Source organism: Rhizobium sp. NPDC092011 (assembly GCF_044756305.1).
Classification (GTDB): domain Bacteria; phylum Pseudomonadota; class Alphaproteobacteria; order Rhizobiales; family Rhizobiaceae; genus Rhizobium.
The window spans coordinates 555,482-782,708 of the sequence record NZ_JBIVSO010000002.1; the positions used below are offsets into that span (position 1 = coordinate 555,482).

A 227,227-nucleotide genomic window follows, 5' to 3' on the forward strand; every position below is an offset into this window, starting at 1 on the left:
GGCCTCGGGTGGTGACGACTTCGGTATAATGGTCCCGCACGGCGAGCCTTGTGAGCTGTCCGCGATTTTCCGGCTTCAACCGTGACAGGATCGGGGCTTGGGAAGGTGGTGCCCTTGTCTCGGATATCGCCCGCGGCACAGGTGCCGGCTTCTCGTGCGGCTGCGCTTCAGCCGCCGTCGCGATTTGGCGGTGCATCGTCATATAGGTCAGAAAGCAGAAAAGTAGACAAAGTGGTATTGCCGTCAGCGATTGGCGCAGACTGTCCAGAACAGTGGGGAGGCCTCCGAAGAATGCGAGGTCGACGAGCGAGATACCAAAGCCGATCGGCAGTGCGGCGATAACGGCCCCTGTTATCATCCGCGCGAACATGCTGGCTATCCATTGGCGCAGGAGGATTTCTGCAATAATGGAGAAGACGATAGCGATGGACCAGGCCATGGCGTGAAGAACGAGCCAGTAGCCCAGCCGCGCGCCCGGCATCAGGCGCGAAAAGGTGCCATAGGGACCTGTTACGGCAAAGATCAAGACGACCGTTATGAAGGTTGCCCAAAGCCGCGGCGAGCGCCAGACGGCCTGCAATTCGCGAAGCGTGGATTGCAGAAAGGTGTGATCCACGAAGTTTTCCCGTTTTTCCATGCAATTTCAATTGAGAGAGGGACAATATCGCGGAAAGGCTCGACAAACTCAACCGGATCCCCACCATGACTTTAGAGCCGCTTCTTCATGCTTCCATCGCAATTCAGATTCACGTTGCGGCGGTCGTCCCGGCCGCCGTGCTCGGCGCCTATCTTCTTCTGCAACCAAAAGGAACACCGAGACATCGGCTGCTTGGCAAAATCTGGCTTTGCCTCATGGTGATCACGGCTCTATCGAGCTTCTTCATTCACCAGATCAATATGTTTTACGGCTTCAGCCCCATTCATCTGCTATCCGCCTATGTTCTCTTCGGTTGCTGGGGAGCCATCGTCAATGCCCGCAAAGGCAATATCGAGGCTCATAAAGGCATCGTCAGAGGCATCTATTTTGTCGGGATTGTTGGTGCCGGCTTATTCACATTCATCCCTGGCCGCATCATGAACAAAGTCGCCTTCAGCGGCGATGAAATCGCACCGCTCATTGTAGTCGCAGGTATTGCGATCGTGCTTCTCTGGCAGTTGTCGAAAGAAATATGGCATCGCCGCCGTTTAAGCTGATCTTCTGTCGATAGCCAACTGGCTTTGTTCGTCCTCCTGGATATATAAATGCCTCAAGGGACTTTGATTTTAGGCATCGCCAGGAGGTGCACTATGGATTGGAAGGGACGTCGGCAATCCGACAATATCGAGGACGAGCGCGGCTCATCGCCGATGAGCGGCGGGGGTGGTGGCGGCTTTCGCTTCCCCGGCGGCGGCATCGGCGGCGGCGGATTGAGCTTTCGTACCATCATTGTCCTTGTCGTAATCTTCCTGGTCTTGAAGGCCATGGGCGTCGACGTCATGGGCCTGCTCCAGCAGACCGGCGTGCTGCAGGGTGGCGGTTCCGGATATCAGCAAAGCACCTCAACTGGCAGCGGCGGCGGCCAAGCCGCCAACGACGAGATGAAGCAGTTTGTCGCCACCGTTCTTGCCGATACGGAAGACACCTGGACCGGCATCTTCAAGTCGATGGGGCAGACCTACACGGATCCGAAGCTGGTGCTGTTTTCCGGAAGCTTCCCTTCGGCCTGCGGACAAGCTTCGGCTGCGACCGGACCCTTCTACTGCCCGAGCGACCAGAAGATCTATCTTGATATGGCCTTCTTCAAGCAGATGAAGGATCAATTCGGTGCGTCGGGCGATTTCGCCCAGGCCTATGTCATCGCGCATGAAGTCGGTCACCACGTTCAGGATCAGCTCGGTATCCTGCCGAAGTTCAATCAGGCTCGCCGCAACATGAGCGAGGTGGATGCCAACAAGATGTCGGTGCGCATCGAGCTGCAGGCCGATTGCTTTGCAGGCATCTGGGGCAAGTTCACGCAGCAGAAGGGCATCTTGCAGGCGGGTGATCTCGAAGAGGCCCTTAATGCGGCCCAACAGATCGGCGACGATACGCTGCAGAAGCGCACGCAAGGCTATGTCGTGCCCGACAGTTTCAACCACGGCACCTCGGCGCAGCGCGTGAAGTGGTTCAAGAAGGGCTTCGATTCCGGCAAGCTCAGCGATTGTGATACGCTCAACAACCCGGTTTGATCCTGTTGCCCGCTCCCGAACGACCGGCGAGCGGGCAGCCTCATTCGCTTGCTACCTTTCGCTGTCGAGATGCGTCAGCTGCGCCTCCGGATAGCGTCCGCCGGCGGCGGCATTTTTGGGGATTGCCCGCTCGATCGCGGCTAGGTCGGCCCCCGACAATTCGACCTTGACGGCCCCCAGCGCCTCCGTGAGGCGGTCGCGACGGCGGGCGCCGATGACCGGGATGATTTCCTTGCCTTGAGCAACGACCCAGGCGATCGCGATCTGTGCGACGCTGGCGCCTTTGGCTTCGACGATCTCTCGCAGGGCTTCGACCAGTTGCAGATTCTTTTCCACGTTTCCGGCCTGGAAACGCGGGCTCATACTGCGGAAATCGCCTTTCTGGGCACTTTCCTTCTGCCAATGCCCACTGATAAGGCCGCGCGACAGGACGCCGTAGGCGGTGATGCCGATGCCGAGTTCGCGGCACGCGGGCAGGATCTTGTCCTCGATACCGCGCGAGATCAGCGAATATTCGATCTGGAGGTCGACGATCGGATGGACGGCGGCGGCGCGGCGAATAGTGTCCGCGCCGACTTCCGACAGACCGATATGCCTGATGTAACCGGCTTTGATGAGATCCGATATCGCGCCGATCTGGTCTTCGATCGGGACGTTGGGATCAAGGCGAGCAGGGCGGTAGATGTCGATATGGTCGACACCCAGCCGTTGGAGAGAATAGGCCACGAAGTTCCTGATCGCCGCCGGTCGGGCATCATAGCCGAGCCATGCGCCGCTGGGGTCGCGAAGCGCGCCGAACTTGACGCTGAGCAGGAAATCTTCCCGATTCAGCCCCTTGATGGCCTCGCCGATCAGCATCTCATTGTGGCCCATGACATAGAAATCGCCTGTATCCAGCAGGTTGATGCCGGCATCGAGCGCGGCATGGATGGTGGCTATGCTTTCGGCGCGGTCGGATGGGCCATACATGCCGGACATCCCCATGCAACCGAGGCCGAGAGCGGAGACGTGCGGTCCGGTCTTGCCCAATTGATGCTTTTCCATCCTCGTTCTCCTTGGCGGAAGCGCTTCTGTTTTCTCTCTGGTTTTACTCCTTTGCTCTCTGTGCGATAATCCCATGAAATCGAAACGGGTTGTTTGGAATATCGCACAATGGATGACTTGCCGCTGGCCGATCTCGTTGCCTTCACTGCAGTTGCTCGCGAGCGAAGCTTTCGCGAAGCGGCGCGTAAACGCGGGGTTTCCGCTTCATCGCTGAGCGAAGCGGTTCGCCGGTTGGAAGAGCGGCTGGCGGTGCGTCTGCTCAATCGCACGACCCGGAGCGTGACGCCGACGGAGGCCGGGGAACGGCTGATGGAACGCCTGACCCCGGCCATGAGCGAGATCGCCGTGGCGCTCGACGACATCAACAGCTTTCGCGACAGCGTCGGGGGAACTTTGCGGCTGAATGTGCCGATAGTTGCCGCCACGGTCGTCATGCCCGACATCATCAGCCGTTTTCTAACAGAGTATCCGGCGATCTCAGTCGAGATCGTTGCCGAGGACAGTTTCATCGACGTCGTGGCGGCCGGCTACGACGCCGGTATCCGCTATGACGAAAGGCTGGAAAAAGACATGATAGCCATGCCGATCGGGCCGCGGCAACAGCATTACATTACCGCTGCCGCGCCGGTCTATCTTGCCGCAAACGGCATACCGCAACATCCGCGAGATATACTCGAGCATCGCTGCATCCGTCATCGGTTCCTGAGCGGCTCGGTCCTGCCCTGGGAGTTCGAAAGAGGCGAGGAGACGATTGTCATTGCGCCATCGATGGTTGTTGCCACGAACTCCATCGATATCGAGCGCAGCGCCGCCGTTGCCGGCCTCGGCATCATCAGGACCTTTCGCGAATTTCTGGCGCCGCAGATCGAAAGGGGTGAACTGGTGCCGATTCTCGAGGAATGGAACACAGCCTTCTCCGGCCCGTTCCTCTATTACGCCAGCCGACGGCACATGCCGACACCGCTACGGGCCTTCGTCGATTTCCTGAATCGCGAGCAGCGCCGCAGCAGGGATAGATAGACGTTCTGGTTGAAGGATCAAAAAAAGCCGACGATAAATCAATAAGATTGAAGCGTTCACGGATTGTTTCTGCCAAAATCTTTATGTATTGGAACATCCACGGTTTTCGTTCACGTTCTGTCTCTTTCATGGAGGCGGAGCCCCAGAAGGCAACTCCATGATCGATCAGAAATTTGCGCGGCGCGGGCTGTTCCTCGTCTTCCTAATCCTCTTTCTCGACGTTATCGGCATCGCGATCATCATGCCGGTTATGCCGAAATATCTGGAAGAGTTGACCGGCGCTTCGGTCAGTGCCGCGGCCACGGAAGGCGGCTGGCTGCTGCTGGCCTATGCGGGGATGCAATTCCTATTTTCGCCGCTGATCGGCAATCTGAGCGATCGCTTCGGACGCCGTCCGCTGCTGCTCGCTTCGGTGTTCACGTTTGCGATCGATAATTTCATCTGTGCCATCGCCGGCTCGTACTGGATGTTGTTCGTCGGCCGTATTCTGGCCGGGATCAGCGGTGCGAGCTTCTCGACCTGTTCGGCCTATATCGCCGATATCAGCAACGATGAAAACCGCGCAAAGAATTTCGGTCTGATCGGCATGGCCTTCGGCGTCGGCTTCGTGCTTGGGCCCGTTATCGGCGGGTTCCTCGGTGAATTCGGCCCACGCGTACCTTTCTACGGCGCGGCCGCTCTGGCGTTTCTGAACTTCGTCGGAGCCTACTTCCTCCTGCCGGAAACGCTGGATGCAAAGCATCGCCGGCCGTTCGATATCCGTCGGGCGAACCCGCTTGGTGCGCTCAAGCAGATCCGACGTTATCAGGGCATTGGCTGGGTCTGCGTCGTCATGTTCCTGAACTGGCTGGCGCATGGCGTCTATCCGGCCGTGTGGGCCTTCGTCACGTCCTATCGCTATGATTGGAGCGAAGGACAGATCGGTTTCTCCCTTGGCGTTTATGGCATCGGCGCGGCCATCGTCATGGGGCTGGTATTGCCTCGCATGGTTCCGGTCCTCGGCGAATGGAAGACCGCGCTCCTCGGGCTGGTTTTCTCATGCTTCGGTCTTTTGGGCTATGCGTTCGCCTGGCAAGGCTGGATGGTCTATGTGGTCGTCGTCCTGACCGTCATCGAAAATGTTGCCGATGCGCCGCTTCGTTCCATTGCCGCCAGCAAGGTTCCGCCTTCGGCGCAGGGCGAGCTGCAGGGTGCGCTTGGCAGCCTGACGAGTATCACGGCAATCGTCGGGCCCGTGCTCTTCCCATACCTGTTCAGCTACTACACCGAACCGACTGCACCGGTGGTCTTTGCTGGCGCGCCCTTCATCATGAGCGCAATTCTCATTGCCATATCGCTCGTCGTGTTGCTGACGAAGGTTCGCAAGACTATGCCGGTTGCCGCTTCACAGTCGCAGGCCGGAGAGGCAGCCTAGAATTTCATCAGTTATTTTGATGATATGATGAATTCTTTAGCATTCTGGGCTTGTTGGCTGGCTTTTCGCCCTAAGTTGCGGTAAGGCCGCTACCTTGCGCACCCTTGGGTAGGGCGGTCGGCGCGATTCTAGAGATCGAGTTTTCGTGATGGATATGCCGTTAGCTGCGCGCCCGTACGCGCATGACAACAATAATTCGTGGTCTGCGCACATTCGTGCAACCCTGGCGCTTGGCATACCGTTGATCGGCGCGCAATTGGCGCAGCTCGGCATCAATACGACTGACGTGATGATCGTTGGCCGGCTGGGTGCGGAGCAACTGGCCGCCATGGTGCTCGCCGCGCAGTTTCTGTTCACGATTCTTATTTTTGGTTCAGGCTTCTCCATCGCCGTTGTGCCGCTGGTGGCGCAAGCCTATGGCAAGGGCGATGTGGCCTCTGTCCGCCGTGCCCTGCGCATGGGCCTGTGGGTCGTGACGGCCTATTGGCTGGTGGCGCAGCCGGCCTTTTTCTATTCGGAGCAGATCCTTCTGGCCGCCGGGCAGAAGCCGGAGGTGGCGCGACTGGCAAGTGGCTATATCGATATCGGCCATTTCGCGCTGTTGCCGGGACTGCTCTATAACGTCATTCGTGCCTTGGTGAGCGCAATCGGCCGGGCTGGAATCATCCTGAAGGTCACCATCGCCATGCTGGTGATGAATGCCGTGCTGGCCTACATCCTGGTGCTTGGCCATTTCGGCTTGCCGGCCATGGGGTTGCACGGTGCGGCTATCGTGTCCGTTGCGGTGCAGACGGCAGGCTTTTTCTTCATCGTCGGTTATGTCCAGGCCCATGAAGACACGCGCCGCTATGAGATTTTCGTCCGCTTCTGGCGGCCCGATTGGCATGCCTTGTGGGACGTGGTTCGACTCGGCTTCCCGATCAGCGTTACGGTTCTGGCCGAAGTGAGCCTGTTTACGGCGGCGTCGCTGCTGATGGGGCAGATCGGTACGATTGAGCTTGCCGCGCATGGTATCGCCCTGCAATGGGCATCGGTCGCCTTCATGATCCCGCTCGGCCTCAGTCAGGCAGCGACGGTGCGAGTCGGCGTCGCGCACGGGCAGGGAGATCTCCTCGGACTGAAGCGTGCCGCGATCGTCGTGCTTGTCGTTTCGAGCTGCATTTCGCTCTTTGGCAGCATCCTGTTCGCATCGATCCCGACCTGGCTCGGAGGCTGGTTCCTGGATGTGAGCTCGCCAGATGCGGCCAAAGTGCTTGCCTATGCGGCGCCGCTCATCGTCGTTGCGGGCCTGTTCCAGCTCGTCGACGGGCTCCAGTCGATCGCCAGTGGTTTGCTGCGCGGCCTGAAGGATGCGCGCGTGCCGATGATCATGGCATTGATCGCCTATTGGCCGATCGGTTTCTTCCTGGCGTGGCTTCTGGCGTTCCCGCTCGGCTTCGGCGGCATCGGCATCTGGTTCGGCTTCCTGCTGGGGCTCGGTTCGGCAGCGGTCATGCTTTGCACGCGCTTCTACCTGTTGGTCCGCTCTGAAAAGGCTGCTGCCTGATACGGTAAAGTCCTCTTCAGCCTGCAAGACTACTGACAAAAATTGACAGCATGATCGTCTATACCTGTCTCATACCAACGACGGGAGACGACCATGACATTCAAAGCAAGCGATCGCACGGATACCGCGCTTTTCTCGCGGGAAGACACTGTTCGACAGAGTGCGACGGTACGCCTCTTCCCGCGCGCGAATACTTCGTCCCGGCAGCCTGAGCCGGCGCAGAAATCCTATTGGCTGGCGGTCGCCAGCGCAGAACATGTGCGCCTTGGCCGCCAACAGGGCTTCATGCAGGTGAACCATGGCAAGCGGGCACCGCTGAAGCGGATCAAGCCCGGTGACGGCATCGTCTATTATTCTCCGTCTGTGAAGATGGGCGAAAGAGATGGCTTCCAGAGCTTCACGGCTATCGGCTTCGTTCGCGAGGGGGAGCCTTACCTTGGCCAGATGGCGTGCGGAAATGCCTATCGCAAGGATGTGGATTGGCTGAACGCGCCGGAGCAGCCGCTTCGCCCGCTTCTGGGCTGGCTTGATTTCACCCAGGACAAGAACTGGGGCTACAAGCTGAGATTCGGCCTTGTCGCCCTCGGTCAATCGGACTTCGAGTTCCTCGAGGAAATCATGATGAGTGAGCTTGAGGTGGTAAAGCAGCGCCGCCTGCAGGCTTGAGTTTCGGCAAGGCCGAGCTGATGTGACGAAAAGACCTCCCAACTTGACGCACAAAAGGAAAGACCCCGGATTGCCAAGCAATCCGGGGTCTTTCGAATTCAATCAATGGAATGGTGCGCTCAGGCGCGTTCCGCCAGGGCAGGTTCGCCCTTCTTTTCGCGTACCAGGTTAACGAACCGGCGGAAAAGGTAGTGGCTGTCCTGCGGACCGGGTGATGCTTCCGGATGATGCTGAACCGAAAAGACCGGCTTGCCGGCGACGCGCAGGCCGCAATTGCTGCCGTCGAAGAGGGAAACGTGAGTCTCCTCAACGCCTTCCGGCAGCGAGTTCGAGTCGACTGCGAAGCCGTGGTTCATGGAAACGATTTCCACCTTGCCGGTCGTATGGTCTTTGACCGGATGGTTGGCGCCGTGGTGGCCCTGGTGCATCTTCGCCGTCTTGGCGCCGAGCGCGAGGCCAAGCATCTGGTGGCCGAGGCAGATGCCGAACAACGGAATTTCGGTCTTCAGCAGGTCCTTGATCACGGGCACGGCATATTCGCCGGTAGCGGCCGGATCACCAGGGCCGTTGGAGAGGAAGATACCGTCCGGCTTCAGGCCGAGCACTTCATCGGTCGAAGCGGTCGCGGGAAGAACGGTGACCTTGCAGTCGAGGCCTGCGAAGAGGCGCAGAATGTTGCGCTTGACGCCGTAGTCAAGGCAGACGACGTGATACTTGGCGTCGGCTGCGCCGAGTTCGCCATAGCCTTCATTCCAAACCCAAGGGGTCTGCGACCATTGCGAGGACTGGCCGGAGGAAGCGACCTTTGCAAGGTCTAGGCCTTCAAGACCGCTCCAGGCTTTGGCATCTGCCTTCAGCTGCTCGATGTCGAAGACGCCGTTCGGATCGTGAGCGATCACGCCGTTCGGCATGCCGTTCTCACGGATCCAGGCGGTGAGGGCGCGGGTGTCGATGCCGCTGAGGCCGATGATGCCGCGGGCCTTCAGCCACTGGTCGAGATGCTTGGCGGCACGGTAGTTCGATGGATCGGTAATGTCGGCCTTGAAGATGACGCCGACCGCGCCGTGGCGTGCAGCCGGCGTCAGGTCCTCGACGTCTTCCTCGTTCGTGCCGACATTGCCGATATGAGGGAAGGTGAAGGTAACGATCTGGCCGAGATAGGAAGGATCCGTCAGGATTTCCTCATATCCCGTCAGCGCGGTGTTGAAGCAGACTTCGGCCTGGACCTTGCCGGTCGCGCCGATACCCTTGCCTTCGATGACTGTGCCATCGGCGAGAACGAGAAGAGCAGTCGGCTTTTCAGTGGTCCATGGGGCTGTCGCGGTCATAGTCATCCCGTTTCCGGCGTCGTGCACGACCTTGAAGGGCCGTAGGCTTCCGCCATGTTTGTAGCAAGGTACAGCCGGCGACCGAGGTCGCGGCTTGAGATCTTCATATCGATCTAATGTGCAGGTGATGGACATAACCAAACAAGGCGAGCCGGTCAATGCACGCTTTTGCTTTCCTGTCTGGGAATTCGCCCCGTTTCGACCGGCTTGGCGGAATTGTATTGATCGGTACTGATGGTCTACGGCATCGGCCCGAAAATCTGATAGGATTTTCGGAAAGCCTGATGCGTAGATTCAAAGAAGTAGAGTGACCTTTGTGCTTCCTAAGGGAAGCACGGCGCTCTATGAGACTGGCAAGATGAAATAAGGGGATGGGCGATCGTCGCCCCCCTGCTTCAAGGAGTTACACACATGATCCGCGAAACCCTTTCCAACGCCCAGAAGGACGCCATGAAGGCCAGGGATACGGCGAGGCTTTCGACCGTGCGCCTCATCCTTGCGGCCATCAAGGACAAGGATATCGCCAATCGCGGTCTCGGCAAGGAACAGGCAAGCGACGACGAAATCCTGCAGCTGCTCGCCAAGATGATCAAGCAGCGCGAAGAGTCTGAGAAGATCTACGTCGACGGCGCCCGCCCGGAGCTGGCCGCGAAGGAGCGGGAAGAGATCACAGTCATTCAAGGTTTCATGCCCGAGCAGCTGTCCGACGACAAGGTGCGCGAGATCTGCGTTGCGATCGTCGCGGAACTGGGAGCGCAGGGCCTGAAGGATATGGGTAAGTGCGTCGCCGCCCTGCGTGAGCGTTATGCCGGTCAGATGGATTTCGCCAAGGCTTCGGGCATTCTCAAGGAGCTGCTGAAGTAAAAACCTGCTTCGCCTTCGGCGCGCGGATTTGTGGCGAGCCGAAGGCGTTTCTCCAGGCGGCGTCGATAATGGCGAATTTCTCGGCCTGATAGTTGCGATATTCCTGGATGAAATCGCAGGAAAGCCACAGCTGGCTTCGCCCTGAGGAGCCTGTCCATCCGATGCTCTGCATCTTTGCGGCTTTGATCATCAGTCGCTTTGCATGAGTTCTGGAAATGAGAAAGCGCCGGCAAATGTCGGTGAAGGCAATTCGCCCGACGATCACTCTTTGAGTCGTTGTATCCACTAGCCCGACGCGCGAGATCAGGTAATCCATGATCACGCCGCCGGAATTCACCCATGTGAACAGATCGAACGTATCTCCCGGGTGGCGCAGATCGTCGCTGTTGATGATGTCGACCGAGATGGCGGGCTGCAGTGCGGCGATAAGCTCGGGGCGTTTGGCGAGCAGAGTGCTTCGCCTGCCGCCATCGAGCCGGTCAAGTACCGACAAGTGAATGAGAAGCCACTTTCCCAGCTGCTTGACGGCTTCTTCCGTGGGTTCCATCGGTCGCGAGCGGCGATCGGGAGCAACGGGCAGATAGCGCAAGAATCCTTCCGTCAGCATCTGCTGTATGAAGCTGAGCGCGGTGTTGTGGCTGGCGATATCGTTTTCGACGACATAGGTCGCGAAGCGATTCGCATGGATGCCGGCGGGCTCTCCGTCGATGCCGCCGTAATACAATCCAAAACCGGCGAGTGCCATCAGCCAACGCTGTTGCGAGGCAAAAACAGAGCATATCTGTTGGTTCTGATTGTAAGTGGATAGGATTTCTCGCGTATAATTTACAATTTCAGCGAAAAAATTAGGGTCTTGAGCAAGTTCCTTTGCGGATAAAGACATGCAGCCGTCTCCGATGAACCGAGCAAAATTCAAGATTGTATGAAGAGAGCAAGCGCATAGATTGCATATACTAATGTACTAAAAAATATACATTCCATCAACAGCGTTACGATACTGCTCAAAGCGCGTCGCGATCTTTTTCTTTCGCTTCATACGCTTTGGCGGTTTGATTGTTCTCGTTGCTATAAATTAGAGAAGGCAGGAGCTGGGGGAGCTCCTGCCTTCTTGCGCTTTGCAGGCGTTTGATGACGCAGGGTGGGGCCCAAAAATCAAACGTCTATTGCAAAGGCACTCAGGTGGGGCGGCGCCGGGGGTAGGGATGGTGCCCCACCTGAGTATCTGATGAACTTATCTGAGAATCCTGATTTCCCGGGGCAGGGCCAATGCCTGCGAGGAAAATCCGGACATCTGAACCTTTACGCCTGCTGCAAGAGCTGGGATCTTCACGTTTGCCGGCAGCTCATATCTAGCGCCAGCATAAAGTACGTTCTTGTCGTCGCTGCCGTTAGTCGTCGTGGCCGAACTATAAGTTGCTGTCGCAAAGATGGCCGCTGCGGCTAGGGGTACGATAAGAACGCGCATTTCCTCTCCTAAACTGAAAACCCTGTACCTTGTGGTTTCCGGTTCGTCAGGGCGTCTCGGCATGTCGCGTCGCGAAGCAGTTTCTTCGCCGGCTTGTCTCGTCCTGTGAGAAGAACGCTATTGCGCTGCACATCAACAATCAAATTACAAAAAAATAATGTTTGGCTTACAAACCATGATGCCGGCGCTCGAATGGGCGGAGCAGATACCTCCCGCTTGGCTTGCAGCCAGCGATTGTTGTTGAGCCGCCGCATCGCGTTTTCTACCCACCTCAAGATGTGCAAGCCTTTGCTTTTTCTAAAAAAGCAGCTGTTTTTCTACTTGAGCTGAAGTCTCGTTTACTTGACTAGGGCCATGGCGATTGCCTGTTTTGGCGGCTCAAAAGGCGACCTATAGCGCCGATATGCATAGCTTGATCTCGGTGGCCGCTTCACGAAGTTGTGATCGAAGGGAGGGCGTTGTAATCACCTGGAAAGGACTGTGAATACCGTATGTGCCTGTCGGGTCAGCGTGGCAATGCCGATCATTCCTGTTTATATGAGATGAGCCAGAGGTAGCCATGCGATTTTCCAATACGTTTCTCGACGAGATTCGCGACCGCGTTTTGATTTCAGACGTGATCGGTCGTCGTGTGACCTGGGACCGGCGCAAGACCAATGTGCCGCGCGGGGATTATTGGGCTTGTTGCCCGTTTCATGGCGAGAAATCTCCGAGTTTCCACTGCGAGGATCGCAAGGGCCGCTATCACTGCTTTGGCTGTGGGGTGACGGGCGACCATTTTCGTTTTCTTACCGAGCTGGAAGGCTTGAGCTTCCCTGAGGCTGTGCAGCAGATTGCCGACATGGCTGGCGTGCCCATGCCGGTCGCTGACCCCATGGAGGCGAAAAGGGAGAAGGAAAGGACCTCGCTGCTCGATGTCATGGAGATGGCGACTCAGTTCTTTCAGGACCAGCTGCAGACGGCCAACGGTGCGCGCGCCCGTGCTTATCTACGCGACCGTGGATTGACCGGGCGCACGATAGAAACCTTTCGGCTCGGATATTCCCCCGATAGCCGCAATGCGCTGAAGGAGCATCTCGCAAGCAAGGGCGTGCTGAAAGAGCAGATCGAAGCTTGCGGCCTCGTCGTGCATGAGAACGTGCCCGTCTCCTACGATCGTTTTCGCGATCGCATCATGTTTCCCATTCTCTCATCGCGCGAGAAGGTCATCGCCTTCGGTGGCCGGGCCATGGCATCGGACGCGCCGGCGAAGTATCTCAATTCCAACGAGACCGAGCTCTTCCATAAGGGCAACGTGCTTTATAATTTCACCCGGGCGCGCCGCGCCGCTCAGGGCGCCGATGGTGCGGGAACCATCATTGCCGTCGAAGGCTATATGGACGTCATCGCCCTGCATCAGGCCGGGGTGGAGAATGCGGTCGCGCCGCTCGGCACGGCGCTCACGGAAAATCAGCTCGATCTTCTCTGGAAGATGACGCCGGAGCCCATGCTTTGTTTCGATGGTGACGGCGCGGGCATTCGCGCCGCCAATCGCGCCGCCGATCTGGCGTTGCCGCATATCAAGCCGGGACGAACCGTCCGCTTCGCGCTACTGCCCGACGGCAAGGATCCGGACGATCTCGTGCGCCACGACGGTCGAGCGCCGTTCGACAAGGTGTTGGCGCAGGCAAAGCCGCTCGCCGATCTGATCTGGGCGAGGGAGGCTGCCAGCGGCACCTTCGAAACCCCAGAGGCGCGGGCCGAACTCGAAGCGCGGCTCCGGCGCATCGTGTCCGTCATCGTCGACGAGGATGTTCGGCGCCACTATCAGCAGAGCATGCGCGAGCGGCTGAACGGGCTTTTCCAGCCGCAATTCCAGCGCGGAGGCAATCAGCAGGCGCGCGGCTTTTCCCGTGATGGCAACGGTCGCGCCTTTGGTGGCCGCGGCGGGCAGGGACGCGACCGGGCGGCGGTCAGCACGACGGCGTCCGATCGCCTGACACGCTCGGCGATGATCAAGGGACATCAGGATATTCCGAGCCTGCGCGAAAGCGTTTTGGCGCTGACCATCGTCAATCATCCGTTGTTGCTGCAGGACGAGTATGACGAGATCGCCGCGATCGATTACGAAAGCCGCGAGTTGCAGCGCCTCTGGTCGGCTATGCTTGGGATCGCTGCTGCGATGGTGGGACCGCAGCTCACCCGTGAGCGGCTGGTCGAACAGCTGGAAGAGCAGGATTTCGGCGCGCTGCTGAAGAACCTCGAGCAGCAGGTTCGCAATGCCCGGCTTTGGACGGCAACCGAGCAAGCCGCGATGGAGGATGCTCGCGAAGGCTATCGTCAGGCGCTTGCGCTTCACAAGCGCTCCAAGGCCCTTCGGTGGCACAAGATCGAGTTGCAGGGTGCGATTGCCGAGGCGACGGAAGATGGCGACGGCGAGCTTATCGAGCAATTGATGCGTGCCTTGCAGGAAGTACAGCTGGAAGCGGTGCGGCTCGAAAACCAGGAGGCGATCATCGATGGCTTTGGCGTTCTTTCCGGGCGCGTCAAAAACGTTGCAGGAAAGTAGGAAGTGAATGTCACAGCCGGATAGACTGGATCCGCGATTTTCCGCTGATGAGGCACTGTTCGGGCAAACCGTCGGCGGGGTTGCCCCGCTCGATGTGCTGAAGCGCGTCTATGGCTATTCGGCATTTCGCGGCAAGCAGCAGCAGGTGGTCGAGCACGTTGTTTCGGGTGGCGATGCCGTGGTGCTGTTTCCGACCGGGGCGGGCAAATCGCTGTGTTTCCAGATCCCGGCGCTTTGCCGTGAGGGCATTGGTATCGTCGTTTCGCCATTGATTGCGCTGATGCGGGATCAGGTGGAGGCGATGAAGCAGCTGGGCATACGTGCTGCGGCATTGAACTCATCGCTGTCGCGCGAGGAGGCCAGTGAGATCTATCGCGCCGTTTCCAACGGCACGCTCGATATGCTCTATGTCACGCCCGAGCGCATCCTGACCGACGGCTTCCAGCAGATGATCGCCAGGGCGAAGATTGCGCTCTTTGCAATCGACGAAGCGCACTGCGTCTCGCAATGGGGGCATGATTTCAGACCGGAATATCGGGATCTCGGCAAGCTTGCCGAGTTTTTTCCCGGCGTGCCGCGCATTGCCCTGACGGCGACCGCCGACCCTCACACCCGCGACGATATCATCGAGCGGCTGGCTCTCGACGATGCCAAGGTCTTCACCACCAGCTTCGACCGGCCGAATATCGCCTACGAGATTGTGGAGCGCGATCAGCCGCGCCAGCAGTTGCTGCGTTTTCTCGACGGTCACCGCGGCGATAGCGGCATCGTCTATTGTCTCTCCCGCGCCAAGGTCGAAGACACGGCCGAGTGGCTGAACGGGCAGGGCGTCCGCGCGCTCGCCTATCACGCCGGCATGGATCGGGCGCTGCGCGACGCCAATCAGGATGCTTTCCTGAAAGAGGAGGACTTGTGCCTGGTGGCGACCGTCGCCTTCGGCATGGGTATCGACAAGCCGAATGTACGCTATGTTGCCCATCTCGATCTGCCGGGCTCGGTGGAAGCCTACTATCAGGAAACGGGCCGCGCGGGGCGTGACGGCTTACCGTCCGAAGTCTGGATGGCTTACGGCATGGCCGATGTCATCCAACGGCGGCGGATGATCGATGAGGGCGGTGCATCAGACGAAATCAAGCGTGTTGAGCGGGCCAAGCTCAATGCGCTGCTTGCCATCTGCGAAACGGCGGGATGCCGGCGACAGGCCATTCTCGCGCATTTCGGCGAGGGGCATAGCGGCGGCTGCGGCAATTGCGATACCTGCCTGAAACCTGTCGAGACCTGGGATGGCACGGAGGCGGCGATCAAGGCGCTGGCCGCGGTTTACCGCACCGGCGAGCGTTTCGGCACCGGCCATGTCATCGATGTCCTGGTCGGTACGATCAATGAGAAGACGCAGCGGTTCGGTCATACCGACATGCCCGTCTTCGGTGCCGGTAAGGACATTTCTGCCCGCAGCTGGCAGTCGATCTTCCGGCAGCTGCTCGCGAGCGGGTTGCTCAGCGTCGATCACACTGCCTTCGGTGCCATGAAGCTAGAGGAAGAGGCGAGGGCTGTTTTCAAGCGCGAACGACAGGTCTTCTTTCGCAAGGACCGGCCGGAAACAGGACGTCGCGGCAAGAAGGCCGGCCGGCCGGAACGGCAGGCTCATGGTCTTTCCGGCGAGGCGCAGGCCCTGTTCGACGCGTTGCGCGCCGAGCGCACGAGGATCGCCAAGGAACTGGGCGTGCCGCCCTATGTCGTTTTCCCTGACACGACACTGATTGCCTTCGCGACGGAGCGGCCGAAAAATCACAAGGCTCTTCTCGGAATTTCAGGCGTCGGCCAGTCGAAGCTCGAGCGCTATGGCGATGCGTTTCTTGCGGTGATTTCGAATTTCACCGGCCGGTGACATTGGGCGTAAGGATCTGAAAAAACTTCGAATTTTTGGTTACATGCGCACGGTCATCCCGCCGTCGACGGTCAGGACATGGCCGTTGACGAAGGATGCAGCGTCGCTGGCAAGGAAGAGTGCGGCACCGGCAATCTCGTCCGGTCGCCCCCACCGTTGAACCGGAATGCGTTGACGCACGAAAGGCGTCAGTTCTTCATTCGCAGCCATCGCGGCGTTGGTTTCCGTCGCAAACCAGCCCGGGGCGATCGCATTGCTTGTGATGCCAAAGGGGCCGAACTCCACCGCCATGCCTCGTACGAGGCCGGTCAGCCCCTGCTTGGCGGCGGGGTAGACGCAATCTCCGGGCATGACGACCTGGCCGCTGATCGATGTCACCGAAATCAGTCGTCCGTAGTTGTGCTGCTTCATCAAGCGCGCGGCATCGCGCGAAAGCATGATCGAGGCCGCGAGGTCAGTATTGAGCAGAGCGAGGATCGCTTCGTCGTCGAAGTCCGCGAGCGGGCGTCTGTCGCGGGCTCCGACATTGTTCACCAATATATCCAGCCGGCCGTGGTTTTTCTCGATATCCGCCATGGTCGCTCGTTGCGCCTCCCGGTCGGCTATATCGAAGGCAGCGGCTTCTGCAGAGCAGCCCCGCCCTTGAATTGTCTGGACCGCCGCCTGCAACGTTGCCGCCGTCCGCCCGTTGATAATGACGTGAGCGTCCGCATCGGCCAATGCCTGGGCCATCTCGAATCCCAACCCGCGTCCGCCGCCTGTAACCAGGGCAACACGCCCTTTCAGGGAGAATCTCTCGAATATGCTCATGATATTCCCATCATAGGTAAAAGTGACCGTCTTGTTTTCACGATAATGGACTCAGTCAAGTAATTTTTGCAATAGCGGTGGGCGTAAATGGCACAAATGTGCCGTTGAGACGTCCCGTTGGCGGTGGTAATCGAACTGTGTGGGGGCATGTCGCGGCAGCGTCATGGCTCGATGCATTTTTGCCGCTCATGAATGCGGCGGCTGTGCTAATCCTGTGATATCTCTCGGCCTGTTTCCGCCATGATCAGTAACGGAATGCGACAATGACCTCAGAATTTCTATCGCACCTGCGCAACGAGCTTGCCGGCTTGAAAGAAGCCGGTCTCTACAAGTCCGAGCGTGTCATCACCTCCAAGCAGGCCGGCGAAATCGCTGTGGTCGGTGGAGCGCGTGTGCTCAATTTCTGCGCCAACAACTATCTCGGCCTGGCCGACAATGAGGAACTCGCTGACGCCGCGAAAAAGGCGCTCGACCGTTATGGCTATGGCATGGCCTCCGTCCGGTTCATCTGCGGCACACAGGAAGAGCACAAGCAGCTCGAGGCGCGGATCTCGTCCTTCCTCGGCATGGAAGATACCATCCTCTATTCCTCCTGCTTCGATGCCAATGGCGGTCTGTTCGAGACGTTGCTCTCCGAGGAGGACGCGATCATTTCGGATGCGCTCAACCATGCTTCGATCATCGACGGCGTGCGGCTCTCGAAGGCCAAGCGTTTCCGCTATGCCAACAATGACATGGCGGCTTTGGAAGAGGAATTGAAGAAGGCCGAAGGCAGCCGTTTCAAGCTGATCGCGACCGATGGCGTCTTTTCCATGGACGGCATCATCGCCAATCTCGGCGGCGTTTGCGATCTGGCCGAAAAATACGGCGCCATGGTCATGGTGGATGACAGCCATGCCGTCGGTTTCGTCGGAAAGAATGGCCGCGGCTCGGCGGAGCATTGTGGCGTCGAAGGCAGGATCGACATCATCACCGGCACGCTCGGCAAGGCGCTCGGCGGCGCTTCCGGCGGCTATACCTCGGCCAAGAGCGAGGTTGTCGATTGGCTGCGGCAACGCTCGCGGCCCTATCTCTTCTCCAATACGCTGGCACCGGTCATCGCGGCTGCGTCGCTGAAGGTGTTCGACTTGATCGAGAACGGCGCGGAGCTGCGGGCACGACTCAAGGGCAATGCCGAGCTTTTCCGCAGCGAGATGACCAAGCTCGGCTTCACGCTCGCCGGCGCCGATCACCCGATCATTCCGGTGATGCTGGGTGACGCAAAGCTCGCGCAGGATATGGCTGCATTGATGCTGAAGAAGGGCGTCTACGTTATCGGCTTCTCTTTCCCGGTCGTGCCCAAGGGGCAGGCCCGCATCCGCACACAGATGTCGGCCGCCCATTCGAAGGCCGATGTCGAAAAGGCGATCGCGGCCTTCGCGGAAGCCGGAAAAGAACTTGGAATCATTTGAATTGGTTGGAGAGAACCGATCATGTCGAACATGATGAAAGCGTTGGTCAAAGCCAAGCCTGAGGTTGGGCTGTGGATGGAGCATGTCCCGGTTCCCGAGGTCGGGCCGAACGATGTCCTGATCCGGGTCAAAAAGTCAGCGATCTGCGGCACGGATGTCCACATTTGGAACTGGGATCAATGGGCGCAGAAGACCATTCCGGTGCCGATGGTGGTTGGCCATGAATTTTGTGGCGAGATTGCCGAAATCGGTTCGGCCGTGACGAAGTACCACGTCGGCGAGCGCGTTTCCGGCGAAGGGCACATCGTCTGCGGCAAATGTCGCAACTGCCGGGCGGGCAGGGGGCACCTCTGCCGCAACACGCTCGGCGTCGGCGTTAATCGTCCCGGCTCCTTCGGTGAGTTCGTCTGCATCCCCGAATCGAATGTCGTGCCGATCCCGGACGACATTCCGGATGAGATTGCCGCGATCTTCGACCCGTTCGGCAACGCCGTGCACACGGCTCTTTCCTTCGACCTGGTTGGCGAAGATGTGCTCGTGACCGGTGCCGGGCCGATCGGCATCATGGGAGCCATGGTCGCCAAGCGCTCGGGCGCGCGCAAGGTGGTGATAACAGACATCAATCCGACCCGGCTGGCTCTTGCCCACAAGGTCGGCATTGACCATGTGGTCGACGCCTCGAAGGAGAACCTCGCCGATGTCATGAAGTCCATCGGCATGACAGAGGGCTTCGATGTCGGCTTGGAAATGTCGGGCGCGGCGCCGGCCTTCCGCGACATGATCGACAAGATGAACAATGGCGGCAAGATCGCCATTCTCGGCATCGCGCCGGCCGGCTTCGAGATTGACTGGAACAAGGTCATCTTCAAGATGCTGAACCTGAAGGGCATTTATGGCCGCGAGATGTTCGAGACCTGGTACAAGATGATTGCCTTCGTCCAAGGCGGTCTCGATGTCTCTCCGCTGATCACGCATCGCATCGGCATCGACGATTTCCGTGATGGCTTCGAGGCCATGCGTTCAGGCAATTCCGGCAAGGTCGTCATGGATTGGAACTGATCCGGACTGTCGCTTTAGGGCATCGGTGATGCATGCCGATGCCCTAAACGCACAGGTTTCTTTAGGATGCTCTTGTCATCGCGTGGGGACTTCCTAAATACGGAAAATAATTGAATATGACGCGCCGAGCCTGTGGATAAGGCTTTTTCGCGCATTTAATGGGCTTTTTTACTGGAAAAGCTTGACGAGAACCAAAATTCTGGGAATCACCGTTTGACTTCGGAAAGAACGGTAAGACTGGATCGAGCGGATCACCTGATACCATGGCCGGAAACCTAGACGCAATCCAGCTTTGTACTCCGGAGCAGGTGATCGTGGTTAATCGGACATTAAAGATCATTCCGTAGGTGTTGGTCGGTGAGTCGAGGCTGGCGCAGGGCGTGCCGGCGCGATTGAAATGTTCTACCGCATGCAAGTTTGCAGCGTCAGGGAAAGCGACGATATAGAGATGGCAACAAAGGTCAAAGAGAACGAAGAAGCTGAAGTCGAGCGCGACGGCACCTCCGACGGCCCACTTCTCGATCTTTCCGATGACGCGGTCAAAAAGATGATCAAGGCCGCGAAGAAGCGCGGCTATGTGACGATGGACGAGCTTAATGCCGTTCTTCCGTCCGAAGAAGTGACATCCGAACAGATCGAAGACACGATGGCCATGCTTTCGGACATGGGCATCAACGTCATCGAGGATGAGGATGTCGAAGAGGCCGGTGCTGCCTCGAACGACGATGACGATGCCGGCGGCGACGATGAGAGCGAAGGCGGCGAACTCGCTCCTTCGACGGGTTCCGCTCTGGCGACCGCCAAGAAGAAAGAGCCGACCGACCGTACGGACGACCCGGTGCGCATGTATCTGCGCGAAATGGGCTCCGTCGAGCTTCTGTCGCGCGAAGGCGAAATCGCGATTGCCAAGCGCATCGAGGCTGGTCGCGAGACCATGATCGGTGGCCTCTGTGAGAGCCCGTTGACGTTCCAGGCGCTGATTATCTGGCGCGACGAACTCAACGAAGGCACCACACTGCTGCGCGAGATCATCGACCTCGAAACCACCTATTCCGGCCCTGAAGCCAAGGCTGCCCCACAGTTCCAAAGCCCCGAGAAGATCGAGGCCGACCGCAAGGCTGCCGAGGAAAAGGAAAAAGCTCGTCGCGGCCGCGGTTCTTCCGACGACGACATCACCAATGTCGGCGGTGAAGGCCTGCCGATCGAGGAAGAGGAAGAGGACGAAGACGAGTCCAGCCTCTCGCTCGCTGCGATGGAAGCCGAGCTTCGCCCGCAGGTGATGACGACGCTCGACACGATCGCCGAAACCTATAAGAAGCTGCGCAAGCTGCAGGACCAGCAGGTCGAGCAGCGCCTGTCGGCTTCCGGCACGCTGTCTTCGGCACAGGAGCGCCGTTACAAGGAACTCAAGGATGAGCTGGTCAAGTCGGTCAAGTCTCTGTCGCTGAACCAGAACCGCATCGACGCTCTCGTCGAGCAGCTCTATGACATCAACAAGCGCCTCGTGCAGAACGAAGGCCGCCTGCTGCGTCTTGCCAATCCTATGGCGTCAAGCGCGACAGCTTCCTGGAACAGTATCAGGGCGCCGAGCTCGATCCGAACTGGATGAAGTCGATCGGCAATCTGGCCGCTCGCGGCTGGAAGGAATTCGCCAAGAGCGAAAACACCACGATCCGTGACATCCGCCAGGAAATCCAGAACCTTGCGACCGAAACCGGCATTTCGATTTCGGAATTCCGCCGCATCGTTCACATGGTTCAGAAGGGCGAGCGCGAAGCGCGTATCGCCAAGAAGGAAATGGTCGAAGCCAACCTGCGCCTCGTCATCTCCATCGCCAAGAAGTACACGAACCGTGGCCTGCAGTTCCTTGACCTCATTCAGGAAGGCAATATCGGCCTGATGAAGGCGGTCGATAAGTTCGAATATCGCCGTGGCTACAAGTTCTCGACCTACGCCACCTGGTGGATCAGGCAGGCCATCACCCGTTCGATCGCCGACCAGGCCCGCACGATCCGTATTCCGGTGCATATGATCGAAACGATCAACAAGATCGTTCGTACCTCGCGCCAGATGCTGCACGAAATCGGCCGCGAGCCGACGCCGGAAGAGCTGGCCGAAAAGCTCGCCATGCCGCTCGAAAAGGTGCGCAAGGTTCTGAAGATCGCCAAGGAGCCGATCTCGCTCGAAACCCCGGTGGGTGACGAAGAGGATTCGCATCTCGGTGACTTCATCGAGGACAAGAACGCGCTTCTGCCGATCGACGCCGCCATTCAGGCGAACCTGCGCGAAACGACGACCCGCGTTCTGGCGTCGCTGACGCCGCGTGAAGAGCGCGTGCTTCGCATGCGCTTCGGCATCGGCATGAACACCGACCATACGCTCGAAGAAGTGGGCCAGCAGTTCTCGGTTACGCGCGAACGTATCCGTCAGATCGAGGCCAAGGCGCTGCGCAAGCTCAAGCATCCGAGCCGCAGCCGCAAGCTCCGGAGCTTCCTCGACAGTTGACATCCGCCGCAAGCCGGCAATGTCACGAAATCGAACCCGGTTTGCGAAAGCGAGCCGGGTTTTCTGTTGGAATCAGATCTGAAGTGAGGTTTTGGCCATGGCAGGCAAACCACAGGCTTTCGAACTATCTTTGCCGTCTCGGCTGCGAGATTTGCTGGCTGGATACGAATGGCGGCAGGATGCGCTCGGCTGCTCGTCGGCGCAGGTCTTCCGGCTGGAGGCGGGCGGCCGTGCGCCCATGTACCTGAAGACCGAGCTTATCGATCCTCTGGGCGAACTGCCGGGAGAGGTTGCAAGGCTGCGCTGGCTTGCCGAGCAGAAGCTTGCCTGCCCACAGGTCATCGTCCATGAGAGGGACGAAGAGCGCGAATGGCTTCTGATGAGTGCGCTCCCAGGCTCTGACCTCGCCAGCGACGAGCTGACGTCCCCGATCGAGCGTGTGCATCTTCTGGCGTATGCGTTGCGGCGCTTGCACGCACTCAACATCGCGAACTGCCCCTTCGATAACCGCTTGGACCACAAGCTTGGCGAGGCAAAGGCACATCTGCTTGCCGGTCATGTTGATGAGAACGACTTCGACGATGAGAGGCGGGGGCAATCCGCGCAGGATCTTTTTCGCGAGCTTGAAGAGCGCCGGCCGGGAGCCGAGGATTTCGTCGTTACCCATGGCGACGCCTGCCTGCCGAATTTCATGGCCGATGGGGGCAAGTTCAGCGGCTACATCGATTGCGGGCGCCTCGGCATCGCTGACCGCCACCAGGATATCGCGCTGGCTTGCCGCAGTATCCAAGAAGACTTCGCGAAAGATCTGCTGACAGAGTTTCTGAAGGTCTACGGCGATTTTGAGCCGCAGGCGGAAAAGATGGCCTACTATCAGTTGCTGGACGAATTCTTCTAACCGTGGATGCGCTCGTTTTCGTATCGTAAGATCACGCAGGTTTGTTTTTGCGGCATTGCGGATCGTGCCGAGGCCTGACAAGTTCGATTTCGACGATGGCCCTTTCGCGGCGTGTTGTCGGATACCATATGTCAGCGATCTGAAAGTCTGCTGATCTGTCTGCCATTAGGGATCGAATGAATCGATGCGCCATGTTCTCTTGATTGCTTTTACCGCGCGAGCCATCTGCTGAACGATGGAGAAGGTTGCGGAAAAACGGGATAAGGAGATGCGGCCGGGCTTTGTCCTGTCGATCGTCCTGCACGTCCTGTTTGTCGCGATTTTCCTGTTGCCGCTGCTGCCGGCGCCACCACAGGCAAAGTCCGAAGATAGCGTCAATGTAGAGCTCGTTCCCCAGCAAGAGGAAAAGCAGGAAGTCGCGACGAAGGCGAACGAGAAGCCGGATCAGCCCCCCAAGCCTACGCAAAAACCTGACGAGAACCCGGCCCAGCAGACGGCAGAAAACAAGGACGAACCGCAGCAGCCTGAGGGAAAGAAATCGGACGAGCAGCCGCCAAAACAAGCCGATCCGAAGGGCAAGGAGGCGGCAGAAAAGCCTGCGGCCAAATCGGCTGAGGCCAAGGCCGATAAGCCTGACGAACAGGCGGAGAAGCCCGCTCCCAAGGCCGATGACGCCAGTGCCGATAAACCTGTCGAGAAGGCCGGGCAGCAGCCTTCTGCGACGGAAACGCCTCTTCCGGATATGAAGGGCGATCAGAAGGACGCGACGACCACGCAGCAGGCCGAGGCTCAACCGACCGACACGCCGCCAACACCACCGAACGATGCGGCGGCCGAACAACAGGCTGAAGCGCAGGCAGCCGCTGCCGCGCAAGCCCAGGCCGAAGCGCAGGCGGCACAACAGCAGGCCGATGCCAAAGATCAGCAAGCGAATGTGGCTAAGCCGCCGCCAAGCGACGCCACGGCCAAAGCTTCCTCCTCGGCACCGGATGTCCTGACGACCAATGAACCCTCGGAATCGCAGGTGCAGCAACCACAGGCACCGTCGACCGATCAGAACGATCCGCAGGCGCAACAGACGGCACAGGCGCCGACAGCCGATCCGCAGCAATCTGCCGCCGAGCAGCCCAAGGATCAGGCAATTGCGCCGCAGATCGCTTTACCGGCAGTAAGGCCTTCGCCAGCCCCGCAAAGCTCTCAAAGTCAATCTGCTTCGAGCAGTCAAGGCGGTTCGGCGGGTGGCGCCGCCTTGGTCACCGAGCCGCAACCGCCTAAATCACTCGCGCCGAAAAGGGCCATTCAGGCCAAGAAGCTCTATTCAGGTGCCGAGATGGCCCGTCTGTCGAAGAGTGACTACGACGCTTGGAAGAAGATGCCGCGGCGGCAGCGAGTACTTTATCTCTGCCGGTCGGAGGAAAAGCTACAATTCGGTTATGACCTAAGGGCTACAAGCTTCATAAACTCTGCGCTATCACCGGCTATGATTTCCGATACTAGCCTAGTTGGCGATGGTGTTGTCGTAGATACTCCGAAAGGCTTTCAGAGAGTGGCACTGACTTGTCAAGTAGACAGCGATGCCCTGAAGGTTACGGCCTTTTCCTATACGGTCAGAGGACATGTTTCCCCTAGCCAGGTGGACAAATTGGGCTTCGTTGGAAACTGACGCCGAATGTTCGCCCGCTGAAACAATAGTTTATTGCCAGCCCCAATCGAAATTCGGATCATTTCATCATACAATTGCCTGCATCTCACTGATTCAGTGTCCTCCCATCGCACATTCTCAAGATTCTGATGTCCTCGATTACAGCCGATTCCAGTTCCGCGGCCGCTGGCCGCTCCGCTTTGCGTGGTGTTCTCGTGGCATTCTCGGCCTATGCCGTGTTTGCCTTTAGCGACGCCTCGATCAAGATTCTGCATGGCGTGGTTCCCTCCTACCAGGTTGCCTTCATCGGAGCGTTGTTCGGCTTTGCGGCGGTGCCCTTCCTGAAGAGGCGGGAGGATACCTGGCTCGACATTGTGAAAACGTCGAACCGGCCCATGTGGCTGCTGCGCTTCATTTGCGGCGCGATCGGAGCGATCTGCTCGGTTATCGCCTTCACCAAGCTGCCGATGGCGGAAGCCTTTTCGCTGCTGTTCCTGCTGCCGTCTTTCGTGACGATCCTCTCGGTGATCTTTCTCAAGGAGGATGTGCGTTGGCAGCGCTGGACAGCGGTCATTCTCGGTTTCGTTGGCGTGCTGATCGTTTTGCGTCCCGGCTTTCGCGAACTCTCTGTCGGCCATTTCTGCGCGGCGGTGGGCGGCCTTGCCGCTGCAATTTCGATAGTCATCAACCGCGCGCTTGGTTCGAAGGAAAAACGCATTTCGCTCTATGGCGCTGGCCTCTTCGGCACGCTTATTGTCAGTGGCTTTCTGATGATTTCGGAGGTCACGCCGCCGACTGCGACGCAATGGATCTTTTTGGCGAGCTACGGCCTGCTGGGCGCGCTTGGAAACGTGCTGTTGATGAGCGCGGCCCATATGGCTCCGGCAAATCTGGTGGCCCCGCCGCAATATAGCCAGATGCTTTGGGCGATTATCTTCGGCTATCTGCTGTTCAATGACAGTATCGATATGCCCATGGCTTTCGGCATCGTCCTCATCATTTTCTCCGGGTTGCTGACGCTGGCGCGGGAGCGCAAACGCGGCACGCCGTTGCCGGCGGCGGTTGCCGGCAATACCCAGGCGGCATTGGTGACGGCACAGGACGATGAGCCGGGAATATCGGAGCGATAATACGGCCCATGCTGCGCAGGATCGAGATTGCCAGCAATAAGGTCACCACGCTAAGCTTTGCGTGCATCCTCTAGTAGGGATGTTGTCTCGTTGAGGAAGCGATGCGGATGAGATCCGTCCAATTCAGGATATTCCGCACTTCACTTGTCGGCGTCGAGGCCGTCAAGGCGGAAACGGGTCATAGCTTTCCCAAGCATACGCATGATCAGTTTGGCATAGGCCTCATCGAGGCCGGTGCCCAGGCGTCGCTTAGCGGGCGAGGCATGGTGTGGGCAGAGGCCGGCGATATCATCAGCGTCAATCCAAACGAGGTGCATGACGGCATGCCTGTTGGCGACAGCCGGGCTTGGTCGATGCTCTACTTCGAGCCGCGCGTCATTGCCGATCTCCTGCGCGATATAGGCGAGGGAAGGATGGGCGAGCTCGAGTTTCCCTCTCCCGTCATTCGCAACACCGAATTGGTTATGAAGTTCAGGGCGTTGTTTCCGCTCCTGATCGGCAAATCGGCACCGCAGGATAGCTTGTTGCGGGATGGGCTGCTGCTGTCGCTCATTGCTGAGGTGATGAGCGAAGGGAAGCCGGGTTCGCGCGACGTCGCCATTCCCGCAGCCATCAGTCGCGCCCGCCAATTGATTGACGACGATCCTGCCGCGCCGTTCACGCTTGCCGAGCTCGCCGATGTCTGCGGGCTCAGCCATTTCCAGTTCCTGCGCGCCTTCAGTAAGGCGACCGGCCTCACGCCGCACGCCTATCTGCTGCAACGTCGTATCCACGAGGCGCGACGGTTGATCGCGGTTGGTACGCCGCTGGCGGAAGCGGCCTTTGCCTGTGGCTTTGCCGATCAAAGCCACATGACGCGGCTTTTCGTGCGCAACTTCGGCCTTTCACCAGGCGCTTATGCGGCAGCCTGCTGACGCATCTGCAATTTCATTCAAGACCGCGCGATGATCACGGGGTTTTCTGCGGCGCCAATCGAGACTGCAGAAGGAGAGGTCATGTATTTCCGTCATTCGAACGAGATGTGGAGCACGTTTCCGGAGCTGGTTCCCGGCGTGCTGCTCGCTGAAGGCATCACGGCCGATGCGAGCGTTGAGGATCGCATCGCTTCTTATCATGCCACAGCCGCTGAGCGGCTCTCGCGATGCTCTGAGAGTGAGATGCCGGAAATTCAGGCCTGGCGGCGTGCTTTTTCGAAAATGGGGATGAAGCCCACGCAATATCGCTGCGCTTCCGAGGCTTTGCTGCGTCGTTTTCGTCAGGAAGGATCGTTGCCGCAGTTGCATCCGCTCGTCGATCTCTGCAACGCCATCTCCATTGCATTCGCCATTCCGGTGGCTGTTTTCGACCTTGAAAAGGTCTCTGGCGATCTCGAGGTTCGCCACGCGCAGGGTAGCGAGTCTTATCGTACCTTCTCCGGTGAGACGGAGCACCCGGAACCCCGCGAGGTCATCTTCGCCGATGCAGCCGGACAAGCGCACGCCCGTCGCTGGACCAACCGGCAAAGTGGCCTTTCCGCAGTCTATCAGAAGACGCGATCCGTGTTGATCGTGGCCGAAGCCTTGCATGCTTCCGCAAGCCGCGATGTGCCACGCCTGATTGATTCGCTTGCGGATGAGCTTGCTTCCGTCTGGTCGCTGCAGACCAGGCGAGGGGTTCTCAGTCCATCATCGCCGCGATTTGATTTCCCGGCTGATGGAAATGTTGAAGCAAAACAACATCGAGGCTGACGAGTAACTGGGGCGGTCTCTGCTACCTCAGTCGATCTGCCTTGTCATTGCTGATACCGACATCCCGGAGCAAGTGAAGGCTGGCAGCTTGAAGTGTGTCGCGCGGTTCATTCACTCGTCTCGAAGCTTTCCGCATATAATCGCGCGGGGAGATTAATCGAGCCAGGTTGCCGAAGAGCCACCGTATCCAGCAATTTGCATGATCCATTCTCATCTATCTCAGGCCTCGCGATCTCTCGAAATAGACAGATGCCTCTGAAATTCAGGCATGTATAATGAAGCTTCCGGCAATCAAACATGCGGGATTTTCATGGGAAAGCGGCCACTTCCACCTCTGTCGGAGCTGCAGGCATTTTGCGCCATCGTCGAAACCGGCGGCTTTGGCCGTGCCGCTGAGCGGGTTGGTCAGACGCAGACCGCCGTCAGCCATCAGCTCGCGCAGTTGGAAGGGTGGATTGGAGGTCGGCTATTCGATCGAGGCCGACATGGAGCCAGATTGACCCCATTAGGGGCACGCCTGCATCCAGCAATTGTCGAGACGCTTTCCGAACTGGAGACAGCGTTGCATGAGGCGCGCGCAAGCGTTTCGGTCAGAAGCGTCTCGATCTCCGTTTCCCCTGAGTTTTCTGGCCAATGGCTGGCATCCCGATTGCCGGATTTCTGCAAGCGGCATCCCGATATCGAGTTGAAGATAGCCGTTGGCTATCAGCGTCCGGAATTTCATTCTGCTGGTCTCGACATGGCGATCTGGCTCGGCCGGGCCGAGGTCGGACTGATCCATGAGGAACTGCTGACGGATGAGGAGTTCGTGGTCAGCTCACCCGCGCTGTCGAGGCAGCTGCCCCAACGCTACGCCATAAGGGCAGCGCCCCTGCTGCGCTATGCCGGCATGCAACATACGATACTGGATTGGCAACGCTGGTATGAGCAGATCATTGGCGAAAGAAGCGAGATGGATCCGCCCTTCGATATCGTGCAGGCAGTGGAGAGCGGCCAGCTATTTGCAACTTTCGCCGACATGCTTGAGGCGTGCCGCAATGGCCAAGGCTTTGCGCTGGTTCGCAGCTCGCTGGTCGCAAGTGATATCGCCGAGAGCCGGCTGGTGCGCTGTTTTGTCGAGGCCCAACCGGCCGCCGTGAGCTACAATCTGCTTTATCCGCCAAATGCACTGCAAAATCCGTCCGCCAGCCTATTTCGCAACTGGCTGCTCTCGCAGGCCCGCGCATCGAATTGACGCGCTTGTCAATTGCGCAGTCTTATCAGACCGGCTTCGGTGGGTGTGAAGCCGATGCGACGGTAGAAAGGGGTAAGGCGAGGTTCGAAGTCGACGTGAAGCCACTCCGCGCCGCGGTCGCGCGCCAGGATCTTCGCCCTTTCGACCAGGCCGGTTGCGATGCCCTGTCTTCGAAACCCTGGATCGACGCAGGTATCGAGAATGAAGGCGTGAATGCCGCCATCCCAGGCGATGTTGACGAAACCGACGAGTGTCGATCCGGAAAATGCGCCGACATGCGCGAGGCTTCGCGACAGGATCGTGGAGAAGTCGCGTGGGGAGGATGCATTCCAGGCGCGCGCCCAGAGTGCGTTTAAGGCTTGGTTCCCTGGATTCGGATCATCCCTGTATTCAATTTGCATAAGCGCTCCCGCAGGCAGCCACGGCGCTGCTCCATTATGTCTGTGCCGATCCGCCTGACGCAGAAAAATTTCGTGTCATATGTCGGATATCGCTTTGTCCGAGCGTCCTTGGAAAGCCATTATGTGGAACCGAGGAGGTGGAAAATGGCTTATGTAGATGGTTTTATCGTCGCCGTCCCGAAAGGCAACATCGAGGCCTATAAAACCCTGGCGCGCAAGGCCGGAATGGTCTGGAGGGAATATGGCGCGCTCAGCTATGTCGAGGCCATAGGCGATGACGTGCCCTATGGCGAACTGACGTCTTTCCCGCGCGCAGTGCAAGCGACGGATGACGAAGTCGTGGTTTTCTCCTGGATCACCTACGAATCGCGGCAGAGCCGGGACGAGATCCTGGCAAAGGTGATGGCCGATCCGCGCCTCAAGGACGAGATGCAGAACATGCCCTTCGATAGCCGACGCATGATCTATGGCGGCTTCGACATCATCGTCGAAACATAGAGCGTCTTTGAATCTACGCATCAGGCTTTCCGAAAATCGATTCCGATTTTCGGGCCGATGCCGCAGGCGACCAGTCGGGCGGTCTTGACAATCCGGCTGCTGCGCCCGAGGTCATGCGGGTCGTCATCCGCATGCTGGGGAAAGCCATGCCGCAATCCGTCGTCACTCTGGCCACCCGCGGCCAGGGGCTTTACGAATTCACCGATCAGGCTGCGCACTTCGTTCGGACTGCGGCGGCGGGCGGCGAGGGACTTTTGACGGTTTTTGTACGCCACACCTCCTGTTCGCTGCTCATTCAGGAAAATGCCGATCCCGATGTGAAGACGGATCTCAATGCCTTCTTTCGTCGGCTGGTGCCGCCTTCTTCCGATCCGTCCATGCGCTGGATCGTGCACACGACGGAAGGCCCGGACGACATGCCCGCCCATATCAAGGCGGCGCTGACACAGGTGTCGATCGGGATTCCCGTCATGAACGGTCGCCTCGTGCTCGGAACTTGGCAGGGCATTTATCTTTTCGAGCACCGCGACCGACCACATCGGCGCGAGATCGTCCTGCATCTCTCGGTCTGACCGTTGCAACTCCAGTCGCTAACCAATTGTTAACCCCCATGAATACAATCTGAATGGCCAATTCGCGTTCGGTTCAGCTTTGCTGACCTAACGTGTTCTCAATCCCAAGGCCTTGAGCCGAACAACGGGATTGCAACAATCCGCACTAGGATTCGAAGGAGAAACACCCATGACCAATCTTTTCGCCAAGGCAGGTATTGCAGCCCTCGTCACGCTCGGCGCCATTTCTGCGACCGCTGTTACAGCCTCGGCCAATGATTTTCATCCGGGCATCCAGCAGGCACGTTATGATCATTATCGTGGCCGTTCGTGCTCGCCGGTTCTGGCGGTTCAGAAGGCGCGTGACATGGGCCTGCGCCGTGCTCGCATCGACAACATCACGCCGCGTCGTGTGGTCGTCGAAGGTTTCGGTCGCCGCGGGCCTGACCGGGTGGTTTTCGCCAATGATCGGGGCTGCCCGCTGATCCGCCGCTAATCGTAGCGACTGGATTGCCCAGGTTTTCCACATCTATTCGCTAGATCCGAAGCCGTCTCGGCAAGCGAGGCGGCTTCATTTTATCCTGGTGTGCTATTATCGGCTGTCTGGTGTGATCTTGGCGTTCATTGTAGGTGAATATTGGATGAATGGCCGATTCTGAATATGTTCAGTATCTCGCCTTTACCTCTCGGGTACTCGCTCAACGCATCTTGCCGTTATGAGAGAAGCCTTTTGCACTATGGAGAACAGAATGAAACAATTGCTGGCAAAGTTGGGGGTCGCCGCCGCCATCGCAGTCACTGCGCTGTCCGGCACGGCGGATTTTGCTTCCGCCCAGAATTTGGACATCTATGTCGGCCCCGGCCGTCACCGTCCGCCACCGCCGGACTATGACCGTCCGCCGCCGCCGCGCTATGACCGCCGTGGTTACGACCGTCGCGGCTGCGATCCGCGCGATGCGCTGGATGTTGCGCGCAGCTACGGTCTGCGCCGTGCCCGCGTTGTGGACGTGACGCCGCGCCGCGTTATCGTTGATGGCTTCGGTCGCCGTGGTCCGGATACGATGATGTTTGCAAATGTTCGCGGCTGCCCGCTGCTAGGCCGCTAATAAGAATTGCGAGGGCTCAAGGCCCTGCTCTTCGATGTCTGACTTTTCGCCTTATTGGCGGGGGCCGCGGAACCGCCCTTTGCTCGACCTCACGAGGATCTGAGCGAAGGGCGGTTTTGTTTTTTGGAGCAACTTGCTCTTCAAGAGATCCAAGCGCCACTTCAGCCCATGGCCTTCACTCGATCTCGAACGGAAAGCAGCAGCGCAACTTTCCTCGAATCGTTTGGAGCGCATCGTCAGCGCTCAGGCTAGCAATGCGCTCCAGCATCTCGATGCTATGTTTACTGCTGGATCGAGTAGGTGATGCTTACCGATGCGTTGTATTCGTTCTCACCCGTGGCGACCGGGACGGCCTTGTCCATTGGTGCCGACGCGGCCATAGCGCGCATGTAGGGCTGCGGCGGTGCCGCAATACCGCCCTCATGGATCGCAACGACCCGGCCGAGCTTGACGCCGGCAGCATCCGTCAAGGTCTTCGCCTTGGCAGCGGCATCGGCGACTGCCTTCTTGCGAGCTTCTGCAAGGACCGCATCCGGTTTGTCGTTGGTGAACTGGATATCACCGCCCTGGTTGATACCGAGCTTGATCGCCTGATCGAGCAATCCGCCGAGCTTGGTGAGGTCACGTACGCGAATGGTCAGGCCGTTCGTCGCCTGATATCCGTTCAGGACCGGCGGCTGCGTATGGCCGTCCTTGTCATTGGGATAGGTATATTGCGGCTGGATGGAGAAGCCCGAGGTCTGCAGATCGCGCTCGGCGATACCGCTTTCCTTCAGTGTCGCCAGAACAGCGCTCATGGCCTTGTTATTCTGCTCGAGCGCATCCTGCGCCGTCTTTGCTTGCTGAACGACTGCGAGCGTTACCACGGCCATATCGGGCGCAACCGCCGCATGTCCTTCACCGGTGACCGTGATGACGGCTTCGCGCGGCTTGGCATCTTCGGCGAAGGCGGCGGCCGCAGGCATGAAGAATGTCGTGCTGACAAGGGCGGCAAGAGCAAAATCTCTGGTTTTCGTCAGTAGCATGGTTCGTTCCTTGGTTGATAATCCCTCGGGTTCGCTTTTGCGGATTGATTGTGAAGGTATTACGGCAGTCCCTTGTCGGAAAAGAGAAATTGGGTTAGAGCCAAGTCGGCTTCCGGGGAACCATTGCTTCGGAGTCGCGAGTGCGGGGACTTTTCTCTCGTGCCGGGCCTGTAGCTCAATGGTTAGAGCCGGCGGCTCATAACCGCTTGGTTGGGGGTTCGAGTCCCTCCGGGCCCACCATTTCGTTGTCTTTGGCGAATATCGTCAGAAACCTGCCTTCTTCAAACCTTCGCGATAGAGTTCTTTGTGCCACTGTTCCTTGACGGGAACGAAGGACAGCCATCGGTCGACATCAAAGTCGGGATTGGCCTCACGGACCCTGCGTACGATGGTGCCGGCCTTTTCCTTATCGCCCAGCATCGCCCAGTTCGCCGCGGACAGCCGGTCTGCCAGAATCGGATCGGCCATCTGGTCGATGTAGTCGAGCGAGGCCTGGAACTCGCCGAGTGCGTAGTGAGCTCCGGCGGCCGTCCATATATAGGAATCCGGGTTGATTGGATTGAGCTCCATGGCGTGCCCGATCTTCTGCAATGCCAGATCTGGTCGTGAGAAATGCACAAGCGTGTCGGCATGGTCGGCGATGACGTCGGCATAATGAGGGCTGAGCGCTTCCGCCAGTTCCAGTGCCTCGACGCTTTCGTCGATCGATCCCTGCAACAGCTTGGCGACGCCAAGTTCGCGATAGCCGTCCGCCAGATCATTGCGGACTGCAATGGCTTGGGTTGCGTAAGTCTCTGCCGATTTCAGCAGCTCAATATCTCCACGGGCGGTCAGCAGCCATTCCTTGGAATAGGTGCGGGCGATGGAACTGAGGGCAGGGGCGAAATCGTTGCTTTCGCGGAGAGCAGCTTTCATCTGTTTGCGGGCGCGACGCATGTTTGGCAGCGTCAGGCGGTGAAGATATTGCTGGCCGACAAGATATTGATGGTAGGCGGCCGGATTTTTCTCGAAATAGGCACGCGTCATCTCATGACGCTCTACCTGCCCGGCAACCTCGAGAACGATGTGCCGCGAGATATCCCGCTTATTGCGAGCCAGATCCAGCTTGCCGAAGGTGAAGCGCTCGGCCCAGACAACCTCGCTGTTCGGTAAGTGGATGAGCTGCGAAAATAGGGAGAGATCGTCACCAAGCCCGCTCAGCCTCGTGTCGAGAACATAATTGATATCATAGCGTTGGAGGAGCGCGATCTGATTTTCGCTCTGGCGGCTCATTTGCATAGCGGAGTAGGGGGCGATCACCCGCAGGCTGTGCAGGGCGCAAAAGCCGAGCGTGATATCCTCAATCAGCGAAGATGCCACAATTGCTGCTGCCGCATCGGCACTATCGTTGGCGGGGGGCAGCAAGGCTACGCGCGGTATGCGCAAGATGGCTTGCGAGGCAAGGTCAGGTTCCTCGGCCGCTTCATTCATGAGATTGTCCGGAGAGACCGAAGCTACCGAGTGCGGTGATGCCGGTAGTTTTCCGATCCAGGAGGATGCCAGGCCTTTGCGCTGTTCGAACAGATTCTTGAGCTGCTCAAGGCCGCCATCGGCTTCGAATGATTTTAGCAGGAGGTGATGGATGCTTTCATCGCGAGGATCGGCTTCGAACAGAACGAGCGCTGCCTCTTTGGCGAGAGCGACATCCCTTTTTGTTGCGGGAAGCCTCGCAGCCGCGTCCAGCATTTCCTTCAGCAGCGCCAGATGCCGTTTTCTTTCGTTCTCGCGCCAATCGATGAAAATCCGGCTTTGGCAGTTTGCTTTTTCAAGGAACGTCGAGCGCAGATCCTGTGTAAGAGTCGCAAGGTTTTCTAATAGAGGCGTGGTTGCCGCTGCAGCTGCGGACACGATGTCACTCGTCAAGGAGCGATTGACAAGGTGAATATCCATGTCGTCAAAGGCAAGGAACTCGACGCCGAGATCCGTCTGCCTGCTCTTGATGCGGGAGATGAGCTTGCGCAGGTTCGTCAGGGAGTTGGCAATGTCATCCTCGCCCCACAGAAGTCGCGCTATTGCCGCCCGGCTGCTGTATTGCACGTCGATGGCGAGTAGATAGGCAAGTATCAGGAGAGCTTTTTCCGGAAATGCCACGTCCTGTCCCTCTTCGTCGAGAAGAACGAGCTCTCCAAATGTTCTGAGTGAAAATTGCATCGCGCCTTCTATATTTCGTTTCGTGCCTAATTATCCGCCTTCTGGGGAAATTCGTTGGTTTCGGGCAGGCTGAGTCCGATAGGACAGGTAGAATTTATCCCATATTTCTTCCTTAGTGCATGCCTAAATTCAACCTCTGGCTTCGCATGCTTCATTTTAAAAAAGCTGTTGCATGCGGCTTCAGCTTGGACGGCGAAGTTCGCAAGAATACTGAAAAAGATCCCGATTTTAGTGGCAGACTTGGTTCTGCTTCAACGCCGAGCGTGCGAACGGCGGTATTTTCCACGCTCTGGGCGGCGAGGGGGGCGACACCGGAAGCTTGGTAAGCTCTTCTCAAATCATGATTTTTGTCGCGACTGACTGAATGCGCCCGCCGGAGAATTCTAGGACCTATACCTTGGTATAGTTGCACTGCACCATCGCTTGATTGACCCATCCCAGGGGGTGTGACAAGAGGACCCTGCCTGCGCGACACCAAGCAATGGCGGATGAAACAGCAAATTAAGAAGCAAATGGACAGCTACCCTAACCGCTGTCCGGTCGCGGCCCATGCCCGAATCCGGACGGTCATTGCAATAACCTGGAACGCTGCCGGCAATCGTCGGGCAAGCGACGGTAGGGCTTAGTTCGTCCTTTCCGGCTTGCTCGAGGATCTGCCGAGACGCAGACCAAGGAGTGAGCCATGAACAACATCGTTCTTTTCCGCGAACGCAGATTCGCTACCAAATTTTCCTCGGCGAATGCATCGAACATTGTTGCGTTTTCGCCGGCGCCCATTCGGGCTGCCTCGCTTCCGCGCCCGCGCCTGATTGCCGTCTGGCACACCAACTCTCGCACCGGGAAGCTGGAATGCTTCTGGACGACCGAAGGAGCCGCCGGCTCCGATGAGGATCACAGTCGCCGGGCGGCCTAGTCTTTTTCTTCAAACAAGCGCCCGGCTGCGTTGCGAATGCAGCATCAGGCGGGGCGCACATTGGTAACATCCTGGTTTCAAGGGGTTATACATGGTTTTCCTTGCCAATGATCGACGCGAGCGTAGCGCCGTAGCCGCGTTGGCCGGTGCACGTATTCTGCCAAACGGCTACGACCTCGCGGCCTTCGCCTTCATAGCTGCTGCAGCCTACCTGACGCTTCACGGGGTCGGCGAGATGCGTGCGCCGCTCGCCGGCCTCTCCACTGCGTCGATTTCGCTGAATCCGGCCTATCTGCCTGAATATGCGCTGCGCACGACATTGCGCATGATGGCGGCGATCGTCGCTTCGCTCATCTTCACCTTCGTGGTCGCAACGCTTGCCGCGAAGAGCCGCCGTGCCGAAAAGATCATCATTCCGGCTCTCGATATCCTGCAGTCTGTGCCGGTGCTCGGCTTCCTCACCTTCACCGTCACCTTCTTCATGGGCCTTTTCCCCGGAAGCCAGATGGGGGCGGAGTGCGCATCGATCTTTGCCATCTTCACCAGCCAGGCCTGGAACATGGCTTTTTCCTTCTATCAGTCGCTGCGCACGGTTCCGCGCGACCTTGATGAAGTAAGCCGCGGCTTCGGCCTTTCCGCCTGGCAGCGGTTCTGGCGGCTGGAAGCACCCTTTGCCGCGCCCGGTCTCGTCTGGAACACGATGATGTCGATGTCCGGCGGCTGGTTTTTCGTGGTCGCTTCGGAGGCAATCACGGTCGGCGATACCACGGTGCAGCTTCCGGGCCTCGGCTCCTGGCTCGCCGTTGCCATCGACAAGCAGGACTTCGTTGCCGTCGGGTGGGCCGTGCTTGCCATGGGCATCGTCATCCTGCTCTACGATCAGCTGCTTTTCCGGCCGATCGTCGCCTGGGCCGACAAGTTCCGTTTCGAGCAGACCGCAGGCCAGCAGAAGCCGCGTTCCTGGGTCTATTCGCTCATTCGACGCACACGTCTTCTGAAGTATGTGACCGCGCCTTTCGCCAACGTCTGGAATGCGCTGTTTCTGCTGCGGCTGCGCTCCGCGTCGAAGATTGTCACCGCCAAGCAGGGAGAGCGGCAGGTTGTCAGCCGGGTCATCGACTACGTCTGGTTTGCTCTGATTGCTGCCATTGGCGCCTGGAGCATCTGGGACATCATATCCTACCTCAGCCAGACGCTATCGTGGAGCGATGTATGGATCGCTTTTGCCGGCGGGTTCGTCACGCTCATCCGCGTCGCCGTTCTGATTGCGGTCGCAAGTGTGATCTGGGTTCCGCTCGGCGTCTGGATCGGCCTCCGGCCCGCCGTTGCGGAGCGGGTGCAACCCATCGCGCAGTTCCTGGCTGCGTTTCCGGCGAACGTGCTCTTCCCGGTGGCGGTGATCGCAATCGTCGCGACGGGGGCCAGCCCCAATATCTGGCTGTCGCCGCTGATGGTGCTGGGCACGCAATGGTATATCCTCTTCAACGTGATCGCCGGGGCGAGCGCCTTCCCCACCGATCTGCGCGAGGCATCCGCTGTCTACAGGCTGCGTTCCTGGACTTGGTGGCGGCGTGCGATCCTGCCGGGGATCTTCCCCTACTACGTCACGGGAGCGCTGACCGCTTCCGGCGGCTCTTGGAACGCAAGCATCGTCGCGGAGCTGGTGAGCTGGGGCGATACGAAGCTCGAAGCGTTTGGGCTGGGGTCCTACATCGCGAAGGCGACGGCGGCCGGAGATTTTCCGCGAGTCATCCTCGGGATCGTCGTCATGTCGATCTTCGTCACGCTCTTCAACAGAACGCTCTGGCGGCCGCTCTACGTCTTCGCTGAACGTCGCCTGCGCCTCGACTAGAGGCGGATGATTTTAGGTCTGGTCGACCTAAAATCTGAATCCGCTCTAAAATCAAAGAAATAGAGCATGATGTCGTCCGAAAACCGCACACATTTTTCGGCATCATGCTCTAACCAAAGATCGGAGAAATGAACATGGAAAACGCTGTCGTCTCCAAGAAGGCCGAAATCGTAAAAGCTGGGCCGCTGGTGCTGGCCAAGCAGGTTTGCCAAACCTACGACAAGGGAAGCTCGGGCTCGCTCGTCGTCCTCGATAATGTCGACCTTCAGCTCTATCCCAACGAAATCGTCGGTCTGCTCGGCCGTTCCGGCTCGGGCAAATCCACGCTGCTGCGGGCCATTGCCGGCCTGATCCGTCCGAGCAAGGGTGAGATCACCTTTGCCGGCCGACCCGTGGTTGGCCCCAATTCCGATGTTGCGGTTGTCTTCCAGAGCTTTGCCCTGTTTCCGTGGCTGACGGTGCTGCAGAATGTCGAACTTGGCCTCGAGGCTCAGGGTGTCGCTTCGTCGGAGCGCCGCAAGCGCGCGCTTGCCGCTATCGACCTGATCGGCCTCGACGGCTTCGAAAGCGCCTATCCGAAGGAGTTGTCGGGCGGCATGCGCCAGCGTGTCGGCCTTGCCCGTGCGCTCGTCGTTCGCCCGAAGGTTCTGCTGATGGACGAGCCTTTTTCCGCACTCGACGTCCTGACCGCCGAAACATTGCGCACCGACCTTCTCGACCTGTGGTGCGAAGGCCGTATGCCGATCGAGTCGGTTCTTATGGTGACGCATAACATCGAGGAAGCTGTCCTCATGTGCGACCGCATTCTGATCTTCGGATCGAATCCCGGTCGTGTCATCGCCGAAATCAAAGTGGATCTGCCGCAGCCACGCAACCGCCTCGACCCGGCCTTCCGGATGCTGGTCGAAGACATCTATGCGCGCATGACGGTGAGGACGGGTGCTCCATCGCGGGAAGGCCTGTTCCCTGGCACGGGTATTGCCATGGAGTTGCCGCGGGTCTCGACCAACCTGATGTCCGGTCTGATCGAGACGTTGGCCGCAGAGCCCTATCGTGGCCAGGCTGACCTGCCGCCGCTGGCGACACAACTGCACCTTGGTATCGACGATCTCTTCCCGGTCGCTGAAACGCTGCAGCTTCTGCGCTTCGCCGATCTGGAAGGAGGCGACATCAAGTTGACCGCACCCGGCCTGCGCTTCTCCGACAGCGATGTCGACGAGCGCAAGAAGCTATTCGAGCAGCATTTGGCGACCTATGTGCCGCTTGCCGCGCATATTCGTCGCGTGCTCGACGAGCGGCCGACCCACCGCGCGCCGGCGCGGCGGTTCCGCGACGAGCTGGAAGACTACATGTCCGAAGACTACGCCGACACAACCATCAAGGCCGTGACGAACTGGGCTCGCTACGCCGAATACTTCGCCTATGACGAGAATGCGGACCTGTTCACCCTGGAGAACCCGAGTTGAAGCACGCGGTCAGATCGGATGCAGAGGGGTCGCTACCGACTGAGGTGGCGACCGACACAATTGAACCCCGGAACTTAATAGGCAGCCAAGGCAGGACCTAGCGCATGGGCTTCCAGCAGATCGCCAGCATGGGCGGTCTGCGCTCGCGCGGCCTGTCCGGCTGCGGGATGGATCATCATGCCCAGAGACAACGAAGAACTTGGCCGTTTCCTGGAGGCCCGTAGCAGAAGCAACCGAAATGGAGCCGATGCGCGAAGGTCCAGCCAGCCCCGCGGAAAACGTGGTGCTCGGACGCGAATGGAACGCTTCAGGGACCGTGTCGGTTTGACGGTCATGCTGGCGTTGCTTTGGGGCGCCCATGCACTCATGCGATCGGCTACACGTTTGTTTTTTTGCGGGTTTTTGTCTGCGAAGCAAACGCGCACGCTGCTTCGTTGGGCAGCATGGCTTAACAGAAAGAGCCTCGCAATTCTCCGGCGTCGCCAAGGCCGGCGTCTCCACAATCGCTATGCCGGAAATGACAACCATGACCGTGGGGTTTGATCAAATCCTATCCCATCCGGGGCGGCTCTTGGGTCAGGAACCTCATCGGTTTCGCACGGCAAAGGCGATAACACCTTGCCGGCTTGCGGATGAATGGGCCGTCCCTCCGGCGCGGCCTATGAAGGCTGCGGTTGTTTTCGGATTTGGGCTGAGGCAGTTTGCCATTCGTGCACGCGAGTGCCAAAACCCTGAGACAAGGACGACAGGCATGAGGCGCGAGTTTCTGAAATATCTTTCCGAGATGCCCGTGCTTTGGTTCGGTATCTCGGTTCTCGCCGGCCTGATTTTTATCGGCGACACCATTACGGATTTGGAAATCGCCTTTGCCGTTCTTTATGTTTCGGTCATCCTGCTGGCCGTTCGCTCGGGGCGGACAGGCGCGATCGCGGTTGTAGGCGCTGTCTGTGCCGCCTTAACCATTCTGAGTTATTTTCTAACGCGTCACGGTGCCTCCCAGGCGGGCTTGGTCAACAGTGCCCTTAGTATTGTCGCCATCGGCGCGACGACTTATCTGGCAATCAGGATCGAGACGATCGACGCACGGGCGAGGGAGGCGCAATCCGAACTTGCGAGGATGTCCCGTTTCATGATTGTCGGCGAACTCGGTACCTCCATAGCTCATGAGGTCAGCCAGCCGATCACCGCGATCACGGCAAATGGCAATGCCGCGCTTCGCTGGTTGGCGGCCACACCCGCCGATTACGACGAGGCTCGCAGAGCCATCGAGCGGATAGTGGCGGATGCCGGTCGGGCAGGCGATGTTATCGGTCGCGTTCGCAGGCTTGTTGCGCGATCGTCTCCTTCGCGTGACATGGTCGATCTGGCGGAGGCGATTGACGACGTGCTGGAGCTTGTCCGCAATGAAATCCGGAAAAACCAGATACTGCTTCGAACCGAGCTCGCCAGTGATCTGCCTCTCGTCGCCGGCGATCGTGTGCAGCTTCAGCAGGTGATCCTCAACTTCATTGTGAACGCGATCGAAGCTTTGGCGGATGTCAGCGCCGACGTGCGCGAGTTGCTTGTCAGTGCTGCTGCCGCTGAGAGCAAGATTACGGTCAGTGTACGCGACACGGGTATCGGCATAGCGCCGGCCAGGCTCGATAAGATATTCGAGGCTTTCTACACGACCAAAGCAAACGGTATGGGAATGGGACTTGCCATCAGTCGTTCGATCGTCGAAGCGCATGGCGGCTCCGTGTACGCGGCGCCGAATTTTCCACATGGGACAGTATTCGGCTTCACCCTACCACTGGACGGAAAGGCGAGGGGATAGAGCATGCAGGATCAGCGACCGGCCGTTTATGTGATCGATGACGATCCCTCCGTGCGCGACGGGCTCGACAGCCTTCTGCGCTCCGTTGGCTATGATACGCGCGGCTTTGCCTCGCCAAGGGACTTCCTGCAGCATCCCCGTTCAAGCGGCCCTGCCTGCATCGTCCTCGACGTTCGAATGCCGGATGCAAGCGGTCTCGACTTTCAAGATGAACTGACAAGGGCCGGCTATCTGACGCCGATCATCTTTCTGACCGGCCACGGCGATGTCCCCATGTCTGTGCGAGCCATGAAGGCGGGCGCAGTGGAATTTCTTCTCAAGCCCTTTCGTGAACAGGACCTGCTCGACGCAATTCGGCAGGCTCTGGAGCTGGATCGGGCTCGCCTGCTAAAGCAAGCTGCCACAGTCGACCTTCACGAGCATTTCGCCTCGCTGACGCCGCGCGAGCGCGAGGTGATGGCTCTGGTCGCGCGTGGCCTTTTGAATAAGCAGATTGCCGCGGAGATCGGTCTGAGCGAGATTACCGTGAAGGTTCATCGCGGCCAAGTTATGCGTAAAATGCACGCAGATTCCGTCGCCGATCTCATCAGAATGGCCGACAGCCTCGGACTGGCCGCAGACACGAAGGGCAACGGCAACGTTCCGTGGTCGCGCTAAGCCCGCGCCATTCTAAGTGCCTCGATTGCCGCTGGCAGGGTATTGCGGCCCGGATTTCCCTCGGCGATCAAGCGGTCGGTGTGGTGAGTGTTCCCTGATGAAATATCATCTGCCAGCGGCCGTCGATCCGCTGCCAGATCGAACTGCGCAAAGCGTGCCGCGGCGGCGTTGTCTCATCCATTGTTCGAATGGTCCGATAGGTCACCAGGATGGCATCGGGCGAGATGGATCGAAAAGCGTAATCGCACGCGATCACAGGGAGAGAGACTTGCGCGGTCTTTTCTGCGGTCAGGAGCGCGATGAGCTCTTCGCGGTCGTCATATATCGTGCCGGAGCTGCCGAATTCGACAAAGCCTTCAGCAAGCAGTTCTGCGACTGCATTCGGAGACTGGCGAATTTCCGAGCGATGCAATTTCTCCTCGAGCAAACGAATTTCCTCGAATTCTTCCTGGGCGATGTCCTTGGCGACTGCCGCCTCCGTGTCTTTCTATTTCGTTATAGTGAGGGGCTCAGGCTTCAGGCCGAGGCTTCGAGGCGCTGCTCCCGCTTCATCTTACCGGAGCGATTGGAATCGGTTTCCCTGAATTGCTCCAATTCGTCGGCAAAAAAAGCGGCGGCGTGTCGTCCCGGGTGGGTTCTATCGTCTTCAATGACTGCAGCGATCCTTCGAAACAATTCGGCTTCGAAATTGTTGGCGATGGCCTGAGTGTTTGGCCTCGTTAGGCGTGCGCCGCTCTCCAGGCGGATTGCCGAGACATAGAACTCATCTTCATAGTCGGCGCCGGCCGATGTCAACTCCGCGTACCCATAGAGCAGCAATCCGCTTTCCCAGCGATCACCGAGACGAATGCTGAGTTCATCGAATGAATAGTCGCAAGAAAAAGACACGGTTTGCATCGTCATTGCTCCGTCTCTCTATTCGATGCTCCTAGGAGTTCGGCCGTAACGGTGTCGATCTCTGCATGCATTGATGGCCTTCTCCTTCGCTATCCACAGCTCCTTCGGGTTTCGCGGGCTTCGCGCAAGCTGTTGAGGGCTTACTCGGGCTCATTCCCTTAGGGACGATTGGCTCTGCAGAGGAGATTGTCATCAAACATAATTCATGTCAACATTATTTATGTTTATTCTCGTTGGGAGAAACACCGAAGGTGTTCCTTCAAGGCCCACTAGGCCTCTATCGAAGAAGCGCAGCTTGGGTGCCCAGCCTGCAGCCGACCGAGCGGCGCATTCCTACTTGCGGGCAATATGCCCACAGATACGGCCTATGATCGTCAGGCGTGCCAGCTCTACCGTGAAAGTCTCTAATGCCGGATTGTCCGAGATGATCTTGACCTCGCCGGGCTGGCTGAAAGGCACACGCTGCAGGCGCTTGATCTGTGGCTCGGAATAGCCGTCGCTAATGGCGTAGACGGTATCGGTCGTCATCTGGTTCTGCGAGAGGTCGACGATGACTCGGTCGCCGGGCATATAGGTTGGCTGCATCGAGTCGCCGATCACTTCCATGATGATGGTGTGGTTCGGTGAGGCCTTTGCCTCATTCCGTAGATAGCCGGTGGGGATAAGCCATTCCGCCACGATCTTGTGCCCGGCAACGTTCCCCGAGCCGACAGGCAGATTGATGACCTCTCCAACTACGCCGCTGCCAGCGCCGAGCTTGACATCCACTTCCGGCGTTGCACCGGCGATCTGCGGCTGCCAATGTTCCCTGCTATAGCTGTGTTCTCCGCCGTCCTCGGCAAAACCTTCGTTGTCGAGTTCGTCTGGATCGAACGATGTGACGATGCGTGCTGCCGTACGGACAGTCTTGTTCGATCCTTCCCCGGTCAGCAGATAACCGGCGGTCGTCCCGAATTTCTTGGCGTAGCGATTGGCGATTTCGGCGCTGAATTCGTTCTGACCGTTTTCATGGGCGCGATAGGTGGAAAGGCTCACCCCCAGCGCTTCTGCCGCCTTCGTTGCCGATGGATAATTTGCGGCTTCTCGCGCCGCTCTCAGTCGTTCGCCCATTGATCTTTGCATTTTCCGACCTTTGCAAATTTAACGCCATAAATCATGTTGACATGAACATCTTTATCAACATAATTGGTGTTTATCAAGCCGCGAGCGATGAATTTCGCTGAGCGGCCGAGCATTGAGATTTCCTCGACGCTCGGAGGATATGTGAGTTTGAAGGGGTGGCGGCATGAGCGTGAGCAGGAGTGGCAGAAGACCAAATTTCCCGGGACGTGGCTTTGATCATTTCTGGGGTTGCCCGATCTGCGATCGGGCCTTGTCGATTGCCGAGGTCATCGAGCTGCATTGTGAAGGCTGCAATGCGACCGTGAAACCGAGGGAAGCCTTCGGCTCCATGCTTGCGCAAAAGCAGTCCGGAGAGGAGAGCTTGGTATGATTGTGATGCTTGAAAGCTTCCTAGCATGTCTCGGAGTCGCTCTCTTTTTCGGCCTGATGCTGGCCGAGCTGAGGTCGATCATTTCGAAATTGACATCCATACCGGATGACGAGGACATCGGCGCCCCGGAGGGTGATCAGTGTCATTTTCGCGCGGCTGGAGATCGTGCCAGCCATTCGAAGATGCCGGTACACCAGGCAAAATAGCGTCGGCGATAATCGACGTCATTTCATCAAAAAAACGAAATCCAACAAGCGGGCCTGGCATTGCCGGCCGGAGGAGTTTGCCATGAATGAATTTCAAATTGGAACCGATGCCGTTGCCGACGGCTATCTCGGCTGGATTCGCAAGGTCCACCGGGCGACGAACGAGATTCTCAGAGATCGGCGGGGCGAGCCGATCGTCTTTGCGACGCAGGATGCTGCAAAGGCGGCCGCAGGGGAAGCGATGGTCGCCTATCTGAATACGCCGATGCTGCGCGACGGCTCGAAAGTCGAGGCGCTCTCCAAAGCAGAAGCTTTTTTCAAGCCAAGATCGACCAGCTCTGCTGCTGCAGCCTCAGGGAACGTGGCGTGACCGGTTCCCGGCAGCAAAGCTAGCAAAGACGTCTGTGAAAGGAGGCGGTTGGGTCAATGAGCAAAGGCAAACTTGATCTTCTTCTCGATGGTCTCGGCATAAAGCTTGTTCCGGTTCATCGTCGGCGCGCGCCGGCCGAGAGCCATGCGCGTGGGACGATGCAGGAAATTCGCGGGCGCTATGGCGATGGTCATCTGGTCTTTGTGCTGCGCTGTATCCGCCAGACCGCCAACAATCGTGATGAACTTTGGTCCGATACGATTGGTGCCGTTTCCGATGTTCTCGCTCAACGCCAGGATTGGGCGCTTCAGCGCCCGGGCGACTTACTTGGCGCCTTCGACGAGATCGCACTTGCGTCACTGCGCGTTGACGCAGTGGCGCGGCGGCCGTGGCCGGTTCGCGCGACGCTGCGGACCTTGCTTTATTGGGAATTGGAGAGACGACTTGATGCACCGACACGCCTTGCGGTTTGATGATCTTTCCGGCAACGCGGCGGAAATCGCCGATTTGAGCCTCATCATCCGTGCTCGCTTTATCGAGGCCGCGGATACGATGGTCCACCTTGATGTTCGCGGTGTCCGGCCGGACAGAATGCGTACGCTCTGGCCGGAGGTCTTGCCCGAGCAGATGGACCATGCGGATGTCCGCATGCGCTATCGTCCGAGCGCTGCCGCGATCAGCCGAGCGGAAAAGGTACTGCAGGAATGGCTGCGGATCTATGTTCGCGATGAGGAGCGGCGCGTTCTGCTCTCGCGCTGGTCCGTTTGCCTCGCCGCGCCCTTTGTCGCCGGATCGTTTCGGGATTTTTGCGCGCGAACCGGTCGGGTACGGCGTACGGCAGAACGGCGTATCCAAAGCGAATTTCAGAACATAGCCCGCACGCTTCTCGCTGTTTCGCCGATATTGCAGGAGCCTGACTGGTCGCGCATTGCGCCGATGATGCCGAATTCGGCTGGCGGCTCGGAGCGAGTGAAGCCGCCCACGATCAAGCATGAAATGCATTGGCTGCCGGACGACGCCCGGCCCGTATTCGATGCGGCAAGCCCCGAGCTCGCTGAACTTGCCAAGCGGCTGGAGCGCGCCAACCGCCGCCGAGCCAAGTTGAAAGCCTAGATTGCGGCGACATTGTCGGTCCGAACCCGCACCTGCCGCTATGTTTCGATCTGAAGCCTTCTCTATGATTGCTCATTGTTTTCAAACGCGAAGACGCCGCTTTGCCGAGGGCTTCCAGCGCCAAGGCCGAAATCTGGCACGGCATATTCCGCCAGAAGACGAAGTCGCGATGCGGGTAGATGGGCGCGCCATGGGTCGCCGATCAAAACCGTAATACCCGATACCAGGCAGCGATCCAGAAATTCCATAACACCTCTTGCAAGAGCTGCTTCGTAGAATAGATCGCCGACGCAGATAATGTCCGCCGACGGTGGCCGGCCTGTCGTGAGATCGGCAAGGGCGGTTCGAATGACGACGTTGTTCAAGTTTGCATTGAGAGCGATCGCCTCGACCGCATAAGGATCGATGTCGGTTGCGCACACGTCCATGGCGCCTGCCTTTGCCGCTGCGATGCCGACAATTCCCGAACCGGCGCCCAAATCGACCACATGGCGGCCCGCCACGGTTTCCGGCCTATCGAGAAGATAGCGCGCCAACACCAAGCCTCCTCCCCAATAATGCGCCCAATAAGGTGATCCGAACTGTGGATCCCTTTCTGCAAGGCGATGCAAACCGCTGCGCGGGCCTGCTTTATGGAGCCGAATCTCCGCAACGCCAGGAACTGGCAGAATGGGAAGGTTGTCGGTAATGAACTGCCGTACGCGGCCGAAGTCGACCACCCCTCCTTGATTATCTTCCAATGTGTTCTCTCACTCGTTTTTCACCAGAAGCGTCATTGGCTGTCATGCGTATTGATCGCTGTCGGTCAAGGCCAAAGTGTTCACCGGTGCTGGACATTCCCGCTTATCCTTACGCCGTGGCTTGGGCGGCTTGGGGGATCCGACGACAATCCTGCTTAATTCGTCGGACGCCAGATTGCAGCATTTCCTAATTATTTCAGAGGATTAATCGCTTGCCTCGCCAAGATCTTCATTCGTTGCAGAGCTATCGTCCGTCAGGGGTGTCGCCAAACCTGCCGAATTGGGGTATTCATTTTGGCATGATGAGAACAGTTGCAGCGACGCACTGTTGACCGCAAGCGATGTCTTAAACCGCTTTTTCTTTCAAGGTTCATCGGAAATTTCAAGCATGTCCAATGCCGACAAGCCAGTCGTGCCGCGCAAGCCGCGTGCGCGGCGGCGCAAGTCAGTTTCTGCCGCAGATACGCCGCTCGATTACATGCTGAAGGTGATGCGTGACGACGAGGCGGATCAAAAACGGCGCGACGAAATGGCGAAGATCGCAGCTTCCTACGTTCATCAGAAGCCGAGCGAGCGCACCGGTGCGGTAGCCGGAGCCAAAGCGGGTCGGGGCCTCACCATCGACTTAACCAACGCCACGGATGAGCAGCTTGCGATACTTGAAACCCTCTTCGCTCCGCTTGCCGGATTCGGCGAGGACGATGGTGGCGGTCCAGGAGGAGACGGCGAGACGGACGGCTGAGTGTGGGGCCGAAACAGGTGAAACGGTAATCCAAATTGGGATTTCGGTACTAGGCGAACCTAGCAAGGGTTACGTGCTGTGACGACGGGCGAACTAGTTACCACAGTAGTTCGCCGATCAGGACATTCTGATCTGGTTTCATGAATCAATTGACGTGCGTTCATTTGAACTCAACAGCTTGGGAGTATGATAATGACGATTTCCGATCAAGCCCCTAATCTCGGCGCTCCGGTTGCGGCACAAAACATTGCCGCGCAGACGGCAATAAACGTACGCGACTACGGAGCTACGGGTGACGGAACCACTGACGATACCGCAGCATTGAACAATGCGTTGGAAGCAGCATTCCAGCTTGGCAAGACGCTCTATATACCCAAGGGGGTCTATCGATTGTCGGAGGTCCCCAATGCCGGTCGATGCTTGCTGAACAAGGGCGTTTCCATGTTTGGAGATGCCGCACTTGAGAGTGTCTTTGCTCCCGTCGCCACTTTAGCCAACACAGTCGACATGATGCATTTCTATCCTGTCGCGGGTGCAGATTTCTGTTTCATTGAACGGACAGCTTGGTGGCCCGGATATCCGAACTTCGACACAAATGTGCGTGGAAAGCGTCCGATTCACTTCGTCTGGGATGGGTCGCCAACTGTCAGTTCGTCCAAACTCATCTTGCAGCAAAACTATTTCATGCCCTCAAATGACCTATCTTTCGAAATGGAGTGCAATCCGACAATCATTGTCCAAGGGAGCCCATCAAATAGTCTGATCTGCGACAATCATTTTTGGGGCGGTATCAAGCTTTCGAACTGTGGCGACAGCAACGTCATAGCACGCAATGTCATTCGAGCGCCTGTCTCACAAAAAGCTGGAATAGCCATTTTTACCATCGCAGCCAGTGATGGTACCGCCGGCCACAACGTTATCCGCGACAATAATATCGATTCAACTTATGGGCCTGCTATCTATCTGTTCAATGGTCGAGAATATATTATCGACGGAAACAACATTGAGCATCGTGTCGGCGGCGGCTCTGCTTCTGCGGCAGTTATCGATGTCGACGGGACTTCAGGTACTATTCCTGGATGTAGAATTACAAATAACAGGGTCGCTATTTTTGGCGCTTCGACGGCTCAAACGGCGCTTCGCCTGAACGGATGTTCTTACAATTACATCGCCGAAAATACGCTGGACACGAATGTCACCCGAGCGCAGGCGATTTTGCTCACACCAAATTCTTCGCACGCTCGTTTGGGGCGAACGACTTTCAACGGTCCTTGGACTCAGCAGATCAATAATGTTGGTTTCGACAATCTGAAGATCAATTATGTAAGCCTTTGAATCGCCGAGAAACTAGTGCCGGCCACGATATTTCTAACGGGCACAAGTATGTCATCGGCCAATCGATTAAACTCAAGTGTGACTGATGCCATCGGATCTCCTTCATGCCGCTCTGTCTGATCCGGCGAGGATGATGGCGGCGATCCGGGAGGAGAGGGTGAGACGGGCGGTTGAGCGTGCAGACGCTGCGCTCGCCCGACAGATCGCCGAGGATGCGGAGCGTATTCGCGCCAATTGCCGGTCCTTGGCGGGCTTCGTCCGGGAGGCTTGGCATGTTGTCGAGCCCTCCATCGATTATGTCCATGGCTGGCATATCGATGCGATTTGTCTTCATCTCGAAGCCGTCACCTCGGGTCAAATCACGCGGCTATTGATCAACGTGCCGCCAGGTACGATGAAGTCGCTTCTCTGCGGCGTCTTTTGGCCCGCCTGGGAATGGGGGCCAAAGGGTAAGCCGCAGATGCGCTATCTCGGTGCCTCTTATTCCGAACACTATGCCAAGCGCGACAACAGGCGCATGCGTGATCTCGTCGCCTCGGAGTGGTATCAGGCGCTTTGGGGCGATCAGGTCAAGCTGACGAGAACCGGAGAGATGGCATTCGCCAATGTTCGAACGGGCTCGCGGCAAGGTGTGCCGTTCTCGAGATTGACCGGTGGCCGAGGCGACCGAGTGATTATCGACGACCCTCATTCGGTCGACGGAGCCGAATCCGAGGCGGAGCGACTGTCGACGGTGCGGACGTTTCGAGAATCCGTGCCGACGCGGCTCAATGATCCTCAACGTTCGGCGATCGTCGTCGTGATGCAGCGGTTGCATGAGGCCGATGTCTCCGGCGCGATCCTGGCGCTCGGGCTTGGCTATGAGCACCTGATGCTGCCGATGGAGTATGAACCGGAGCGCCGTTGTCGGACGTCGATCGGCTTCATCGATCCGCGGACGGAGGAAGGAGAGCTGCTGTTTCCGCAGCGTTTTCCCCGCGCCGTGGTCGAACGGGACAAGATACCGCTCGGATCCTATGCGGTTGCCGGACAATTTCAGCAACGACCCTCACCACGGTCGGGCGGCCTTTTCCAGCGCGGCGATTTCGAGATTGTCGAGGCGGTGCCTGCTGGCGCAAAGCGCTGCCGGGCCTGGGATTTCGCGGCGTCGAAGGCGCGCGCGGGGCGGCAGCCGGACTGGACAGTCGGCCTGCGCATGGCATGGGTCGGCGGCGTTTTCTACATCGAGACCATCGCTCGGGGCCGCTGGTCGCCAGCCGAGGTCGTGCGCAATCTGAAGAACATGGCGTCACAGGATGGGCCAACGGTGACGATCCGCATGCCACAGGATCCGGGTGCTGCTGGTAAGGCCGATGCGGAAACGAAGGTCAAGCTGTTGGCGGGCTTCCCGACCAAAACGGTGTCTCCGACCGGCGACAAGGCGACGCGCGCCAAGCCGGCATCGGCACAGGCGGAGGCGGGAAACGTGAAGCTTTTGCGCGGGGATTGGAATGAGGCATTCCTCGACGAGATTTGCGCCTTTCCGAACGGGCAGTTCGACGATCAGGTCGACGCCTTTGCCGACGCGTTGAACGAACTCGCGCTGGGTTCCTCCTTCAGTTTCAACAATTTCTAGGCTCGCTTGAAGCGGACCTCTCATCACATCGATATCAAAGGACAATCCATGGGGCAGATATTCTCGATGGTTCGCGACGGACTGGTGAGCCTCGCGTCCCGCATGGGCACCGAGCGCGACAAGGCGACCTCGGTTTTTTATACGCAGCCGATCCTGACGGACGAGCAGATTATCGCCGCCTATCGCGGCTCCTGGCTGCCGCGCAAGATCGTCGATATTCCTGCGCTGGACAGCTGCAGAAAATGGCGAAACTGGCAGGCTGCGGGCGATCAGATCGGACCGATCGAGGCGGAGGAGCGCAGGCTCAATCTGCGTGGCAAGGTGCTTGAAGCCTCCACCAAAGCGCGCCTCTTTGGAGGTGCGGCTCTGTTCATCGGCGTCGACGATGCCGATCCTGCGCTACCGCTCGATATGGAAGCAATTGAAAAGGGCGGCCTCAAGCATTTGACGGTGCTGACACGACGCCAACTTGCGGCCGGCGACATGGATGGCAATCCGGCCTCGGAATGGCATGGGAAGCCGAAATTCTATACGCTGACAGGTGCCAACGGAACGCAGGTTGTGATCCATCCATCGAGATTGGTGATCTTCAAGGGCGCCATGACACCTGATCAGGGATTTGGCGGAATGGACAATCACGCCTGGGGCGAGAGCGTGCTTACCGCGGCGCTCGATGCGATCAAAAACGCGGACAGTACGGCCGCAAACATTGCCAGCCTCGTCTTTGAAGCAAAGATCGATATTATCAAAGTACCGCAGTTTTCAGCCAATATCGGCAATCAGGCCTATGAGGACGCCGTACTGCGTCGCTACACGCTTGCCAATGCCATTAAAGGCGTCAACGGCACGCTGATCCTCGACTCTGAGGAGGAATACGAGAGCAAGAGTGCGCCGCTCTCCGGCCTTACGGATATTCTGATGGCGTTCCTGCAGATCGTCGCCGGCGCAGCCGATATTCCCGTCACCCGATTGCTGGGGCAGTCTCCCGCCGGGATGAACGCCACAGGCACGGCCGACATGAAAAAATTGGTTCGATCTCTTGCCGGGACCAGCGGAAGTCAATCGTGTCCTCGACAACTTGAGGGGAAGGGTTGGTCTCAATGGCGATTTTGGAAATTGGCAACATGCCGGCAAATATGAAGACCTCGCCAAGATCATGGGACGGGCCGAGCTATGTCATGCCAAGGGGCACTATTCAGCTGCCGGTCTTGATGTGGAGGACTACGTTCGCTGCGTTTTGCTTTCTGACGCGGCGGGTTATCGTGGTCCATTCACGCTGATTTATGACTCGCCGTACTATGATGACGAGTGGGCCGGGATCCTTGAGGAACGTGCTTGCATCGCGGCGGAGTTGTGCAAAGCGGCGGCGCAATGAGGGCGAGAGCCTGAAGAAAGCCGGCCCCGGTTGCCTGGAGCGAACCAGAGAATAGCGTGTTCTTCCCTATCTGGCGAGAATGCCCCATCGGGTGGCTATGCGTTAGCGAAACTCATGATCGTGCAGGGCGCCAAGAAGCTGATCCTGTGTCTGGTAGCCAGCATTGTACAGATTGATAGCTATATTTGCCGCAGATAGGCCTTCTTGGCTCTGCAGTCTGATGCTGCGCTCTGCGCACCAGGCAAAGAGGGCGCTGGCGAGCACATCGATGTCGTCGGAGAAAAAAGGCGTGTGGATCATCACAGACATTCGCTAGACCATTCATGGTTAGGGCTTGAACCGGGGCGGGCGTAGGGAACACTGCGGTGAATTTCCAAATTTGCAATCGCGTTCGCCTGTCGGCGTTAATTTGCGCCTGAGATGATACAGCCATGCTGTCCCGTAATGCGACGCAGTTTCTTTATGATACAGCACTGGGGGTTTTACTGGCCTGAAGGCAGAAGTGGGTGCCGAAATTTGTCACCGGGCCTGTGTGGCACAGAGAGAGAAGGACGCCGAGTTCAAACCTCAGCGCCACCATGCGAGACAAAGCAAGCCTCGAGTCGCAGTTGTTATTGATGAATTGGATGCGACGAATGCACCGCCGCTTCGATTAATTCTTCCGCGTATGAAAGTGCTGATGCCGTGTCTTCGCCATCCAGCTTTAGTTCCTTGCATTTACGATGCAGTGCCCTGCGCATTTGAGATAGAAATGCAGCATCGATATCCACTTCGCCTTCATCGAAGACGTGTATCAAAGCGGACTGGGCGACAATTTCCAGGACCGCAACGCGCCCTTCTATCTCTCCCAGAGATGGAATTGCGTTTCTTTTGACGTGATGTTTGCAATCGCGATGGGTGGTAAGCATTTCGGTGGCCTCCTTCACGAAAAAGGATAACCAACGAGAAGCAAAAAAGTTCAGTTCAGTTACCAAAAAACTTAGAGTTCGCAGTGCTTTTCGAATTTTATTCACCGCCAGCAGCTTTGGGTTGCTGATTATTTCATTGGGCAGAGATTGGGATCTGCCAGTACGTCTGCACAATGCGGCGAACGGCGAAAATCATCGTAGTAAAGGGTCCAGACAGTGGTGTCGGCGGCACGGTAAGGGCCGAATTTAAAATACTGATTCTTGCCAAGTCCGTTGTCGGCATGTCCAATGCGCCCAGTAACTGTAACAATCCATTTATTGTTGGCGAATATCTCGATGTGTCCAGATCCATCTGGTCCTGGTTTGCTATATATCGCGAAATCTATCCAGCCTGACGCCGGCGTTGGCAGCTGGTTTCCGCGATTTGTTACTTTAATGGCGCTGGTGCAGCCTGTGAATTCTTCACCGTCGCTTGCAGTCCAATTGCTGTCAGTGGCGACCAGTGCGCGCATCTGATTGGTGTCGGGACGGAACCAGACCGGCGTTTCGCTTTGATTGCAAGCTCTGCCATCGTTCCCCTGCATATCCTTCCCCGCCGCTGGAGCGACATAGTTGGTTTCCACTGTGGCAAAGAGCTTGCCGTTGTTGAGGCGTAGGGCCAGAAAGGGACTGAAGTCTCCCTCTGCATTGGGTCCAATTTCTCGCTTCCATTGCGCGATGAGGTAGCGGTGGTCGCCTGAAGGGATGGGTTCGGCGAATTTCACGGCAAAGCCGTACCAAACTCCCTGATCGTAAGGGACGCGGTATTTCGTGCGCTCCCAGATTTCTGCTCTTTCGCTGCAGTTTGCTTTACCCGGAGGGCAGAACGGCTTGACGCTAAGTTTGAGAGCCCCAGTTCCCGAGCGCTTCACATCGGATTGAAATTCGATCGTTCCCGCCTTCTGCTCGAAGTTCTCGCGATAGTAGAGATGACCGGATGGGGCGAAATCCTTGCCGTCGAAGCTGTCGCGCAGCACCATTTGTGCAGGATCTTCAGCCAGGGCCGGGGTTGCCATGCTGGTGCAAGTGCAGGCCAGGATGGCGGGCAGCGCGTATTTTGCATTCATGCCGGGATATTCCTATGGCGGGACATTCGCGAAGCGTTATCAATGACCTGTTCACCGTTCGCAAGCAAGCAAGAGCTACATTGCTTCGCGTGTCATCAATGGCTGCTACGGCCGATTGTACGTGATCTTCCCATATTTGTTCTATCTATTGTATCGTCGGAGGCTCAACTTTAACCGGCTGTTAGACGCTTTGCGGTTCATATCCTGCAAATTGGACCTTGGCTGCGGCTATCAAGGTTCCGGACATGATGGTTCGTTGCTGCAGCCTTATCGATGTTTTGATGTCGGGGATGAGAAAACCGGCTGATGGGCGCTGTTGGGGGCAGCCTTTGGCACAAAATGAAGCTGAGCCGGCCGTAAATCAGGTCGAGCCGCGACGAAAAATCGTGATTTTAACGGCGCACGCTTTCTTGAGCGGCTATCGCAAGGCGTCGATCCACTTCATTGCATCCCGTTGGGCTCACCAGGGGCACGACGTTCATGTTCTCACGATAGGTCATAGCTGGCTAACCCTGCTTAAGGATCGGCCACGTTTCCGAGCCTTGTCGCAGGAGCAGGCAAACCGCTTTCAAACGATTGGCAACAATTTGAGTGCAGGCGCCTATCTTCCGCCACTACACGCCTTCAGCTCGAAGAATCGCTTCTTGAACGCAGCCAACACGCTGCTTTTCCGTCTCTATGGCAGCCATCTGCCGCGCTTTGCTCGTCGCATCGTTGCCAATGCGGACCTAGTCTTGGCCGAAAGTGGTTCGGCGCTTGCTTTCTTTAGCAAAGTAAAGAGAGTCAATCCAAAGGCCCGCACGCTCTATTTTTGTCGTGACTTGCTGAGAAGCATTGGTGCGGCCCCCGCGTTGCAAAATATCCAGGCCACCCAGATCGGTCGGTTCGATGCTGTTTGCGTTCCGTCTGAGCGACTAGGAGCTTTGCTTCCGCCGGGCGGAAGGGTGAAGGTCATTCCTCAGGGTGTAGATGCCGAACTGTTCGATCGGGTCCAGCTTTCCCCGTATCAACCCGGTAGCCGCAATGCCGTTTCTATCGGCAATATGCTTTTTGATCAGGTTTCCGTTGCCGCAATGGCGACGGCTGCACCGCATGTGAATTTCCATGTTTTTGGCGCAGCCTGGAACGGATGGGCGCCGCCCAATGTCGTGATCTACGGCGAACGAGACTTTGAGAGCATCGTACCGTATTTGCAGCATGCCGATTTTGGTATCGCGCCTTATCGGTTGACGGCGGACGAGGTTTATCTTGCGGAATCTAGCCTCAAGCTCGCACAGTACAGCTATTGTGGCTTGCCCGTTCTGTTGCCCGATCTCATTCCCTTTACCCGGGCCAACGGCATCGCATACAGCCTCGAAGGCGAGGCGGCCTGGCGTGAGAAGGTCGATGCGGCGCTCACGATGCGGCGCTCGCCGACCTTTCGTGACGGGATCATGACCTGGGACGAAGTTGCCCAAAGAACCTTGGCTGCAGCTTTTGAAACGGTATGACGACCTTACCGTGGTGCCAGAAAAGTCAAGAGCTTGTCAGCGACGGGACGAGATGTGCCGGGCAACTTGCTGCCGATCGTATCGATCAGGATCTTTACGTCTTCCTGTGTGATCAAGCGTAGGAAGCGGATCGCAAGCATGTAGACGACAGCTCCTGCTGGAATCGCAGTCGCAAGCGCGGCCGCTCCGTCGAAACTGTATATGCCGATCCCGGCTGCCGCCGCGCAAAAGAGTGCGGCCATCACCGTTCTTGCCAGCGCTGTCACCGGAACGGAGACCCCGACATATTTCCAGGCGGTCCAGCCGAGCAGAGCAAAAGTCAATGTCACGATTGTCGCTCGAGCAATGGCAGCGCCCTGCAGCCCGATCAGCGGCACCAGGGCCGTCAGCAACACTATCATCATTATGCCGCTTGTGATCTGCACACGTAGCAAAAGAATACTGTGCCCAGATGCGCCTATGACACCCCAAGGAATGACCGATAATCCGGCCAGCCAGACGAATGCGAGCAAAGTCGCGGAAGCCGGGATCGCGGGGTCAAAAGCTTCGCCGAAAATGAGTGGCATCAGATCGGGCATAATTGCGGCGCCGCCGAAGCTGATCGGCAACATTACGAGAGCGACGATGCGAATAACGCGGCTATATGCAGCGTCCAGCATCCGTCGATCGTTTTTCGCATGAGCCTCGGTAAAGCTGACGATCAAGGCGGGCGATATCTGCAGCATGACCTGTTCGATCAAGCCGGCGAGACCGAGGGCGGCCGCGAAGTAGCCAATGCTGTTCGATGAGAGAAAGAGACCGAGAAATAGAAACTCTATGCGCGACAGCACCAGGATTTCGATGAGATCGCTCAACCAAATGTGGCGGCCGTAGCGCCGCATTTCTGGAGTCAGAACTTCGTGTGAAAGCTCTACGCCCCGGTCGATGTACTCCCGCAATTGCAACGCCTGCGGTAGGTAACGGGCAACATATCCAATCAAGGCGCCCGTCGGGCCAAGTAGCCATGCGCCGGCAAAAACCAAGGGAATTTGCAGGATACCGCCAAGAGCTGTGGTTCTTGCTGTTTGACCGAATCTATTTCGCCCACGGGCGACAGCGGTTGAAAATACATGGAATGCGTAGCTTAGAAACAGCAGTCCGGTGATGATCCAGAGCCAGGCGTGGTGCGCGCCGCGTTGAACATAGACGATTGCGGCAAAGGCCAGTATGGCAACGCCTACCATCCCGACTGAAATCAGGAAGCTGCGGAACGCCGTCCGCACCAACGTTTTCCACGTTTCGCCATCGCCCGAGAGGCTCGCTGTATTGCGCAGCAACATCTGGGGTAATCCCATATCCGCCAAGGCTGCAGCAGAGGTTGCGATCCACAACGCATAAGCGACTTTGCCTGATCCAGCCGGCCCGAGTAGGCGAGCGGCGATGACGCTGCTGGCAAAGCCGGCGACCAGCGAAATCAAAGTTGCCGCCAGGCTGATCAGCGAACTCTTAAGGAGATTGGACACGGGAGCACTCATGCTGTCTATCTTGAAGGCTGTCGCATAACCTTGTGTTAAAGGCCGGCTGGTAATTTTCACTTGCGTTCTAGTTGAAATTCAAGATGGCCGCCATGACAGATAGAACCGTCGATCGAGACGGGTTCCTCATTCCCGGGTATTTACAGAAGGGGTTGCGCGAGCGTGCGCACAATCTTCTATGGCGCCTCATGTCGCCACTGCCGGACAAGGCTTATTGTGCGTTGAAGTATCGCGTGATCCGCGGCAGATTTCCTAATCTGACCTCGCCTGAAACTCTCACGGAGAAGATTCAGGCCCGCAAGCTTTATGATCGAAATCCGCTTCTGCCACGTTTTGTGGATAAGGCGGATGCAAAGGAGCTAATCGCGGAAAGAGTAGGTCCCCAATACGTTGTTCCGACACTCTGGGTCGGCACCGATCTTGCCGATGTGGATTGGTCTGAGATTTCGTTGCCTGCCGTCGTTAAACCCACCCACGCCAGCGGGGTAGGGCTATTTCTCTACGGACAGGGCGACGTGGATCGGCTGCTTGCGAATAATCCTTCCGTCGAGTGGCTGGCGATCGACCATGCGTCCTACAACAGGGAATGGGCTTATAGGCATATCAAACCTCGGATTTTGATCGAAAGCATGTTGCTCGTCGAAGGGCGTGTTCCGTGGGATTATCGGCTCTTCACCTTCAATGGCAAGGTTTCGCATATTGAGATCGATATTCGCGAGAACGGTCGAGGCTATTCCTGCAATTATACGCCGGACTGGCAAAAACTACCGTTCTTTGATCGAGACTACCTCGGTCTCTATCCAGGCGATGTTGCGCGTCCTGCGCGCCTTGACGAAATGATTTCAGTCGCGGAAGCCGTTGCGCACGATATCGATTTTGTGCGTGTCGATTTCTACGCGTCTTCGGAATGGATTCGGATAGGAGAATTGACGTTCTACCCGGGCGGTGGCTTTGAAGTGCTTGAACCGGAAGAGCATGACCTCCTGCTTGGGCAGAAATGGCAACTCGATTTTGAAATACCAAAGAGATAGGTGGACAAATCATTCCCTCAGCGTTTGATAGGCCGATCTGCTTTTAGGGAAGGTTTTCTATGACGATCGATCAGGACCTCAGTCGTATTGCCTTGCAAGAGGAAATGCTGCGTTTCGACGCCTTTGACCTCTCGACAGCCTGGGTGCTTGGCAAGCTGTTGCGTGACCTTGCCAGCGAGCGCAATCTTGGTGTTGCCATCGACATCACGCTGCATTCCATGCCCGTCTTCTACATCGCGCTGCCGGGATCGACGCCCGACAATTCCAACTGGATACGTCGCAAGCGCAACATGGTGCTGCGTTACTTCCGTAGCAGCTATGCCAGTACGCTGCGGCTGCAGCAGCAGGGCAAGACGATCGAGGAAAACGGGCTTTCGAGCGCCGACTACGCGGCGTCCGGCGGCAGCTTCCCCATTTTCGTCAATGGTACGGGATGCATCGGAGCGGTCACGGTTTCAGGCCTGCCGCAGCGCGAAGACCACAATCTCGTTGTCGAGGCACTGGCTTTGACGCTTGGCCACGAACTTCACAATCTTAGTCTCACATAGCGAGGCGAGGCGGCGCCGCATCGAGCCGACGCCGCCATCAGTATCAGATCTTGCCGCCGGCTTCTGAAATGACCTTGGTCAAGCTGCCCGTTGCCGGGAAAAGGGGGATCAGGCAGGCTTGCAGGGCGTGATAAATATCACCCTTACCCGGGAATAGGGTATGGGCGGGTACGAGGTCTTCCGTCAGCTCTTCGTGCCAGCCGCCATTAGCGCGGTCTACGAAGGCCTGTCCGATCACGCTCCAAATTTTGCGATAGCTTTCCTCATGGAAATCGCTGGGAACATGTTCGTTCAGATAGTGAGCGGCGCCTGCGCCCTCGCAAGCGGGCCACCAAAGCTTGTTACGCTTTGCAGGCACGTCTTCCCAATCGAGCGTGTAAAAGAACCCGTTCTTCTCGCCGTCCCAACCCAGCGACATTGACTGGGAGAAAAGTCCCTTGGCCGCCTCGGGCATCCAGTCGTGCCGCTTCTCACCCAACGACCAAAGCTGGAGGATAAGGCGTGCCCATTCCAGCCAATGCCCCGGCGTCGTGCCCGACGGGCGGAACATCTCGTTGCCTCGGTAATTCTTATCCAGCACCCAATCGGTATCGAAATGTTCGGCCACACGCCAGCCGACCGATCCCGCCGACCGCCTGATGACGAGATCGGCGATGCTTTCAGCCTTATCGAGATACGATCTGTCGCCTGTTGCTTCGAAAGCCGCCATCAGGGCTTCCGTCAAATGCATGTTGGAGTTCTGGCCGCGATAGGTGCCTCCGTCGATCAGCGACCAATCCCGATTGAACTCCTCGGCAATCGCTCCGTGTTTTTCTTCCCAGAATTTTGTATTCAGAATTTCCGTGACATCGGCGAGCATGCCGTCCGCCAGCGGATGACCGATTGTCTTCGCGGAAGAGGCGGCGAGCAGCACGAACGCATGGCCATAGCCCTGCTTGCTGGAATCGACGGGGCCATCATTATTCAAAGACCAGAAGTAACCGCCGTGTTTCGGGTCACGATGATGCTTCCATAGATAGTTCATGCCGTGATCGACGATCTCATTTGCGCCGGGACGGCCGAGCAGCGAGCCGATCGAGAAGCAGTGAACCATGCGAGCGGTCGAATGGATGCCACGCACCGGATTAACCGCATCCAGCGGTTTGCCGGCATCGTCCATATCATAGAAGCCGCCTTTGGGGTTGACGGCACGATACTGGAAGAAATCGAAGAGCGCGTTTGCCTGGTCGAGCAGCCAGCGCCGGTGATAGTCGCGTGTCGTCCAGTTTCCGAGCGCTGCCGGTTCAACCTGTATGTTCATGCCGTCCTCCTTGGATTCTCTTCCGCAAGCCCTATAGCGCTGCCCGAAAGTGCTGTCATGAGATAATAGATGAACTGTGTCGCTGTCTCCCCATTGTCTATAGGAGAGCGGTAAATCGCTTTATTCGTATTTTTCGCAAATGAGGTAGTCTATAGAAGCAGCGAGCTTGCGCTGAGCGTAGCAAGAGCATAGATATATTGACATAAAGATATCTTTATGTGATCTGATTGCGGAGTCGTAATCAGGCCCGAGGAATTGACCCAATGTTAGACGATCTTTTTGGTTCCGAGACGACGAAGCGCGATGGCAGCGAAATATTCGAGGCCCTGCGAAAGGCTGCGAGTGAACGCATCCTTGTGCTGGACGGCGCCATGGGGACGCAAATCCAGGGGCTTGGCTTCGACGAGGATCAGTTTCGCGGCCACCGTTTCATCGGCTGTGCTTGCCACCAGAAGGGAAATAACGACCTCCTTATTCTGACGCAGCCCGACGCGATCGAAGAGATTCATTATCGCTACGCAAAGGCCGGTGCCGACATCCTGGAAACCAACACCTTCTCGTCCACCAGCATCGCGCAGGCGGACTACAAGATGGAGGGTGCGGTCTACGATCTCAACAAAGAGGGAGCAGAGATCGTCCGCCGTGCCGCGATCCGCGCAGAGCGCGAGGACGGCAAGCGCCGCTTCGTGGCCGGCGCCATCGGCCCGACAAATCGTACCGCGTCTATTTCTCCCGATGTCAACAATCCCGGCTATCGTGCAGTCAGCTTTGACGATTTGCGACTGGCCTATGGCGAGCAGATCGACGGCCTGATCGATGGTGGCGCCGACATCATCCTGATCGAGACGATTTTCGATACTTTGAACGCCAAGGCGGCGATCTTCGCTTGCGAGGAACGATTCGAGGCCAAGGGCATTCATCTGCCGGTCATGATTTCAGGCACGATCACGGATCTTTCCGGCCGCACGCTGTCGGGCCAGACGCCGTCGGCGTTCTGGAATTCCGTACGCCACGCCAGCCCCTTCACTGTCGGCCTCAATTGCGCTCTTGGTGCAAACGCCATGCTGCCGCATCTGCAGGAGCTTTCGGCGGCTTCAGATACGTTCATCTGCGCTTATCCCAATGCCGGTCTGCCGAACGAGTTCGGTCAGTATGACGAGACGCCGGAAATGATGGCGGCTCAGGTGGAGGAATTTGCGCGCGAAGGCCTCGTGAATATCGTGGGCGGCTGCTGTGGCTCTACGCCGGAGCATATTGCTGCAATCGCCAAGGCGGTTTCGAAATATCCGCCACGCAAGCCGGCCGAGCACCGTCCGTTCATGTCGCTTTCCGGTCTCGAACCGTTCGAGCTCACCAAGGACATTCCGTTCGTCAACGTCGGCGAGCGCACGAACGTCACGGGTTCCGCGAAATTCCGCAAGCTGATCACCAACGCCGATTATACGGCCGCGCTTGCCGTTGCCCGCGATCAGGTGGAGAACGGCGCACAGATCATCGACATCAACATGGACGAAGGCCTGATCGATTCCGAGAAGGCAATGGTCGAGTTCTTGAACTTGATCGCCGCTGAGCCGGACATCGCCCGTGTCCCCGTCATGATCGACAGCTCGAAATTCTCGATCATCGAGGCCGGCCTGAAATGTGTGCAGGGTAAGCCGATCGTCAATTCGATCTCGCTGAAGGAAGGCGAGGAGAATTTCCTCAAACAGGCCCGGCTGATGCGCATGTATGGCGCTGCGGTCGTCGTCATGGCGTTCGATGAGACGGGTCAGGCTGACAGCTATGAGCGTAAGGTCGAGATTTGCTCGCGCGCCTATAAGCTGCTGACGGAAACGGCAGGCTTGCGGCCGGAAGATATCATCTTCGATCCGAACATCTTCGCGGTGGCCACAGGTATCGAAGAGCACAATAACTACGGTGTCGACTTCATCGAAGCGACGCGAACGATTCGTAAAACCATGCCTCTGGTTCACATTTCCGGCGGCGTGTCGAACTTGTCGTTCTCTTTCCGTGGGAATGAACCAGTCCGCGAGGCGATGCATGCGGTATTCCTCTACCATGCCATTCAGGCTGGTATGGATATGGGCATCGTCAATGCCGGCCAGCTCGCGGTCTATGACAATATCGACCCGGAATTGCGGGAAGCGTGCGAGGATGTCGTCCTCAACCGCCGCCCTGACGGCACCGAAAGGCTGCTTGAAATTGCCGAGCGATTCCGCGGAACTGGCAGCAAGGAGATCAAAACACAGGATCTCTCGTGGCGCGAATGGCCCGTTGCAAAGCGTCTGGAACATGCGCTGGTCAACGGCATCACGGATTACATCGAAGCCGACACCGAAGAGGCGCGTCAGACGGTTGAACGTCCCTTGCATGTCATCGAAGGCCCGCTGATGGCCGGCATGAACGTGGTCGGCGATCTTTTCGGCGCGGGCAAGATGTTCCTGCCGCAGGTGGTGAAGTCCGCCCGCGTGATGAAGCAGGCCGTTGCCGTGCTGCTACCGTACATGGAGGCGGAGAAGCTTGCCAATGGCGGCAGCGGCGAACGCCAGGCTGCCGGCAAGGTGTTGATGGCCACCGTCAAGGGCGACGTGCATGACATCGGCAAGAATATCGTCGGCGTCGTGCTTGCCTGCAACAATTACGAGATCATCGATCTTGGCGTGATGGTGCCGACAACGAAGATTCTCGAGACTGCAATCGCTGAGAAGGTCGATATTATCGGTCTCTCGGGGCTGATCACGCCTTCTCTGGATGAGATGGTGCATGTTGCGTCGGAGATGGAGCGGCAGGGCTTTGACATTCCGTTGCTGATCGGTGGTGCGACCACCAGCCGTGTGCATACGGCGGTGAAGATCCATCCGCGTTATGAAAAAGGGCAGGCGGTTTACGTTACCGACGCCAGCCGTGCCGTTGGCGTCGTTTCCGCGCTGCTTTCGCCTGACGCCAAGCATGGTTATGTCGACACCATCAGGACGGAATATGCCAAGGTTGCGGCCGCCCATGCACGGAGCGAGGCGGAAAAAGTACGCCTGCCGATTGCTCGGGCTCGCGAGAATGCCGAGAAGGTCGACTGGACGAACTACAAGCCCGTCAAGCCGCAGTTCTTCGGGACGAAAGTGTTCGAGAATTACGATTTGGCGGAGCTTGCCAAGTATATCGATTGGACGCCGTTCTTCCAGACATGGGAATTGAAGGGCCGTTTCCCGGCAATTCTCGAAGACGAGAAGCAGGGCGAGGCGGCACGACAGCTCTATAGCGATGCTCAGGCGATGCTGGAAAAGATCATCGCTGAGAACTGGTTCCGTCCGCGCGCCGTTATCGGCTTCTGGCCGGCGGGTGCTGTTGGCGATGATATCAGGCTGTTCACGGATGAGAGCCGTTCCCGCGAGCTCGCAACTTTTTACACGCTTCGCCAACAGCTATCGAAGCGCGATGGTCGGCCGAATGTCGCTCTTTCGGACTTCGTCGCACCGGTTTCGAGCGGCGTTGAAGACTATGTCGGCGGCTTCGTCGTGACGGCTGGCATTGAGGAAGTCGCTATTGCCGAGCGTTTTGAGCGGGCCAATGACGACTACTCGTCGATCCTGGTGAAGGCACTTGCCGATCGCTTTGCTGAAGCTTTCGCCGAACGGATGCACGAGCGGGTCCGGCGAGAATTCTGGGGCTATGCCAAGGATGAGAATTTCTCCAGTGAGGAACTTGTTCTGGAGTCGTATGCCGGCATCCGTCCGGCGCCAGGCTATCCTGCGCAGCCTGATCATACCGAGAAGGATACACTCTTCCGTCTGCTGGATGCCGAAGCGGCAGCCGGCGTGACGCTGACGGAAAGCTATGCGATGTGGCCAGGCTCGTCTGTGTCGGGCATCTATATCGCGCATCCCGACTCCTATTATTTCGGAGTCGCCAAGGTGGAGCGCGATCAGGTTGAGGACTACGCGACCCGCAAGGGCATGCCCATCGTGGAAGTCGAGCGTTGGCTGGGACCGGTTCTGAATTACGTGCCGGCGAGTGACGATTTGAAAGTCGACGACGCGGCTTGATCGCGGGCAGATTCAAAGGCTTGCGATCGCTCGTTTAGAAACTGATTCCACATGTAAACGCCGCCCCGACTGTTCCAGTCGGGGCGGCGTTTTTTTGATTCCAGCGTTTTCGAGCTTTGATTCAGTTTGCGCCTATCGTCAGCTCCGCGACGAAATCATAGGCGTCGCCGCGATAGAGCGAACGGGTGAACTCGACCGCGCGTCCCGAGCCGAGATAGGAAATGCGTTCGATCGAAAGACCGGCAGCGCCTACCGGAACGCCGAGGAGGCCCGCGTCCGCTTCCTTCATGTTGGTCGCCGATATGCGCTGCACTGCGCGCACCGGACGGACATGCTGCTTCTCCAGCTCGGCATAGAGCGACGTCGTTACGACAGATGGATCCGGCAGGAATTCGCCGGAGACGCTGGCATGCTCGATCGCCAGCGGCTGATCGTCGGCGATGCGCAGACGGCTCAACCGCGACACTTTGGTGTCGGCAGCTAAACCGAGAATCATCATCTCGTCGGGGGATGGCGTATGGATGCCTTTATGCAGCCATTCCGAACGAGCTGTCATTCCGCGCCGCGCCATGTCCTCCGTGAACGAGGTGAGCTGAGACAGGCGTTGCTCCACCTTGGAAACCGGCTTGGCGACGAAAGTGCCTGATCCGTGCCGGCGCACCAAAATCCCCTCGGCGACGAGATCGTCAATCGCCTTGCGGACGGTGACACGACTGACGGCGGCGAATTCGGCGATGTCGCGCTCGGGAGGGAGCGCGTCGCCATGCTTCAGCCTTCCTACCTTCACTGCATCCTCAAGGGTGCGCCGCAGCTTGACATAGAGCGGGCCGGTACCGCCGCCCAACAAGCGCTCCGGCGAGAAGATGGCACTCAAATCCTCCGTCATCCCCGGTTTCCTTCTCCATCCCGCAGCAGTTTTACAGCCAGTTCCACCGCCCCACGCAGCACGTCACCCTTAGGCTCCGCGAGAAGCGCCTTATGGCGCTCATCAAGCCAGGGGCGATAGGCTTGTGCAAGGCCACCAAGAAGGCAGATCGAAGGGCACTCAGGCCAAAGCAACGCATCCAGGCTTTCCGTTATGGCCGCTGCTGCCGTCTTGACGATGCCCATGGCGACGACATCGTTCATCGCGGCATATTCGAAGATGATCGGAGAATAGCGAGCGAAGTCCTTTGGTTTGGATGCATGGGCAAACTCGACGACCCGCTCCGGATCGTTTCCGAATTCGGCCATGACAACCTTCGTCAGAGGTGAGGTCGCTGTGACCCCGTCATAGGCGAGAACGGACCGTTCTAGCAGATCGCGGCCAAGGCGGGCGCCGCTTGCCTGATCGCCAATGACGAAACCCCAGCCGCCAATGCCCCATATCTTGCCGTCACGGCGCGCATTGTAGACGGAACCGGTGCCGAAGGCGCCGATGATGCCATCGGCGTCACCAAGCGCGCCTTGAAGCGCGATCGTTGCATCGGTGACCACACGAGAATTGCCGAAAGGAAGCGCGCTTTCCAAACGCTTTCCATAGTTGCCGACATTGGCGCCGGCGGTACCGATAACGGCCGGCAGCTCGCCGGCAAGTTTCGGATCGAGGCCTGCGTTTGCTAGGGCCTGGTGGGCCGACTCGACGATGTTGATCAGAGCGTTTTCCAGATCGGAGAGGATGTTTGCGGCGCCGGACTTGCCGGTACCGAGAATTTTACCCGTCGAATCTATCACGGCCGCCCGGCAGTTCGTTCCGCCGCCGTCGATGCCAATTGCAAACTGTCCCATCATGCCTCCGGATGCCGCCTTGTTCCCCGCTTTTTTATACAATACCAAAAAAATACCATTTACCAATAGGCAAAACAGCCATTTCTGCTATTCTTTATCTATTTGAAATAATTATAAAAAATTTTTTTATCGGCTATTTTAGTGGCTGAGCGTTAAAATCGGCTGGACAATTGGTATTTTTTTGGCCTTAATTCACCCCAAGGGAACAGTGCGAATTGACATCGGTAAAGTCGGCATGACAACAACGGCCGGTAGGTGAGGCGGAAAGCGCGCACCTCGTCGTTGTCCAAGGTCGCACGGATCAGGAGGATCCGCATCTCGTCGTTCGTCGCGCAACTCCCGTATGGTTCTTGCAGGTCTCCGCTTTCGGCGGCGGGCAGCAATTGATCGGGTTGATTGGGCTGTAGCCTTTGAAGCCTTTTTGCATGAGGGGTCGGCAACGTTGGCGGTCCCTATGGGGCGCTGACCGCCTCTTTGGGCTGGCCAGCGGATTTTCGGATCGAGAACAGCGCCTTATTACAGGCGCGGAAAACAGGAGAGGGAAATGAAAACCAATGTTCTGAAAGGCTTGCTTCTTGCATCGAGCCTGCTGTCGTCAGTCAGTCTTGTGCATGCGGCCGACGTGACGCTGACGGTTGAAAGCTGGCGTAACGATGACCTGCAGATCTGGCAGGAAAAGATCATTCCGGCTTTCGAAGCGAAGAACCCCGGCATCAAGATCGTGTTTTCGCCGACGGCTCCGACCGAATACAATGCATCGCTGAACGCCAAGCTCGATGCCGGTTCCGCAGGTGACATCATCACCTGCCGCCCGTTCGACGCCTCGCTTGATCTCTTCAACAAGAAGCGCCTTGCTGACCTCACGAGCCTGCCGGGCATCGAGAACTTCTCGGCCGTTGCCAAGGCCGCTTGGTCCACCGACGACGGCAAGTCGACCTTCTGCGTGCCGATGGCCTCGGTCATTCATGGTTTCATCTACAACAAGGACGCCTTCGACAAGCTCGGCCTCAAGGTTCCGGCAACGCGTGACGAGTTCTTTGCCCTTCTCGATAAGATCAAGGCTGACGGCACCTACATCCCGATGGCTATGGGCACGAAGGATCTCTGGGAAGCCGCAACCATGGGCTACCAGAACATCGGCCCGAACTACTGGAAGGGCGAAGAGGGCCGCGCAGCTCTGATTTCGGGCAAGGAAAAGCTGACGGACGCTGCGTGGGTCGATCCCTACAAGGAACTCGCCAAGTGGAAGCCCTATCTCGGTGATGGTTTCGAAGCTCAGAGCTACTCCGACAGCCAGAACCTCTTCACGCTCGGCAAGGCTGCAATCTATCCGGCTGGCTCCTGGGAAATCGGCTTGTTCAACACGCAGGCTCAGTTCAAGATGGGTGCCTTCCCGCCACCGGTCGCAAAGGCTGGGGACACCGGTTACATCTCCGACCATCCGGATATTGGCGTTGGTCTGAATGCGAAGGGCGCGCATCCGGAAGAAGCCAAGAAGTTCCTGAGCTGGGTCGCTTCTGATGAATTCGCCAACATCTACGCCAACGCGCTGCCGGGCTTCTTCAGCCTGAACTCGCATCCGGTAAAGATGAGCGATCCGCTCGCTCAGGAATTCGTTTCCTGGCGTAACGATCACAAGCCGACCGTTCGTTCCACGTACCAGATCCTGTCGCGCGGCACGCCGAACCTGGAAAACGAAACCTGGACCGAATCCGCAAACGTGATCAACGGCACGGATACGCCGGAGCAGGCTGGCGCGAAGCTCCAGAAGGGTCTCGACAGCTGGTACAAGCCGGCCAAGTGATCATCGCGTAATATGGGCGAGGGGCCTTATGGCTCCTCGCCTTTTTTACCTTATGATGGATCATCGGATCGATGTTCCGTCCCATTGCATTGCGACACGCCCGACGTCGTTTCTATCCGGCCGCAGAACCGGGGCAACGGGTGGATTTGAACCTTAGTGCTGTCGTCTCAATCGCGCAGCCAACAAGAACAGGCAGAAAGCCATGAGCGACGCTGCGACATTCGATACCGTTGAGGTTAAGCCGATCCGGCGCCCCAAGCGTTGGCACATCCTCGTTTTCCTTTTTCCGGCCTTCGTCGTCTATACGGCGGTCATGATTCTGCCGCTGATCGAGACCTTGCGGCTGTCGCTTTACAACGTCGTCGACAATCAACCCGTCTTCGTCGGCCTGAACAACTTCAAGGTGCTGTTCGGCGATGAACGTTGGTCGCATGATTTCTGGAATGCGCTACGCAACAACCTGATCTTCTTCGTCATTCATATGTGCGTCCAGAATCCGATCGGTGTCGCACTGGCAGCGCTTCTGTCTCTGCCGAAGCTGCGCTTCGTCGCATTCTATCGAACCGCGATTTTTCTGCCGACTTTGCTTTCCTTCGTTGTCGTCGGCTTCATCTGGAAACTGATCCTGTCGCCCCTGTGGGGCGTGGCACCGGAGTTGCTGAGCGTAATCGGCCTGAAGTCGCTCTTCGCGCCCTGGCTCGGGAAGCCGAGCACGGCGTTGATCGCCGTCGCGCTGATTTCCGTCTGGCAATATGTCGGCATCCCGATGATGCTGATCTATGCAGCCCTGCTCAACATTCCCGAAGAGGTCATCGAAGCCGCCGAATGTGACGGAATCACCGGCTGGAGCCAGTTCTGGAAGATCAAGCTGCCGTTGATATTGCCGGCCATCGGCATCATCTCGATCCTGACTTTCGTCGGCAATTTCAACGCGTTCGACCTTGTCTACACCGTACAGGGCGCGTTGGCTGGGCCGGATGGCTCCACCGATATTCTCGGTACGCTTCTCTATCGCGTCTTCTTCGGCTTCCAGCTGCAGTTGGGCGACCGCTCGATGGGCGCGACGATTGCGACGGTGATGTTCCTGATCATCCTCGCTGGCGTTTCATTCTATCTTTTCATCGTGCAGCGACGCATCCGTCGCTACCAGTTCTGAGGAGAGGCGACCATGTCCAAGGCCCGCACTTCCCCTATCCGCACCGGTTTCGTGCATCTGGCGCTCATCGCCTATACGCTGGTTGCCATCTTTCCGGTGTTCCTGACGGTTATCAACTCCTTCAAGGATCGCGCATCGATCTTCCGTGCGCCCTTGAGCATTCCAACGCCATCGTCCTTCAGTATGATCGGTTATGACACCGTTCTAAAGCAGGGGGATTTTCTCACCTACTTCCAGAACAGCTTCATCGTGACGATCGTCTCGATCATCTTCACCCTGCTGTTCGGCGCCATGGCTGCCTTCGCACTGTCGGAATATCGGTTCCGCGGCAATACGGTGACAGGTCTCTATATGGCGATCGGCATCATGATCCCGATCCGGCTGGGTACGGTGGCCATCCTGCAAGGCATGGTCGCGGCCGGCCTCGTCAACACGCTTACGGCGCTGATCCTCGTCTATACTGCGCAGGGTCTGCCGCTGGCGATCTTCATTCTCTCCGAATTCATGCGGACCGTGTCCGGTGACCTGAAGAATGCCGGCCGTATCGATGGTCTTAGCGAATATGCCATTTTCTTCCGTCTGGTCCTGCCGCTGGTTCGTCCGGCAATGGCCACCGTTGCCGTCTTCACCATGATCCCGATCTGGAACGACCTCTGGTTCCCGCTGATCCTGGCGCCGAGCGAAGCAACGAAGACCGTGACGCTCGGTTCGCAGATCTTCATCGGCCAGTTTGTCACCAACTGGAACGCGGTGCTGGCGGCGCTGACGCTCGCCATCCTACCGATCCTCGTCCTCTACGTTATCTTTTCGCGTCAACTCATTCGCGGCATTACTTCCGGAGCAGTCAAGTGAGCATATCAGACAAGCCTATCCGCGTTCTCGTTGCCGGCCTTGGCAACATGGGCCGCAGCCATGCGCTCGCTTATCACAACAATCCGGGTTTTGAGATCGTGGGCCTCGTCAATCGATCCAAGCGGGAGCTTCCCGAGGAGTTGCAGGGATATACGCTCTACTCGGATTTCGAGGCAGCTTTGAACGAGCTGAAACCGGACGCCTGCTCGATCAATACCTATTCCGACAGCCATGCCGATTTTGCGGTGAAGGCGTTCGAAGCGGGTTGTCATGTCTTCGTCGAAAAGCCGCTGGCAACGACGGTCGAAGATGCGGAGCGCGTCGTCGCCGCTGCAAAGAAGGCGGGCAAGAAGCTGGTTATCGGCTATATCCTGCGCCACCATCCCTCCTGGATGCGGCTGATTGCCGAAGCGCGCAAACTCGGCGGTCCCTATGTCTTTCGCATGAACCTCAATCAGCAGTCGAGCGGCCCGACCTGGGAGACGCACAAGGCGATATTGCGCACAATGTCGCCGATCGTCGATTGCGGCGTGCATTATGTCGACGTCATGTGCCAGATCACCGACGCCAAGCCGGTCGAGGTGCGCGGCATGGGTCTTCGGCTGTCGAATGACGTGAAGACGGACATGTATAATTATGGCCATCTGCAGGTGATCTTCGAGGACGGCTCTGTCGGTTGGTACGAAGCCGGCTGGGGTCCGATGATTTCGGAGACGGCTTTCTTCGTGAAGGACGTGATGTCGCCGAACGGTTCGGTCTCGATCGCCATGGATCAGAACGCCAAATCCGACGACATCGACATGCACACGAAAACCTCGGTCATCAGGCTGCATAGCGCGGAGACGGGGCCGAACGGACAGTTCATCCGGCCCGATCAGGACCTGCACATGGATGGCGAACCAGGCCACCAGGAGCTTTGCAATTTCGAGCAGGCCTTCTTGCTGAACGCCATTCGGGAAAACATCGATCTTAATCGTCATATGGACGATGCCGTTCAATCGCTGCGCATCTGCCTCGCCGCCGACGAGAGCGTGCGCACCGGCAAGCCCGTTTATTTGTAAGGATAAGAGTCTGTGGGATCGCTTCTACTGAAATCCATTCGCAAGGCCTACGGTTCGCACGACGTGCTGAAGGGCATCGATCTCGAAGTGAAGGATGGCGAATTCGTTATCTTCGTCGGCCCGTCGGGCTGCGGCAAGTCGACGCTGCTGCGCAGTATCGCCGGTCTGGAGGACGTAACCTCCGGTGCCGTGCTGATCAACGGCGAGGACGTGACCGTGACGCCACCCGCCAAGCGCGGCATTTCGATGGTGTTCCAGTCCTATGCGCTCTATCCGCACCTGACGGTCAAGGACAATATGGGCCTCGGCCTCAAGCAGGCCGGCACTGCAAAGGCCGAGATCGAAAGCCGTGTTGCCAAGGCGTCCGGCATGCTGTCGCTCGAACCCTATCTGGCTCGTCGGCCGGCTGAACTTTCCGGCGGTCAGCGCCAGCGTGTCGCCATCGGCCGCGCCATCGTGCGCGAACCGGAACTCTTCCTTTTCGATGAGCCGCTGTCGAACCTCGATGCGGCCCTGCGCGTGCAGACCCGCCTGGAAATTGCCCGCCTGCATCGCAGCCTGAAGGCGACGATGATCTACGTGACACACGATCAGGTCGAGGCGATGACGCTGGCCGACAAGATCGTCGTGCTCAATGCAGGCGCTATCGAGCAGATCGGCTCGCCGATGGAACTCTACAATCGCCCGGCAAACACCTTCGTTGCCGGCTTCATCGGCTCGCCGCAGATGAACCTCATTCCGGCCGAGCGGCTCGGCCAAAGCGGTGCCAAGACGGTCGGCATCCGTCCGGAGCATATTACGCTGTCTCGCGATCAAGGCACATGGGCGGCCAAAGTCATCCATGTCGAGCATCTCGGCGCCGATACGATCATCTATCTCGAATCGGAGACAACCGGTCTACTGACCGTGCGTCTTTTCGGCGAACACCAGTATGCGCCTGACGACGCGGTCTTTGTGACGCCTGACCCGAACCACATGCATCGCTTCGATGCGAATGACAAAGCGATTCGCGCTTAGATCATTGCGGTGACAAAGGCGAGGCGAGAGCTTGCCTTTGTCCTTCACGCGCGAGATTCGAGCTAACTACTCATCGCGAGTATTTGACAGGCCGCCTGATATCAGCGCGGCCTGCTCGATGATCTCGGCGATGCGCGCCGAGAGAACGGGATCGGAAACGGCACGGGCAAGCGTCACGCCACCGCTCAACAAGGACAGCAGAACGATCGCTCTGTCTTCCGGCGCCATTCCGTTCACGCCGGATCCGGTGCTTTCCGGCAGACCTGCCCCGACGTCCACGATAAGTTTTTTGAGCTCCTGCGTGTAGGCGTTCCGCGTTTCATCGTCTGCGCGCATGACGTCCGGAGAGAGGCTGGGCAGGGTGCAGCTCTCGCCGAGTTCGCAGGTGCGCTTGTAGCCAAGATAAAAGCTGGCGAAGCTTTTCAACCAGTCCTTCGGCTGCCTCTGGATGAACCCAGCAACTCCCTGACGAAGCTCTTCAAGGCCTTCCACCACTGCGGTGCGGAATGCCTCGCCCTTCGATTTGAAGTGCCCGTAAAAGGCGCCGTTGGTAACGCCGGCAGCCTTCGTCAGGGCATCGATCCCCGCACCGCCATATCCCTCTTGTCTGAAGACCTGTCCGGCCGCGGCGATGACCCGTGTCCGGGTCTCTTGCTTATGTTCGGCGCTATAGCGCATTGCGAACTCCATTGAGAGTGATCCCTCTCTATCGCTTGCATAGAGAGTGATCGGTGTGTATGCATAAAGAGCAAACGGTATATATCAACTGTTGCCACAGGTTCAACAAGGAGATGTCCCATGCCCATTACGCTTACCATACCCGAAGGATTGCTCTCGTCCGAGGCGCAGGCGCGTGCTTTCGCCGGCTTGACCGATGCAGTGCTCGATGTTGCCGGTCTGACCGGGAACGCTTTTATGACTGAAAATGTCATCGGCTCGATCAACGTGCTGCCGGCGAACCATGTGCTGGCCGCCGGAAAGCCCATCGCAGCTGCCTTTGTCGAACTCAAGCTGCCCGAAATTGCACTTGCGACCGAGGAAGCCAAGCGGGCCTTCATCGAGAAGGCAACCGATGTTGTCGAGCAGGCTGCGGAAGGCCAGATCAAGCGCGAGCATATCTGGTCGAATATCGTCTATGCGCCGGAGGGTGCATGGGGCATTGCAGGGCAGAGCTATAGCAATGCAGATCTGGTGGGTGCCATTCAGAATTCCGCATTGGCCTGATGGATACTCGCTGCCACGAGCGTGAAGCTCACTGGGTGAGCGTGAGCCACCCTTGGTAGCGTTAAAATGGGAGGCAAGACGTGCAACTCGCAAACTATCTGTTTTTCACAATCCATTGCGAGGAGGCGCTTGCCTTCTATACCGCTTGTGAACTCGGACGGGTCACCCTGCTGGTCCGTCACGGTACGGATGGAATACCCGTTGCCGATGAAGCGATGCGGGGCAGGGTGATGCATGCACGCTTCGAGGGGCCAGGCGTGTTATTCTTTGCGTCTGACAATCACGATGCCGAACCGATGCGCGGTTCCGCGCATATGCTTGTCATGGATGATCGCGCGAGCACCGACAGGATTTTCGCCCGATTGGCCGAGGGGGGAAGCGTGACGACGCTACTCGCCGTTCAGCCCTGGGGTAGCTACTACGGTAAACTGACGGATCGGTTTGGTGTGCAATGGATGCTGGACTGCGCGTGCTAGGAGAGCGGGATAGAGGACGCCCCGTTTAGCGAAGAGCGGTAATTGTAATAGTCCAGTCGTCCGGACGAATTCATAAGGTTGTCATGGAGCCGCGCTATCAAATCCCGGTTCACTCCAACAGCGAGCGCGTATCATGACAAATGCAGTATCCACTTACGCAACATGGCATGTCGAACCGCAGGGCGATATCGCGATGGCGGAATCGCATAGCCCCTATTGGCGGCATTTCATCGAGACCGTGCCGGAGCGGGATTTTTCGTCGAAGACAATCCTGGATTTCGGCTGCAATCGCGGCGGTTTCTTGCGGCTCCTCCATGCGATGCGGCCGTTCCGCCGGGGCGTCGGTATCGATATCGCTTCGGAGTCCGTCACCGCTGCCGTTGCGGCTGTCGGCAATATGCCGCTTCAGTTTCATGTCACGACGGACTTGACGCCGTTTGCCGACAGCTTCGATGTGGCATTCAGCTACGAGGTCGTCTATCTGCTGCCGGAGTTGAGACGGCATGCCGAAGAGATGTTCAGCGTGATGCGCAACGGCGGCGTCTACTACGCCGTCACCGGTTGCCACAACGAAATGCCTCTCTGGCCGAAATGGTTGGAACTCATCGGCAACAACAGCAACGCTCCGGTGCAGGACCGCTCTCCGCAGGACTATATCGAGGCGTTTACGGCGGCTGGTTTCGAGGTCTCCGTCAAGCGGTTTGGCTATGACGGTTTCGTGCGCGCGACGAAGGATCGGAAATATTATCCGAGCATTCTCGACGCGCTGAGCTATCCGGCAGAATATAAGCTTCTGTTTCGCCTCGAAAAGCGGGTTTGAGATGGAAGTTATCGATCGCAAGAGCGGCAGCGCCCTCTGGCATCAGATTGGTGAGATCCTGGCGGCTGATATTGCTGCCGGGGTTCTCTCCGCCGGCGAGAAATTGCCGACGGAGCCCGAGTTGATGCAGCGCTTCGGCGTCAGCCGTTTCACAGTGCGCCAGGCGCTGGGCCATCTGGAGCAGCGCGGGTTGGTTCGGGCCGAGCAAGGGCGGGGCACCTTCGTCCACAGGGGCGTGCTTGACTACACGTTGTCCAAACACACCCGCTTTCACAAGAACCTGATCGAGAAGGGCTTCGAGCCGGGTGGTGAATTGCTGATCCATGAAATCGTGCCGGCGACGGAGCGCGTAGCGGCTCAGCTGAGGCTCGAGTTGGGCCTACCGGTCATCCATCGCCGAGGCATCATGACGGCGGACGGCGTTCCGGTCGAGCTCGGGGATACTTATTATCCCTCGGAGCGCTTTCCCGATTTCGACAAGGCTCGATTGCTGCATCCGACGATATCAGCCGCGCTGGCGAGCTACGGCATCACCGATTACGAGCGGCTGTCCACCGAGATCGAAGCGCGTATGCCCTCCGCGGAGGAGGCGCGGTTGCTGAGGCAGCCGAAGTCTGTTCCGCTGCTTATCACACGCAAAGTCGATGTTGACACAGGCGGCGTACCGATTGCCTTTGCTGAATCGATGTGGTCAGCGGATCGTGTCATATTCAACGCTGAACTCAGATAACGGGTTCAGCGGTGTGAGAGGATGTTGACGATCTTCCCAAACGGGTCTCGGACATAGAAACGCCGAACGCCCCAAGGCTCGTCCGTCAGGTCATACAATATGCCGAAGCCCATCGATGTGGCGCGCTGATAGAGCGTATCGACATCATCGACTTCGATCGAGAGATCAGGGACGATCGTTCCCGAACCACCTTCGCTGGCGACGCTGATCTGCGGAACCGTTGCCGCTGCCGACGCGAAGGTGAGGATCCAGCCATGATCCATCACGACGTCAAGCCCGAGCAGCTCGTTGTAGAAAAGGCGAGCGCTGGCGGGATCGGCTGCCGGCAGGTTGGGGATGATGCGTAGAACTGTCACTATTTCCTCCCTTTGGAACGACCTTTATTTTACTGAAGCGCCGACGGTCCTTCTACCTGCTTCTCGCGATTTTGGGCTGAAGTTGCTGCGCATTTTTGCGCGACTCTCTTCAAGAGATGGAGGCGGGCTTGCGCCGCGCCTCCACCATGATGGCTTAGACCGTTACCGACGGCAGAAGCTTGGCGCGCTCTGCGAGGATATGGCGGCAGGCACTGGCAGCTTCGCGGCCCTTGATGATGAAATGTTCCTTGAAGAACTGGATATGCGCTTCCGACTCCTGGAAGTGATGCGGCGTCAGCACCGCGGAGAGTATCGGCACGCCCGTATCGAGCTGAACGCGCATCATTGCATCGAGAACCGTATTGGCAACGAATTCATGACGATAGATGCCACCGTCGACAACGAAAGCGGTGGCAACGATCGCCGAATAGCGGCCGTTACGGGCAAGCGTCTGCGCATGCAGGGGGATTTCCAGTGCGCCGGGCACATCGAAGATATCGATGGGAGACGCACCTTCCGCCGTCTGCCATTCGGCAACGAAGGAATCGACGCAACGGTCGACGACATCGGCGTGCCAGCGAGCCCGGATCAATGCGATACGGCTCGGTTGGCTGGAGATAGAGATAGTCATTAGTCTTGCCTTTCAAGGGTTGTTGTCAATTATCCCTTGGGCGAACACGCAAAATCACGACACCCCTCGCGCGGAGGAGGGTGTGACACTGCTTGCTCTCTTCCATCCGGACTATACCGTCGGCTCCGGCCTCTCACCGGATCTGCTGACCCTTCCGAAAACTTGGAAGGCGCTCGCGGGCTCGGGGAAAATCCCCATACCGCCGGTGGGGAATTGCACCCCGCCCTGAGAACGAGCGGACTATAAAAGCATTTCGGCAGGGAAATCAAAGAAAAACGCCGACCTTTTGAGCCGGCGTTCGCAATTATTTTTCCAAAGTTGCCCCGTCAGAGGGGCTGCCTCTCAATCCTGGATGACCAGCAGATCGGAGGAGGCGAAGCGCAACGTGACCCTCTCGCCGACGCTCGGAGGCAACATGCCCGGGCTGTTGAACATGTCGAAGGAAATCGTGTTGCCAGCGACGTTCATGCGGGTACGGATGACCGAACCCAGGAAGTGCGCCGATGAAACCTCGCCGGTGAGAGCCGTGTCGCCCTTGGCCGATTCCGCCAGCGAGCCAGCTTCCGGACGCAGGGCGAGCGATACGGTATCGCCCGGTTTGTAGGCCGTCACCGATTGCTTCAGCGTCACGCCCTGATCGCCGATCATGATGCGGTTGCTGTCGGGATCGATGACCTTGCCTTCGATGAGGTTCAGCGTGCCGACGAAGGAGGCCACGAAGCGGGTAGCAGGCGTGTTGTAGATTTCGAACGGCGTGCCGATCTGGTCTGCGCGGCCGCCGTTCATCACGACGATGCGGTCCGAGATCGACAGCGCCTCTTCCTGATCGTGAGTGACGAAGACAGTGGTGATGCCGAGCTGCTGCTGGATGGCGCGGATTTCCTCGCGCAGCGAGATGCGGATTTTGGCATCGAGCGCCGAGAGCGGCTCATCGAGCAGGAGGACCTGCGGCTTGACGGCGATGGCGCGGGCGAGCGCCACGCGCTGCTGCTGACCACCGGACATCTGATAGGGGTAGCGTGCGGCGAGATGATCTAGCTTGATGAGAGCAAGCATCTCCTTGACACGCTTGTCGATGTCAGGCTTCGACATGCCGGCGACCTTCAAGCCGAAGGCGACGTTGTCATGCACCGTCATGTTCGGGAAGAGGGCATATGCTTGGAACACCATGCCGATGTTGCGCTGGTTTGGCTTCAACGGTCGCTGATCCTTGCCGTTGATCATCAGCGTGCCGGCCGTCGGGGTTTCGAAGCCGGCGATCATCCGCAGCACGGTCGTTTTGCCGCAACCAGATGGCCCAAGGAAGGAAACGAATTCCCCCTTTTCGATCTTCATGTTGAAATCGTGGACGACCTGGATGTCGCCAAAGGACTTCTTGATGTGGGTGAGTTCGAGAAAAGCCATGGTGAGAAGCCTTACGCCTTAATCGGAGCGGATTTTGAGAAACGGGAAACGAGCTGCAACAGGCCCATGCTGAGCCAGGTAACGGCAAGTGCGATGATGGCCAGGGCGGAGGGCTCGTAGGCTCTGTTGGCGCCCATGAGCTGCATATAGGGCCCGAATGCCGGACGATTGAGCAGCGACGCCATGGTGAATTCGCCCATGACGATCGCGAGTGTGATGAACGCTCCGGAAAGCACACCGCTCATGACATTTGGAAAGATGCATTTGAACATGATGGTTGTCCATTTTGCACCAAGGCTTTCGGCAGCCTCCGTCAGCGTGCCGACATCGATGGTACGCATCGCCGTATCGACGGAACGATACATATAGGGCAGCGATAATACAATGTAGGAGCAGACGAGCAGGATGTTCGTCGTCGCATTATAGCCTGTTAGCGGCAGGATCGACGAAGAATTGTAAAGGCGCAGATAGCCGAAGACGATGACGATGGCAGGAATGACCAGCGGCATCAGGGTGATAAATTCCACGACAGGGCGAAGCTGCGGCAGTCGCAGCCGTACCCAATAAGCCGTAGGCACAACGAGCAGCATGCCGAAGATGATGGTCAGAAGCGCCATCAACATCGAGAAGCCAAAAGCCGTTATGAAGCCGAAATCCGAAAAGACGGAGGCGTAGGCGTCAAAGCTGTAGGCGTTGCGCCGCATGCGCAGCGAGAACTCCAGCGTACCGATGAGCGGCACCAGGAAGTAGATGAGGCCGATGGCAACGGCGACCCAGGCGAAGAATTTTTGCAGCTTCATTTCTGCCACCGTTCAGCGCGCATGCGCATCAAGATATAAATGACGTTCGAGATACCGGTGATGACGATCATGCCGAGCGCCAGCGCGTAGCCCAGATTGGCATTGTGCAGCACGTCGCCGCGGATCTGCGCATAGAGCACGATCGGGACGATATTCAGCGAGCTACCGGTAAGTGCAATTGCCGTCGCGATGGCGCCGAACGAATTGGCAAACAGGAGCAGCGTCGTGCCAAGCAGGCTCGGCCACAGGATCGGCAGGGCGACCATGCGCCAATATTGCCCATTGGTCGCGCCCAGAATTGAGGCCGCTTCGCGCCATTCCTTCTTCATGCCATCGAGAGCCGGCGTAATGATCAGCACCATCAGCGGGATCTGGAAATACATGTAGGTGATGGTCAGACCAAAAAAGCTCAGCAGGTTGAAGCCGGTGCCGTAGAGATTGAAGCCGAAATGAGCGAGCAATATCGTCACCAGACCCTGGCGGCCCAGCGTGGCGATGAACGAGAAGGCCAGTGGCACGCCGGCGAAATTGGATGCAACGCCTGAGAAGGTCAGGAACGCATGACGGACCCAGGTCGGGAGGCCGCCCAGAACGAGTGCCCAAGCGAGATAGAAGCCGATGATCGCACCGCCGAGCGCCGAAGCGACCGAGATCTTGATACTGATCAAATAGGCGCTCATGATCGTCGGCGTGAACAGATCGGCGATGTTCTTGAGCGTAAAGCTTCCGTCAGGCGTCAGAAAAGCGCCGGCGACCAGGTAGACCGTCGGGAAAATCAAAAACAGCAGCGCGAAGATCAGGAAGGGCGCAATGCCCATCCAGTCGACAACCACGCGCTTGTTGATCATCGGAGTGGAACTGACCGTTGATGTTGTGACGATGCTCATGATGGTCCAATCCGCGGCGCCGAGAAAATGGAAAACCTCCCCGCCGAAGCGGGGAGGCGATGTCCGGTACGATTACTGTACGTTCGAACCGACGACAGAATCCCACTTGGTGGTGATGGCGGCCTTGCCGGCATCCTGCTCGTCGAGCGTCGGGAATACAGCCTTTTCATAGGCGGCTGCCGGCGGCAGCTTGTCGAGAAGTTCCTGCGGGACCTTCTTGTTCTTTGCCAGGTCGTTGAAGCGGATCGGGTGGCAATAGCCCTTCAGCCAGCCAATCTGGCCTTCGTCGGAGTAGAGGAACTCCATCCACAGCTTGGCAGCGTTCGGGTGCGGAGCGTAGGCCGAGATCGCCTGGACGTAAACGCCGGCGATGACGCCCGAAGCCGGAACGGTGACGTCAACCGGCGGGTTGCCCTTCAGGCTGTCGCGCCAGGAGAGACCGTTGTAGTCCCATGCGACGACGATCGGGGTTGCACCCTGAGCCAGCGAAGCAGACTTGCCGATGACCGGAACGAAGTTGCCGGCCTTGTTGAGCTTGGCGAAGTAATCGAGGCCGGCAGCGCCGATCTTGGCGGCGTCCTTTTCGCCGGCTGCGAGGCCAGCGGCGTAGACGGCCTGAACGGCCTGGTTCGACGTGCGCGGATCACCTGCGAGCGAAACGGTGTTCGCGTATTCCGGCTTCAGGAGGTCGGCCCAGTCCTTCGGCTCGTTCTTCACAACGTCCTTGTTGATGACGAAGGAGAGAACGCCGTAATAGTCGCCGTACCAGTAGCCTTCGGCATCCTTGGCGCTGTCCGGAATGGAATCCCAGGTGGAAACCTTGTACGGCTGCAGCAGGCCTTCCTTCTTGGCGGTCGGGCCGAAGGAGAGGCCGACGTCGATAACGTCAGGAGCCTGCGGGCCGGTGTTGCCCTTGTTGGCGCGGATAGCTTCGACTTCATCGCCCGAACCGGCATCCGGGTTCAGTTCGTTGACTTCGATACCATACTTCGCCTTGAACGCAGCGATCAGGTCACCATAACCGCACCAGTTGTGGGGCAGGGCGATGGTGGTTAGCGTGCCTTCCTTCTTGGCGGCAGCGATGAGGTCGGCGCTCGGTTCTGCGGCGGCGATTGCGCTCGAAGCGACGAGCATCGCGGTCGAGATGGTCAGAAGACGGTGAATTTTCGAGATCACTGCATTTCCTCCTTTTGGGTTTTCAGTGTCTGGCGTTGCTGTTAATGACGTTACATGAAGGTTGTGTGACGGCTTCAAAGCGTTGTGTTTGCTGTGAACGCAATTGATTTTTGCTTCTAATCGTCAAGTGTGACAGCTGCTGCATTCCACACCTCCTACTTCACATCATCTTGTCGTTTCGCTCCCCTCTAGCTTGGTTTGCGGAACAATTTCGTTTGTTCGAAAAGACCTTCGAGCGTTTTCATGCGCTCGCTCGTCTCGTCCCAGGTCGAGCTCTGCACGGCTTCAATCAGGGCTTCGACGATGAAAAGTGTGACAACCGATGAATCCCAGGCCGACGGCGCTTCGATCTGCACGCGGAAGATGTGTTTGGCGTATTTGACGGCGGGCGACGCCCATTGGTCGGTAAAGACGATGATCTCGGCGCCGCGACGACGGGCGACGGCGGCCAGATTGACCATTTCCTGTTCATAGCGCCTGATATCGAAGATCACGAGCAGGTCGCCAGGGTTCATATTCAAAACATATTGCGGCCAGGTGCCGGAATTGGACGAAAGCAGCGTCGTGTTGGGGCGGATCACCTGCATGTGGGTGAAGAAGTATTCGGCGAGCGCGCCGGTGATACGGCCGCCGACGAAATAAAGCCCGCGTTTTCGCTCGGACAAGAGTGCTGCGACGCTATCGAATGTCGCCGCATCGATATCGGAGAGCGTCTGCCGGAGATTGCCCATGATGGCATCGGCGAAACGATTGAGAATATGGGTGCCGGGCGCATTCGATGCCCAGCGGTCATGCTTCGTCAGCGGGTTGGAGATCGTTGCTTCGACCTCCTGGTGGAGGTGGGACTGAAAGTCGGGATAGCCCTTGTAGCCGAGTTTCTGCACCATGCGCGCCACGGTCGGCGTGGAGACGCGCGCATTTTCCGCGACCGTTGTGATGCTGCCCAAACCCGAAACGGGGTAGTTGTCGAGCAGGCTCTTAGCCAGCTGCTTTTCGGCGCGCGTTAGCGTGTCGAAGCGGGCATTGATCACGTCAGAAACTGTCTTTGACGCATTGTTCAATCGATTTTAGCTCCCCGGGGTCGGTCTTATGCCGATCTCCTGCAACGATATAACAACGCTGTCACATTTCGAGTCAATGTCACAAATGAAGAAATAATTTCAGTTTCCGGTTGACAGCGACCAAAAGCTGAAGAATTCTTTTCTTATAAAGATTTTATTAATCGGCAATGGGGCGCCCCGGATGCTTGCACAGCAAGGCATTTTGACGAAGGCGGACGGCGATAGCGTCGCTGTCGAACGGCCAGATGGCAGCAGCGCGGTTTTTATCGTCTGCGAGCATGCTTCCCGTGCTTTGCCCGAGCGTTTCGGGGACCTGGGGCTTTCTGCCGAGGCACTTTCCAGCCACATCGCCTGGGATCCGGGCGCACTCGCGGTTGCAAGGAAGATTTCGGCAAGCCTCGATGCGACTTTGGTTTACCAGCGCTTCTCCCGCCTGATTTATGACTGCAACAGGCCTCCGGAAAGTGCCGGCGCGATGCCGGAAACGAGCGAAATCTATTCGATCCCCGGCAATCAGCGCCTGGGTGAGGCGGATCGGCGGGCGCGCACCGAAGGTCTTTATATACCGTTTCACGATCGTATCCGGGCACTCCTGAAAGAAAGGGCAGCACGCGGACAAAAAACCGTGATCGTGACGATGCACAGCTTCACGCCGATCTACAATGGCAAGCCGCGCGCGGTGGAGCTTGGGATTCTGCATGACGACGACCATTGGCTGGCCGATCGCATGCTGGATGCAGCGGCGGAAGCGCCGCTCTATCAGACAGACCGCAACAAGCCCTACGGGCCTGAAGACGGCGTGACCCATACGCTGAAACTGCATGGGATCGCCAACGGCCTGCATAACGTAATGATTGAGATCCGCAACGATCTCATCGGAGATGACGTCGGCCAAGGGGTCGTGGCTGACTATCTGACAGGGCTCCTCCAGAACAGCCTGGAAGCCTGAACTTAAAAAGAAAAAGACCCCGGGGAGCAGTTCAACTGCGATAGAGCCGCACGGCAAAAGGCTGGCGGCTCATGTGACACATGGTTCTCCGCAATCCCGCGGACGACCGGGCTTAAGGGGGAATGACATGTCTGATTATACAGAGTTAGACAAAAAGCAGGATGTGCATATCCTGCACTCCATGGGCTACGCTCAGGAGTTGGAACGGCGGATGAGTTCGTTCTCGAATTTCGCCATCTCCTTCTCCATCATTTGCATTCTATCTGGCGGCATCAACTCCCTTGCGCAGGCCACGTCCGGCGCCGGCGGTGCTGCGATCGGTATCGGCTGGCCGATCGGCTGCGTGATTTCGGGCGTCTTCGCTCTCTCGATGGCGCAGATTTCCTCGGCCTATCCGACGGCCGGCGGCCTTTATCACTGGGGTTCGATCCTCGGCAACCGGTTCACCGGCTGGCTGACGGCGTGGCTCAACCTGCTCGGCCTGATCACCGTTCTTGGTGCGATCAACGTCGGGACCTGGGGCTTCTTCAGTGGCTCCATCGCTGGCTGGTTCGGCATTGCCGTCGATACGAATACGTCGGCGGGCTTTGCCAACCAGATCATCTTCGTTGCCGTCATCACCGGTTTGCAGGCTTTGATCAATCACTTCGGGATCAAGCTTACGGCAAAGTTGACCGACATGTCCGGCTACCTGATCTTTGCCGCGGCTATCGCGCTGACCGTCGTCTGCCTCATCGGCGTCAAGAGCTGGGATTTCAGCCGCATCTGGACCTTCACCAACTATTCCGGCACGCCGGAAGGTGATTCATCGGTCTGGCCGAAGATGGACAATATCTGGTACGTCTTCGCCCTTGGCTTGCTGCTGCCGATCTACACGATTACCGGTTACGACGCCTCGGCACATACGTCCGAAGAGACCGTCAAGGCCTCCAGCTCCGTGCCGCGTGGCATGGTTTCGTCGGTCTGGTGGTCATCGCTGTTCGGCTACATCATGCTCCTCGCCTTCCTCCTGGCGATCCCGGACATGAACGAAGCGTCCAAGCAGGGCTGGAACGTCTTCTTCTGGACCATCAACAGCATCACCCATCCTGTCGTCGCCAATATTCTCTATGTGGCGATCTTCATCTCGCAGCTGCTGTGCGGCCTTGCGACCGTCACATCCGCATCGCGCATGATCTATGCTTTCTCGCGCGACGGCGGCCTGCCATTCTCGAAATCGCTCGCCAGCGTCAGCCCGAAGTTCCGCACACCCTCCATCGCCATCTGGACGGCTGCCATTCTTGCCGTGCTGTTCGTCTGGGGCGCTTCGCTCGTCACGATCGCCGGTTCTTCGGCCTATACGATCGTCGTGTCGTGCACCGTCATCTTCCTGTTCCTCTCGTTCACCGTGCCGATCGTCCTCGGCATCAAGGCGATCGGGACTGCGAAATGGCCCAAGATGGGGCCGTGGAACATGGGCATCGGAACCTATAAGCTGGTGTCTGTTCTGGTGGTTATCGCCATGGCGATCATCTTCATTATCGGCGTGCAGCCGCCGAACGAGTGGGCGCTATACATCACCATCGGCTTCCTGGTGCTGACGGCCATCGTCTGGTTCGCCTTCGAGAAGCGTCGCTTCCAGGGGCCGCCGATCGGTGACGTGATTGCCAAGCGTCAGGCCGACATCGCTGCCGCCGAACGCGCTGTCGGCGAAGCGTAATCCTCATCCATATTCAATCCGGCGGGGGCCGTAATCCGGCCCCTTCCAACTTGACGCGCGGCCAGGATTCTAGGTCCTGAGCTGCCAGCCGATCACTCTTCTATCTTTCAGGCGGATTAATTATGAGCACCAGCTATACGTTCGACGACCTCAAGAAAGATGTGGCCGAAGGGCGCATCGACACGGTTCTGGCATGCCAGGTGGATATGCAGGGTCGCCTGATGGGCAAACGTTTCCAGGCGGAATTCTTCGTCGAGAGCGCCTGGAAGGAAACGCATAGCTGCAACTATCTGCAGGCGACCGACATCGAGATGGAAACCGTCTCCGGCTACAAATCGACGAGCTGGGAGAAGGGCTATGGCGATTATACCATGAAGCCGGATCTCGCCACGCTGCGCCGCATCCCCTGGCTGGAGGGCACGGCGCTGGTTCTCTGCGACGTGCTCGACCATCACACGCATGAGGAAGTGGCTCATTCGCCGCGTGCTATCCTCAAGAAGCAGGTCAAACGACTCGAAGCGATGGGCATGAAGGCCTATATGGCTTCGGAACTCGAATTCTTCCTGTTCGACCAGAGCTACGATAGCGCCCGCGAATCCGGCTATCGTAATCTCAATCTCGTCAGTGGCTACAACGAGGACTACCACATCTTCCAGACCACCAAGGAAGAGGATGTGATGCGGGCGATCCGCAAGGGTTTGCAGGGTGCCGATATTCCGGTCGAAAACTCCAAGGGTGAGGCTTCTGCCGGCCAGGAGGAAATCAACGTCCGCTACGCCGACGCGCTGACGATGGCCGACCGCCATGCGATCATCAAAAACGGCTGCAAGGAGATTGCCTGGTCCAAGGGCAAGGCCATTACGTTCCTTGCGAAGTGGAACTATAGCGCCGCCGGCAGCTCGTCGCATATCCACCAGTCGCTGTGGAGCGCCGATGGCAAGACGCCGCTGTTCTTCGACAAGGAAAAAGACCACGGCATGACGCCGATGATGAGGCACTACGTTGCCGGCCTTCTGACGCATGCCAGCGAAATCACCTATTTCCTGGCGCCCTATATCAACTCTTACAAGCGCTTCGTCGCCGGCACCTTCGCGCCTACCAAGGCGATCTGGAGCACGGACAACCGCACGGCCGGCTATCGTCTGTGCGGTGCTGACACGAAGAGCATCCGTATCGAATGCCGCGTCGGCGGTTCCGACCTTAATCCCTATCTTGCTTTTGCGGCCCTGATCGCAGCTGGCATTGATGGGATCGAGAACAAGCTCGAATTGGAAGCGCCTTTCGTCGGCGACGCCTATGGCGCGCGCGAGGTTCGCGAGATACCGCGCACGCTGCGCGGTGCGACCGAGGCCCTGGCCAATTCGAAAATGCTGCGTGCGGCGTTCGGCGATGACGTGATCGATCACTATACCCGGGCCGCCGAATGGGAGCAGGAGGAGTACGATCGTCGCATCACCGATTGGGAAGTGGCGCGCGGATTCGAAAGAGCGTAAGGCTTTTGCAAGCTGTCCCTGTCCGATTTCCATTTCATGATCGGGCAGGGGCGTCAGGATGGCCCGCTCGCCTGATATTTCCGCTTTGAATGCGGCCACAGGTTGTGCAACATCCGACAATCAATTTGATGACCAAGAAAACAGGAATTCGATCATGACGATGATCAAATGCATCTCACCGGTAAACGGAGAGGTTTATGCCGAGCGTCCGGCGTTGTCGCTGGACGCCGCCAAGGAAGTCGTGGCCCGCGCCCGCAAGGCGCAGAAGGATTGGGCGCGCCGCCCGCTGGAAGATCGTGTCCAGCTCGTGCTGAAAGGCGTCGCCCGGCTGAACGAGATGGCCGATGCGGTCGTGCCGGAGCTTGCCTGGCAGATGGGTCGCCCGATCAAGTATGGCGGCGAATATCGCGGCTTCAACGAGCGCTCGAATTATGTTGCCTCGATCGCTGCCGATGCAATGGCGCCGCTGGTCGTGGAAGACAGCGCCAACTTTGCCCGCCGCATCGAGCGTGAGCCGCATGGCGTCGTCTTCGTCATCGCACCCTGGAACTACCCCTACATGACGGCGATCAACACCATCGCCCCGGCTTTGATGGCTGGCAATACCGTCATTCTCAAGCACGCAAGCCAGACGCTCCTCGTCGGCGAGCGGCTCGTTCAGGCTTTCGTCGAGGCCGGTGTCCCCGCAGACGTTTTCCAGAATGTCTTTCTCGACCATGATACGACGTCGGCGCTGATTGCTGCCGGCAGCTTCAACTTCGTCAATTTCACCGGCTCCGTCGAAGGCGGCCGGTCGATAGAGCGTGCCGCTGCCGGCACCTTCACCAGCCTGGGGCTGGAACTTGGTGGCAAGGATCCAGGCTATGTGATGGAGGATGCCGACCTCGACGCCGCCGTCGACACGCTAATGGATGGCGCCACCTTCAATTCCGGTCAGTGCTGCTGCGGTATCGAGCGCATCTATGTGCATGAATCGCTTTACGACAGCTTTGTCGAAAAGTCGGTCGCCTGGGTTTCGAACTACAAGCTCGGCAATCCCCTTGATCCCGAGACATCACTCGGTCCGATGGCGCACAAGCGTTTCGCCAAGGTCGTGCGCGATCAGATCACCGATGCGGTCGCCAAGGGTGCGAAGGCGCTGGTCGACCCGAAGCTGTTCCCGGCCGACGACGGCGGCGCCTATCTCGCGCCGCAGATTCTCGTGAATGTCGATCATTCGATGGCCTTCATGCGCGAAGAAACCTTCGGGCCGGCCGTCGGCATCATGAAGGTGAAGTCGGACGCTGAAGCGCTTGAGCTGATGAACGACAGCCCCTACGGCCTGACGGCTTCGCTCTGGACGAAGGATGTGGAACGTGCCTCACGCATCGGTCGCGAGATCGAAACCGGCACCGTCTTCATGAACCGCGCCGACTATCTCGATCCGGCACTTTGCTGGACCGGCGTCAAGGAAACCGGCCGCGGCGGCTCGCTGTCGATCATCGGTTTCCATAACCTGACGCGCCCGAAATCCTATCACCTGAAGAAAGTAACAGCATGAGCAACATCTCTGCCAATTGGAGCTATCCGAACGCTTTCAAGCTCGGCCGCGGCCGCATCAAGGAACTGGCGGACGCCTGCAAAAGCCTGGGCATGAAAAAGCCGCTCCTGGTCACTGACCGGGGACTTGCCTCGATGGCAATCACCAAGACGGCTCTGGACATTCTGGAAGAGGCCGGCCTCGGCCGCGCTATTTTCGCCGATGTCGATCCGAACCCGAATGAGAAAAACCTCGAAGCCGGCGTCAAGGCCTTCAAGGATGGCGGCCATGATGGCGTTGTCGCTTTCGGCGGCGGCTCCGGCCTCGATCTCGGCAAGTGCGTTGCCTTCATGGCTGGCCAGACACGGCCAGTCTGGGACTTCGAAGATATCGGCGACTGGTGGACCCGCGCCAGCGTCGAAGGCATTGCGCCGATCGTTGCCGTGCCGACGACGGCCGGCACCGGCTCTGAAGTCGGTCGTGCCAGCGTCATCACCAATTCCGCGACGCACGTGAAGAAGATCATCTTCCATCCGAAGTTCCTTCCGGGCGTCGTCATTGCCGATCCGGAGCTGACCGTGGGCATGCCGAAGGTCATCACGGCCGGTACCGGCATGGATGCCTTCGCGCATTGCCTGGAGGCTTATTCTTCGCCCTTCTATCATCCGATGTCGGCTGGTATCGCGCTGGAAGGCATGCGGCTGGTTAAGGAGTTTCTGCCGCGCGCCTATAAGGAAGGAACGGATCTCGAAGCCCGCGCCAACATGATGAGCGCGGCCGCCATGGGTGCCGTCGCCTTCCAGAAGGGGCTTGGCGCCATTCATGCGCTGTCGCATCCGATCGGCGCCGTCTACAATACGCATCACGGCATGACCAATGCCGTCGTCATGCCGGCGGTCCTGCGCTTCAACCGTAAAGCCATCGAGGACAAGATTGCCCGCGCGGCAGCTTACCTCGGTATCGCTGGCGGTTTTGACGGCTTCTACGATTATGTGCTGCAGCTCCGTGCGGAGCTTGGCGTGCCGGAAAGCCTTTCTGCCATGGGCATTACGCCCGACCGCATCGACGAGCTTTCTGCCATGGCGATCGAAGATCCAAGCGCTGGCGGCAATCCGGTGCCGATGACGCTTGAGAACACCAAGGCTCTTTTCCGCGACTGCTTCTGAGGCACTACTGCATAATTCCCTAAATCGGAATCGATTTAGGGATAAAATTATGCAGCAGATTTAAAGTGTTACAGCGACCTTTGCGCGCCACTTGCGGCGCGCGGCGCTGTAAGGAACATCTTGACGCGCCGGGCGAAAGTTTCGGTGCGTCGAACACTTCAGGACAAAAAAGCCGCCGGGTGAGCCCGGCGGCTTTTTCGTTCAGTGATGCCTGCCGATCAGTCGACGAACTCGACAACCACGCCGGGTTTGACCATCTTTGCCAGTTCCGTCGCATCCCAGTTCGTAAGACGCACGCAGCCATGGCTCTGCGTTTTGCCAATTCTCGAGGGATCCGGCGTGCCGTGGATGCCGTAAGTTGGCTTCGACAGGGCCATCCAAACCGTACCGACCGGACCGTTCGGGCCAGGCGGGATGTTAAGAACCTTATCGTTTCCGGCTTGTTGGAAGTTGATCTTTGGATTGTATGTGTAACCCGGATTGAAGGCGACGCGCTCGACGGTCACCGTGCCGGATGGCGAAGGCGTATCGGCCGAGCCGATGCTGGCCGGGTAGGCGGCGATCAGCGTACCGTTGGCGTCATAGGCGAAAACCTGCTTGCGGCCCTTGTCCGCGAGGATCTTGGCGACAGTGCCGGTCTTGCCCGGGCCCGTATTGACGACCTTGATGGTATTGCCAGGTACGGTGAAATCGACGCCGGGGTTCAGGGCCTTCAGATAGCCCTCATCCATGTGAAAGCGCTCTGCCAGCATTTCTGTCGTAGAGGTATAGCCGAGCGACGGCATCTGCGCTTTCGCCGAATAATCCTCGGGGATCGATGCAACATAGGGGCCTGCGGCATCGGCTGCCGTGATCGTATAATTGACGATCGGCATGCCGCCGGACATGCGCAGCTGCTCGAGGATCGCATCGGTATTGTTGGGATCGAGCGTCTGACCCGTCATCTGCTGATAGGCGTAGATCGCCTTGGTGACGTTCGCCCCCATGCGGCCGTCAATGGCGCCTGGCGAAATGCCCTGCCGCGCGAGGAATACCTCAAGCGCGGTGATTTCCATCTTCGATTTGCCCTTGAGCGTGATGACGGGATCTGACGGCGGCTTGCGAATGATATCCGGCGTTCCTTGCTGGGGATCGATCGAAGCGTAGTCGTTGCCGCTCTGGTTGTTCTGGCTCTGGCTCGGGTCCGGCATCGGCTGGTTGTCGAGCGGCTGCCGTTGAATATCGCCATCTCGCGGGATGCCGCCAGTCACGACATCCTGATCCTGCTGGTCGTAGCGGCCATAGCCATCATTGCGATACTGGCGATAGTCGCGGTAGCCGCCATTGTCGGAAAGCTGGGTATCGCCGTATCGATTGCCGTTGCCGTTGTCGTTATAGGAATCGCGAGCTGGTGCACGCGGATAATAGGTGCTCGCCCTCATTTCCGTTGCCACGACATTGCCGTATGCGTCGACCAGAACCTTTCGACCGCGTCCGTCTCGCGCCATCGAATACCCGCCGCCATAGGGGTATTGTTCAAGAATTCGTCCGTCTGGAGTGACCAGAACCGTGTCGCGGTTGCCGCTGCGGTAATACTGCGCCTGCGCGTCGGTGAGCGCGACCGCAGACACGCTGGCCGTCATTGTCAGGACAAAACTCAATTTTACGAACCGGTTCACGTCTGTCGAATCCTCGGATAGTCGTTCGGCTGACACACACATGGCAAATTTGACGCCAGTATGGAAATTTAGATTATCATGCTGAATAAAATATAAAAATTTGTGTGATCAAGGGTTCAAGTTAACATTCGGTAAGGTAAATCACCATTTATTTGCGCCGCGTCCCATTATGGAGCAACGTCCGCGCGCAGGACCGATCAGGGAGGATTCCTAGGAATGATAGATTTTGCTGCGGCTAAAGGACCGAAACTTGCACTTGATGAGACTTCGGTTCTGGATATCGGTGCTTGCATCGTAGAGGGGAATGATCTTGCTCCCGGACGCGCCATTCCGGATGACGGCGATCCGCGCATCGACCACTCGCTCGAGGGCTTCCTCTTCACCTGTGGACCGGATCATATCCGCCATCCGCAGCCGATGACGGGGGCTTTCGAGGGAAAACGCTATCCGCTGCACGGTTCGTTCTCCTCCAATCCGGCCAAAGTTCTCTGGACCAAATTCGAGAACGGCAATGCGGAGTGCCGCGCCGATATCGACGTTGTCACCGCTGAGGGACTTGCTGCAAGGCTGGAGCGCCATTGGCGGATCGACGGTTCGACCGGCGAGGTTTCCTTGGCTGACCGCGTCGTCAACACCAGCGGCGAGGCGATGCCGGTCTTTTTGATGTACCACATGAATATCGGCGGCAAATGGCTCGACAACGGCACCGGCCTTGCCGGGCAGATGCTTGAAGATGGCGGCTTTCCCTGGGCATTCGGCAAAGAGAGTGGTGATATTTTCTGCGTGCCTGCGCGGGAGACCGGACAGGATTGGGCACAGGTCAGCCTTGGACCTATCGCTGCTATCGGCGGTAAGTCTTTAAGGGTGCGTTTTGGCGCAGAAACCCTGCCATTCCTGCAGGTCTGGCGTAATCAGCGTGAGCCGGCGAACGTGCTCGGCATAGAGCCGGTTTCGCACCGTTGGGTCTCCCGTGCGGAACTGGAAGAGGCGGGTGAATTCAATATTCTCCAGCCCGGCGAAGCCCGCAATTTCATGCTCAACTTTGCCTTCGTTTGAGCGCGCGCGGCGGTTGACGCTGGATGCGGGGCGGCGTAGATCAGGGCCACGGTTTTAGAGAGGACATAAACCATGGATATCCGCCCGATCGATGATGAGTATTCGGTATCCGGCCAGATCAGCGTTGAGGATCTCGACCAGATCAAAGCCATGGGGTTCAAGTCCATCGTATGCCACCGTCCGGACGGTGAAAGCCCGGACCAGACGCCGTTCGGCGTCATCGAGGCCCGCGCCAAGGAGCTCGGTCTGGAAATTGCTCATGTGCCGGTTGGGCCGATGGGCGTGACCGAAGAGGCCGTGCAGGGCATGGTCGATGCGCTCGACGAATTCCCGCGGCCGATGCTCGGCTATTGCCGGTCCGGTGCACGCTCGACGGCGATCTATCAGAAGACGCACCACATTCGCGGTTGAGCCGCCTTCCCAACCCTTGAGATTGCAGGGCAGGTTACACGCCACGCCTTGTTTACCTGTCAAAACAACATCAGGAGAAAATCATGAGCATCAAGCGTATCGACGTCGGCGCCCGCATGAGCGGCGCAGTCATCCACGGCAACACCGTTTATCTCGCTGGCCAGGTCGGCGAAGGCGCAAGCGTTACGGATCAGTGCAAGTCTGCACTGGCTGAAGTTGACCGCCTGCTCGCAGCAGCCGGCACCAACAAGTCGAAGGTCCTGCAGACGCTCATCTATCTCGCAGACATTTCCGACTTCGCAGAAATGAACACTGCATGGGAAGCCTGGGTCGATCCGGCCAACACGCCGGCTCGCGCCACCAGCGAAGCCAAGCTCGCTGCGCCGAAGTACAAGGTCGAGTTCATTGTGACCGCAGCGCTCGACTAAGCCAGCGCGCCACATGTTTTTTGGAAGGCCGGGAGCTTGCGCTCACCGGCCTTTCGTTTGGGCGATTTCCGTTAGCGTGCGCGATGGAGTGATCGCTTCCGGATCGAGCGCGATCTCGATGATCGCCGGCTTGCCGCTGGCGCGGGCTCGCTCGAAGGCCGGAGCAAATTCCTCGGTCGCCTTCACCGTCTCTCCGTGGCCGCCATAGGCACGGGCAAGTGCTGCAAAATCCGGATTCCTGAGTTCCGTACCGCTGACACGGCCGGGATATTCCCGCTCCTGATGCATGCGAATGGTGCCGTACATGCCGTTGTTGATGACGAGCGCGATCAGCGGCAAGCCATATTGCACGGCGGTCGCGAATTCCTGCCCGTGCATCATGAAGCAGCCGTCGCCGGCAAAGCAGATAACCTCCCGTTCCGGAAACAGCTGCTTGGCGGCAACCGCTGCCGGCAGGCCATAACCCATCGATCCGGATGCCGGCGCTGCCTGCGTCTCGAAGCGGCGGAAACGGTGAAAACGATGCAGCCACGTCGCGTAGTTGCCGGCTCCGTTGGTGAAGATCGTGTCGGCAGCCGTATTGGCTTCGATCCAATCCATGATGCGGCCCATGTGCACGGAGCCCGGGCTTTTCTCCGGCGTCGTCGACCAGGTGAGGTAGGCGGCATGCATGCGCTCGGTGCGATCGGCCCAACGCGCTTTGACCGGCGCATCCAGATCGGCAAGTGCCGAGACGAAATCGGCCGGGCTCGCGCAAATCGCCAGATCCGGGCGATAGACGTGGCCGAGTTCGGACGGATCCGGGTAGATATGGACGAGCTGCTGATGCGGGTAAGGGATATCGACCAGCGTATAGCCGGAGGAGGGCATTTCGGAGAGGCGACCGCCAAGGAGGATCAGCAGATCCGCTTCCTTGATTTCCTTTGCCAGCGCCGGGTTGATGCCTATGCCGACGTCGCCCGCATAGCTCGGATGCAGATGGTCGAACAGCATCTGTCGGCGGAAGGAACATCCCACGGGCAGATTGAACCGCTCGGCAAATTGCTGGATGCCGGCAACCGCCTCTTGGTTCCACCGCGTACCACCGATGATGACCATCGGGCGCTCTGCGGCAGCTAGGCGCTGGCTTAGCTCCGCCATCTGACTGCGACCAGGATGGGCGGCAACGGGCGTATAGGGCTTGGCGTCAGGCGCTTCGACTTCGTCCCGCAGCATGTCTTCCGGCAGCGTCAGCACGACAGGGCCAGGCCGCCCCGACGTCGCGACTGCGAAAGCCCGGGTGACGAATTCCGGGATGCGAGCGGCATCGTCGATCTCGCCGACCCATTTTGCATATTCGGTCAGCGCCCGACGGAATTCCACCTCCTGGAAAGCCTCGCGCTCGCGGGCATCGCGCTGGACCTGGCCGATGAAGAGGATCATCGGGATCGAGTCCTGCCGAGCAATGTGCAGGCCGGCCGATGCGTTCGTGGCTCCGGGGCCTCGGGTTACCATGCAGATGCCCGGCTCGCCTGTGAGACGACCCCAGGCATCCGCCATCATCGCCGCGCCACCCTCCTGACGGCAGACGAGTACGTTGATGTCGCTGTCATGCAGCGCATCGAGCACCGCAAGAAAGCTCTCGCCCGGCACGCAGGAAATGCGCTTGACGCCATTTGCCTTCAAAGCCTCGACGATGAGTTGGCCGCCCGTTCGTTTCATATCTTCGCCTTTCCCTCCAGTTCCGCCAATTCGGCGAGAACCTCCTCCTGATGCTCCCCAAGGCGCGGACTTGGCCGCGTATAAGTCAACGGTGTCTCCGACAGAACGATCGGCGTGCGCACGCTTGGGATCATGGTGCCTGCAGCGTCTTCAAGATCGATACGCAGGCCGCGCGCCTTGATCTGCGGGTCGGCGAACATATCCTCGATCGTGTTGATGGCACCGGCAGGCACGGCATTGTCCTCGCAGGCCTTCAACAGGTCCGCCTTGTTCCAAGTCAAAGTCTTCGCCGATATGAAGGCACGGACCTCGTTGCGGTTGAGAACGCGGGCTTTGTTGGTGGCATAGCGCTCGTCGTCGGCGTGGGTGTCGAGGCCAAGAATGGCGCAAAGGCGGCGGAACTGTCCGTCATTGCCGACGGCGAGAATGAGATAGCCGTCTGCGGTCGGAACGACCTCGTAGGGCGAGATGTTCGGATGGGCGTTGCCGAGCCGCACGGGTGGTTTGCCCGAGATCAGATAGTTCATGTTCTGATTGGCGAGCACGGCCGATTGCACATCGAGCAGCGCCATATCGACAAGCTGGCCCTCGCCGGACTTGAGTGCGTGGATCAGCGCCGCCTCGATTGCCGAGACAGCATAGATACCGGTGAAGATATCGGCGATCGCAACGCCTGCCTTCACCGGCTGGCCGTCCGGCTCGCCGGTGATCGACATGAAACCGGACATGCCCTGGACGATATAGTCGTAGCCCGCCAGGCCCGCATAGGGGCCGGTCTGCCCGAAGCCGGTGATGGAGCAATAGACGATGCGGGGATTGACCTTCTTCAGGCTTTCGTAATCCAGCCCGTACTTGACGAGGCCGCCGAGCTTGAAGTTCTCGATCACCACGTCCGCGGTCTTAACCAGCCGGCGCACCAGCTCCTGACCCTCTTCCGTCTTGAGATCGGCGACGATGGAGCGCTTGCCGCGATTGGCCGAGTGATAATAGGCGGCCGAGAGGTTTTCGCCATCCTTGCCTTCGACGAAGGGGGGACCCCATTGGCGCGTATCGTCGCCGCCGTCGGGATTTTCCACCTTGATGACATCGGCGCCAAGATCGGCCAGCATTTGCCCGGCCCAGGGGCCGGCCAGCACGCGGGCAAGCTCGATGACGCGGATACCGGAAAGCGGAGGTTTCTTGGTCTGTTGGTCTGTCATGTCGATCCGCTCTCTCGCTTACGGCGTGAATGCTGTTTCAGATGTATCGGATACCGGCTTGGAAGCAAAGCGCCGCTCGCGCCAGAGAATGTAGAGCCCGGAGCTGATGATGATGAAGATGCCGAGCCATTTGATCGCATCCGGAAAATTGTCGAAGACGAGCCATCCGAAGATCGTCGCCGAAACGATTTCGAAATATTGAAGAGGCGCCAGCATGGAGGCCGGTGCGGCGCGATAGGCGTATACGGTGAGGATACCGGTGATGGCTGCGCTGGCGCCGACGCCGAGCAGGTAGAGCATGGCCGTCAGGTCCGGGACGACCGAACCGAGGATTGCAACGTCGGTGGCACGGCCGATGGCAAGCAGGATCAAGCTGAAAACGACGCCCCATATGCCGGTCTGGAACTGCATCGACGATGCGTCCTCGCTATGGGAGACGACGCGGGTGATCATCACATAGACTGCGATGCAGAACGCGGTGACAACAGGCAGCAGAGCAACGAAGCCGACTTCCTGAAAGCTCGGCTGGATGATCAGCATCGCGCCGAAGAAGCCCACCGCGCAGGCGGTGTAGCGCCGCCAACCGATCGTCTCCTTCAGGAAAATGCTGCTGAGGACAGTCAGGATGATCGGCTCCACGAAAAATATGGCGATGGCATCGGCAACCTCCATGACCTGCAACGTCGTCACGAACGAGACCATGGATAGGGTCAGCACGCCGGCACGGATGGCATGCACGCCGCTGCGACTCCATGACCAGACGCCCCATTGTCCGCGCATGGCCATGATCGGCAGGGCAAAGAGCGCCTGCAGGATAAAGCGTGCGGCGGTGACTTCGGCCGGCGGGACGGTGGCTGCTGCAAGCTTGGAGAAGATATCGATGATCGGCGAGAGGATGACGGAGATGAACATCATCGCAAGGCCGAAAGTCAGCTCCGACTGCGGTAAGCGCAGCGAGGAGCCGCCGGTGGCATTCATTCTGGTATTCCTTTTAATATCAATTCTTTGCCACTATCTTCCTGCACCAGTCGGCAAAGTCGGACGTAACTTGGTCGGCTCCGATTTCATTCAGGGTTTCGTGCCGCATGTCCGGATGGATGGTGGTGGTAACGCGGGAGAAGCCGGCACGCTTCAAATGGTCTGACAGCCAGGAAATCGCTTTTCCATTGTCTGTAGCCGGGTCCTTTCCGCCTCCGACGAGATGGATCGGCGTATCGCGTCGCAGCCTGTCGAGATAGGCCTTTTGCGGCGCGCGAAAACTCAATTCGAATATGTCCAGCCAGAGCGAGACGGAGGCATCGAAGCCGCAAAGAGGATCGGCAATGTATTTGTCCACCTGCTCGGGCACGCGCGACAGCCAATCGAACTCAGTGCGGCGATTTGGAATCGACTTGCCCCAAGTGTCGAACGTCAGTTTCGGCAGCGGTCCGCTTGGTACATCCGAGCCCTTGAACATGCGTTCCGTCTTCAGGATGAGCTGCGCGGCGCGGCCGGCAATGCCCGGATTGAAGTTGGAATTCCAGACCGTGACGGCATCGAACTTATCGGGGTAGGTGACGGCGGTGTTGAGGCTGATCAGTCCACCCATGGAGTGGCCGAAGAGGATGACCGGTAGACCGGGGTGAGCCGCGGCGGCAAGTTCACGCATGGCCAGAACGTCCGCCATCACCTGATCGCCGCCGTTTCTTTGTGCGAAACGACCGATCGGCGCATCGGCCGCGACTGTTTCGCCGTGCCCGCGGTGATCATGGGCATAGACATGAAACCCATGCGAGGCCATTGCGTCCGCGAAGGCTTGGTAACGGCGCGAATGCTCGGCAAGGCCGTGGGATATCAGGAGGATGCCGCACGCTGCACCCGACGCCGGCGTGTGATGATAGGCAATCGTCGCGCCCGTCGGACTTTTCAGGCGTTGCGTCTCGGCAAACATGCACCGTTCCTCCCCATGTGAATGAGAGTTGATCAGCCGGCGGAATGCAATGGACAGTCGTTGAGGCCCACAGAAATAAATCTCTGATGCCCTGTGATTCAGGGTTGCGTAGACTTTGTCAAACTGCTTATTTGTTCCCATAATGTTCTAGTTGGAGGCGTGGAATGAAGCATTTGCTTCGAGTATTTGCGGTTGTGCTCCTTTCTGTCGGGACGGTCGCGAGCGCGGTGGCGCAGGAACACAGCAGGGGGCGCACGCGCTTTATCCTGGCGGCAAGCTGGGAGCCGGCATTTTGCGCGACAAATCAGAAAAAGGCGGAATGCCGGAACCAATCGTCGAGCAATTACGACGCTACGAATTTTTCGCTGCACGGCCTCTGGCCGATGCGGCAGGAATATTGCAACGTTTCCGACGACCTGAAGCAGGCGGATCGTGGCCGTGACTGGAAAGATCTGCCGGCGGTGCAACTGTCGCAGGACGTGAAGGCCAAGCTGGACAAGGTCATGCCAGGTACGCAGTCCGGCCTGGAGCGGCATGAGTGGATCAAGCACGGCACCTGCTCGAAGCTGACCGCCGACCAATATTTTTCCATCGCCGCCGGCCTGATCACCGAACTCAATGCATCTGCCGTTCGTGATCTTTTCGCCAAGAATATCGGCAAGGAATTGGATGCGGAAACCATCAAGGCCGCCTTCGACCAGAGCTTCGGCGAGGACGCCAATGCGCGCATCAAGATGAGCTGCCGCCGCGTCGGCAACGTCAGGATGATCTCGGAGCTGACGATCGGCCTGTCGGGAGATGCACTCGATCCTCAGCAGGGCAACGAGCCACGGCTCGCCAAATTGATCCAGGGGGCGGGCAGCACGTCGTTCGGCTGCGATCGCGGCGTCGTGGACGCGGCCGGTTTCTGAGCTGATCCGGCCTTTCAAACGCGGATAAATGCCCTCGGACAAGGTTTCGCCGTTGCCCGAGGGCCGGGTTTCGCCTACATAGCGGCACAATTCGCAATGTTATCCGCCCGTGGAGTAACCCAAGCTATGGCACGTCAGTTTATTTATCATATGGCCGGACTGAATAAGTCCTATGGCGCCAAGAAGATCCTCGAGAATATCCATCTCTCCTTCTATCCTGACGCCAAGATCGGTATTCTCGGCCCGAACGGTGCCGGTAAGTCGACAGTGCTGCGCATCATGGCCGGCCTCGACAAGGAATATACCGGCGAAGCCTGGCTGGCCGAAGGCGCCACCATCGGCTACCTGGCGCAGGAGCCCCAGCTCGATCCCGACAAGACGGTTTTCGAAAACGTCATGGAAGGCGTTGCCAAGAAAACCGAAATCCTCAATCGCTACAACGAATTGATGATGAACTATTCCGACGAGACGGCGGAAGAGGGCGCCAAGCTTCAGGACATCATCGACAGCCAGAATCTCTGGGATCTGGAAAGTCAGGTCGAGATGGCGATGGAAGCATTGTGCTGCCCGCCGCGCGATGCCGAAGTCACCAGCCTTTCCGGCGGTGAGCGTCGCCGTATCGCGCTTTGCCGCCTGCTTCTCTCTCAGCCGGACTTGCTGCTGCTCGACGAACCCACCAACCATCTCGACGCCGAGACCATCGCCTGGCTGGAAAAGCACCTGCGCGACTATCCGGGTGCCGTGATGATGATCACCCACGATCGCTACTTCCTCGACAATGTTACCGGCTGGATTCTCGAACTCGACCGTGGCCGTGGCATTCCTTATGAAGGCAACTATTCCGCCTATCTGCGGGCCAAGGCCAAGCGCATGCAGCAGGAAGCCCGCGAAGAAGCTGGCCGTCAGAAGGCAATCAGCCGCGAACAGGAATGGATCGCCTCCAGCCCCAAGGCCCGCCAAGCCAAGTCCAAGGCGCGTATTAACGCTTACGAGCAGCTGGTCGATGCTGCCGAGAATCAGCGTCCCGGTGATGCGCAGATTATCATTCCGGTCAGCGAGCGTCTCGGCCAGGTGGTGGTCGAGATGGAGGGCATCACCAAGGGCTTCGAAGGCCGCACGCTGATCAACGATCTGTCGATCAAGCTGCCGCCGGGCGGCATCGTCGGCATCATCGGCCCGAACGGCGCCGGCAAGACGACCCTCTTCAAGATGATCACAGGGCAGGAAAAGCCGGATTCCGGCTCGGTCCGCATCGGCGAGACGGTGCATCTCAGCTATGTCGACCAGAGCCGCGACGCGCTTGACGGCAATAAGACCGTGTGGGAGGAAATCTCCGGCGGCGCCGAAATCATCAAGCTCGGCAAGTTCGACATGAACTCGCGCGCCTATTGCGGCGCCTTTAACTTCAAGGGTGGCGACCAGCAGCAGAAGGTTGGCAATCTCTCCGGTGGTCAGCGCAACCGTGTTCACCTGGCCAAGATGCTGAAGGCTGGCGGCAACGTGCTTCTGCTCGACGAACCCACAAACGACCTCGATACGGAAACGCTGGGGGCGCTGGAAAGCGCGCTCGAAAACTTCGCTGGCTGCGCCATCATCATTAGCCACGATCGCATGTTCCTCGACCGTCTTGCCACGCATATCCTCGCGTTCGAAGGCGAGGGCCATGTCGAATGGTTCGAAGGCAACTTCGAGGATTACGAGCAGGACAAGATCCGCCGTCTCGGCCCCGATGCCCTCAATCCGGGCAGCCAGGCGCACAAGCGGCTGACGCGCTAACCTCGCGGTTTTGCATCTCGAAAACCCCGGCTTGTTCGGGGTTTTTGTTTGCCCATCCGAGTATCCGGATATTCCGTTTTCGCCGAAAACTAACAGTTTTCCGACGCCCGGCGACCGCGGTGGCCAATTGGCACTTGCGAAATGCACTCAATTCACATAAGGATATCTTTATATGTTGATTGGGTGTGGGATGACGGATCTGGTGAAGCTCGGCTTGGATGAGGTTGTGGACGTGCTGAAGGCCGTCGGCGAACCGACACGGCTGCGTCTCATGGCACTCCTCGCCGCAGGCGATCTCACCGTGACAGATCTTACAGAAATTCTCGGCCAATCGCAGCCCCGTATTTCCAGACATTTGAAGCTATTGGGTGAGGCCGGGCTGATCGACCGCTATCAGGAGGGCGCCTGGGCCTATTTCCGCCTGAAGCAGGAAGGCAAGGCTGTAACACTTGCCCATACGCTTCTGCGCCATACCGCGGAGAAAGATGCGGTTCTATTGCGGGACGCGGAGCGCCTTAACGCCGTCAAACGCGTTCGTTCCGAACGTGCACAAGCCTATTTCAGCCGGAATGCTGCCGAGTGGGATGAATTGCGTCGCCTGCATGCTGCCGACGAAGATGTCGACAAGGCATTGATCGGGCTGATCGGCCCGCAAGCGATTGACTCGTTTCTCGATCTGGGAACCGGCACCGGTCGCATGTTGCAGCTATTGGCAGGGCACTATCGGCGCGCGGTCGGCATCGACGCCAGCCGTGACATGCTTGCCGTGGCGCGCGCCAATCTCGACCGTTCCAATATTACCTCGGCGTCTGTGCGCCACGGCGACATTTTCAACCTGCCGCTCGAGCAGCAGGATTTCGACCTGATCACCATTCATCAAGTGCTGCATTTCCTCGATCAGCCGGAGATTGCCGTTGCGGAAGCGGCGCGGATGCTGCGACCCGGCGGCCGGCTTGTGATCATCGATCTGGCGCCGCATGGGCTTGAGTATTTGCGTGACGAGCATGCGCATCTGCGCCTCGGCTTTTCACATCAGACCATATCGGATTGGCTGAAATTGGCGGGGCTCGATGTCGAGCAGGTGCAGGATCTTCATTCAGGGAAGGAAAGCGGTCAGGCGCTGACAGTCACCATATGGCTGGCGCGCGATCCGCGGCTGCTGATCGCAGCTGGACAGGACCGCCAATCGTCCCCCATTCTTGCTGGGAGAGTTTGATATGTCTTCGAAATCGGAAAATAGCCAGGGCGGCGTCCGCATATCCTTCGAGTTCTTTCCGCCGAAATCGGAGGAGGCTGAACAGCAGCTGTGGAACACGGTTGCTGATCTTACCGAGTGGGATCCCGAATTCGTCTCTGTCACCTATGGAGCAGGCGGCTCCACCAAGGCGCCGACGCTTTCGGCCGTGCGCAAGATGATCCATGAGACGCCGTTCACCACGGCGTCGCACCTGACTTGCGTCGGCGCGACGCGCGAAGACACGCATCGGGTGATCGACGAGTTTCTTGCCGCTGGCGTTCGCCGTTTCGTTGCCCTGCGCGGCGATCCGCCAGGCGGTGTCGGCTCGGCCTACCAACCGCATCCGGGCGGCTACGCCAATGCAGCTGAACTGGTGGCTGCGCTGCGCGAGCGCGGCGATTTCGATATTTCGGTTTCGGCCTATCCGGAGAAACATCCGGAGAGCCGGGATACTTCTGCCGACATCGACATGCTGAAGCGCAAGGCCGATAATGGTGCCGACAGGGCGTTGACGCAGTTTTTCTTCGATAACGATGCGTTCGAGCGTTACCATGACCACGTCCGTGCTGCCGGGATCAAGATTCCGATCGTGCCGGGGATCATGCCGATCCAGAATTTGACGCAGCTGAAGCGCTTTGCTGGTGCTTGCGGCACCAGCATTCCGTCAAGGCTTGATGAGCGCTTTGAAGGCACGGATGACGATGTTGAGCTGCGTGCGCGGGTCGCGGCCGAAGTGGCGGCCGAGCAGATCCAGGATTTGGTGCGCCGTGGCTTCGACGAGTTTCATCTCTATACGATGAACCGCTCGCAACTGGTTTCGGCGGTCCTCGAACGACTGGGCATCCAGCGCAAGGTTGCTGAGCGGGCCGGCGCGGCTGCCTGACGGCATAGTTACCGCACACAATGACTGTTCATAAAAAAGCGCATGTCCGTCTCGGACATGCGCTTTTCCAATGGAACCGTTGTTTTGTTAGCTTTCGGAGTTCGGTCGTTTGCGAATTTCGCGAGTTTGTCAGATGAAAAGCATCGTTACGACAAATACGAAGGCCGCACCGACCACCAGGACGTTAATGGATCGTGTCAATCCCATGTCTTCCTCCTCAGTCAGCCGGTAAGTTTTATGTCGAAAATGTGTCGCTTGGAAAGCGAATTCGATGCTGCAATGCGGCGCAGAGTTGGTATTCTGATTCATTATTCCGCCGCAGATCTTTGATTTTACGCGGTAATTTCTGCATCGCGTCTCGATAACGGATTGTGAATAACTGTTACCAGGCCGCTTGTTTTCGGGGGACAATGGTGCGGCCAGAACTTGGTGCATGGATCATGTCAGGCGCGGGCGGCTGCCGCGTTTGAACCAGGCATAGACCCTTCCATCGAGTATGAGCAGGCCCGCGGCGATGAGCATCATGCCGGCAATCTCGCTTAGGCCGAGCCGCTCACCGAGGAAGAGGAAGCCCAGCAGCATGGCGAATGGCGGCACCAGCAGGGTAACGAGCGAGGTGTTCGTGGCGCCCGCAAGGGCCATAATGCGGAAGAAGAGAATATAGGCGAAGGCTGTCGACAGCAGGGCAAGACCGAGAATGGCAGCAATTGCCGATGCAGGCGGCATCGGGAGGTTCCAGGGCTGATCCACGATCAAGGCGACCGGCAGCATGATTAGCGAGGAGCCTGTCAGCTGGCCGGCTGCGACGACTGGCGGGGCGATCCCTTTGAAGCGCTTGGCATGGATTGCCGCAAAGCCATAGGAGATTGCCGCCAGGATCGGCAGCAGCACCGCCCAGAGTGGCACCGAAGCACTGGCGGTAATGCTCGGGGCGAGCAACACGACCGTGCCTGCAAGCCCGGTAAGGCATCCGGCGAGCTTGGCAGGCGTCAGGCGCTCGTCGGTCGTCAGCTGATTGCCGATCAACACCGTCCAGATCGGTGTCGTGGCATTGAGGATCGAGGCAAGCCCGGCGCCCATCTGGGTTTGGCCGACAAACAGCAATGTGTGGGGCACGGCGTTGTTGATCAGGCCCAGCAATAGAAATTGCCACCAGTGACGGCGGAGTGCCTGGTAGATCCCGAAGCGGCCGGCGAGATAGATGTGTAATGCCACCGCGGCCAGCATCAGCCTCAGAAGGACAAGCGTGAAGGGCGTGACATAGTGAACGGCAATGCGCGCAAAGAAGAAAGATCCACCCCAGATGAGCCCCAGCAATAGCAGCAGGCTCCAGGTCAAAGCATTCATCCGATTGTCGCCGTTCATCGAGTGTCCTCCCGTTCGAAGCTATGTAGCTTGAAAGAAGGGGCGATCTCCACCCGTTTCCTGCGCCAAGCGGCAGAATGGGGGCGCGCAAAGGATCGGCAATGCTGTGACAAACAAAAAGGCGGCCCGCTGGCCGCCTTTTCCATAAGATCCTGAGATCTTAAAGCGCGTTGAGAAGCGCCGATGTCGCCCAGCCATCTGCGGGCATACCGAGACGGAACTGTTCCTTCTGGATGGCGACACGCGTGCCGGATCCGAGAATGCCATCAATCTTGCCGACGTCGTAGCCGCGCGCGACGAGCTTGGTCTGAAGCGCCTTCATGTCGACGTCGTTCAGGCCCGGCTCTGGTGCACCCTTGTTATAGGGAGGGGCACCAGCGAAGCGCGTGGCGAAGTAGGCGGCTGAGGTCGTGTAGATGAATGACTGGTTCCATCCAAGGAAGGCGTTGTAGTTCGGATAGGTCAGGAAGGTGGGGCCTTTGCGGCCCTGCGGCATGATGAGTGCAGCTGGTAGCGAGGCAAATTTCGTATTGCCGTCGCGCGGCTTGACGCCAAGCTTGAACCAATCACCAGCCGTCAGCGTGCCACCAATGCCGGATTTTTCCCAGGGCAAGTTGTCGGGAACCGAAACTTCCTGCAGCCAGGGTTGATCGCGGATGAAACCGAGACTTTGGAGGAATTTCGCCGTGGTCAGGATCACGTCGGGCGCGCTGGTCTTCAAGTTGACATGACCGTCGCCATCGCCGTCGGTGCCATACTCAATGATCGAAGGCGGCAGCATCTGTGTCTGGCCGATTTCGCCGGCCCAGGCGCCGGTCGTCGTTGCTGGGTCGACGTCGCCACGCTGCACCAGCTCGATGAGCGCGATCAGGCGCGGGCGGAAAAATTCCGGCCGGCGGCAATCATGGGCGAGGGTGACCAGGGCGTTGCGGGTATTGAAGTTACCCTGAACGGCGCCGAAGTCGGTTTCCATGGCCCAATAGGTCGTAATGACGCCGGGAGGAACGCCATAGTCCTTCTCAGCCTTGGCGAAGACGTCGGCATACTGCTTCATCTTTTGGCGGCCAATATCGAGTCGGCCCTGGCTGACGGTGCGTTGCGAGAATTCGAGGAAGGTCTGGCGGAATACGCTCTGGCCACCACGGTCCATGGCGAGGACCTTTTGGTCGATCTGCGCGCCGGCTAGTGCTTTATCCGCAGATGCTGCGTCTGCGCCGTCGGCAATCGCCTCGGCTTTCACACCGGCCAGGAAAGCTGCGAGATCACCACCGCAAGCAGGCTTCGGAGTGGCGGCGCTGCTTGCTGGCGGTACAGCTGCCGGAACCGCAGTCTGAGCGATTGCGGAGCCTGCCATAGCTGAAGCGAAGATCAACCCGAGCGTGCTGCGTCGAATGGTGTGGCGGTCCATGAACGATCCTCTCTAGTGATAGAATAGGGTCGCTTTCACAGAAGATTGTGACATAAGCAAGAGATAAGTGTGCTCAGTCTCAAGAATTTCCTTGCTTCTGTACTGCCGCCACCCAGCTGTGCCAATTTTGCTCGGAGCCGGCAAAGACATTGATATCGGTCGGCCCTTTGATGCCGGGGACTAGGCCTGTGGACGTATATTGCCAGAAGGCCCAGCTGCGGTCCGCATAAATCTCCTTGGGATGCTTTGCGACCGAGCGGACCCAGAAGTGATAGTCCTTGAAGTAACCGACAAGGTTCTGGCGATGGAAATCGACCGAGGTGTAGATGATCGGCCGCTTGCCGTAATAGGCTTGCAGGCGATCCATGAAGCGCTTCATCTCCGTGCGCACGATCTCCGGGGCCGGTCGAGTGCGGCAAGTCGGGGAGCCGGGATTCCATTCGACATCGACAACGGGCGGAAGCGCCATCGCATCCTTCGGCACATTGCGGATGAACCAATCTGCCTGTTCGTCGGCGGTCGAGCAGAAATAGAAGAAGTGGTAGGGCGCGTGCAGAAGTCCTGCGGTGCTGGCTTCATTCCAATATTCGGTAAAGCGTGGATCGATCCGATCCTTGCCTTCCGTCGCCTTGATGAAGACGAAGGCGACGCCGGAAGCCTTGACGGCTTGCCAGTCGATGTCGCCCTGCCATTTTGAAATGTCGATACCGTGGATAGGGTGGCGCTGCGGATGATCGCTGCCGAAATCCTGCGGCTTCGTATCGCTGAACCGGGTCTTGGCGGGAGACACATTCGAGAAAGCGTCGTAGCCCGTCGTGCAGCCGTTCACTAGAAAGGCGAGCGGCAGTAGGCACAACAGAAGCCTGCGCATGTTTATCCCGTCAAGAACCGAGTGATATGATCGCCCCAAGATCGGGTTTCCGCATAGGGTTCCCCGCATCCAAAGCAGTGGGTGACCGTGCTGCTGACAGCCGATCTTGCCACTTCGTTCACCATATCAACGTAAAAAATGCGTTATCTTCAAGCAAATTCTTATGCTTGAAGCCTGGTTGGCGCTGGTTTTGCGCTCAAATTCGCTTGAGTTTAAGCACCTTGCTTGGTGACGACGGCTCGCCAGGCATAGCCTCGCCCGATCTTCTCGGTCTTGAGCGACATGCCGCGAGCTTGGGCCTTTTCCTCTAATATATTGAGGAGATCGGCGCGCGGTGTGACGTGAAACTTCTTCAGCCATCCTTTGAGAAGGGCCTGAAACCAGCCTGGCAAACCCTCCTGCTGGCCGAAATCGACAATGTGAAGCTCGCCACCTGGGGCAACGGCAGCCAGCGACGCGTCGATCGCGTTCTTCCAGTCGGGAATCATCGACAGGGCGTAGGAAATCATCACGCAATCGAAGCCATCGACATGAAAATCGGCGGGCGAGAAAGCTGTGGCGTCGGCGACTCGGAAGTCGGGCATCTGCTTGAGGCCGCGAAAGTTGTTCCGTGCCGAAATCAGCATTTCCTGAGAGATGTCGAGACCATAGAGCCTCGCGGATGGGAATTTTCTGTAGGCGAGCAACATGTTGCGGCCGGTGCCGCAACCGACTTCGAGCAAGGAGCCGCCAATCGGCACGTTAAGATGTGCGATCGTGCGGTCGCGTCCGAAAAGGTAGTATTTCCGCGTCAGATCATAGATGTGACGCTGATAACGGTACATGCCGTCCATCAGCCTGGCATGGTTGTTGGAGCTGGTCTCTATACCGGTATCAGCCTGGCTCACGCTCTTTTCCCGTAAATGTGGAAGCCACCGTAAATAGCAGAACGGTCGAGAGCATTCAGCTCTTGCGAACGCTCCTCGAAATAAACCCACTGATCGCGGATGGCCGGGGACAGCCGGCCTTCGATGATGCTCTTTTCCGCGGCCGTGCGGAAGATCACGCGAGCGCCTTCGCGCGCGGTGCGGGTGATCTCGGCCCAGAGGCTGTTGAGCTGCTCGTCGGTCATCCAGTCCTGGGCATCCAGAAGGATGTAACGATCGCGGGAAGCCGCAGGCTTGGACGCCAGCAGTTCCGTGAAATTGGCATGGTGCACGTCGACCCGGTCGGCGTTGGCGCGGATCGCAGCATAGTGCTCCGGTCTGAGGTAAGTCGGCAGCGGACCCTGATGCTGACCGGCGTAGCGGCGCGCGAAGGCCTGCCAGGCGAAATAGTTATCGCGCATCGGGAAATGGCAGGCGAGCTTTTCCAGGCGGTGCTTGAGGACGGCCGAGATGGAGTCGTCGCCGGCAAGGCTGGCGAGCTCGTCATACTGCTGCGGTGGAATGCCGAGACCGAAGAGCGAGCTCTTGCGGCCGAGCAGCCACCGAACCATCGGCCGATCGAAGATCGGGGCAATCTCGTTTTCGAAGAACTGACGTTGTTCGCGAAGCGTGCGCGCATCCGTCATCTTGGCGAGCCGGACGCCGTGCAGGCGTGCGAGCACATGTGCTGCGCCGATGAAGCGGCCGAGCAGGCCGGTCTTGTAGATATTGCGGTCAAAGACCGTGACGCGGCGGCGACCATAGAGGTCTCGACCATCCCAGTAAGAAGCCGTCGCCGTATCAAGCCGTGGCGCGATGTACCGGTCATAGGCCTGACTGTTTGCGGCAACTTCAGGCGTCGCGAAAAAACGCACCAGATCCGCATGATCCGGCAGTAGCCGGAAGGCAGCGAGCTTCAGCTTGTTGAGCGCGATATGATGACGGTTGAGGTCGACGACATCGATCGACGCCGGGCTCTGCGAGAGATAGGCGAGCATATTGCAGCCGCCGGAGCCGATGGTGACGATGCGGTGATGCGGCTGGAGCTCCATCGCCTGCATGTCGACATCCGGATCTTCCCAGATCTGCGGATAGACGAGGCCGGAAAACAGCATCCCGAACAAGCGCTCCGAGAGACCTGCCTTGGATAGTGCCTTATGCTGCAGCAGAGCGTCCTTGAGTTTCCGGTTCTTCTGGAGACCGGCATCCGGGGCGATTTCCGTCATCTGAGTCTTGTTACCGTTTTTTAAGGTTCTGGGCGTGTAACCCGGCAATGCTACAGTCTGATGACGCGGACTGTTGGTATGTCTGGCGGAAATGCGCCGTTGCAGCTATTTGGGAGGCAACCGGCGACGATAGCTCTTTCATCTTGCTTAGTTTCCTGATTGTCTCCGCCTACCTTTGGAGGGTATGTGTCATGCGTTTGATTTCGAGAGTGATCGGGGCAGTTGTCATGCTGCTGCTGATCATTGTCGCAGGCGGAGCTGTGTGGCTTTCCGTTTCCCCGCCGGAACTGCTGAAGGTTGGCGATGGCTACGCCGCCAAGATGGTTTGCTCCAACACATTCGTCGCCAAACGAGATCCGGATCAGGTGCTGGCCGACGATGTGCAAGCTCCCGGAAATCCGGCGCTGAAGCTCATCCGCGTTTCCGTCGATCGAGATGAGGGCGTCGTCAGGGCACGTTTCCTCGGGATGTTCGCTCCGAACTATGCGCTCTATCGCGGTGCGCTCGGCTGCACGACCGTGCCTGACGGCGATCTGCAGGCGGCGCGAAGCGCTGTTTTCCTCAACAAGGTCAAGGCACCCAAGAACGATGCGGTATGGCCGGACGGGGATACCGTCAATCTCGGCCAGAGCGAACAGGATGCCAAGTTCGCCAGCATCGTTTCGAACCCGGACCTGGCCGGTCCTGCCATGCGGGCCATCGTCGTGGTCAAGGACGGGCGGATCGCTGCGGAGGCCTATGGCGAGGGTTTCAGCAAGGCAACGCCGCTGATCGGCTGGTCGATGACGAAAACGGTCAATGCCGCCATCATTGGCCGCCTCATGCTGGCGGGCCGCATGTCTTTCGACGACCAGCATCTGCTTCCGCTCTGGAGCGACGACTCGCGCAAGGATATCAAGCTCAGCGATCTGCTCGCCATGGAGAGCGGGCTTGCCTTCAACGAGTCCTATGGCAGCGTTTCCGATGTTACCCGCATGCTATATCTCGATCCGGATACGACGAGTATAGCGGCCAATGCGCGTCAGCTTGCCTCGCCCGGGGAGCGGTTCAGCTATTCCAGCGGTACCGCTGTCCTGCTTTCTCGGCTTTGGATGAACAAGCTCCCGAACTTGAGCGCTGCGATTTCCTATCCGCGCGAAGCGCTTTTTGCGCCGCTCGGCATGTATAGCGCGGTGTTCGAAGCCGATGAGCGCGGAACCTATGTCGGCAGTTCCTATCTCTATGCCAATGCTCGCGATTGGGCACGCTTTGGCCAGTTCCTGCTTCAGGACGGCGTCTGGAAGGGGAGCCGGTTGCTGCCGGAGGGCTTTGTGGGCGCCATGCGCACGCCGACGACAGCGTCAGAAGGCGTCTACTCGCAGGTTCAGGCATGGCTTGCAGGCCCAGGCGGCTCCAACGCGCAATTCGGTCTGCCGGCGGACACATTCTGGATGAGCGGTCACGACGGCCAGACTATCGCCATCGTTCCATCCGCCAATCTGGTGGTGGTGCGCATGGGGCTCACGCCAGCCTGGGCCGACTATCGGCCGCAAGTGCTGGTGAAGCGGATCGTGGATACAATAAAGCCGGCCACGAATTAGGCCGGCTTTCAAAGTCTTTCACTAGGGTCAGTAATTGCCGTTGGCGACGTCCGTCAGGCCCTTGCGCTTGGCATCATAATAGTAGCCACGAGCATAAAGCTGGACGGCGTTGGCTTCCTTGTTCTGTGCCTTGCTGTCTGCCGTCATCCATGCGCCGCGGAGATATTTGGCGGCATATTTGATGTTGGTTTCGGCATCGAGCAGGCCGGATGCCGGGCCCTGGTAACCCATCGACTTGGCCGTGTTGTACTTGATCTGCATCAGGCCGAAATATCCGGCTCTGTTGTAAGCCTTCGGATTGTAACGGCTTTCGCGATGAACAACGCGATGGATCAGTGACTCCGGTATTTCATAAAGCTTGGCGTATTTCTGGATGAGCTTCGAAACGTAGCTCTTTTCCGCCGCCGGGACATCGGAGTCATAGTTCTGGGTGGTCAAAACAGCCGGAACGACCGTCGGGCCGCTGCTGTCGAAGTTGAAATCATAATGAGCGCGGTTGTCCACATAACGGCCGAGGCCAACCTGTGCCGGCGTTGCGAAGGCGACTTCCGCCTGTGCCGAGGGGTCGGGACGCGGGGTCGGTACGGCAACCTGAATGGCGGCCATATCCGAAGTCATCGGAATGATCGGTTCTGCCTGTGCGATGGGACCGGAAGCCGGTATCAGTGCGGCGTCGCCGGGGCGAGCCGGATTGGGCATCGGAATTGCCACGACCGAAGGAACAAGCGGCACGTCGGCGGAGGCATAGGCTGCTGCTGCAGACGTGTTTGCCGTAGGCGCGCCCGTTGCCGCGGCAATGGCGACACTTCCCTGATTGGACGTATTTGCCGCAGCCACCGTCGGCTGACCGAAACGGGATTGTGCAGCGTCGATCTGCTGTTGGTTTACTGCACCGGCGCCAACGCGTCCGGACTTTACCATTGCGACCTGTTGTGGCTGGCGCGGTCCGATGAATCCCGGAGCTGCGGCGGCTATTGCTACACCGCCAACGGGCGCAGCGGCTCCATTGGCGATCAGGGTCGTATTCGGATGCGGCACGTTGGTGTGTGCCGACGGGAGTTCTGCCTGAGACGTCTGCTGCTGAGTGCTTGCACACCCGGCGAGAGCGCCGCACATCATTGCCGATACGGCAACGCTGCGCTTCAGGCTGGGAAATCCGATCGCTACCATTCTGTCACTTTCGAAAAAACCAAACCTAATTTGCGATGCAAATCGGTCACAGGACCTCACAATTCGGTCACAGGATCGATAAAATTATGAATCCCCATTAACCTATCCGTGATCGCGCTGCAACCCTGGACGGGCTCAAGCGGCCATCCGACGGTATCCGGCGGTCACTGCGCCGGCTGCAATCAACAGGGTTCCGCCCGTTCGATTGACGGCGCGTTGCACGCTTGCCTTGCGGATAAACCCGCGCGCCATATCGGCGACGAAGACGTAAATCAGGGAGTTCAATGCCGCCAAAGTGAGGAAGGTTGCCTCCAAAATAAGCGTTTGCTCAAGAAATGGCTTGGACATGTCGAGGAACTGCGGAACGAACGCGATGAAGAAAACGATGCTCTTCGGGTTGAGAGCGGTTACAACGTAGGCGTGCAACATAATCTTTAACGGTTTTTCTTCCGGAAGATTGTCGTTGTCGCCCATCGGGCCGGTCACGATCGGAGCCCGCCAGAGCTTGATTCCAAGGAAGACGAGATAGGCTGCGCCGATCAGCTTCAGAATCGTAAACAATGTGGCCGAGGCAGCGAGGAGGGCGCCCAGCCCGGCGAGGGATGCCGTCATCGCCGTAAAGTCGCCCAGCGTCACGCCCGTGACGGTCGCCAGCGCGGTTTTGCGGCCGTGACCGAGCGCATAGGATATGACAAGGAGAATGGTTGGGCCTGGAATGGCCAGCATGATGCAGGACGCGGCGGCGAAAGCGAGCCAGGTTTCGATGGACATGGAATCCTCCCCTATTCCTTTTTCGCCGCCAGCAAAGACATCGGATTGACGATCCGTCAATCCGCTTGATCAACGATCGAGCCGCTTGATCACAGATCAGGCTGCTCAATCATCGATCGTGCCGTCTGATCACCACGCAATCAGGCTTGCGTATATTTCTGACCAATATGGTCCATCACGCCGGCGAACCATGGGGTCGAGATATCGAACGCCTTTCCGCCCTTGATGCGGGGGAATTCGATCACGCGCAGCTTGCCGCCCTGGCCCTCATCGTGGCCGGTGACGCCCGATACCTTGTTGAGCGCGCTTTCGACGGCGAGATCGACCATGCCCTGGATCAGGCGGAGATCGTCGCCGTTTGCCGGGGCCGAGCGGGCAAAATAGCCCGACTTCTGCACCATCGAGCGCTCGGCGCCGATGATCGAGGCAAACTGCTTCTGGAACCAGCCGCCAACGTTGATCGTGTCGATCTTCACATGGCCGAAGGCGTCGCGCTTGATGGTTTCGCCAGCGGCTTCGCGCTCGCCGACGATGGCGTCGAGGGCAGCACCTTCGGATACGAACAGCGTGACCTGGCCCGTCTTCTCCATGATGGCACGCAGCCGTTCGCCTTCGGCTTCGATATTGAAGGCTATCTCGGGCAGGTAGAGGCCGTCGATGTTCTTCAGCGCGGCATTCATCATGAAGCCTTCGACATATTCATTGGCGCTGGTCTTTTGAATGTAGGCGCGGGCTGTCGCGGCCGTCAGCCAGCCACAGTGACGTCCCATGACTTCGTGAATGACAAGCGTACGCGGGGCGGCTGTCTGTTCGTTGCTGACATTGTCGAAGAAGTGCGCGCCAACTTCGGCAGCCGTCCAGGCGCCGAGGGACTGGCGGATCGGCACGACGTCGTTGTCAACCGTCTTAGGCAGGCCGACGACGGTCAGGTCATAGCCGTTGGCGCCGAGATAGGCCGCGAGGTCGGCGGCCGTCGTGTTGGTGTCGTCGCCGCCGATCGTATGAAGAATGGTGACACCGTCAGCGGCAAGGCGCTCGGCAGCCACCCGCAGCGGGTTTTCGCCTTCCTTGACCAGCCCGCGCTTCACGCAGTCGGCGGCGTTGGTCAGTTTTACGCGGCTGTTTCCGATCGGCGAGCCGCCATAGCGGTGTAGAAGATGGGCGCGCTCGCGCATGGCCGGCGTTATGCCGATGCTGTCGGCCAGCAAGACACCCTGATAGCCAGAACGATAGGCGATGATGTCGATCTCCGGCGCCACGTCGGTATAGCGCTGGATCAGACCCCCAACCGCGGACGAAAGGCAGGGTGCCAATCCGCCGGCGGTGAGCATTGCGACTTTCTGTTTGGCCATGGAGATCCTCCTTGCAGTCGAGCTGCTTTATTTCATGGTTGCCGTGGGAATGGATGCGACAGGTGCGCATGGCTGTAAAGTAAAGAATTTAAGAAACCAGCGGTTTGTTTTGCGGCTCAAGCGCAGTCGGGAAGGGGGCGCATTCCGCTAAAGACGTAGGCCTGAAACACGTCATCATTACCAAATTGTGAAAAGTGTTTTCAGGCTTGCGACGAATGGACTGCTTGCAATGGCGGGCATTATTTGGTCAAGGTGTTCCATAGTTTACGAGAGCCTGCGGAACCGTCATGTCGTTTTGGGAAAGATTGCTGAATGCTATTGGTAGCACCGCTGGCAATGCCCTGTCGGCGGTGGTCGAGGCTATTCGCACCGTGTTTGAGGGCGACCCGGAAACCCGCCGCAAGGTAGCCTTTTCAGTCGCGATCATCGCGCTTTCCGCCAAGATGGCAAAGGCGGACGGGATCGTGACCGAAAACGAGGTCAATGCGTTTCGCGAGATTTTCGAATTTCCGCCGGATCAGGCGAAGAACGTCGCTCGGCTCTATAACCTGGCGCGGCAGGATGTGGCGGGCTACGAAGCCTATGCGGAACGGCTGTCGACGCTCTGCGAAACCTGCACCGAGAATTGCCCGGTGCTGGAAGACGTGCTCGACGGGTTGTTCCACATCGCCAAGGCCGACGGTCTGATCCACGAGAAGGAAATGGATTTCCTGCAGCATGTCGCGCAGATCTTCCATATGAGCGAAGAACGGTTCGAGCAGATCATGGCCCGTCATGTGAGCGGCGGCAGGGACCCGTACAAGGTACTTGGCGTGTCGCGTCAGGACGATTTCCCGACGATCCGCCGCCGTTATCATGGGCTCGTCTATGAAAATCATCCGGATCGCCTCGTGTCGCGCGGTGTACCCGAGGAATTTCATGCCATTGCGAACGAGCGGATGGCTGCTCTGAATGCGGCTTATGCCGAAATCGAGAAAGAACGCCGCGCAGCATGAGTGCATTCAAGGCCGATTTCGCCGGCGCCAGGGTACAGCCGTCGCCGAACCACGGCGAGCGGCGCGATGGCGTTCGACCAGATATTATTCTTCTGCATTATACCGGCATGGGCACCGCCGAGGGCGCCCTGGATTGGCTCTGTCGTCCTGAAAGCCAGGTATCGAGCCACTACTTCGTTTTCGAGGACGGACGCATCGTCCAGCTTGTTCCGGAGGAGCGGCGTGCCTGGCACGCAGGCAAGAGTTCGTGGCATGGCGATGTAGACATCAACTCACGGTCGATCGGCATTGAAATCGCCAATGCTGGGCATCCCGGCGGACTGCCGGAATTCCCTGATGTGCAGATAGAAGCGGTCATCGAACTGTGTCGTGATTGCGGCCAACGCTGGGCAATCGGGCCTGAGAGAGTGCTCGGACACTCGGATGTTGCCCCTGTGCGCAAGGTCGATCCGGGTGAGAAGTTTCCCTGGGCGCGGCTTGCCGCAGCGGGTGTCGGACACTGGGTTGAGCCGGCTGCCATCACCGGCGGCCGCTTTTTCCAGAAGGGTGATGTGGGGCAGCCGATCGAGGCCCTTCAATCCATGCTGTCGCTCTATGGCTACGGAACTGAAATTACAGGTGAATTCTCCGAGAAGCTGAAGGGGGACGTCGAAGCTTTTCAGCGTCATTTCCGTCAGGAGCGGGTGGACGGCATTGCCGATTTTTCCACGATCGATACGCTCCACCGGCTTCTGTCCGCATTGCCTCGCTTTTCGTAGCCAAAGCACCGCGCTCAACGATTTCTATAGCCGGCTATAATCCATAAAAGGCGTAACTCCCTGCTGCGCCACAGCTTTTCCCTATTATCTCCGCATTGCATTGGTCTAACGGCGCTCGCTGAACGGCGGTCGCGCAGTCTGGTTTTGTGTGTCGCGCGGCCGTAGACGACTAATGGGGACTGTGCATTCCGGCGGCTCTTTTTGCCTCCAGCCGGACGTGACGGCTTGTGCCGCCCGCGGTCCCACCCCTGGAGACAAAAGACTACATGAAAAATTTGATTGTTGCGGCTGTAGCATGCGTGGGCGTGCTGCTGGTGGGATATGATTGCGCTTCTGCAGGCCAGCGCGATGGAAAGCACCGAACGCGCCCCCTCAAGACCGTCAGTCGTACCACCGGCTTTCCGGTGCCCAGTATTCCGGCCGAACTGCGCAATGGCGGAAACTCCTCTGCCGGGCAAGATCGCTACTCCGCATTGATTGCCAAATATGCCAAGCAGAACGGCGTGTCAGTCGAACTCGCGAAGGCGGTCGTTAAGATCGAAAGCAACTACAATCCGAGAACGCGTGGCAGCGCCGGCGAAATCGGCCTGATGCAGATCAAGCCCGCAACGGCCCGTCTGATGGGTTATACCGGTCGCGCCAAGGGTCTTTACGATCCCGAGACGAATATCAAATTCGGCATGAAATATCTTGCCATGGCGCAGAACCTCGGCGGCGGCCCGACCTGCAACACCATTCTCAAATACAATGCCGGCCATGGCGCAACGCGCATGAACCCTGTTTCCAAGCGCTATTGCGGCAAGGTGCTGGCCCTTCTGGATTGACCTCTTTCCATTGCCGATAACGGGTAGGGCGGAATCGCGTTCCATGCTATCGAAAGCCTTCGAATAGTGAGGGTCGTAGCATGGCAGCGGATTTCAGGTTCATCGTCGTTGGTCGCGGAATGATGGGGGCCGCCGCTGCCCGCCATTTGGCCAGGCAGACGGATGGCATTGCGGTCATTGGGCCGGATGAGCCGGAGGATCGCGCCAGCCATCAAGGCGTTTTCGGCAGCCACTACGATGAAGGCCGCATCACCCGTACGATCGATCCGAACACGGATTGGGCGCGCCTCGCGAACCGTTCGATCAGCCGCTATGCGGAAATCGAACGGGATAGCGGCATCCAGTTCTACGCGCCTGTCGGATGCCTCGTCACCGGCCCGAAACGAGGCGGCGAGAACGACTATGTCGCTGACGTCGTGGATGCTGCACGGCGACTTGGCGTAGAGACTGATCTTCTCGATGATGCCGGGCTCAAGGCGAAGTTTCCCTTCTTCTCGTTCTCATCGGGAAGCGAAGGGGTCTACGAGCCTCGCGGCGCCGGTCATATCAGTCCGAGGCGGCTGGTGAAGGCGCAGTCCCTGCTTGCTGAAAAAGCTGGGGCGCGGGTGATCAAGCAGACTGCTCTGTCAATCCGTGACGAGGCCGGTCGTGCCGTGGTCACGACCGCAGAAGGTGAGACGTTCAGCGCTGAAAAGGTGCTGCTTGCCACTGGCGGTTTCTCCATTGCCGAGAATCTCTTGCAGAAACCTGTTGAGATGAAGGTTTATGGCCGCACGGTTACTTTCTTCGAAGTGAGCGAAGCCGAGGCCGAGGCCCTGTCCGGCATGCCCTCATTGATTTCGGTGAAGCCGGACGATGTGGACAGCATCTATATGCTGCCGCCGATCCGTTATCCCGATGGCAAGCATTACATCAAGATCGGCGGCGATCCGGACGATCTTGAGTTCGAGACCGAGGCCGAATTGCGCGCCTGGTTCCGCACCGCCGGCCGCGACAAGGCCCGCGAACATCTGGTGCGGATCTTTCATGAACTCGTTCCTGGCGTGAAGCGACCACCGTCTTTCACCAATTCCTGCGCCGTCTCCTATTCTCCATCAGGCTATCCGATGATCGGCTATACGTCTTCCTCGCGCGTCGCGGTCCTGGTGGGCTGCAACGGCACCTCCGCCAAGAGTTCCGATGAAATTGGCCGGCTCGGAGCGGAACTGCTGCTCGCAGGTCGAATCAAGGACGAGGGCTACGCCACGGATTTCTCAGCACATTTCCGCGACTGACATCCTGTCTGCGCAATCTGACATATTTCGGTGGCAATTGCCCGAAGTCTCGGTTAATGAGCCTGTGCCAGTTGGCCGGGCAGCCGCGCTTCATCAATGCCGAAAGGCGATGAGGTGAGGAAAGTCCGGGCTCCACGGAAACACGGTGCCGGATAACGTCCGGCGAGGGCAACCTCAGGGAAAGTGCCACAGAAAGCAAACCGCCCGATCTCAGGATCGGGTAAGGGTGAAAGGGTGGGGTAAGAGCCCACCGCGTCTCTGGAAACAGCGACGGCACGGAAAACCCCACCGGGAGCAAAACCGAATAGGGATGACGCGGGGTGCGCAAGCGCTCCAGCCCGTTTCCGGGCCGGTCATCCGGGTGGGTTGCAAGAGGCGTCGCGCAAGCGCCGTCCCAGATGAATGGCTGCCACGTTCCGGTCTCGGCCGGAGCCATACAGAACCCGGCTTACAGGCCAACTGGCAAATCAACCCGCTCTTGCGGCAAGGGCGCTCTCTGCTCTCCAGAAATAAATTCGGGAGCCTGTGGATGCCCTGGTTTTCCGGGGTTTCCTGTCGTCGCGCACGAGAGTTTTCGCTTGTGAAAACAATCCGTTTTGAGGCGTTCGCTCAAGGGTATCCTAACCTTTCGTTAAACTTAACGGCTTATGAATATTCAGGCTGTGGTCGCGCCTGATGCGGCTTCATCCCATTGACGCCCATATGGTCCCATGGTATCCCAAAAGAACACTGCAAACGGGCAAATCAGAGCCCAATCATCGCAAAGCCATGATTGCTCCCGCTTCGGGAGTGTCGAGGGGGTGTTGGCTCTTTCGGCTTGCGGCGCTGTGTCCGATTTTGGCTGTGTCCGCGAGCGCATGAGTGCTCGTGGGTCATGGGGGACGGGTGTTTCGCGTCATGAACCGCTTCCTGTCAAATGCGACCAACCGGATCGATGCCAAGGGACGGGTTTCCGTGCCTGCGGCGTTTCGTTCCGTGCTGGTCGAACGCAATATCCAGGAGCTGTACTGCTTTCAGGATTTTGTGTTTCCGGCGATCAGCGTTGGCGGTCTCGATCTGCTCGATCGCTTCGAGCGGCAGATTGCGGCGGAGGATCCTTTTTCGCCGGCGGCGAACCAGATGTCGCTCCTTATTCATGGGGGCGGGGTCTTTATGAAGCTCGATGCCGAAGGACGGTTGATGGTCACGGATTTTATCCGCGATTTCACCGGAATTGCGGGCGAGGTGACCTTCGTCGGTCGGGCGGATCATTTTCAATTGTGGCGACCGGAGGCCTTTCTGGCTTTGCAGGCGCAGGCACGAGAGGAGCGCAGGCTGGCGGGCAGGCGCTCGGAATAGAACGGGGAAGCGGAATGGTGGCGAATTCAGGCGGAGGTTCTTCTGATGCCGGTGGCGGACCTGTTCGTCACATTCCGGTTCTTCTCTCCGAGGTGCTCGAAGCGGTGGCGCCTGAGCCCGGTAAGCTCATCCTCGATGGCACATTCGGGGCTGGCGGTTATACCTCGGCCATTCTGGCTGGTGGTGCAGATGTCATCGCGCTCGATCGCGATCCTACTGCGATCTCGGCGGGGCAGGCTCTCGTCGCAGCTCATGCAGGCCGGCTGAAGCTCATCCAATCGCAGTTTTCCCAGCTGGCCGAGTATGCGCCCGATGGTGGTCTGGACGGCGTCGTTCTCGATATCGGCGTTTCCTCCATGCAGATCGACGAGGCCGAGCGCGGCTTTTCCTTCAGCAAGAACGGCCCGCTCGATATGCGCATGTCTGCGACCGGTGTGTCGGCGGCCGATGTCGTCAATCGCGCCAAGCTTGCCGATCTCATTCGCATCTTTGTGTTTCTGGGCGAGGAAAAGCAGGCGCCGCGTATTGCTCATGCGATCGAGAAGCGCCGCGCCGAAGCGCCGTTCGTGACCACTCGCGATCTGGCCGGCCTGATCGAGGTCGTGACGCCGCGAAAGGCGAAGGACAAGATCCATCCCGCCACGCGCGTTTTCCAGGCGCTGCGGATTTTCGTCAACGACGAACTGGGCGAGCTTGCTCAGGCGCTGTTTGCCGCCGAACGTGCCCTGAAACCGGGCGGACGACTTGTCGTCGTGACCTTCCATTCCCTTGAGGATCGGATCGTCAAAAAGTTCTTCGCCGATCGCTCCGGCCGCGCGACCGGCTCGCGCCACATGCCTGTAGTGCATGAGCGGCTGGCCACCTTCGATGCGGTCGGCAGATCGATGATTTCTGCGAGCGAGGCTGAGGCGGAAGCCAATCCGCGCGCGCGTTCCGCCAAACTGCGAGCGGGGGTTCGCACTTTGGCTCCGGCAGAGGAGGCAGATCTTTCGATCTTCGATCTGCCCAGTCTCGCCAGTCTCGGAAAGCTCGGGGGATAGAATGCTGAAGACCTTTGACATCGTGCTGATTGGCGTCATGACGGCGATGGCCAGCGTGACCTATACGATCAAGCATCGAGCTGAGCTGAAGCTGGAAGAGGTCCGTCGCCTCGAGGCCGATATCAAGCTTGAGAAGGACACGATCGAGCTTCTCAAGGCGGATTGGGCGCTCGTTTCGCAGCCGAACCGTCTTGAGCGTCTCGTCAACAACTACAGCAACGAGCTTCAATTACAGCCAACCCTCTCGACGGCAATCGTCCAGCCAAGCGAGCTGCCGATGCTGCGCTCTCAGATCCCGCCGCCAATCGTAGCGGATGCGAAAGATGGCGCCAAGAATGGTAAGGCAACGGGCTCCAAGGGCAACGCCGCTGTCGCCTCGAAGAATGGCGACACCACCGATGCGCAGATCAGGAAAGCTATCGCCGATGTGGCGTCCGCGCCGGCACCCCGGCCCAAGGCGCCTGTCGTCGCCAAGCGCAAGAAGCCTGGCATCGATAACATCGCAACGGGATCGGTGGCTCAATAATGTCTTTCCTTTCCCGCATCATGGTCTTGAAGAGCAAGGCGCATTTCTCCACCGACGGCAACAACCGCCCGAGCGATGGCTTCTTTCATTCGAAATTCGAGGGCGTCCGCAAGCGCAAATCCAATCAGGCGAAGAGCCGCGTCGTTCTGCTGGTGGGCAGCTTTATCGCCATCTACTGCGTCATCGGCGGCCGGCTTGCCCAATTCGCCCTGTCGCCGCCGGATGTTACCTCCAGCATCCTGCCGCCGGATCGGCTGATGGCCTCGCGACCGGATATCGTCGACCGCAATGGGGCTCTGCTGGCAACCGATATTCGCACCGTCTCGCTGTTTGCCGAGCCGAACAAGATCATCGACGCCGATGAGGCCGTCGAGGAATTGCGCAAGGTCCTACCGGATCTCGATGCGAAATCGACTTACAGGAAGCTCTCTTCCAAGAATTCGCACTTCGCCTGGCTTCGCCGACAGTTGACGCCGAAGCAGCAGAGCCAGATCCTGGCGCTCGGCATCCCCGGTATCGGCTTCCGTCCCGAGAAGCGTCGTTTCTATCCGGGCGGCACGACCGCGCCCCACATCCTCGGCTACGTCAACATCGACAATCGCGGCGTCGCAGGCATGGAGAAATATATCGACGACCAGGGCCTCGCCGATCTCGCCGCCGCCGGCATGACCAACGATCAGCCACTGCAGCCGGTCAAGCTCTCAATCGATCTGCGCGTGCAGGGCATCGTTCGCGATGCAGTCGTCAATGCCGTCAAGAATTTCCAGGCAAAGGGCGCAGGCGCCGCGATTCTCGACGTTCACACCGGTGAAGTGCTGGGCATGGCCTCGGCTCCCGATTTCGATCCGAACTATCCGAGCGAGGGCGCGAGCGAAGGGTGGCTCAATCGCATGACGAACGGCACGTTCGAAATGGGATCGACCTTCAAGACCTTTACCATGGCGATGGCGCTCGATTCCGGCAAGGTGACCTTGCGTGATGCCTTCGATGCGTCCGCTCCGATCCGGATCGGCGGCTTTACCATTCACGACTTCCATGGCCAGCGCCGCGTGCTGAGCGTTCCGGAAATCTTCCAGTATTCCTCGAACATCGGCACGGCGAAGATCGCCGACCTGGTTGGCATTGACGCGCACAAGGAGTTCCTCACGCGCCTCGGCCTGCTCAGCAAGATGGATACCGAGTTGCCGGAAGTGAAGATGCCGAGCCAGCCTCGCGTCTGGAAGAAGATCAACTCGATCACCATTTCGTTCGGCCACGGCGTCTCCACCACGGCATTGCAGACCGCTGTCGCAGCATCGGCGCTCATCAATGGCGGCAAGTTGATCGAGCCGACCTTCCTGCCGCGTACGCGCGATCAGGCCGACGCCATTGCCAAGATGGTGGTCAAAAAGAGCACCAGCGACGACATTCGCTATCTCCTGGAGTTTAACGGCACCAGAGGCTCCGGCCGCAACGCGCGCGTCCCCGGCTATAATGTCGGCAGCAAGACCGGCACGGCCGACAAGGTTGTCAACGGCCGCTATTCGCACACGCTGAACTTCAACAGCTTCCTGGCGGCGTTCCCGATCGACAATCCGCAATATGTCGTCATGACCTTCATCGACGAGCCGAAGAGCGGCGAGCGCGGTGGCGGCACCATCTCGGCCTTTACGGCGCTGCCGATCGCGCGTGACATCATCGCCAGAGCAGCGCCAATCCTCGGGGTGCAGCCCAGCTTCGGAAAAGATAACTCGGCCTTGCTGGCGTCTTATTAAGCGTGAAAGAATACACGGGTCGATTCGCGAGAGGGCGGATGGATTAACAACGAAAAGTATATTCGATGAAGCTGCGGGATATTGCCGGAGATGGATTTCCGGAAATCGACACACAGATCGGCGGTGCGCTCGGCGATCTTGAGATATCAGGCATTTCTGCCGACAGTCGCCAGGTGTCGCCTGGTATGGCCTTCGTGGCCGTTGCTGGCACGAAAGCCAACGGCGCGAGTTTTATTGCCGATGCAATATCGCGTGGCGCGTCGGTTATCGTGGCAGGCCCCGGAGCTGTCGCAAGCGGTGTGCCTTTACTCTCGGTCTCCGAGCCGCGCCGGTTTCTGGCGATTGCCGCTTCTCATTTCTATGGTCGTCAACCTAGGGTCATGGTTGCCGTCACTGGCACCGCCGGCAAGACTTCGGTAGCGTCCTTCACCCGACAGATCTGGGCTTTTGCCGGCCATCCGGCCGCGATGATCGGGACGACGGGCGTCGTATCTCCGACCCGCAACGACTACGGCTCCCTGACCACGCCCGATCCGACATCGCTGCACGAGCTGCTCGCCGAACTCGCCGATGAGGGCGTCACCCATGCTGCGATGGAAGCATCCAGCCATGGTCTCGATCAATTCCGGCTCGATGGCGTCAGGCTCGCCGCCGCCGGCTTCACCAATCTCGGTCGCGATCACATGGATTATCATCCGACGGTCGAGGACTACATGGCCGCCAAGATGCGGCTCTTCAGGGATTTGCTGCCAAAGGGTTCGCCGGCGGTGATCTTTGCCGACGATGCATGGTCCGACCAGGCGATTGCTGCTGCACACGCCGCGGGGCATGATGTGCGCACGGTCGGACGCAAGGGCGATTTTCTTTCGCTGAAGCGCGTCGAGCATTTTCGTCACAAGCAGATCGCCGAGGTTCATGTCGGCGATGAGATTTTCGAAATCCATATCCCACTGGCTGGCGATTTCCAGGTTGCCAATGCGCTTGTCGCTGCCGGCCTTGCCATCTCGACGGGTGTTGCTGTGTCTGTCGCAATGGCTGCACTCGAGAAGCTCGTTGGCGCATCCGGGCGCCTTGAGCTCGTCGGGCATACGCATGACGGCGCGCTCGCCTATGTCGACTATGCGCACAAACCCGACGCGTTGGAAAACGTGCTGAATTCGGTCCGGCCATTTACGACCGGCCGTGTCATCGTGGTCTTCGGCTGTGGCGGCGACCGCGATCGCGGCAAGCGCCCGATCATGGGTGAAATCGCCTGCCGTCTTGCCGATGTGGTTGTCGTGACTGACGATAATCCTCGCTCGGAGGATCCCGCTGATATCCGTTCGGAAATCATGGCCGCAGCTGCCTGTGCCATGGAAGTTGGCGATCGCGCCGAAGCTATCCGCAAAGCCGTCGGCATGCTGAAATCGGGCGATACTCTTATCGTCGCCGGCAAGGGGCATGAGGAAGGCCAGACGATCGGCGGCGTGACGCTGCCCTTCTCGGATCACGCCGAACTGCGCAAAGCATTGGAGGAATTGAAGTCTTGAGCTGGCTATGGACAACTGAGGATCTGATCGCTGCAATCTCGGGCCGCTTCGTCGGATCGCTGCCCGCAGGCATCACGGGCATTTCCATAGACAGTCGGTCCATCCAGCCGGGCGAGGCTTTTTTTGCCATCAAGGGCGACCGCGTCGATGGGCACGATTATGCCAATGTCGCCATGGCGAACGGCGCCGCGTTCATCGTGATCAGCGAAGCACGTCTGCCAGCCATGGGCAGCCTCACCGTGCCGAAGGTTGTCGTGGACGATGTCTTGGCCGCTTTGGCGCGGCTGGGCGTCGCGGCACGTCAACGCACGCGAGCGAAGATCATTGCCGTCACCGGCTCGGTCGGCAAGACCACCACCAAGGAGATGTTGCGTCGGGCGCTGACGCCATCGGGCAAGGTGCACGCCTCCGTCGCCTCCTTCAACAATCATTGGGGCGTGCCGCTTACTCTCGCACGCATGCCTCAGGATACGGATTTCGGCGTATTCGAAATCGGGATGAATCATTCGGGTGAGATCAGGCCATTGGTAAAGATGGTGCAGCCTGACGTCGCCATCATCACGACCATTGCCCCGGCGCATCTCGGCAATTTCAACAGCATCGGTGAGATTGCAGCCGCCAAGGCTGAGATTTTCGAAGGTGTGGTGCCGGGCGGGCATGCCATCCTCAATCACGACAACGACCAGTTCGAGATGCTGGAGCGCGCTGCGACAGCGGCTGGCATCGAACACATTCACAGCTTTGGCCAGCATGCCAAGGCCGATGTGCGCCTCGCCGAGTTCAATGCCTCGGAAGAGAATTCGACGCTCTGGCTGACCATCGGCGGCGAGACGCTGGAAGTGGCGATCGGTGCGCCGGGCCGTCACATCGCCGAAAACGCGCTCGCCGTGCTCGGTGCGGTCATGATCGTCGAGGCGGATCTCGACAAGGCAGTCGCGGCGCTGGCGGACCTGCAGCCGGAAAAGGGCAGGGGACAACGCCACAAGCGCGCCCTCGGCAACGGCTACATCACGCTGATCGACGAAAGCTATAATGCCAATCCCGCATCGATGCGCGCGGCTATCGGGCTGCTGGCGACGACATCGCCGAATGCGGGAATAGGCGGTCGTACGGGCAGGCGGATCGCTGTGCTCGGCGACATGTTGGAAATGGGGGATTATGCCCAGCAGGTCCATGCAAACCTTGCCGGACCGCTACTTGCGGCCGGTATCGAGCATGTCTGGCTGGCGGGTCCGGAGATGGCGGCTTTGAGGGATGAGCTGCCGGAAAGTGTTCATGTCGAATATCGTGAGACGACGGAGGAACTCTCGGAATTCGCGCTCAACTCGGTCGCCCCTGGCGATGTGTTGATGGTGAAATCGTCGTTGGGGATGAAGTTTGGAAAGATCGTGGCCGGCTTGCTTGACAAGTTTCCCGCATTTTCCGACACGGGCACCCGCACCCATCAGGGGCTTTAGAAAGGGCTCTTATGCTGATCTGGCTAGCCGAACTGTCGGACCATATTCAATTTTTCAGTACTCATTTCAGATTTCTCAATCTGTTCAGATACATCACGTTCCGTACCGGCGGCGCTCTGTTTACCTCGGCGTTGATCGTCTTCCTCTTCGGGCCGCGAATCATCTCCTCCCTGCGCGTGCGCCAGGGCAAGGGACAGCCGATTCGCGCCGACGGTCCGCAGACGCACTTCAAGAAGGCCGGCACCCCGACCATGGGCGGTTTGATGATCCTCGCCGGTATCGTCGTCTCGTCCTTGCTGTGGGCGGATCTGGCCAATGTCTACGTGGTAGCCACGCTGCTCGTCACTTTGGGCTTTGGTGCTATCGGCTTTTATGACGACTATCTGAAGGTGACGAAGCAGAGCGACAAAGGGTTCTCCGGTCGCGCGCGCCTCGGCATCGAGTTCGTCATCGCGGCCATCGCGGTCTACTTCATGATGACCACGGCCCTGTCTTCCGGTCCTGCCGGCTCGACCTTCGGCTCATCGGTCGCCTTCCCCTTCTTCAAGAGCCTGCTGCTCAATCTCGGCATGTTCTTCGTTCTGTTCGGCGCTTTCGTCATCGTCGCCGCAGGCAATGCTGTTAACCTGACCGACGGCCTGGACGGGCTTGCGATCGTGCCCGTTATGATCGCGGCGGCTTCCTTCGGAATCATCGCCTATCTGGCAGGCAACTTCGTCTTTGCCGACTATCTCGCCATCAATTTCGTGCCGGGCACAGGTGAATTGGCGGTGGTTCTCGGTGCGGTTATCGGCGCCGGCCTGGGTTTCCTCTGGTTCAATGCACCGCCGGCCGCAATCTTCATGGGCGACACCGGTTCGCTGGCGCTTGGCGGCTTGATCGGCTCGGTGGCGGTTGCCACCAAGCACGAGATCGTCATGGCGATCATTGGCGGCCTCTTCGTGCTCGAGGCTCTGTCTGTGATCATCCAGGTCGGTTTCTTCAAGATGACCAAGCGTCGCGTCTTCCTGATGGCGCCGATCCACCACCACTTCGAAAAGAAGGGTTGGACGGAAAGTCAGGTCGTCGTGCGTTTCTGGATCGTTGCGGTCATCCTGGCGATGATCGGCCTCTCCACCCTGAAGCTGCGGTGAGGCACCGATGATTCCCGTCACCACGCTGAAAGGAAAAAAGGTCGCTCTCTTTGGTCTTGGCGGTTCCGGCTTTGCGACGGCGCGCGCGCTCGTTGCGGGCGGTGCCGACGTCACGGCCTGGGATGACAATCCCGACAGCGTGGTCAAGGCGGGTGCGGAGGGAATACCGGTCGCCGATCTCAGGACGATCGATTGGAATACGCTATCGGTCTTCGTCCTGTCGCCGGGCGTTCCTCTGACGCATCCGAAGCCGCACTGGACCGTCGATCTCGCACATGCCGCAGGCGTCGAGATCATTGGCGATGTTGAGCTCTTCGTCAGGGAGCGCCGGGCGCATGCGCCGGATTGCCCGTTCATCGCCATTACCGGCACCAACGGCAAGTCGACGACAACGGCGCTGATCGCTCATATCCTGCAATCGAGCGGTCGTGATACGCAACTCGGCGGCAATATCGGCACGGCGATTCTGACGCTCGATCCGCCCAAGGCCGGTCGCTTCTATGTCGTCGAATGCTCGTCCTATCAGATCGATCTTGCGCCGACACTTGATCCGTCGGCCGGCATTCTGCTGAACTTGACACCCGATCATCTCGATCGGCATGGAACGATGCAGCATTATGCCGACATCAAGGAGCGATTGGTTGCGGGCAGCGGTGTCGCCGTTGTCGGCATCGACGACAGTCATTCTTCCCTGATCGCCGATCGCATCGAGCGGGCAGGCACCAAGGTGGTGCGGATTTCGCGCCGGCATGTATTGGCGGACGGTCTCTATGCCGAGGGCAGCCGTATCTTGCGGGCATCGAACGGCGCCGCAAGCGAGATCGCCGATCTCGACGGTATCCAGACCTTGCGTGGAGGCCATAACGCACAGAATGCGGCGGCGGCGATTGCAGCCTGCCTCGCAGTCGGCGTCACCGCCGACGAGGTTCGCACCGGGTTGAAATCCTTCCCGGGGCTCAAACACCGCATGCAGCCAGTCGGGCGGCGCGGTCGCGTTGTTTTCGTCAACGACTCCAAGGCGACCAATGCCGATGCTGCGGCGCCGGCGCTGTCGAGCTATGAGAATATCTACTGGATTGCCGGCGGACTGCCGAAAGAGGGTGGCATAACGACCCTGGCACCGCTCTTTCCCCGCATAACCAAAGCCTATCTGATCGGCGAGGCGGCGCCTGCCTTTGCCGCAACGCTTGGCGAACAGGTGCCTTATGAGATCTCGGGCACGCTGGAGCGCGCGGTCGCGCATGCGGCGGAAGATGCCGCTGGCGATGAGCACGAGTCGTCAGCCGTCATGCTGTCACCGGCTTGCGCAAGTTTCGATCAGTATAAGAATTTCGAGGTCAGGGGTGACGCGTTCGTCAGCCATGTGGCTGCGATCGAGGGCGTCACCATGCTGATCGGTTCAGCAACTGGAGGCAAATAATATGGTAAGCCGCGTTGAACGTGGGGCCTTGGCCGAATGGTTCTGGACCATCGACCGTGTATTTCTTGCCCTTTTCATCCTGTTGATCGGCATCGGTTTCATGCTCTCCTTCGCGGCGTCGCCGGCGGTGGCAGAGCGCATCGGGCTCGAGCCGTTCCACTTCGTCAAGCGTCACGCCTTGTTTCTCGTTCCGGCGATCGCGGCGATGATCGGTATTTCCTTCATGACGCCCCGTCAGGTGAGGCGCACGGCGGTGATCCTGCTGATCGTTTCGCTGGCGATGATGCTTTTCGCGCTGTTCTTCGGTATCGAGGTCAAAGGGTCGCGCCGCTGGGTCAATATCGCGGCGCTGTCGATCCAGCCCTCGGAATTCATGAAACCCGCCTTCGTTGTCGTTTGCGCGTGGCTGTTTGCCGAGCACGCACGCCAACCGGAAATCCCGGGCAATCTCTTTGCCATCATTCTGTTCGGCATCGTCGTCGCGCTGCTCGTCGCCCAGCCGGACCTTGGGCAGACGATCCTGACGACGGCCGTCTGGGGCGGCATGTTCTTCATGGCTGGCATGCCCTGGCTCTGGATCATCGTCCTTGGCGGCCTCGGCGCCGGTGGCTTCGTCGCTGCCTACTATGTCTTCGATCACGTGGCGCAACGCGTCAATAAGTTCATGACCGGCGAAGGCGACACCTTCCAGGTCGACACCGCCAAGCAGGCGATCGTCCATGGTAACTGGTTCGGCGTCGGCCCGGGCGAGGGCGTCGTCAAGCGCATCATTCCAGACGCGCACACCGACTTCATCTTCTCCGTCGCTGCTGAAGAATTCGGCGTGATCTTCTGCATGGTGCTCGTCTGCATCTTCGCTTTCCTGGTGCTGCGCGGCCTGTCGCATGCCTACAAGGAGAAGAACGACTTCAACCGCTTTGCGGTTGCCGGCCTGGTGCTGCAGATCGGTATTCAGTCGATCATCAACATCGGCGTGAACCTGCAGCTTCTGCCGGCCAAGGGCATGACCCTGCCGCTGATTTCCTACGGCGGTTCGTCGATGACGGCGATCTGCGTGACGGCTGGCTTCATTCTGGCACTGACGCGTCACCGCCCGGAAAAACGCGCGCAGGATCGCAGCCAGTTCCGCGTGACGCATGGTCTGCCCGCGGAGTGACATCGTGGATTTGCCTTTACGCCATCTCGTTTTCGCCGCCCATTCTCCGGTCGCTTTTCCAGAAGCGGCGGGCTATGAGGGGGCCTGGTCCGCGCCGATGACGCGGTCGTGGCAACTTCCTATATTAGGGAGATGCCCCGAGTATTGGGGTGTTCGCGGGAGCGAAAATTATGAGTAAAGGCATTGTCCTTCTTGCCGCCGGCGGAACCGGCGGTCACGTATTTCCGGCTGAAGCGCTGGCCTATAAGCTGAAGGAGCGCGGCTATTCCGTGCACCTCGTCACGGACAGCCGTGCCGAGCGGTATGCCGGCAAATTCCCGGCCGACGAGATCCATGTCGTGCCATCGGCGACGATCGGTTCGAAAAACCCGCTGAAGGTTGCTGGCGCCCTGTGGAAGCTTTGGACGGGTATGCGCGCCGCGCGCAAGCTGATCCAGAGAATCAAACCCGTCTGTGTCGTCGGCTTCGGCGGCTATCCAACAGTTCCGCCGCTGCTCGCTGCGACCCGCATGGGCGTGCCCTCGATGCTGCATGAGCAGAATGCCGTCATGGGCCGCGCCAACAAGATGCTGGCAACGCGGGTGCGTGCGATCGCAGGCGGCTTCCTGTCCGAAGACGGCGCATTTGCGGAGAAGACGGTCACGACGGGCAATCCCGTGCGTCCGGCCGTCATCGAAGCGGCCAAGCGGCCCTATGTTCCTTCCGTTCCGGATGAACCATTCAATCTCGTTGTGTTCGGCGGCAGCCAGGGCGCGCAGTATTTCTCCAAGGCGGTTCCGACGGCCATCAGTCTGCTGGAGGAGCCGCTGCGCAAGCGGCTGCGGATCACGCAGCAGGTGCGCCCGGAGGATATGGAGACGGTCAACAGCTGCACCAGAAAGTTGGAGATGGGCGCTGACGTCGCGCCGTTCTTCACCGACATGGCGGAGCGTATCGGCGCTGCTCATCTGGTCCTTTGCCGTTCTGGTGCTTCCACGGTTTCCGAACTCGCCGTGATCGGCCGGCCGGCAATCCTGGTGCCTTATCCGCATGCGCTCGATCATGATCAGGCAGCCAATGCGGCAGCACTTGCGGCAACCGGTGGCGTCAAGGTCATCGCGCAATCGGAGCTGACGCCGGAGAAACTTTCCACGATCCTGCGTGGTTCCATGACTATGCCGGAAAAGCTCGCCAAGATGGCGGCGGCAGCCAAGCAGGCCGGCAAGCCGGATGCGGCAAACTTGCTCGCCGACATGGTTGAGGCTATTGCCGGGGGACGTTCAATTCAGCAATTCAAGGGGGCAGGCGTATGAAGCTGCCGAAGGCAATCGGCCTTGTGCATTTTATCGGTATCGGCGGTATCGGGATGAGCGGCATCGCCGAGGTGTTGCATAACCTCGGCCATCGCGTGCAGGGATCCGATCAGTCGGAAAGCGCCAACGTTCAACGGCTGCGCGACAAGGGTATTCCGGTTCATATCGGTCACAAGGCGGAAAACCTCGGCGACGCCGAAGTCGTGGTCGTTTCCACCGCCATCAAGAAAAGCAATCCGGAGCTCGCCGCCGCGCGCGAAAAGCTGCTGCCCGTCGTGCGCCGCGCCGAAATGCTTGCCGAGCTGATGCGCTTCCGCAATGCGATCGCCATCGGCGGCACGCATGGCAAGACGACGACGACATCGCTCGTGGCGACGCTGCTGGAAGCCGGCGGGCTTGACCCTACCGTCATCAACGGCGGTATCATCAATGCCTACGGCACCAATGCACGCATGGGCGAGGGCGAGTGGATGGTCGTCGAGGCCGACGAATCCGACGGCACCTTCCTGAAGCTGCCCGCCGACGTCGCGGTCGTTACCAATATCGATCCGGAGCATCTGGACCACTACGGCAATTTCGATGCCGTTCGCGCGGCCTTCCGGCAGTTCGTCGAGAACGTGCCGTTCTACGGCTTCGGCGTCATGTGCATCGACCATCCGGAAGTGCAGGCACTCGTCGGCCGTATCGAGGACCGCAAGGTCATCACCTATGGCGAGAACCCGCAAGCGGACGTGCGCTTCATGAATGTGCGCATCGACGGCACGCGCTCATTGTTCGATGTCGAAATCCGCAGACGCCGCACCGGCAAGGTGATCCATATCAAGGATCTCGTGATGCCGATGCCTGGACGCCATAATATTTCCAATGCGACGGCAGCCATTGCTGTTGCCAACAGGCTCGGTATTTCGAGCGAGGCGATTGCCAAGGGGCTGGCGTCCTTCGGCGGCGTCAAGCGCCGTTTCACGCTGACCGGCGAGTGGAACGGGGTGAAGGTTTTCGACGACTACGGTCATCATCCCGTCGAGATCAAGGCTGTGCTGAAGGCCGCGCGCGAGGCTTGCAAGGGGCGTGTCATCGCCGTGCACCAGCCGCATCGCTACACGCGTCTGTCGAGCCTCTTCGAAGAATTCGCCGCGTGCTTCAACGATGCCGACAGCATCTTCCTGGCACCGGTCTATGCCGCCGGCGAGGAGCCCATCGAAGGCGCGGATTCGCAGACGCTTGTATCGCGCATCAAGGCCGGCGGCCATCGCGACGCGCGCTATCTGCCGTCACAGGAAGATCTTGCCGCAATGGTTGCAGAGATTGCGCGACCGGGTGATTTTGTGGTTCTGTTGGGGGCTGGCAGCATCACATACTGGGCAGCATCATTGCCAAAGGAATTGGAAGGCCTATCGGGTAAGTCCGCATGAAACAGGTTAACGGGGAAAAGCTTCTGGCGTCGCTCGGCGACAGCGTCAAGGATATCAGGGGACGGCTCACGCCGGACGCGCCGATGGATCGCGTCACGTGGTTCCGTGCCGGCGGGTTGGCGGAGCTTATGTTCCAGCCGCACGATACCGACGATCTGATCGCGTTCTTGAAGATCCTGCCGGAAGAGGTGCCGCTGACGGTAGTTGGCGTGGGATCGAACATTCTGGTGCGCGATGGCGGTATTCCGGGCGTCGTGCTCAGGCTCTCGGCCAAGGGCTTCGGCGCAGTCGAGCTTGCGGGCGAGAACCGCATTCTGGCCGGGGCCATCTGCCCGGACAAGCATGTCGCGGCCATGGCTATGGATAACGGCATTGGCGGTTTCCATTTCTACTACGGCATTCCGGGTAGCATCGGCGGCGCGGCGCGCATGAACGCCGGCGCCAACGGCGCGGAGACGCGCGAGCGCGTTGTCGAAGTGCATGCGATCGACCGCAAGGGTGACAAGCATATCCTGACGAATGCGGAGATGGGTTACAGCTACAGGCATTCCGGTGCTTCCGAGGATCTGATCTTCACGCATGTCCTGTTCGAAGGCTATCCGGAAGACCGGGCGAAGATCCGGGCGGAAATGGATGCTGTGCGCGCGCATCGCGAGACGGTTCAGCCCATTCGCGAAAAGACCGGCGGTTCGACCTTCAAGAACCCAGAGGGGCTTTCCGCCTGGAAGCTGATCGACGAAGCCGGTTGCCGTGGTCTTGTCATCGGTGGCGCGCAGATGTCGTCGCTGCACTGCAATTTCATGATCAACATGGAGCAGGCGACTGGTTACGATCTCGAATATCTCGGCGAGCAGGTTCGCCGCGAAGTGTTCGAGAATTCCGGCGTGAAGCTGGAATGGGAAATCAAGCGCCTTGGCCAGTTCATGCCGGGCCGCGAGGTTCGTCCGTTTCAGGGTGTTACGACGGAGTAAGCATCTCCGGTCGGTGAGCAGTTCATAAGTTGATTCAACAAAAAGGCCGGGTTTTCACCCGGCCTTTTCAATTGGTTATGGCGAGATCCTCAGATCTCCTCATTGCCTGACAGCAGCATGCCGATCAGCGAAAGGATGGCAGCGGCGGCCAGGTAATAGCCGACGTAGACGAGGCCATAATTCGTCGCGAGCCATGTGGCGATATAGGGCGCGAGAGATGCGCCGACGATGCCGCCGAGATTGAAGGTCATCGAAGCACCGGTATAGCGCACGGTGGTCGGGAAGGGCGCAGCCAGGGCGGCGCCGATCGGACCGTAGGTGAAGCCCATCAAGGCCAGACCGATGATCGAGCAGGCGAAGGCGCCTGCAAGGCCGGCGGTCAGCAGCGATGAGTAGAACAGGCCGAAGATCAGGATGCCGATGGTCGTCAGGATCAGAACCAGACGGCGCGAATAGCGGTCCGACAACAGACCCGAAACCGGGATCATCAGACCGAAGAACACGACACCGACGAGCTGGACGACGAGGAACTGCCCTTGCGTGTAGCCAAGGCCCAACGGCAGCGGACCGTTGCCCGCAGGCCGTGTGCCCCAGCTCAGCGTGAAGGCCGTCATCAGATAGAACAGCACGAAGGTCGCTACAGCGATGATCGTGCCGAGGATGAGGCTGCGCAGATGCGAGCGGAAGATGACCGCGATCGGAACGGAAACGCGTTCCTGCTTTTCGATAGCGCGCTGGAATTCCGGGGTTTCCGTGATCTTCAGACGGACATAGAGACCGACGGCGACGAGTACGACGCTGATCAGGAAGGGGACGCGCCAGCCATAGCTTAGGAAATCGGCATCGGTCATGCTTTCGCGGAGGATCAGGAAAAGGCCTGCCGAGAGGATGAAGCCGATCGGTGCGCCGAGCTGCGGGAACATGGCATACCAGCTGCGTTTGCCTTCCGGAGCGTTTTCGGTGGCGAGCAGCACCGCGCCGCCCCATTCCCCACCGAGGCCGAGGCCCTGGCCAAGGCGGCAAAGCGCCAGCAATATCGGGGCGAGAACGCCGATCGATTCGAAAGTCGGCAGCAGGCCGATCACCACGGTCGAAAGACCCATGGTCATCAGGGCCGCGACGAGAGTCGCCTTGCGGCCGATTCGATCACCGAAATGGCCGAAGATCATCGCGCCGATGGGGCGCGCGAAGAAGGCGATGGAGAAGGTTGCGAAGGACTGCAGCGTTGCAGAAGTCGGGTCGCTTGCGGGGAAAAACAGCTTCGGGAAGACGATAACCGCCGCCGTCGCATAAACATAGAAATCGAAAAATTCGATCGTTGTGCCGATAAGGCTCGCGATCAGAACACGTGCCGGGGAATTGGCAACCTTGTTGTTCGATGACGAGGGGGTCGGCGATAAAGGAGATATCGCGTCAGTCATGATCCCACCAATTTGGATGATGCTAAGGGGCACTTAGCGGGCTGAATCTGTCCTTAGCGTAATTTTTGTTCAGCGCAAACGCCAACTACGCAAGAAATCAGCGGTTGCGTGCTATTATTTAGCCGTAATTGTTGATTCGCGAGCAATTGGGCGAACATCCGCTACCGCGTGGCGTGTTTCCGGCAAGGCGTTTCCGGAATCTTTTTCTTAAACGGCTGATTTTCGTTTCGGTTGAGGGGCAAAGGAGAAGGGTTTCATGCAGAAAAAGCTTATTGCTGAGTTTCTAGGGACATTCTGGCTCGTCTTTGGCGGTTGCGGCAGCGCGATCTTCGCTGCAGCATTTCCAAGCCTGGGTATAGGCTTTCTGGGAGTTGCATTTGCGTTCGGTTTGACGGTGCTGACCATGGCTTACGCGGTCGGTGGCATATCGGGAGGTCATTTCAATCCAGCCGTATCGGTTGGTTTGACGGTGGCCGGTCGTTTCCCTGCCGGGCAGCTTATTCCCTACATCATCGCACAGGTTGTCGGCGCCATCGTCGCCGCAGCGGTGCTCTATCTGATCGCCAGCGGCAAGGCCGACTTCCAGCTCGGCGGATTTGCGGCCAACGGCTATGGAGAGCATTCACCCGGCGGTTATCCGCTGGTGTCGGCGCTGGTGGCTGAAATCGTGCTGACCTTGTTTTTCCTGGTCGTGATTCTCGGCTCGACGAGCAGCAAGGTGCCCGCTGGGTTCGCCCCGATCGCGATCGGCCTCACTCTGACGTTGATCCACCTGATTTCGATCCCGATCACCAATACCTCGGTCAATCCGGCTCGTTCGACAGGGCAGGCCTTGTTTGTCGGCGGTTGGGCGCTGCAGCAGCTTTGGCTGTTCTGGGTCGCCCCGATCGTGGGTGGCGCTCTCGGCGGATTCGTCTGGAAACTGGTCGACGACAGCGAGTGAAATCAAAGTCATCTTAAGGCTTTAGGGCCCGCATCGGATCCTCCGATGCGGGCCTCTTTGTTCGAAAAATCTAAATGTAGCGATTTCAAAAGTAGCAACTCTCTGATTCTAATGGCAGAATTCTCCAGGTTGATTTGATTCGAACCATTGGATCATCGGCGGAGCGACGGGAAAGTTAACGAAAGTAAACGCTTCATTAACCTTAATGTCGTTCTAATCAATCCATTGAAAGCGGGGCGAGAATCGCTGTTAAGCGAGGCCCGGCGAAGAGCAGAGCAGAGACCGTGAGGTCGGGGGTATTAATGGGTGCCAAGCATGTGGCTGTCCTTCTGGGCGGATTTTCCTCGGAAAGGCCTGTCAGCCTTTCCTCGGGAGAGGCATGCGCTGATGCCCTCGAAGCCGAAGGGTTTCGGGTTACTCGTGTCGACGTCGATCACGATGTCGCCAGTCGCCTGACGGAACTGAGGCCGGATGTCGTCTTCAATGCTCTGCACGGGCCATTCGGCGAAGATGGCACTATCCAGGGCATTCTCGAATACCTGCAGATTCCCTATACCCATTCCGGCGTGCTCGCCTCGGCCCTTGCGATGGATAAGGCACGAGCCAAGACGGTTGCGGCCGCCGCAGGCATTCCGGTCGCAGCGTCGCTTGTCATGGATCGTTTCCGCATCGTCGGCGAGCATCCGATGAAGCCGCCTTATGTCGTCAAGCCCGTGCGCGAGGGGTCGAGCTTCGGTGTCGTGATCGTCAAGGAAGATCAGGCGCATCCGCCGCAGATCGTGACCTCGGCGGAGTGGCGGTATGGGGATGAGGTTCTGGTTGAGCGCTATGTCCATGGCCGTGAGCTGACCTGCGGCGTCATGGGTGACAAGGTTCTTGGGGTTACCGAGATCGTGCCGCTCGGCCACAGTTTCTACGACTATGATGCCAAGTATGCCAAAGGTGGATCAAAACACGTCCTGCCGGCGGAAATTTCACCGAATCTTTACCAAAAGATACAAACATTATCGTTAAGGGCGCATGAAGCTATCGGCTGCCGCGGCGTCAGTCGATCTGACTTCCGTTTCGATGATCGCTTTTCCGAAGAAGGTGAACTTGTCTGGCTTGAGGTTAACACTCAGCCCGGCATGACCCCTACCTCGCTGGTGCCCGAAATGGCAGCTCATGCTGGCTACTCGTTTGGTGGATTTCTCCGGTGGATGGTGGAGGACGCGTCTTGTTTGCGCTGACGCTCAAAAATATGAGGCGGTCCCGTCATCGCGTCCCGCTCGCCATTGACGATGTGGAGGATGCGTTTGTTCTGCCGCGTCCCCTGCGCCGCGTTGTGCGCTTCCTGGTGAGCCTCGGTTCAGGTCGCATCAATATTCCCGCCCATACGGGTACGGTTTCGACATTTCTTCTGTTTGGTGCGACCGCGCTTTACGGCATGTCGGTCGGTGGTCACAGTCAGGCGGTTGCTGAGGCGACGACCTCGGCTGCCGGGTTTGCCATCGAAGACGTGAAAGTCTCCGGTAACGACGAAACGTCCGAAATCGAGATCCTGCAGCTGCTCGGTCTTGATGGGACGACCTCGCTCGTTGCGCTCAACGCAGACGCCGCCCGCCAGAAGATTGCCAATCTGCCCTGGGTCCAGAATGTCGAGGTTCGCAAGGTCTATCCGAAGACCGTCGAAGTGAAGCTGAAGGAGCGCAAGGCCTATGCCATCTGGCAGCACGGCGCCGAGCTTTCGCTGATTCAGAAGGACGGCAGCGTGATTGCGCCGCTGCGTGACAACAAGTTTGCAAAGCTGCCGCTGTTCGTTGGCCGCGATGCCGAGACGGCCGCTGCTTCTATCGATGATGCCTTTGCCAAGTGGCCCGACGTTCGCGCTCATGTGAAGGCATTTGTTCGTGTCGCCGGCCGTCGCTGGGATCTCTATCTCGACAACGGCGTGATCGTCCGGCTGCCGGAAGACAATATCGATGGTGCGCTGGCTCGGCTGACCAGCTTGGACAAGGACCAGAATCTTCTGCAGCGCGATATCGCTGCCGTGGACCTTCGTCTCGCAGATCGTACCGCAATAGAATTGACCCCGGACGCAACGCTTCGCCGCCAGGCCGCGGTGGATGCAAGAAACAAGGCTTTGAAGAAAGCAGGGCAGGATACATGAGCTTATTCGGTTCGTCTCATTTCGGCCTGCCGCGGTTGAAGCCGCTTTCCTCCAAGCGGTCGCACATCGTGTCGGTTCTCGATATCGGCTCGACGAAGGTCGTTTGCATGATCGGCCGGCTGACGCCGCGTGAGGAAAGCCAGGTTCTTCCGAACCGCACGCATAACATTGAAATCATCGGCATCGGCCATCAGCGTTCTCGCGGCATCAAGACCGGCGTGATTGCCGATCTCGACGCGCTGGAAGGCGTCGTCCGGCTTTCCGTCGATGCGGCCGAACGCATGGCTGGCCTCACCGTCGACAGCCTGATCGTCAACGTATCAGCCGGAAGGCTGGGCAGCGACATCTATACCGCAACTATCGATCTCGGCGGACAGGAAGTCGAATCCAACGACCTCAAGAAGGTACTGGCCGCCGCTTGCCAGCAATCGGTTCGCCAGGAGCGCGCCGTGCTGCATTCGCTGGCGACGGGTTACTCGCTCGACGGCGAGCGCGGCATTCGCGATCCGCTGGCGATGTTCGGCGACGCTCTCGGTGTCGACATGCATGTGGTGACGGCCGAGCGCGCGGCGCTTCGCAACCTCGAACTCTGCATCAATCGCGCGCATCTTTCCGTCGAAGGCATGGTGGCAACGCCTTACGCCAGCGGCCTTGCGGCTCTTGTGGATGACGAAGTCGAGCTTGGTTGCGCAGCGATCGACATGGGTGGTGGCACAACGACGATCTCGGTCTTCGCCGAGGGTAAGCTGGTGCATACCGATGCCGTCAGCCTTGGCGGCCATCACGTCACCACCGACCTTGCACGCGGCCTTTCCACTCGCATCGAGGATGCGGAACGTCTGAAGGTCGTTCATGCCTCCGCGCTCGCAAATTCTTCGGAAGAGCGCGAATTGATTTCCATCCCGCCGATCGGCGAAGACGAGCGTGACCAGCCGACACAGGTGCCGAAGGCGCTGGTGTCGCGCATCGTCAAGGCTCGCATCGAGGAAACCCTCGAGCTTATTCGCGATCGCATCCAGCGTTCGGGCTTCAGCCCGATCGTCGGCAAGCGCGTCGTCCTGACGGGCGGCGCCAGCCAGCTGACCGGCCTGCCTGACGTGGCGCGTCGCGTCCTTGCCCGAAACGTCCGCATCGGTCGCCCAATGGGCGTATCCGGCCTGCCGACGGCGGCCAAGGGGCCGGCTTTCTCGACCGCGGTTGGTCTGATGATCTATCCGCAGGTCGCGGACATGGAGACACATGCGCCGAGCAGCGGCCTGCTCTCGTCGCTTGGGGGTAACAACAGCCGGATCGGTCGTGTCGGCCAATGGCTGAAAGAGAGTTTTTGAGTGCCTGATCCCGGAAAGCTATTCCGGGGTAAGCGTCAGGCAAGTGAAATCAGTGAATTGGCCGGCGTGGCGATGCGGCCATAAAGAGAAGGAACGGGTACAATGACTATCAAGCTGCATAAGCCAGATATCACCGAGCTTAAGCCGCGAATCACCGTGTTCGGTGTTGGTGGCGGTGGCGGCAATGCCGTCAACAACATGATCACGGCAGGCTTGCAGGGCGTCGATTTCGTCGTCGCCAACACCGACGCACAGGCGCTGACCATGACGAAGGCGGAGCGGATCATCCAGCTCGGCGTCAACGTCACGGAAGGTCTTGGCGCCGGTTCGCAGCCGGAAGTTGGCCGTGCAGCTGCCGAAGAATGCATCGATGAAATCATCGATCATCTCAATGGCACGCATATGTGCTTCGTCACCGCCGGCATGGGCGGCGGCACGGGCACGGGCGCTGCTCCGGTCGTTGCACAGGCTGCGCGCAACAAGGGCATCCTGACCGTCGGCGTTGTCACCAAGCCGTTCCACTTCGAAGGCGGCCGCCGCATGCGTCTCGCCGAGCAGGGCATCCAGGAACTGCAGAAGTCGGTCGACACGCTGATCGTCATTCCGAACCAGAACCTCTTCCGTATCGCCAACGACAAGACGACTTTCGCCGACGCGTTCTCGATGGCCGACCAGGTTCTCTATTCGGGCGTTGCCTGCATCACCGACCTGATGGTGAAGGAAGGTCTCATCAACCTCGACTTCGCCGACGTCCGTTCGGTCATGCGCGAAATGGGCCGCGCGATGATGGGCACCGGCGAAGCCTCGGGCCAGGGCCGCGCAATGCAGGCAGCCGAAGCTGCTATCGCCAACCCGCTGCTCGACGAAACCTCGATGAAGGGCGCACAAGGCCTGTTGATCTCGATCACCGGCGGCCGTGACCTCACCCTGTTCGAAGTCGACGAAGCTGCTACCCGCATTCGTGAAGAAGTCGATCCGGACGCCAACATCATCCTCGGCGCCACTTTCGACGAATCGCTTGAAGGCATCATCCGCGTCTCCGTCGTCGCAACCGGTATCGACCGCGCGATGAACGAAGCAGCCGACCGTGGCATGGATTTCCGCCCGGTCGCGAAGCCGGCTATCCGTCCGTCCGCGGCCGCCGCTCCGGTAGCGGCCGCAGCTCAGCCTGTCCATGTCGCGCAGGCCCACACCGCACAGGCCGCCGCTCCGGCTCCTCGCACCGTCGATCCGGTCGCTCAGACCATTCGTGCAGCAGAAGCCGATCTGGAACGTGAACTCGAAATCCAGATGGCCCGTCAGGCTCATGTTCAGCAGCAGCAGCCTATAGCGCAGGAAGAAAGCTTCCGTCCGCAGAGCCGCATCTTCGCCTCTGCACCGGAAGCCCAGCCGGTCCGTCAGGCTCCGGTTCAGCCGCAGCCGGCACCGGTCATGCATCAGCAGCCGATCATTCGTCAGGCTCCTGAGCAGGTCCGCATGCCGAAGGTGGAAGACTTCCCGCCAGTGGTTAAGGCAGAGATGGAACATCGTGCACAGCCGGCTGCTCCGCATGCCGCTGAAGAGCGCGGTCCGATGGGCTTGCTGAAGCGCATCACCAACTCGCTCGGCCGCCGCGAAGAAGATCCGGCTTTCGACGATATGATGGCTCCGACGCAAGCCGCTGCTCCGCAGCAGCGCCGCGCACCGTCGCCGGAAGCAAGCCTCTACGCTCCGCGTCGCGGCAACCTCGACGATCAGGGCCGGCAGGTTCCGCAGGCCCGCATGGCAAGCCATGAAGACGATCAGCTCGAGATTCCGGCCTTCCTGCGCCGCCAGTCGAACTGACCTGCTATAAGGCAGCCTTTTAATAGGTTGCTAACCATCCTGATGAAATCCGGGGCTGAAAAGCTCCGGATTTCCTTATTTTAGACTTGTTGTCGTATCTGGAATTATCCAACAAATTCAATCGTCTACTTTCGTAACAATGCGAAAGAAACAGTGATTTGGAATGCAGTGCCTCGGCGCGTATGTAGATACCAAGCAAGCCTGCGGAATCACATTCGACAATGAACGTATGTGGCATGCGCGGCGTAGTTAACAGACTGAACCGGCAATATGGGTAAGTGTTCGAAGATGACCGCCCTGCATGGATCAGATAGACGAAGGCAGAATTATATGGCGATCGGATTGCTGGGTTTTCAGACCACTATCGCAAACCCTGTGACACTTTCGGGTATCGGCGTTCACTCCGGCGCCAATGTGTCGATTACTTTGTATCCGGCAGAGGCCGGCACCGGCGTGGTTTTTCACCGTATGCACGGCAATGGTGACGTAACGGAGCTTCGCGCCGTTTCCTCGCAGGTCGGCAATACGGATCTGTGCACCGTTCTCGGCTTCTCGCCGGTGCGCTCTGTCGCGACGGTAGAGCACGTAATGGCCGCGATTTATGCGATTGGCCTCGATAATGTTGTTGTCGAAGTGATGGGCGCAGAGATGCCGATCATGGACGGCAGCTCCTATCCGTTCATCGAGGCGATCGAGCAGGCCGGTATCGTGTCGCTCGGCGTCAAGCGCCGCTATATTCGCGTCACCAAGCCGGTTCGCATCGAAGCCGGCGGCTCCTGGTCCGAGTTCCGTCCTTATGACGGTACGCGCTTCGAAGTCGAGATCGATTTTGCCTGCCCGCTGATCGGCCGCCAGAAGTGGGAAGGCGATCTGACCGCCGAGACCTTCAAGACCGAATTGTCGCGTGCTCGCACCTTCGGCTTCATGCGCGATGTTGAGCCGCTCTGGGCTTCGGGTCATGCGCTGGGTTCCTCGCTTGAGAATTCCGTCGTCATCTCCGACGACAACACGGTTATCAATGTCGAAGGCCTGCGTTATCCCAAGGACGAGTTCGTTCGTCACAAGACGCTGGATGCCGTTGGCGATCTCGCGCTCGCTGGCGCGCAGTTCATCGGCCATTACCGCTCGTATCGCGGCGGCCATCGCATGAATGCAAATGCTTTGAAGGCGCTGTTGAGCGATCCGAGCGCTTATGACGTGGTGGAGACTCCGGCGCAGCGCCAGCGTGCTCATGGCCGCGAATTCGTTCCGGTGAACGCTCCGGAATTCGCACCCTGGTCGGCGTGATCAGTCGGAATCGAGATGACTTTGAGTGCCGCTCCGATGAGGAGCGGCTCTTTTTTTGACTGGCGACTCACCGCTGTGTCTTCGGTTGCGGCAAGACGTGCAGATCCGACGATCCGCAAAAGAATTCCCTGTCAAAACAGTGATTAAGCCTGTCGAAATCAGGTCTTTGCCACAAAAATGCGTTAATGCATCATCAATGCGTTGCCCTGATGGTGTTTTTGCGGCTAGAAACGCCAGCGAGAGAACGCCGTCTTCGCAACGACGGCTAGTGGGACAGTGATCCGATGAGTTTTGCAAGGTCTGAAAGCATGAATGTCGCAGCACGGGTTTTGCTCGTATCGCTCCTTCTGGCCGGCACCAGTGCTGTGGTGACGGGTTGTAATACGAAGAAGGACATCGACATCACCAAGCTCGGTGTCGATACGGATCCGCCGGAATTGCTCTACAACCAGGGCCTTGCCAACATCAAGGCCGGCAACATGACCGAAGCCGGCAAGAAGTTCGACGCCATCAACCAGCAGCAGCCGTTCTCCGAATGGGCGCGCAAGGCGATGGTCATGAGCACCTTCGTCAAATACCGCACCGGCCGCTACGACGATGCCGTGCAGACGGGTAACAGCTATCTGAAGCAGTATCCGGGCTCCGAGGATGCCGATTACGTCCAGTATCTGGTCGGTTCATCCTTCGCCAAACAGATCGTCGACGTCACCCAGGATCAGCGCGCGGCACAGCAGACGATCGAGGCGATGACCAAGGTCGTCAACAACTATCCGAAGTCGCAATATGTCAGCGACGCCCAGGAAAAGATCCGCTTTGCCAAGGATCAGCTCGCTGGCAAGGAAATGCAGGTCGGACGTTATTATCTTGAGCGCAAGGACTATCTTGCTGCCATCTCCCGCTTCCGCATCGTCGTGGAGCAGTATCCGACCACCAACCAGATCGAAGAGGCGCTGGCGCGTCTGGTCGAGGCCTACTACGCAATGGGCATCGTGCCGGAAGCGCAGACGGCAGCCGCCGTTCTCGGCCACAACTATCCGGATAGCCGCTGGTATAAAGATTCCTATCAGCTGCTGAAGAAGGGCGGCGTGGATCCGAGCGAAAACTCCGGCTCGTGGATTTCCAGGGCGGGCAAGAAACTTCTTCTTGGGACGTGAGATTGAGCGCAGATGCTGATCCAGCTTTCGATCCGCGATATCGTTCTGATCGAGCGGCTGGATCTTGCCTTCGAATCCGGGCTCTCGGTGCTGACCGGCGAGACGGGCGCAGGCAAATCCATCCTGCTTGACAGCTTGTCGCTGGCCCTCGGCGGGCGCGGCGATGGCGGTCTCGTGCGCCATGGTGAGGATCGCGGTCAGGTGACGGCGGTTTTCGATGTCAGCACGCAGCATCCAGCCCGCAAGCTTCTGCGCGAAAATGGTCTAGATGACGATGGCGATCTGATCTTCCGTCGCGTTCAATCGGCTGACGGCCGCACCAAGGCTTTCGTCAACGATCAGGCCCTCAGCGTTCAGCTCATGCGCCAGATTGGCCAACAGCTTGTCGAAATTCACGGACAGCATGACGACCGTGCGCTTGTCGATACGGATGCGCATCGCATGTTGCTCGATGCCTTTGCCGGTCTCGCCGAAGAGGCGCAAGGGGTCGGCAGGCTACACAGGGTCTGGCGCGACAGCGAGCGCACTCTCAAGAAGCACAGGGAGCAGGTCGAGAAGGCTGCACGCGAGGCAGACTACCTTCGTGCATCCGTCGAAGAATTGCAGAAACTCTCGCCGCAGGACGGCGAGGAAGACGAGCTTGCGGAAAAGCGCGCGCGGATGATGAAGGCCGAGCGTATCGCCGGCGATATCGCCGAGGCTTCCGAGTTCCTCAACGGCAACGCTTCACCCGTGCCGCATATCGCTTCGCTGGTGCGCCGTCTGGAGCGCAAGAGCCATGAGGCGCCAGGCCTCTTGGAGGACACCGTGGCGTTGCTCGACGCGGCACTCGACCAGCTCTCCAATGCGCAGATGGAAGTCGAGACCGCGCTGCGCAAGACGGAATATGACCCGCGCGAATTGGAGCGCGTCGAGGAGCGGTTGTTCGCGCTCCGCGGAGCCTCGCGCAAATATTCGGTGCCGGTGACAGAGCTGCCGGCGCTGGCCGCACGCATGATCTCAGATCTTGCCGATGTTGACGCCGGTGAGGAAAAATTGGCGCGTCTGGATGCCGAATTGGCGGCTGCGAAGGCAGAGTATGATGTTGCCGCGCGCAACCTGTCGGAGAAGCGTCGTCATGCAGGCGAGGCGCTCGGTGGAGCCGTCATGGCGGAGTTGCCGGCGCTGAAGCTGGAGCGCGCGCGTTTCATGGTGGAGATCACCAGCGATCCCGAAGCCGGAACGGCTGATGGTATCGACGTTGTCGAGTTCCACGTTCAGACCAATCCGGGCACGCGTCCCGGTCCGATCACCAAGGTTGCCTCAGGCGGCGAACTCTCGCGTTTTCTGTTGGCGCTGAAAGTGGCGCTTGCCGATCGTGGATCGGCACCGACCCTGGTCTTCGACGAAATCGACACCGGCGTCGGCGGCGCGGTGGCGGATGCCATCGGCCAGCGGCTGAAGCGTCTCTCCGATCGCGTTCAGGTCCTTTCCGTGACCCACGCGCCGCAGGTGGCGGCACGCGCTGCAACGCATCTGCTGATCTCCAAGGGCCCGGTTGCGGATGGCTCCGAAAAGATCTCGACGCGCGTTGCGACGATGGAGCCGAAAGACCGTACCGAGGAAATCGCCCGCATGCTTGCTGGTGCTTCGGTGACGGAAGAGGCGAGGGCCGCCGCCAAGCGCCTGCTATCGGGCAATGGCTGATCTCTGGGCAGGTTTTCAGCCTGAATTTTCCCGTTGTATTTACGCAATGCGGACGGAAAACCGCTTCGCACTTTTTCTCGAAGTGCTCTAAAACATCTTCGAAATCGGGGAGTGTCGATTCATGAGCACCGAGCAGAAGCCCGTCGAGAATTTGAACGAAGAGGAAGCGGCTGCGGCGCTTGCCTACCTAGCCGCCGAGATCGCGCGCAATGATGCGCTTTACCATGGCAAGGACGCGCCGGAGATTTCGGACGCGGACTATGATGCGCTGAAACGGCGCAATGACGCGATCGAGGCACGGTTTCCTGCTCTCACCCGAGCCGATAGCCCATCGCGGCGCGTGGGTGCGGCACCCTCCGAGACGTTTACCCCTGTCGTGCATGCAAGGCCGATGCTGTCGCTCGACAACACATTTTCTCAGGAGGATGTCGAGGATTTCGTCGCGAGCGTCTATCGCTTCCTCGGCCGTCTCCCGGACAATTCCATCGCTTTCACGGCCGAGCCGAAGATTGATGGCCTCTCCATGTCGATCCGTTACGAGAACGGCCGCATGGTGAGTGCGGCAACACGCGGCGACGGCACGACGGGCGAGAATGTCACCGCCAATATCAGGACCATCAAGGAGATCCCTCAGACGTTGCCGGCGGGCGCTCCTGCGATCGTCGAGGTGCGCGGCGAGGTCTATATGGCCAAGAGCGACTTCCTGGCACTCAACGCGCAAATGGAGGCGGAGGGGAAGCAGACCTACGTCAACCCGCGCAATACGGCGGCAGGGTCCTTGCGCCAGCTCGATGCGAAGGTGACGGCCAGCCGCAAGTTGAAGTTTTTTGCCTATGCCTGGGGTGAGATGTCGGACATGCCCGCCGATACGCAATACGGCATGGTGCAGGTCTTCAAATCCTGGGGTTTTCCGGTCAATCCGCTGATGGAACGGCTGAATTCCGTTGCCGATATTCTCGGCCACTACGAGCAGATCGGTCTGCAACGGCCCGATCTCGATTACGATATCGACGGCGTCGTCTACAAGGTCGATAGCCTCGAGCTGCAGGCTCGCCTCGGTTTCCGCTCGCGCTCGCCGCGCTGGGCGACGGCGCACAAGTTCCCGGCCGAGCAGGCCTTCACGCGGCTGGTCGATATCGATATCCAGGTGGGCCGCACCGGTGCGTTGACGCCAGTGGCGCGGCTCGAGCCGATCACGGTCGGCGGCGTGGTCGTTACCAATGCGACGCTGCACAATGCCGACTACATCAAGGGCATCGGCAACAAGGGTGAACCGATTCGCGATGGCCGTGATATCCGTGTCGGCGATATGGTGATCGTGCAGCGGGCAGGCGATGTCATTCCGCAGATCGTCGATGTCGTGATGGAAAAGCGCGAGCCATCGTGCGTAGCTTACGAATTCCCGAAGGTTTGCCCTGTCTGCGGCAGCCATGCGGTTCGGGACATCAACGAGAAAACCGGCAAGGTCGATGCCGTGACGCGCTGTACCGGCGGCTTCATTTGCCGTGCGCAGGCGACCGAGCATCTCAAGCACTTCGTTTCGCGCAATGCCTACGATATCGAAGGCCTCGGTTCGAAACAGATCGACTTCTTCTTCGAGAGCGACGACCCGGCCCTGCAGATCAGGACCGCGCCTGATATCTTCACTTTGGAGAAGCGACAGCAGGCCTCTCTTGCCAAGCTTGAGAACATTGACGGCTTCGGCAAGGTCAGCGTCGGCAAGCTCTACGCCGCCATCAACGAGCGGCGAGAGATCGCCTTGCATCGCTTCATTTTCGCGCTCGGCATCCGCCATGTGGGTGAGACCACGGCCAAGCTGCTGGCGCGCTCCTATGGCACCTATGATGCTTTCGCAGCCGGCATGAAGGAAGCGGCTCCGCTTGCGGGCGACGCATGGAACGACCTCAACAATATCGAGGGCATCGGCGAAGTCGTGGCGCGGGCTATCGTCGAGTTCTACAAGGAGCCGCGCAATACGGAAGTGATCGCCAAGCTCCTGGAGCAGGTGCAGCCGCAGGAGGCCGAGCAGCCGGCGACCTCGGGCAGTCCCGTGACCGGCAAGACGGTGGTTTTCACCGGCTCGCTGGAAAAGTTCACGCGCGACGAGGCCAAGGCCAAGGCGGAAAGCCTGGGCGCGAAGGTTTCCGGCTCCGTGTCGAAGAAGACCGATATCGTCGTGGCTGGCCCGGGGGCCGGCTCGAAGCTCGACAAGGCCCGGGAATTCAACGTCCAGGTTTTGACCGAGGACGAGTGGCTGGATCTGATCGGCGGATAGGTGGTAGGGCGGCGTGATCCTATCCCACCGCCCTTGATCGATCAAAACCTCAGTCGTGCCATGGTGAGCGCGTCGATATATTCGCCATTGCGGAATGCAAAGGCGCGCAACCGTCCTTCGGTTTCGAAGCCGAACTTCTCGTAAAGTCCGATCGCCGCAGCATTGTCGGCATAGACGGTCAGTTCTAGGCGCTTGATCGCCAACCAGTTGTCGGCTGTGTCGATCAGCGCCCCCAGAAGCGCCGAGCCGATGCCACAGCCTGTGAAATCGTCGTGGACGCCCATGCCGATCTGGCCGATGTGAATACGTCGGCCGGACAGCCGCGTCAGACCGGCACTGCCGACGACCCGTCCGTCGACTTCAGCAACGATGTCGGTCGAGTTGGGAGATGGCTTTTCCAGCCATTGCCGAGTTTCCGCGATGCTTTGGAAGGGCAGGCGCAAGGTGCCGGCGCGGAAGCCGGGAAGATTGGCGATTGCCGCGATTGCTTCGGCGTCCGACACCTGTGTTGCGCGGATCACGACCAGACCGATTTTGCCGGATCGTCGTTTAACGGGCTCTTGCTGTTCGAAAGACATTGGCTCTCCTTGGTTTTGGGAGGAGAGCTAGGGAGCTTCAACCCTGCTCGCCTCGGCAGGGTTGAGATGGATCGCAGTTAGCTCAGCGCAACACAGCTTCCACTTGCCCTGCAAGGGGAGAGACGGTGGTAAGATGCATAATTGTGGCGCGAAGTGCGATCATGCCGCGATGATCCAATGCGATGCCACCATTGTCAATTGTCTCTCGTCATTTTTGCCATCGCCGAGCGCAAAGGCTGCTCTCAAATGATGCCTTGACAGGCAACCATTTGGTTGCTTATAAGATGGATATAGGCAACCAAATGGTTCCGTATTTCGATGAATGACGATACAGTATTCAAGGCTCTGGCGGACGCCAGCAGGCGGCAGTTGCTGGACCGGCTCTATGAGCAAAACGGCCAAACGCTGAATGCGCTTTGCGAAGATCTCGCCATGACCCGACAAGCGGTGGCCAAACACCTCGCCATTCTGGAAGAAGCCAATCTCGTGTCGACGGAGAAGCAGGGACGGGAAAAGCTGCATTTCATCAATTCGGTGCCGATCAACGGAATTGCCGAGCGCTGGATCAATAAGTTCGAGCGCCGCCAGCTAAGCGCGCTTTCAGCCTTGAAAAGGGCTCTCGAAGGCGAGGGCGGTTCGTAATCACCAAACAAGAACAGTGAGACAAGGAGAAATGACATGACAGGAAGCAAGTTCGTCTACGTCACCTTCATCCGCACGTCGCCGGAGAAACTCTGGTCGGCGCTGACGACGCCGGAATTCATCAAGCAATATTGGTTCGAGATGACCCATGAGACCGAATGGAAGGTCGGCTCGCCCTGGAAGATGCTTTTCCCCGATGGTCGCGTTGCCGATGTCGGAGAAATTGCCGAATTCGATCCGCCCAAACGCCTTGCTTTCAAATGGCGGAACGAATGGCGTCCGGATTTGAAGGTCGAAGGCTGGTCGCGTTGTGTCATGGAATTGGAGCCGGCAGACGACGCTGTGAAGCTGACGGTCAGCCACACGATCGAGGTCGAGAACTCCAAGTTCATCGAAGCCGTTTCCGGCGGTTGGCCGAAGATATTGTCCAATCTCAAGTCCCTGCTGGAGACAGGAGAGGTCGCGATTGCGAACAAGTAAGAACCGGCTTCGCATGTTCGGAAGTGCAGCTGCCTAAAGCGCGTCGCGATCTCTCAGATTTGCGTCTGGCGCTTTAGGTCGCTGATCCCGGACTGTTACCTCCCAGCGGCAATTGCTGCCGCCTCTTTTTGAGGAGCCGCTTACCGGCTGTGGTCCCTTGCATCGCTCATTTGCCATCCTACGTTAGCGGGGCCGCTCAAGCTCCCCGCGGCTGATGTTGGAGGATGATCGATGACCTCACTGAAATTCTGCGCCGCCATTGCTGCGTCGCTCCTGGCCCTTGCTCCCTTTTCCGCTTCCGCTGAGGTTGTGGGAAAGGTCGGCGTAGACTGGACGGGTAACGATATCCTGGTCGACGCCGTGCCGGATCCGGAAGTTTCGGGCGTCACCTGCCACGTGACCTATTTCGACCGCAGCGTTATCGATCGGTTGCGCAAGGGGAACTGGTTTGAGGATCCTTCCAACAACTCCATCGCCTGCCGTCAGACCGGACCGATCGAGATCGGCAGCATCAACCTGTCGCAGAGCGGAGAAGAGGTATTTCGCGCCGGGCTGTCGCTGATCTGGAAGAAGCTGGTTGTTACCCGCATCTATGACAAGAAGAACGACACGCTGGTCTATCTCATCCATTCGCGGCAGCTGGCCGATGGTTCGGCCAAGATGGCGATTTCGACAATCCCTCTCTTCGGTCAGAACGTTAACTGGAAGAATGGCAAGCCGAAATAGTGGTATAACTATACCTCATTGGTGATCGACGGAACGGTAAGCACCAAAAAAAGTCTTACTCTTGGGTTGCCGAATTCCTTCTGGTTGCTTTCGGTTTGCACTTTTTTGATGCAATTTCGAAAGCGAACAGGGGAGGTGACTCTTCCGCTTGTTCACGGCCTGCATGACTGGCGCATTGGCTACACCCCTGCCAATGCTGGTCACACAAAAAAACGATCGCCCTGAAGCGAGGCTCCAGGGCGATTTTTTTGTTTGTGCTAACCTATTGAAGTTATGCAGCTTGCGCCAGCTGATCGGCAATGATCGTGTCGAGGTTGAGGAAGCAGACCATCGATTTTTCGAGGGCCACGATACCACGGCAGAAGGCGCGCTGTGCTTCCGGAATGATCTCCGGCGCCGGCTGCAGATCTTCGCTTTTGATAGTCATCATGTCGGAAACCTGCTCGACCAGGAGGCCGACCAGCTTGCCGGCGATATCAGTAACGATGATGGCAGAGCGCTCGGACGGCTCCGTCATCTTCATGCCGAGACGGCAGGCCATGTCGATGACCGGGATCACCGCGCCACGCAGGTTGATCAGGCCGAGCACGTAAGGTGGCGTATGCGGCATAGGGGTCACCGGTGCCCAGCCGCGAATCTCGCGGATGGCCATGATGTCGATGCAGAACTCCTGATCGCCGAGATGGAAGGAGACGATTTCCAGATAAGCGCCGGCTTGTTTGATGGCGTTCGTCATGATTGAGGGCTTCCCGGTTGGCGCCGCTGGCAGAAGGCGCTGGCGATTGAAAAGAAAGATCGGCTGGAGCGGCTTGAGCAGCGGCAGCGTCCGGTGCGTCGGCTGATAACGCCTGGCTGTTCCGGCGGGCGTCATGCCCTTCTGAGGTAAATCGGTTTGCCGCGCATCCCGGCCAGGCCGAAATCGCGCGCGACATCTGCCTTCGATGTTCGCGCGGACAGGTTAGGATTGCTTTAACATTGAAACGGAATTTATCTGTGCGGACCTGTGAAAGCGAAGGTGACTGCGTCCAGATGCAACGGAAAGAGCAAGCCGCTTGCTGCGGCAATTTCGGCGTGTTCGGCACGTCTTCTTGAATTGCGTCCTCCACTTCGAGCCGCTACACCGACTGGTAGATCGACCGCGCCCGTATCGGGGTGCCGTTGCCGGGGTTGGATGAGGAATGGCAGTCATGAGAAGCGTGCGAATTGGTGTCTGGGTAGCCGTATTGATCGTCGCCGGCATATTGGGCTGGCTGAGCTTCGGCGGCGGCAAGGCGCCTCAGGTGGCCGCAACCGGACCGTATGGCGTGCCCTTCACGCTGGTTTCGCAGAGCGGACAGCCGATCAGCGAGCAGGCGTTTCGCGGCAAGCCCTCGGCCGTGTTCTTCGGCTATACCCATTGTCCTGATGTCTGTCCGACGACCTTGTTCGAGCTGAACGGCTGGTTGGAAAAGGTCGACCCGGATGGCACCAAGCTCAACGCCTATTTCGTCACCGTCGACCCCGAGCGCGACACGCCTGAAATCATGAACCAGTATGTTTCCAACGTTTCTAAGCGTATCACCGGTATTTCGGGTGATCCCGCCAAGGTGATGGACATGGTCAAGGGTTTCCGCGTCTATGCTAAGAAGGTGCCGGCGGATGAGAAGCAGCCGAGCGGCGATTATACGATGGATCATACTGCTTCTGTCTTCCTTCTGGACGCCTCCGGTGGCTTTGCCGGAACCATCGCCTATGAAGAGGATCCGGATGTGGCGGTGAAGAAGCTGGAGAAGCTGATCAAGAAGGGATAGGGCACGCATGGCAGGTGGGGGCAGTGGAGACGCAAAGTCGAGATCGATCCTGATCGCGGGCGCCGGCCCTGTCGGTCTTACCGCAGCGCTGGAGCTTGCCCGGCGCGGCTTTGTGCCACGCATCGTCGATGACGGCCCCGGTCCGACGCCCATTGAGGAGAGCCGGGCTCTTGGCGTCAATGCGCGCACGCTGACGCTGCTTTCGCCTTCCGGCGTTGCGGAACGCATCGTCGAAGCCGCTCAGTCGATTGATCGCTTCCGTGTCCGTTCCGACGGAAGAATGTTCTTCGAATTGGATACGAAGCAGGTGGGCGGCCGCTTCAGTGCAATTCGCGGCCTCGCGCAGGGGCATACGGAGCGTCTGCTGATGGAGGCGCTTTCGGCCTATGGCATCACACCCGAATGGCAAACCGGGATTGTTGCGGGCGCGATCGCCGATGTGCGGAGGCCGGAAGTTGCGCTTCGGCACCCGGATGGCCGGACGGAAACGGTTCGCCCGGATATTCTAATCGGTGCCGATGGCGCCCATTCCGCAGTGCGCAAAGGCATGGGCGCGGGCTTCCCGGGCGAAGCGCTGGAAGCCTATTTCTATCTGGTAGACTTTCGTTACGCCGGCCAGATCGACACACATTTCGCCGAAGTCTCCATCTTCGATCCCGGCATGATCGGGCGCTTGCCGATTGCAGCCGACGTCATTCGCTACATCTCGACGCTGGAGGATTTCGAAAGTCGCATCGTTCATCCGGCTGTCGTTGCGGAAAGAACATGGGCGTCCCAGTTTCGCATTCATTTTCGTCATGTCGAGCCCATGGCGAAAGGAAATGTATTTCTTGCCGGCGATGCGGCGCATATCCATTCGCCCGCCGGGGCGCGCGGCATGAATCTGGGCATTGAAGATGCCTGCTGGCTTGCCTGGCTCATTGCAGAAGGCCGCGAACAGGAGTATTCGGGCCTGAGAATTCCCGCCGTGAAGCAAGTGTTGAAGCAGACTTATGGCCTGACGAGACTGATCACCATGGCAAATCCGCTGGCAATCGCAGCGCGCAATCTGTTTGCACCGCTGTTATTGCGTCTCGGGCCGGTGCGACGAACCCTGCTTCGCAGTGTGGCCGGCTACGATACGCCAAGGCCGCCTTGGATCGATTGGGCCGAGTAAGAACAAGAAAGAGCGACGAGTTGAGCGAAATTCGCCTTTATGTGACCACGACCGAGAAAGAGGCAGGACATATCCTCGATCTGATGACGACAGTGTTCGAGGATGAGGAACTTCCGATCGCGACCACCGAGATCGACGAGAAGAAGGATATCTGGGAAGCCTCCATCTATCTCTACGCCGCCGACGAAGAAGACGTCCGCAGCCGTTTCGAAGCGCTGCTGAAGCCGGGCTATCCCGGATTGTCCGTCGGAAAAGAAGTAATCCCGGATATCGATTGGATCGCCAAGTCGCTCGAGGGATTGAAGCCGGTTCGCGCCGGGCGTTTCCTCGTTCACGGCTCGCATGATCGCGACAAGGTCGGTCCCAGTGATATTGCCATCGAGATCGAGGCTGGACAGGCTTTCGGCACCGGCCATCATGGCACGACGGCAGGGTGCCTCGAGACGATCGAGAAGGTTCTCGCCAGCCGTCGCGTGCGCAACGCGCTGGACCTCGGTACCGGTAGCGGCGTGCTGGCGCTTGCCGTACGCAAATTACGCAATATCCCGGTTCTCGCGACCGATATCGATCCCGTTGCCGTTCGTGTGGCGCGGGAAAATGTCCGCAGCAATGGAATTGCTTCCGGTGTCACGCTGGAGACTGCGCCCGGCTTTCATTCCACTGCCTTTTCCCGCCACGGGCCTTTCGACCTGATCATCGCCAACATTCTGGCGCGCCCGCTGATCAAGATGGCACCGCAACTGGTTGCGCATCTGGCGCCGGGCGGTTCGGTCATTCTCTCGGGTATCCTGGCCGAGCAGCGCTGGAAGGTGCTTGCCGCCTACAACGGCGCAAAACTGCGTCATGTGCGCACGATCTGGCGCAATGGCTGGGTCACCATCCATCTGGACCGGCCCTGATCACCTCCGCTTTTCGCTGACTCGCGGAAGCGCTCAATCCTCCTATTCCTACACAATTCCAGGAAAACCGCTGCGTATCTTTCCTGGAATTGCTCGGTGCCGGTCGGTTGTTTCCCAACCTGATCCGACTTTGACGAGAGAGAATAAAAAAAGGCGGTGCCGAAGCACCGCCTTCAGATCGGCTTTCGCCGATCTTGCCCGCGAGCGTGTGTGGAGGAGTGCTCAAGCGGGCTCTAGCGTTCTGATCATGATCCGGGAGGGAGGAGGAGAACCGGACCGCGACCGATTTAGAACGCGTAGCGCATAAACTCTTAGCGACGATCGCCGCGGCTTGCGCCGATTGCCCGTGCCGTTTCGACTTCGAGCTGACGAAGCGAACCGACAGAGTGGCGTACGGTGCGACGCTCGCCAGCCAGCGCCGGGCTAACATATGCGGAGCGAGTGATAGGCATTGTCTTTAGTCCTTAGTTCGAGCTGGTTCTTCGTGAACCGCGTTTGATGCGGCGGATATAGCGACTCGCTCCTCCGAGTGGCAGGGGGGAGGCTTCATGGGAGCTATGCGTCATATGCATATTGTCTGCCGTGAAGATGTCATAATCGGCAGGCGATGCTCACGAAATGGGCGGATTCGTTAACGGCATCGAGGGATGGGACGGCGAGGCAACGCAGCTGTATAGCCGCCGCGTGTATAGTTTTCGCAGAGCTTGGAAAATCACGTCGCGCTTCGCGCTTTGATGCTCTAACATACTGGCACCATTCAGTTTCACGGATTCTCCATCAGTTTCGGATCAAGCCATGTTTCAGTCTTTCGACGTCACTTCCACCCCGCAATTCGGCCGCGAGCGAGTTGCTGGCCTGCGCGCCGCCTTCGGTGATCTCGGCATTGACGGCTTCCTCGTGCCGCGTGCCGACGAGTATCAGGGCGAGTATGTGCCCCAATGTTCCGAACGCCTGGCATGGCTGACCGGCTTCACTGGCTCGGCGGGTGTTGCGCTTGTGACACACACCCAGGCTGTGGTTTTCGTGGACGGCCGATATGTCACCCAGCTTGCCGAGCAGGTGGATGGAAGCGTCTTTACGGGCGGCGACCTCGTGAACGAACCGCCGCATGTCTGGCTACCGCGCCATGCAAAGAAGGGCTTCCGCCTGGGAGTAGATCCCTGGCTACATACGGGTGCCGAAGTCAGGCGCTTGGAAAAAGCGCTGGCCGAGATCGACGGCAAGCTGGTGATTCTCCCGCATAATCCACTCGACAAACTCTGGTCGGATCGTCCCGCAGAGCCGCTCGGCGGCGTCATCATTCAGGATATCGGACAGGCCGGTGTCCTTGCCAAGGACAAGCTTGCGACCATCGCGGCCGATCTCAAGGAAAAGAACCTCAAGGCAGTCTTGATCACCGATCCGTCTTCGGTCGCGTGGATTTTCAATATTCGCGGCAGCGACGTTCCGCACACGCCGCATCCGCTGGCGCGTGCCATCATCCATGCCGAAGGCGCAGCGGAACTTTTTCTCGACAAGCGCAAGACCAAGGTCGAGGCCGAAGCTTATCTTGCGCAGATCTGCAAGCAGCTGCCGCCTGCCGAACTCACCAAGCGCCTCGCTGCGGCTGCGGTCAATGGCGGACGCATTCTCGTCGATCCGGATCTGGCGCCGTATGCTCTCACGGAGGTCATCCGCCGCGAGGGTGGCGAGATCGTCGAAGGCAGCGATCCTGCCAAACTACCGCGCGCCTGCAAGAATGCCGCCGAAATCAACGGCTCTGCTGCTGCCCATCTGCAGGACGGCGCCGCCATGGTCGAATTCCTCTATTGGCTCGAGACGAGCAAGCCGGGAACGGTTACGGAGATTGCCGCGGCCGAGCGCTTGGAAGCTTGCCGCGCCCGCGTTGGCGAGAGCATGCAGAACCCGCTGAAGGACATCTCCTTCGATACGATTTCCGGCGCCGGCGAGCATGGTGCCGTCATCCATTACCGTGTGACGACGGCGAGCGACCGGCTGATTAAGGCGGGCGAATTGTTCCTGATCGATTCGGGCGCGCAATACATCAACGGCACCACCGATATCACCCGCACGGTCGGTATCGGTGCGGTTCCCGAGGAGCAGAAGCGCTTCTTCACGCTGGTGCTGAAGGGGATGATCGCCATCAGCATGGCGCGGTTCCCCAAGGGCACACGCGGCTGCGACCTCGATCCGCTGGCGCGCATCGCGCTTTGGAAGGCCGGCGTCGATTATGGCCATGGCACGGGCCATGGCGTCGGTTCCTATCTTTCCGTGCACGAAGGGCCGCAGCGCATCGCGCGGCTTGCCGTGCAGGAGCTGCTGCCCGGCATGATCCTGTCCAACGAGCCCGGCTACTATCGCCCAGGTCACTTCGGCATCCGCATCGAAAACCTGATCTACATCCGCGATCCGGAGGAGATCGAAGGCGGCGACATGCAGATGCTCGGTTTCGAGACGCTGACTTTCTGCCCGATCGACCGCAGCTTGGTTCTCGTCGAATTGCTGACGCATGACGAATTGCATTGGCTGAACGAGTATCACGCCAGAACACGTGAAGCGTTGATGCCGCTGATCCATGATCACGACATTCGAGCATGGCTGGAAAATGCGACGCTCGAACTGAAGCATTAAAAAGCATGAGCCCCATCCCAACACAAAGCGGGATGGGGCGTTTAGCATCTCAGGCGCCGATGGAGTGGCGCCACGCCATCACGATGACCCAACTCGCGACCAGCATATAGGTCGAGGGGAAGCGCAGGCCGACAAGAAGGGCTGCGAGCATGGCGACCTTCGTGTCCCAGCCGCCGATGAAGAAGGCGGGTGCGACGAGGGTCGTCAGGACAGCCGCAGGAACGGCGTTCAAGGCGGCTTCGACGCGCGGGGGAATGCGCGTCATCTTGACGATCAGAATGTAACCGCCGATGCGCGTCAGGAAGGTCACGACGGCCGCAGCCGCGATCAGCAGGACCATATGCGAATTGAAATCGAGCATGGTCAGACCTCGTGGCTTTCGTGGGCTATATCAGGCTTGCGGTTAGCCTTTACCGGCGGCAACATCGCGGCGAGAGCCACGCCGGCCAGTGCGCCGATGCTGACATGCCAGGGCGAGCCGACATAGCGATACGCGATGGCCGATGCCACGGCGCTGGCGGCCACGACGGGCAGGAAATTATCCCGCTTGCGAAAGCCGAGGACGATGCCGAGGAAATAGATCGGCAGCAGGATATCGAGACCGATGGCTCTGGGATCACCGATCAGGCTCCCGAGCAGGCCGCCGATGAGGCTGATCACGACCCAGGGAATATAGACCATCGCCGCAAAGCCCATATACCAGGCGAAGGTGACGGATTTGCCGCTCTCATGGCGCTTGATCGTTTCGGCGAATTGCGGATCGACCAGCAGAAAGAAGGTGAAGAACTTTTCCACTACGGAGAAGTGCCTGATGTAGCGCGCGATCGCAGCCGAATAGAGCACATGTCGGAAGTTCACGGCCAGGATCGACAGCACGATGAGCCACGCCTGAACGTTATGCCCGAAGAGGTCGAGGCCGACCATCTGGCTGGCACCGGCATAGACGGTGCCGCTCATCAGGGTCAATTCACCGAGCGACATGCCTTGATCGCGCGCCAGCGCACCAAACAAGGCGCCGAAGGGCGCCGCAGCGAGACCGACGGGAATGCCGCCCTTCAAGCCTTCGAGAAAATCCGCGCGACTCATGGTCCGCTTTATCCTTTGTGGAAAACCCGGCTATTTCGTCCGGAGGCCGCATTTGCAGTCCGGACCGCAGATTGGTTGTGAGGTGTAGCGTCCTCGCCCCTTGCGCATCTGCCCCCGGGCGCTGTTCAATGGCGGGAGCTGTAAGCCGTGCGCGTGGAAGCAGCAATTGAATTTACTTGATGGATTAATTGATTTTCTTGAAGCAGTTCCCTGGGTCTGCTTGCAAAATGGGAGATGCTTAGCATGAAGAAGATCACCTTCACGAAGGAAGAGAAGGCGGCGATCGTCGCGCGTCTTCAACGCTATTTCTCTGAGGAGCTCGATCAGACGCTTGGCACATTGCCGGCCGAGTTCCTGCTTGAGTTCCTTACGACCGAGATCGGCCCATACTATTACAATCAGGGCCTGCGCGACGCCCATGCAGCGTTTATGAGCAAGATGGAGGACTTCGGCGAGGCGATCTATCTGTTGGAGAAGGAGCCCGCCAAGAGTTGATGGAGCCTCATTTCTTCGGCTGGAACGTGTGTTCCATCGCCGGGAAGGTGCGTGCCTTTACCTCTTCGGCATAAGTTTCAGCTGCTTTGGAGACCAAGGGTGCCAGCTTGGCGAAATGCTTGACGAAGCGCGGCTTGAAGTCGTTGAAGAGGCCGAGCATGTCGTCGGAGACGAGGATCTGCCCGTCACAGGCTGCGGAAGCGCCGATGCCGATCGTGGGAGTGGCGACAGCGGCGGTGATTTCGCGGGCGAGCGGTTCTATCGTGCCTTCGATCACCATTGCGAAAGCGCCAGCCTCGGAGATCGCCCTGGCATCGCGGCGAATCTTATCCGCCTCCTCATCCGAGCGTCCGAGAGAACGATAGCCACCGGTCGTGTTGACCTGCTGCGGCATCAGCCCGACATGGCCGAAGACCGGGACACCGCGAGAGGTGAGGAAGGAGACGGTTTCCGCCATTTCCTCGCCGCCCTCGAGTTTCACGCCATCGCAGCCCGTTTCCTTCAGGATGCGCGCGGCGTTGCGAAAGGCTTGTTCCTTCGACTCCTGATAGGAGCCGAATGGCAGGTCGACGATGACGCAGGCGTGCTTTGCGCCGCGCATGACCGCCTGGCCGTGCGCAATCATCATTTCCATGGTAACGCCGACGGTCGTCTCCATGCCGTAGAGCACCATGCCAAGGGAATCGCCGACCAGCAGCAGGTCGCAATGGGGATCGAGAAGGCGAGCAATCGGCGTCGTATAGGCTGTCAGGCTGACGATGGGGTGCGTGCCTTTCATCGCTTCGATGGCGGCAGGCGTGGTGCGCTTGGTGCGTCCGACGGTGCTCATTTCAGGCGGCCCTTTCATTGGCGGACGATTTGCGGCCGATGACACGATTGTCGAGCAGGCGGGTGGTGCCTATTCGTACGAAAAGCGCGATGAGGACGGGACTGCCTTGAAGTGTCGTCAGCGGCTCCAGCGTGTCCGGATGACGGACGGCGACCACTTCGGCAGTCGCAAGCGGCTCTGTCTCGATGAAGGCGCGCAGGGTGTCCTCGAGAGCCAAGGGTTCGTCAGCCCCAAGTGCGTAGAGCCTTTCGGCTTCCGCAAGCGCCTTCGGTACGATGACGGCGGCGGCACGCTCTTCCTTCGAGAGATAGGTGTTGCGCGAGGACAGGGCCAGGCCATCCGTATCGCGAACGGTCGGTACGGGAACGACACGAACCGGCTGGGCCAGATCCTCGACCATGCGACGGATGATCGCCACCTGCTGATAATCCTTTTCGCCGAAATAAGCGCTATCAGGCTGGACGATATTGAAAAGCTTGGTGACAACGGTTGCGACACCGGCAAAATGTCCAGGGCGGACCGCGCCTTCGAGTTCCGTGCCAAGCTTCGGCACGTCGACTACAGTTTCCATGGGGCGCGGATACATATCAGCCACTTCGGGTGCGAAGAGGAAATCGACACCTGCCTCGCGCAGCATGGCGCTGTCGCGCTCAAGATCGCGCGGATATTTCGCCAGATCCTCATTGGCGCCGAATTGCAGTGGATTGACGAAGATCGAGGTGACGACGATATCGTTCTCGGCTTTGGCGCGGGAAACCAGCTCCATATGGCCGGCATGAAGGTAGCCCATGGTCGGCACCAGGCCGATGCTGCGACCGGCTTTGCGATGTTCGCCGAGCCGTTCACGCAAGGTGGCTATCGTGCTGATGACATCCATAATGGCACTCCTCCCAAGGCAGTGCCGCCTCACACCGCCCGTTTCCGTCCCTAGAATTCGGCGGGCCGTTCTAACGTGTGCAGTGCAAAAAGGCAATTCAAGGCGCGTGATGTGGTGGGCGTGGGGATGTTGTCCAATCCGCTGCCTGTCCTGTCGGGAGGATGATATTGCAGGTGCGAGACTGGTAACTGGAAACCTCGCGTAGCTGCCTTGGATATAGCCTCGCTTCCCAAAGCATACCCCAAATGAAATCGCTCTCCGAGGCGAGGCCCGGGAGAGCGAATGCGATATGATGTCGTCTCGTGTCGAGGTTACACCGAGCGGGTCAAGCCGCCGTCGACCTTGAGGTTCTGGCCGGTGATGTAGCCGGCGCCATCCGAGGCGAGGAAGGCGACGGTGGCGGCGATTTCGGCGCTGGTGCCGTAACGCTGCATCGGCACGGTCTCGCGGCGCTCCTCGGTTGCCGGGAGGCTATCGATCCAGCCGGGCAGGACGTTGTTCATCCGCACATTGTCTGCGGCATAGGTGTCGGCGAAAATCTTGGTGTAGGAAGCAAGTCCCGCGCGGAAGACTGCCGAGGTCGGGAACATTGGCGAGGGTTCGAACGCCCAGGCGGTGGAGATGTTGACGATCGCGCCGGACTTCTGCTTCTGCATGATGGGGGCGACGAGGCGCGTCGGACGGATGACGTTCATTAGATAGACGTCTAGGCCGGTGTGCCATTGCTCGTCGGTGATCTCAAGGATCTGAGCGCGGGGGCCGTGGCCGGCGCTGTTGACGAGCACGTCGATCCGTCCCCATTTCTCCATGGTCGTGTCGACCAGTCGCTTGAGGTCGTCATTCGACTGGTTCGAGCCCGTGATGCCGATGCCGCCAAGCTCTTGTGCCAGCGCTTCACCTTTTCCGGAGGAGGACAGAATGGCTACCTTGAAACCATCGGCAGCAAGGCGTCTGGCGCTCTCCGCACCCATGCCGCTGCCGCCCGCTGTGATAACAGCCACTTTTTCTATCGACATTTTCGGTTCCTCTTTCATCTCGTTCGGATAGAGTTTCTTGCCTCAAATTTACCGATGAAATATCATCTTTCCTGCGCGTGGGCGAAGCAGTTACGCTCTTATTTGTCAGTAGAAAAACTATCGCATGGATGGCTCAGTCGGTAAACTTCCTTCTCTGAATGGTCTCAAGGCGTTCGAGGTATCTGCGCGGCATCATAGCTTCAGGCTTGCCGCCGAGGAACTCGGTGTTACGCAAGGCGCTGTGGCCCAGCAGGTGCGCGGGCTGGAGGCGGAGCTCGGAGTCAAGTTGTTCGAGCGGATGCCGCGAAGTCTTGTCTTGACGGGCGAGGGGCGTGGCTATTTCGCCGATATCAGGCGTGCCTTTGAAATCATCGCTCAGGCGACTGGCGATCTTAAGCCACAGCCCGTCAGGCTTACGATCAGCACCACGCCGACATTCGCATCGAAATGGCTGATCCCACGCCTGCCGGATTTTACGGCGCGTCATCCGGATCTCGACCTCCATATTCTCGCGACGGAGCGCATGTCTGGCTTTCAGGCCGATGGGGTGGACCTTGCCGTGCGCTATGGCAGACCACCCTTCGGTCCAGGACTGGCGACGGAGTTGCTATTCGAGCAGGAAATCATTGCGGTTTGCAGCCTGGTGCTGCTGCTTGAGCGAAAGCCGCCGACTACCTCGGAGGAGCTTGCAGGTTACGTGCTTCTGCATGATGCCCATAATTCCTGGCCGGAATTCATCGACAGGCATTTCGGAGGCGCGGCGCAGGCACCCTACAAGGGGATCAGTTTCAACCAGACCTCACACGCCATCGAAGCTGCCATTGCCGGGCAGGGCATCGTGCTTGCCAACCGGGATTTCGTTGCCCGAGACTTGGCTGAAGGGCGCCTGATACAGATCGTCGAGGGATCGCTAAGCGGTCCCTCCGATTTTTACATGGTCTGGCCACGCTACCGGAAATCGGCGGCCCTGGAGACGGTTATCGCCTGGCTGGGTGAAGAGGCGAGACGGAAATGAGGCGGTGGCCCCTGCCACGCCTTGACCGGCTCTCGAACATCGGACATTGCTGCGTTGTAACGGTTCTGCGGACCTTTGGTCCGGAGCTAAGAGGGAATCCGGTCACAATGCCGGAGCTGCCCCCGCAACTGTAAGCGGCGAGCCGTCGTCCAAGATGTCACTGAGGGAGCCTCCTTGGGAAGACGGACGGCGGTGATGAACCGTGAGCCAGGAGACCTGCCGCTACAGATAACGTCCACGGGCGGGGTGTCCCGGTGTGCCGCTTTGCGACCGGCATGTCTATGCCCGGCGCCGATGCGTCATTCCATTGCCCTGCCTTCCAATCGAGATGGTAGTGCTCTTATGTCAAATACGCCTTCCGGGGTTCACACGCAGTCTCCCACAACACTGATCGACATCGTCTTTCCAGGCGATACCAACCACCATGGCACCTTTTTCGGAGGCGCAGGCCTTGCGTTGATGGATCGCGTCGCCTTCATCTCCGCCACAAGATACGGCCGCGCGCCTTTCGTGACCGCCTCTTGCGAACGGGTTGATTTCAGACAACCGGCTCGCATCGGTCATATCGTCGAATTTACAGCGCTTCCCGTCAGGGCCGGGCGTCGTTCCCTGACGATCGAGGTGGAAATGGTTGCGGAGGCCATCGCCGGCCGGGAGCGGCATGTTTGCACACGCGGCGTCTTTCACATGGTTGCGATCCCCGAGGAGCAAAGCGCGTCTGACTGGATATTGCCACCACTTAAATCGCAAGCCGAGCCGCCCCGAAGCGAAGGCGCGGCGATGGTGGATATTGTATTTCCCGATCAGGCCAATAGCGCCGGAAAAATGTTTGGCGGCGAAGCGGTGGCCTACATGACGAAGGCTGCCTTCATTGCCGCATCGAGACTTTCCGGGAGGTTGACGGTACTGGCGTCTTCGGAGCGCATCGACTTTTCCCGCCCTATCGTCGTTGGCGAGATTGTCGAGGTTTGCGCCGAGGTCATCGAAATCGGGCGGACCTCAATGAAAGTGCAGACGGTCCTCTACTCCGAGAACCTTCTCAGCGGAGAGCGACATATCACGGCGACGGGACATTTCGTGATGGTTGCCGTTGATGCAAACCACAAGCCTGTCGTCGTCGAGCGATGAGTTTGACGCGGCGAGTGCGTGCTTCCTGATTGCCCTGGCTCATCCATCACGATGCGGTTGAAGGCATGATGTGGAAGATGATCGTCTCTCTGGCGCCGTTGCTCCAGGCTCCGCCGATCGAGCAGATTTTCGAGGAATGAAATGCCATCTGGCGTGGCCGGCGCGTCTTGGCACATATGCCTGCCATCCACCTGCTTGCGCGCGGCCCTTAGTATTCGGTTCCTAAGGCTTTCCCGGGATTAGCGCTTTTCTCAATCTTTTGCTGTTAGCTGACCGCATGGCAAAGATCGTGGCATTGGCGGCATATTTCTATCAGGCGGCCGTGGCATTCGGGCTGCTGATCGCAATAGCGCATTTGCTTGCGCCGGCGGATTACGCGGCCTACTCGCTTTTCATCACCATCAGCCAGTTTGCGGCGATCTTCTGCTTCGAATGGATCCGCCATGCCTGCAGCCGCTTCTATCCGGGTTCGACGCCCGGGAGCGAAGCACTGGAGCGAAAGGCGCTGACCGTCGAGTTTGCCGTATGCGCGATGATCTGCCTGGTCGCTGCATCCGCGTCGATCTTCTTTTCGGTTCCCCGCGAGATTGCGATGCTTGGCGCTCTTGTTGCGGTTTTGCAGGGCGGAAGCGATCTTCATCTCACCATGCTGCGCTTTCGCCAGGAGTTTCGCGCCTTTTCCCGACTGCAGGGATCCCGCGCCACCATTCTTGCCGTCGGTACGCTCGCCGGAGCAATGGTTACTCCAAACTTCACCTGCACGATCATAGGGTTGCTCGCCGGCTATGTTGCCTACGGCTCGTGGGCCATATTTCTGACCCGCGACAGTCTGCGCGAAGCGGCGCGTCTCGAGCCAGCGCTGATCCGCAAGCATTTTGTTTATGGCAGCGTTGCGGCCAGCGCCTCGGTGCTCGGTATGCTTGCGCCGTTGGGCTTGAAGTCGATCCTGACGGCGGCGTTAGGGGCGGGCGGGGCTGCAGGCGCATTGCTGGCGCTCGATCTGCTGCAGCGGCCGTTCGTGCTGATCGTTTCGGCACTGCAGGCCATTCAATATCCGGATGTGGTCGCCTCCCATGATCGCGATGGTATAACTCCTGCGTTCAGGAAACAGCTTGGAGATTACTATTCGCTGCTGACCGGCCTTACATTGATGACCGCGGCCGGCATTTTCGCCCTGTTGCAGCCCGTGGCGCATCTGGTTATTTCGGCTGGCTTGCGCGACGGATTTCTTGCAGGCGCGCCTTTTGTCGTCGGTCTTTCGGTGTGCCGCGCCCTGACATTGAACATGTCGCCGACGCCTGCGCACCTTCAGCGCCGATTGCTGATGATTTTCCTGTTGGCTTTGGTCGATTGCGTCCTGCTGAATGTCGGGACGCTGCTTGGCGGCTATTTCGGCTCGTTCGACGATGCGGCGCTCATGTTCGGCGGTATGATCGGTGCGCTGGTGGCAATGGCGATCGGGGTGAAGGTGCTCACTTTGCTGCCCTTCAGCTTCATCTGGCGGCCGGTCATTTTCTCCGCCATCGGTCTCGCCGTGCCGGTACTTGCAACGGCCGGCTTTGAGTATTCACTTTGGATATCGGTGACGATTGGCGTTGTCGGTGGCGCTGTGTTCTGCGTGCTCGGCCTTCACAGCTATTTCGTCACGATGTTCCGGCCGCAAGCCCGAAGTTAGATCCGTCAGAGGGCCTCCAGCATGGATAGCACACGCTCCGCACTGCTGTTCCAGGAGAAGCGCGCGACATTCTCGTGGCCGCGTCGGCGCAGATCCTCACGCAAAGCGCCGTCTGCGGCAATCCTCTGCATGGCGGCGACAAGCTCGTCCTGCCTGGTGGGATCGAAGTAGAGCGCAGCATCGCCCGAGGCTTCGCGGACAGCGGGGATATCGGCGGCCAGCACCGGGCAACCCTGCGTCATGGCTTCGAGCGGCGGAATGCCGAAGCCTTCATAGAGGCTGGGAAAGACGAAGGCCGTGGCATGTCGTTCCAGCGCGGCGATCTCTGCATCCGTGAGGCGACCGGGAAAGAGCTGCCTGTCACTGGACTGCGGCCCGTCGGCCTCGAACACGGTCGGAGCTGTGCCGCCGACAACCACGAGTTTCTGGTTTTCATCGCCAAGGGTTTCGAAGGCGCGAATGGCGAAATCGAGATTCTTGTTCGGCTTCATCGTACCGACGAGAAGGAAGAAGCCGTTGGTCTGTAATCCGAGCCGCTGGATGATGGCCTCATCGGGTTGAATGGCGGCGAAGTGATCGACGGCATTGTAGACCACATCGATGCCGCTTGCGGGGACCCGGAAAACGGAGGCAAGTTCGTCGCGCGAAAACTCCGAGACCGTGCCGATCTTGGCGGTGCGGGTGAGCACCGTGCCGAGGGCGCCATGCAGCATGCGGTAGCTGCGTTTGAAGGATTGCGGGTGCCGGAAGATGGTCGCGTCATGGATGACCACCATTTGGCGGCGATGCAGGAGAGGACCGCTGCCGCCGAAGCCGATCAGCCGGCTGCCGCGCGATCGCGAAAGCAGAGATGTCTGTTCCCAAATATGACCGGGGCCTGAGCCGAAAGAATCGACTTCTATGGCGGAAAGACCGATGTCGACGCGCGTATGGCGCGGCACCGCCAAGCGCCATCTTGCACCCTTCAACGTAGACGGTACCGCACCTGCGGCGATCTTGCGGTCAAGCGCCAGCGTCAATTCGCGTGCAAAGCGTTGTACGCCGGATAATGGCTGGCTGAGAAATCGCCCGTTGATGGTAATCGATTGCACTCGAACGCCCCGGTATGTCATTGATCGGGGCCAGTCTGCATTAGTTTCCTTAGAGAAGGTTTAGCTCCGCCTGCCTGATTTTAGGCAAGCGCGTCCCTGCTGTCGATCGTGGCGACGCCGCGCGTCCGCATCTCTTCGATCGCAGCCTTGACGCCGGCGGGATCGATCCCGCGGCTTGCGTCCTCGATGAAGCGGACTGTAACGCCGGAAAGCATCTCGACCGCGTCGATTGCGGAGAATTTAACGCAGTAGTCGGTTGCAAGTCCGCAAAGGTCGAGCGCGGTCACGCCCTTGCCGCGTAGATAGGCGGCCAGGCCCGTAAGTGCAGCCTGATCGTTGTCGCGGAAGGCCGAATAGCTGTCGACCGCCGGATTCTGACCCTTCTGCTGGATAAAGTCGACGGCATCGACGTGGAGTGCCGGATGGAAGCGAGCGTCTTCGGTATTCTGGACGCAGTGGTCGGGCCACATCATCTGTGGCTTGCCGGAGAGCGTGCCCATTTCGAAAGGTTTTTTGCCGGGATGGGCCGATGCGAAGCTGCCGTGGCCGGCCGGATGCCAGTCCTGTGATGCGACGATGAGATCATATTTGCCGCTGTCGATCAGCTTGTTGGCAACCTGTACCACCTGATCTCCTTCCGGGACGGGCAGGTTGCCACCCGGGCAGAAGCCGTTCTGGATGTCGATGAGCAGCAGTGCTTTCATGGGGCCTGTCCTTCCGTCTTGTTGCACTGCACGATGCCAAGCGGCGCGGTTCGGATCAAGCCCCATGCGCCCCGCCGAAGACGCGGCGAGGCACAATGGTTGGCAAAGCCTTACGCAGGCTTGTGGCCCTTCAGCCCGTAGAAGGCGATATAGACGTAGCAGATGATCGGCATCAGGAAGGCGAGGTGGATGCCAATGGTATCGGCAAGGCCGCCCTGGATAACGGGCAGAACGGCGCCACCGACAATGGCGAGGCAAAGAATACCGGATCCCTGGCTCGTATATTTGCCGAGCCCATGTAGCGCCAGACTGAAGATCGTCGGGAACATGATGGAGTTGAAGAGGCCGATTGCCAGCACCGACCACATGGCGACATGGCCCGTGGTGAGTACGGTTACCACCAGCAGGATGATGACGATAGCAGCGTTGAAAGCAAGCGCCTTGCCATCGTCGATCTGGCGCATGATCACAGATCCGACGAAGCGTCCGATCATCGCGCCGCCCCAGAAATAGGAAACGTAGTGCGCCGCGTCGGCTTCGGAGAGATGGGCGATATCGGGCTGGCTGAGGAAATTGACAAGGAAGCTGCCGACGCTGACTTCGGCACCCACATAGAGGAAGATGCCGACTGCACCGAGCACCAGATGGCGATACTGCCAGGCCGAGCCGCCGCCGCGCATCGGTTCGACGGTTTCCTCATCTTCGACTTGCGGCAGTTTCAACGCCGCAAAGACGGCAGCGAGTACCAGAAACGCGACAGCAAGCAGCAGATACGGGAATTTCACGGCGCCCGCTTCGGCAAGCCGCATGGCGTCAATCTGCTCCGGCGTTGCGTTGGCTGCGGCTACCGTCGCTGCCGAGAGGATCAATATTGCGCCGAAATAGGGAGCGATCGTTGTGCCGAGCGAGTTGAAGGCCTGCGTCAGGTTAAGACGGCTGGCAGCGGTATCGGGAGGTCCCAGGACGGTGACATAGGGATTGGCGGCGACCTGCAGGATCGTGATGCCGGTGGCAAGCACGAAGAGTGCGCCCAGGAAGAGCGCGTAGACGCGGTAGCTGGCGGCTGGAATGAACAGCGCGCAGCCGACTGCCGCGATGGCGAGGCCGACGACGATGCCCCATTTGTAGGTGATGCGCTTTACGAGCGCGCCAGCCGGCAGCGATACGATGAAGTATGCGCCGAAAAAGCAGAGCTGAATGAGCATCGCTTGGGTGTAGTTGAGCTGAAACACGCTCTTCAGGTGCGGCACCAGAATGTCGTTCAGGCAGGTAATGAAGCCCCACATGAAAAAGAGTGAGGTGAGTGCGATAAGCGCGAATTGATAATTGCCCTGGCCTTGATGTGCGGATGCACTGGCGCTGGTGGGCGCAGAGCTTGTTACTGGTCCAGCCACTTTTTTATCCTCGGTTCTTGTTTTCGTCAGACAGCGATGTTCGAGCCGGAATGGGTCGAAATACGAGCTGGCAGCGGCTTGCCGAGGTGCCACGGGAGATACGGAACCCCGAAGCCACTAAGGTCGATATAATCGATTAGGCTGATATTGGTAGCATGCTAGTGATGCGGATTTTGCAGGGCAGCAATGTAGGGAGCGGGATACCGGCCTTCCCGAGGCCGGATTGTGGCGGAGGGATCACTTTTTCTGCCCGGCAAAACTCTCGCTTGTCGTCCCAACACTTGGTCCAGCGAGGATCTTGGCTTTCCTGACAGCCTGCCGCCGAGCTTCCTGCTGATTTTGGACAATCGATATGAGCGTGCTTTGCGCTGAGGCGCGGATATCCGCGACTCAGCATCCTGGACAAATGATTGACGGCATTATGGCTCGCCTTGAAGGTCTAGCTTTGCGCTGATAGCGCGAGCGCGTCGGCCCCAGCTGCCAGGTGGGGTGAGCAGGATGGATCCGTAGCGGCGCGCCAGACGGCTTCCGCGACGTCGGCCGACCGGGTGATTCCGGCCGAGGGTTGCTGTGCCCAACTTGCGAACACGCCTTGCACCAGTTCCGCATATGCATCGGGGAAGCCGCCGGCATCCTTGATGCGCGATTGTGCGGTTTCACCGAAACGTGTGTCGGGAGCGCGCCCCGGCAATACGGTTCTCACGCGGATGTTGAATGGTTCCAGTTCGAGCGCTAGCACCTCGGCGAATGCATTCACCGCCGCCTTGCTGGCGGTATAGACCGAGAGAAGATGGAGCGGTTTCAACGTCACACTGGATGTGATGTTGACGATGACGCCTTGCTCACGTTGCCGAAACTGCGGCAGCACGGCCTGCGTCATGGCCATCGTGCCGATGGTGTTCGTTTCGAAAATATCGCGCGCCAGCTCCATTGATGTGCCTTCCAGCGCATTGAGCCAACCGATTCCCGCATTGTTGACAAGCACGTCGATCGGCCCGGCGGCGTTGATGAGATTGCTGATGCTTTTGGCATTGGTGATATCGAGCGGCAGAACGCGCAAATGTTCTGAGCGGGGGAGTATCTCCTCTTTTGGCGTGCGCATCGTTGCGACGACGTTCCAGTTGCGATCGAGGAAGTATTTGGCGGTTTCCAGTCCGAATCCGGATGAGCAGCCAGTAATCAGAACGGTTTTCATGTCGGCTCCTTGATAAGCGTTGCAGTCGCCACACTAGACCGCGATGGCCGGACTTTGTATGATCGAAAGTCCATATTCGTTTAGCAGGAGTCCTGATTGTGATTGATCCGCTTGCCGAAGTGGTTACCTTGCTGCAACCCGGCGCCCTGCTATCCAAGGTGGTGAGTGGCGGCGGAGCATGGAGCGTCCGCCGTCCTGCGACGGGTAGACCATTTTACTGCGTCGTCATGGACGGCTCTGCCCGCCTTGCGATCGACGGGCATCGGCCGATTGACCTCATGGAAGGCGATTTCGTCCTCATTCCCTCCGTGTTCGGCTTCGTGATGTCCAATCGCGATCCTCAGGAGGCTGGTGCCGACCCTCTGGCCGTCACCATGTGGGAGGGCGAGGTAAGGCATGGTGATCCGAATGCAGCCCCTAATGCCCGATTGCTGATTGGACATTTTACCTTCGGCTCCGAAGATGCCGCGCTTTTGATTTCGCTGCTCCCAACGCTCATCCATGTCAGCGGTGAAAGGAGGCTCTCGCTCATCGTTCAGCTCGTCGCCGAAGAGGCGCGCGAACAGCGTCCGGCGCGTGCCGTCGTTCTTGCACGCCTGCTGGAGGTGATGCTGATCGAGGCTCTTCGATCGACGGGTGGGCCGGAGGCATCGCCCGGTCTGCTGCGCGGGCTTTCCGATGAGAGGCTTGCCGCCGCCATCCGCCGGATCCATGAAAGCCCGGCCGATGCCTGGACGATCGCGCTGCTGGCAAAGGAAGCTGGTCTCTCACGCTCGGCTTTCTTCGAACGCTTCGGTCGTGCCATGGGTGTTGCGCCTATGGAATATGTGCTTTCCTGGCGCATGGCCTTGGCGAAGAGGTTTCTGCGGCGCGGCGATGGTGACATCGCCACCATCGCTGAGCGCGTCGGTTATGGTTCGGCAAGCGCCTTCAGCGTTGCATTCACGCGTTTCGCGGGACTTCCACCAGCGCGATATGCGCGCTCTGCGACCGAGTTGCAAAGCTTTGAGATCTGAGGCGACGTCACTCAGGGGTGCGGATCTCCCGCGAGATGGGAATACCTCGCCGTGGACCGGCGCAGAGAGGCCGATCAGAAGGCCAAGCCCTCTTCTTCGATCGCCTTCCGCACGGCATTGCGCTGCCTCATGCGGGCATACCAGGCTTTTAGATTGTCCAACTCGTCGAAATGGATGGCGGCCTTGTAGTAGGACTTGAGCCAGGCGGCCTGGCCCCATCCCGTCAGGGCGAACAGATAGGCATCGGCAACCGTGAAGTGATCCCCCATCAGGAAGGGGCGATCGGCGAGGTGTGCATCGATCCATTGATAGCGCTTCTCGAGCTTCGGCCTTGCCGTCTCGACATAGCTTCCCGCCAATCGAGCATAAAGAAGCGGAATGAAGCCCTTATGGATTTCGGTTGAGAGGAAGTTGAGCATTTCCTGCAGCTTGTATCGCTCCATGGTGCCGGCAGGCGCCGCCAGTCCGGACTCAGGCTTCAAGTCCGCCAGATATTGAACGATGGCGGGTCCTTCCCGCAGGCGATCACCGTTATCGAGTTCGAGTAGGGGGACATAACCGTGCGGGTTGATGTCATGGAAATCCAATCCCGCTTCGGTCTTGTGCGCGGTGTGATCTACCCTGATCAGTTCGACGTCGAGGGCGAGTTCGTTGATGACGATATGGGGAGAGAGCGAGCAGCTAGCGGGCAGGTAATACAGTTTCACGAGTGGGCTCCATGGTGTTTTCCAGTGCAGCCTTCGCGTGGAATGGCCGCCGCTGAACCATGTAGTCTCCTTGGTATGGAATAGTAAGAACGGAAAAGTTTGACATCTAGGTACAAAAATTATACCGCCTCAACCATGAGGTATGCACCATGAAAAAGACTGTGACCGGATGCTCCGTTGAGGAGGCGATGCATCTGCTGGGAGGCCGCTGGCGGCTGCTGATCGTGTCCTATCTTGTCGATGGGCCACAGCGCTTCAACGAGTTGCGGCGGCTGATGCCTGGCATTTCTCAGCGAATGCTGACGCTTGATTTGCGTGCGCTGGAGGAGGCGGGCCTGATCAGGCGGACGGTCTATCCGACTGTTCCGGTGAAAGTCGAGTATTCGCTGACGGAAGATGGGAGCCGCCTGGAGAAGGTGGTGGCCGTGGTGAAGGAGTTTGGGCTGTGGCTCAAGGGGCGAGATGACTAGGTGGCTGATGCGCGACAGGCTTAACCAGAGCTCGTAGTATAAGTCCGGCCAAATAGGATTTGTCTTCTCGGTTAGCTTGATGTTGCCATTGCATTGATGCTCACCCTCTGGTCCCAAACCAGCGGGCCGGCTTAATCAGATCACACCCTCTCCACAAATCCGTCCAGCACGCGTTTCTGCCCGGCGCGGTCGAATTCGATCGTCAGCTTGTTGCCTTCTATCTCGGAAACGTTGCCGTTGCCGAACTTGATGTGGAAGACGCGGTCGCCGACCATGAATTTCGAGGGTTCGGAGGAGGTGGATTTGGCCACCAGCTCGCCATCGATGGTGCGGACCTTCGGGCCGCTTTCGCCGTAGCCAATGCGCTCGACGGCGTGGCCGGAGCGGCTGCCCCAGTTGTCGCGGGTCGCATCGTTGCGGTTTGCCTGGGCGCGCTTCCAGCCAGGGGTGGAATAGGAGTTGGCGAAGGGTTCCGCCTTGTCGAAACGTGACTGGCCGTAGCCGCCGCGGCCATAGCCGCCATAGGACTGCTCGACTTCAGCGACCTGAACATGCGTTTCCGGCAGTTCGTCGAGGAAGCGGGAAGGGATGGTGGATTGCCACAGGCCGTGGATGCGGCGGTTGGAAACGAACCAGATGTGGCAGCGGCGCTTGGCGCGGGTGATCCCGACATAGGCGAGGCGGCGCTCTTCTTCGAGGCCGGCGCGGCCGCTTTCGTCGAGCGAGCGCTGGTGCGGAAACAGGCCTTCCTCCCAGCCGGGCAGGAAAACGGTCTCGAATTCCAGGCCTTTGGCCGAGTGCAGCGTCATGATCGAGACAGCGTCGAGATTTTCGTTCTGTTCGGCATCCATGACGAGGGCGACGTGCTCGAGGAAGCCGCGCATGGATTCGAAACTATCCATGGAGCGGATGAGTTCCTTGAGGTTTTCCAGGCGTCCCGGCGCTTCCGCCGATTTGTCGTTCTTCCACATGTCCGTATAGCCGGACTCTTCGAGGATCTGCTCGGCAAGCTCGATATGCGGCGTGTTTTCAAGCAGGCCCTGCCAGCGGCGGAAGGATTGCACGACGTCGAACAGTGCCTTGCGCGCCTTCGGCTTCATTTCATCCGTCTCGATGATATCGGCCGCTGCCGCCAGCATCGGGATATTGCGAACGCGGGCGTAGTCATGCAGCGCACGCACGGTGGTGTCGCCGAGACCGCGCTTCGGCGTGTTGACGATGCGCTCGAAGGCAAGATCGTCGGCCGGTTGGCAGACGAGGCGGAAATAGGCCATGGCGTCGCGGATTTCGAGGCGCTCATAGAAGCGTGGGCCGCCGACGACCCGATAGTTCAGGCCGAGCGTGACGAAACGATCTTCGAATTCGCGCATCTGGAAAGACGCGCGCACGAGGATCGCCATGTCATTGAGATTGTGCTTGTTGCGCTGAAGCTGCTCGATCTCTTCGCCGATGGCGCGCGCTTCCTCCTCGGAATCCCAGGAGGCGTGCACCTGCACCTTGATGTCGTCGGGATCGGAGCGTTCGGTGAAGAGCGTCTTGCCAAGCCGGCCCTCGTTGTGGGCGATCAGATGGGCGGCTGCGCCGAGAATATGTTCGGTGGAGCGGTAGTTGCGCTCGAGCTTGATGACCTTGGCGCCCGGAAAATCCTTCTCGAAGCGCAGGATATTGTCGACCTCCGCGCCGCGCCAGCCGTAGATCGATTGATCATCGTCGCCGACGCAGCAGACGTTCTGCGGCTCGCCCTTCTGCCGCTGCGCCAGCAGGCGAAGCCACATGTACTGGGCCGTGTTGGTGTCCTGATACTCGTCGACCAGAATATAGCGGAAGCGCTGGTGATAATCTTTCAGGATGTCCGGGTTGCGCCGGAACATATTGATCGGATGGAGCAGAAGATCGCCGAAGTCGCAGGCGTTCAGCGTCTTCAGACGGTTCTGGTAAGCGGTATAGAGTTCGCGGCCCTTGCCGTTGGCAAAGGCGCGGGCGTCGCCTTCCGGAATATCGGCGGGGCTGAGGCCCTTGTTCTTCCAGGTGTCGATCATGCCGGCGAACTGCTTGGCTGGCCAGCGCTTGTCGTCGAGCCCTTCGGCCTGAATCAACTGCTTGATCAGTCGGATGACGTCATCGGTGTCGAGAATGGTGAAGCTGGAGGTGAGGCCGACCAGCTCGGCATGACGGCGCAACAATTTGACGCCGATCGAGTGGAACGTGCCGAGCCAGGGCATGCCTTCGACCGCGCCGCCGACCAGCAGCGCGATACGCTCTTTCATCTCGCGCGCCGCCTTGTTGGTGAAGGTCACGGCAAGAATCTGGCTGGGGAAAGCGCGGTTGGTGGAGAGGATATGCGCAATGCGGGTCGTCAGCACGCGCGTCTTGCCGGTGCCGGCGCCGGCAAGCACCAGCACTGGGCCGTCGAGCGTCTCGACCGCTTCCGTCTGCTCCGGATTGAGGCCCGAGAGATAATCCGGCCGGCGACCGCCGTCGCGCGCTGCCATGGCGCGGGCGGCAATGCCGCCGCCATTGCTGCTGGCGCTGGGTGCCGGGTGTCGCGGCGCCAGATGTTCCGGCTCCTCGTCAAAGAAAGGAATGTCGTCGTGTCCGATGGTCATGCGGCCCAATGTAATGATTCTACCCCGAAAGGCAAAAGAAACGGGCTGAAAATAGAACAAAAAGTGCACATTTACAGGTGATGAAGCGATCGGGGGGGTGGATTTTCCCGTCATAAACGGCTTGTCAGGCAGTGGATAAAACGCGTCGTTGTCTCCGCCAAGATTACAACTTTGTCATAATTCGCGGTCAATCTTGCCCCATATGCTCAAAAAAACGATATTGCAGCAAATCGGGCACAATCGTGCGTTATATCGCCATCGACCCGAATCCGGCCTCGGCACACGCTCCTGAAGCGACGAGGCCATCACAAACCGACGACGCGATTTCATCGCCTCTGACACAACAAGCCGGAGACGTGCATGACCGCCTGGAAACAGCTTTCCTTATCCTTTCTCGTGCTGGTGGCGGGTTTTGTCGCCGCGGTGGCCTTCGTGCCGGGTGCGGCCAGCCTCCTGCAGAAAGCCGGTGTCCCGGCTTCCGTCGTGGCGATGGTTACACCCCGCGACGATGCGAAGGGCGGTCAGGCCGGCAAGATCGCCAGTGGCGGCGCGGGGCGCGGCCAGAATACGCCGCTGGTCCTTACGCATCCCGTGGTCGGCGGCATCGTCAATGATCGCCTCAGCGCCATCGGCACCGGCGATGCAATCCGCTCGGTCGTCGTTATGCCGCAGGCAGCGGGCACGATCCGGGAGATCCTCATCAAATCCGGCGACAGGGTGAAGCAGGGGCAGGTGTTGGCGCGTCTCGACGATGACGAACAGATCATTGCCCGAGGACAGGCGGAAGTGGCGCTCAAGAGCGCGTCGGAGAAATTCCAGCTCTATCGCAACATCAAATCCACTGTGTCGCGGATGGACGTCTTCGATGCCGAGATCGTGGAGCAGGGAGCAAAGCTGGCGTTGCAATCGGCGGAGCTTGCGCTGAAGCGCCGGGATATTGTCGCTCCGATCGACGGGATTGTCGGCATCGTTCCCGTTGTCGTCGGGGATAATGTGACGACGGCTACCAATATTGTCATGCTGGACGATCGCTCCGAGATCCTGGTGGACTACTGGGTGCCTGAGCGCTTTGCCAATACGGTCAAGGTCGATCAGCCTGTCGAGGCGACATCGGTCGCGCTGCCGGGGCGGGTCTTCACCGGCGCGGTCGAGGCGGTGGACAATCGCGTCGATGGCGCCAGCCGGACCCTGCGCGTGCGTGCGCGCATCGACAATGCCTCGGATGAGCTGCGTGCCGGCATGTCGTTCAATGTCGGCATGCGCTTTGCCGGCAATCCCTATCCTTCGGTCGATCCGCTTGCGGTGCAATGGGATGGAGAGGGCGCGCATGTCTGGCGTGTTGCCGATGGCAAGTCTTCGAAGGTGCGTGTCAGTATCGTGCAGCGCAATCCGGATGCCGTCCTGGTCAAGGGCGATCTGCGCGATGGCGATCTCATCGTCATCGAGGGTTTGCAGCGCGTGACAGAAGGCGGCGGAGTTCGCCTTGCCCGCGATGTCGCGCCAGCCACGGAGGTCATCACGCAATGATGACCCATGGCGATGATATGGCAGAGGGCGGCGCGGGCGCAGGCAAGCAGTCCTTCACGGCCCTTTTCGTGCGGCGGCCGATCCTGGCGCTGGTTTTCAATACGCTCCTGGTCGTCGCAGGTCTTGCCGCCTATTTCGGTGTCGAAGTGCGTGAACTGCCCGACGTCGATCGTCCGGTCGTTACTGTGCGAACCGTATTCGAAGGCGCGTCGCCGCAGACGGTGGATCAGGAGCTGACGAAGATCATCGAAGGCGCAGTTGCCCGCGTCAGCGGTCTGAAATCGGTGTCGTCCAGCTCCTCCTTCGGGCAGAGCCGGGTGACGCTGGAGTTTTCCGACGCTACCGATCTATCGGTTGCGGCCAACGACGTCCGCGATGCCATCGGCCGGATCACCGAGCAATTGCCGGATCAGGCGGATGCGCCGCAGATCGTCAAGGCGGATTCGGATTCGCAGCCGATCATGCGTCTCGCCGTGACATCCAGTACCATGACGATGGACGACCTGACGCAGCTCGTCGACAAGGAAATCAGGGATCGGCTGGCCTCTGTCGAAGGCGTTGCCGATGTTGAGCTATATGGCAATCAGGAGAAGGTTTTCCGGATCGACATCGATCAGGCGGCGCTTGCCGGACGGGGACTGACGATCGGTGACCTGACGACGGCGCTTGCGACCGCCGCGCTCGATGTACCGGCCGGATCGCTGAAGAGCGCCCGCCAGGATATCGTGGTTCGCGCCACAGCCGCACTGCAGACGCCGGAGGATTTTTCCCGGCTGATCGTCAAGGATCGCGTGCGGCTCTCCGATGTCGCGACCGTTACGCTCGGGCCGAGGGACGGCACAACGGCGCTTCGATCCAACGGCGTTCAGGGCGTCGGCCTCGGTATCATCCGTCAGGCTCAGTCGAACACGCTGAATATTTCGGAGGGCGTGAAGACGGTCGTTGCGCAGCTCTCGAAGTCGCTGCCGGAGGGGACGCGCATCGTCGTCACCAGTGATGACGCCCTGTTCATTCAGGGAGCGATCCATGAAGTGATGCTGGCCCTCGTCTTTTCGGCGCTGATCGTCACCATCGTCATCTACCTCTTTCTGCGCGACTGGCGGGCGACGCTCATACCCGTCGTCACCATGCCCGTGGCGCTCATCGGTACGCTCGCCGCGCTCTATATGGTCGGCTTTTCGATCAATATTCTAACGCTGCTGGCGATCGTGCTCGCGACCGGCCTCGTGGTCGACGATGCCATCGTCGTACTCGAGAATATCGTGCGCCGCAGAGCGGAGAAGATCGGACCGCGCGCTGCCGCCGTGCTCGGCACGCGTGAGGTCTTTTTCGCCGTCATCGCCACGACGGCGACGCTTGCCGCCGTGTTCATCCCGCTATCCTTCCTGCCGGGGCAGGTGGGTGGCCTATTCCGTGAGTTCGGCTTCGTGCTCGCTTTCTCGGTGGGCCTCTCGTCGATCGTGGCGTTGACGCTTTGCCCGATGCTCGCCTCGCGGATGCTGACCAAGGAGATGCGCGAGGAACACGGCGTACTCGGCCATTTCGGCGGTCTGTTCGCCGGCGTCTATCAGCGCACGCTCAAGACCTGTCTCAACGCACCGTTTGTTGTCATCGTCTTCTGTGCGGTTTTCTCAGCCGCCGCCATTCTGGCGTTCATGAATGTCAAAAGCGAGCTGACGCCAACCGAGGACCGCGCGATGGTCATGCTGCGTCTTACGACGCCGCAAGGCGCGGGCCTCGATTACACGAAGGACCAGCTGCAGCGCGTCGAGGAGCGGTTGCAGCCACTGATGGATAGCGGCGATCTCCGCAACATCTATGCGATCTCCGGTCTGAACAGCCAGAAGAACACCGGCTTCATGGTGCTGACTCTGGCGCCCTGGAGCGAGCGCCATCGCACGCAGCAGCAAATCGTTGCCGATATCAACCGTGCCATGGCCGATGTGCCGGCTCTGCGCGGTACGGCCATCCAGTCAAACAGCCTTCGCATCCGTGGCGCCGGCAGCGGCGTGCAGATGGCTCTGATCGGCAGCAACCACGAGGCGCTGACGCAATCGGCCCTGAAACTGGTGCAGGCGCTGGATGCAACGGGTCGGTTCGACACGCCACGCCTCAACAACGAACCGACGCAGGCACAGGTCTCCGTCAATATCGATCGGGAGCGGGCGTCCGATCTCGGGATCGAGATATCGGGGCTCTCGATGGCGCTTCAATCCCTGCTCGAAGGGCGCTCCGTGGTCGACGTCTTCGTCGCCGGCGAATCCTATCCGGTGCTGCTGACCTCGACGATGCGGCCGATCGACGATCCGACTGATCTCGAAAACGTCTTTCTGAAAACCGGCGACGGCAAGATCGTCCCGATGTCAGTCATCGCATCGCTGAAGGAAAATGCCGTTGCGCCGCAGCTGACCCGCGAGCAGCAGCTGGCGTCCGTCGCCATCACCGCCGGCCTGAAGAACGATATGTCGCTCGGGCAGGCCGTGGAGGAGGTGACCAGGATTGCCACGCCTCTATTGCCGCCTGGGGCACGACTGATGCCGCTTGCCGAAGCCGCCACGCTGGAGGAAAACTCCAGTGGCATGGCGCTTACCTTCGGCTTCGCCATTGTCATCATCTTTCTGGTCCTTGCCGCGCAGTTTGAAAGCGTGCTGTCGTCGTTGATCATCATGTCTACCGTGCCGCTCGGCCTCGCCTGCGCCGTCTTTGCGCTCGTCATCACCGGTTCGAGCCTGAATATCTACAGCCAGATCGGTCTCGTGCTGCTGGTCGGCGTCATGGCGAAGAACGGCATCCTGATCGTCGAGTTTGCCAATCAGCTTCGCGACAAGGGCGAGGGCGTGCGCGAGGCGATCGAAAAGGCGTGCGCTCTGCGCCTTCGTCCGGTCATGATGACGATGATCGCGACCATTCTTGGCGGCGTGCCTCTCGTCTTCGCCGAAGGGGCGGGTGCCGAGGCCCGCATCGCGCTCGGCTGGGTGATCGTCGGTGGTCTTGGTTTTGCAACCCTGGTCACGCTCTACATCACGCCCGTCGCCTACCTTCTCATCGCGCGCTTCGCCAAACCGCAGACACATGAGGAGCAGCGCCTGCACGAGGAAATGTCGGATGCGGCGCTGCGCACGAAGCTGGCCAACCTCCGCGCGGCGGAGTGAGGCCAGCACGGTTGAGTTGAGGTCGCGGCAAATTTCTCGCTTGTTTATGGTAAATTATGCGTTTGGCTTAGCGTTTTATTAAGTGTGTTTGCTAATCATAGCGGCATGTAACCGCTGGAGCCCAGGTGTTGTTTTGCCGGGCTTCTCCTTCGCCGACACGATCGGCCCGTGTGCATGAGTGCCCGCGGCAAGGTTCCAATGTCTCCTTGTATTTGTTGCGTATTGTTGCGTCCGGAGTTTGTGTGCCGTGAGTATTTTTTCGACCTTCATCAGGGTCACTCCCTCTATGAATACAGCGCTCGAAGTGCTGAGGGACACCCAGACCAAACTGGCAAATGCGGAGCGGCAGATGTCGTCCGGGCTGCGGGTGCAGACGGTCAAGGATAACGCCACCTATTGGAGGATTTCGGCTTTGACGCGTACCGACGTTGGCGCAATATCGTCGGTGCAGGATGCGCTTGGCCTTGCTGCCTCTACGGTCAATACAGCCTCCACCGGTGTCGAGAATGCAATCGATGTCGTGACGCAGATCCGCACGAAGCTTGTCAGTGCGTATGAGACGAGTGTCGACAAGACGAAGCTCAACGATGAGATTACCCAGCTCAAGCAGCAACTGCGCAGCATTGGGGAATCCGCGACTTTCAACGGCGTCAACTGGACAGTGTTGCAGGACGGTACGGATCCGACGAAACCACATCAGATTCCAGGGTCCTTTATCCGCAACACCAACGGAAGCGTCTCGATCGGCATGCTGAACTACGAGGGCGTGACCTCGACCGGCGGCCCCATCGTTCCGGCGGATGCCCGATATCTGATTGACGATCAATCGAGCGGTTCGGGCGGGTATGGCGTGCTGACGTCGACCGCCTTTTCGACAGCGGCCGGCTCAGCAAAAAACTACGTCTTGATCAGCAGCAAGAATGGCAGCACCGGCGGCCAGGCTGAAATCTCCCTTGATGCGAATACGTCACGCGGGGCGATTACGGACATGGTCAACACGGTGACCGGGATGTTGCAGCAGCTCAATACGATCGGATCGGCATTCGGTTCGCTCGAATCCCGCATTGGTCTGCAGACCGAATTCGCCAAGAATCTGAACGATTCCCTGACAAGCGGCGTGGGCAAACTCGTGGACGCGGACATGGAGCAGCAATCGAGCAGGGTCTTGGCGCTGCAGGCGCAGCAGCAACTCGGGCTGCAGTCCCTGTCGATCGCCAATGCCAGCTTTAACACCGTGCTTCAGCTTTTCCACGCCGCCTGATCATCGAGGGGCGCTGCAAGCAAGGCAAGCGGGGCTGTTATCGGCCCTGCAAAGTGCCGGTGGCCCATGGTTTCCGCAAAGGTTGTGCATATGCGCTATGCACAGGGAACAAAGGACTGGTTAAGATTTCTCTTCATCATCTTGCCGCAATGTTTCATATCTGCTGCGGCCATCGAACCGGAGAGCGACGATTCTATGATCAAGAAATTTGCCATTCTTGCCCTAGGGGCAGCCTTTTTGAACGCGTGCACCACGACTGATCCCTATACAGGCGAACAGAAGGTGTCCAACACGGCCGGCGGTGCGGCGATCGGTGCCGGGGTCGGTGCGGTTGCGGGTCTCCTTATCGGTCATTCGCCATCTTCGCGCCGCAATGCCGCGCTGATCGGTGCCGGCGTCGGTGCGCTCGCGGGTGCGGGTATCGGCAACTACATGGACCAGCAGGAGTCCGAGCTGCGTGCGCAGCTGCAGGGCACCGGGGTCTCGGTTACGCGCGTCGGCGACCGCATCATTCTCAATATGCCGTCGGCGATCACCTTCGACATCGACAGGGACGCGATCAAGCCGGAATTCTTTGCGACGCTCAATTCCGTCGCAATCGTTCTACGCAAGTTCAACCGCACTCTCATCGACGTCAACGGCCATACCGATTCGACCGGCAGCCTGCAGCACAACCAGGATCTGTCCGAGCGTCGCGCCGGTTCCGTTGCTTCCTATCTCAGCGGTCAGGGTATCGACCAGCGCCGCATGTCGGCGATCGGCTTCGGCCCGTCGCAGCCGGTTGCGTCCAATGCGAGCGAGGCTGGCCGCGCCCAAAACCGCCGCGTCGAAATCCAGATCGCACCGATCACACAGAACGGCTAAGCCTGTTCAACAAAAGCGGCCGGGTCTCACGATCCGGCCGTTTTCTTTGCGCGTCTGATCACGCGTGCATGCTCGCGCCCTTGGTGATCTTGTCGACGATCTTCTTTTCCGCGCGCAGGGCAATGCCGACGACTTTGGCGTCCTCGGGGGCGAATTCGGAAAACACGGCGCGATTGGCGACGTCATGGCCGGTGGAAAACATTTCCTCGATGAAGACGGAAGAGGTCACGCCGCGTTCCAGCGAGCGGCGATGGATGGCGGAGATCTTGTCCTGATCGGCCGATAGGACGATGATCGGCTGGATCGACAACGCGTTGTAGACGTTGCCAGTGCGATCGCGATAGGCTTCGCCGATGATATCGGGATGCTGCCCGGCGATGCCCGTCGACAGGAAGGCGGTTACGTTCAGCTTCTGCCAGGATTGAAGATCGCTTCGCAAAACGATCGCGATTTTGGTATCGAACATCGGTGATCACTTTCATGCAGTCTGGAAATGCGACATTGCAGGATGATGTAGCCGGACAGATCTTCGAGGGTCTTGAACGTTTGTGCGTGACGCCCGACGCCAATCGCATCCTGTCCGCGCCCGCCTATCCGGGGATCGAGCGCATCCAGGCGCAGTTTCGAGGCGATGCGTTCGATCTGCACCGGCATGACACCTATGCGCTGGGCGTCACCATGCGAGGGGTGCAGACATTCCGGTATCGAGGGGAACAGCGCTACAGCCAGCCCGGGCGGGTGATCATCCTTCATCCGGACGAACTGCACGATGGCGGTGCCGCGACCGAGGACGGGCTCGTCTACCGCATGCTTTATCTGGAGCCTTCGGTGCTGTTTCAGTGTCTGGAGGCAGCCCGTATCGGCCTGCCTTTCGTCGATGATCCGGTGGTTGAGGACGATCGGCTCGCCGGTCTCTTGCTGGCGGCACTTGGCGAACTCGATCGCGAACTGGACGAGCTCTTCGTCGACGACTTCGTTTCTCGCCTGGCCGATGGCCTCGTGCAGCATGCGCGCCTGCCGCAGCGACCGTTGGGCAGCATTGCCTGGGGGCAGGCGAAAGCGGCGCGGGAATATCTGGAAGCGCATGTCACGCGCGGTGTTCGCTCCCAGGAGTTGGAGCAGATCACGGGCCTTGACCGGTTCGCGCTTGCTCGGCATTTCCGAGCCGCCTTCGCCACGAGCCCGCATCGCTTCCTGCTCATGCGTCGGCTGCAACAGGCAAAGGCGCTGATCGTCGAGGGCGAGCCGATCGCCGAAGTTGCCGCTGCAACCGGCTTCGCCGACCAGAGCCATCTGACCAGGCATTTCAAGAAGGCCTTCGGTATCGCTCCCGGCGCCTGGAGCAGCATGGTGCGCGGTGCAGGGCAGCGTGGCTGACCAGGTTTGGCGACGCGCCGCCAAACCGTTTGAATTTCCCTCCAGGCCTATAGCCGAGGCGAGGTCGGTTTCGATATTTTCATGGCTGGACACGGTCGTTTCTATGTCCCATAGAACCGCAAAAGGTTAACGCCCTTTGTGCTCGCGATAGGAGATTCGGACTATGGTTCTGGCTGATGCGAAGGCAGGGAAACGCAACGAGGCTGGGATTTCAGCCGCTCTCGGCGTTCTGAAACAGGCTTTCGGAGAGCGTTTCCAGACCGGCGAAAGTTTTCGCGCCCAGCACGCCCATACGACGACCTATATTCCTTCGCAGCTTCCCGATGGTGTCGTTTTCGCCGAGACGCGCGAGGATGTCCAGGCGGTCGTCAAGGTGTGCGCGGAGCACAAGGTTCCAGTTATTCCCTTCGGCACCGGGTCTTCGCTGGAAGGGCAGGTGAACGCACCGCACGGTGGCATTTCCATCGATTTCAGCCGCATGAACCGCATTCTCGAGGTCAATGCCGAAGATCTGGATTGCACGGTCGAGCCGGGGGTAACGCGCGAGCAACTTAACACCCATCTTCGCGATACCGGGCTGTTCTTCCCGATCGATCCCGGCGCCAATGCCTCGATCGGCGGCATGGCATCGACGCGCGCATCGGGCACCAATGCCGTGCGCTACGGCACCATGAAAGACAATGTGCTGTCGGTGACCGTCGTTACCGCCGATGGCGAGGAAATTCGCACGGCACGCCGCGCCAAGAAATCCTCGGCCGGCTATGATCTCACCCGGCTTTTCGTTGGTGCCGAGGGTACGCTCGGTGTGCTCACGTCGGTCACGCTGCGATTGCAGGGCATTCCTCAGAAGATTGCCGGCGGTGCTTGTGCCTTCCCGGATATCAAGGCCGCTTGCGACGCCGTTATCCTGACCATTCAGATGGGCATTCCGGTTGCGCGCATCGAGCTGCTCGACGCCGTGCAGATGCGCGCTACCAACCGCTATTCCGGCCTGACCTACGACGAGAAACCGACGCTGTTTCTCGAGTTCCACGGCACGGATGAAACGGTCGCGCTGCAATCGGCGCAATTTGCCGAGATTGCAGCCGAGTGCGGCGGCGGTGAGTTTCTCTGGACTGACAATGCCGAGGAGCGCAACAGGCTCTGGAAGGCACGTCACGATGCCTACTGGGCCTGCCGTGCGCTGGCGCCAGAGCTCGCGGCCCTGTCGACGGATGTCTGTGTGCCGATCTCCAGGCTTGCCGAATGCGTTGCCGAGACCCAGGCCGACATCGAGGCGCATGGCCTGCTGGCGCCCATCGTCGGCCACGCCGGCGACGGCAATTTCCATGTGCTCGTCCTGTTCGACGACAAGACCGCGGAAGGAATTGCGGTCGTTGAAAATTTCGTGGCGCGTCTCAATGCGCGCGCGCTTGCTATGGACGGTACCTGCACGGGCGAACATGGGATAGGTCAGGGCAAGATGGCATTTCTCGAGCAGGAGCTCGGCAATGCCGTCGATGTCATGCGCCAGGTCAAGGCGGCGCTCGATCCCGATGCCATCTTCAATCCTGGGAAGATTTTCCACCCCCATTGAAAAGTGCAGTATTCCCATAATCCTGGCTTGCTATGCATGGGAGCAACGCAACAGCCGGCTGATTCCAGGTCGAACCGATTTGGAATCTGAATCCGCCCTAGAATCAAAGAAGTAGGACATGATGTCAGTCGAAAACTGCTTACACTTTTCGGCATCATGTTTTAGGCTGCGGCGGCTTTCCCAACTTATGTCATGGAAAGCGGCCAGGATGGGTTGGATCACGCGGTAAGCCTCGGAAAATGGGTGCGATTCTTGGTTGAGAGCCAATAGAGACGTGCCCATCCGAGGCGATGTAGTGTATGTGCTCGAATAGACTTAGATTCATCGTCTATTCGGAATGAAGATTGGAGACGGTTCGCGTTGTTGGGTAGGGTCCTGGTTTTTCTGGGTGGATTGCTTGTGGTGGTGCTGTTCCTGGCGCTGCTGGCTCCGCTCTTCATAGACTGGACCGATTTTCGCAAGAATTTCGAGGATCAGGCGAGCCGCATCATCGGCAAGAAGGTGACCGTTCACGGCGCCGTCGATGCCCGTCTCCTGCCGTTTCCATCCGTGACCCTGCATGACGTTCGAGTCGGCCAGGAGACTGACGGTACGCCGTTGGTGCAGATTGCCGAATTCTCCATGGATGCCGAGCTTGCGCCTTTCCTTTCCGGCGAAGCGCTGATCTTCGACATGCGGGTATCGAAACCCAAGGTGCGCCTGCGGCTGCTGAAAGACGGTACGCTGGACTGGATGCGTGGCAGTCAGCCCGAGATCCCTGCAAAGTCGGTCGTGCTTGAAAGCGTGCACGTGGAAAACGGCGATATCGTCTTCATCGACGAGCAGTCGGGCCGCACCCGGCACGTCACGGATCTCAATGCCGAGATGTCCGCGAAATCGCTTGCCGGCCCTTGGCGGATTGAAGGCGATGCCGCACTTGACGGCGAGCATGGCAATTTCACCGTTTCGAGCAGCCAGCCGGATGACAATGGCGTTCTGCGCGTCCGCACGCGGCTGATGCCTGACCGCCATCCCCTCAATGTCGATCTGGACGGCGAGCTGAAGCTGGTCAACAGCAAGCCTGACTACATGGGTTCTTTTACCGCGGGGGTCAACGACAAGCAGTCGCGCAATTCTGCCGATCAGAAGGCGCAACCCCGTATCAAGGGCCGCTTCGAGCTGACGAACGATCGCATTCGTGTGCCGGAATACCGCCTCGAAGTCGGTGCGGATGACGATCCCTATGTGGTCACAGGCGAGGCGACGCTGGATACCGGCTCCAAGCCCGAGTTTTTACTGACCGCAGACGGCCAGCAGATTGACGTCAATCGGCTTGGCAACGGCAAGGGCGCCAACGGCAAGACCAACCGAAACCCGGCGGTATCGGCTCGTCAGCGCCTGAACAATCTCATCGCGATCGCGGCTGAAATTCCGGTGCCGCAGGTGCCGGGCAAGGCGACCTTCCGCCTGCCTGCGATCGTTGCCGGGGATACGACCATTCGCGACGTCCAGCTCGATCTGGAACCCGCGGGAACAGGCTGGAAGATCGATCATGCGATCGGCACGCTGCCGGGGCGCACGCAGGTTGAGGCCCGCGGCAATCTGATGCTGCAAGGCGAGCCGAATTTTGTAGGCAATCTGGTCGTTGCTTCGAACCAGCCTTCGGGACTTGCTTCGTGGCTGGTGGGGTCCGTCGATCCCTCCATTCGCCAATTGCGGCAGGCCGGATTCTCCGCCGACGTCAGTCTGCGGCATGAGGAGCAGCGTTTCGAAAATCTGGAGATCGCGATTGGTCCCGCCACACTCAAGGGCAGGCTCGATCGCGTGGCGCCGGGTGGCAAGACCACCCCGAAGCTTGCCGTCGACCTGGCTGGCGACACTCTCGACCTCGACGCGCTAAGGGCGTTGACCGGTCTGCTGACGGGCCAGAACAGCGATGAGTCCCTCTTCGATCACCATATCACCGCGCATCTCCAAGCCGGGAGGTTCGTGGCTTTCGGCGTGCCGGCAGACAACATCGACACGTCGTTCTCCATTGCCGACGGTTCGTTGACGCTCGACAAGCTGGCTGTTCGCAATGTTGCCGGCGCCGAGATCACGGCGACGGGCCGCGCCGAGGGCTCGCCGTCGGACTACAAGGGATCAGGCGAAATCACCTTCAAGGCCGCCGACCCCGGCCCGTTCTTCGAGATGTTGCGCCAGCATTTGCCGCATCATCCCGTCATGGACCGGTTGGTGCGCAATGCCGCTTGGTATGGAAATACCGCGCTTCGTGGTGCGGTAACGCTTGGCGGCGATCAGGATAACGCGCTGACAGTGACCTTGGCCGGCGTTTCCAACGGCAGCCGCGTCAATTTCGATTATCGCATGTCCGACCTCTCGGCGCTCGCCGGAAAAGGGACGACAACGCTCGAGGGAACGCTCGAGAACTCCATTACGTCGATCCTCTTCGGCCAGGCAGGGCTTGATCCACTGCCGGTCGAAGCCGATGCAAATGGCCGTATGACGCTGAAGGTTTCCGCCAGCGGCACCGATCCGGCCGATGCAGCGCTGACCTTTGCCACCGACAAAACCTCGTTTACCGCGAACGGAAAAGTCGATGTGCGCCCCGATAACTTCCTCAACGGCAATATCGCACTCTCGCTCGATAGCGCGGATATCGACCCCTATTTCGTGATGAACGGCATTGGGGTTCCACAGATGGGCAGTGGACTGCCCGTCAAGTTCCAGGCTAACGCGACTCTAAGCCCGGATAAGATCGTGCTCTCCGATATGAAGGGGCTGCTCGCCGACAACAACATGTCGGGCGTGTTCACGCTCGACAGGAAGGCGCCGAATATCAAGGCGACGGGCGAACTGGCGCTGGACAAGGTGGATCTCGATTGGCTTGCGGAGGCGATATACGGGCCGATGGTCGATCCCAAGACAGGCAGCCTCTCCAGGGAAAAGCTCGGATTGCCCGCCTTCACTGGGCTCGATATCGGTATCAAGCTTTCGGCAAAGCAGGTGTGGCCCGGCATATTCGGGTTGATTTCGAATTTCACCGGCAATGCGACCTATAAAGGCGAGGAGTTTCGCCTCAACGATCTGGCCGGCGGCTGGAACGGTGGCACGTTGAACGGCAGCTTGATGCTCGCCAATTCGGACGGTACCGGGCTGCTGCAGACGAAGCTCAACATCGTCAACGGAGATCTGGCGGCGGTTGCCTGGCAGCGCGATGGCGCGCCGCTCGCCAGCGGTCGGTTTGGCCTTGGAATGAATGTCGAGGCCAGCGGCAAGAGCATTGCCGAGCTTGCGGCAAACGCCAGCGGCTCGGGTGAGATCAAACTCGGCGAGACGCATGTGCGAGGCCTTAACCTATCCGTCCTGTCGCCATTGCTGTCGGCAACGGATCAAATCCAGGGCGAGATCACTGCCGACAAGGTTTTGCCGATCGTGCAGACGCTGCTCAACAACGGCGAGGCGGTGTTGGCGCAGACCAGCATACCTTTCAATATTTCCGCGGGCGTTGCACGAGCCACCAATATCGTCGTCAGCAACGACGTGGCGAAGCTTTCCGGCAATGCCCAGATCAGCCTGCCGGACGAGCAGATGCGTGGATCGCTGGGGATCAGCTTCAAGGCCGGGAGCGAGGCGCAAAGTGGCGCTGAGCCGGCTCTGCGCCTTGATTTCGCCGGGCCGCTTGCGACGCCAGGCCGAACGATGGATGTGACCGATATTACCAGCTTCCTCTCGGTTCGGGCCTTTGAGCGCGAACGGCGGCGTGTCGAGCGCCTGCAGGCCAATGTACTGGAGAAGCAGCGGCTCCGACGCGAGGTTTCGCTTTACAAATACACGGCTACTGTGCGTGAGGCGCAGCGCCAACGCGATGCGGCCATCGAACAGCAGCGTCGCGCCGAAGAGAGCCGGTTGCGCGATTTAGCCAAACAGGCCGCTGCGCAGAAGCAAGCCGAAGACGAAGCCAAAGCCAGGCAGGCCGAGGAGCAGGCCAGGGCCAAGCAGCAGGCCGCCGAGGAAGCGAAGGCTGCGGCCGAAGCACGGGCCAAAGCCGAGGCTCAGCCTGAACCCAAAACCGACGCGCAGGCACCGAAAACGCCAGCTCCGCTGAACTTCAATGAGCTACCTGGAGGCATTCAATAACAGGCAGCTCGGCCGCAGGATGTCGGTGCGCGACGCCCGAGCATGCGCTCTTGAACAATCCCTGCTTTTGGTTCGAGACCAGGCATCCGGCAGCGTCTTTCACCGAATGCCGGTTGGCTTCCCGTCGCATGGTTCCAAAGCGTGTCGCGATCTTTCAGATCCGCTAGCGCACCAGCTTTTTGGTTTTACGCATGTCGTAGCCGCAAAAACCGCTGCACACTTTTGCGCGACATGCGCTAGTTGCGGTCTTTCAACCACTTGAGGACATAGAGGCGGAGTGCCGAGGAAAGGTTGCTGCCAGCTTCGCGCCCGTCGTCGATCTCGGAGATCAACGCTGCAAGCGAAATGCCGCGCGCATTGGCGATTGCCTTCAGTTCTGTCCAGAAGGCATCCTCAAGGGAAAAGCTCGTGCGATGGCCATGCAGCGTCGCGGAATGTTTACGGATCATTGGTGGTTCGATCAAAATCGGAAAGGATGGGGGTATTTCTTAAAATGATTCAAAATGCAGGAGTAAGCAACTGATTTTGGAAGTTTTTTTATGGTCCCGATATGGTCACTTGTCGGGCTTGGGCGTCTCGATATGGCCGGCTTCGTGGGCTTTTTCCGCCTTTTCGTTGAGCGCCTTGGTCAGGTTCTTTTCCGGCTTGGTGCGGCCGAAGCTGATGCGGTTCTGCTCGGCCTGCTTCTCCTTTTCGGAGCGGGCTTGCTTCTTGCGAAACTGACGCAGATTGACGATTTCCGCGGTCATCGGCTTCTTCCTCTTGCCCAAATGAAAAGGGGAAGCAGATGCTTCCCCCGATATGCCTATTGCTTCTTGCGGAATGCGTCGAGCGAGACGACTGATCCCGGCTTCTTTTCCTCGCCCTCCTTTGCAGGGGCCGATTGTTCCTCGGCGCCTTCGGTCGGAACCGGGTAGGCGGTGATCTCGCCGGTGGTGATCTCTTCCTCGTCGGCCAGCGGCACGTCGAACTCCAGCTCGAAGTTGACTGAGGGGTCGTAGAAGCCGCGGACGGCGTTGAACGGGATTACCAGCTTTTCCGGAACGTCGGAGAAGGAGAGGCCGATCTCGAACAGGCTTTCGGTGACTTTAAGATCCCAGAATTGATGCTGGATGACGATGGTCATCTGTTCCGGGTACTTCGACTTCAGGTGCTGCGAAATGCGCACGCCGGGAGCGCCCGTGAGGAAGGTGATGAAGAAATGATGATCCCCCGGCAGGCGGCCGGTGGCGCCGACTTCGGTCAACACCTTACGTATGACTCCACGCAGGGCGTCCTGTGCCAAAATATCGTAGCGGATATGATCCTGCGCCATACTTTCCTGTCTTTCGTTAGCCCATGCTTTTTCTAAGGCTTATGCCATGCTCGCCGCCAAGGGGAAAGCCCCGTGCGCGAGTCATCGCTCAGTCTTACTATAATATAGCAATGGAGGATAAGGTGAAGGCTTCTGTTGCCAGGTGCCTTCGGACCCCGCCTAAGAGTGCGACCCCTTAGGACTTTATTTGAAGTGTCACACCGCGATTAAGCAGCGAGACGAGCTTCCGCATAGTTGTCGTTTGCAACTACAATTTTAGCCCGATAACGGCGGTACAATGCCGAGCAAAAAGTCGATCTTTACACCCTTGTCGATCCTGTTTCGCCCCCATCAAAAGCCGGTCTGTCGCCAGTTTGGCCGGCCGGTTTTTGGTGGAGGCGCCGGGTACCGCCCCCGGGTCCAATAGGTTTATTACACCGCTCATTTATCGCCATAGCCGGCCCGAGGACCGGCAAGGGTGATATAGTGTTTTCCGCGGGCGAAGGGAAGGGTAATTGTCACAAATGCTTTGCCGAAACTTCGCCTGCCATGCAGGTGGCCGAGAATTGCCGGGATTGTGCGACGTATAGAGCTTTGCCATGGTTGGTTTCGCGCCGGCTTGCCGTTAAACTTAAGGAAAAGGAATCGGCCGAGCGCGCGGCGGCGGGTGTCCGCCGGCGCGCTACGTGTCGTCCGGAAAACATACCAAGCAATTTCGGAGCAGAAGATGGTTCGCCACCCAGAGTATCAATATCTCGATCTGATGGCCCACCTTCTCGAGAACGGCGACCGCCGCATCGACCGCACAGGCGTCGGCACTTTGAGCGGTCTCGGAGCAATGATGCGCTTCGATCTCTCCAAGGGGCAGATCCCGATCTTCACGACCAAGCGCGTCTATTGGAAACTCGCCGTCAAGGAAATGCTCTGGTTTCTGACCGGCGACACCAATATCCGCAATCTCCTGAAGGAGAATGTGCGGATTTGGACCGATTGGCCGCTCGCCAAATATCGCAAGGCAACCGGCGAAGAGATCGATCAGGTCGCCTTCGAGAAGCGGATTTTGGAAGACGAAGCCTTTGCGCTCGAATGGGGTGATCTCGGCCCGGTCTACGGCAAGCAGTGGCGGCAATGGCGCGATGCAGAGGGCAGGGTGCACGATCAGCTCGCCACCGTCATTCAGGATCTGAAGACCAATCCGAGCAGCCGGCGGATGATCTTTCATGCCTGGAACGTCGGGGAGCTGGCCGATATGGCGCTGCATCCGTGCCATATGGTCTATCAGTTCCATGTCTCGAACATATCGGGCGCCGACGGACGCCGCCCGCGGCTCAGCCTGATGGTGTTCCAGCGCTCATGCGATCTCTTCCTGGGCAACCCCTTCAATATTTGCCAGCAGGCGGTCCTACTGGCCATGGTTGCGCAGCAGGTCGATATGGATCTTGGAGAGCTTGTGTGGTCGGGCGGCGACGTGCACCTCTACCTCAATCACCTCGATGCGATCCGCGAGCAACTCAGCCGCGAACCCAGGCCTTTCCCGACGCTGCGTCTGGCGCGGCGTCCCGACAGCATTGACGGCTACCGCATCGAGGATTTCGATGTCGCCGGATATGAGCCGCATGCGGCGATATCAGCCGAGGTCGCCGTTTAAGAGCAGTTCCAGCAAAAGTGCGCAGCGGTTTTGCGTCCGGAATTGCGTAAAGACAAAGAACGGGAGCCCTCTCAGGCGGCCGGTTTCGAATCGGGATCGGTGCGCTGATCGAGCAGCAGCTGCAGGAATGCGAGGTCGAGCCAGCGACCGAATTTCGTGCCGACTTGCGGCAACAGCCCGACCTGCTGGAAGCCAAGCTTTTCATGGAGCTTGATCGAGGCGAGATTGCTAGCTTCGATGCCCGCCACCATGGCATGCTTCCCGATTGCGCGCGCCCGTTCGATAAGCTCGACCATCAGCGCCTTGCCGATGCCGCCCCTGTACTGGTCGTTGCGCACGTAGACGGAATGCTCGACCGTGTGGCGATAGCCATCAAAGGCACGCCAATCGCCGAAAGAGGCGTATCCGACGACTTCGCCGCGGTCGTCGATGGCAACGAGCACCGGATAGCCTAGCCTGTGTCGGTCGTGCAGCCACTGTCGGCGATTGTCGATGTCGACCTGCGTCTCGTTCCAGATCGCGGCCGTGTTGGCGACGGCGTCGTTGTAGATTGCGGTAATTCCCGCAAGATCTTCGTCTCTGGCATCGCAAATTCGCATCGGCTGCTCCGTGAATTTGTCCGCTCAATCAGGTGAGCGCGCGTCCTGTCGTTTCAACGTCTCATACAGAGATTTCGGTGGCTGTCTACTATATTATTACAGCAATTCAAGGAGTCAAAAAGGGTCAGTCATTTGGCTGTCAGGCCGCGCGATGGGGGATTGATGCAATTCTAGTGCGTATCCGCCCAATTTAAGAGGATTCTCTTGCTGGTTTGCCGTTTGGTTTGCTCAAATGCTATCTTGCAAGTGCCGTGAGCGCAGATTGTCATCCCTGCAATTGTCTACTATAGTAAACGGATGTCCCAACTTGACGATATCGACAGGCGCATCGGCGCGCGACTCCGTATCGAACGCGAAAGCCGTGGCTGGTCGTTGACGGAGCTTGCCGAGCGCTCGGCCGTTTCCCGCGCCATGATCCACAAGATCGAGCGTGGCGAAAGCAGTCCGACCGCGGCGCTGCTTGGTAAGCTATCCGGCGCCTTCAGCCTCAGCATGTCGACCTTGATGGCGCGTGCCGAGATGCAGCAGGGTCGTTTCCTGAAGAGGGAAGACCAGCCGGTTTGGATCGACCCGCAGAGCGGCTACGAGCGACGACACGTTTCTCCAAAATCGGATCTGCCGCTGGATCTCGTTCGCATCGAATTGCCAGCAGGCGCCGAGGTTCCGATGCCGGCTTCGGCCTATGTCTTCATGCGGCAGCTGATCTGGGTACTGAAGGGGCAGCTGACTTTTCTTGAGGGCGATACCTGGCATTCGATGTCGACGGGCGATTGTCTCGAACTCGGTCCACCAACGGATTGCGTCTTCAAGAATCAAAGCGGGGAACCGTGCATCTACGCGGTCCTCGTGCTTCGCGCGGCATAGGGCGATAGGCTGCCGCGGTTTCATCCGGGTCATTGATCCGCGCCCAAGCTCAAGTTCGTGTTACCTCATGGCATTTTGCTCGTCCGTTTGAGCGACTGACGCTATGCTGCCGCCGTCATATACAAGGAGAGCGGCCGTGGAGATCGCAGTCATCGGAGCCGGCGCGATGGGCAGCGCTATTGCAGGGCGTTTGGTTGAGAACGGCGCGAAGGTACTGACCTATCTTGAGGGGCGCTCGGCTGCGACGGTAGAACGCGCGAAGGCTGTTGGAATGGAACCGGCCAGCCTTGAGGCCATCGCCGGGGTAGATCTCATTCTTTCCATCGTGCCGCCCGGCACGGCTGTTGAAGTCGCCAAACAGGTTGCCGCAGCGGTTCGCCGATGCGGCAAGAAAACGACACTCATGGACTGCAACGCGATTTCGCCACAGACGATGATGCAGGTCGCCGCCGTTTTCGACAGCGATTGCGGCATGGTTCTTGATGGCTCCATCATCGGTGGGCCGCCGAAAGCCGGCCGGAAGGGCCCGAAACTCTATGTGAGCGGTGATGAAGCCCATCGTAGCGCCGTGCTTGCCGAACGTGGCCTTCAGGTGCGCCGCATCGAGGGGGCGATCGGCGCGGCATCGGCATTGAAGATGTGCTACGCCGGCATCAACAAGGGCGTAACGGGGCTTGGCACCGCCATGCTGCTTGCCGCGTTGCGCACCGGAGCGGACGAAGCCCTCAAGCGCGAGCTGAAGGAGAGTTTGCCGGATCTCGATACAAAATTAGCGAGCGCCATCCCGGACATGTATCCGAAGGCCTATCGCTGGGTTGTCGAGATGGAAGAGATTGCGGAGTTCCTCGGTGATGACGACCCGGCCTCGCTAATATTCAGGGGTATGGCTGGCCTCTATCGTAAAATGGCGGCGGATAGGGACACTGGCGGCGTGCTAGCAGGGCAGCTCGACGCACTCAACAGCGGCTGATGCTGCGCGGAAGGGGGTGCTCTTCATCCCCGCTCGCGATTATCCTGCAGTCGTATCGTTGCCCGATTCGCATTGACGATGATGACCGTTGTCCGAGGGAGAAGTATGAACCAACCGATCAAAACCATTGTCGTCGCGGTATCGCGCAACGGCATCATCGGACGTGACGGCGACATGCCCTGGCGACTGTCCTCCGATCTCAAGCGATTTAAGGCCATGACCCTAGGCCGGCCTGTTATCATGGGGCGCAAGACCTATCAGTCGATCGGCCGGCCGTTGCCGGGGCGGCCGAATGTCGTCATCACGCGCGACGCGGGCTTTTCTGCCGAAGGTGTGACGACGGCGCATTCGCTCGAGGAAGCCATAGAGATCGCCTCGCGTCTTGCGGCCGAGAGCCATACCGACGAGATCTGCATTCTTGGCGGCGGCGAAATCTATCGGCAAGCGATTGCCCTGTCGGATCGTTTGCTGATCACGCATGTCGAGGCCGACGTGGACGGGGATACGTCCTTTCCTGTAATCGATCCTGCCCTTTGGCAGGTCGAGAGCGAGCTTGCCGTGCCGGCCGGCGAGAAGGACACGTATCCAACGCGTTTCGTCGTTTATCTCAGGCGAAAAGCATAAAAGCTGCCCCGAAAAATCAAATATTTTCCAGTTAATCCGCCGAACTTCCTCAAGTTGCGTTGAAAGCAGGTGCGTCGATACCTATAACGGGGATCAGTCGCTGCCACCTGTGAATTTCACGGGTTCGGCGCGATGCTGGGAGTCAACAAACAAAGAGGTTTTGATGCCTTGGAGCAATCAGAATGGCGGCGGCGGTGGCCCATGGGGCGGCGGTGGCGGCGGTGGAAATAACCAGGGACCTTGGGGGCAAGGACCGAACCGGCCGCGTGGAAGCGGCAACGGAGGGCCTCCGGATCTCGAGGATATTATTCGCCGCGGCCAGGATCGCCTGAAGGGGTTCGTCCCTGGCGGTTTCAATGCCGGCGTCTTTCTTATTATTGCCGCTGTTATCGGTGTTTTCTGGCTGATCCAGTGCATCTATACGGTCCAGCCGGACGAGCGTGGCGTGGAATTGCGTTTTGGCAAGCCGCGCGAAGAAGTCTCCATGCCTGGCCTTCATTTCCATTTCTGGCCGATCGATCGCGTCGAGTTCGTCAAGGTGACTGAGCAGCAGCGCAACATCGGCAGCCGTTCGAGCTCCAGCTCGGCCAACAATGGCCTGATGCTGACGGGCGATCAGAACATCGTCAACGTCCAGTTTTCCGTTCTCTACGCCGTGACCAAGCCGCAGGCCTATCTCTTCAAGATCGAAAGCCCGGACGAGACACTGCAGCAGGTGGCTGAAAGCGCCATGCGCGAAATCGTCGGCCGTCGCCCTGCCCAGGACATCTATCGCGACAACCGCCAGGAAATCGCCGTTCAGGTGAGAAACATCATCCAGGACACGATGGACCGCTACGATGCCGGCATCTCCATCAATGCCGTGCCGATCGAAGACGTATCGCCGCCGCGCGAAGTGGCCGATGCGTTCGACGAGGTGCAGCGCGCCGAGCAGAACGAAGACCAGCAGGTGGAAGAGGCCAATCAATACGCCAACCAGAAGCTCGGTCAGGCACGCGGTCGCGCAGCGCAGATCCGCGAAGAGGCAGCCGCCTACAAGGACCGCGTCGTGAAGGAAGCACAGGGTGAGGCGCAGCGCTTCATCTCGATCTACGACGAATACGTCAAGGCGCCGGAAGTGACCCGCAAGCGCCTGTTCCTTGAAACTATGGAGTCCGTCATCGGCAATTCCAACAGCGTCATCATCGACGACAAGCAGGGCGTGGTTCCGTATCTGCCGCTGAATGAAGTCGGCAAGCAGGCGAACAAGCCTGCCAACGCAACTCAGCCGGAGGCCAAATAATGACGTCCAGCCGTTTGCCAGCCATCCTCATCGCGCTCGCGGTGGTATTGCTACTCATCTATTCGTCGGTGTTCGTGGTCAATGCCCGCGAACAGGCGATTGTCCTTCGCTTCGGCCAGATCCGTGAAGTCAAGACGGAGCCGGGCCTCTACTTCAAGCTGCCGTTCGCCTTCATGGATGCCGATCGTGTTCAATATATCCAGCAGCAGGAACTGCGCTTCGATCTGGACAATATCCGCGTTCAGGTTTCGGGCGGCAAGTTCTACGAGGTGGATGCATTTGTCGTCTACAAGATCGCCGATGCGCGGAAATTCCGCGAAACGGTATCGGGTGATCGCGATGCTGCGGAATCGCGGCTTAGAACTCGTCTCGATGCCTCGTTGCGCCGTGTCTACGGTCTGCGCAGCTTCGATGCCGCACTCTCCAGCGAGCGCGCGTCGATGATGACGGAAGTGCGCGACGATTTGCATCGCGATGCCGAGACTCTTGGTCTCAACATCGAGGACGTTCGCATTCGCCGCACCGACTTGACGCAGGAAGTGTCGCAGCAGACCTACGACCGCATGAAGGCCGAGCGTCTGGCTGAGGCCGAGTTGATCCGTGCACGCGGTAACGAAGAAGGCCAGCGTCGCCGTGCGGTTGCAGACCGTCAGGTTGTCGAGATCGTCGCGGATGCGCAGAAGGACTCGGAAGTTCTCCGCGGTCAGGGTGAAGCCGAGCGCAACGGCATCTTCGCCGATGCGTCGAAGCGCGACCCGGGCTTCTATGAGTTCTACCGCTCGATGGCAGCCTACAACAAGGCGTTTGCTTCTGGCGGCAAGACGCTGGTCCTGCCGCCGAACAAGTCGGACTTCTTCAAGTTCTTTGACAGTCCTGCCGGTTCTGCGGCCAACACAGGCGCACCGGCGCTTGCCAATCCGGCGACATCAGCGAATTGATCCGCCAGATCCGATGAATTCGAAGGGCTGCCTCAGGGCGGCCCTTTTTCGTTTAAACCGGTGCCGCCATCGCCTCGGCTTCCACGCGATGGATCGAGGTTCGGGGATATTGCAAAAAGGTGATTTCACGCTTCATCATTCCGCCTTATGTTGATGCTTATTCAAGATTTCCCTTTTTCTATGAGGATGCCTGATGGCCCCGATCTATCGCCTGCCTTTCAGCCGTTCGCTTGCTTTGCTGGCCAGCATAGCCTTGACTGCCGGCCCAGTTGCGGGCGGCGCGGAACAGGCTTTCGCTCAGGTGCAAAATAGCGGTGCGGCAGCCGGCGCACAGGTGCCACCAACCACGAACGGTCAAACGCCGCAGGCGGCCGCGCCGACGATGACGATGAACCCGGCAATGAACGCCGGCCCGGCTTCCGTTGCCGATCTGGCCGCCGGCCTGCTCGATGCTGTCGTCAATATCTCCACGTCGCAGAAGGTGAAAGACGAAGGCAATGGTCCGGCGACGCCCAAGCTGCCGGAGAATTCGCCTTATCAGAATGAATTCAACGATCTCTTCAACAACAAGAAGGATGACGACAGCAACCGGAAGGTGAGTTCGCTCGGCTCGGGCTTCGTCATCGATCCCTCGGGATACATTGTCACCAATAACCACGTCATCGAAGGCGCCGACGATATCGAAGCGATCTTCCCGAATGGCACCAAGCTCAAGGCCAAGCTGATCGGAACGGATACGAAGACCGATCTTTCCGTGCTCAAGGTCGAGCCGAAGCATCCGTTGACGGCGGTCAAGTTCGGCGATTCCTCCAAGATGCGGATCGGCGACTGGGTGATGGCGATCGGCAATCCCTTCGGTCTTGGCGGTTCCGTCACGATCGGTATCGTCTCGGCTCGCGGGCGCAATATCAATGCCGGCCCCTACGACAATTTCATCCAGACCGATGCGGCGATCAACAAGGGCAACTCCGGCGGCCCGCTCTTCAACATGAAGGGCGAGGTGATCGGCATCAACACGGCCATCATTTCCCCGAGCGGCGGTTCGATCGGCATTGGCTTTGCCGTTCCGTCGGAGCTTGCCGAAGGCGTGGTCAACCAGCTCAGGGATTTCGGCGAAACGCGCCGCGGCTGGCTTGGCGTGCGCATTCAGCCGGTCACAGACGATGTTGCCAACAGCCTTGGTCTTAGCAGCGCCAAGGGCGCGCTCGTTGCCGGTATCATCAAGGGTGGCCCGGTCGACAACGGCAGCATCAAAGCCGGCGACGTCATCCTGAAGTTCGACGGCAAGGAAGTCGACGAGATGCGCGACCTGTTGCGCATCGTTGCCGAAAGCCCGGTCGGCAAGGAAGTCGATGTCGTCATCTACCGCGAAGGCAAGCAGCAGACCGTCAAGGTGACGCTTGGCCGGCAGGAAGACAGCAACCAGGCTGCCGCCGCAGAGAGTGACAAGGGAGGTCAGAAGCCGCAACTTGCACCTGACGGCAACGGCAATCGCGATGGAATCATCAATCCCGACGAGGGCGATGATGGCAACGACGACGGCATGGACGGACAGGATCAAGGCGACAATCCGCAGCAATCGCCGCAGGCCCAGCCACCGGCGCAGGCAAGCTCCACCGTGCTCGGCATGAAGCTCGCCAAGCTGACTGCCGAAAATCGCAAGAGCTTCGGAATCGCCGACAGCGTCGATGGTGTTGTCATCACGGATGTTGCACCGGGTTCGGCGGCAGCCGAAAAGGGCTTGAAGCCGGGCGATGTCGTCGTCGAGGTCGCGCAGGAATTCGTTCAGACGCCCAGTGCGGCTTCCGAAAAAGTGTCATCGCTGAAGCGCGAAGGGCGTCGCAATGCGCAGATGATGATCGCGTCTCCGAATGGTGACTTGCGGTTCATCGCCGTCGCACTGGAATAGTGGTTTAGCGCGGCGTTTGCCTTGCCTGCAGCGCACGCCATTCGGCGGCGCTCAGGCGATAAACCACGTGCCGCTTCAAATGCAGATGTGTGTCCGGAATCTGCGGGTGATCGAAATCGCAGGCGGGATCGGGTTTCATCCCGATGTTCCGCATGACTGCCAATACGGCGAGATTGCTTTCAACAGCAATTGACACGATCCCGTCGAGCTTCAATCTATCGAAAGCGTAGTGTAGCAAGGCAATGCCGGCCTCGGTCGCGTAGCCGTTGCCCCAATGTCGAGCCGCGATGCGCCAGCCGATCTCTACCGCTTCGCCGGGCAGATAAGGTTCGAGATGCGGTTTCGAGAGGCCGCATAGTCCGACGGCCTCGTCGTTCTCTTTCAAGGTCATCACCAGAAGATCGAAACCGGGTTCGGGCGTAATGTCCCGGATCATCGTGAAGATCGCATCGGCATCGTTGCGGCTGCGGCGAAACGGGAAAAATGCAAGGACTTCGGGATCGGAGCTGAGTTCGAAAAAGAGATCGCGATCCTCTTCCCGACATGGGCGCAATATCAACCGCGATGTTTCGATTGATCTCATCGTGCGGAGCGCCACTCCGCCGCCGTCAGACGATAGAGGACGTGAGGTTTGAGGTGTGGGTGGGTGTCGGGCACGCTCGGATGATCGAAATCGCCGCCGGCGACACGGTGCATGCCGATCCGCTCCATCACGGCGGTCGATCTGACGTTGTTATGGACCGCGAAGGACACGATCTGATCGAGGGCGAGCGTTTCGAAGCCGTGGGCAAGGAGCGCGCGTGCCGCTTCGCTGACCAGGCCGTTGCCCCAGTGCCGCGCTACGAGCCGCCAGCCGATCTCGATCGTTCCCGCCGGAATGAACGGCTCCAGGTGATTTGTTCGCATCAGCCCGCAATAGCCGATGGCCTCATCAGTGGCCTTGAGTTCCAGCACATAGAGGCCGAGCCCGGTTTCGGCGATCATGGAATGAACGCGATCGAAGAATGCATCCGCCTCCGCTCGATTGCGGCGGAAGGGAAAGAACTCCATGACAGCTTCGTCGGAATTGATCTCGTGCGCCAGATCGCGATCCGTCTCGCGCCAGTTGCGGATGAGGAGGCGCTCGGTTTCGGTGATGATCATCGGTCGCTCCGATTTCGGCGGGTTTGCCGGTGCTATGGTTTGATAAAATCGGTCTTGCGGTAGCCCTGGATGTAGAGCAGGGCGGTGAGGTCGCCATGGTCGATACGCATTCCGGCTTGTGCGGAAACGGTCGGTTTCGCGTGCAGAGCGACACCGGAACCGGCGAGCTGCAGCATACCGAGATCATTGGCACCATCGCCAACGGCCAGAGCGTCGTCGGTGGAGATGCCGAGTTCTTCTGCAATCTCGTTCAGGGCGTCGACCTTGGCCTGCTTGCCCAGAATGGGTTCCGCGACGAAGCCGGTCAACAACCCATTTTCTTCCAGCAGGATGTTGGCACGGTTTTCGTCGAAGCCCAGCGTCGCCGCGATGCGGCTCGTAAATACGGTGAAGCCGCCGGAAACGAGGGCGGTGTAAAAGCCCTTTGCTTTCATGGTGGCGATGAGTTCCGGGCCGCCCGGTGTCAGCGTGATGCGCTTGGCGATGACCTCGTCGACGACAGAAAGCGGCAGTCCCTTGAGCAGAGCTACGCGCTCCCTCAGAGCTGGTTCGAATGCGATTTCGCCGTTCATGGCGCGCGCAGTGATATCGGCGACTTTCTCCTTGAGCCCGACTTCGGCCGCCAGTTCATCGATGCATTCCTGGCCGATCATGGTCGAGTCCATGTCGGCGATCAGTAGCGTCTTGCGTCGCGTTTCCGCCTGCTGAAGCACGAGATCGATCGGCTTGCTGCCGATCACCGCCTGAATATCGGCTTCCGCCACCTGGGGATCCGTGCCATCGCGAAGGACGATATCGCAGGCAATACCGTCAGCCAGCCAATAGAGCCCGGAGGCTTTGACAGCTTCCGCCGCCTGTTCCGCAATGGCGGGAACAAGAACGGGGTTTGACGGATTGGCAATAAGCGTGGCAACGAAGGTCATGAGCAGAAACCTTATGAGCAATATCGACGCGATCCTGATAACCGGGCCGACCGCCAGCGGCAAGTCCGCGCTTGCGGTCGAATTGGCGCGTTCGCACGATGGCGTGGTCATCAATGCAGACAGCATGCAGGTCTACGACACGCTGCGCGTGCTGACCGCGCGGCCTTCCTACGAGGACATGGAAGGTATTCCGCATCATCTTTACGGCCATATCCCCGCAGGTCAGGCCTATTCCACCGGTGCCTGGCTGCGTGAAGCCACCGACTTGGTCGAGCGCTTGCGCGGCGAGGGGCGGTTGCCGGTTTTCGTTGGCGGGACAGGACTTTATTTCAAAGCGCTAACCGGCGGCCTCTCGGATATGCCGGCAATTCCCTCTGAAATTCGCAGTCGCTTGCGTGCCCGGCTTTTGGCGGAAGGGGCCGAGGTTCTGCATCGTGAACTCGCCGATCGCGACGACGCCGTAGCCAAGAGTCTCAATCCACAGGATGGTCAGCGCATTGTGCGTGCGCTGGAAGTGATCGAAGCGACGGGACAGTCGATCGCTGCCTATCAGGGCAAGACCGGGCCTGTCGTGATCGATCCCGACCGTGCGCGAAAGATCGTCGTGCTGCCGGATCGTCACGTGCTGCATCAGCGCATCAACGGCCGCTTTGAGAAGATGCTGGCGATGGGGGCGGAGGAGGAGGTTCGATCCCTGCTGGCGCTGGGATTGTCACTTGATATGCCGGTCATGAAAGCGATCGGCGTGTCGCAGATTGCGGCGATGTTCAAAGGTGAGATGACGCGCGAGGCCGTTCTCGAAACCGGGGCGGCGGCAACGCGTCAATATGCCAAGCGGCAGATGACATGGTTTCGCAATCAGATGGATGAAAGCTGGGAACGACTGAGCCCCTGAGTTGGAGCGTCAATCGTTTTCGTAGAGGCTGCTTAGTGGCTTCCTGAGAATGCTGTCCCGCAGCGATAGATTGGGGTCCCGTCGCAACGATGGCGATGTTTCCCGGATCGGGATGCTGCGTGTGGTCAATGTGTCGCCTCGGGGTTCCCGGCGCAACTCGGGAAGTCCGCTGTCGATCGATGTTGGTGGCGGGGCGGCAGACAGTACCCCTGCGGCGCCGGGCAGCATATCCGGGCGATAGGGTTCGTTCAGGGATATTTCTGCGTTAGTGGCCTGGAAGCGCAACGGTTCCTCAAGATCTTTGTCGAGATTGCTCCTGCCATAGGCAGCCGCTTCGCTGGCGCCGCCATAGCTTTGCTGCAGGGCGCTGATATCCGGGCCTGCAGTCGCGCGCATGCGGCGAACGATGGTACGCAAATCGACAGTATCGGGCGATTCCTCGCTCGTCTTGGTTACGCTGCCGGTGGCCTTCGGTAGCAAATGCTCGTCGACGCGCGAGAAACGCATACGCATCGGTACGGCGATGGCCGCCCCGAAGGCAATCGCCTCGCCGTTGCCGATCGACGAGAGGAAGCTCGTCGTCGAAATCGAGGAGTTCGGTATGGCCGAGCGGATAATGTCCTGGTCGTGATCGTTGGCAAGGCGCATGGCGAAAAGCGTGGAGCACTGCGACAGGATCGTCTGGTCGAGCTCGCCGGGGCGCTGGGTGATAATGCCGAGCGAAACGCCGTATTTGCGCCCTTCCTTGGCAATGCGGGCGATTGCCTGCCGCGTCGGCAGGAAGCCGAGGTTCTGATCGGAGGGAATATAACGGTGCGCTTCCTCGCAGACGACAAGCATATGGATCGCGCCGTCGCTCCATAGTGCCAGTTCGAATGCCATACGGCACAGGACCGACGCGACGGAGTTGATGACTTCCGACGGGATCCCGGCAAGCTGGAAGGTGCAGATCGGCTTGCCATCTCCGGGAATGCGGAAAATCTTGGCGATGGTCTCCATGATCGTGTCGGTGATCGTATTGTTGGAGAACATGAAGTGATAGCGCGGATCGTTGATCGCGGAGATGATGCGCATCTTCAGGGAGCGCAGATGCGGCTTTTCCTGGCGGCCTTCCAGCCGGCCGATGCGCTCGTCGATCAGTGCCAGCAGATCGGCCATGCGATAGGGGAGCGGCGTGTCGGCCGTCACGGAAGCCTTATCTGCCTGGCGGCGCATGACACCCGAGTCGTTTCCGCGAAAGGCCCGCTTTGCTTCCGGAATGAGATCGCGCAACGCATCCAGCTCTTCCGGCACTGCCGGACGGCCGCGGAAGACGACCTCGCCGAATTCCTCCAGCCGCATCAGCCAGAAGGGCAGGTCGAGCGTATCCGTATCGATGACAACGGCATGCCGCGGAAAAGCGGCGGCGAATTCATTGTGCGGATCGAGGATCAGCACCCGTAGCTTCGGGTCCGCTGCTATCGCCTTGTGCAATAGCAGCGAGACGGCGGTCGACTTGCCGACGCCGGTCGAGCCGACGACGGCAAAATGCTTTGAGAGCATTGAGGGAATATGGATGGTGGCATCGATGCTCCCATCCTGCGTCAGCTTGCCGATCACGCAGCTATTGCTTTTGCCGGCATCGAAAATGCGCATCAGATCGCTGGCGCGGATGCGATGCGCGATGGCACCGAGATAGGGGTAGGCGGAGATGCCGCTGGAGAATTCCTCACGACCGTCTGGCTCGACGCGAACTTCACCCAGCAACTCGACCTCGATGCGGAAGAGGTTGTCTTGACCTTCGCCCCAGCCGACGCTGTTTGTGTTCATTGAATAAACCAGGGCAGCGACGCGATTTTTACCGACGCTGATGGAAATCAGCTTTCCGACCGACCAGAGTTCGGTCAGGTCGGTGCCACCGGCTTCGGCAACAGCTGCAATCGTCGCCTTCGAACCGCTGCACGCAACAACGCGGCCGAGGAATCGATTTCCCGGCGTCAGTTTATCGCGGCGATCAAGATCTCCCGCTTTGCCTGATGTCTGCAGATCGTTATTGAGCAAACGGCTACCCCAAGCGCTAGATGCTGGAGCATAGAGGCGGTGGCTTAACAAAACCCTCTCGGTTCGCCCCGCATTTTATAGGGTTTGTGCGGCGCCGCGATTTTTTATTGCTTCACGCGTTGACGCTTCGAAATTTTCTGTCTATCACTTCGGCCCATGAAAAACTCGATTATTCTTATCGTGGTGGGAAGGCGCATGGGCAGGATGGTGTAACCATCCGGCGATAGCCACCCATGCGCTAGATGACAGGCTCCCTAAGGGGCCTTTTTTTATGCCCGAAATCGAGATTTCATCTTCCCAAACCTCCAGCAGACAGCGGAACAAACGTATGACCGGCACAGATAATCAGGCGAGCGGCAATCGAATGACAGGCGCGGAGATCGTGTTGCAGGCGCTCAAGGACAACGGCGTCGAACACATTTTCGGTTATCCGGGCGGCGCGGTGCTTCCGATCTACGACGAGATTTTCCAGCAGGAAGACATCAAGCACATTCTGGTTCGCCATGAGCAGGGCGCCGGCCACGCGGCCGAAGGCTATGCCCGCTCCACCGGCAAGGTCGGCGTCATGCTGGTTACCTCCGGTCCCGGCGCGACCAATGCCGTCACGCCGCTGCAGGATGCCTTGATGGACTCGGTCCCGCTGGTCTGCCTAACCGGTCAGGTTCCGACGTCGCTGATCGGCTCGGACGCTTTCCAGGAATGCGATACGGTCGGCATCACCCGGCCCTGCACCAAGCACAACTGGCTGGTCAAGGACGTCAATCAGCTCGCCGCCGTCATTCATGAAGCCTTCCGCATTGCGCAGACCGGCCGACCCGGTCCTGTCGTCGTCGATATTCCGAAGGATGTTCAGTTCGCCACCGGCACCTATACGCCGCCGGAAGCGCACGACGCTCAGAAGAGCTATCAGCCGAAGGTTCAGGGCGATCTCAACAAGATCACCCAGGCGATCGAACTGATGAAGAATGCACGCCAGCCGGTCATCTATTCTGGCGGCGGTGTCGTCAATTCCGGTCCGGAAGCTTCCAAGCTGCTGCGCGAACTCGTCGAGCTGACAGGTTTTCCTATCACCTCGACGCTGATGGGTCTCGGCGCTTATCCGGCCTCGGGCAAGAACTGGCTGGGCATGCTGGGCATGCATGGTTCCTACGAGGCCAACATGGCGATGCATGATTGCGACGTCATGGTCTGTATCGGCGCGCGCTTCGACGACCGTATTACCGGCCGCCTGAATGCCTTCTCGCCGAATTCCAAGAAGATCCACATCGATATCGACCCGTCGTCGATCAACAAGAACGTTCATGTCGATATCGGCATCCTCGGTGATGTCGGCAATGTTCTGGAAGACATGGTTCGCCTGTGGCGGGCTCTGCCGCAAAAGCCGGCGGCGGATCGGCTTGGCGACTGGTGGGGGAATATCGCTCGCTGGCGCGCGCGCAATTCCTTCGCTTACAAGCCGAGCGACGATGTCATCATGCCGCAATATGCCATCCAGCGTCTCTACGAGCTGACGAAGCATCGCGACACCTACATCACGACGGAAGTCGGCCAGCACCAGATGTGGGCCGCGCAGTTCTTCGGCTTCGAGCAGCCGAACCGTTGGATGACCTCGGGCGGCCTCGGCACGATGGGTTACGGCCTGCCGGCTGCACTCGGCGTCCAGATCGCGCATCCGGAAAGCCTTGTTATCGACATTGCCGGCGATGCCTCGATCCAGATGTGCATTCAGGAAATGTCGGCGGCGATCCAGCACAATGCGCCGATCAAGATCTTCATCCTGAACAACCAGTACATGGGCATGGTGCGCCAGTGGCAGCAGCTGCTGCACGGCAACCGCCTGTCCAATTCCTATACGGAAGCGATGCCCGATTTCGTCAAGCTCGCCGAAGCCTATGGTGCAGTCGGCCTGCGTTGCGAAAAGCCGGGCGATCTCGATGCCGCCATCCAGGAGATGATCGACGTCAACAAGCCGGTCATTTTCGATTGCCGCGTCGCCAATCTCGCCAATTGCTTCCCGATGATCCCCTCGGGCAAGGCGCACAACGAGATGCTCTTGCCGGACGAAGCGACCGACGAGGCCGTTGCCAACGCCATCGACGCCAAGGGTCGCGCGCTGGTTTGATCGAGTGCCCGGGCGCAGCGGATGCCGCGCCCGGGCCGATCTTGCCGGCATACCGAACAAAACCGAGGAAACGGAACAGAAATAATGAACGCACACCTTCAACCCACCGGCTCCGCCTACTTCATTTCGCCGGAAACCGCAGCGGCCGAGAGCCATACGCTTTCGGTCCTCGTCGACAACGAGCCTGGCGTTCTCGCCCGCGTCATCGGCCTCTTCTCCGGCCGCGGCTACAACATCGAAAGCCTGACCGTCTCGGAGACCGAGCATCAGGCGCATCTGTCGCGCATCACCGTCGTAACCCGTGGTACGCCGCAGGTGCTGGAACAGATCAAGGCACAGCTCGAGCGTATCGTTCCGGTTCATCGCGTTGTCGATCTCACGGTGCGTGCCCGCGAACTCGGTCAGGAAAGGCCGATCGAGCGCGAAGTGGCGCTGCTGAAGGTCACCGGAAGCGGCGAAACCCGTGCCGAAACGCTACGGCTGGCCGACGCCTTCCACGCCAAGGTGGTGGATGCGACCGTCGAGCATTTCATCCTCGAAATCACCGGCAAGTCCTCGAAGATCGATCAGTTCATCGCCATCATCAAGCCGCTCGGCCTCATCGAAGTTTGCCGTACCGGCATTGCAGCGATGAATCGCGGCCCGCAAGGAATGTAAGAGTCCGTATCGTTGACCGGTTCGCGGGCGTCGCTTAATTTTTGCGATGCCCGGTCCGGATTGTCGGCTCTATTTGTAGCGGGGGTAGAAGGTGGCAGTCGTTGCCGGTGAGACTTTGCCTGTTGTCGGCGAAAAGCCGTGGCATCCACCGGCGGATATGCCTCTCGGCGCCGCGTTTTTCGTGCGCGGCGACTTTCCATGGCTCGGACATTATTTCGGTTCGCGCAAACTTGCCTCGGCGTTGTCGCCCGGTATAGGCGGTATCGTTTCCTGGGGCGGGCGGGCGCCGGCAAAAGCGGCGGCTCGAATTGCGCGGTTCCGCGGATTGCGGCACTGGAATCTGGAAGACGGCTTCCTGCGATCCATGGGGCTTGGCAAATCTGGCGCCGTTCCGCTCTCCATCATCATCGACGATCTCGGCTTGCCAGTCGATGCCGGGCGACCGTCACGGCTTGAGCGCCTCATTGAAGGCGCTGGAGAAGCAGGAGAGCTTGGTCGTGCCATCCGCGATCAGATTGTCCTCAACAAGCTATCCAAGTACAACCATCTTCCTCATCGGCCGCCCAACATCGAGCGGACGAATAAGCGCCGCATTCTCCTGGTCGACCAAGTCGTTGGTGATGTTTCCGTTGGCAGAGCGCTCGGGTCCAAGGCCTCATTCGAAAAAATGCTTGCCGACGGATTGGCGAGTGGTGCGCAATGCCTGATCCGCACCCATCCGGATGTCATGGCGGGGCTTCGTAAGGGTTATCTTACGAACAGTGTTTCAAAGGGCGACGCTATCCTTCTTGACGACGAAGTGTCGGTGGCCTCGATCCTTGATGTCGTTGACGAGGTTTGGACCGTTTCGAGCCAGTTCGGCTTCGATGCGCTGCTGCGCGGTATCCCGGTTCGCTGCTATGCCGCACCGTTCTATGCGGGCTGGGGTGTGACCGAGGATTATTTCGGGGTCTACACCAAGGCCACGCTTGCCGGGCGCCGGACGAAGCGGCGAACTGTCGACCAGATCGCCGCCGCGGCCTTTTCGTTCTATCCGACCTATCGCGACCCGGCCGACTGGCGAGAAATCGACGTCTTCCGGGCGATAGAGCTGATCGTCGCGCAGCAGAAAGCTGCCGTGTAGCCGATCTCAGCCTACAGCATATCCAGCGACTTCTTTCGCGATGGCGGCGGGAAGGCGGCGTCGAGAACGGCCAGATCCTCGTCCGTCATGTCTATGTCTATGGAGTCGCGATTTTCCTCGACGCGTTGCGGGTTTGCGGATTTCGGGATCGATATCACGCCGTCGCGTTCCAAGAGAAAGGCGAGGGCGATCTGGGCGGATGTCGCCTGATAGGTCTTGGCAATGCGGATCAATTCGGGATGATGCAGCAGGCGACCTTGCTCGATCGGCGAATAGGCCATGATCGGAATGCTACGCTCCTGACACCATGGCAGCAAATCATACTCGATGCCCCGTCGGGCGAGATTGTAGAGCACCTGATTGGCGGCGACATTGCCGCCATTCGGCACGGAGAGTAGCTCATCCATATCATCAACGTCGAAATTCGAGACGCCCCAGGCCTCGATCTTACCCGCTGCCTTCAATCCTTCGAAAGCCTCCACGGTCTCGTCGAGCGGGTAGTTTCCGCGCCAATGCAGCAGATAGAGATCGAGGCGATCGGTGTTGAGGCGCTTCAGGCTGCGTTCGCAAGCTTCGACCGCACCCCTGCGGCTGGCATTGGCCGGATAGACCTTGCTGACGAGGAAAACCTCATCGCGCCGCCCTTCGATCGCCTTGCCGACAATCTCCTCCGCGCCGCCGTCGGCATACATTTCGGCGGTGTCGATCAGCGTCATCCCAAGATCGAGGCCGGTCTTCAGGCTGGCGATCTCGTCTCTGGCCTTGGCTGCACTCTCCCCCATGTTCCAGGTCCCCTGACCGAGCGCTGGAACGGCAATACCGGAGGGAAGGGTGACTGTCGGGATGGGGTCTCGCATGGCATGTCCTCGCTTTGGAGAGGGAAGGATAGGTTCATTCCACCGGATTGCAATCGGCGACCTTGATGTCACCGTGACAATCGTCCTATGGCTTTAGTATTGCCGGCGAACTAATGTTGGTTTGGCCATGCGTCGCTGCAGTCTGCTGGCATGAATCGTATCATAAGAAGAATTTTGGATGCCGCCCCTTGTCACACACGGTGTCCAAGGAGGCATTATGGCGCTGGATACATTTCTGGCTCTCTTACTTTTTGCATTCACGACATCGATCACTCCCGGACCGAACAACATGATGCTGTTTGCTTCTGGCGTGAACTTCGGTTTCCGCCGCACCATTCCGCACATGCTCGGCATCGGCGTTGGCTTCCTGTCGCTGCTGCTCGGCGTCGGCCTGGGCCTTGGTGCCGTGCTGCATACCGTGCCGATACTCTACACCGTGCTGAAATTTGCCGGTGGCGCCTATCTGGTATGGATCGCCTGGAAGATTGGCACCTCTCGCAGCCTCGCAGAAAGCGAAGGGTCCGCGCAGCCGATGAGCTTCATCAGTGCTGCCGCGTTCCAATGGGTCAATCCGAAGGCCTGGGTGATGGCCGTCACTGCGATGGCGACCTATACCAACGAGCAGCTTTATCTCGTCACTGTTCTTTTGGTCGGTTTGGCATTTGCTGCCGTCAATCTCCCGAGCGTTTCGACCTGGGCCGGTTTCGGCTCGGCGCTTCGCGACTGGCTCTCCGATCCCGTTCGGCTGAAATGGTTCAACATAACCATGGCCGTCCTGCTGGTGCTTAGTCTCTGGCCGATGCTAAAGTAGCGGGCAAGATACAGGAGGCAGCTATGTCCCACGGGCATTCGCATGATGACGACGATCATCACCACCACCACGATAACCATTATTCCGACATGCAGGCGCGCGTGAAGGCGCTCGAAACGCTGCTGACGGAAAAAGGCCTGATCGACCCGGCGGCGATCGATCGTATCGTCGAGACCTATGAGACGAAGGTGGGGCCACGCAACGGCGCGCAGGTGGTGGCGAAAGCCTGGAGCGATCCCGATTTTGCCGACTGGCTTCGGCGCGACGCGACCTCGGCGATTGCAAGCCTCGGCTTTACCGGGCGACAGGGTGAGCACATGCGGGCTGTATTCAACACGCCTGATACCCACAATCTGATCGTTTGCACGCTTTGCTCCTGCTATCCGTGGGCCGTGCTTGGTCTGCCGCCTGTCTGGTACAAGGCGCCCGCCTATCGCTCGCGTGCTGTCATCGATCCGCGCGGCGTCCTCGCAGAGTTCGGTCTGACTTTGCCGCAGGAAACGAAGATCCGCGTCTGGGATTCGACGGCCGAACTTCGCTATCTGGTGATACCCGAGCGTCCCGCCGGTTCCGAAGGCATGGACGAGGCGGCGCTGGCCGATCTCGTCAGCCGCGATGCCATGATCGGAACGGCAGTCGCCAAATCGCCGGAGATCGCATAATGAACGGTCCGCACGATCTCGGCGGTCAGATGGGCTTCGGTCCCGTCGCGCCGGAGCAGAATGAGCCTTATTTTCATGCCGAATGGGAAAAGCGCGCGCTCGGCATTACGCTCTCCTGCGGTGCCTTCGGTGCCTGGAACATCGACGAGAGCCGGCATGCGCGCGAAAACATTCCGCCGGCCAGCTATCTTGGCGCCAGCTACTACGAGATCTGGACTCGTGCCGTCGATACCTTGCTGGAACGGCACGGTTTCGCCACCGCCGAGGAGCTGCGCGCCGGTCACTCGCTAGAGCAGGGTCGGGTGCCGAAGCGGGTCCTGAAAACGGATATGGTCGATGGTGTTTTGGCCAAGGGCGGGCCGTGCGACCGGCCTGTCGATACTGCGCCGCTTTTTGCCGTCGGCGATCATGTGCGGACGAAGAATTTCAATCCAACCGGCCATACGAGATTGCCGCGCTACGCACGCGCCAAGGCGGGTGTTATCGAGGCAGTACAAGGGTCGTTCGTGTTCCCCGACGACAATGCCCATGGTCGCGGCGAAAATCCTCAATGGGTCTACACGGTCGTTTTCGATGGTGCCGAGATCTGGGGCGAGGGCGCCGATCCATCGCTGACGGTCTCGATCGATGCCTGGGAGAGCTATCTTGAGCGCGTGTGAGACCGTCTCACCTCTGGCGCAATCACCGGGATTGCCAAAATCTACCGACGGCGAGCCAGTCTTTCCCGAACCCTGGGCTGCAGACGCGTTCGCGATGACTGTTCATCTTCACGAGCGAGGCCTGTTTGCCTGGGGCGAATGGGCGGCGCAACTGTCGGCCGAGTTACATAAACCCGGCCGCGCGGCTGACGGCAGCGACTATTTCGATTGCTGGGTGGCAGCGCTTTCGGATTTGCTCGTGGCAAAAGGCATCGCTGCCGGCAATGCTATCCTGGCGTTGCAACAAAGCTGGCAACGTGCAGCGGAGGCAACGCCGCATGGAAAGCCGATCGCGCTGGATAACGATCCACAGCGGTAGGGCAATTCACGAGGCGACTTTATCGCTCCGGGAGACAACCTAGGACGAGAATTGCTTGTAGCACTCGTCGGCCACTTGCTGCAGCATGTCGCGCGAGATTTCACCTGTCACGGCATAGCCGAGATCTCCATCGATCCAGTAGAAGGTCTCGACGGCGTTGTCGCTGGCGAAGCGAAAACTGGTAGTCGTGTTGCCGCTGTTACGCCCCACCAGGACCGTCAGGCGCTGGCCGGTCGCATTTTCATACATGAACAGGGCTCCTGGCGTGCCGTTGATCGGCAAGAGCCGGCCACCCACCAACTGGAAGCCCAGCTTCTGCAGGCTCGGCACCTTGAGGCCGGCGACATTCATGCGTTTGCCGAGCCAGGTGGCGAGATGGGCCTCCTGATCAGCGCCGATTTCGACCGGATGGCGGACGTCGCTGGCATAGACGACAAAGGCCGAATGCGCTTGCTGTGGCAATGCCTCTATTGCGGTCAGTTGTAGTTCGGGCCGTGCGAAGAGATCAGGGGCAAAGCGGCCTGTTGCGATGCCGGCAAGGAAGAGGGCGACCGAGGCGGCGAGCATCATCATCAGGCGGTTTCGCTTCGGCACTTCCCGTTGCCCGATCGACGTTTTTCCCGTTTTCAGAACGAGATTCTTGTCGTTGCCCATCGATATGGCATAGGGGGAGAACATCGCCCTGATTTCATCGTTCTGGGCTTGCCATGCCGCAACGGCGGCGGCGTCCTGCGGGTTTTCGATCAGCCACGCTTCCAGTTGCGCCTGCCTTTCCGGCGGCAGGAGGCCATCGGCAAAGGCGTGAAGGTCCGCTTCGGTCACGGTCGGTTTGTGTTCGTTCATCTTGGTCTCCGAAGCGTGACAACATTGTCTGCGTTCAGCAGGCTGGTCATTTTCTGACGCGCGCGGGACAGGCGCGACATGACGGTGCCGATCGGGACGTTGAGCATCTCGGCCACGTCCTGATAGCTGTGACCTTCGACGACGACGAGCATCAGCACGGCGCGATAATCTTCGCTGAGGCTGTTCAGAGCCAGCTCCAGGCGGGACCGTTGCAACGGGTCGTCATCGATCTCGGCCGCTGGCAAGTGATCGTTGTCGTCGATATCAACGAAACTGCGGCCGCCTTGCCGGCGCCGTCCGTTGCGGTAGAGATTGGTCATGATGGTGAGGACCCAGCCGCGCAGGTTCAGTCCACGCCATTGATTGCGGCGGGTCAAAATTTTCTCGACGCAGTCCTGGAGCAGGTCTTCGCCATCGGCATCGGAACGGGTGAGGCTGCGCGAGTAGCGCCGCAGCGATGGGAGGAGCGCCAGCACCTCCGCCTCGAAGCTATCTGGCGCGGGGGAGGTTCCCACCGCGCCGTTTCCGGTCCGGTCAGGGCCGTGCGGCATTCCACATGTCCTTAAAACCGTCGCCGGCAACGTCGCCGGACTTTGCGTCCTTGACGAAGAAATAGAGCGGCATGCCGTCCTTTGCCCACTGTTTCATCCCGTCCTTGCGGGTAATGATCGAGTATGCGCCCTCGGCCTTTGCTTTGTCATCGGCCATCAGCGGCGGCCAGGCTTTGGCGCAATCGCCATTGCAATTGGATTCGCCTGATTTGTCGTTCTTGAAGGTGTAGAGCGTCATGCCGTTTTCGCCAGCGAGGACTTTTCCCTTGGCGCTCTCGACCGTCTTTACGGGGGCTGCGGCAAAAGCCGCGGTAGCAAAGGCCGATGCCGCAGCGAGCGCGGCCAGGAATCTCAAGGTCTTCATGATGTCTCTCCTCGGGTGGTGGGCGATGGTAGCCCAGGCCTCGCATTTTTGCGTTGCCGGACATGAGACACAGGTGCTTCCGATTTTATTCCCGCCTCACCGGGTATTTTTTACTGCTTGCTTCCATTGGCCGAATCCTGCCAATTCGACCCATGCAATTCGCGCCGCAACAAGATGAAGCGCTCAAGGCCGTTGCCAAATGGCTGAAAGAGGGGCGCTCGCCGCTATTCCGTCTGTTCGGCTATGCCGGAACGGGCAAGACGACGCTTGCGCGGCATTTTGCCGAACATGTCGATGGCGAGGTGTTGTTTGCGGCTTTCACGGGCAAGGCAGCGCAAGTGCTGCGGTCGCGGGGCGCCTCAAATGCCAAGACCATCCATTCGCTGATCTATCGGCCGCGCGGCGAAGAGGCTGTCGAGGACGAAGAGACTGGCAAGACATCGATCGCCCCGATGTTCACCATCAACCGCCAGAGCCCGGTTGCCAAGGCTGCGCTGATCATCGTCGACGAATGCTCGATGGTGGATGAGGCGCTCGGCAAGGATCTGATGAGCTTTGGCACGCCCATTCTCGTGCTCGGAGATCCCGGGCAGCTCCCGCCTGTTTCCGGCGGCGGCTTTTTCACGAATGACGAGCCGGACTATCTGTTGACGGATATTCACCGCCAGGCTCGCGACAACCCGATCATTCAGCTCGCCATGCAGGTGCGTGAGGGCAAGGAGATCATGCATGGCGACTATGGCGCCGCGCAGGTGATCTCGAAGAACGAGGTCACCCAGCCGCTCGTAATGGAGGCCGATCAGGTTCTGGTCGGCACCAACCGGACACGCCGACGCTACAATCAGCGTCTGCGCGAGCTGAAAGGCTTTACGGCGGACTATCCGCAATCCGGCGACAAGCTGGTCTGCCTGCGCAACGATCCCGCCAAGGGGCTGCTCAATGGCTCGCTCTGGCAGGTCATGACCTCTTCCAGGGAAACGACGAAGCCAGGCATCAATCTTTTGATCCGCCCGGAAGACGACGACATGGATCGCGGCGCGGCCAAGATCAAGCTGCTGAAGCAGGCCTTCGAGGACGTCGAGGGCGAGATTCCCTGGTCGACGCGCAAGCGATACGATGAGTTCGACTATGGTTACGCGCTGACCGTGCATAAGGCACAGGGCTCGCAATGGAATAATGTCGTTCTCTTCGACGAGAGCTGGGCGTTTCGCGATACCCGCGAGCGCTGGCTCTATACGGCCATCACGCGCGCTGCCGAGACGCTGACCATCGTTCGCTGACGTCTCGTTTTAAGCTGGACTTACAGGTGTCACCGATCGGTGACTTTCCTTAGGGCGGTCCATCAAAGTTTTGCATGGATTGATGTCGGAATCTCGTTGGTTTTGCTGGTCATAATGGCCTAGAACGGGCTGATATCTTCAGCGTTGAAAATCAGGGATTTCGATCATGCCCGCCAAGCTTTCCGTGAACCTCAATGCCATCGCGATGCTGCGCAATCGGCGTGATCTTCCCTGGCCGAGCGTCATCGGGCTTGGCCGTATCGCGCTTGCAGCTGGCGCCAGCGGTCTGACGGTTCATCCGCGTCCCGATCAGCGGCATATCCGCTTTTCCGATCTTCCGGCAATTCGTGCGTTGATCGACGACGAATTTCCAGAGGCGGAGTTCAATATCGAGGGTTATCCGACCGACGAGTTCTTCGATCTCTGCGCCGCTGCGGAGCCCGAACAGGTGACGCTCGTGCCGGATGATCCCACGCAGGCGACTTCGGATCACGGCTGGGATTTCCGCAAGAACCGGGCGCTGCTGGCCGATGTCGTCGCCAAGTACAGGAAGATCGGCTGCCGCGTCTCGCTTTTTGCCGATGGCGACGGCAATGCCGAAGCGGTGAAGATCGCCAAGGAGGTCGGCGCCGACCGTATCGAACTTTATACTGGCCCCTATGGCGGCTGCTTTGATGATCCGGCCAAGGCCGCAATTACCCTTGAAGCGCTGGGGAAGACTGCCGATGCAGCCTTTGCCATCGGCCTCGACGTCAATGCCGGTCACGACCTGACGGTCGCTAACCTGCCTGATCTCATGAAGCGAATTCCAAAACTTGCCGAAACCTCGATCGGCCATGGGCTGACCGCGGATGCGCTGGAATATGGCATGGCCGAAACGGTGCGCCGTTTCCGCCGGGCTTGCGGCCAGACCGTTTGACGCCGAATAGACAGGTTCGGTAACCGGGTCTCCGTCGAGACGCGGTCAACTCCGGCCGCTCTTGCTCTTAACCCATCCTAGCAATGCAGGGATGGGCGCGACAAAGCGTCTGCCCGACATACGCGTGAATCGGGTTGCGGGTATTGCAGCGATTGGCGAAACGTCGTGCGAGGTTGAAGGATGAAAACCCTTAAGGGCCAATGTCGTTGCCGTGCCGTAACCTACGAGGTTGCTGACGACTTCGCTTATGCGGTGAACTGCCATTGCTCAAATTGCCGGCGAACAACCGGTTCGGCCTTCAAGCCTCTGGCGGGTATTCCATCCGAGAAGATCAGAATAGCTGACGGTGCGGAAAGCGTCATGATCTATGGCGATGAGGCGGCGCCCTACATCCACTGCGGCATATGTGGCTCGCTTCTCTATGCGATCGTCAAAGGCGGCACCTATGCCCATGTTACGATGGGTACGCTTGTTGACACGCCCGGCATACGCCCCACCCACCACGTTTTCGTCGCATCGAAAGCCGAGTGGTATGATATTACGGATGATCTGCCGCAATATGCGGAATCGGACTGATCGCTCGTTCCCCATAAACTGGCGGCATTATCCTTGCTGCAGTCCAAGCTTTGATGAAGGCAGGCGCTTCCTCTCCCCGCGTTTGCGGGAAGAGGGTCGGTAAGGTAGCTGCGAGCGAAATCTCGCTCAGCCTCCGATAACTCAGCCGAGCAATGCGGCCTTGTGCTCCTCGATGAAGCTGCGCAGCGTCTGCGGCTCCTTGCCGGTCAGCTTGTTGAAGTCGTTCGAGAGGATATCGAACTCGCCGGCGCGGGTGTTGGCGTCGGCGGAAACAAGCATGTCGACCACGAATGGCGGCAGGCCGGCGCCGGTGAGACCTGCGGCGAACTGTTCGTCGTTGACCTGCACCACCTCGAGCGGACGGCCAGTGATCTTGCTGACGACACTGGCGACATCCTCGATCGTCAGGGCGGTGGAGCCCGTCAGCGTGTAGGTGGCGTTGTCGGTCGCGTCGGATGCCAGCGCTGCAGCGATTGCAAGTGCGCAATCGTTGCGGCTGATATTGCTGACGCGGCCGTTACCGGTAGCGGTGTACCATTTGCCGGTTTCCAGGCTATGCGGCAGACCCAGGAGGTAGTTGTCGAAATACCAGGCGTCGCGCAGGATCGTGTAGCCAACGCCGCTGGCCTTGATGGCGTTTTCCGTGCCGAGGTGATCGGGAGCAAAGGTAACGAGCGAATCTTCCGGACCGGGCATGGAGGTGTAAAGAATATGCTTCACACCGGCCTTCTTTGCGGCTTCCACCGCAGCCGTCTGCTGCTTCAGGCGCAGGCCGGGAACGGCGAGCGCATCGGTGCTGATGATCAGCAGCCGGTCGACGCCGGCGAAAGCGGCCGGCAGGGTGGCGGCGTCATCGAAATCAGCCTTGCGGGTCACGACACCCTTGGCGGCGAGGTCGGCAAGCTTTTCCGGGCTGCGCGTTGCGGCAATGATCCGGCCCGGTGCGACCTTATAAGTCTCCAGCAGGTGATGAATGATGCGCTGGCCAAGCTGACCGGCGGCGCCGGTGACGAGAAGGGTGCTGCTCATGACTTTTTCCTTGTTTGACCGCTGCGGATTTGCAGTGGTCCGATTGCTCTCAAAAAGAGACTAGCACTAGAATAGGAATTGACTTCGAGGTGTAAAGGAGGCAGTTTTTCGTCTCCAAGTTACCAAAAGGGAACCGGCATGAGCGCCAGTACCGTCGTCAATTTGCGCAGCATAGACCCGCCACTACGCGACGTCGATCTCAGTAATCTCGATTTCGGCAATTGTCCGGTGCGCGATCTGATTTCGCAAATCGGCGGAAAGTGGTCGGTTCTGATTTTGGAAACGCTGGCAAAGCGACCTTATCGTTTCGGCGAACTGCGACGCATGGTGCCTGATATTTCCCAGCGCATGTTGACGCAGACGCTGCGAGACCTGCAACGTGACGGCTACATCGCCCGCGAGGTGTTTCCCACCAAGCCGCCGAGCGTCGAATATCGCATGAATGATCTCGGCTATTCGCTTTACGAGCCTTTGGCGCAGCTTCTGAACTGGGCGGAGGCCAATCACGAGGCCGTGCGTGCAGCACGCGCTAAATTCGATCAATCACCGGACTGAGCCTTGCAGTGAAGCCTCTGAAGATCGCTATTGTCGGTGCCGGTCCTGCCGGTCTTGCCGCCTCTCTCTTTCTGACCCGCGCCGGTCATTCCACAGACATTATCGAACGTTTCGATAGTCCGGCGCCGGTCGGTTCGGCACTGATGTTGCAGCCGACGGGGCTGACCGTTCTGGAATCGCTTGGGCTCGGTCCCGCCATTCATGCGGCCGGCAATCGGATCGATCGGCTGTTCGGCACGGAAAACACCCGTGGCAACATCGTGCTGGATGTGCGCTACAGCGCGCTTTCGGGAGGCCGTTATGGGCTCGGCGTTCATCGCGCGGCGCTGTTCGATACGCTCTACGATGAGGTTTCCGCCCGCAAGCATCCGGTACTCACAGGCAAAAGGGTCATGGGCGTGCTGGAGGAGGGGGACCGCAGCTATCTTTCGATAGAGGGTGGCGATCGCCTTGGGCCTTATGATCTCGTCATCGACGCCAGCGGCGCGCGGTCGGAACTGGTTGCGGTTTCATCCGCGGCGCCTCGGGTGCGCAATCTCACCTACGGCGCCTTCTGGGCGACGCTCGATTGTCCGGATGGGCTGGTGGATCAGGCGGCGCTGACGCAGCGATACGACAAGGCGAGCGTCATGATCGGTGTCCTGCCGATCGGCAGCAGAAAGCCGGATATGCCGCGACAGGCCGCCTTGTTCTGGAGCCTGAAAGTCGCGGAGGCCGATGAGGTACGCGGGCGCGGACTCGACAGCTGGAAGGATCGAATTCGTGGCTATTGGCCGGAATGCGAGCCGCTATTGGAGCAGATCGGCGATTGGGATCAGCTGACGCTGGCGCGCTATGCCCATCGCACCGTGAAGGTGCCTTATAGCGGGCGAACGGTCTTCGTCGGCGACGCCGCGCACTCAACCAGTCCCCAGCTCGGGCAGGGCGCCAATATGGCATTGCTCGATGTGGCAGCGCTGGCGCATGCGCTTGCCGGGCATGAGAATCTGGAGGCGGCATTGTCAGCCTACGCGCAAGCGCGGCGGATGCATGTGCGCTTGTTCCAGCTGCTTTCGGCCGCATTTACGCCCTTCTATCAGTCGGATTCTGCGGCACTGGCCTGGATTCGCGATCGGTTGGTCGCCACCATCGTCAGAGTGCCGCCGGCGCCGCAGATCCTGGCGGCGATCGTTTCCGGCACGCTGGTTGATCCCTTCGCGGCGGCCGGACTCCGGGAAAGCGATTGGCTGCGGGCGATTGCGCCGCAGCCATCCTAGAGCATTTCCACCTCGGACAGATTTGCCGAAATGCTCTATCTATTTGTTCTTATGCAATTCCGGACGCAAAACCGCTGCGCACTTTTGTTGGAATTGCTCTGATCAGTCCCTGCGCTCGGTCAGGAATACGAGCAGCGCAATCACCGGAAAGGCGATACCGAACCATGAGGCGAGGTTCCAGCCGCCGGTGGCATAGGCCCAGCCGCCAAGCGCCGAACCGATGGCGCCGCCGGCAAAGAAAGTTGCCATGTAGAGACCGTTGAGGCGGCTGCGGTGTTCTGCGCTGAGGGCGAAGATGGCACGCTGGCCGAGCACCAGATTGGTCTGCACGCCGAAATCGAGCATGATGCCGGAGATGGTCAGCGTGATCAGCGCCAGCAGCGAGCCGCCGCCGGAGAGGTGCCCGATCAGGAAGGCGAGGATAGCGAGTGTCATAGCAAAGGCGGTGGCGAGCCTCGTCCAGCCGCGGTCTGCGACGCGTCCGGCAATCGGCGAGGCGATCGCGCCTGCCGCACCTGCCAGCGCGAAGAGGGCGATGCCGTTTTGCGTCAGGCCGAAGGCCGGGCTTGCCAGAAGCAGCGGCGTCGTCGTCCAGAAGAGGCTGAACGCACCGAACATGCAGGCCTGATAGAGCGCGCGCCGCTGCAGCACCGGCGTATGCAGCGCAAGATGGCCCATGGAAGACAGAAGCTGGGTGTAGCGCAGCCTGGTATGTGGCACGCGGGTGGGCAGCACGATGCGCAGGATAACGATCAGCCCGATCATGATGCCGGCAGAGATGAGGTAGACCGCATGCCAGGAAAAAAGTTCTGAGAGGAAGCTTGCGGCGGGACGAGCGAGCATGATGCCGCAAAGCAGGCCGCTCATCACATTGCCGACGACTGCGCCGCGGCTGGCATCTGGCGCCATATGAGCGGCAAAGGGCACAAGGACCTGCACGGAAACCGAGGCGAGACCGATGCAGAGCGAAGCCAGGAGGAACAGCGATGGCGACCAGGCGAAGGCGGCGCCGACGAGGGCGAGCGCCGCCAACGCGACCAGCATCAGAACAAGCTTGCGGTTCTCAAGCAGATCGCCAAGCGGCACGATCAGCAGCAGGCCGAGGCCATAACCGATCTGGGTCAGCGTCACGATGAGGCCGGTCGCGGCCGGGGAAAAGCCGAGCGACTGGCTGATCGGCCCGGCTAGCGGCTGACCATAATAGATATTGGCCGCCACGAGCCCGCAGGCGGCGGCGAACATGAAGGTCATCAGTGGTGAAATGGTCTTTTCGGGGAGCGGTGCGCTCTCCCGTCTGGCAGCGGCAGTTGCAGACATGTCTTGTCCTCGGTGCGGGCGTGGGGGCTTCTTGGGAGGGCTTGCCCGGAAATTTCATGAAAAATCAGTTCAACAGTTTCATCGCCGCCTCCGCGACGGCGAACATGCGTTCGGGTTTGGGACCGGTCTTTCCGATGATGCGCATTCCCTTGGTAAGGCACAGCATCGCGCAGGCGGCGGTTTCGGCGTCGACATGCTGAGGTATCGAACCATCCGCCTGTCCCAGCCGGATGAGGTCGAGAAGACGCCGTTCGTCGAAGTTGAAAGCCGCAGCAACGCGGCCAGCCACCTCTTCGTCGAAAAGCGCCAGCTCCGTAGCGCTGCCGACAACGAGGCAACCTCTCCGGCCAGTCTCGCCGCAGGAGGATTCGGCGAAGAAGACCGCCAGTGCGAAAAGCTTGGCGTAGCCGTCGGCAGCCTCGGCAAGGCATGACTCGATCCGTTGCTGGCGGACCTGACGATAGCGGTCGAAGGCGGCGAGGAAGATGCCGCGCTTGTCCCCGAAGGCCTTGTAGACGCTGCCTGCGGTCAGTCCCATGGCGTCGGTCAGCTCGCTGATCGATGCGGCGTGGTAGCCGCGCTCCGAGAAGACCCGCAGCGCTTCGTCGAGCGCTGTATTCATGTCGAATTCCCTCGGGCGGCCGCGAAGTCTGGGCGCGATATCTATGATGTCTGTCGTCATGGGATTCTTTTAGGAAATGATCGTTTCCAAATCAAGCGGATTTCGCGCCGCGATGCCATCATCTTCTTTTGCCATCGGTTGTGTAGGGGGCGCGGCTTCCCTATTGGTCGATGATGGCCATATGGATTGCGTCCTTGTAGCATCCGTCGATGCGCACGGATCTGCGTGCAAGGCCCTCCCGGACAAATCCGACCTTTTCGTAAAGGGCTATGGCTCGGTCATTATCGGCATGGACGCTTAGTTCCACGCGCTCAATGCCGGCATCGAACGCAGCCCGCAAAGTCGTCTCGATCAGTTTGCGACCGATGCCCCGGCCGCGATAGGCGGGAATGATCCCCATCCCAAGGTTACCAGCGTGGGCGTGGGACGGGAAAGAATGGCGGCTGATGTCGCACCAGCCGACGACTTCGCCATCGGCCAAAGCAACGAATTGTGGATTGCCTTTGGCGATCATGCCAAGGACGAAGGCGCGCGCATTTTCCGGCGGTGGCGCCTCGAGCAGCGTCAGATATTTCCGCTCGCGCGCAACGGTATCGAGTGCCTTGTGGAAGCCGTCGATATACTCGCCGGCGATGGGCAGAATAAGCGTGTCGGCACTGGCGGTCATGGCGGAAGCCGTTTCGATGTACATATGAGGTCTATCGAAACTAGGGATCGACCAGTGTCCTGTCTACCTCCGGATTTGTTGGGATTTACAAATCCAGCTCCCAGGTTTGGCCGTTCAATTCGGGGCCGAACATGCGGTGCTTTTCCTCTGCCACCAGTCTGAATCCTGCCTTGATGTAGATGGCTCGTGCGGTATCGAGGATATCGTTCGTCCACAGCGATAGTTTGGAGTAGCCGACCTCGCGGGAGAAGCGGATGCATTCGTCGACCAACAGTTTGCCAAGGCCGAGGCCGCGTGCCGCCTTGTCGACGTAGAGCAACCGGAGTTTGGCGACGCCATTGCCACCGTCGGCGACCATAATCGAGCCGACGTTCAACCCGCCGCGCTCTGCGATCCAGCAGCGCTCCTTTTCGGGATCGAAGTTGGCCAGGAACTTTCCGGCAACTTCGGCCGCCAGTGCCTCGAAGCGATGATCCCAGCCGAGTTCCCCACAGTAAAAGCGCGCCTGGCTTTGCACGATCCAGCCGATATCGCCGTGCCGGTGATGGCGGATGATGGCAGGGAGAGGCGCGTTGCGGTTCGCATCAAGCGTGTCCTGGATGAGCCGCATCGCTTCGACGATTCGCTCGGGTTCCCCAAAGGGGAGCCTGTCGAAATATTCGGCGATCTGGGCGCGGGAGCGGCGAACGAATTCCTGAAACTGATCATATCCCTTGTCGGTGACATATATGACCTGGCTGCGCGCGTCATCGGGATCGGGTTTCGTTTCGATCAAGCCGTCCTGGCGAAAACGTTTGATGATGCGACTGAGGTAGGCGGGATCGAGATGCAGCTCGCGCGTCAGCATGGACGCGGCGACACCGCCACGAAAGCCGACTTCGAACAGGACGCGGACATCCGTCAGCGTATAGGGACTGTCGAGGTAGGCCTTGTTCAGGACGCCGAGAAAGTTCGTATAGAAGCGATTGAAGTCGCGGACTGCGTCAATTGTTGCAAATTCGGCAGCATCGGTCATGGGACATCGTCTCCTCAATTATAGGAGACGATGTCCATTATTTATTTGACTCAGTCAAGTAAATTGTAAACTCATGCGGCGCAGCTGCGTGCATCTTCCTGGGCTAGAGCGAAGTCGACGGCCGCTTCGGCATGGATCGTCGTCGTGTCGAAGCCGGGCAGGACCAGTGCATTGGGATCGAGGATGAGGCAGATCTCGGTGCAGCCGAGGATGACGCTGTCGGCGCCTTCGGCCTTGGCACGGTCGATGATGTCATGCAGCTTGCTGCGCGACTCGTCCTTGATGACGCCGGCGCAAAGTTCGTTGAAGATGATGTCATGCGTCACGGTCCGATCTTCGGGGCCGGGGACCATGATGGAGATGCCGTTCTGGGCCATGCGTTCGGCATAGAAGCCGTGCTCCATGGTATAGCGCGTGGCAAGCAGCAGCGGCTTTACCCGTCCTGCAGCCTTCAGGGCTGCGGCGGTTTCGTCGATGATGTGGATGAGCGGTACGGAAATGAGCGAGGCGACTTCCGGCGCGATCAGATGCATCGTGTTGGTGCAGATGAGCACGCATTCGGCGCCGGCTGCCTGCAGGCGATGGGCAACGCCACCGAGGCGGGCGGCTGCATCATCCCAGCGCCCGGCCTTCTGCAGGGCGACAATTTCCTCGAAGTTGACGGAGTACATCAGCACTTCGGCGGAGGAGAGACCACCGAGCCGATCGCGAACCATCTCGTTGATCTGGCGATAATAAACTGCCGAGCTCTCGAAACTCATGCCGCCGATGAGACCTATAGTGCGCATATTGCTGTTCTCCGCTTCCTGTTCGTAAGTAGGGCAATAGTGTTGCGATTCATGCGCCTTGTGTTTGCAATCTTTGTGGGATCGACAATTTAATCTGCAATAATTTGCGCATAAATCGCATTTTGTGCAAAATGACGGCGCGATAGTGAGAAGGTGCCGCACATGCTTGACGAACGTGACCGAAAGATTCTCGAAATTTTGCAAGCCGATGCCGGCACCTCGGTGACGGAGCTTGCCGATCGTGTCGCTCTATCGGTCTCCGCCTGTTCGCGCCGTATTCGGCGGCTGGAAGAAAGCGGCCATATCGCGCGCCGCATCGTCGTGCTCGATCGCGAGAAGATGGGTGTGCCCACCACAGTCTATGCGATGATCAAGACGGCGCATCATGCAGACGAGTGGATCGAGGCATTCCGTAAGGCGATCGGCGATATTCCGGAGATTGTCGAGGCGCACCGGCTTACCGGCAACTACGACTATATTCTGAAGATCGTGCTGCCGCGGGTGGAGCACTACGACGTCATCTACAAGATGCTCGTGCGTAAGATCGAACTCTTCGATGTTTCGGCCTCGATCTCGATGGAGGAGTTGAAAGGCGGCACGTCGGTTCCCGTCGGTTATGCCCAGTAAACGTTTTGCACTATTGTGACGACGCAGGGGTGCCATGCATAAAAGAGAGTTGCTGCTTACCCGTCTCAACCCTACGTTTTCGACGAAACATAGCCATGAGGTGTTGCCATGCAGGATCATCGTGTTGTCGTTGTCGGGGGCGGTTTCGGCGGAGTGCAGGTCGTCAACGATCTGAAAGGCGCGCCCGTCCGCATAACGATGATCGACCGGCGCAATCACCACCTGTTTCAGCCGCTTCTCTATCAGGTCGCGACGACCTTGCTCGCCACATCGGAGATCGCCTGGCCGATCCGCAATTTCTTCCGGGACCGGCCGGAAGTGACGACGTTGCTTGCCGAAGTCGTCGGCGTCGATAGCGCAGCGCATGAGGTGCTGCTGAAGAATGGGCAGAGGATCCCTTACGACACGCTGGTGCTGGCGACGGGCGCCACTCATGCCTATTTCGGCCATGACGAATGGGAGCCGGTGGCGCCGGGATTGAAGACGCTCGAGGATGCCACCACCATCCGCCGCCGCGTGCTGCTTGCCTTCGAGCAGGCGGAGATGGAAACGGATCCTGCTGTCCGTGAAGCGCTCCTGACATTCGTCATTGTCGGGGCAGGGCCGACGGGTGTCGAACTGGCCGGGATCATCTCGGAACTGGCGCGAACGACCTTGCCGAAGGAATTCCGCAATATAGATACGAGCAAGGCGAAGATCATTCTCGTCGAAGCTGGTCCGCGAGTGTTGGCCGCTTTCGCGGAGGATCTTTCCGACTATGCTCGCCGGGAGCTGGAATCGCATGGCGTCGATCTGCGTTTCGGCAAGCCGGTGACGTCCTGCACGGCTGAGGGTGTTACGATCGGCGATGTTTTCGTGCCGTGCCGCACCATCGTCTGGGCGGCCGGCGTAGAGGCGTCGCCGGCAGCAAAGTGGCTGGATATTCCCGCGGACCGCGCCGGCCGTGCCGTGGTCGACAAGGATTTGCGGGCACCGGACAAGGGTGATGTCTTCGTGATCGGCGATACGGCAGCCGTCATGCGCGACGACGGCAGTCCGGTGCCGGGGATCGCTCCGGCTGCCAAGCAGCAAGGAGCCTATGTCGCCAAGGTGATCAAGGCAAAGCTGGCCGGCAAACCCGCTCCCGGGCCATTCCACTATCGCCATCAAGGCAGCCTTGCGACGATCGGCAAAAGTGCTGCGATCATCGATTTCGGCTGGCTGAAGCTGAGGGGATGGCTCGCCTGGTGGGTGTGGGGCCTTGCCCACATCTACTTCCTGATCGGCGTGCGATGGCGCATCGCGGTCGCCTGGAGCTGGCTGTGGATCTATATCAGCCGGCAGCACAGCGCCCGGCTGATCACGCAGAGGGAAACCATGCGCGAGGAATAACAAAGAGGCGGCGTCCGCTTAGGACGCCGCCTTTTTTATTCATGCCAGCGAGGCGATATCGATGACGAAGCGGTAGCGGACGTCGCTCTTCAGCACGCGCTCATAGGCTTCGTTGATCTGCTGGATGCTGATCTTCTCGATCTCGGAGACGATATTGTGCTCGCCGCAGAAGTCGAGCATTTCCTGGGTTTCCTTGATCGAGCCGATCATGGAGCCTGAGAGGCTGCGGCGGCCGGGGATCAGCGAGAAGGCATGCACCGGAACCGGGTGCTCGGGCGCACCGACGACGACCATGCTGCCATCGAACTTCAAGAGGCCGAGATAGGCATTCCAGTCGACTGCGATACCGACCGTCATGATGATGAGGTCGAAGGTGCCGGCGAGCTTCGTGAAGGTCTCGGCATCGCTGGTCGCATAGTAGTGGTCGGCACCGATCTTCAGGCCGTCTTCCTTCTTCGAAAGCGTCTGGCTGAGAACCGTGACATCGGCACCCATGGCATGGGCCAGCTTGACGCCCATGTGGCCAAGGCCGCCCATGCCGACGATCGCAACCTTCTTGCCGGGACCGGCCTTCCAGTGGCGCAGCGGCGAATAGAGCGTGATGCCGGCGCAAAGCAGCGGTGCGCCTGCGTCGAGCGGGATATTATCGGGGAAGGAGAGGACATAGCCTTCCTTGACGACGATGCTATCGGAGTAACCGCCATAGGTCGGCGTCTCGCCGTCTGCTTCGACATCGTTGTAGGTCTGAACTACGCCGGGCATGTAGTGCTCGTAATCCAGGTCGCGCGTGGCGCAGGTCGTGCAGGAATTGACGAAGCAGCCGACGCCGACGCGATCGCCGACCTTGAACTTGGTGACTTTCGAACCGACGGCAGTCACGACGCCTGCCACTTCATGGCCCGGCACCATCGGGTATCTCGAATTGCCCCACTCGTTGCGGGCCTGGTGGATGTCCGAATGGCAGACGCCGCAATATTGGACGGAGATGACGACATCGTCTTCGTTGGGATTGCGGCGCTCGAAAGTGAACGGAGTAAGCGGCTTGGACGCGTCGGTCGCGGCATAACCCTTTGCGATAGGCATGGGAGATTTCCTTGTTTTCGGAGGAGGTGGGAGCGAAATTCGATGCCTGACTATGCAACGGGAAAAGGCCGAAGCGTTAGAGCGATCCTGCAAGCTTTATGTACGATCCTGCGAATCTAAATGCGCGTTGGGTCTTTCACGATCGGACGACGTTACCTAGATAAGTCTCGATATCCACTCCAAAACAATCGGTTGCACATGACGCTGCCTTTCAATCCCAATCAGGAACTCGCATCCATCGTTGCACGTTTCGCCACGGGAGATGGGGAGCATCAAACGCCGATAGACAGTCTTCATCTCTATCGGCAATCGGCGGTGACAGTCTGGCAACATGGGGCCTACCGGCCTTGCTTTGCCGTTGTGGTTCAGGGTCGCAAGAGCCTGACGATCGGTGCCGAAACCTATCACTACGGCGTCGGCGAGTATATTTTGACCGCGCTCGATCTTCCCGTCTCGACGCAGGTCACCAATGTCGGCAGCGATACGCCTTATCTGTGTTTCGGTATGGCGCTCGATAGCGAGAGACTGAAAGAGCTGTTGTCGCGCGTCAGCGTTCCGCGCCAGGCGCTGACGGCTGAGCCCGTGCGCGGGATCGCGGTGAATACGGCGTCGCCGGAATTACTGGATGCGTCGTTGCGGCTGCTCAGGTTGCTTGATCGCCCGGAAGACATTCCCGCTATGGCGCCATTGATCGAGCAGGAAATTCTCTATCGCCTGCTGACCGGGCCGAATGGTCCTCGGCTCTTGCAAATCGCGATGGCGGAGAGCCAGAGCAACCGCGTGGCGCGTGCCGTCGCATGGCTGCGCGGCAACTTCGAGCAGCCTCTGCGCATCGAAGATCTGGCCGAGCGGGTCGGCATGAGCGTTTCTTCACTGCATCACCATTTCAAGACCGTCACCGCTTTGTCGCCGATGCAGTATCAAAAGCAGCTTCGCCTGCATGAGGCGCGGCGGTTGATGATCGTCGAGCAACTTGATGTCGGGTCGGCCGGTCATCGGGTCGGATATCAAAGCCCCTCGCAATTCAGCCGGGAGTACAGCCGCCTCTATGGCCTGCCGCCGCTGAAGGATGTCGAGGCCATGCGCAATAGCGTGGTCGCTGCAGAGTAGCTTCTGCCGTAAAAGGACGTTAGCTGATGGGTGTGCCGCAACTGCCGCCGTTCCAGGTGTAGCTCGGAGTCGCGTTCTGCGGTCCCCACAGACCTTCGAAACGACGGTAGCCGGCCTCGAAGCGGATTGTCAGCGAGCCCATCCCATATCTGTCGAACCAGCGCAGTGTTCGAACCGTGCCAGGAGTCTTCCCGACTTCCGAGAGCGTGCCCGCCGTCGTGTTGCCGTCATCGTCGAAACGATATGTCCCCGATAGGTGACCCCTGGCATCGACCTGCAGCGACGTTTCAACATCCACCAACCGACCGCTGGAAAGAAGCTGGCCGCAATAGTGGCCGGCAGGTTGGGCTGGCGATTTGGCTGCCGCATTCGCCGACCCTGGCAAGTGGAATAGTGCGGCTGTTATGCAGATGCCGATAAGTCGAGCGATTGTTTGGCCTTTGCCTCTTTGCCTGTGCCCAGCGGCCCGCGCCGGCCGCGTCTTGCAGGGATGGCTGAATATGGACTTCATCAATGGATCTCAGCAGCAATAAAGGGGCCGACAAGGTCTATTCGCTCCATGCCCGGCATGACAACCACCCCTCAATCTTTTTAGCGCAGTGCAGCAACGAATTCCGCTTGACGACCGTTGCGGCGTGCTGCATAACGCCTCACGAACCGTACCGTACGGTACGCATTTGGGAGTAGCATCGTGCTGAGCGAAGTAGGACAGTCGAGCGAGTTTTCGCCGCGCCAGAACGCCGTTCTGGAACAGGCGCTGCGTCTCCTCGTCGACGGCGGCGAAAAGGCGCTGACGACCTCTGGCGTGGCCCGCGCCGCCAATTGCTCCAAGGAAAGTCTTTATAAGTGGTTCGGCGACCGCGACGGTCTGCTATCGGCGATGATCGCCTATCAGGCGAGCAAGGTGCGCACCTTCGAGCGCAACGGCGAACGTCTGACGGTGTCGAGCCTGCATGATCATCTCGTCGTCTTTGCCCGCGATCTGCTGGAAGTTCTGGCGGGTGACGTGTCGCTGGCACTGAACCGCCTGGCGATCGGCCAGTCGAACCGCGACGGATCGAAGCTCGGCAAGCTTTTGCTAGAGCGCGGCCGCCGGCAGATCGACCGCCGTGCCAGCGGCCTGATCGATGCCGGCAAGCGGGCAGGGCTGCTTCGCTTCATGGATGCCGACGAGGCATATCACACGTTTTACGGGCTCATCGTTTCCGATTTGCATGTCCGCATGCTGCTCGGCGAGCCCGGTTTGAAGGATTCCAGCCGTCAGGCGGAGAAGGCTGTTACTGCCTTCCTCAAGCTTTACGGCACGGAAAAGGTTTTGGCGGAAGCAGCGGCGACCGTCTGAGCAGATCCAAGTTTACACCAGACAAGCAAAGGGAAGGACAAACAATGCGCGTCTATTACGATCGTGATGCCGATCTCAACCTCATCAAGTCGAAGAAGGTCGCCGTCATCGGCTACGGTTCGCAGGGCCGCGCTCACGCGCTGAACCTGAAGGACAGCGGCGCACAGAACGTTGCGATCGCGCTCAAGGCCGGCTCGCCCACGATCAAGAAGGCAGAAGCCGATGGCTTCAAGGTCATGACCGTTGCCGAAGCTGCTGCCTGGGCCGACCTGATGATGATGGCGACCCCGGACGAACTGCAGGCAGACATCTACAAGGCCGACATCGCTCCGAACATCCGCGACGGCGCTGCTATCGCTTTCGCGCACGGCCTCAACGTTCACTTCGGCCTCATCGAGCCGAAGGCTTCGGTTGACGTCGTCATGATCGCTCCGAAGGGCCCGGGCCATACGGTTCGCGGCGAATACCAGAAGGGCGGCGGCGTTCCTTGCCTCGTTGCCGTTCACCAGAACGCTTCCGGCAATGCCCTTGAACTCGCTCTCTCCTACGCCTGCGGCGTCGGCGGCGGCCGTTCGGGTATCATCGAAACCAACTTCCGCGAAGAGTGCGAAACCGACCTCTTCGGCGAACAGGTCGTTCTGTGCGGTGGTCTCGTCGAGCTGATCCGCGCTGGCTTCGAAACCCTGGTCGAAGCTGGTTACGCGCCGGAAATGGCCTATTTCGAGTGCTTGCACGAAGTGAAGCTCATCGTCGACCTGATCTATGAAGGCGGCATCGCCAACATGAACTACTCGATTTCCAACACGGCTGAATGGGGCGAATACGTCACCGGCCCGCGTATCATCACGGCTGAAACCAAGGCCGAAATGAAGCGCGTCCTGAAGGACATTCAGACCGGCAAGTTCACCTCGGACTGGATGCAGGAATATCGTTCGGGCGCAGCTCGCTTCAAGGGCATCCGCCGTCTGAACGACAGCCACCAGATCGAAGAAGTCGGCTCCAAGCTGCGCGGCATGATGCCTTGGATCGGCAAGAACAAGCTGGTCGACAAGTCGGTCAACTAAGCTTTCGGCACTGCCGGAATAGAGTGAGGCCGGGGCAATGCTCCGGCCTTTCTGCTTCTGCTCACAGCCTATTTTCGGGCTGAGACGTAAAGCCATTTCGTAGGCTTGCCATCGAAGCCGCCACCGTCTGCTTCATTGATGATGATGTCTTTCCAGCCACCGGTGTTCAAGATCGCGCCAAGCCATTCGACCGAAGGATAATTGTAGTAGCGGCCGAGAGTGTCCTGCCCTTCTGCGTCTCCAGCCTTGAAGCTCGAATGGAAGATGCCGCCATCCTTCAAGGCGTGCAGAATCCGGTCGAAGATATTTGCAAGGTCGGAGCGCGGTACGTGAAGGAGACTAGCCTCCGCCCATATGCCGTCAAAAGCAGTGCTGGCGTCGAGCGTCTCGAACCGCATGATCCGGACGGGCCTGCCGATCAGCTTCTCGGCTTCGTTGGCGAGCTCCGCCGAACCGTCTGTCGGCGTGATGTCGAAGCCACGCGACAGCATGTAGGCCGCATCCTGACCGGCGCCGCAACCGAGCTCCAGGATGGATGCACCCACGGGTAAGGAATCCAGAAATGCATCCAGCCTCTGCCTGGGCAGGTTACGTTCGCGCGCCGCATAGATGCTGGCGTTTTCAGCGTAAAACGATGAAGTCGGGTCCGTGCTCATGATTTCTTTTGACTCAGTTACTCGGGTTCAGGGGCTTATTCCTATCAGGAAAAATTGCGATTCTCAGAGGCAATGAAAACAAATTAGGTCAGCATTGTTGACTTATCTTTTGTTGCGTGATTTTGTCTCGGAAAGACCGAAAATTACGAGGAAGCCCCATGTTGAATTGGGAAAATATCTTTGCGACGCGTTCGAGCCGTATGCGCGCCTCCGAAATCCGCGAACTGCTGAAGCTGCTGGAGCGGCCGGATATCATCTCGTTTGCCGGTGGTATTCCCGATCCGGCATTGTTTCCGGATGCCGAATTCAAGCAGGCTTATGCCGACATCTTTTCCGGTCCGACCGTCAACGCTGCCCTGCAATATTCGGTCAGCGAAGGCTACAAGCCGCTGCGCGAATGGCTCGTTGGGCAGATGGCGGCGCTCGGCGTCCCTTGCGAACTTGAAAACGTCTTCATCGTTTCCGGTTCGCAGCAGGGTCTCGATTATCTCGGCAAGCTCTTCCTGTCGCCGAACGATACGGCACTGGTGACGGCGCCGACCTATCTCGGCGCCCTGCAGGCCTTCAATGCCTATGAGCCGACGTATGACCAGCTGACGCCGAACGGCAACCGGACGCCTGACTCCTACAGCGCTGCCGCCACGAAGGCAGGCGGCAGGGTCAAGTTTGCCTATCTCTCAGCCGATTTCGCCAATCCGACTGGTGAAACGGTCGATCTCGCAGCCCGCGAGAAACTCATCGATCTCGGCGACGAACTCGATATCGCCATCATCGAGGATGCCGCCTATCAATCGCTGCGTTATGACGGCGAGGCGATCCCACCGATCCTGGCGCTGGAAATCGCGCGCAAGGGCAATATCAACGATACGCGCACGATCTATTGCGGCAGCTTTTCCAAGACCTTGGCGCCGGGCCTTCGTGTCGGCTTCGTCGTTGCCAATGCGCCTGTCATCCGCAAGCTGGTGCTGATGAAGCAGGCGGCCGACCTGCATTCCTCGACCATCAACCAGATCGCCATCCATCAGGTTGCCGAACGTGGTTTCGATGCGCAGGTTGCCAAGGTCCGCAAGACCTATAGCCACCGTCGCGACTGTATGCTGGCGGCGCTCGCCAAATATATGCCACACGGCGTCAGCTGGACGAAGCCGCAGGGCGGCATGTTCGTGTGGATCACCCTGCCGAAGGGTATGGACGGCGCCAAGCTGCTGGCAAGGTCGCTTGAGACAGCGAAGGTTGCCTTCGTTCCCGGTCAGGCCTTCTTTGCGGATGGCACAGGCGCGAATACGTTCCGCGTCAGCTTTTCGTGCGCCAATGACGAGATGATAGAAGAAGGCATTTCGCGGCTCGGCAAGTTGATATCGAGCGAGATCGGGGCGATGGCGGCCTGAGCCGCCACGCCGTTTTCAATCTACTTCGCCAGATGCGGGCCGATCAGAGAAAGGTCGGCCTCGCTGAGCCGGTCGCTGGCGGTATTGCGCTGGTGCCAATAGGGATACATCAACGGCGGCAGGCTGACATCGTCGAGACGCTTGCGCTCCTCATCGGTCAGCTTTAGCTCGGCGCTGGCGAGGTTGTCCTTGAACTGTGCCTTGTTACGGCCGCCGACGATGACCGAGGTGACGCCTTTGCGGCCGATGAGCCAGGCAAGCGCGACTTGGGCCGCCGAGACGCCGCGACCGTCGGCGACCTCCACGAGTGCATCGACAATATTCCACAGGCGGTTTTCGTCTCGGATCGGCGGTTCCGTCCAGCCGGCGAACTGGCGCGTGCCCTCCGGCGTCGCCTGATTGCGGCGATGCTTGCCTGAGAGCAGTCCGGCGGCAAGCGGGCTCCAGACGAGGATACCGAGGCCTTGGTCGATGCTGATGGGAACAAGCTCGTTTTCGGCGTCGCGGGCTTCGAGCGTATAGTGGATCTGCTGGCTGACGAAACGTTCGCGCTTGTCGCGCTCGCTGACGCCGAGCGCCTTCATGATGTGCCAACCGGAGAAATTCGAGCAGCCGATGTAGCGGACCTTACCTTGGCGTACCAGGGTGTCGAGCGCTTCCATCGTTTCTTCGAGGGGCGTCTGTCCGTCCCATTCATGCACTTGATAGAGATCGATGACATCGGTCTTCATGCGCTTCAGGCTGGCTTCGCAGGCCTGGATGAGATGC

General features: G+C 59.1%; 208 protein-coding genes, 1 tRNA gene, 2 other RNA genes, 3 pseudogenes and 2 riboswitches (2 of these 216 cut by a window edge). Of the genes and pseudogenes, 134 read left to right on the forward strand and 80 right to left on the reverse strand.

Annotation, left to right across the window (positions count from 1 at the left end; translation table 11 throughout):
- Nucleotides 1-637, reverse strand: the 5' portion of a protein-coding gene (locus ACIQJ2_RS11135) for a LytTR family DNA-binding domain-containing protein (RefSeq protein WP_400673729.1). 209 nt of this gene lie to the left of the window's left edge; 637 of the gene's 846 nt are visible here — the first part of the coding sequence; it begins with the start codon at nt 635-637; the stop codon falls past the left edge of the window.
- A gap of 65 nt (nt 638-702) precedes the next feature.
- Between ACIQJ2_RS11135 and ACIQJ2_RS11140 the strand changes: the two genes are divergently transcribed.
- Together ACIQJ2_RS11140 and ACIQJ2_RS11145 are read left to right on the forward strand one after the other, a co-directional pair.
- Nucleotides 703-1,194: a DUF2306 domain-containing protein gene (locus ACIQJ2_RS11140; RefSeq protein WP_400673732.1), complete on the forward strand. Its 492-nt coding sequence runs from the start codon at nt 703-705 to the stop codon at nt 1,192-1,194.
- Nucleotides 1,195-1,287: 93 nt separating this feature from the next.
- Nucleotides 1,288-2,208: a neutral zinc metallopeptidase gene (locus tag ACIQJ2_RS11145; RefSeq protein ID WP_199144944.1), complete on the forward strand. Its 921-nt coding sequence runs from the start codon at nt 1,288-1,290 to the stop codon at nt 2,206-2,208.
- Nucleotides 2,209-2,259: 51 nt separating this feature from the next.
- Here ACIQJ2_RS11145 and ACIQJ2_RS11150 read toward each other — a convergent pair whose 3' ends face one another.
- Nucleotides 2,260-3,252 carry an aldo/keto reductase gene (locus ACIQJ2_RS11150; RefSeq protein ID WP_400673734.1) on the reverse strand — a complete coding sequence of 331 codons (993 nt, stop codon included), beginning with the start codon at nt 3,250-3,252 and terminating at the stop codon, nt 2,260-2,262.
- A 108-nt stretch (nt 3,253-3,360) separates the two neighbouring features.
- On the opposite strand from ACIQJ2_RS11150, the gene ACIQJ2_RS11155 reads away from it, so the two are divergent.
- The 4 genes from ACIQJ2_RS11155 (at nt 3,361) to ACIQJ2_RS11170 (ending at nt 7,898) form a co-directional block, all read left to right on the forward strand.
- Nucleotides 3,361-4,272 carry a LysR family transcriptional regulator gene (locus ACIQJ2_RS11155; protein ID WP_400673737.1) on the forward strand — a complete coding sequence of 304 codons (912 nt, stop codon included), beginning with the start codon at nt 3,361-3,363 and terminating at the stop codon, nt 4,270-4,272.
- A gap of 157 nt (nt 4,273-4,429) precedes the next feature.
- Nucleotides 4,430-5,686, forward strand: a complete 1,257-nt coding sequence (locus tag ACIQJ2_RS11160) for a TCR/Tet family MFS transporter (protein ID WP_199144938.1) — start codon at nt 4,430-4,432, stop codon at nt 5,684-5,686.
- Between the two features lie 148 nt (nt 5,687-5,834).
- The gene (locus ACIQJ2_RS11165; protein WP_400673739.1) at nt 5,835-7,232 is read left to right on the forward strand and encodes an MATE family efflux transporter; all 1,398 of its coding nucleotides are present in this window, start codon (nt 5,835-5,837) and stop codon (nt 7,230-7,232) included.
- 93 nt (nt 7,233-7,325) lie between these two features.
- A complete protein-coding gene (locus ACIQJ2_RS11170; protein WP_400673742.1) occupies nt 7,326-7,898 on the forward strand; it encodes an EVE domain-containing protein in 573 nt (190 codons plus the stop codon).
- Nucleotides 7,899-8,017: 119 nt separating this feature from the next.
- Here the strand turns inward: ACIQJ2_RS11170 and carA are convergent, their stop codons facing one another.
- Nucleotides 8,018-9,226, reverse strand: coding sequence for a glutamine-hydrolyzing carbamoyl-phosphate synthase small subunit (carA, locus tag ACIQJ2_RS11175; protein WP_400673779.1), 1,209 nt, complete (start codon nt 9,224-9,226; stop codon nt 8,018-8,020).
- 411 nt (nt 9,227-9,637) lie between these two features.
- On the opposite strand from carA, the gene ACIQJ2_RS11180 reads away from it, so the two are divergent.
- Entirely contained in the window at nt 9,638-10,090 is a 453-nt protein-coding gene (locus ACIQJ2_RS11180) for a GatB/YqeY domain-containing protein (RefSeq protein WP_199094855.1), read from the forward strand.
- Here ACIQJ2_RS11180 and ACIQJ2_RS11185 read toward each other — a convergent pair.
- Nucleotides 10,071-10,835 carry a hypothetical protein gene (locus ACIQJ2_RS11185; protein WP_400673744.1) on the reverse strand — a complete coding sequence of 255 codons (765 nt, stop codon included), beginning with the start codon at nt 10,833-10,835 and terminating at the stop codon, nt 10,071-10,073. The two genes, ACIQJ2_RS11180 and ACIQJ2_RS11185, sit on opposite strands and share 20 nt — an antisense overlap.
- A 486-nt stretch (nt 10,836-11,321) precedes the next feature.
- A complete protein-coding gene (locus ACIQJ2_RS11190) occupies nt 11,322-11,555 on the reverse strand; it encodes a hypothetical protein (RefSeq protein WP_400673747.1) in 234 nt (77 codons plus the stop codon).
- Nucleotides 11,556-12,114: 559 nt separating this feature from the next.
- Here ACIQJ2_RS11190 and dnaG point away from each other — a divergent pair.
- Both dnaG and recQ read left to right on the forward strand, forming a co-directional pair.
- On the forward strand, nt 12,115-14,103 hold the full coding sequence (gene dnaG, locus ACIQJ2_RS11195; protein ID WP_400673750.1) for a DNA primase: 1,989 nt from the start codon (nt 12,115-12,117) through the stop codon (nt 14,101-14,103).
- Nucleotides 14,104-14,110: 7 nt separating this feature from the next.
- The gene (gene recQ / locus ACIQJ2_RS11200; RefSeq protein ID WP_400673753.1) at nt 14,111-15,991 is read left to right on the forward strand and encodes a DNA helicase RecQ; all 1,881 of its coding nucleotides are present in this window, start codon (nt 14,111-14,113) and stop codon (nt 15,989-15,991) included.
- Between the two features lie 39 nt (nt 15,992-16,030).
- Here the strand turns inward: recQ and ACIQJ2_RS11205 are convergent, their stop codons facing one another.
- Complete coding sequence (locus tag ACIQJ2_RS11205) at nt 16,031-16,801, reverse strand: SDR family oxidoreductase (protein ID WP_400673756.1); 771 nt, start codon at nt 16,799-16,801, stop codon at nt 16,031-16,033.
- 263 nt (nt 16,802-17,064) lie between these two features.
- Here ACIQJ2_RS11205 and ACIQJ2_RS11210 point away from each other — a divergent pair, with 263 nt between their 5' ends.
- From ACIQJ2_RS11210 to ACIQJ2_RS11250, 9 genes and pseudogenes are all read left to right on the forward strand, one after another.
- A complete protein-coding gene (locus ACIQJ2_RS11210; RefSeq protein ID WP_400673759.1) occupies nt 17,065-18,252 on the forward strand; it encodes a glycine C-acetyltransferase in 1,188 nt (395 codons plus the stop codon).
- Nucleotides 18,253-18,273: 21 nt separating this feature from the next.
- The gene (gene tdh / locus ACIQJ2_RS11215; protein ID WP_199144906.1) at nt 18,274-19,311 is read left to right on the forward strand and encodes an L-threonine 3-dehydrogenase; all 1,038 of its coding nucleotides are present in this window, start codon (nt 18,274-18,276) and stop codon (nt 19,309-19,311) included.
- 448 nt (nt 19,312-19,759) lie between these two features.
- Nucleotides 19,760-21,816: pseudogene (gene rpoD, locus ACIQJ2_RS11220) on the forward strand (RNA polymerase sigma factor RpoD).
- Between the two features lie 97 nt (nt 21,817-21,913).
- The gene (locus tag ACIQJ2_RS11225; protein WP_400675582.1) at nt 21,914-22,714 is read left to right on the forward strand and encodes an APH(3')-II family aminoglycoside O-phosphotransferase; all 801 of its coding nucleotides are present in this window, start codon (nt 21,914-21,916) and stop codon (nt 22,712-22,714) included.
- Between the two features lie 268 nt (nt 22,715-22,982).
- Nucleotides 22,983-24,377, forward strand: a complete 1,395-nt coding sequence (locus tag ACIQJ2_RS11230; RefSeq protein ID WP_400675584.1) for a DUF930 domain-containing protein — start codon at nt 22,983-22,985, stop codon at nt 24,375-24,377.
- Between the two features lie 128 nt (nt 24,378-24,505).
- A complete protein-coding gene (locus tag ACIQJ2_RS11235; protein ID WP_400675586.1) occupies nt 24,506-25,486 on the forward strand; it encodes a DMT family transporter in 981 nt (326 codons plus the stop codon).
- Between the two features lie 107 nt (nt 25,487-25,593).
- A complete protein-coding gene (locus tag ACIQJ2_RS11240) occupies nt 25,594-26,400 on the forward strand; it encodes an AraC family ligand binding domain-containing protein (protein ID WP_400675588.1) in 807 nt (268 codons plus the stop codon).
- 81 nt (nt 26,401-26,481) lie between these two features.
- Nucleotides 26,482-27,213, forward strand: coding sequence for a B3/4 domain-containing protein (locus ACIQJ2_RS11245; RefSeq protein WP_400675590.1), 732 nt, complete (start codon nt 26,482-26,484; stop codon nt 27,211-27,213).
- A 310-nt stretch (nt 27,214-27,523) separates the two neighbouring features.
- The gene (locus tag ACIQJ2_RS11250) at nt 27,524-28,447 is read left to right on the forward strand and encodes a LysR substrate-binding domain-containing protein (protein WP_400675592.1); all 924 of its coding nucleotides are present in this window, start codon (nt 27,524-27,526) and stop codon (nt 28,445-28,447) included.
- Between the two features lie 8 nt (nt 28,448-28,455).
- Here ACIQJ2_RS11250 and ACIQJ2_RS11255 read toward each other — a convergent pair whose 3' ends face one another.
- Nucleotides 28,456-28,848: a GNAT family N-acetyltransferase gene (locus tag ACIQJ2_RS11255; RefSeq protein ID WP_400675594.1), complete on the reverse strand. Its 393-nt coding sequence runs from the start codon at nt 28,846-28,848 to the stop codon at nt 28,456-28,458.
- A gap of 144 nt (nt 28,849-28,992) precedes the next feature.
- Here ACIQJ2_RS11255 and ACIQJ2_RS11260 point away from each other — a divergent pair, with 144 nt between their 5' ends.
- From ACIQJ2_RS11260 to ACIQJ2_RS11275, 4 genes are all read left to right on the forward strand, one after another.
- A complete protein-coding gene (locus ACIQJ2_RS11260) occupies nt 28,993-29,346 on the forward strand; it encodes a DUF1428 domain-containing protein (RefSeq protein ID WP_400675596.1) in 354 nt (117 codons plus the stop codon).
- Nucleotides 29,347-29,492: 146 nt separating this feature from the next.
- Nucleotides 29,493-29,918, forward strand: coding sequence for a secondary thiamine-phosphate synthase enzyme YjbQ (locus ACIQJ2_RS11265; protein WP_400675598.1), 426 nt, complete (start codon nt 29,493-29,495; stop codon nt 29,916-29,918).
- Between the two features lie 169 nt (nt 29,919-30,087).
- A complete protein-coding gene (locus tag ACIQJ2_RS11270) occupies nt 30,088-30,393 on the forward strand; it encodes a hypothetical protein (protein ID WP_199144886.1) in 306 nt (101 codons plus the stop codon).
- A 253-nt stretch (nt 30,394-30,646) separates the two neighbouring features.
- Entirely contained in the window at nt 30,647-31,003 is a 357-nt protein-coding gene (locus tag ACIQJ2_RS11275; protein ID WP_400675600.1) for a hypothetical protein, read from the forward strand.
- Nucleotides 31,004-31,284: 281 nt separating this feature from the next.
- Here the strand turns inward: ACIQJ2_RS11275 and ACIQJ2_RS11280 are convergent, their stop codons facing one another.
- Nucleotides 31,285-32,028, reverse strand: coding sequence for an SIMPL domain-containing protein (locus tag ACIQJ2_RS11280; protein WP_199144883.1), 744 nt, complete (start codon nt 32,026-32,028; stop codon nt 31,285-31,287).
- Nucleotides 32,029-32,192: 164 nt separating this feature from the next.
- On the opposite strand from ACIQJ2_RS11280, the gene ACIQJ2_RS11285 reads away from it, so the two are divergent.
- Nucleotides 32,193-32,268 (forward strand) — tRNA-Ile (locus tag ACIQJ2_RS11285).
- A 24-nt stretch (nt 32,269-32,292) separates the two neighbouring features.
- On the opposite strand, the gene ACIQJ2_RS11290 is transcribed toward ACIQJ2_RS11285, so the two are convergent.
- Nucleotides 32,293-34,218, reverse strand: coding sequence for a hypothetical protein (locus ACIQJ2_RS11290; RefSeq protein ID WP_400675602.1), 1,926 nt, complete (start codon nt 34,216-34,218; stop codon nt 32,293-32,295).
- A gap of 682 nt (nt 34,219-34,900) precedes the next feature.
- Here ACIQJ2_RS11290 and ACIQJ2_RS11295 point away from each other — a divergent pair.
- The 5 genes from ACIQJ2_RS11295 to ACIQJ2_RS11315 all read left to right on the forward strand — a co-directional run bounded on the left by ACIQJ2_RS11295 (nt 34,901) and on the right by ACIQJ2_RS11315 (nt 40,922).
- The gene (locus ACIQJ2_RS11295) at nt 34,901-35,131 is read left to right on the forward strand and encodes a hypothetical protein (protein WP_400675604.1); all 231 of its coding nucleotides are present in this window, start codon (nt 34,901-34,903) and stop codon (nt 35,129-35,131) included.
- A gap of 91 nt (nt 35,132-35,222) precedes the next feature.
- The gene (locus tag ACIQJ2_RS11300) at nt 35,223-36,983 is read left to right on the forward strand and encodes an ABC transporter permease (protein WP_400675606.1); all 1,761 of its coding nucleotides are present in this window, start codon (nt 35,223-35,225) and stop codon (nt 36,981-36,983) included.
- 134 nt (nt 36,984-37,117) lie between these two features.
- The gene (locus ACIQJ2_RS11305) at nt 37,118-38,449 is read left to right on the forward strand and encodes an AAA-associated domain-containing protein (RefSeq protein WP_400675608.1); all 1,332 of its coding nucleotides are present in this window, start codon (nt 37,118-37,120) and stop codon (nt 38,447-38,449) included.
- 751 nt (nt 38,450-39,200) lie between these two features.
- Nucleotides 39,201-40,265 (forward strand): sensor histidine kinase, encoded by a 1,065-nt coding sequence (locus ACIQJ2_RS11310; protein ID WP_400675610.1) that lies wholly within the window; start codon nt 39,201-39,203, stop codon nt 40,263-40,265.
- 3 nt (nt 40,266-40,268) lie between these two features.
- Nucleotides 40,269-40,922 carry a response regulator transcription factor gene (locus tag ACIQJ2_RS11315; protein WP_199144873.1) on the forward strand — a complete coding sequence of 218 codons (654 nt, stop codon included), beginning with the start codon at nt 40,269-40,271 and terminating at the stop codon, nt 40,920-40,922.
- A 67-nt stretch (nt 40,923-40,989) separates the two neighbouring features.
- On the opposite strand, the gene ACIQJ2_RS11320 is transcribed toward ACIQJ2_RS11315, so the two are convergent.
- From ACIQJ2_RS11320 to ACIQJ2_RS11330, 3 genes are all read right to left on the reverse strand, one after another.
- Nucleotides 40,990-41,349: a DUF4440 domain-containing protein gene (locus ACIQJ2_RS11320; RefSeq protein ID WP_400675612.1), complete on the reverse strand. Its 360-nt coding sequence runs from the start codon at nt 41,347-41,349 to the stop codon at nt 40,990-40,992.
- Nucleotides 41,350-41,438: 89 nt separating this feature from the next.
- Nucleotides 41,439-41,825 carry a hypothetical protein gene (locus ACIQJ2_RS11325; RefSeq protein ID WP_400675614.1) on the reverse strand — a complete coding sequence of 129 codons (387 nt, stop codon included), beginning with the start codon at nt 41,823-41,825 and terminating at the stop codon, nt 41,439-41,441.
- A gap of 327 nt (nt 41,826-42,152) precedes the next feature.
- Nucleotides 42,153-42,941, reverse strand: a complete 789-nt coding sequence (locus tag ACIQJ2_RS11330) for a S24 family peptidase (RefSeq protein ID WP_400675616.1) — start codon at nt 42,939-42,941, stop codon at nt 42,153-42,155.
- A 658-nt stretch (nt 42,942-43,599) separates the two neighbouring features.
- On the opposite strand from ACIQJ2_RS11330, the gene ACIQJ2_RS11335 reads away from it, so the two are divergent.
- Genes ACIQJ2_RS11335 through ACIQJ2_RS11345 form a run of 3 tightly spaced genes read left to right on the forward strand, consistent with a single transcriptional unit; the run spans nt 43,600 to nt 45,000 of the window.
- Nucleotides 43,600-43,887, forward strand: a complete 288-nt coding sequence (locus ACIQJ2_RS11335) for a hypothetical protein (protein WP_400675618.1) — start codon at nt 43,600-43,602, stop codon at nt 43,885-43,887.
- 56 nt (nt 43,888-43,943) lie between these two features.
- Complete coding sequence (locus ACIQJ2_RS11340; protein WP_199144861.1) at nt 43,944-44,360, forward strand: hypothetical protein; 417 nt, start codon at nt 43,944-43,946, stop codon at nt 44,358-44,360.
- Complete coding sequence (locus ACIQJ2_RS11345) at nt 44,335-45,000, forward strand: DUF6362 family protein (RefSeq protein ID WP_400675722.1); 666 nt, start codon at nt 44,335-44,337, stop codon at nt 44,998-45,000. The genes ACIQJ2_RS11340 and ACIQJ2_RS11345 overlap by 26 nt, the downstream gene beginning before the upstream one ends.
- A gap of 62 nt (nt 45,001-45,062) precedes the next feature.
- Here ACIQJ2_RS11345 and ACIQJ2_RS11350 read toward each other — a convergent pair whose 3' ends face one another.
- Complete coding sequence (locus tag ACIQJ2_RS11350; RefSeq protein ID WP_400675724.1) at nt 45,063-45,719, reverse strand: class I SAM-dependent methyltransferase; 657 nt, start codon at nt 45,717-45,719, stop codon at nt 45,063-45,065.
- 349 nt (nt 45,720-46,068) lie between these two features.
- On the opposite strand from ACIQJ2_RS11350, the gene ACIQJ2_RS11355 reads away from it, so the two are divergent.
- The 5 genes and pseudogenes from ACIQJ2_RS11355 to ACIQJ2_RS11375 all read left to right on the forward strand — a co-directional run.
- On the forward strand, nt 46,069-46,482 hold the full coding sequence (locus ACIQJ2_RS11355) for a hypothetical protein (RefSeq protein WP_400675620.1): 414 nt from the start codon (nt 46,069-46,071) through the stop codon (nt 46,480-46,482).
- A gap of 192 nt (nt 46,483-46,674) precedes the next feature.
- Nucleotides 46,675-47,817, forward strand: a complete 1,143-nt coding sequence (locus ACIQJ2_RS11360) for a glycosyl hydrolase family 28-related protein (RefSeq protein ID WP_400675622.1) — start codon at nt 46,675-46,677, stop codon at nt 47,815-47,817.
- Nucleotides 47,818-47,947: 130 nt separating this feature from the next.
- On the forward strand, nt 47,948-49,432 hold the full coding sequence (gene terL, locus ACIQJ2_RS11365; RefSeq protein ID WP_400675726.1) for a phage terminase large subunit: 1,485 nt from the start codon (nt 47,948-47,950) through the stop codon (nt 49,430-49,432).
- 48 nt (nt 49,433-49,480) lie between these two features.
- Nucleotides 49,481-50,455: pseudogene (locus ACIQJ2_RS11370) on the forward strand (DUF1073 domain-containing protein); the annotation flags it as partial.
- A pseudogene (locus tag ACIQJ2_RS11375) lies at nt 50,454-50,807 on the forward strand (sugar phosphate isomerase/epimerase); the annotation flags it as partial. The pseudogenes ACIQJ2_RS11370 and ACIQJ2_RS11375, both read left to right, overlap by 2 nt.
- A 102-nt stretch (nt 50,808-50,909) precedes the next feature.
- Here ACIQJ2_RS11375 and ACIQJ2_RS11380 read toward each other — a convergent pair.
- The 3 genes from ACIQJ2_RS11380 to ACIQJ2_RS11390 form a co-directional block, all read right to left on the reverse strand.
- Complete coding sequence (locus ACIQJ2_RS11380; protein WP_199145415.1) at nt 50,910-51,116, reverse strand: hypothetical protein; 207 nt, start codon at nt 51,114-51,116, stop codon at nt 50,910-50,912.
- A 302-nt stretch (nt 51,117-51,418) separates the two neighbouring features.
- A complete protein-coding gene (locus tag ACIQJ2_RS11385) occupies nt 51,419-51,715 on the reverse strand; it encodes a hypothetical protein (RefSeq protein ID WP_199145413.1) in 297 nt (98 codons plus the stop codon).
- Between the two features lie 128 nt (nt 51,716-51,843).
- Complete coding sequence (locus ACIQJ2_RS11390) at nt 51,844-52,821, reverse strand: polysaccharide lyase (RefSeq protein ID WP_400675624.1); 978 nt, start codon at nt 52,819-52,821, stop codon at nt 51,844-51,846.
- A gap of 218 nt (nt 52,822-53,039) precedes the next feature.
- Between ACIQJ2_RS11390 and ACIQJ2_RS11395 the strand changes: the two genes are divergently transcribed.
- Nucleotides 53,040-54,311, forward strand: coding sequence for a polysaccharide biosynthesis protein GumK (locus ACIQJ2_RS11395; protein WP_400675626.1), 1,272 nt, complete (start codon nt 53,040-53,042; stop codon nt 54,309-54,311).
- 5 nt (nt 54,312-54,316) lie between these two features.
- Here ACIQJ2_RS11395 and ACIQJ2_RS11400 read toward each other — a convergent pair whose 3' ends face one another.
- Nucleotides 54,317-55,825, reverse strand: a complete 1,509-nt coding sequence (locus tag ACIQJ2_RS11400) for a lipopolysaccharide biosynthesis protein (protein ID WP_400675628.1) — start codon at nt 55,823-55,825, stop codon at nt 54,317-54,319.
- 83 nt (nt 55,826-55,908) lie between these two features.
- Here ACIQJ2_RS11400 and ACIQJ2_RS11405 point away from each other — a divergent pair, with 83 nt between their 5' ends.
- Both ACIQJ2_RS11405 and ACIQJ2_RS11410 read left to right on the forward strand, forming a co-directional pair.
- Nucleotides 55,909-56,856 carry an ATP-grasp fold amidoligase family protein gene (locus ACIQJ2_RS11405; RefSeq protein WP_400675629.1) on the forward strand — a complete coding sequence of 316 codons (948 nt, stop codon included), beginning with the start codon at nt 55,909-55,911 and terminating at the stop codon, nt 56,854-56,856.
- A gap of 59 nt (nt 56,857-56,915) precedes the next feature.
- Nucleotides 56,916-57,404: a heme-degrading domain-containing protein gene (locus ACIQJ2_RS11410; protein WP_400675631.1), complete on the forward strand. Its 489-nt coding sequence runs from the start codon at nt 56,916-56,918 to the stop codon at nt 57,402-57,404.
- 43 nt (nt 57,405-57,447) lie between these two features.
- Here ACIQJ2_RS11410 and ACIQJ2_RS11415 read toward each other — a convergent pair whose 3' ends face one another.
- Complete coding sequence (locus ACIQJ2_RS11415; RefSeq protein ID WP_400675633.1) at nt 57,448-58,704, reverse strand: AGE family epimerase/isomerase; 1,257 nt, start codon at nt 58,702-58,704, stop codon at nt 57,448-57,450.
- 263 nt (nt 58,705-58,967) lie between these two features.
- Here ACIQJ2_RS11415 and metH point away from each other — a divergent pair, with 263 nt between their 5' ends.
- Nucleotides 58,968-62,744 carry a methionine synthase gene (metH, locus tag ACIQJ2_RS11420; protein WP_400675635.1) on the forward strand — a complete coding sequence of 1,259 codons (3,777 nt, stop codon included), beginning with the start codon at nt 58,968-58,970 and terminating at the stop codon, nt 62,742-62,744.
- Nucleotides 62,745-62,865: 121 nt separating this feature from the next.
- On the opposite strand, the gene ACIQJ2_RS11425 is transcribed toward metH, so the two are convergent.
- Together ACIQJ2_RS11425 and ACIQJ2_RS11430 are read right to left on the reverse strand one after the other, a co-directional pair.
- Complete coding sequence (locus ACIQJ2_RS11425; protein WP_199145398.1) at nt 62,866-63,630, reverse strand: GntR family transcriptional regulator; 765 nt, start codon at nt 63,628-63,630, stop codon at nt 62,866-62,868.
- Nucleotides 63,627-64,511, reverse strand: a complete 885-nt coding sequence (locus tag ACIQJ2_RS11430; RefSeq protein WP_199145397.1) for a BadF/BadG/BcrA/BcrD ATPase family protein — start codon at nt 64,509-64,511, stop codon at nt 63,627-63,629. Before ACIQJ2_RS11430 ends, ACIQJ2_RS11425 begins: the two co-directional genes overlap by 4 nt.
- Before the next feature lie 544 nt (nt 64,512-65,055).
- On the opposite strand from ACIQJ2_RS11430, the gene ACIQJ2_RS11435 reads away from it, so the two are divergent.
- From ACIQJ2_RS11435 to ACIQJ2_RS11455, 5 genes are all read left to right on the forward strand, one after another.
- On the forward strand, nt 65,056-66,315 hold the full coding sequence (locus ACIQJ2_RS11435) for an ABC transporter substrate-binding protein (protein WP_199145395.1): 1,260 nt from the start codon (nt 65,056-65,058) through the stop codon (nt 66,313-66,315).
- Between the two features lie 202 nt (nt 66,316-66,517).
- Entirely contained in the window at nt 66,518-67,471 is a 954-nt protein-coding gene (locus ACIQJ2_RS11440; RefSeq protein WP_400675638.1) for a carbohydrate ABC transporter permease, read from the forward strand.
- 12 nt (nt 67,472-67,483) lie between these two features.
- Nucleotides 67,484-68,323 carry a carbohydrate ABC transporter permease gene (locus tag ACIQJ2_RS11445; RefSeq protein ID WP_199145391.1) on the forward strand — a complete coding sequence of 280 codons (840 nt, stop codon included), beginning with the start codon at nt 67,484-67,486 and terminating at the stop codon, nt 68,321-68,323.
- A gap of 2 nt (nt 68,324-68,325) precedes the next feature.
- The gene (locus ACIQJ2_RS11450) at nt 68,326-69,384 is read left to right on the forward strand and encodes a Gfo/Idh/MocA family protein (protein ID WP_400675728.1); all 1,059 of its coding nucleotides are present in this window, start codon (nt 68,326-68,328) and stop codon (nt 69,382-69,384) included.
- A gap of 12 nt (nt 69,385-69,396) precedes the next feature.
- Nucleotides 69,397-70,401 (forward strand): ABC transporter ATP-binding protein, encoded by a 1,005-nt coding sequence (locus tag ACIQJ2_RS11455; RefSeq protein ID WP_400675640.1) that lies wholly within the window; start codon nt 69,397-69,399, stop codon nt 70,399-70,401.
- 66 nt (nt 70,402-70,467) lie between these two features.
- Here ACIQJ2_RS11455 and ACIQJ2_RS11460 read toward each other — a convergent pair whose 3' ends face one another.
- A complete protein-coding gene (locus ACIQJ2_RS11460) occupies nt 70,468-71,079 on the reverse strand; it encodes a TetR/AcrR family transcriptional regulator (protein ID WP_400675642.1) in 612 nt (203 codons plus the stop codon).
- Between the two features lie 120 nt (nt 71,080-71,199).
- Here ACIQJ2_RS11460 and ACIQJ2_RS11465 point away from each other — a divergent pair, with 120 nt between their 5' ends.
- The 4 genes from ACIQJ2_RS11465 (at nt 71,200) to phnF (ending at nt 73,651) form a co-directional block, all read left to right on the forward strand.
- The gene (locus tag ACIQJ2_RS11465; protein WP_199145373.1) at nt 71,200-71,625 is read left to right on the forward strand and encodes a tautomerase family protein; all 426 of its coding nucleotides are present in this window, start codon (nt 71,200-71,202) and stop codon (nt 71,623-71,625) included.
- An 80-nt stretch (nt 71,626-71,705) separates the two neighbouring features.
- Nucleotides 71,706-72,101, forward strand: coding sequence for a VOC family protein (locus tag ACIQJ2_RS11470; RefSeq protein ID WP_400675644.1), 396 nt, complete (start codon nt 71,706-71,708; stop codon nt 72,099-72,101).
- 133 nt (nt 72,102-72,234) lie between these two features.
- Nucleotides 72,235-72,921 (forward strand): class I SAM-dependent methyltransferase, encoded by a 687-nt coding sequence (locus tag ACIQJ2_RS11475; protein ID WP_400675645.1) that lies wholly within the window; start codon nt 72,235-72,237, stop codon nt 72,919-72,921.
- Between the two features lies 1 nt (nt 72,922).
- A complete protein-coding gene (phnF, locus tag ACIQJ2_RS11480; RefSeq protein WP_400675647.1) occupies nt 72,923-73,651 on the forward strand; it encodes a phosphonate metabolism transcriptional regulator PhnF in 729 nt (242 codons plus the stop codon).
- 5 nt (nt 73,652-73,656) lie between these two features.
- On the opposite strand, the gene ACIQJ2_RS11485 is transcribed toward phnF, so the two are convergent.
- The 7 genes from ACIQJ2_RS11485 to ACIQJ2_RS11515 all read right to left on the reverse strand — a co-directional run bounded on the left by ACIQJ2_RS11485 (nt 73,657) and on the right by ACIQJ2_RS11515 (nt 79,966).
- A complete protein-coding gene (locus ACIQJ2_RS11485; protein WP_199145366.1) occupies nt 73,657-74,007 on the reverse strand; it encodes a VOC family protein in 351 nt (116 codons plus the stop codon).
- 154 nt (nt 74,008-74,161) lie between these two features.
- The gene (locus ACIQJ2_RS11490; protein WP_199145364.1) at nt 74,162-74,638 is read right to left on the reverse strand and encodes a 6,7-dimethyl-8-ribityllumazine synthase; all 477 of its coding nucleotides are present in this window, start codon (nt 74,636-74,638) and stop codon (nt 74,162-74,164) included.
- A 90-nt stretch (nt 74,639-74,728) separates the two neighbouring features.
- A riboswitch (FMN riboswitch) is annotated at nt 74,729-74,875 on the reverse strand.
- A 105-nt stretch (nt 74,876-74,980) separates the two neighbouring features.
- Nucleotides 74,981-76,042, reverse strand: coding sequence for an ABC transporter ATP-binding protein (locus ACIQJ2_RS11495; protein WP_199145362.1), 1,062 nt, complete (start codon nt 76,040-76,042; stop codon nt 74,981-74,983).
- An 11-nt stretch (nt 76,043-76,053) separates the two neighbouring features.
- Complete coding sequence (locus tag ACIQJ2_RS11500; protein WP_199145360.1) at nt 76,054-76,842, reverse strand: ABC transporter permease; 789 nt, start codon at nt 76,840-76,842, stop codon at nt 76,054-76,056.
- Nucleotides 76,839-77,729, reverse strand: a complete 891-nt coding sequence (locus ACIQJ2_RS11505; protein ID WP_400675650.1) for an ABC transporter permease — start codon at nt 77,727-77,729, stop codon at nt 76,839-76,841. Before ACIQJ2_RS11505 ends, ACIQJ2_RS11500 begins: the two co-directional genes overlap by 4 nt.
- Nucleotides 77,730-77,801: 72 nt before the next feature.
- A complete protein-coding gene (locus ACIQJ2_RS11510; RefSeq protein WP_400675652.1) occupies nt 77,802-78,905 on the reverse strand; it encodes an ABC transporter substrate-binding protein in 1,104 nt (367 codons plus the stop codon).
- A 188-nt stretch (nt 78,906-79,093) separates the two neighbouring features.
- Nucleotides 79,094-79,966 (reverse strand): MurR/RpiR family transcriptional regulator, encoded by an 873-nt coding sequence (locus ACIQJ2_RS11515; RefSeq protein ID WP_199145354.1) that lies wholly within the window; start codon nt 79,964-79,966, stop codon nt 79,094-79,096.
- A 181-nt stretch (nt 79,967-80,147) separates the two neighbouring features.
- Here ACIQJ2_RS11515 and ACIQJ2_RS11520 point away from each other — a divergent pair, with 181 nt between their 5' ends.
- The 5 genes from ACIQJ2_RS11520 (at nt 80,148) to ACIQJ2_RS11540 (ending at nt 86,792) form a co-directional block, all read left to right on the forward strand.
- A complete protein-coding gene (locus ACIQJ2_RS11520) occupies nt 80,148-80,915 on the forward strand; it encodes an N-formylglutamate amidohydrolase (protein WP_400675654.1) in 768 nt (255 codons plus the stop codon).
- A gap of 127 nt (nt 80,916-81,042) precedes the next feature.
- The gene (locus ACIQJ2_RS11525; RefSeq protein WP_199145350.1) at nt 81,043-82,614 is read left to right on the forward strand and encodes an amino acid permease; all 1,572 of its coding nucleotides are present in this window, start codon (nt 81,043-81,045) and stop codon (nt 82,612-82,614) included.
- A 122-nt stretch (nt 82,615-82,736) separates the two neighbouring features.
- The gene (locus tag ACIQJ2_RS11530) at nt 82,737-84,107 is read left to right on the forward strand and encodes a glutamine synthetase family protein (protein ID WP_199145349.1); all 1,371 of its coding nucleotides are present in this window, start codon (nt 82,737-82,739) and stop codon (nt 84,105-84,107) included.
- A gap of 154 nt (nt 84,108-84,261) precedes the next feature.
- Nucleotides 84,262-85,647, forward strand: coding sequence for an aldehyde dehydrogenase family protein (locus tag ACIQJ2_RS11535; protein WP_400675657.1), 1,386 nt, complete (start codon nt 84,262-84,264; stop codon nt 85,645-85,647).
- On the forward strand, nt 85,644-86,792 hold the full coding sequence (locus tag ACIQJ2_RS11540) for an iron-containing alcohol dehydrogenase (RefSeq protein WP_199145347.1): 1,149 nt from the start codon (nt 85,644-85,646) through the stop codon (nt 86,790-86,792). Before ACIQJ2_RS11535 ends, ACIQJ2_RS11540 begins: the two co-directional genes overlap by 4 nt.
- A gap of 218 nt (nt 86,793-87,010) precedes the next feature.
- Here ACIQJ2_RS11540 and ACIQJ2_RS11545 read toward each other — a convergent pair whose 3' ends face one another.
- Nucleotides 87,011-88,450, reverse strand: a complete 1,440-nt coding sequence (locus ACIQJ2_RS11545; RefSeq protein ID WP_400675659.1) for a L,D-transpeptidase family protein — start codon at nt 88,448-88,450, stop codon at nt 87,011-87,013.
- A gap of 216 nt (nt 88,451-88,666) precedes the next feature.
- Between ACIQJ2_RS11545 and ACIQJ2_RS11550 the strand changes: the two genes are divergently transcribed.
- From ACIQJ2_RS11550 to ACIQJ2_RS11560, 3 genes are all read left to right on the forward strand, one after another.
- Nucleotides 88,667-89,506 (forward strand): DUF4432 family protein, encoded by an 840-nt coding sequence (locus ACIQJ2_RS11550; protein WP_400675660.1) that lies wholly within the window; start codon nt 88,667-88,669, stop codon nt 89,504-89,506.
- Nucleotides 89,507-89,578: 72 nt separating this feature from the next.
- Nucleotides 89,579-89,917, forward strand: a complete 339-nt coding sequence (locus ACIQJ2_RS11555; RefSeq protein WP_199145344.1) for a TIGR01244 family sulfur transferase — start codon at nt 89,579-89,581, stop codon at nt 89,915-89,917.
- An 83-nt stretch (nt 89,918-90,000) separates the two neighbouring features.
- A complete protein-coding gene (locus ACIQJ2_RS11560; RefSeq protein ID WP_400675661.1) occupies nt 90,001-90,345 on the forward strand; it encodes a RidA family protein in 345 nt (114 codons plus the stop codon).
- 42 nt (nt 90,346-90,387) lie between these two features.
- Here the strand turns inward: ACIQJ2_RS11560 and ACIQJ2_RS11565 are convergent, their stop codons facing one another.
- The 4 genes from ACIQJ2_RS11565 to ACIQJ2_RS11580 are packed head-to-tail and all read right to left on the reverse strand — an operon-like array spanning nt 90,388 to nt 95,175.
- Nucleotides 90,388-92,046, reverse strand: coding sequence for a thiamine pyrophosphate-binding protein (locus ACIQJ2_RS11565; protein WP_400675663.1), 1,659 nt, complete (start codon nt 92,044-92,046; stop codon nt 90,388-90,390).
- Nucleotides 92,043-93,245, reverse strand: a complete 1,203-nt coding sequence (locus tag ACIQJ2_RS11570; protein WP_400675665.1) for a CaiB/BaiF CoA transferase family protein — start codon at nt 93,243-93,245, stop codon at nt 92,043-92,045. Before ACIQJ2_RS11570 ends, ACIQJ2_RS11565 begins: the two co-directional genes overlap by 4 nt.
- Before the next feature lie 18 nt (nt 93,246-93,263).
- Nucleotides 93,264-94,223 carry a DMT family transporter gene (locus ACIQJ2_RS11575; protein ID WP_400675667.1) on the reverse strand — a complete coding sequence of 320 codons (960 nt, stop codon included), beginning with the start codon at nt 94,221-94,223 and terminating at the stop codon, nt 93,264-93,266.
- A gap of 19 nt (nt 94,224-94,242) precedes the next feature.
- A complete protein-coding gene (locus ACIQJ2_RS11580) occupies nt 94,243-95,175 on the reverse strand; it encodes a lysophospholipase (RefSeq protein ID WP_400675669.1) in 933 nt (310 codons plus the stop codon).
- A gap of 164 nt (nt 95,176-95,339) precedes the next feature.
- Between ACIQJ2_RS11580 and ACIQJ2_RS11585 the strand changes: the two genes are divergently transcribed.
- From ACIQJ2_RS11585 to metF, 4 genes are all read left to right on the forward strand, one after another.
- Entirely contained in the window at nt 95,340-96,086 is a 747-nt protein-coding gene (locus tag ACIQJ2_RS11585; RefSeq protein WP_400675671.1) for a ribonuclease, read from the forward strand.
- 126 nt (nt 96,087-96,212) lie between these two features.
- The gene (ettA, locus tag ACIQJ2_RS11590) at nt 96,213-97,862 is read left to right on the forward strand and encodes an energy-dependent translational throttle protein EttA (RefSeq protein ID WP_400675673.1); all 1,650 of its coding nucleotides are present in this window, start codon (nt 96,213-96,215) and stop codon (nt 97,860-97,862) included.
- Between the two features lie 190 nt (nt 97,863-98,052).
- Nucleotides 98,053-99,078: a metalloregulator ArsR/SmtB family transcription factor gene (locus tag ACIQJ2_RS11595; RefSeq protein ID WP_199145322.1), complete on the forward strand. Its 1,026-nt coding sequence runs from the start codon at nt 98,053-98,055 to the stop codon at nt 99,076-99,078.
- A 1-nt stretch (nt 99,079) separates the two neighbouring features.
- Complete coding sequence (metF, locus tag ACIQJ2_RS11600) at nt 99,080-99,982, forward strand: methylenetetrahydrofolate reductase [NAD(P)H] (RefSeq protein ID WP_400675674.1); 903 nt, start codon at nt 99,080-99,082, stop codon at nt 99,980-99,982.
- A gap of 438 nt (nt 99,983-100,420) precedes the next feature.
- Here metF and ACIQJ2_RS11605 read toward each other — a convergent pair whose 3' ends face one another.
- From ACIQJ2_RS11605 to ACIQJ2_RS11625, 5 genes are all read right to left on the reverse strand, one after another.
- Nucleotides 100,421-101,347: a DMT family transporter gene (locus tag ACIQJ2_RS11605; RefSeq protein WP_400675676.1), complete on the reverse strand. Its 927-nt coding sequence runs from the start codon at nt 101,345-101,347 to the stop codon at nt 100,421-100,423.
- Nucleotides 101,348-101,507: 160 nt separating this feature from the next.
- Nucleotides 101,508-102,755 (reverse strand): lytic murein transglycosylase, encoded by a 1,248-nt coding sequence (locus ACIQJ2_RS11610; RefSeq protein WP_400675678.1) that lies wholly within the window; start codon nt 102,753-102,755, stop codon nt 101,508-101,510.
- Nucleotides 102,756-102,834: 79 nt separating this feature from the next.
- Nucleotides 102,835-103,626, reverse strand: a complete 792-nt coding sequence (locus ACIQJ2_RS11615) for a GH25 family lysozyme (protein WP_400675680.1) — start codon at nt 103,624-103,626, stop codon at nt 102,835-102,837.
- A 212-nt stretch (nt 103,627-103,838) separates the two neighbouring features.
- Nucleotides 103,839-104,513, reverse strand: coding sequence for a class I SAM-dependent methyltransferase (locus tag ACIQJ2_RS11620; protein WP_400675682.1), 675 nt, complete (start codon nt 104,511-104,513; stop codon nt 103,839-103,841).
- The gene (locus ACIQJ2_RS11625) at nt 104,510-105,757 is read right to left on the reverse strand and encodes a DUF3419 family protein (protein WP_400675684.1); all 1,248 of its coding nucleotides are present in this window, start codon (nt 105,755-105,757) and stop codon (nt 104,510-104,512) included. Before ACIQJ2_RS11625 ends, ACIQJ2_RS11620 begins: the two co-directional genes overlap by 4 nt.
- Nucleotides 105,758-105,948: 191 nt before the next feature.
- Between ACIQJ2_RS11625 and ACIQJ2_RS11630 the strand changes: the two genes are divergently transcribed.
- Entirely contained in the window at nt 105,949-107,337 is a 1,389-nt protein-coding gene (locus ACIQJ2_RS11630) for a serine hydrolase domain-containing protein (RefSeq protein ID WP_400675686.1), read from the forward strand.
- 27 nt (nt 107,338-107,364) lie between these two features.
- Here the strand turns inward: ACIQJ2_RS11630 and ACIQJ2_RS11635 are convergent, their stop codons facing one another.
- The 3 genes from ACIQJ2_RS11635 to ACIQJ2_RS11645 all read right to left on the reverse strand — a co-directional run bounded on the left by ACIQJ2_RS11635 (nt 107,365) and on the right by ACIQJ2_RS11645 (nt 110,630).
- Nucleotides 107,365-108,507 (reverse strand): transglycosylase SLT domain-containing protein, encoded by a 1,143-nt coding sequence (locus ACIQJ2_RS11635; RefSeq protein ID WP_400675688.1) that lies wholly within the window; start codon nt 108,505-108,507, stop codon nt 107,365-107,367.
- 135 nt (nt 108,508-108,642) lie between these two features.
- Nucleotides 108,643-109,278, reverse strand: coding sequence for a LysE family translocator (locus ACIQJ2_RS11640; protein ID WP_199095911.1), 636 nt, complete (start codon nt 109,276-109,278; stop codon nt 108,643-108,645).
- Between the two features lie 140 nt (nt 109,279-109,418).
- Nucleotides 109,419-110,630 carry a pyrophosphate--fructose-6-phosphate 1-phosphotransferase gene (locus ACIQJ2_RS11645; protein ID WP_199145307.1) on the reverse strand — a complete coding sequence of 404 codons (1,212 nt, stop codon included), beginning with the start codon at nt 110,628-110,630 and terminating at the stop codon, nt 109,419-109,421.
- A 287-nt stretch (nt 110,631-110,917) separates the two neighbouring features.
- Between ACIQJ2_RS11645 and ACIQJ2_RS11650 the strand changes: the two genes are divergently transcribed.
- The 17 genes from ACIQJ2_RS11650 (at nt 110,918) to murB (ending at nt 129,509) form a co-directional block, all read left to right on the forward strand.
- Nucleotides 110,918-111,625 carry a DnaJ family molecular chaperone gene (locus ACIQJ2_RS11650; RefSeq protein ID WP_199145305.1) on the forward strand — a complete coding sequence of 236 codons (708 nt, stop codon included), beginning with the start codon at nt 110,918-110,920 and terminating at the stop codon, nt 111,623-111,625.
- The gene (locus ACIQJ2_RS11655) at nt 111,622-112,383 is read left to right on the forward strand and encodes an N-acetylmuramoyl-L-alanine amidase (protein WP_199145303.1); all 762 of its coding nucleotides are present in this window, start codon (nt 111,622-111,624) and stop codon (nt 112,381-112,383) included. Before ACIQJ2_RS11650 ends, ACIQJ2_RS11655 begins: the two co-directional genes overlap by 4 nt.
- 266 nt (nt 112,384-112,649) lie before the next feature.
- A complete protein-coding gene (locus tag ACIQJ2_RS11660) occupies nt 112,650-113,207 on the forward strand; it encodes a transglycosylase SLT domain-containing protein (RefSeq protein ID WP_199145301.1) in 558 nt (185 codons plus the stop codon).
- 80 nt (nt 113,208-113,287) lie between these two features.
- Nucleotides 113,288-114,481, forward strand: a complete 1,194-nt coding sequence (locus tag ACIQJ2_RS11665; protein ID WP_400675691.1) for an NAD(P)/FAD-dependent oxidoreductase — start codon at nt 113,288-113,290, stop codon at nt 114,479-114,481.
- Between the two features lie 67 nt (nt 114,482-114,548).
- Nucleotides 114,549-114,948: RNase P RNA component class A (gene rnpB / locus ACIQJ2_RS11670), an RNA gene on the forward strand.
- A 430-nt stretch (nt 114,949-115,378) separates the two neighbouring features.
- Nucleotides 115,379-115,819, forward strand: coding sequence for a division/cell wall cluster transcriptional repressor MraZ (gene mraZ / locus ACIQJ2_RS11675; protein WP_400675693.1), 441 nt, complete (start codon nt 115,379-115,381; stop codon nt 115,817-115,819).
- Nucleotides 115,820-115,833: 14 nt separating this feature from the next.
- Nucleotides 115,834-116,859 (forward strand): 16S rRNA (cytosine(1402)-N(4))-methyltransferase RsmH, encoded by a 1,026-nt coding sequence (gene rsmH, locus ACIQJ2_RS11680; RefSeq protein WP_400675695.1) that lies wholly within the window; start codon nt 115,834-115,836, stop codon nt 116,857-116,859.
- Between the two features lies 1 nt (nt 116,860).
- Entirely contained in the window at nt 116,861-117,385 is a 525-nt protein-coding gene (locus ACIQJ2_RS11685; RefSeq protein ID WP_400675697.1) for a hypothetical protein, read from the forward strand.
- The gene (locus tag ACIQJ2_RS11690) at nt 117,385-119,139 is read left to right on the forward strand and encodes a peptidoglycan D,D-transpeptidase FtsI family protein (RefSeq protein ID WP_400675699.1); all 1,755 of its coding nucleotides are present in this window, start codon (nt 117,385-117,387) and stop codon (nt 119,137-119,139) included. Before ACIQJ2_RS11685 ends, ACIQJ2_RS11690 begins: the two co-directional genes overlap by 1 nt.
- Before the next feature lie 65 nt (nt 119,140-119,204).
- The gene (locus tag ACIQJ2_RS11695) at nt 119,205-120,668 is read left to right on the forward strand and encodes a UDP-N-acetylmuramoyl-L-alanyl-D-glutamate--2,6-diaminopimelate ligase (RefSeq protein ID WP_400675701.1); all 1,464 of its coding nucleotides are present in this window, start codon (nt 119,205-119,207) and stop codon (nt 120,666-120,668) included.
- Entirely contained in the window at nt 120,665-122,125 is a 1,461-nt protein-coding gene (locus ACIQJ2_RS11700; protein WP_400675703.1) for a UDP-N-acetylmuramoylalanyl-D-glutamyl-2,6-diaminopimelate--D-alanyl-D-alanine ligase, read from the forward strand. Before ACIQJ2_RS11695 ends, ACIQJ2_RS11700 begins: the two co-directional genes overlap by 4 nt.
- An 11-nt stretch (nt 122,126-122,136) precedes the next feature.
- Complete coding sequence (gene mraY / locus ACIQJ2_RS11705; protein WP_400675705.1) at nt 122,137-123,258, forward strand: phospho-N-acetylmuramoyl-pentapeptide-transferase; 1,122 nt, start codon at nt 122,137-122,139, stop codon at nt 123,256-123,258.
- Between the two features lie 7 nt (nt 123,259-123,265).
- Nucleotides 123,266-124,678: a UDP-N-acetylmuramoyl-L-alanine--D-glutamate ligase gene (gene murD / locus ACIQJ2_RS11710; RefSeq protein WP_400675707.1), complete on the forward strand. Its 1,413-nt coding sequence runs from the start codon at nt 123,266-123,268 to the stop codon at nt 124,676-124,678.
- A gap of 1 nt (nt 124,679) precedes the next feature.
- Nucleotides 124,680-125,834 (forward strand): putative lipid II flippase FtsW, encoded by a 1,155-nt coding sequence (ftsW, locus tag ACIQJ2_RS11715; protein WP_184703794.1) that lies wholly within the window; start codon nt 124,680-124,682, stop codon nt 125,832-125,834.
- Nucleotides 125,835-126,004: 170 nt separating this feature from the next.
- Nucleotides 126,005-127,126 (forward strand): undecaprenyldiphospho-muramoylpentapeptide beta-N-acetylglucosaminyltransferase, encoded by a 1,122-nt coding sequence (gene murG, locus ACIQJ2_RS11720; RefSeq protein WP_400675709.1) that lies wholly within the window; start codon nt 126,005-126,007, stop codon nt 127,124-127,126.
- A complete protein-coding gene (gene murC, locus ACIQJ2_RS11725) occupies nt 127,123-128,538 on the forward strand; it encodes a UDP-N-acetylmuramate--L-alanine ligase (RefSeq protein WP_400675711.1) in 1,416 nt (471 codons plus the stop codon). The genes murG and murC overlap by 4 nt, the downstream gene beginning before the upstream one ends.
- On the forward strand, nt 128,535-129,509 hold the full coding sequence (gene murB, locus ACIQJ2_RS11730) for a UDP-N-acetylmuramate dehydrogenase (protein ID WP_400675713.1): 975 nt from the start codon (nt 128,535-128,537) through the stop codon (nt 129,507-129,509). Before murC ends, murB begins: the two co-directional genes overlap by 4 nt.
- Before the next feature lie 89 nt (nt 129,510-129,598).
- Here the strand turns inward: murB and ACIQJ2_RS11735 are convergent, their stop codons facing one another.
- Nucleotides 129,599-130,930, reverse strand: coding sequence for an MFS transporter (locus ACIQJ2_RS11735; protein ID WP_199151570.1), 1,332 nt, complete (start codon nt 130,928-130,930; stop codon nt 129,599-129,601).
- A gap of 256 nt (nt 130,931-131,186) precedes the next feature.
- Here ACIQJ2_RS11735 and aqpZ point away from each other — a divergent pair, with 256 nt between their 5' ends.
- From aqpZ to ligA, 9 genes are all read left to right on the forward strand, one after another.
- Nucleotides 131,187-131,873, forward strand: coding sequence for an aquaporin Z (gene aqpZ, locus ACIQJ2_RS11740; RefSeq protein WP_199151569.1), 687 nt, complete (start codon nt 131,187-131,189; stop codon nt 131,871-131,873).
- A gap of 302 nt (nt 131,874-132,175) precedes the next feature.
- Nucleotides 132,176-133,102 (forward strand): D-alanine--D-alanine ligase, encoded by a 927-nt coding sequence (locus ACIQJ2_RS11745; protein WP_400675716.1) that lies wholly within the window; start codon nt 132,176-132,178, stop codon nt 133,100-133,102.
- Nucleotides 133,090-134,022: a cell division protein FtsQ/DivIB gene (locus ACIQJ2_RS11750; protein WP_400675718.1), complete on the forward strand. Its 933-nt coding sequence runs from the start codon at nt 133,090-133,092 to the stop codon at nt 134,020-134,022. The genes ACIQJ2_RS11745 and ACIQJ2_RS11750 overlap by 13 nt, the downstream gene beginning before the upstream one ends.
- Complete coding sequence (gene ftsA, locus ACIQJ2_RS11755) at nt 134,019-135,350, forward strand: cell division protein FtsA (protein WP_092853246.1); 1,332 nt, start codon at nt 134,019-134,021, stop codon at nt 135,348-135,350. Before ACIQJ2_RS11750 ends, ftsA begins: the two co-directional genes overlap by 4 nt.
- A 102-nt stretch (nt 135,351-135,452) precedes the next feature.
- Nucleotides 135,453-137,174 carry a cell division protein FtsZ gene (ftsZ, locus tag ACIQJ2_RS11760; protein ID WP_400746525.1) on the forward strand — a complete coding sequence of 574 codons (1,722 nt, stop codon included), beginning with the start codon at nt 135,453-135,455 and terminating at the stop codon, nt 137,172-137,174.
- 330 nt (nt 137,175-137,504) lie between these two features.
- Nucleotides 137,505-138,461, forward strand: a complete 957-nt coding sequence (lpxC, locus tag ACIQJ2_RS11765; protein WP_400668732.1) for a UDP-3-O-acyl-N-acetylglucosamine deacetylase — start codon at nt 137,505-137,507, stop codon at nt 138,459-138,461.
- Between the two features lie 284 nt (nt 138,462-138,745).
- Nucleotides 138,746-139,615: an outer membrane protein assembly factor BamD gene (locus ACIQJ2_RS11770; protein ID WP_199151210.1), complete on the forward strand. Its 870-nt coding sequence runs from the start codon at nt 138,746-138,748 to the stop codon at nt 139,613-139,615.
- Between the two features lie 12 nt (nt 139,616-139,627).
- Nucleotides 139,628-141,301, forward strand: a complete 1,674-nt coding sequence (gene recN / locus ACIQJ2_RS11775; RefSeq protein WP_400668734.1) for a DNA repair protein RecN — start codon at nt 139,628-139,630, stop codon at nt 141,299-141,301.
- A 121-nt stretch (nt 141,302-141,422) separates the two neighbouring features.
- Nucleotides 141,423-143,576: an NAD-dependent DNA ligase LigA gene (ligA, locus tag ACIQJ2_RS11780; RefSeq protein ID WP_400668736.1), complete on the forward strand. Its 2,154-nt coding sequence runs from the start codon at nt 141,423-141,425 to the stop codon at nt 143,574-143,576.
- A gap of 41 nt (nt 143,577-143,617) precedes the next feature.
- On the opposite strand, the gene ACIQJ2_RS11785 is transcribed toward ligA, so the two are convergent.
- A complete protein-coding gene (locus ACIQJ2_RS11785; RefSeq protein ID WP_400668739.1) occupies nt 143,618-144,154 on the reverse strand; it encodes a GNAT family N-acetyltransferase in 537 nt (178 codons plus the stop codon).
- Nucleotides 144,155-144,472: 318 nt separating this feature from the next.
- Here ACIQJ2_RS11785 and ACIQJ2_RS11790 point away from each other — a divergent pair, with 318 nt between their 5' ends.
- From ACIQJ2_RS11790 to ACIQJ2_RS11800, 3 genes are all read left to right on the forward strand, one after another.
- The gene (locus ACIQJ2_RS11790) at nt 144,473-144,796 is read left to right on the forward strand and encodes an ArsR/SmtB family transcription factor (protein WP_400668741.1); all 324 of its coding nucleotides are present in this window, start codon (nt 144,473-144,475) and stop codon (nt 144,794-144,796) included.
- Nucleotides 144,797-144,832: 36 nt separating this feature from the next.
- On the forward strand, nt 144,833-145,276 hold the full coding sequence (locus tag ACIQJ2_RS11795; RefSeq protein WP_400668743.1) for an SRPBCC family protein: 444 nt from the start codon (nt 144,833-144,835) through the stop codon (nt 145,274-145,276).
- A 231-nt stretch (nt 145,277-145,507) separates the two neighbouring features.
- Entirely contained in the window at nt 145,508-146,002 is a 495-nt protein-coding gene (locus ACIQJ2_RS11800; RefSeq protein WP_199151119.1) for a CreA family protein, read from the forward strand.
- A gap of 271 nt (nt 146,003-146,273) precedes the next feature.
- Here ACIQJ2_RS11800 and ACIQJ2_RS11805 read toward each other — a convergent pair whose 3' ends face one another.
- Nucleotides 146,274-146,738, reverse strand: a complete 465-nt coding sequence (locus ACIQJ2_RS11805; protein ID WP_199085933.1) for a chemotaxis protein CheW — start codon at nt 146,736-146,738, stop codon at nt 146,274-146,276.
- Nucleotides 146,739-147,189: 451 nt separating this feature from the next.
- Here ACIQJ2_RS11805 and ACIQJ2_RS11810 point away from each other — a divergent pair, with 451 nt between their 5' ends.
- From ACIQJ2_RS11810 to ACIQJ2_RS11820, 3 genes are read left to right on the forward strand one after another with little or no spacing between them, the layout of a single operon-like run.
- A complete protein-coding gene (locus ACIQJ2_RS11810) occupies nt 147,190-147,792 on the forward strand; it encodes an SCO family protein (protein WP_400669592.1) in 603 nt (200 codons plus the stop codon).
- Nucleotides 147,793-147,799: 7 nt separating this feature from the next.
- Nucleotides 147,800-148,948, forward strand: coding sequence for an FAD-dependent oxidoreductase (locus ACIQJ2_RS11815; protein ID WP_400668745.1), 1,149 nt, complete (start codon nt 147,800-147,802; stop codon nt 148,946-148,948).
- A 20-nt stretch (nt 148,949-148,968) separates the two neighbouring features.
- Nucleotides 148,969-149,847 (forward strand): 50S ribosomal protein L11 methyltransferase, encoded by an 879-nt coding sequence (locus ACIQJ2_RS11820; protein WP_400668748.1) that lies wholly within the window; start codon nt 148,969-148,971, stop codon nt 149,845-149,847.
- Nucleotides 149,848-150,158: 311 nt separating this feature from the next.
- On the opposite strand, the gene ACIQJ2_RS11825 is transcribed toward ACIQJ2_RS11820, so the two are convergent.
- Entirely contained in the window at nt 150,159-150,299 is a 141-nt protein-coding gene (locus tag ACIQJ2_RS11825) for a hypothetical protein (RefSeq protein WP_199151123.1), read from the reverse strand.
- A 343-nt stretch (nt 150,300-150,642) separates the two neighbouring features.
- Between ACIQJ2_RS11825 and ACIQJ2_RS11830 the strand changes: the two genes are divergently transcribed.
- Nucleotides 150,643-152,478 (forward strand): aminopeptidase P family protein, encoded by a 1,836-nt coding sequence (locus ACIQJ2_RS11830; protein ID WP_400668751.1) that lies wholly within the window; start codon nt 150,643-150,645, stop codon nt 152,476-152,478.
- Between the two features lie 49 nt (nt 152,479-152,527).
- Here the strand turns inward: ACIQJ2_RS11830 and ACIQJ2_RS11835 are convergent, their stop codons facing one another.
- Both ACIQJ2_RS11835 and ACIQJ2_RS11840 read right to left on the reverse strand, forming a co-directional pair.
- Nucleotides 152,528-152,839 carry an AzlD family protein gene (locus ACIQJ2_RS11835; protein WP_199151125.1) on the reverse strand — a complete coding sequence of 104 codons (312 nt, stop codon included), beginning with the start codon at nt 152,837-152,839 and terminating at the stop codon, nt 152,528-152,530.
- Nucleotides 152,840-152,841: 2 nt separating this feature from the next.
- Nucleotides 152,842-153,564: an AzlC family ABC transporter permease gene (locus ACIQJ2_RS11840; protein WP_199151126.1), complete on the reverse strand. Its 723-nt coding sequence runs from the start codon at nt 153,562-153,564 to the stop codon at nt 152,842-152,844.
- A gap of 243 nt (nt 153,565-153,807) precedes the next feature.
- On the opposite strand from ACIQJ2_RS11840, the gene ACIQJ2_RS11845 reads away from it, so the two are divergent.
- Nucleotides 153,808-154,059: a DUF2164 domain-containing protein gene (locus ACIQJ2_RS11845; RefSeq protein ID WP_199151127.1), complete on the forward strand. Its 252-nt coding sequence runs from the start codon at nt 153,808-153,810 to the stop codon at nt 154,057-154,059.
- 7 nt (nt 154,060-154,066) lie between these two features.
- Here ACIQJ2_RS11845 and panB read toward each other — a convergent pair whose 3' ends face one another.
- The 3 genes from panB to ACIQJ2_RS11860 all read right to left on the reverse strand — a co-directional run bounded on the left by panB (nt 154,067) and on the right by ACIQJ2_RS11860 (nt 156,781).
- The gene (gene panB / locus ACIQJ2_RS11850; protein WP_400668755.1) at nt 154,067-154,888 is read right to left on the reverse strand and encodes a 3-methyl-2-oxobutanoate hydroxymethyltransferase; all 822 of its coding nucleotides are present in this window, start codon (nt 154,886-154,888) and stop codon (nt 154,067-154,069) included.
- A gap of 1 nt (nt 154,889) precedes the next feature.
- On the reverse strand, nt 154,890-155,765 hold the full coding sequence (gene panC / locus ACIQJ2_RS11855) for a pantoate--beta-alanine ligase (RefSeq protein WP_400668758.1): 876 nt from the start codon (nt 155,763-155,765) through the stop codon (nt 154,890-154,892).
- Between the two features lie 311 nt (nt 155,766-156,076).
- Nucleotides 156,077-156,781: an SDR family oxidoreductase gene (locus ACIQJ2_RS11860; RefSeq protein ID WP_400668760.1), complete on the reverse strand. Its 705-nt coding sequence runs from the start codon at nt 156,779-156,781 to the stop codon at nt 156,077-156,079.
- 124 nt (nt 156,782-156,905) lie between these two features.
- Here ACIQJ2_RS11860 and ACIQJ2_RS11865 point away from each other — a divergent pair, with 124 nt between their 5' ends.
- The 3 genes from ACIQJ2_RS11865 (at nt 156,906) to ACIQJ2_RS11875 (ending at nt 160,599) form a co-directional block, all read left to right on the forward strand.
- Nucleotides 156,906-157,796 carry a LysR substrate-binding domain-containing protein gene (locus ACIQJ2_RS11865; RefSeq protein ID WP_400668763.1) on the forward strand — a complete coding sequence of 297 codons (891 nt, stop codon included), beginning with the start codon at nt 156,906-156,908 and terminating at the stop codon, nt 157,794-157,796.
- 43 nt (nt 157,797-157,839) lie between these two features.
- Nucleotides 157,840-158,035: riboswitch (cobalamin riboswitch) on the forward strand.
- A 103-nt stretch (nt 158,036-158,138) separates the two neighbouring features.
- Nucleotides 158,139-158,924: an acyl-CoA thioesterase gene (locus ACIQJ2_RS11870; protein ID WP_400668766.1), complete on the forward strand. Its 786-nt coding sequence runs from the start codon at nt 158,139-158,141 to the stop codon at nt 158,922-158,924.
- A 277-nt stretch (nt 158,925-159,201) separates the two neighbouring features.
- Nucleotides 159,202-160,599 carry a hypothetical protein gene (locus ACIQJ2_RS11875; protein WP_400668768.1) on the forward strand — a complete coding sequence of 466 codons (1,398 nt, stop codon included), beginning with the start codon at nt 159,202-159,204 and terminating at the stop codon, nt 160,597-160,599.
- Between the two features lie 5 nt (nt 160,600-160,604).
- Here the strand turns inward: ACIQJ2_RS11875 and ACIQJ2_RS11880 are convergent, their stop codons facing one another.
- The 4 genes from ACIQJ2_RS11880 to ACIQJ2_RS11895 all read right to left on the reverse strand — a co-directional run bounded on the left by ACIQJ2_RS11880 (nt 160,605) and on the right by ACIQJ2_RS11895 (nt 164,983).
- The gene (locus ACIQJ2_RS11880) at nt 160,605-161,690 is read right to left on the reverse strand and encodes a glycosyltransferase family 4 protein (protein ID WP_400668771.1); all 1,086 of its coding nucleotides are present in this window, start codon (nt 161,688-161,690) and stop codon (nt 160,605-160,607) included.
- Nucleotides 161,691-161,770: 80 nt separating this feature from the next.
- A complete protein-coding gene (gene pncA, locus ACIQJ2_RS11885) occupies nt 161,771-162,394 on the reverse strand; it encodes a bifunctional nicotinamidase/pyrazinamidase (protein ID WP_400668772.1) in 624 nt (207 codons plus the stop codon).
- Nucleotides 162,395-162,504: 110 nt separating this feature from the next.
- Entirely contained in the window at nt 162,505-163,788 is a 1,284-nt protein-coding gene (locus ACIQJ2_RS11890; protein ID WP_199145922.1) for a sugar MFS transporter, read from the reverse strand.
- 439 nt (nt 163,789-164,227) lie between these two features.
- Nucleotides 164,228-164,983 (reverse strand): SDR family oxidoreductase, encoded by a 756-nt coding sequence (locus ACIQJ2_RS11895; RefSeq protein WP_400668774.1) that lies wholly within the window; start codon nt 164,981-164,983, stop codon nt 164,228-164,230.
- Nucleotides 164,984-165,081: 98 nt separating this feature from the next.
- Between ACIQJ2_RS11895 and ACIQJ2_RS11900 the strand changes: the two genes are divergently transcribed.
- Nucleotides 165,082-165,999: an AraC family transcriptional regulator gene (locus tag ACIQJ2_RS11900; protein ID WP_400668775.1), complete on the forward strand. Its 918-nt coding sequence runs from the start codon at nt 165,082-165,084 to the stop codon at nt 165,997-165,999.
- Between the two features lie 74 nt (nt 166,000-166,073).
- Here the strand turns inward: ACIQJ2_RS11900 and gstA are convergent, their stop codons facing one another.
- Nucleotides 166,074-166,706, reverse strand: a complete 633-nt coding sequence (gene gstA / locus ACIQJ2_RS11905) for a glutathione transferase GstA (RefSeq protein ID WP_400668776.1) — start codon at nt 166,704-166,706, stop codon at nt 166,074-166,076.
- Between the two features lie 149 nt (nt 166,707-166,855).
- Here gstA and ACIQJ2_RS11910 point away from each other — a divergent pair, with 149 nt between their 5' ends.
- Nucleotides 166,856-167,176 carry a winged helix-turn-helix transcriptional regulator gene (locus tag ACIQJ2_RS11910; RefSeq protein ID WP_400668777.1) on the forward strand — a complete coding sequence of 107 codons (321 nt, stop codon included), beginning with the start codon at nt 166,856-166,858 and terminating at the stop codon, nt 167,174-167,176.
- A gap of 140 nt (nt 167,177-167,316) precedes the next feature.
- Here ACIQJ2_RS11910 and ACIQJ2_RS11915 read toward each other — a convergent pair whose 3' ends face one another.
- On the reverse strand, nt 167,317-169,782 hold the full coding sequence (locus ACIQJ2_RS11915) for an ATP-dependent helicase (protein ID WP_400668778.1): 2,466 nt from the start codon (nt 169,780-169,782) through the stop codon (nt 167,317-167,319).
- A gap of 360 nt (nt 169,783-170,142) precedes the next feature.
- Between ACIQJ2_RS11915 and ACIQJ2_RS11920 the strand changes: the two genes are divergently transcribed.
- From ACIQJ2_RS11920 to ACIQJ2_RS11935, 4 genes are all read left to right on the forward strand, one after another.
- Nucleotides 170,143-171,309, forward strand: a complete 1,167-nt coding sequence (locus tag ACIQJ2_RS11920; protein ID WP_400668780.1) for an efflux RND transporter periplasmic adaptor subunit — start codon at nt 170,143-170,145, stop codon at nt 171,307-171,309.
- Nucleotides 171,306-174,461 carry an efflux RND transporter permease subunit gene (locus ACIQJ2_RS11925; protein WP_400668781.1) on the forward strand — a complete coding sequence of 1,052 codons (3,156 nt, stop codon included), beginning with the start codon at nt 171,306-171,308 and terminating at the stop codon, nt 174,459-174,461. The genes ACIQJ2_RS11920 and ACIQJ2_RS11925 overlap by 4 nt, the downstream gene beginning before the upstream one ends.
- A gap of 286 nt (nt 174,462-174,747) precedes the next feature.
- Complete coding sequence (locus tag ACIQJ2_RS11930; RefSeq protein ID WP_199145930.1) at nt 174,748-175,722, forward strand: flagellin; 975 nt, start codon at nt 174,748-174,750, stop codon at nt 175,720-175,722.
- 195 nt (nt 175,723-175,917) lie between these two features.
- Nucleotides 175,918-176,586 carry an OmpA family protein gene (locus tag ACIQJ2_RS11935; protein WP_199145907.1) on the forward strand — a complete coding sequence of 223 codons (669 nt, stop codon included), beginning with the start codon at nt 175,918-175,920 and terminating at the stop codon, nt 176,584-176,586.
- Between the two features lie 58 nt (nt 176,587-176,644).
- On the opposite strand, the gene ACIQJ2_RS11940 is transcribed toward ACIQJ2_RS11935, so the two are convergent.
- The gene (locus tag ACIQJ2_RS11940; RefSeq protein WP_199145906.1) at nt 176,645-177,052 is read right to left on the reverse strand and encodes a DUF2000 family protein; all 408 of its coding nucleotides are present in this window, start codon (nt 177,050-177,052) and stop codon (nt 176,645-176,647) included.
- Nucleotides 177,053-177,066: 14 nt separating this feature from the next.
- Between ACIQJ2_RS11940 and ACIQJ2_RS11945 the strand changes: the two genes are divergently transcribed.
- The 3 genes from ACIQJ2_RS11945 (at nt 177,067) to ACIQJ2_RS11955 (ending at nt 183,658) form a co-directional block, all read left to right on the forward strand.
- Entirely contained in the window at nt 177,067-177,963 is an 897-nt protein-coding gene (locus tag ACIQJ2_RS11945; RefSeq protein WP_400668785.1) for an AraC family ligand binding domain-containing protein, read from the forward strand.
- 163 nt (nt 177,964-178,126) lie between these two features.
- On the forward strand, nt 178,127-179,539 hold the full coding sequence (locus ACIQJ2_RS11950; protein WP_400668788.1) for an FAD-binding oxidoreductase: 1,413 nt from the start codon (nt 178,127-178,129) through the stop codon (nt 179,537-179,539).
- Between the two features lie 360 nt (nt 179,540-179,899).
- Nucleotides 179,900-183,658 (forward strand): AsmA family protein, encoded by a 3,759-nt coding sequence (locus tag ACIQJ2_RS11955; protein ID WP_400668790.1) that lies wholly within the window; start codon nt 179,900-179,902, stop codon nt 183,656-183,658.
- 236 nt (nt 183,659-183,894) lie between these two features.
- Here ACIQJ2_RS11955 and ACIQJ2_RS11960 read toward each other — a convergent pair whose 3' ends face one another.
- The 4 genes from ACIQJ2_RS11960 to ssrA form a co-directional block, all read right to left on the reverse strand.
- Complete coding sequence (locus tag ACIQJ2_RS11960) at nt 183,895-184,107, reverse strand: ribbon-helix-helix domain-containing protein (protein WP_199085987.1); 213 nt, start codon at nt 184,105-184,107, stop codon at nt 183,895-183,897.
- Between the two features lie 105 nt (nt 184,108-184,212).
- Complete coding sequence (locus ACIQJ2_RS11965; protein ID WP_400668793.1) at nt 184,213-184,407, reverse strand: DUF4169 family protein; 195 nt, start codon at nt 184,405-184,407, stop codon at nt 184,213-184,215.
- 56 nt (nt 184,408-184,463) lie between these two features.
- Complete coding sequence (locus ACIQJ2_RS11970; protein WP_199145896.1) at nt 184,464-184,973, reverse strand: SspB family protein; 510 nt, start codon at nt 184,971-184,973, stop codon at nt 184,464-184,466.
- Between the two features lie 121 nt (nt 184,974-185,094).
- Nucleotides 185,095-185,465, reverse strand: a transfer-messenger RNA (tmRNA) gene (ssrA, locus tag ACIQJ2_RS11975).
- A 214-nt stretch (nt 185,466-185,679) separates the two neighbouring features.
- On the opposite strand from ssrA, the gene ACIQJ2_RS11980 reads away from it, so the two are divergent.
- On the forward strand, nt 185,680-186,600 hold the full coding sequence (locus ACIQJ2_RS11980) for a thymidylate synthase (RefSeq protein WP_400668796.1): 921 nt from the start codon (nt 185,680-185,682) through the stop codon (nt 186,598-186,600).
- Between the two features lie 71 nt (nt 186,601-186,671).
- Here the strand turns inward: ACIQJ2_RS11980 and ACIQJ2_RS11985 are convergent, their stop codons facing one another.
- Nucleotides 186,672-187,199 carry a GNAT family N-acetyltransferase gene (locus tag ACIQJ2_RS11985; RefSeq protein WP_400668799.1) on the reverse strand — a complete coding sequence of 176 codons (528 nt, stop codon included), beginning with the start codon at nt 187,197-187,199 and terminating at the stop codon, nt 186,672-186,674.
- Nucleotides 187,200-187,496: 297 nt separating this feature from the next.
- Between ACIQJ2_RS11985 and ACIQJ2_RS11990 the strand changes: the two genes are divergently transcribed.
- The 6 genes from ACIQJ2_RS11990 to ACIQJ2_RS12015 all read left to right on the forward strand — a co-directional run bounded on the left by ACIQJ2_RS11990 (nt 187,497) and on the right by ACIQJ2_RS12015 (nt 193,786).
- Nucleotides 187,497-188,063, forward strand: coding sequence for an XRE family transcriptional regulator (locus ACIQJ2_RS11990; protein ID WP_199145890.1), 567 nt, complete (start codon nt 187,497-187,499; stop codon nt 188,061-188,063).
- A 136-nt stretch (nt 188,064-188,199) separates the two neighbouring features.
- The gene (locus tag ACIQJ2_RS11995) at nt 188,200-189,033 is read left to right on the forward strand and encodes a DUF1932 domain-containing protein (protein WP_400668802.1); all 834 of its coding nucleotides are present in this window, start codon (nt 188,200-188,202) and stop codon (nt 189,031-189,033) included.
- A gap of 105 nt (nt 189,034-189,138) precedes the next feature.
- Nucleotides 189,139-189,657 (forward strand): dihydrofolate reductase, encoded by a 519-nt coding sequence (locus ACIQJ2_RS12000; RefSeq protein WP_400668804.1) that lies wholly within the window; start codon nt 189,139-189,141, stop codon nt 189,655-189,657.
- A 163-nt stretch (nt 189,658-189,820) separates the two neighbouring features.
- Nucleotides 189,821-190,939 (forward strand): FtsH protease activity modulator HflK, encoded by a 1,119-nt coding sequence (gene hflK / locus ACIQJ2_RS12005; RefSeq protein WP_199145884.1) that lies wholly within the window; start codon nt 189,821-189,823, stop codon nt 190,937-190,939.
- Nucleotides 190,939-191,877, forward strand: a complete 939-nt coding sequence (gene hflC, locus ACIQJ2_RS12010) for a protease modulator HflC (protein WP_199145881.1) — start codon at nt 190,939-190,941, stop codon at nt 191,875-191,877. Before hflK ends, hflC begins: the two co-directional genes overlap by 1 nt.
- A 193-nt stretch (nt 191,878-192,070) precedes the next feature.
- The gene (locus ACIQJ2_RS12015; RefSeq protein WP_400668807.1) at nt 192,071-193,786 is read left to right on the forward strand and encodes a Do family serine endopeptidase; all 1,716 of its coding nucleotides are present in this window, start codon (nt 192,071-192,073) and stop codon (nt 193,784-193,786) included.
- Nucleotides 193,787-193,790: 4 nt separating this feature from the next.
- Here ACIQJ2_RS12015 and ACIQJ2_RS12020 read toward each other — a convergent pair whose 3' ends face one another.
- Genes ACIQJ2_RS12020 through serB form a run of 3 tightly spaced genes read right to left on the reverse strand, consistent with a single transcriptional unit; the run spans nt 193,791 to nt 195,852 of the window.
- Nucleotides 193,791-194,369: a GNAT family N-acetyltransferase gene (locus ACIQJ2_RS12020; RefSeq protein WP_400668809.1), complete on the reverse strand. Its 579-nt coding sequence runs from the start codon at nt 194,367-194,369 to the stop codon at nt 193,791-193,793.
- Entirely contained in the window at nt 194,366-194,929 is a 564-nt protein-coding gene (locus ACIQJ2_RS12025; protein WP_400668811.1) for a GNAT family N-acetyltransferase, read from the reverse strand. The genes ACIQJ2_RS12020 and ACIQJ2_RS12025 overlap by 4 nt, the downstream gene beginning before the upstream one ends.
- Nucleotides 194,930-194,961: 32 nt before the next feature.
- Nucleotides 194,962-195,852 carry a phosphoserine phosphatase SerB gene (serB, locus tag ACIQJ2_RS12030; RefSeq protein WP_400668813.1) on the reverse strand — a complete coding sequence of 297 codons (891 nt, stop codon included), beginning with the start codon at nt 195,850-195,852 and terminating at the stop codon, nt 194,962-194,964.
- Nucleotides 195,853-195,865: 13 nt separating this feature from the next.
- Here serB and miaA point away from each other — a divergent pair, with 13 nt between their 5' ends.
- Entirely contained in the window at nt 195,866-196,747 is an 882-nt protein-coding gene (gene miaA / locus ACIQJ2_RS12035) for a tRNA (adenosine(37)-N6)-dimethylallyltransferase MiaA (protein WP_400668816.1), read from the forward strand.
- 9 nt (nt 196,748-196,756) lie between these two features.
- Here miaA and ACIQJ2_RS12040 read toward each other — a convergent pair whose 3' ends face one another.
- On the reverse strand, nt 196,757-198,787 hold the full coding sequence (locus ACIQJ2_RS12040; RefSeq protein ID WP_400668818.1) for an ATP-binding protein: 2,031 nt from the start codon (nt 198,785-198,787) through the stop codon (nt 196,757-196,759).
- A 328-nt stretch (nt 198,788-199,115) separates the two neighbouring features.
- Between ACIQJ2_RS12040 and ACIQJ2_RS12045 the strand changes: the two genes are divergently transcribed.
- The 3 genes from ACIQJ2_RS12045 to ACIQJ2_RS12055 all read left to right on the forward strand — a co-directional run bounded on the left by ACIQJ2_RS12045 (nt 199,116) and on the right by ACIQJ2_RS12055 (nt 202,689).
- Nucleotides 199,116-200,909 carry an acetolactate synthase 3 large subunit gene (locus ACIQJ2_RS12045; RefSeq protein ID WP_400668821.1) on the forward strand — a complete coding sequence of 598 codons (1,794 nt, stop codon included), beginning with the start codon at nt 199,116-199,118 and terminating at the stop codon, nt 200,907-200,909.
- 84 nt (nt 200,910-200,993) lie between these two features.
- Nucleotides 200,994-201,566 (forward strand): acetolactate synthase small subunit, encoded by a 573-nt coding sequence (gene ilvN / locus ACIQJ2_RS12050; protein ID WP_199086027.1) that lies wholly within the window; start codon nt 200,994-200,996, stop codon nt 201,564-201,566.
- 91 nt (nt 201,567-201,657) lie between these two features.
- Nucleotides 201,658-202,689, forward strand: a complete 1,032-nt coding sequence (locus ACIQJ2_RS12055) for a capsular biosynthesis protein (RefSeq protein ID WP_400668823.1) — start codon at nt 201,658-201,660, stop codon at nt 202,687-202,689.
- Nucleotides 202,690-202,700: 11 nt separating this feature from the next.
- Here ACIQJ2_RS12055 and ACIQJ2_RS12060 read toward each other — a convergent pair whose 3' ends face one another.
- Complete coding sequence (locus ACIQJ2_RS12060; protein ID WP_400668825.1) at nt 202,701-203,546, reverse strand: aldo/keto reductase; 846 nt, start codon at nt 203,544-203,546, stop codon at nt 202,701-202,703.
- Nucleotides 203,547-203,763: 217 nt separating this feature from the next.
- On the opposite strand from ACIQJ2_RS12060, the gene ACIQJ2_RS12065 reads away from it, so the two are divergent.
- The 4 genes from ACIQJ2_RS12065 to ACIQJ2_RS12080 are packed head-to-tail and all read left to right on the forward strand — an operon-like array spanning nt 203,764 to nt 206,036.
- Entirely contained in the window at nt 203,764-204,357 is a 594-nt protein-coding gene (locus ACIQJ2_RS12065) for a LysE family translocator (protein ID WP_199145867.1), read from the forward strand.
- Nucleotides 204,358-204,380: 23 nt separating this feature from the next.
- The gene (gene nthA, locus ACIQJ2_RS12070) at nt 204,381-205,019 is read left to right on the forward strand and encodes a nitrile hydratase subunit alpha (protein WP_400668828.1); all 639 of its coding nucleotides are present in this window, start codon (nt 204,381-204,383) and stop codon (nt 205,017-205,019) included.
- A complete protein-coding gene (gene nthB, locus ACIQJ2_RS12075) occupies nt 205,019-205,678 on the forward strand; it encodes a nitrile hydratase subunit beta (RefSeq protein ID WP_400668830.1) in 660 nt (219 codons plus the stop codon). Before nthA ends, nthB begins: the two co-directional genes overlap by 1 nt.
- Nucleotides 205,665-206,036, forward strand: coding sequence for a nitrile hydratase accessory protein (locus ACIQJ2_RS12080; protein ID WP_400668831.1), 372 nt, complete (start codon nt 205,665-205,667; stop codon nt 206,034-206,036). Before nthB ends, ACIQJ2_RS12080 begins: the two co-directional genes overlap by 14 nt.
- Nucleotides 206,037-206,075: 39 nt before the next feature.
- Here the strand turns inward: ACIQJ2_RS12080 and ACIQJ2_RS12085 are convergent, their stop codons facing one another.
- From ACIQJ2_RS12085 to ACIQJ2_RS12095, 3 genes are read right to left on the reverse strand one after another with little or no spacing between them, the layout of a single operon-like run.
- A complete protein-coding gene (locus ACIQJ2_RS12085; RefSeq protein ID WP_400668834.1) occupies nt 206,076-206,879 on the reverse strand; it encodes an anti-sigma factor family protein in 804 nt (267 codons plus the stop codon).
- On the reverse strand, nt 206,876-207,430 hold the full coding sequence (locus ACIQJ2_RS12090; protein WP_400668837.1) for an RNA polymerase sigma factor: 555 nt from the start codon (nt 207,428-207,430) through the stop codon (nt 206,876-206,878). Before ACIQJ2_RS12090 ends, ACIQJ2_RS12085 begins: the two co-directional genes overlap by 4 nt.
- A complete protein-coding gene (locus ACIQJ2_RS12095) occupies nt 207,414-207,794 on the reverse strand; it encodes a hypothetical protein (protein WP_199145860.1) in 381 nt (126 codons plus the stop codon). Before ACIQJ2_RS12095 ends, ACIQJ2_RS12090 begins: the two co-directional genes overlap by 17 nt.
- Nucleotides 207,795-207,946: 152 nt before the next feature.
- Here ACIQJ2_RS12095 and ACIQJ2_RS12100 point away from each other — a divergent pair, with 152 nt between their 5' ends.
- From ACIQJ2_RS12100 to ACIQJ2_RS12110, 3 genes are all read left to right on the forward strand, one after another.
- The gene (locus ACIQJ2_RS12100; RefSeq protein ID WP_199145859.1) at nt 207,947-209,074 is read left to right on the forward strand and encodes an ATP-dependent RecD-like DNA helicase; all 1,128 of its coding nucleotides are present in this window, start codon (nt 207,947-207,949) and stop codon (nt 209,072-209,074) included.
- Between the two features lie 166 nt (nt 209,075-209,240).
- Nucleotides 209,241-209,993, forward strand: coding sequence for a pyridoxine 5'-phosphate synthase (locus ACIQJ2_RS12105; protein ID WP_400668841.1), 753 nt, complete (start codon nt 209,241-209,243; stop codon nt 209,991-209,993).
- A gap of 180 nt (nt 209,994-210,173) precedes the next feature.
- Complete coding sequence (locus tag ACIQJ2_RS12110) at nt 210,174-210,569, forward strand: GFA family protein (RefSeq protein WP_400668844.1); 396 nt, start codon at nt 210,174-210,176, stop codon at nt 210,567-210,569.
- A 141-nt stretch (nt 210,570-210,710) separates the two neighbouring features.
- Here ACIQJ2_RS12110 and ACIQJ2_RS12115 read toward each other — a convergent pair whose 3' ends face one another.
- Nucleotides 210,711-211,598 (reverse strand): SDR family oxidoreductase, encoded by an 888-nt coding sequence (locus ACIQJ2_RS12115; protein WP_400668847.1) that lies wholly within the window; start codon nt 211,596-211,598, stop codon nt 210,711-210,713.
- A 138-nt stretch (nt 211,599-211,736) separates the two neighbouring features.
- Between ACIQJ2_RS12115 and ACIQJ2_RS12120 the strand changes: the two genes are divergently transcribed.
- Both ACIQJ2_RS12120 and ACIQJ2_RS12125 read left to right on the forward strand, forming a co-directional pair.
- Nucleotides 211,737-212,153 carry a winged helix-turn-helix transcriptional regulator gene (locus tag ACIQJ2_RS12120; RefSeq protein ID WP_400668850.1) on the forward strand — a complete coding sequence of 139 codons (417 nt, stop codon included), beginning with the start codon at nt 211,737-211,739 and terminating at the stop codon, nt 212,151-212,153.
- Between the two features lie 8 nt (nt 212,154-212,161).
- Nucleotides 212,162-213,409: an FAD-dependent oxidoreductase gene (locus ACIQJ2_RS12125; RefSeq protein WP_400668853.1), complete on the forward strand. Its 1,248-nt coding sequence runs from the start codon at nt 212,162-212,164 to the stop codon at nt 213,407-213,409.
- 102 nt (nt 213,410-213,511) lie between these two features.
- Here ACIQJ2_RS12125 and ACIQJ2_RS12130 read toward each other — a convergent pair whose 3' ends face one another.
- The 5 genes from ACIQJ2_RS12130 to ACIQJ2_RS12150 all read right to left on the reverse strand — a co-directional run bounded on the left by ACIQJ2_RS12130 (nt 213,512) and on the right by ACIQJ2_RS12150 (nt 217,818).
- The gene (locus ACIQJ2_RS12130) at nt 213,512-214,726 is read right to left on the reverse strand and encodes an MFS transporter (protein ID WP_400668855.1); all 1,215 of its coding nucleotides are present in this window, start codon (nt 214,724-214,726) and stop codon (nt 213,512-213,514) included.
- A 64-nt stretch (nt 214,727-214,790) separates the two neighbouring features.
- Nucleotides 214,791-215,408, reverse strand: a complete 618-nt coding sequence (locus ACIQJ2_RS12135) for a TetR/AcrR family transcriptional regulator (RefSeq protein ID WP_400668858.1) — start codon at nt 215,406-215,408, stop codon at nt 214,791-214,793.
- 100 nt (nt 215,409-215,508) lie between these two features.
- A complete protein-coding gene (locus ACIQJ2_RS12140) occupies nt 215,509-216,039 on the reverse strand; it encodes a GNAT family N-acetyltransferase (protein ID WP_400668860.1) in 531 nt (176 codons plus the stop codon).
- 61 nt (nt 216,040-216,100) lie between these two features.
- Entirely contained in the window at nt 216,101-217,030 is a 930-nt protein-coding gene (locus tag ACIQJ2_RS12145) for a GNAT family N-acetyltransferase (RefSeq protein WP_400668862.1), read from the reverse strand.
- A 71-nt stretch (nt 217,031-217,101) separates the two neighbouring features.
- Entirely contained in the window at nt 217,102-217,818 is a 717-nt protein-coding gene (locus tag ACIQJ2_RS12150; RefSeq protein WP_400668865.1) for an aspartate/glutamate racemase family protein, read from the reverse strand.
- A 162-nt stretch (nt 217,819-217,980) separates the two neighbouring features.
- On the opposite strand from ACIQJ2_RS12150, the gene ACIQJ2_RS12155 reads away from it, so the two are divergent.
- On the forward strand, nt 217,981-218,445 hold the full coding sequence (locus ACIQJ2_RS12155) for an Lrp/AsnC family transcriptional regulator (RefSeq protein ID WP_400668866.1): 465 nt from the start codon (nt 217,981-217,983) through the stop codon (nt 218,443-218,445).
- A 108-nt stretch (nt 218,446-218,553) separates the two neighbouring features.
- Nucleotides 218,554-219,816, forward strand: coding sequence for an NAD(P)/FAD-dependent oxidoreductase (locus tag ACIQJ2_RS12160; protein ID WP_400668869.1), 1,263 nt, complete (start codon nt 218,554-218,556; stop codon nt 219,814-219,816).
- A gap of 39 nt (nt 219,817-219,855) precedes the next feature.
- Here the strand turns inward: ACIQJ2_RS12160 and ACIQJ2_RS12165 are convergent, their stop codons facing one another.
- Nucleotides 219,856-220,899 (reverse strand): NAD(P)-dependent alcohol dehydrogenase, encoded by a 1,044-nt coding sequence (locus tag ACIQJ2_RS12165; RefSeq protein ID WP_199086072.1) that lies wholly within the window; start codon nt 220,897-220,899, stop codon nt 219,856-219,858.
- A 198-nt stretch (nt 220,900-221,097) separates the two neighbouring features.
- Here ACIQJ2_RS12165 and ACIQJ2_RS12170 point away from each other — a divergent pair, with 198 nt between their 5' ends.
- The gene (locus ACIQJ2_RS12170) at nt 221,098-222,009 is read left to right on the forward strand and encodes an AraC family transcriptional regulator (protein WP_199145835.1); all 912 of its coding nucleotides are present in this window, start codon (nt 221,098-221,100) and stop codon (nt 222,007-222,009) included.
- Between the two features lie 19 nt (nt 222,010-222,028).
- Here ACIQJ2_RS12170 and ACIQJ2_RS12175 read toward each other — a convergent pair whose 3' ends face one another.
- Nucleotides 222,029-222,520: a hypothetical protein gene (locus tag ACIQJ2_RS12175; protein WP_400668874.1), complete on the reverse strand. Its 492-nt coding sequence runs from the start codon at nt 222,518-222,520 to the stop codon at nt 222,029-222,031.
- Between the two features lie 180 nt (nt 222,521-222,700).
- Between ACIQJ2_RS12175 and ACIQJ2_RS12180 the strand changes: the two genes are divergently transcribed.
- Nucleotides 222,701-223,351, forward strand: a complete 651-nt coding sequence (locus tag ACIQJ2_RS12180; RefSeq protein ID WP_092855439.1) for a TetR/AcrR family transcriptional regulator C-terminal domain-containing protein — start codon at nt 222,701-222,703, stop codon at nt 223,349-223,351.
- 44 nt (nt 223,352-223,395) lie between these two features.
- A complete protein-coding gene (ilvC, locus tag ACIQJ2_RS12185; RefSeq protein ID WP_400668877.1) occupies nt 223,396-224,415 on the forward strand; it encodes a ketol-acid reductoisomerase in 1,020 nt (339 codons plus the stop codon).
- Between the two features lie 68 nt (nt 224,416-224,483).
- Here the strand turns inward: ilvC and ACIQJ2_RS12190 are convergent, their stop codons facing one another.
- Nucleotides 224,484-225,071 carry a class I SAM-dependent methyltransferase gene (locus ACIQJ2_RS12190; protein WP_199145829.1) on the reverse strand — a complete coding sequence of 196 codons (588 nt, stop codon included), beginning with the start codon at nt 225,069-225,071 and terminating at the stop codon, nt 224,484-224,486.
- Between the two features lie 158 nt (nt 225,072-225,229).
- Here ACIQJ2_RS12190 and ACIQJ2_RS12195 point away from each other — a divergent pair, with 158 nt between their 5' ends.
- A complete protein-coding gene (locus ACIQJ2_RS12195) occupies nt 225,230-226,459 on the forward strand; it encodes a PLP-dependent aminotransferase family protein (protein WP_400668882.1) in 1,230 nt (409 codons plus the stop codon).
- Between the two features lie 20 nt (nt 226,460-226,479).
- Here ACIQJ2_RS12195 and ACIQJ2_RS12200 read toward each other — a convergent pair whose 3' ends face one another.
- Nucleotides 226,480-227,227 carry the 3' portion of an aldo/keto reductase gene (locus tag ACIQJ2_RS12200; protein ID WP_400668885.1) on the reverse strand. 311 nt of this gene lie beyond the right edge of the window, so 748 of the gene's 1,059 nt are visible here — the last part of the coding sequence; its start codon lies beyond the right edge, outside the window — the gene reads right to left on this strand; it ends in the stop codon at nt 226,480-226,482.

Bases quoted from the DNA above. Each gene is read 5' to 3' on its own strand.
- ACIQJ2_RS11140 (WP_400673732.1), top strand. From the start codon at position 703: ATGACTTTAGAGCCGCTTCTTCATGCTTCCATCGCAATTCAGATTCAC.
- ACIQJ2_RS11145 (WP_199144944.1), top strand. From the start codon at position 1,288: ATGGATTGGAAGGGACGTCGGCAATCCGACAATATCGAGGACGAGCGC.
- ACIQJ2_RS11150 (WP_400673734.1), bottom strand. From the start codon at position 3,252: ATGGAAAAGCATCAATTGGGCAAGACCGGACCGCACGTCTCCGCTCTC.
- ACIQJ2_RS11155 (WP_400673737.1), top strand. From the start codon at position 3,361: ATGGATGACTTGCCGCTGGCCGATCTCGTTGCCTTCACTGCAGTTGCT.
- ACIQJ2_RS11160 (WP_199144938.1), top strand. From the start codon at position 4,430: ATGATCGATCAGAAATTTGCGCGGCGCGGGCTGTTCCTCGTCTTCCTA.
- ACIQJ2_RS11165 (WP_400673739.1), top strand. From the start codon at position 5,835: ATGGATATGCCGTTAGCTGCGCGCCCGTACGCGCATGACAACAATAAT.
- ACIQJ2_RS11170 (WP_400673742.1), top strand. From the start codon at position 7,326: ATGACATTCAAAGCAAGCGATCGCACGGATACCGCGCTTTTCTCGCGG.
- carA (WP_400673779.1), bottom strand. From the start codon at position 9,226: ATGACCGCGACAGCCCCATGGACCACTGAAAAGCCGACTGCTCTTCTC.
- ACIQJ2_RS11180 (WP_199094855.1), top strand. From the start codon at position 9,638: ATGATCCGCGAAACCCTTTCCAACGCCCAGAAGGACGCCATGAAGGCC.
- ACIQJ2_RS11185 (WP_400673744.1), bottom strand. From the start codon at position 10,835: ATGGCACTCGCCGGTTTTGGATTGTATTACGGCGGCATCGACGGAGAG.
- ACIQJ2_RS11190 (WP_400673747.1), bottom strand. From the start codon at position 11,555: ATGCGCGTTCTTATCGTACCCCTAGCCGCAGCGGCCATCTTTGCGACA.
- dnaG (WP_400673750.1), top strand. From the start codon at position 12,115: ATGCGATTTTCCAATACGTTTCTCGACGAGATTCGCGACCGCGTTTTG.
- recQ (WP_400673753.1), top strand. From the start codon at position 14,111: ATGTCACAGCCGGATAGACTGGATCCGCGATTTTCCGCTGATGAGGCA.
- ACIQJ2_RS11205 (WP_400673756.1), bottom strand. From the start codon at position 16,801: ATGAGCATATTCGAGAGATTCTCCCTGAAAGGGCGTGTTGCCCTGGTT.
- ACIQJ2_RS11210 (WP_400673759.1), top strand. From the start codon at position 17,065: ATGACCTCAGAATTTCTATCGCACCTGCGCAACGAGCTTGCCGGCTTG.
- tdh (WP_199144906.1), top strand. From the start codon at position 18,274: ATGTCGAACATGATGAAAGCGTTGGTCAAAGCCAAGCCTGAGGTTGGG.
- ACIQJ2_RS11225 (WP_400675582.1), top strand. From the start codon at position 21,914: ATGGCAGGCAAACCACAGGCTTTCGAACTATCTTTGCCGTCTCGGCTG.
- ACIQJ2_RS11230 (WP_400675584.1), top strand. From the start codon at position 22,983: ATGCGGCCGGGCTTTGTCCTGTCGATCGTCCTGCACGTCCTGTTTGTC.
- ACIQJ2_RS11235 (WP_400675586.1), top strand. From the start codon at position 24,506: ATGTCCTCGATTACAGCCGATTCCAGTTCCGCGGCCGCTGGCCGCTCC.
- ACIQJ2_RS11240 (WP_400675588.1), top strand. From the start codon at position 25,594: ATGAGATCCGTCCAATTCAGGATATTCCGCACTTCACTTGTCGGCGTC.
- ACIQJ2_RS11245 (WP_400675590.1), top strand. From the start codon at position 26,482: ATGTATTTCCGTCATTCGAACGAGATGTGGAGCACGTTTCCGGAGCTG.
- ACIQJ2_RS11250 (WP_400675592.1), top strand. From the start codon at position 27,524: ATGGGAAAGCGGCCACTTCCACCTCTGTCGGAGCTGCAGGCATTTTGC.
- ACIQJ2_RS11255 (WP_400675594.1), bottom strand. From the start codon at position 28,848: ATGCAAATTGAATACAGGGATGATCCGAATCCAGGGAACCAAGCCTTA.
- ACIQJ2_RS11260 (WP_400675596.1), top strand. From the start codon at position 28,993: ATGGCTTATGTAGATGGTTTTATCGTCGCCGTCCCGAAAGGCAACATC.
- ACIQJ2_RS11265 (WP_400675598.1), top strand. From the start codon at position 29,493: ATGCCGCAATCCGTCGTCACTCTGGCCACCCGCGGCCAGGGGCTTTAC.
- ACIQJ2_RS11270 (WP_199144886.1), top strand. From the start codon at position 30,088: ATGACCAATCTTTTCGCCAAGGCAGGTATTGCAGCCCTCGTCACGCTC.
- ACIQJ2_RS11275 (WP_400675600.1), top strand. From the start codon at position 30,647: ATGAAACAATTGCTGGCAAAGTTGGGGGTCGCCGCCGCCATCGCAGTC.
- ACIQJ2_RS11280 (WP_199144883.1), bottom strand. From the start codon at position 32,028: ATGCTACTGACGAAAACCAGAGATTTTGCTCTTGCCGCCCTTGTCAGC.
- ACIQJ2_RS11290 (WP_400675602.1), bottom strand. From the start codon at position 34,218: ATGCAATTTTCACTCAGAACATTTGGAGAGCTCGTTCTTCTCGACGAA.
- ACIQJ2_RS11295 (WP_400675604.1), top strand. From the start codon at position 34,901: ATGAACAACATCGTTCTTTTCCGCGAACGCAGATTCGCTACCAAATTT.
- ACIQJ2_RS11300 (WP_400675606.1), top strand. From the start codon at position 35,223: ATGGTTTTCCTTGCCAATGATCGACGCGAGCGTAGCGCCGTAGCCGCG.
- ACIQJ2_RS11305 (WP_400675608.1), top strand. From the start codon at position 37,118: ATGGAAAACGCTGTCGTCTCCAAGAAGGCCGAAATCGTAAAAGCTGGG.
- ACIQJ2_RS11310 (WP_400675610.1), top strand. From the start codon at position 39,201: ATGAGGCGCGAGTTTCTGAAATATCTTTCCGAGATGCCCGTGCTTTGG.
- ACIQJ2_RS11315 (WP_199144873.1), top strand. From the start codon at position 40,269: ATGCAGGATCAGCGACCGGCCGTTTATGTGATCGATGACGATCCCTCC.
- ACIQJ2_RS11325 (WP_400675614.1), bottom strand. From the start codon at position 41,825: ATGACGATGCAAACCGTGTCTTTTTCTTGCGACTATTCATTCGATGAA.
- ACIQJ2_RS11330 (WP_400675616.1), bottom strand. From the start codon at position 42,941: ATGCAAAGATCAATGGGCGAACGACTGAGAGCGGCGCGAGAAGCCGCA.
- ACIQJ2_RS11335 (WP_400675618.1), top strand. From the start codon at position 43,600: ATGAATGAATTTCAAATTGGAACCGATGCCGTTGCCGACGGCTATCTC.
- ACIQJ2_RS11340 (WP_199144861.1), top strand. From the start codon at position 43,944: ATGAGCAAAGGCAAACTTGATCTTCTTCTCGATGGTCTCGGCATAAAG.
- ACIQJ2_RS11345 (WP_400675722.1), top strand. From the start codon at position 44,335: ATGCACCGACACGCCTTGCGGTTTGATGATCTTTCCGGCAACGCGGCG.
- ACIQJ2_RS11360 (WP_400675622.1), top strand. From the start codon at position 46,675: ATGACGATTTCCGATCAAGCCCCTAATCTCGGCGCTCCGGTTGCGGCA.
- terL (WP_400675726.1), top strand. From the start codon at position 47,948: ATGATGGCGGCGATCCGGGAGGAGAGGGTGAGACGGGCGGTTGAGCGT.
- ACIQJ2_RS11380 (WP_199145415.1), bottom strand. From the start codon at position 51,116: ATGTCTGTGATGATCCACACGCCTTTTTTCTCCGACGACATCGATGTG.
- ACIQJ2_RS11385 (WP_199145413.1), bottom strand. From the start codon at position 51,715: ATGCTTACCACCCATCGCGATTGCAAACATCACGTCAAAAGAAACGCA.
- ACIQJ2_RS11390 (WP_400675624.1), bottom strand. From the start codon at position 52,821: ATGAATGCAAAATACGCGCTGCCCGCCATCCTGGCCTGCACTTGCACC.
- ACIQJ2_RS11400 (WP_400675628.1), bottom strand. From the start codon at position 55,825: ATGAGTGCTCCCGTGTCCAATCTCCTTAAGAGTTCGCTGATCAGCCTG.
- ACIQJ2_RS11405 (WP_400675629.1), top strand. From the start codon at position 55,909: ATGGCCGCCATGACAGATAGAACCGTCGATCGAGACGGGTTCCTCATT.
- ACIQJ2_RS11410 (WP_400675631.1), top strand. From the start codon at position 56,916: ATGACGATCGATCAGGACCTCAGTCGTATTGCCTTGCAAGAGGAAATG.
- ACIQJ2_RS11415 (WP_400675633.1), bottom strand. From the start codon at position 58,704: ATGAACATACAGGTTGAACCGGCAGCGCTCGGAAACTGGACGACACGC.
- metH (WP_400675635.1), top strand. From the start codon at position 58,968: ATGTTAGACGATCTTTTTGGTTCCGAGACGACGAAGCGCGATGGCAGC.
- ACIQJ2_RS11425 (WP_199145398.1), bottom strand. From the start codon at position 63,630: ATGACGGAGGATTTGAGTGCCATCTTCTCGCCGGAGCGCTTGTTGGGC.
- ACIQJ2_RS11430 (WP_199145397.1), bottom strand. From the start codon at position 64,511: ATGGGACAGTTTGCAATTGGCATCGACGGCGGCGGAACGAACTGCCGG.
- ACIQJ2_RS11435 (WP_199145395.1), top strand. From the start codon at position 65,056: ATGAAAACCAATGTTCTGAAAGGCTTGCTTCTTGCATCGAGCCTGCTG.
- ACIQJ2_RS11440 (WP_400675638.1), top strand. From the start codon at position 66,518: ATGAGCGACGCTGCGACATTCGATACCGTTGAGGTTAAGCCGATCCGG.
- ACIQJ2_RS11445 (WP_199145391.1), top strand. From the start codon at position 67,484: ATGTCCAAGGCCCGCACTTCCCCTATCCGCACCGGTTTCGTGCATCTG.
- ACIQJ2_RS11460 (WP_400675642.1), bottom strand. From the start codon at position 71,079: ATGCGCTATAGCGCCGAACATAAGCAAGAGACCCGGACACGGGTCATC.
- ACIQJ2_RS11465 (WP_199145373.1), top strand. From the start codon at position 71,200: ATGCCCATTACGCTTACCATACCCGAAGGATTGCTCTCGTCCGAGGCG.
- ACIQJ2_RS11475 (WP_400675645.1), top strand. From the start codon at position 72,235: ATGACAAATGCAGTATCCACTTACGCAACATGGCATGTCGAACCGCAG.
- phnF (WP_400675647.1), top strand. From the start codon at position 72,923: ATGGAAGTTATCGATCGCAAGAGCGGCAGCGCCCTCTGGCATCAGATT.
- ACIQJ2_RS11490 (WP_199145364.1), bottom strand. From the start codon at position 74,638: ATGACTATCTCTATCTCCAGCCAACCGAGCCGTATCGCATTGATCCGG.
- ACIQJ2_RS11495 (WP_199145362.1), bottom strand. From the start codon at position 76,042: ATGGCTTTTCTCGAACTCACCCACATCAAGAAGTCCTTTGGCGACATC.
- ACIQJ2_RS11500 (WP_199145360.1), bottom strand. From the start codon at position 76,842: ATGAAGCTGCAAAAATTCTTCGCCTGGGTCGCCGTTGCCATCGGCCTC.
- ACIQJ2_RS11505 (WP_400675650.1), bottom strand. From the start codon at position 77,729: ATGAGCATCGTCACAACATCAACGGTCAGTTCCACTCCGATGATCAAC.
- ACIQJ2_RS11520 (WP_400675654.1), top strand. From the start codon at position 80,148: ATGCTTGCACAGCAAGGCATTTTGACGAAGGCGGACGGCGATAGCGTC.
- ACIQJ2_RS11525 (WP_199145350.1), top strand. From the start codon at position 81,043: ATGTCTGATTATACAGAGTTAGACAAAAAGCAGGATGTGCATATCCTG.
- ACIQJ2_RS11530 (WP_199145349.1), top strand. From the start codon at position 82,737: ATGAGCACCAGCTATACGTTCGACGACCTCAAGAAAGATGTGGCCGAA.
- ACIQJ2_RS11535 (WP_400675657.1), top strand. From the start codon at position 84,262: ATGACGATGATCAAATGCATCTCACCGGTAAACGGAGAGGTTTATGCC.
- ACIQJ2_RS11540 (WP_199145347.1), top strand. From the start codon at position 85,644: ATGAGCAACATCTCTGCCAATTGGAGCTATCCGAACGCTTTCAAGCTC.
- ACIQJ2_RS11550 (WP_400675660.1), top strand. From the start codon at position 88,667: ATGATAGATTTTGCTGCGGCTAAAGGACCGAAACTTGCACTTGATGAG.
- ACIQJ2_RS11555 (WP_199145344.1), top strand. From the start codon at position 89,579: ATGGATATCCGCCCGATCGATGATGAGTATTCGGTATCCGGCCAGATC.
- ACIQJ2_RS11560 (WP_400675661.1), top strand. From the start codon at position 90,001: ATGAGCATCAAGCGTATCGACGTCGGCGCCCGCATGAGCGGCGCAGTC.
- ACIQJ2_RS11565 (WP_400675663.1), bottom strand. From the start codon at position 92,046: ATGAAACGAACGGGCGGCCAACTCATCGTCGAGGCTTTGAAGGCAAAT.
- ACIQJ2_RS11570 (WP_400675665.1), bottom strand. From the start codon at position 93,245: ATGACAGACCAACAGACCAAGAAACCTCCGCTTTCCGGTATCCGCGTC.
- ACIQJ2_RS11575 (WP_400675667.1), bottom strand. From the start codon at position 94,223: ATGAATGCCACCGGCGGCTCCTCGCTGCGCTTACCGCAGTCGGAGCTG.
- ACIQJ2_RS11580 (WP_400675669.1), bottom strand. From the start codon at position 95,175: ATGTTTGCCGAGACGCAACGCCTGAAAAGTCCGACGGGCGCGACGATT.
- ACIQJ2_RS11585 (WP_400675671.1), top strand. From the start codon at position 95,340: ATGAAGCATTTGCTTCGAGTATTTGCGGTTGTGCTCCTTTCTGTCGGG.
- ettA (WP_400675673.1), top strand. From the start codon at position 96,213: ATGGCACGTCAGTTTATTTATCATATGGCCGGACTGAATAAGTCCTAT.
- ACIQJ2_RS11595 (WP_199145322.1), top strand. From the start codon at position 98,053: ATGACGGATCTGGTGAAGCTCGGCTTGGATGAGGTTGTGGACGTGCTG.
- metF (WP_400675674.1), top strand. From the start codon at position 99,080: ATGTCTTCGAAATCGGAAAATAGCCAGGGCGGCGTCCGCATATCCTTC.
- ACIQJ2_RS11605 (WP_400675676.1), bottom strand. From the start codon at position 101,347: ATGAACGGCGACAATCGGATGAATGCTTTGACCTGGAGCCTGCTGCTA.
- ACIQJ2_RS11610 (WP_400675678.1), bottom strand. From the start codon at position 102,755: ATGGACCGCCACACCATTCGACGCAGCACGCTCGGGTTGATCTTCGCT.
- ACIQJ2_RS11615 (WP_400675680.1), bottom strand. From the start codon at position 103,626: ATGCGCAGGCTTCTGTTGTGCCTACTGCCGCTCGCCTTTCTAGTGAAC.
- ACIQJ2_RS11625 (WP_400675684.1), bottom strand. From the start codon at position 105,757: ATGACGGAAATCGCCCCGGATGCCGGTCTCCAGAAGAACCGGAAACTC.
- ACIQJ2_RS11630 (WP_400675686.1), top strand. From the start codon at position 105,949: ATGCGTTTGATTTCGAGAGTGATCGGGGCAGTTGTCATGCTGCTGCTG.
- ACIQJ2_RS11635 (WP_400675688.1), bottom strand. From the start codon at position 108,507: ATGGTAGCGATCGGATTTCCCAGCCTGAAGCGCAGCGTTGCCGTATCG.
- ACIQJ2_RS11640 (WP_199095911.1), bottom strand. From the start codon at position 109,278: ATGTCCATCGAAACCTGGCTCGCTTTCGCCGCCGCGTCCTGCATCATG.
- ACIQJ2_RS11645 (WP_199145307.1), bottom strand. From the start codon at position 110,630: ATGGCCAAACAGAAAGTCGCAATGCTCACCGCCGGCGGATTGGCACCC.
- ACIQJ2_RS11650 (WP_199145305.1), top strand. From the start codon at position 110,918: ATGTCGTTTTGGGAAAGATTGCTGAATGCTATTGGTAGCACCGCTGGC.
- ACIQJ2_RS11655 (WP_199145303.1), top strand. From the start codon at position 111,622: ATGAGTGCATTCAAGGCCGATTTCGCCGGCGCCAGGGTACAGCCGTCG.
- ACIQJ2_RS11660 (WP_199145301.1), top strand. From the start codon at position 112,650: ATGAAAAATTTGATTGTTGCGGCTGTAGCATGCGTGGGCGTGCTGCTG.
- ACIQJ2_RS11665 (WP_400675691.1), top strand. From the start codon at position 113,288: ATGGCAGCGGATTTCAGGTTCATCGTCGTTGGTCGCGGAATGATGGGG.
- mraZ (WP_400675693.1), top strand. From the start codon at position 115,379: ATGAACCGCTTCCTGTCAAATGCGACCAACCGGATCGATGCCAAGGGA.
- rsmH (WP_400675695.1), top strand. From the start codon at position 115,834: ATGGTGGCGAATTCAGGCGGAGGTTCTTCTGATGCCGGTGGCGGACCT.
- ACIQJ2_RS11685 (WP_400675697.1), top strand. From the start codon at position 116,861: ATGCTGAAGACCTTTGACATCGTGCTGATTGGCGTCATGACGGCGATG.
- ACIQJ2_RS11690 (WP_400675699.1), top strand. From the start codon at position 117,385: ATGTCTTTCCTTTCCCGCATCATGGTCTTGAAGAGCAAGGCGCATTTC.
- ACIQJ2_RS11695 (WP_400675701.1), top strand. From the start codon at position 119,205: ATGAAGCTGCGGGATATTGCCGGAGATGGATTTCCGGAAATCGACACA.
- mraY (WP_400675705.1), top strand. From the start codon at position 122,137: ATGCTGATCTGGCTAGCCGAACTGTCGGACCATATTCAATTTTTCAGT.
- murD (WP_400675707.1), top strand. From the start codon at position 123,266: ATGATTCCCGTCACCACGCTGAAAGGAAAAAAGGTCGCTCTCTTTGGT.
- ftsW (WP_184703794.1), top strand. From the start codon at position 124,680: ATGGTAAGCCGCGTTGAACGTGGGGCCTTGGCCGAATGGTTCTGGACC.
- murG (WP_400675709.1), top strand. From the start codon at position 126,005: ATGAGTAAAGGCATTGTCCTTCTTGCCGCCGGCGGAACCGGCGGTCAC.
- murC (WP_400675711.1), top strand. From the start codon at position 127,123: ATGAAGCTGCCGAAGGCAATCGGCCTTGTGCATTTTATCGGTATCGGC.
- murB (WP_400675713.1), top strand. From the start codon at position 128,535: ATGAAACAGGTTAACGGGGAAAAGCTTCTGGCGTCGCTCGGCGACAGC.
- ACIQJ2_RS11735 (WP_199151570.1), bottom strand. From the start codon at position 130,930: ATGACTGACGCGATATCTCCTTTATCGCCGACCCCCTCGTCATCGAAC.
- aqpZ (WP_199151569.1), top strand. From the start codon at position 131,187: ATGCAGAAAAAGCTTATTGCTGAGTTTCTAGGGACATTCTGGCTCGTC.
- ACIQJ2_RS11745 (WP_400675716.1), top strand. From the start codon at position 132,176: ATGGGTGCCAAGCATGTGGCTGTCCTTCTGGGCGGATTTTCCTCGGAA.
- ftsA (WP_092853246.1), top strand. From the start codon at position 134,019: ATGAGCTTATTCGGTTCGTCTCATTTCGGCCTGCCGCGGTTGAAGCCG.
- ftsZ (WP_400746525.1), top strand. From the start codon at position 135,453: ATGACTATCAAGCTGCATAAGCCAGATATCACCGAGCTTAAGCCGCGA.
- lpxC (WP_400668732.1), top strand. From the start codon at position 137,505: ATGGCGATCGGATTGCTGGGTTTTCAGACCACTATCGCAAACCCTGTG.
- ACIQJ2_RS11770 (WP_199151210.1), top strand. From the start codon at position 138,746: ATGAGTTTTGCAAGGTCTGAAAGCATGAATGTCGCAGCACGGGTTTTG.
- recN (WP_400668734.1), top strand. From the start codon at position 139,628: ATGCTGATCCAGCTTTCGATCCGCGATATCGTTCTGATCGAGCGGCTG.
- ligA (WP_400668736.1), top strand. From the start codon at position 141,423: ATGAGCACCGAGCAGAAGCCCGTCGAGAATTTGAACGAAGAGGAAGCG.
- ACIQJ2_RS11785 (WP_400668739.1), bottom strand. From the start codon at position 144,154: ATGTCTTTCGAACAGCAAGAGCCCGTTAAACGACGATCCGGCAAAATC.
- ACIQJ2_RS11790 (WP_400668741.1), top strand. From the start codon at position 144,473: ATGAATGACGATACAGTATTCAAGGCTCTGGCGGACGCCAGCAGGCGG.
- ACIQJ2_RS11795 (WP_400668743.1), top strand. From the start codon at position 144,833: ATGACAGGAAGCAAGTTCGTCTACGTCACCTTCATCCGCACGTCGCCG.
- ACIQJ2_RS11800 (WP_199151119.1), top strand. From the start codon at position 145,508: ATGACCTCACTGAAATTCTGCGCCGCCATTGCTGCGTCGCTCCTGGCC.
- ACIQJ2_RS11805 (WP_199085933.1), bottom strand. From the start codon at position 146,738: ATGACGAACGCCATCAAACAAGCCGGCGCTTATCTGGAAATCGTCTCC.
- ACIQJ2_RS11810 (WP_400669592.1), top strand. From the start codon at position 147,190: ATGAGAAGCGTGCGAATTGGTGTCTGGGTAGCCGTATTGATCGTCGCC.
- ACIQJ2_RS11815 (WP_400668745.1), top strand. From the start codon at position 147,800: ATGGCAGGTGGGGGCAGTGGAGACGCAAAGTCGAGATCGATCCTGATC.
- ACIQJ2_RS11825 (WP_199151123.1), bottom strand. From the start codon at position 150,299: ATGCCTATCACTCGCTCCGCATATGTTAGCCCGGCGCTGGCTGGCGAG.
- ACIQJ2_RS11830 (WP_400668751.1), top strand. From the start codon at position 150,643: ATGTTTCAGTCTTTCGACGTCACTTCCACCCCGCAATTCGGCCGCGAG.
- ACIQJ2_RS11835 (WP_199151125.1), bottom strand. From the start codon at position 152,839: ATGCTCGATTTCAATTCGCATATGGTCCTGCTGATCGCGGCTGCGGCC.
- ACIQJ2_RS11840 (WP_199151126.1), bottom strand. From the start codon at position 153,564: ATGAGTCGCGCGGATTTTCTCGAAGGCTTGAAGGGCGGCATTCCCGTC.
- ACIQJ2_RS11845 (WP_199151127.1), top strand. From the start codon at position 153,808: ATGAAGAAGATCACCTTCACGAAGGAAGAGAAGGCGGCGATCGTCGCG.
- panB (WP_400668755.1), bottom strand. From the start codon at position 154,888: ATGAGCACCGTCGGACGCACCAAGCGCACCACGCCTGCCGCCATCGAA.
- panC (WP_400668758.1), bottom strand. From the start codon at position 155,765: ATGGATGTCATCAGCACGATAGCCACCTTGCGTGAACGGCTCGGCGAA.
- ACIQJ2_RS11860 (WP_400668760.1), bottom strand. From the start codon at position 156,781: ATGTCGATAGAAAAAGTGGCTGTTATCACAGCGGGCGGCAGCGGCATG.
- ACIQJ2_RS11865 (WP_400668763.1), top strand. From the start codon at position 156,906: ATGGATGGCTCAGTCGGTAAACTTCCTTCTCTGAATGGTCTCAAGGCG.
- ACIQJ2_RS11870 (WP_400668766.1), top strand. From the start codon at position 158,139: ATGTCAAATACGCCTTCCGGGGTTCACACGCAGTCTCCCACAACACTG.
- ACIQJ2_RS11875 (WP_400668768.1), top strand. From the start codon at position 159,202: ATGGCAAAGATCGTGGCATTGGCGGCATATTTCTATCAGGCGGCCGTG.
- pncA (WP_400668772.1), bottom strand. From the start codon at position 162,394: ATGAAAGCACTGCTGCTCATCGACATCCAGAACGGCTTCTGCCCGGGT.
- ACIQJ2_RS11895 (WP_400668774.1), bottom strand. From the start codon at position 164,983: ATGAAAACCGTTCTGATTACTGGCTGCTCATCCGGATTCGGACTGGAA.
- ACIQJ2_RS11910 (WP_400668777.1), top strand. From the start codon at position 166,856: ATGAAAAAGACTGTGACCGGATGCTCCGTTGAGGAGGCGATGCATCTG.
- ACIQJ2_RS11915 (WP_400668778.1), bottom strand. From the start codon at position 169,782: ATGACCATCGGACACGACGACATTCCTTTCTTTGACGAGGAGCCGGAA.
- ACIQJ2_RS11920 (WP_400668780.1), top strand. From the start codon at position 170,143: ATGACCGCCTGGAAACAGCTTTCCTTATCCTTTCTCGTGCTGGTGGCG.
- ACIQJ2_RS11925 (WP_400668781.1), top strand. From the start codon at position 171,306: ATGATGACCCATGGCGATGATATGGCAGAGGGCGGCGCGGGCGCAGGC.
- ACIQJ2_RS11930 (WP_199145930.1), top strand. From the start codon at position 174,748: ATGAATACAGCGCTCGAAGTGCTGAGGGACACCCAGACCAAACTGGCA.
- ACIQJ2_RS11935 (WP_199145907.1), top strand. From the start codon at position 175,918: ATGATCAAGAAATTTGCCATTCTTGCCCTAGGGGCAGCCTTTTTGAAC.
- ACIQJ2_RS11940 (WP_199145906.1), bottom strand. From the start codon at position 177,052: ATGTTCGATACCAAAATCGCGATCGTTTTGCGAAGCGATCTTCAATCC.
- ACIQJ2_RS11945 (WP_400668785.1), top strand. From the start codon at position 177,067: ATGCAGTCTGGAAATGCGACATTGCAGGATGATGTAGCCGGACAGATC.
- ACIQJ2_RS11950 (WP_400668788.1), top strand. From the start codon at position 178,127: ATGGTTCTGGCTGATGCGAAGGCAGGGAAACGCAACGAGGCTGGGATT.
- ACIQJ2_RS11960 (WP_199085987.1), bottom strand. From the start codon at position 184,107: ATGATCCGTAAACATTCCGCGACGCTGCATGGCCATCGCACGAGCTTT.
- ACIQJ2_RS11965 (WP_400668793.1), bottom strand. From the start codon at position 184,407: ATGACCGCGGAAATCGTCAATCTGCGTCAGTTTCGCAAGAAGCAAGCC.
- ACIQJ2_RS11970 (WP_199145896.1), bottom strand. From the start codon at position 184,973: ATGGCGCAGGATCATATCCGCTACGATATTTTGGCACAGGACGCCCTG.
- ACIQJ2_RS11980 (WP_400668796.1), top strand. From the start codon at position 185,680: ATGGTTCGCCACCCAGAGTATCAATATCTCGATCTGATGGCCCACCTT.
- ACIQJ2_RS11985 (WP_400668799.1), bottom strand. From the start codon at position 187,199: ATGCGAATTTGCGATGCCAGAGACGAAGATCTTGCGGGAATTACCGCA.
- ACIQJ2_RS11990 (WP_199145890.1), top strand. From the start codon at position 187,497: ATGTCCCAACTTGACGATATCGACAGGCGCATCGGCGCGCGACTCCGT.
- ACIQJ2_RS12000 (WP_400668804.1), top strand. From the start codon at position 189,139: ATGAACCAACCGATCAAAACCATTGTCGTCGCGGTATCGCGCAACGGC.
- hflK (WP_199145884.1), top strand. From the start codon at position 189,821: ATGCCTTGGAGCAATCAGAATGGCGGCGGCGGTGGCCCATGGGGCGGC.
- hflC (WP_199145881.1), top strand. From the start codon at position 190,939: ATGACGTCCAGCCGTTTGCCAGCCATCCTCATCGCGCTCGCGGTGGTA.
- ACIQJ2_RS12015 (WP_400668807.1), top strand. From the start codon at position 192,071: ATGGCCCCGATCTATCGCCTGCCTTTCAGCCGTTCGCTTGCTTTGCTG.
- ACIQJ2_RS12020 (WP_400668809.1), bottom strand. From the start codon at position 194,369: ATGAGATCAATCGAAACATCGCGGTTGATATTGCGCCCATGTCGGGAA.
- ACIQJ2_RS12025 (WP_400668811.1), bottom strand. From the start codon at position 194,929: ATGATCATCACCGAAACCGAGCGCCTCCTCATCCGCAACTGGCGCGAG.
- serB (WP_400668813.1), bottom strand. From the start codon at position 195,852: ATGACCTTCGTTGCCACGCTTATTGCCAATCCGTCAAACCCCGTTCTT.
- miaA (WP_400668816.1), top strand. From the start codon at position 195,866: ATGAGCAATATCGACGCGATCCTGATAACCGGGCCGACCGCCAGCGGC.
- ACIQJ2_RS12045 (WP_400668821.1), top strand. From the start codon at position 199,116: ATGACCGGCACAGATAATCAGGCGAGCGGCAATCGAATGACAGGCGCG.
- ilvN (WP_199086027.1), top strand. From the start codon at position 200,994: ATGAACGCACACCTTCAACCCACCGGCTCCGCCTACTTCATTTCGCCG.
- ACIQJ2_RS12060 (WP_400668825.1), bottom strand. From the start codon at position 203,546: ATGCGAGACCCCATCCCGACAGTCACCCTTCCCTCCGGTATTGCCGTT.
- ACIQJ2_RS12065 (WP_199145867.1), top strand. From the start codon at position 203,764: ATGGCGCTGGATACATTTCTGGCTCTCTTACTTTTTGCATTCACGACA.
- nthA (WP_400668828.1), top strand. From the start codon at position 204,381: ATGTCCCACGGGCATTCGCATGATGACGACGATCATCACCACCACCAC.
- nthB (WP_400668830.1), top strand. From the start codon at position 205,019: ATGAACGGTCCGCACGATCTCGGCGGTCAGATGGGCTTCGGTCCCGTC.
- ACIQJ2_RS12085 (WP_400668834.1), bottom strand. From the start codon at position 206,879: ATGAACGAACACAAACCGACCGTGACCGAAGCGGACCTTCACGCCTTT.
- ACIQJ2_RS12090 (WP_400668837.1), bottom strand. From the start codon at position 207,430: ATGCCGCACGGCCCTGACCGGACCGGAAACGGCGCGGTGGGAACCTCC.
- ACIQJ2_RS12095 (WP_199145860.1), bottom strand. From the start codon at position 207,794: ATGAAGACCTTGAGATTCCTGGCCGCGCTCGCTGCGGCATCGGCCTTT.
- ACIQJ2_RS12100 (WP_199145859.1), top strand. From the start codon at position 207,947: ATGCAATTCGCGCCGCAACAAGATGAAGCGCTCAAGGCCGTTGCCAAA.
- ACIQJ2_RS12105 (WP_400668841.1), top strand. From the start codon at position 209,241: ATGCCCGCCAAGCTTTCCGTGAACCTCAATGCCATCGCGATGCTGCGC.
- ACIQJ2_RS12110 (WP_400668844.1), top strand. From the start codon at position 210,174: ATGAAAACCCTTAAGGGCCAATGTCGTTGCCGTGCCGTAACCTACGAG.
- ACIQJ2_RS12115 (WP_400668847.1), bottom strand. From the start codon at position 211,598: ATGAGCAGCACCCTTCTCGTCACCGGCGCCGCCGGTCAGCTTGGCCAG.
- ACIQJ2_RS12120 (WP_400668850.1), top strand. From the start codon at position 211,737: ATGAGCGCCAGTACCGTCGTCAATTTGCGCAGCATAGACCCGCCACTA.
- ACIQJ2_RS12130 (WP_400668855.1), bottom strand. From the start codon at position 214,726: ATGTCTGCAACTGCCGCTGCCAGACGGGAGAGCGCACCGCTCCCCGAA.
- ACIQJ2_RS12135 (WP_400668858.1), bottom strand. From the start codon at position 215,408: ATGACGACAGACATCATAGATATCGCGCCCAGACTTCGCGGCCGCCCG.
- ACIQJ2_RS12140 (WP_400668860.1), bottom strand. From the start codon at position 216,039: ATGTACATCGAAACGGCTTCCGCCATGACCGCCAGTGCCGACACGCTT.
- ACIQJ2_RS12145 (WP_400668862.1), bottom strand. From the start codon at position 217,030: ATGACCGATGCTGCCGAATTTGCAACAATTGACGCAGTCCGCGACTTC.
- ACIQJ2_RS12150 (WP_400668865.1), bottom strand. From the start codon at position 217,818: ATGCGCACTATAGGTCTCATCGGCGGCATGAGTTTCGAGAGCTCGGCA.
- ACIQJ2_RS12155 (WP_400668866.1), top strand. From the start codon at position 217,981: ATGCTTGACGAACGTGACCGAAAGATTCTCGAAATTTTGCAAGCCGAT.
- ACIQJ2_RS12160 (WP_400668869.1), top strand. From the start codon at position 218,554: ATGCAGGATCATCGTGTTGTCGTTGTCGGGGGCGGTTTCGGCGGAGTG.
- ACIQJ2_RS12165 (WP_199086072.1), bottom strand. From the start codon at position 220,899: ATGCCTATCGCAAAGGGTTATGCCGCGACCGACGCGTCCAAGCCGCTT.
- ACIQJ2_RS12170 (WP_199145835.1), top strand. From the start codon at position 221,098: ATGACGCTGCCTTTCAATCCCAATCAGGAACTCGCATCCATCGTTGCA.
- ACIQJ2_RS12175 (WP_400668874.1), bottom strand. From the start codon at position 222,520: ATGAAGTCCATATTCAGCCATCCCTGCAAGACGCGGCCGGCGCGGGCC.
- ilvC (WP_400668877.1), top strand. From the start codon at position 223,396: ATGCGCGTCTATTACGATCGTGATGCCGATCTCAACCTCATCAAGTCG.
- ACIQJ2_RS12190 (WP_199145829.1), bottom strand. From the start codon at position 225,071: ATGAGCACGGACCCGACTTCATCGTTTTACGCTGAAAACGCCAGCATC.
- ACIQJ2_RS12195 (WP_400668882.1), top strand. From the start codon at position 225,230: ATGTTGAATTGGGAAAATATCTTTGCGACGCGTTCGAGCCGTATGCGC.